The following is a 230686-nucleotide window of genomic DNA, read 5'->3' as shown; positions in this document are numbered from 1 at the left end:
CATCCTTTTCGCCGATGGCGACCAGGACGAGCGCCGCGAGATGTGGGTGAACAGCATTCAGATCCGGAACGGCCGCATTTCCGACGCCGAGGCTCTCCTGCTGGGCGGGCCCGCGCCCGGGGGCATCCCCACGGAGCTGGCGACCGCCAACGTGACCGGCCAATGGGACTTCGCATTCGGTGACCTCGGCGCCAGCATTGGCACGAACCTGCGCTACTTCGATCCGGCTTTCGACGGCCCGGAGGGCACCACCGATGACAAAACCGCTTTCGGCACCACCACCGAACTGGGCATCGAGGGGCCGGGCGGCGTTGAGGCCAGCGTGATGCGCGTTCCGGGAACCCTGAGCCGCCAGATCGGATACGTGCTGGAACACCGGATCGCCCCCAATGGCGGCGGTACCCGGGTCAACCAGTACACGCTGGTAATGGACGTCTTCGTGGCCGAGACCGGTCCGGGCGCGGCGTCGCTGTGGCAGACCAGCTCCGCGGACAACACGGACGACGGCGACCTGTTCTGGCAGGGCAACAACTTTGGCCAGGGTGGCGGCGGCTACAACGGCCGCGGCACCTTCACCGCCGGCGCATGGCACCGCGTCGTGGCCGCGTATGACATGGCGGCCAGCCCGCCGGTCGTGGCGAAGTTTGTGGACGGCATCAAGCAGGATGACTGGACGGCCAACCAGGGCCTCGACAACCCGCGCCGCTCCCTCGGCCCCACGGCCATCCTCTTCGCCGACGGCGATCAGGACGAGCGACGGGAGATGTGGGTCAGTTCGGTGCAGATCCGGTCCGGACGCCTCAGCGACGCGGAATGCGTGCTGCTGGGAGGACCCACCGCAGCAGGCATCCCGGTCCTGCTGCCCACCAGCACCGTGACCGGCCAGTGGGATTTCGAATTCGGCGACCTCGGAGCGACCGTGGGATCCAACCTCGCCTACTTTGACCCGACCTTCGATGGACCGGAGGGTTCCACCGATGACAAGACCGCCTTCGGTACCACCACCGAACTGGGCCTTGCGGGCCCCGGTGGCGCCGAGGCGCGGGTGATGCGCGTACCGGGGACGCTTTCCCGTCAGATCGGCTACATTGTGGACCACCGGATCCCGCCCAACGGCGGCGGCACCCGGGTGAACCAATACACCCTGCTCATGGATGTGTATGTTGCCGAGACGGGGCCGGGCGCCGCGTCCCTGTGGCAGACGAGTTCACCGGACAATACGGATGACGGCGACCTGTTCTGGCAGGGCAACAACTTCGGCCAGGGTGCCGAGGGCTACAATGGCACCGGGGCCTTCACGCCCGGTGAATGGCATCGCGTGGTCGCGGCCTATGACATGGCGGCCAACCCGCCGGTGGTCGTCAAATACGTGGACGGCATCTTCCAGGACAACTGGACCGCCAATCAGGGCTTGGACAACCCGCGGCGTTCGCTCGGCCCCACGGCGATCCTCTTTGCCGACGGCGACCAGGATGAGCGGCGCGAAATGTGGGTAAGTTCAGTGCAGATCCGCAACGGGGCCCTGGCCCCCGAGCAGATCGAGGCCCTGGGCGGGCCCACCGCCGACGGCATCCCGCTGGTGGTCGTTGACACGGCGGCTCCTCCGGCGCTGTCGGTATCCCGCGACTCGACGGGCAATGTGATCCTCACGTTCACCGGCACCCTGGAATCCGCCGGTACGCTCAGCGAGGCCTTTACCCCGGTGCCGGGAGCCATCAGCCCGTTGACGATCCCATCAGGGGATCTCCAGGCCCAGCGCCTCTATCGCGCCGCCAACTGAGGCGCCACCGGTGCGCCGGTAAACGGGTAAACGAGACTTCGCGGCGGGCCGGACGATTGTCCGGCCCGCCTTTTATTTTCGGGTTCCGGGCGGTCCGGATCGCGCGACACGGGATCGCTCCGCGCAGGGGGACGCCGCTTCAAATCGCGCCGTCCGGCCGGTTCGCGTCCTGTCGGTGCCACGAGGCAACGGGAAACCTCTTGCCCGCGGAATTCGCGCCGGTTACCTAAACCGACCGAACGGAGCCACCGTCCGGAAACTGCCGGGGGTTCCACGTCCGTCGCGCGTGCCGATCCGTACCGGCACTCGTTTGGGCCAGCGTAGCTCAGCGGTAGAGCAGGGGACTCATAAGCCCTTGGTCGGAAGTTCGATTCTTCCCGCTGGCACCAGACCGGTCAAAGTGCGGGACGCCCCTGCCCGCGTCCCGACTCTCCGGGTGGCCTAATTCCGGAAGCCGCCCTGTCCGGCCGCGGGCGCCCCGCCAAAGTCCGTCGTCCGCAGCGCCTGTTCCGACTCCCGGATCTGCCGGGTGACCTCGAAGGCGACTTCGAGGGCCGCCCGCGCCTGTTCGCCGGTCACGCGGGGGGTCTGACGCTCCTGAACACAGGCCACAAAGTGCGCCAACTCCAGGCGCAGTGGCTCCTCCTTGGCGATGGGCACCGGCTCGCGGACGATCCGGCGTCCGGCAAATTCGCTGACAATGGCGGACTCCCGGGCGGCGAGGAGCTTTTTGAACAGCGAGCTCTCCGGTTCGTCGTCGTGCGCCAGCCGGTAGACGAAACCCTCCTGCGCCCGGTAGTCGAGCGAGATATAGCTGGGCTCCGGGCCGGCGCTGAACACGCGGATCTTGCGCATGCGCTCCGGGCTGATCCGGCTGGCCGTGATGTTGGCCACGCACCCGTTGGCGAATCGCAGCCGCGCGTTGGCAATGTCCTCACTCGCACTCAGCACGGAAATGCCCACCCCTTCGACGGACACCACCGGCGACTTCACAAAGGCCAGGATGACATCGAGATCATGGATCATCAGGTCCAGCACCACGCCGATGTCGGTGCTGCGCTTCGGGTAGGGCGAAAGGCGGTGGCATTCGATGAAGCGGGGATGACGGGCGACCCGCTCCAGGTAGCCAAAGACCGGATTGAACCGCTCGACGTGGCCCACCTGCAGAATGACCCCCTGCCCTGCCGCCAACGCCACCAGCGCCGCGGCGTCGGCCCCGTTGTCGGCCATCGGCTTCTCGATGAGGAGATGACGCCCCGACTCCAGGAGGTCCCGCGCAATGGCCGCGTGGGTGACCGTGGGTGTGACGATGGTGAGGGCATCCGCGGCTGCCGCGGCCTCCGTGAGGCTGGCAAAGGCCCGCACACCGTGCTTGAGCGCCTGGGCCCGGGCCGCATCGGGCTGGACGTCGAACACGCCGGCGAACTGGCACACACCGAGACGTGCCAGCTCGGCAAGGATGCGGGCATGCTCCTTCCCGAGGGAACCCACGCCGACCACGGCAACACGAACGAGGGACGACACCCGTACAGGCTACCGCCCCGGACCGCCGGACCAGAAGCCCAAAGCCAGTCGCAATCTCCACGGACCCATGGGCATGTCCACCGGCCGCGCCCCGGTGTCGCGACCGGCTCCCACCGATTCGCCGGACTTGCCAGTCGCACCGGGACCCCCAAGCTGAGAGGACGTTGAAATGAGTGTCGTCATCGCACAGGGCCCTGGAATTTCGGGGGAGTTTGCCAAGGTACTGGCGGACCGCATTCACGCGGAGAGACGCATGCCGCTCGCCGCCACTGCATGGTGTCTGGAGGGCGGGAACCTTGATGACGAAGCACGGGCGTGGTGCGCCGGGAACCAGGTGGATGTGGCCCAACTCGTGACGCGACGGCCGCTCTCCGGATACCGCGTCCTGGCGATGGACATGGATTCCACCCTGATCGCCATCGAGTGCATTGACGAACTCGCGGCGCTGGCCGGAGTGGGTCCCAAAGTGGCTGCGATCACCGCAGCAGCGATGCAAGGCGGACTCGACTTTCCCTCAGCCCTCAAGGCGCGGGTCGCACTGCTCGCGGGTCTCGACGCCGGAGCCCTTGCCCGGGTGTACTCCGAGCGCCTGGAACTCTCCCAGGGAGCCCAAGCGCTTCTGGATGCCGTCCGGGCCGCGGGACTGAAGACCCTGCTGGTTTCGGGAGGCTTCACCTATTTCACCGGGAGGCTGTCCTCGGACTTGTCGCTCGACCACGCGCTGGCCAACGAGCTTGAGATCGTGGGGGGCCGCCTCACCGGGCGGGTCCACGGACCCATCGTGGATGCTGACGCCAAGGCGGAGCGCCTGGCTGTGGTATGCCGCGACCTGGGGTGCACGACCCGGGACGCCATCGTGATTGGGGACGGGGCCAATGATCTGAAGATGATGGCGCTGGCCGGATTAAGCGTCGCATTCCGTGCCAAGCCGCTTGTGCAGCGCCAGGCGGATGCGGCTCTAAATTTCAGCGGACTGGACGGTGTACTGCATCTGGTCGGTGCGGCCCCCCTTCGTCCGGAAAATGTGCGGTTGCCATTACCCCGCGACCATTCGGTTCCGGGGCTCCCCTAGCCTACCAGGATTCAATGCGTCATTCCTTCGTTCTGTCCACCCTCAAGAAACTGTTGAGCCTGGGCCACCTATCGCCTAGCGACTCCGTCCTCGCCCTCTGTGCCGCGGGCCCGGAGCAGCAGGTGTTTTCGGAGGCCGGCCTGCGGGTGGCGACCATCTCGAACCTGGACGACCGGCTGATTCGTCCGGATTTCCCCCCCTACAGCTGGAGCCTCCAGGACGCCCAAAACCTGACGTTCGACGACAACAGCTTTGACCACGTGTTCGTGTCGGATGGGCTGCACCACTGCAGTTCCCCGCACCGCGCCCTGTTGGAGATGTTCCGGGTGGCGCGCAAGATGACGATCGTCTTCGAATCCCGAGACAGCATGCTGATGCGGCTGGGTTGCCGGCTGGGCCTGTCCGCAGAATTTGAGGTCGAAGCGGTGATCGGCAGCGGCATGGACCGTGGAGGGGTGAACAACACCGAGGTGCCCAACTATGTCTACCGGTGGACGGAGCGGGAATTCGCCAAGGCGATTCAGTGCTTCCATCCGTATGGGCCCTGCCGGTTCCAGTACTTCTACGGAATGAACGTTCCGGTGGCCCGGTTGGGTATGTACCGGTCACCGATCAAGAAGCTCGTGGCGCAGGCATCGGTCCCCGTCGCCAAACTCATCGAATGGGTGGTGCCCTCGCAGGGAAACTCCTTTGCGATGGTGGCCCACAAGCCGGGACCCGATGAACTCTGGCCCTGGCTGAAACGCGTGAATGGCCGGGTGTCCTTCAACCGGGAGTACGCGGAACAATTCCGGGCGAACGCCAAATCCTGAGAAGAGAACCCAAGTCCCTGCGCCACGGGACCCACACCCTGTCGCCCGGAGTGAACAGGCCCGGGGACGCCCTGCCGGCGCCTCGGAGGATGCGCAACGTTCCGGACGCCATCGCCGACCGGACCCCAACCTTCGCGGGGTCAGACTCCATACCGGCGCACCGTCAACCCGGCCCACCAAGCCGCTCCGATCCGCTGTATACGTTGAAACGGCCCGGCCGGAGGAAGCCGATGAGGGTCACGCGGCTGGCACGGGCAAACTCCACGGCGAGGCTCGTCGGTGCCGACACTGCGGCCACGAGACCGATGCCCGCGGCGACCGCCTTCTGCACAATCTCAAACGAGACCCGGCCGCTGACCAGCAGGCCTGAGGTCCCAAGGGGACAGTGGCCATCGAGGAAGGACCGGCCGACGACCTTGTCCACGGCATTGTGCCGCCCCACGTCCTCCCGCAGGCCGGTGATGTGTCCGGCCGCATCAAACAAGGCGGCCGCATGCAGGCCCCCGGTGGCATCGAATGCCAACTGGCCCGCCCGCAGCGACTCCGGAAGCGCCAGCAACCGGTCCGGCGCGATCCGGAATGTTGAACGGACTGCGGGAAACTGTCGCTGCACCGAGGCGATGCTCGTTGCGCCGCAAAGGCCGCAGCTGGAGGAGGCAAACACGTGTCGCGTCAGCCGCGCGAAATCCACGGTGACCTCCGGCTCCAGGAAGACATCCAGCACGTTGCCCCGCCGGTTGCGGACGTCGGGCCGCACTGCCCTCAGCTCGGCCCGCCGCCGCAGCATTCCTTCCGACACCAGGAATCCCACCGCAAGCTCCTCATCGTGTCCCGGGGTGCGCATAATCACGGCGACCGGGCGGGTGTCCACCCGCAGCTCCATCGGTTCCTCGACGGCGACGGTGTCCAGCCGCCGCCGCACCGACCCAGGCAGCGTCCAGCGGGAGACCCGGATGCGCTTCATGACACTAGGCGGCGACGGATCGGCGGATCCGCTCACACATCTGGTACCGGTGTCGGCACGGCCCGTGTGCCGCCCGGAGGCGCGGTGCTCGCCCGGATCTCCAACTGCGCGGGCAGCCGCTGGGACGACACCGCCTCGCCCCGGAGCATTCGAAGCATGGTATCCATGGCCACCGCCCCAAGCCGCAGCTTGGGTTGACGCACCGTCGTCAGCGGCACCCGGAAGTATTCCGCGGCAAGCACGTTCCCAAACCCGACGACGCTGACGTCTCCGGGAATGCGGAATCCCTGGTTGAGCAGGGTGTCCGCCGCCCCGATGGCCACCAGGTCGTGCGCACACTGGATGGCCGTGGCCCCCGAACCCTCCTGAAGCCACTGGAGAGCGGCCGAGGCCCCTTCCTCGATTGTAGCCCCGGCATTGAACACGAGCTGGTCATCCAACGGCACTCCGGTCTCCCGGTGGGCCCGGCGATAGCCCTCAAGACGCTCCAGCGAGGCGGGCGACACACGGGGGCCGGAAAAGAAGGCGATGCGCCGGTGTCCCAGATCCAGGAGATGGCGGGTCACCGCGACGCTCGCCTCCAGGTCATCGGTCTCTATCGCGGGGAAGGCCTCACAAAACGGGGCCCGGTGCCCCAGCAGCACCACCGGAATACGACGGCGCAGCAGTTCCTCGTAAATCGGGGCCGCGGGCTCCATGCGATACACCGGGGACAGAAAGATGCCGTCCGCCCGCCGCGCAATCAGCCGCCGCAGCACGGCCTCCTCGCGGTCCGGACGGTTCAGCGTCTGCGTGACGACGAGGTCATAGCCCAGTTCATGCGCCCCTTCGCCCAGACCCAGGAGGATCCGGGCGTTGACCGGGTTGGTGGCGGCGGACATGACCAGCCCGAGAATCCGGCTTTTCTGGTTGCGCAGGCCCTGGGCGCTGATGTCCGGGACATAACCCATCTGTGCCGCCAGGCCTTGGATGCGGGCCTTGGTGGCGGCCGAGAGGTCCGGTTTATCCCGAAGGGCCTTGCTGACCGTCATCACCGAGACCCCGGCGGCGGCGGCGATTTCCTTGAGGCGAACCATCTCGCGGGAAGGAAGGCAGAAGTGGCGGCCGGGAAACAAGTCCGCGCTCCGGAATCCCTGCACCCTCCCGCCGCTGCACCTTCAGGTACCCGCGGTCGTGCGGCGCATTCCCGCAACGCGGGATTGACCCGGCGGTGCAGGCCCCCTTGGCTTTGCGTGACGTCCCCGTGCGAGTGCTCCGATTCATCCTCGCGGCCTGCGGCCTGCCTCCCCTGGCGGGTTTCACCGCATGCGCCCTGGAATGGGCGCAGGGCTCCGGGTTTCGGGCTGCGCCCCTGGCAGTTCCCGCCGGCGGCCGGGCAGGCTTCACGTTGCTCGATCCCGCCGCCCTCGGCATTGATTTCTCGAACGCGCTCTCCGACGAGCGGATGCGGACGTTCCAAAACTTGATGAACGGCTCGGGCGTGGCCGCGGCCGACGTGGACGGCGATGGCCTGGTGGACCTCTATTTCTGTCACAAGCAGGCCGCCAACCAGCTTTATCGAAACCTCGGCAACTGGCGGTTCACCAACATCACCGCGGCCGCCGGGGTGGGTTGCACCAACCAGACCTCGGTTGGGGCCGTCTTCGGCGACCTCAACGGCAACGGCGCCTCCGACCTGATCGTCACCGCATTCGGCACACCAAGCCGGGTTCTGCTGAACGACGGGCGCGGCCGCTTCCATGAAGCCGCATCCGGTTTGACCGGGCGATCCGGTGCCACCTCGGCGGCGCTTGGGGACGTGAACGGGGACGGATCCCTGGATCTGTATCTCTGCAACTTCGCCGTGCAGGCGGTGCTTCGGGACGGCGGAGTGATTTCGACCCGCATGGTCAACGGCCGTCCGGAGGTGACCGGTCGCTTTGCCAACCGGCTGCGGATCATCGAAGGGGTCCTGTATGAGTTCGGGGACCCCGACTCCCTGTACACCAATGACGGTGCCGCGCGATTCGCCGAAGTCCCCTGGGAACAGGCCTTCCGCGATGCCGCCGGCCGCCCCATGGCGGCACCATGGGATCTTGGACTGGCCGTGCAAATGCGCGACATCAATGGCGACGGACTTCTGGACCTTTTCGTCTGCAACGATTTCCAGACGCCCGACCGGCTGTGGTTTGGAGATGGGACCGGCCGTTTCCGGGAAGCCGGGGAATTTGCCCTGCGCAACATGAGCCTGGCCTCCATGGGGGTGGACTTCGCCGATCTGGACCGGGATGGCCGCTACGATTTCTGCACGGTGGAAATGCTGAACCCCAGCCTGGGTCAGCACCTGCGCACCTCCAGCGGTCGAATGCCCCTCCGGCGGGTGGCGGGGATTTTCAACGACCGAGAGGAATTCCCCCGGAACTGCCTGTACTGGAACCGCGGTGATGAAACCTGGGCGGAAATCGCCAGCTTTGCCGGCGTGGCAGCCACCGGATGGTCCTGGACCCCCATCTTTCTGGATGTGGACCTCGACGGCTGGGAGGACCTGCTCGTCTCCAACGGCCATCGTCACGATGTCAATGACCGGGACATCAACGAGCGCGTCCGGTCACGTCCCAACCAAAGCCAGCAGGCCACCCGATCACTGCTCTCGGAGTATCCCCGGCTGGAGCCTCCCAAGTTTGCGTTCCGGAATCGTCACAACCTCACCTTTGAGGAGGTGAGCCGCGCGTGGGGCTTTGACTCCACGCGCATCGCCCACGGCATGATCTTGGCCGACCTCGACGACGACGGCGACCCGGACGTGGTGGCCAACGCAATGGAGGGACCGCCGCTGGTCTACCGCAACAATTCGAGCGCGCCACGGGTGGCCGTGCGCCTGCGGGGGCGCCCCCCCAACACCGCGGGCATCGGCGCCGAAATCCTCATGCGCGGCGGACCGGTGGAGCAGCGCCAGATGGTGGTGGCCGGCGGCCAGTACCTTTCCCACAGCCAGACGCAGCGCACCTTTGCGGCCGGCGATGGCCTCATGAGTCTGGAAGTCCGCTGGCCCTCCGGGGCGGTCAGCCACATCGGCGGGGTCCTGCCCAACCACGTGTACGAGGTGGATGAGTCTGGCGCGGGTCCAAAACCCGGTTCGCCGGCCGTCCCGCCGCCGATGCCCACCTGGTTCACCAACCTCAGCGCCCTCCTTGCTCACCGGCACCAGGATCCGGAATTCGATGACTTCGCCGTGCAGCCCCTGCTGCCGCAGCGGTACAGTCAGGGAGGCCCGGGAATCTCCTGGATGGATCTCAACGGCGATGGACACGAGGACCTGGTGGTGGGAACCGGACGCGGCGGCCGGCCGGGGGTGTTTCTGGGGGATGGACGCGGAGGATTTCAGCCCGTTCCCGTGGACGGCCCGGTGGTGCCCGATGACCTTGGGGCGGTACTGGGCTGGACCGGCACCGACGGGCGGCGCGAACTGGTCGGGGCTCTGGCACGTTTCGAATCCGGAACCGGCCCGGCCCCCGCGGCACTCCGATGGAGCTGGACGCCCGGGGCTCTCGAGTCCGACGCCCCGATCCCGGGGGACGGAGCCAGCATGGGTCCGATGACCCTCGGCGACGTGGATGGCGACGGTGACCTCGACGTCTTCCTCGGAGCGCGGTTCACCAGCCGCCGCTGGCCGGAGCCGGGCGGCTCGCGATTCCTCCGCAACGACGCCGGCACGCTGGTGCCTGTTGGCGGCCCGTGGGACACCGTGGGGCCGGTCAGCGACGCGCTGTTCGTGGACCTCCTCGGGGATCCGCGGCCGGAGCTGGTGCTCGCGTGTGAGCTGGGACCGATCCGGGTGTTCGCCCACCATGATGGCGATTGGATTGAACGGACGCGCGACCTCGGACTCGACACGGTCACGGGCTGGTGGAACAGCGTGGCCGTCGGGGATGTGGATGGCGACGGCCGCCTCGATCTGATCGCCGGAAACCGCGGCCGCAACACGTTCGCCGAGATCTGGGGCGGCGGACGCGTCCGCCTGGCCTCCGGCGACTTCGATGGATCGGGCACCCTCGGAATCGTGGAGTACGTTTCCGACCGCGGCGTCCTGCGTCCGCTGCGCGACAGGACCACCCTTGCGGCCTCGCTCTCCGACCTGCCGCTGCGCGTCCCGACCCACGCCGCATTTGCGGCCACGGAGGTGTCCGCACTCCTCGGTCCTGCTGCCGGCAAGGCGCAACACCACGGCGCGGACCATCTGGAATCCATGGTCTTCCTCCGCCGCGGCGACCGGTTTGAGGCGCGTCCGCTGCCGTCCGAGGCGCAGTGGGCGCCGGTTTTCGGAATCGCCGCAGCAGATTTTGACGGAGACGGGCATCTGGACCTCCTATTGGCCCAGAACCTGTTCGCAGTCCGACCGGAGGATACGCGGATGGACGCCGGGCGCGGGCTGCTGCTGCGGGGGGACGGTCATGGGGGCTTCCTGCCGGTGCCCGGGGACCGCAGCGGGATCGCGATTTACGGGGAACAGCGCGGCGCCGCGGCGGCGGATTTCGACGCGGACGGCCGCGTGGACCTGGCCGTTGGCCAGAACGGCGCGGCGACCCAATTGTTCCGGAACCTCGCCGCGACGCCGGGACTCCGGGTCCGCCTCGAAGGCCCCGCCGCCAATCCAGACGGGGTGGGCGCGGTCTTGCGGCCGATCCGCAGAGAACGCCCGGGTGCGGCACAGGCCGTAACGTCCGGCGGGGGGTACTGGTCACAGCCTTCAGCAGTGACCGTGGTGGGCGGGGTGCGCCCGGACGCCATCGAAGTTCGGTGGCCCGACGGAACGGTCACGAGGACCGGTGTTGCGCCCGGCACCCGGGAGCTCCGGGTGCGCCATGCGGACGGCAGGCGTCAGTAGCCGCGAGCCTGCTTCAAGCGCCTGGCCTGTTCGAGCGCCCGCACTCCCGGGGTCAGGTCGGGACGCAACCGGACGGCCGTCTCCAGCGCGGGGATGGCATCATCCAATCGGCCCAGGGTGAGCGCGGATCGCCCCAGATTGAACCAGGCCTCCACATAATCGGGATTCAACCGGGCTGCGTGCGCGAACTGCGGCACCGCGTCCGGAACCCGTCCGGCCCCTGCAAGCGCGGTTCCGAGGTTGTTGTACGTGACGCTGTCTCGATCGTTGACCCGGATCGCCTTCTCAAAGTGCGCGATCGCCTCGTCAAACCGGCGCTGCTTGACCAGAAGATTCCCGAGGTTGTTGTGGGCCTCCGCATAGGTCGGCAGGAGTTCGATGGCGATCTCGTAGTGGGCCATCGCCTCGTTGGTCCTGCCGAGGCGGGCCAGAAGGTGGGCGAAGTTGAAATGGACCTCTTCGTTATCCACCACCTGGGAAATCAAGGCCGCATAGGCGACCTCCGCCTCCGCCAGCCTGCCGGCCCGCGCCAGATCCTCGGCCTCCGCAATCTCGCCGGAAACGTCGTCGGCGCCGAGCAGATCCAGAGGCAGCGGGACGATGCCAGCATCACCCGGTTCGTCCGCAGCCGCCTCCGTCGCGGCATCCCCGGGCTCAACGACTGCCGCCGGGGACGTTGAAACGGGAGCCTCCGGACCGCCGGTCCTCCCGCAACCGGCGGCAACGAGCCCGCAGACGATCAGTCCGAAAACCAATCCTCCGGCCGGATGCAGCCATCGCCGGAGCGTCTCCGGAGATTCCGGAGATTCCACTCCCTGCGAACTCCGGAGCCCCAATCCGCCGGGCCTTCCTCCCAGCACCCCGTTCACGGACGCGCGCTTTGTGGCCGGACGGCCCGCCCGACGCCCCCACCGCCCGATGCTGGTGATGTATGGCATACGTTGCTTGTCTTCAAACGCCTTCGGTTGCCTCCGAAAATCTATGTCCAAACCCACCGGCAGCAGCAACAGCCAATCCGTCCATCGAAACCGTTCCCCCAAAAAATACCCCGTTGGAATTCGAAGGGGCATTGCGCCATGGTGGTCCAAGCAAAGCTCCGATGAAGGCCCCCGGTTGGATTGAACAAGTGCGCCTGCCCGCCGTGGCCGGGTTCCTGGTGCTGGCCCCGGCGACTTGGGCGGCGCCACGTGTGGACTTCAACCGTGAGGTGCGACCCCTGCTCGCCAACACCTGTTTCGCCTGCCACGGGCCCGACGCCACCAAGGTGAAGGGCGGACTGCGCCTCGACGAGCGGGAACGTGCACTGCTGCCTGCGAAGTCCGGCACCCTGGCGATCGTCCCCGGAGATCCCGATGCCAGCGAGCTGGTCCGGCGGATTGAACTGTCGGATCCCGACGAGCAGATGCCTCCACCGGAGTCGCACAAGGTCCTGACCGCAGACCAGCGGCGGGTGCTCCGTCAGTGGATCGCGGAGGGGGCCGAATACCAGGGCCACTGGGCCTATCGGAAACCGGTGCGAACCGCAGCCCCGGCGGGTCCCGCCGCCGTGGATCAGTTCATTCGCACGCGCCTGGCGGCCGAGGGGCTTGCGCCCGCCCCGGCGACGGATCGCCGCACCCTGCTGCGCCGGCTCTCCTTCGACCTCACGGGATTGCCACCCACTCCCGATGCGGTGGAGGCCTTCGAGCAGAATCCTTCGCCCCGCGCGTACGAGGACCTGGTAGAGGCCCTGCTGGCGTCGCCCCATTACGGGGAGCGCATGGCGCTGGGCTGGCTCGATGTGGTGCGGTTTGCCGACACGATCGGGTACCACTCGGACACCCCACGAAACGTCTGGCCCTACCGGGACTACGTCATCCGGGCCTTCAACCGCAATCTGCCCTTCGATCAGTTCACCCGCGAACAACTGGCGGGTGATCTGCTGCCGGAGGCCACGGTCGAGCAGCAGGTGGCTTCCGGCTTCAACCGGCTCCTTCTCACCACGGAGGAGGGCGGCGCCCAGCCCAAGGATTACGAGGCGCGTTACCTGACAGACAGGGTCCGCGCCGTCGGGACCGTCTGGCTCGGACAGACCCTCGGCTGCGCCCAATGTCACGACCACAAGTTTGATCCGGTCACCGCCCGGGACTTCTACGCGATGGGGGCATTTTTTGCCGACGTCTCCGAGCCGATTGTCGGGCCTCGCGAGCCCGGCATGCTGGTGCCCAACACCGAGCAGGAATCCGCGCTGCGTCAACATCAGCAGCGGGTGGCCACGCTCGAGCAGGCACTGCACGGGCCGCATCCGGAACTCGAGGGCCCCTTCAACGCTTGGCGCCAGGAACAACGGCATCTGCTGGAATTGGATGACCGTTGGACACGCATCGCCCCGGCTTCGGCCACCGCGGACAGCGACGCCAGGCTCGAAATTCGGAACGACCTGTCCCTGCTCGTCCGGGGCCCCAATCCGGACCGCGACACCTACCGCCTGCGCCTCGTCCCCGGAATTTCGCGGATCGCCGGCATTCAGTTGGAGGCGCTGCCGGACGATTCGCTGCCTTCGAAAGGACCCGGGCGGTCCGGCAACGGCAACTTCGTGCTGACCCGCATTCGGGCCCGCATCGAATCGCCTGACGGCACGGCACGCCCGCTCCTCCTGGAGGAGGCCGAGGCGTCGTGGGAGCAGACGCTGCATGCCGAACGGCACCCGCACCGGCGTTGGACGGCCGGCAGCGCTGTGGACCCCGGCGACGGCGATGAGACCACTGGATGGGCCATCCTTCCAGCCGTTGGGCGGGTGCACCGGCTGCGTGCCGTCGTCCCGGACGCCCCGGAATTGGCGGACGGCGACGCGGTCGTTGTCGAGATCCGTCAGGCCCATGGCCAGGGGCACAATCTGGGCTGTTTCCGGATTTCCATGACCGGAGATCCGGAGCTGGCAGCGGCCCCGCCGTTTCGACAGCCGTCGCCCCCGGTGATCGCCGCGCTCCGGGCCGATGAGGATCCGGACACCGAGCCGGCGCGGACGGTCCTCTGGGCGGAATACCGGGATCAGGCGCCGGACCTGGAGCCGCTGCGGGACCGCCTTGAGAACGCCCGCAAGGCCCGCGCGGACTTCGAGGCGATGCTGCCACGGAGCCTGGTCACCATGCGGACCGGGCCCCTCCGCACCGTCCGGATTCTCCCGAGGGGCAACTGGCTCATCGAAACCGGAGAGGAAGTCCCGCCGGCGATCCCCGCCTTCCTGCAGTCCACGATGCAGGCACCCGCCGGAGATGATCGGCCCACCCGACTGGACCTGGCGAACTGGCTGGTTTCGCCGGAGAACCCGCTCACCGCCCGCGTGGTCATGAACCGGCTCTGGCGGCAGTTTTTTGGCACCGGCCTCTCCAGGGTCATGGACGATTTCGGGGCCCAGGGCGAACCGCCGTCGCATCCGGAGCTGCTCGACTGGCTGGCATGCGAATTCCAGGAGTCGGGTTGGGATCTCAAGCACATGGTGCGCCTCCTGGTGCTCAGCGACACCTACCGGCAAAGCTCCCGGGCTCGGGAATCGCTCCGGGTGCGCGACCCCGACAACCGCCTGCTGGCGCGGCAGGGACGCTGGCGGCTGGAGGCCGAACTGGTCCGGGACCAGGCCCTTTGGATGGCCGGGCTGCTGGCGCTCGATCTCGGAGGTCCCAGCAGCCGTCCGTATCAGCCCGACGGCTACTGGGAGAACCTCAACTTCCCCCCGCGAACTTACGAGGCCAGCACCGGTGACCGGCAGTACCGCCGCGGCCTCTACACCTGGTGGCAGCGGTCCTATGTACACCCCAGCATGCTGGCCTTTGATGCGCCGACCCGCGAGGAATGCGCGGCGGAGCGATCGCGGTCCAACATCCCCCAACAGGCGCTGGTGCTGCTCAACGACCCGACCTACGTGGAGGCGGCCCGCGCGCTTGCCGCGCGCATCCTCCATGAGGCCTCCGGCGACGACTTCGCCCGCCTGACCTGGGCCTGGCGTCAGGTGCTGCTGCGGACCCCCACCGCCTTCGAACTGACCACGCTGGCCGCCTTGTTGGAGCAGCATCGCGCCGACTACGAGGCCGATCCGGACGCGGCGATCCGCCTGCTCCGCACGGGGGCATTTCCGGCTCCGGACGATCTCGATCCCGCGACCCTTGCCGCGTGGACCAGCGTGGCCCGGGTCCTGCTGAATCTGCACGAAACCATCACCCGCGCCTGACCATGAACCGGACCCCTTTTCAAGAATGGCTGCAGGCCCGCGGACAGCACCAGACGCGCCGCGTCTTCCTGGGCCGCGCTTCGCAGGGAGTGGGGGCGCTCGCCCTCGCGTCCCTGCTGCGGCCGGAGGCCCTGCGCGCCGCACCGACCGACGATCGCTGGCCGGGCGTGGTCCAGCCCCTGCACCGCGTCCCGAAGGCCCGGCGGGTGATCTGGCTCACGATGGCCGGCGGACCGTCCCATCTGGAAACCTTCGATCCCAAGCCCCGGCTGGCCGAGATGCACGGGCAACCGATGCCGGAATCCTTCACCGCGGGCCGCCAGATTGCGCAGCTCCAGGGGCAGAAGCTGACCTGCTACGGACCCCAGCTCCCGTTCCGGCGTTTCGGCGCGTCCGGCGTGGAGCTGTGCGAGCTGTTTCCGCACCTCGGCTCGGTCGCCGATGACATCTGCTGGATCCGGTCCATGACCAGCGAAGCGATCAATCACGATCCGGCTCACATGTTCATGAACACGGGCTCGCAGATTGCGGGGCGGCCCAGCATGGGTTCGTGGCTGGTGTACGGCCTCGGGACCGATGCCCGGGATCTCCCCGGATTTGTCGTGCTGACCTCGCTCGGCCAGGGCGGTCAGAACCAGCCCATTGCCGCCCGCCAGTGGGCTCCGGGCTTCCTGCCCAGCCGCTTCCAGGGCGTCCATCTGCGGGGTCGCGGCGAGGCCGTGCACTATCTGGGCAACCCGGATGGGGTGACCCGGAAGCAGCAGCGCGATGTGGTGGACGCGGTGAACCGGTTGAACCTCGAACACGATTCGGTGGTGGATGACCCCGAGGTCGCGACCCGGATTGCCCAGTATGAAATGGCCTTCCTCATGCAGGCCAGCGTTCCCGACTTGATGGACCTCTCCCGCGAGCCGGCGGGCGTGCTTCAGGGGTACGGTTGTCAGCCCGGGGACGGATCCTTCGCCTCCAACTGCCTCCTGGCGCGACGGCTCGCGGAACGCGGGGTCCGGTTCATCCAGCTGTACCACAAGGACTGGGACCATCATGGCGGCGTGAGGCACGGCGTGGAGTTGAAGGCGCAGGAGGTGGACCGGGCGTGCATGGCCCTGATCACCGATCTGCGCCAGCGTGACCTCCTGCGCGACACCCTCATCGTGTGGGCGGGCGAGTTTGGCCGGACGCCGATGAGCCAGGGGGGTGACGGACGCGACCATCACAACGCCGGATTCACCATCTGGATGTGCGGCGGGGGCGTGAAGCCCGGACTGGTTTATGGGGCCACCGATGAACTCGGGTACGCGGCCGTGGAGCACCCCATGGATGTCCATGATCTCCACGCCACAATGCTCCACCTGCTGGGCATCGAGCACACACGCCTCACCGTAAAATTCCAGGGCCTCGACGCCCGGCTCACCGGCATCGCCGGCAACGTGGTCAATCCCCTTCTGGCGTAGGCGGTTCGCCGCCGGGGGACCCGGCCGGCAGCGTCACGCCCAAACGTTCCTCAATTCGTCGGACCGCCCAGGCGGCATGCTCCGCAATGAGCGGCTCCGAATCCCCGGCCGCCTCGCGCAGCGGATCCAGGTCCCCCGCCCCGCCGACATTCCCCAATGCGATACAGACATTGCGCAGCAGGCCCCGGCGCTTCGTGCGCATCAACGGGGTTCCACGGAATCGCGATCGGAAGGCCGCCTCGTCAAGGGACAACCAGTCCCGGAGCCGCGGCGCATCCAGGTCCGGACGCCGGTGCGCCCGCATCAGGGCGCCCTCCCGCGCGAACCGGTTCCAGGGGCACACCTCCAGGCAGTCGTCGCATCCGAAGATCCGGTCCCCAATCAGTGGCCGGAATTCCTCGGGAACGGGACCCTTCCATTCAATGGTCAGGTACGAGATGCATCGCCTGGCATCGAGCGTGAAGGGTGCCGGGAACGCCGCGGTGGGGCATGCGGCCAGGCATCGGGTGCATGACCCGCAACGGTTCCGCTCCGGTGGATCTGCGGCCAAGTCCGCAGTGGTCAGCACCTCACCCAGCAGGAACCAGTTCCCCAACTCCCGCGAAATCAAGTTGGTGTGTTTGCCGATGAAGCCCAGTCCGGCGCGCTGGGCAAGATCCCGTTCCAGGACGGGTCCGGTGTCCACGTACCAGAGGGACCGCCCGCCCGGACCCGCCAGGCTGTCGAGATGGGCGGCCAGTGCCCGGAGACCTGGAGCCATCACCTCGTGGTAGTCCTCATGCCGCGCGTAGCGGGCCACCCGCCCCGTGGCGACGGTGGAGGCGCGCCGGGATGGCGGCGGGGATGAGGCGTAGCTGATGGCGACGATGACGATGCTGCGCACTCCCGGCAGCACCGATTGCGGGTCGGTGCGGCGGCCGGCCGTGCGGGCCAGCCAGTCCATCGCGCCGTGGCGTCCGGACGCCAGGGCGTCCAGGAAGCGTTCCGCGGACGCCGGGGGCGCGGCCGTGGTGATGCGGCAGATGTCGAACCCAAGGGCGCGGGCGCGGCGGCGGACGGATTCCGCGGTCCCACCAGCCGATTCAGGCGTGTTCATTGGGACCGGATGCCGGCTCCAGCTTGCGAAATGCGGAGGCGATGATGCGCGCCGTGTCGGCTGGCGCCCGGAAATCCACCCCCACGAGCAGGTCCGCCTGGCGATACACCGGTGCGCGCTCCGCCATGAGCGTCCGGATACGTTCCATCGGATCGCCCTTCTGGAGCAACGGACGATGCGTCTGGTGTCCGACGCGTTGATGGATGGTTTCCGGCGACGCCCATAGACACACGATGTAGGCGTGCCGGCGGAGGCTTTCGAGGTTCGCGGGATTCATGACGAGCCCGCCCCCGGTGGCAATGACCCGGCCGGTCATGGATTCCAGTTCAGACACCAGGGTCGCCTCGCGCTCCCGGAATGCGGTCTCGCCTTCTTCGGCAAAGATTTCGGAGACCCGACGCCCGGCCCGTTCCTCGATCACCCGGTCGGTGTCCACCACTTCAAACCGAAGCAGACCCGCCAGCAGCGACGCCACCGTGGACTTGCCGGCCCCCATGAAACCGACGAGAGCAATGTTGCGGCAGGATCTTGGAAACGGCACGCCCGGTTGGTACGCGCTTCAGGGGGAATGCGGAACGGGAATTGTTGCGGCGTCCCCCCGATTTTGCTCAGGTTGCCGGCACATGCCGCTGGGCCAGCAGGGCTCCGGCGAAACAGGCCATGAAGGCCAGCGTGCCCGGCAGGGACGGCAGCACCAGGAGCCAGTCCACCAGGCAGATTCCCGCAAGGAGCCCTGAGACGGTGAGGCCAAGATTGCGGCCCCCGGCGTCAAAGGTGTGCCGGAGGCACCAGAGGGCCCAGGCGCCGGTGACAAAGCCGGCCCCAATGGCCGGCAGACGGTAATCCCCGGCATTCATCAGTGCGGCGAACAGAAAGGGCAGGCCCAGCACGGTGAGCGGCCACCGCGGCAGCCGGCCCGAGGTGCTTTCGCGCTTGGCCACGTAGCTCAACCCCACGATCCAGCCGGCGAGGGCGATGCCGCACCAAAGGGCGTCTCCGGTGACCCCGGCATCCGCCGTGCTGGCGGCGAGCCCATAGAGGAGGAACCGGCACAACGCCATCAGGAGCGGGGACAACGCGAGGACCTTGTGCACCGCGTCATACACCAGGATGGCTCCCATGAGCACCAATCCCCAGATGGCCGGTGCCATTCCCAGCAGCACCACCAGCAACCAGCCCATGACGAGCAGGAGCCCGCCCGATTTCCAGACCAACCCTTCCGCGATGGCGCCGGACGGAATCGGCCGTGCCCGTCGGTACTGGCGGTCAAAGTCGGCGTCAAAGGCGTCGTTGAGGAACATGCCGGCGACGTACATCAGCGAAGCGCCCACGCACACCTGAAGCAGCGCCCGGGGGTTCCCTCCCCCGCCCAGCCACCATCCCGCGAGGCAATTGCTCCAAACCGTCGGGAGGTTGGAGACGCGACCAAGGACCAACAGCGTGCGGAGGGTGGGCGTGGCGGTGGCCATCTGCGGGCGGACGCTACCGGGAATCGCCGCCGCGGAGAAGCAGAGCTCCAGCCGATTGGATGGACCGGCCGGGCGACCGGACCTCGGTCCCAGCCCCCAATGATGAAAGGTCTCAGGGGACAGATCCTCTGTCGGGGTCCGAACCCGGGCCGCAAACGGATGTCCTATCCCCACAAGGGCGGAATTGGTGATCGAAGTTGACGTAACGACGGTGGAGGTGGACCGCCAAAAGGCCGGCATCTCCGCCGCCGCAGGCGTCACCGAGTACTGGCTTCTGATCCCGGAGAGCCGCTGCGTTGAAGTCCACCGGGAGCCTACGGAGGAAGGATTCCGGCAGCGCACGGTCGTCTCCGGTCCGGTGCGACTGGAGTCCACCGCCATCGCCGGGCTCGGCGTGGCCCTTGCGGAGCTGTTTCCGGAACCCAACCGCTGACTCATGTTCCCGCCACACTTTGGCAGGATCGCCCTCCTGCTGTGGATCACCCTTCGATCGCTGGCATCCGCAGGAACCGGAGTGGACGCAGAGCCTCAGGCGGCAGCGATCTGGGGCTCAATGATCTGGTACGATGCGCAACCGGGGCAGGAGAACTACGTGGCCTGGGGCGGCGAAGTGGTGGCTCAGAATTTGAAAACGGTCGCACTCACACCCTTTCACTGTGCGGGGTTGACCACAGAAGGGAAAGTCGTGATGTGGGGGATGGATTTCGACCCCTGGCGCGCGACGTTTTCTGTGCCTCCCGGACGGGACCAGGTAACTGCGGTGGCCGCCGGAGGACGATTCAGTGCAGCCCTCAGGGAGGATGGTTCCGTGGTCACCTAGGGCGCCCAGGGGACCCTTCCGGGCCAGCGGCCAGACGACCAGGTGCGGAACGCAACGGCGATCGTCGCCGGCTGGGATCATCTGCTAGTCCTGACTTCCGATGGAACGGTCCTCGGTTTTGGAGGCAACGGGTTTGACAAAGTGGCTGTCCCGGTCGGACTCAGCAATGTGGTCAGCGTCGTTGCCGGCGAAAATTTTTCGGCGGCTCTAAAGGTGGATGGAACGGTGGCGGTCTGGGGGCAGCTTGAGGGGAGTCCCTCCGTGCGCCCCGAGGATTTATCGGATGTCGTTCAGTTGGCGGCCAGCGCTTCCAGCTTGTGCGCCATTCGAGCTGACGGGACCGTGGAAATGCTCAGCGGCGACGTCAACGCGCTCCGCGTGCCCAAGGGATTGAACGGAGTCACTTCCGTCGCCCTCGGCGGTTCGCGTGTGGTCGCACTTCGGACAGACGGAACCGTCGTTCGTTGGGGCTACGATTCCGATTCGAGGACACCCGCCGGACTCAAGGACGTGGTTAAAGTCGCCACTTCACAATGGCTCGGACTTGCCCTGAGAAAGGATGGAACCTTGGTATCCTGGCGCCATGATACCGGCGGGGAATGGACCCTGCCCGAAACGGTCAGCCGCGGCGGCGTATTGGCGATTTTTGCCTGTGCAGACTACGCAATCGCACTTGGAGCACAAAGACTCCAAGGCATCGAAAGGATGCCGGGCAATCAAAAGGTGCATCCATGGCAGGGAGCCCGGTTTGAAGTCGAGTGTCGTGGGTTTGGATTGAAATATCAGTGGATGGACAATGGCTCCGTGATTCCCGGTGCCACCGGGCCCGCCTACTCGATCGAGGGGACAGTCACCGGGACCGAGCCCGGGCTCCGCGGACCCTATACCGTCGCGATCACCGATTTGTCCGGAGCTTCGACCGAGACCCGCCCGGCGTACCTGGAAGTGCTTCCCACCCCGGAGCCGGGCACATTGCTGGAGTGGAGTCCACCCGGCGGCGATCATCGGATCACACCGGTGCAAATTCAAGGACGGGTGGTCCAGGCCTCCTCCGGGGATGTTTCGAGCGCGCTGCTGGCCGATGGCAGCATCGTGACGTGGTCCGCCGGACAGCCCGGCGGCCGGATGCTCCCTCCTCGCGGGCTCCCGGTTGATTCGGTGACATCTGGCAACTGGGTGGTGACACGGGACCTCGCAGGGATGTTGGCCAATTTTGATTTGAATGGTCACGCTTGGACTCCGATTCCGGAGGTCCTGGCGCACGATGTCCAAACGTTGTCGGTCAGTCAGGCCCGGCTGGCTGCCGTCAAATCCGATGGAAGTGCCTGGGGATTGAGGAGCGCCAGGTGGCCGCCTCGAATGTTGCCTCCATCGCCATTGGCGGAGATTTCCTCATTTTCCTCAAGGATGACGGCACCGTGTTCACGGAGGGCGGTTCCGGAGTGGAACCTCCACCAAACCTCGGTTCGGTGATTGCCATCGCCGCAGGCCAGGGCCACTGCGTGGCACTGGGCCATGACGGCAGTGTGATCGCCTGGGGGAGAAATGTGGAAGGTCAGTGTGATGTTCCGGAGGAACTGGGTCGGGTGACTTCGGTTGCTGCGGGCTCTTATCACACGGTGGCGTTACGTTCGGACGGCACCGTTGCGGCCTGGGGAAAGGTGGCGGCGAACGTGATCTTTGGCCTGCCAACGCAGGCAGCGTGGGTCCCGCCCAATTTGCGCGGAGTGACGGCAATTGCAGCGGGTGGCCACAACACCATGGCCTTGTTTGGAGTGTCGGAATCGCCCGGGCTGCGCGTGGCGCGAACACCCGCCGGACCGGTCGGTTTCTGGCACGCCACGCAATCGCAGTTCAAATTAGTTGGAGCCGGACGATTGAATGAAGGGCCGTGGCTGCCCGTTGAGGTATCGGTGGTTCGGCAGGGGAACTGGAACAGAGCCGACCTGCCCCTGACGAACCCCGTGCAATTCCTGAAACTCGAGTTGGCACCTTGACCGCCACGGCGCCATCGGGAGGAGGTGAGCCAATGGAAAGGATCCGCGACGCTTCCCGCGTCGAATAACGGGGGAAGCCAGACCACCGGTCGCTGTCCGGCGCATCGGGATCGAGGCGCCACTGGGAAAACTCAGGGACAGGACACCTCTGGAGTCCTCGATCGCTGAACGGACCCTGTCTCTTCCCGCGAAAAGCATTGCACCGGCCGCCCCCAATCCCGCAACGCTTCCGGACGTGCGGCCGCCCTCCCCGCCGCGTCGTTGCCCGTAATGGACCGGCTCAATTCCTTCTTCGAATGGACGAGCGGACTCCTCTGGGGTCCGTGGCTCCTGGTGCTGCTCGTCGGCACGCACCTGCATCTCACGATCCGCCTGGGCCTGATCCAGCGTTGGATCTGGCCGGCCATCCAACTGACCTTCCGGCCGGGCCGCGGCGCCGAGGGGGATGTCAGCCCGTTCGCCGCGCTCTCGACCGCACTCGCCGCCACGGCTGGCGCGGGCAACATTGTCGGCGTCGCCGTCGCAGTCGGCGCGGGCGGCCCCGGAGCGATTTTTTGGATGTGGATCACCGGCGTCCTGGGCATGGCGACCAAATATGCCGAGGCCCTCCTTTCCCTGAAGTTCCGGGTGAAGAACGAGCGCGGCGACATGTCGGGCGGTCCGATGTACGTGATCGAACGCGGACTCCACATGCGATGGCTCGGGGTGCTCTTCGCCCTGTTCACCGTTGTCGCCGCGTTTGGAATCGGGAACATGTTCCAGGCCAAGGCCGTCACGGCCAGCGTGATTGAATTGTTCCCCAAGGGTACCGCGGAGATGCCCATCCGCTGGACCTGCGGCCTGCTCATGGCCGCGGGCACCGGGCTCGTGCTCATTGGTGGCATCCGCTCAATCGCCCGTTTCTGCGAGGTTCTCGTCCCCTTCATGGTCATCGCCTATCTGCTCGGATGCCTGGCGATCCTGACGGTGTTCGTGGAGCAGCTTCCCGATGCCGTCCGGCTCATTGTCACCGACGCATTTACAGGACGTTCCGTCGCCGGCGGTGCGCTGGGTGCGGTGATTGCCGCCGGCGTCAAACGCGGGCTCTTTTCCAATGAATCCGGGCTTGGGAGCGCGCCCATCGCCGCCGCCGCCGCCCGGTCCCGCAACCCTGCACAGCAGGCGCTGGTTTCCATGACGGGCACATTTTGGGACACCGTCGTCATCTGCCTCGCCACGGGACTGGTCCTCGTCGTCACCGGCGCCTGGAACAGCGGTGCGGAGGGCGCGGCGATGACCCACCGCGCCTTCAGCACCCTCCCCCGCTTCGGCGCACCCCTGCTCACCCTCGGGCTCATCACCTTCGTTTTCTCCACCCTGATCGGCTGGGCCTACTACGGTGAAAAGGCGATGGAGTACCTCGGCGGACTCCATCTGGTGCCCGTGTTCCGCTGGTTGTGGGTGCTGGCCATCCTCCTCGGCGCGACCTTCCCGAGCTCGCTCGTCCTCAACTTCTCCGATTCCGCCAACGCGCTGATGGCCCTCCCGAACCTGCTCTCGTTGCTGCTGCTCTCCGGCCTCGTTGCCCGCGAGTCGAGGACGTGGCTCGCGGATCCGGAGACCTTTCAATGAACTCGCGGGCTGGCGAATCCCGGCTGATCCCTCCGGCGCGGGCTTTGAGACGGCCTTCCGTCCACGATCTGAATCCCATGCCTGAAGGCTCGTGAGCACACCACCCAACCAACCCCCGGATCCGGCGCCCACGGTTCCGGGCCTTCGCGTATGGCCCGCCGCGCTGATCGCCGTGCTGGCCGCCGCAGCGCTTTTTAAGATTCAGGTTCTCGATCGCGAGGCGGCGTTCCAGCATCGCAACCTCGCCACCGCCGCCGTGGCATTGCTCACGTTTACCGCGCTGCTTCTGTGGTGGACGCTCCTGTCGCGGGCGCCCAGGCGACAACGCCGGATCGCGCTGGCCGCGGTGACCGGCTTGATGGTGCTGTCGGGAGTTCTGTTCCGAATCCGGGGCGTCAGCGGCGATTTCGTACCCATCTGGGAACCCCGCTGGAGCCGGACGGCCGCCCCCGCCGCTGTTGTGGTGCCTTCCGTTTCGGCACCGGCACCCACGGGAAGCGCCCCGGGAATCGTCGGTGAAACCTTCCCGCAATTCCTGGGGCCGAATCGTAACGGCCGTATCGCAGGACCGTCCCTCGACACCCGCTGGGCGGTGCAGCCTCCGGTCATCGCCTGGCGTCAACCGGTGGGCCCCGCCTGGTCCGGGTTCGTCGTCGCGGGTGGCTACGCGGTGACCCAGGAACAGCAGGGAGCGGAGGAACAGGTCACCGCCTATGATCGGGCCAGCGGACGCCGGCTGTGGACCCATGCCGACCCCGAACGCTACGCGACGACCATCGCCGGCGAGGGGCCCAGGGCCACACCGGCCCTTCAGGACGGCCGCGTGTTTTCCCTGGGCGCCACCGGGCGCCTCAACGCCCTGGACCTGGCCACCGGGCGTCTCCTGTGGACGCGAAGTCTGACCGCCGACGCGGCCTGCAGCGTTCCTGAATGGGGGTTCAGCGGGTCGCCGCTCGTGCATGAAGGGCTGGTCGTGGTCAGCGCCGGAGGCCGTGAAGGGGCCTCCATGATCGCGTACCGCGCCGATTCCGGGGAACTTGCCTGGAAGGCGGGTGATTCCGGAGCCGGTTACGCGTCCCCGTTTCTGGCAACGCTGTCCGGAACCCCCCAGATCCTCATCCTCAACCACCGCTCCTTCGCTTCGCACGATCCGGCCACCGGCGCCGTGCGGTGGGAGGTGCCCTTTGGAGCGGGATTGCCCCTGGTGGCAAACCCGATCGAGACCGGACCCGACCGCGTCCTGATCTCGGCCGGCTACAACGTGGGCGCGGAGTTGTTCGCGGTCGGCCCCGGGACCCACGCACCCACCAGCCTTTGGAAATCCCGGAAGCTCAAGGCCAAGTTTGCCAATCCGGTGTATCGCGACGGCCACGTGTATGGCCTCGATGATGGCATCCTGGTGTGCCTCGACGTGCGGGACGGTTCCCAGCCGTGGAAGGAGGGGCGTTACGGGCATGGCCAGGGACTGCTCGTGAACGACCTGTACCTGTTGATGGCGGAGTCCGGCGAAATGGTCCTGCTGCGCCCCACACCGGAGGGTCCCAACGAACTGGGACGCCTGCGCATCTTCAATTCCAAGACGTGGAATCCAATCGCGCTGGCAGGGGCCGATTTGCTGGTCCGGAACGATCAGGAGGCCGCCCTGGTCCGCCTGCCGCTGGCCACCAGCGCCCCGGCCTCGACCCCTTGACGGCAACCGGCCCGGAACGCCACCCGGGCCCGGTTCAACCTTCGCGCCAGCGCTGGGCGATGGGCACGCGGCGCCCGACACCAAACGCCTTGGTCGTCACCTTCAATCCGGGCGCCGCCTGGCGCCGCTTGTACTCGGAGCCTTCAATCAGCCGGATCACTCTTCGCACATCGGGCTCCCGCCATCCTTCCCCGATCAGGGACTCCACCGACAGCGATCGCACCACATAACCTTCCAGGATTCCGTCGAGCACCTCGTACGGGGGCAGGCTGTCCTGATCGGTCTGGTTCGGGCGGAGCTCCGCACTCGGGGGCTTGGTCAGGCTGCCTTCCGGAATGGGAGGACGAGCCCCCCGTTCCCGGGCGTCGGCATTCATCCACCGCGCCAACCGGTAAACCCAGGTCTTGGGCACGTCGCTGATGACGGCCAGCCCGCCGCACATGTCACCGTACAGGGTGCAGTATCCCACCGCGAGTTCCGACTTGTTGCCCGTGGTCAGCAGCAGGGAGCCAAACTTGTTGGACATCGCCATGAGCGTCACGCCCCGCAGGCGGGCCTGGAGGTTTTCCTCCGTGGTGTCTTCGCCACGCCCCTCGAACAACGGTTGCAATTGTTCCCGCACGGCCGCGAAGGGGGGCTGGATGGGCACCACATCGAACCGGATGCCCAGGTTGGCCGCCAGTTCCCGGGCGTCGGCAACGCTTCCCTCCGAGCTGTACTGCGACGGCAGCGCGAGGCCGCGGACCTGCGCAGGCCCGAGCGCCTCGACAGCCAGGGCGGCAACAAGCGCCGAATCAATGCCCCCACTCAGGCCGATGACCGCCGACCGGAAGCCGCATTTGTGCAGGTAGTCGCGCGTTCCCAGCACCAGGGCGTCGCGGAGCAGGGCCTCGTCCGACAACACCCGGGGCGCCTGCGCGGCTGCGGTCTCCAGGTCCACGGCCAGGAAGTCTTCGGCAAACGCCGCACCTTGTGCGGCGAGGGAACCGTCCGGACGGCACACCAAACTCTGGCCGTCGAACACCAATTCATCGTTGCCCCCGGCCAGGTTGCAGTAGGCCACGGGGCACCGGGCCTTGGCTGCCAGACTGGCCAGCATGGCGTGGCGCGTGCGCTCCTTGCCGAGGTGCCACGGGGAGGCGGAGAGATTGACCAGCAGGTCGGCTCCGGCTTCCGCGAGCGCCACGGCAGGATTGGGACGGTACCGACGCTCCGGCCAGAAATCCTCGTCGTTCCAAAGGTCCTCGCAGATGGTGATTCCGAGGCGGCGGCCGGCGAACGCCACCGGCAGGTTGGACGTCGCCGGCTCGAAATACCGGTCCTCGTCGAACACGTCATAGGTCGGCAGCAGGGTCTTCTCCCGCGTCGCGACGACATCCCCACCGGACAACAGGGAGGCGGCGTTGGTGAACTCGCGTCCGGGGCGATGCGGGTTGATCCCAACATGACCCACCAGGAGGCCCGCGGACCCGGAGGCCCGCGTCAGCCGTGCAAGGGCGTCCTGCTGGGCGCGGATGAACGCCGGGCGCAGCAGCAGGTCACGGGGCGGATATCCGGTCAGGGCCAGCTCCGGGACAACGACAAGGTCCGCGCCCGCAGCCACGCCACGGCGGTAGGCCTCAAGGATTCGCGCCTCGTTGCCGGCGATGTCCCCGACCGTCGTGTTGAGTTGCGCCAGGGCCAGTCGCATGCGCCTAGCGGTTCAGCCCGAACACGTCACGCAGCGAACCCCGCGGGGTCTTGACCAGGCTGCCCGCGCCGATGCCGTTCCGCTCGAACCAGCCGGGCGCCGTTTCGAGCACAAACTGGATGTCGCGACTTGTCGAAGGCACCGGGGTTTCGTCGCGCCGCTTCAGGCGGACCACCTCCTGGATGACTCCGGCCCCGCTGATGTAGGCGGCATCAATGTCGAAATCCACGTTCTTCATGTAAAAGGCGACCTCGTGGGGCTGGGAAAAAACAAACAGCATGCCTTCGTCCTCCGCGATTCCCGGACGGAACATGAGGCCCGTCGAGATCTGGGTCTGGGTCCGGCAGACCTCGGCATCCATTTCCTTCGCCCCAATCCACAGGCGCAGTGTGGGCAGTTTCGGTTGAGCCTGATCCAGGTGGAGCGGGCGCGCCGACACCGCCGGTGGCGCGGCTGGCGGGGCGGGCTTGGGGGCATCACACCCGGCACCGGTCCCGACGAGGAGTCCCGACGCCAGCAGGAGGGTCCGCAGGCACATGACGGGGAGACTGGACCGCGATGGATTTGAATTCAATCCCGCCCCTCGCCCGCCCGCCAGGCCAACCACGCCAGCCGCAGGCCTTCGAGCGTCAGATGCGGGTGCACCTGCGTGATCTCGGGCAGTCGGGACGCGATCCATGCCGCATAGCTGCCGGTGGCCACCACTGGAACCCCGGGATGGCGGAGCTCGCGCCGCAGTTCGCGGATCAATTCCCGGACCATCCCGCGGTAACCCAGAACCGCACCCGAGCGGATGGCCTCCCGCGTGCTCCGGCCCACCACGCGACGGGGTTCGCGAATTGCGACCGACGGCAACAGGGCCGTTCGCTCATGCAGATAGCGCGTCATCAACTCCAATCCCGGCGCAATGATCCCGCCGATGTACTTCCCGCGGTGATCCACCACGTCAACGGTGGTGGCCGTTCCGAAATCCACGGCCACCACCGGTACCCCGTGGTGGTGACGCGCCGCCACTGCGTTGGCGAGGCGATCGGGTCCGATGGTTCGGGGCTTGGGATAATCCATCCCCACCCCGGGAAGGTCTCGCGGCCCCAGCACCAGGCAGTCCACGCCGCAGGCGGCTGTCACCGCTTCGCAGGCGGCTCCGGTCGCGGCCGGCACCACGGAGCAGAGGGAGGCCCCCTCGCAACGCCCGCCTTTGATCCACCTGCCCAGGAAGCCCGGAAACCGGCCGGCCACAACGTCCGGGGTGGGCACCCGCCCCGTTCGCAGGATGCGCTCCGCATCCGCCCAGCCCACGTGGGTGTTCGTATTCCCGATGTCTATCAGCAGGACCATGGCCACTCCGTCCCTCACTCCGGCACCACCACGGTCACATCGCCCCCCACGACGCGCTCCAACCGGCCGTGATCGGTGCGCACCCGTAACGCCCCATCGTCATCCAGGGACTCCGCCGTTCCGGAAATCCGGGTTGAGCCGACGCGAATGGTCACGTGCTGTCCCAGCGTGGTGCACCGCTCCTCCCATTCATCCGCCAACGGACCGAACCCGCCGGTGCCGACGAGCCGGTAGGCCTCGTCGAGCGCCCCCATCAGCGTCGCCGCGAGGGCCGAACGATCCACCGCCCGGCCCAGCTCCATCCGCAGGGACGTCGCCATCCCGCGCAAGTTCGCCGGCAGTTCCGGTGCGGTCAGGTTGACATCTATTCCGATGCCGAGCACCACGTGATGCACGTGGTCCAGCTCGGCGGCCATTTCCAGCAGGATGCCCCCGCATTTTCTGGCGCCAAACATCAGGTCGTTCGGCCACTTGATCTGGGGCCGCAGCGCCGTCTGCCGCTCCACGGCCCGCGCGCAGGCCACCGCAGCCATCACGGTCAATTGCATGGCCGCCACGGGGCGGAGCGGGGGCCGAAGGAGCACCGACAGCCACAAGCCGCGTCCGGCCGGGGACTCCCAGCGGCGCCCCAGGCGCCCCCGGCCCTGAGTCTGTCGCTCCGCAAACACCACCACGCCCTCCGCGACCCCCTCACGAGCCAGGCGGTCCACGATATCATTGGTCGAGGCAGTCTCCGAGAACACCCGGATGTCCCGCCCGATCACGCGCCCCGATGGGCAACGGGACATCAGGTCGTCCGCATGCAGGGCGTCCGGCGCACCCCGGAGCAGGTACCCGCGATGCGGACTGGCCTCGATGTCGTAGCCCGCGCGTCGCAGGTCCTCGATCCGGGCCCACACCGCCGCACGACTGATGCCCAGATCCCGGGCAAGATCGGCACCGGAGACGCCGGCCTCGGCGGCCGACCGGAGGTTCCGAAGGATGATGGCGTCGGCCGTCACGACTCAAAATCCAGCCCGAGATCCACCGCCCGCGCAGAGTGCGTGATCGCGCCGACCGAAATAAAGTCCACCCCGGCCGCCGCAACGGCAGCGACGGTCTCCAGCCGCATACCGCCGCTGGCTTCGGTCTGGATCCGGCCCGCAACCAGCGCCACCGCGGCCCTCAGTTGGTCCGGGGACATGTTGTCCAGCAGGACGCCGTCCGCCCCGGCGGCGAGGATGCGGTCCACCTGGGCCAGCGTGTCGGCCTCCACCTCGACACGAAGTCCCGGCCAGAGCCGCCGGGCGCGCTCCACAGCGACGACGACCGGGTCGCCACCGGCCCCGGCCAGGGCGGCAAGGTGGTTGTCCTTGATCAACACCCGGTCGAAGAGGCCCATCCGATGGTTCAATCCGCCCCCGCAGGTGACCGCATATTTTTCAAAAGACCGCCAGCCCGGGGTGGTCTTGCGGGTGTCAAGGATGCGGGCCGGGGTGCCGCGGACGGCCTCGACGTAGGCGGCGGTCAGTGTGGCCACGCCGGAGAGACGCTGGACGAAGTTCAGGGCGACCCGCTCGGCCGTCAGGATCGCCCGGGATTCCCCCGAGACAGTCAACACCGCCGCGCCCGGCTTGAGGGCGGCCCCATCCGTCGCCGAACGTTCGAAAACGAGGTTCGGCGACATCTCGTGAAATGCCACCTCGGCGAACGCCAGCCCGCAGAGCACCATCGGCTCCCGGGCGCGCATCACGGCCCTCGCGCGGGCCTCCGGGGGGATGCAAGCCAGCGTCGTGACGTCCCCCCCCCCGACATCCTCCGCCAGCGCCACACGCACCGCACGTCGCACCGATTCCTCCGATGGCTCTGCCACGGCGAGAGGCTGGGCGAAAGCGATCCTTGGGAAAGCGAAAAGCAAGGCCCGGTGCAGACGGCCCGTACGCGACCGGTCCCTCAATCGCCGCCGGGCGCCATGCGCAACACCGCCTCGGCCAGCTGAAGGTCCGCCTCCGTCTTGATGACATGCGCTGCCAGGTGGTCCACCGCGTGAAACCCCACCCGCCCCGCATAGGTGGCACACTGTCCGGCCTCTGCGGCCGCCAGGAAGGTGGACCGGCGCCAACCGGTGATGCTCCAGGTGATCCGCTGAACCGGTCGCAGATCCTGCGAGTTCGTCTTTTCGGCCCAGGTGAAGTTCACCGGCTCCCCGTCCAGCGCACATTCGATCTGGATGGGCTCGTAACTCAACAAACCGTCGAAGTCTCCCTGCTGCAATGTCCGGACAAACGCCTGGATGTCCGGCACGCCCAGCAGCGGGGCGATGCTGTGCACCTGGACCAGGAACTCGCACTCATGCCGGGAGAGAAACTCGCGGACGAACTGTTCGCTGGTCGCCTGGTGGTTGCCGAGCGCCTCGGGACGCCGGTGGAAACCGACGCCCTCCGCCGCGGCGATCTCCCCAAAGGCGGGGTGCTCGGAGTTCACCCAAACCTCATCGAACACCGCCGCCTGTACGCATTTGCGAATGGCGCGGGTGATGAGCGGCACGCCGGCCAGCTCCCTGAGGTTTTTCTGCTTCAGCCGCTGGCTTCCCATCCGGGCTGGAATCATCGCAAGGCACGTGGGCATCGGGAAATTCTGGGGCGATGAGGCGGGTCGGGGTCCAGCCTAATCGAGATCCGGCGCGATGCGCCCGTTGGTGGCGATGACATCCAGCTTCCAAGGGTCGCCGGTCGGACGCATCTCAAAGGTGCCGCCCGCCGCGGAAATCAGCGCAAGGCCGGCCGCCACGTCCCACAGATAAATCCCCTCCTCGTGGTACACATCCACCAGGCCGGCCGCCACGTAGGCCAGGCTGAGGGCGGCCGATCCGAGCAATCGAACCTTCTTGTACGTTTGCGCCTTTCGGACGAAGCCAAGCAGCGAGGCATCGTCGTAGCGCCCCCCGGAGGGAAATCCCGTGCAGATCATGGCCGATGCCCGATCCGCGGTCCCGCTCACGTGAATCGGCACGCCGTTGCACACGGCCCCCTCCCCGACGGCGCCGGAAAACATCGCGTCGTTGAGGAAATCATAAACCACCCCCAGCACCGGACGGTTGCCATCGCACAATCCGATGCTGACGGCGCAGGCCGGAAGCCGCCGGCTGAAATTGAAGGTGCCATCCAGTGGATCCACCACCCAGTGAAGTCCCGAGCGGTCCATTCCCGGATCAGCCCCGGACTCCTCGGACAGCACCGCATGGGGCGAACCGGCCCGCAGCGCCTTCAGGATGCACGCCTCGGCCAGGACGTCGGCGGCGAGTTTGATGTCCTTTCCGGCCGAGGACTGGACCGTTGAGCCTCTCGCGAACTCCTCGCGGAGCACAACCGCTGCGGCGCGGGCGGCGGACCGAGCCAGTTCCAATTGGGAGGCAAGTGAACTCAAGGTTTGAAGCGACGGGAAACGCGCCCCCGGACGCTCGTTTGGCCGGGCGATTCCCGTCAAGTGGCAACCAGACTCAATGGAGTGGATGCGCCTTCCGGAAGCGCCTTGGCCTCGATGATACCGGTGCGCGCGACGGCGAAAGGGCCGGCCTCGCTGCCACCCGGCGTCCTCCGGACGCCCCCCTTCCCCGAATTGACGGCCCGCGCCGCCTGCCGGACGTCAATTGCCCCATGGGGCGACACGATCGCGGGAACCCGTCCAAGGCGGGGATCGTGCGGGTCATTTGCTGGTGCGGACGCCCCCATTGAGGGGGGCGTCCGCAATTGCGTCGGTCGTGCGTCCACCCGCCGGTGGACCCTCCCGATCGTCGCGCTGCGCCCGGGATGCCCGTCAATCGGGCTATTGTGCAACCGGTGGTGAACTTTCGTCCTCCGTCAGGAGGTCGAGGCGCAGGAACCGACCGATTCCGTCCCGGACGGGCTCGCGATCCCTGACGGTGATCGTCCGCTGGCCCCAGTAGTCCGTCTGGCTCACGGGCACGATCCCGTCGGCGGACCAACGGGTCAGGTCGCTGCCGACCACCGGCCGGTACACCACCCCGGGAGGAAGCGGATCAGGTTCCACGAACGTCATGGTCAGATACTCCGCTTCCCCGATGCGCAGGATGCTGTGCTGGATCTGCCGATCCAGCCCCTCCAGCAATCCACTTGCGGGGATCAAGGATTCAGGGCCCATCAGGGTGACTGAAGCACCCACGGCGGTTGAAGGAACGATCTGAATGCGGTCGAGGAACGTGTACGGCTCCCTGTAGGCCACCGTGAGCGTGTGGGCTCCCGCCGCCAGGACGTACTCGACGACCGTCGGGGATCCGGGGGGCGAGACCGTCACCCACCGAAAACTCTCCGCCAACGCCGGCGTCGTTCCGTAGAAGCCATTCCACGACAGCCAGGCCCCTGAATCCATCCGGATCCAGAAGGAATCGCTGTTCATGGTCGGCGCCCGGACACGTGCCCGGACACGATAACGTCCGGCGCCCGGCACCGAGAAATTATAGCGTGCGTGCCCCGTGGACGGCGGTGCCTGGACGGACAGCTGTCCGGGGGGGGCGAAGAGATAGCGCCCCTCGGAGGCATCGGGGTCAACTGTCGTGTTGAGCTGAAACGGAGCCGAAAGCGAACTGAACCGCTCCGCCTCGATGTCAATCACCGACGTGGATCCTGGCGGCGTTGCATCAATGGTGTAGACGCGGGTCCGGATCGGACCGGCATTCCCGGCGGCATCCCGCCCGTAGAATGAAAGCGTCGTCGTGGAACCGATCCAGAGGTTGGTGCCGGCGGTCGAGAACGCAGCGTACGGGCTGCCGTTGGTGGACCAGTACCCGAAGTTTCGATCCACGGTCAGGCGGACTGAGAAGGGGGCGGACGCCGTGGTGCTTTGAGGGGCCGTGACCACGGGAGGATCCACGATCACAGGTGGCGGAGTGTTGGGGGGTGGCGGACTCACCACGGGCGGAGCACCCGAGGCCAGTCGGGCCTGTCGCACCAGGTGCACCGACTCCAGTTCCTCATCGGTCAGGGCCCGGTTGAACACAATGACCTCTCCGAGCGTTCCCGCAGGAACCTTGTTCCCCTTGCCCCACGGCACGGCGAACGCACCCCCGGCGAACGCCGTCACCAAGGACGCGTTGCCGGTGCCGACCACGCTTCCGTTCTTGAAGACCTCAATCTTTCCGGCGGTGTTCATCCGGACCGTGGTCATCTCGACACTGCTTCCTGAAGTCATGCCCAGGTAGGTCTCTCGCTCTCCATAGGAGAACTGCCCCCGGGTGAAGTAGAATCTTGGGATGCCCCCACCGCCATTGCCGCCATTGCCGCACATGCCGAAATCGGAATCCTCCGACTGGCTGATCATGACGACGGTGAAGGATCTCGGGATGCCCACCTCGTTCATCAACCGCCCCACCGAGATGCAATTGGTTCCGTTGAAATAGACCCCCGGGGCGCCATTCAGCGCATTGGTCCGGTAAATGGGCGGCGTATTGGCATTCAGCGTCGGGAGCAGGGTCGCCGGCGCCCGCAGCACCGGGCCGATCGTCGGGGTCCACGCGGCCACCGGCGCATTGTGGGCCAGCCCCCTCAGATCCGTCGCCGGCTGGAGCCAGAGCTTGGTGTTCGGACTTTTGGCGATATCAAAATACCGAATGACCCGCACCGAGGCGCTGCTGGTTGGCGTGGATTCGCTCCCAAGGAACGCCCGGGCCTTGATGGTACCGCCCCGGGTGATCGTGAAGGGTCCGGAGTAGAGCGTCGAAGCGGGACCCGGCTCGCTTCCATCCAGCGTGTACCGGATGACCCCCTTCCCGGAATTCACGATCCGGACCTGCTGCTGGGGCTCGATCATCTCCCGCCGGGTCACGATGGTCGGCTGGACCAGGGCGCCGGCCACCGGTTCCAGAACCAAAGTGCCCCACAGGCTGAAGGAGGGGAGTTGCACCTGCATCAGCCGCGGGTCGGCCATCGCGGACGTCGTGGAGTTCACCGCAAGGGTGGAGTAATTCCCCGTCGAACGCGCCGTGATGTGGGTCGTCGCGTTGTACGCAGGCATCGTGTAGAGGGTTTTCTTCATCGGGGTCCCGAAGAAGCTGTCCGGATTCAGGGAAATCGTGAAGGGAGCGGTGTTGGCCGGGTCCTTCCGGATGATGTGAATCACCACCGGATCCTGGGCCCTGCCGGTCGCCCGGACGAACAGGGAAGCCGAGGGATTGTTCTCGACGTACACGGGCTGCGCCTGGTAGCGGGAATCTGCACGAACCGTCTGAAAGAGGCCGGCGTCCTCGTAGCCATCCAGATAGCGACTCATCGCCTTCACGAAGCCGTAGATCGGCGCAAAGTCCTGGACCGTTCCGAAGAACCGGCCCCTGCTTGGCGACAGGTAATCCTCCGGAATAATGTAAACATCCCAAGGCACCAGCCCATGGCCGCCAGCGGCATAGCAGGAGGCTGCGAACCGGCGGTGATCGGCCGGGGAGTAGGAGCTGTCGTAGGTCAGCGCCAGTGGCTTGCCACCCCGGGCCGCCTGGGTGACAAACGTGTCGTATATGGAACCGGGGTCCGTCGAGGTGTACTCCCGGATGAACAGGTCATGCAGATCCTCAATCACCCTCGGACTGCTCCGCGTATTGGCTGCAAAGCCGATCGGTCGCTTGAAGTAGTTGGTCGTCGCGTGGTGGACGTGCCGGTAGAAGTCCACGGTGTTCTGCGTCTGAAAGGCCACATACGCGTCCTTCAGCACCCCGGAGCCCGTGGAGATGAACTTCACCGGATCCTGCCCCCGCGATCTGAGGTAGTCCCGGTAGCTGAACGTGGACACGCTGGACACCCCCTGGGCAGACAACTGCGCCGTGGTGAATTTGGAGGCAAGATACTGCCGGAACCCGGTGTTGCAGTGGTCGCAGAAGCAGCCGCCGTTGCTCAGGTAGGAGATGTTCATGTCCACATCGTCCATCTGGATGTTGCGGACGACACCGGGATTCGCATTGATGAGGAACCGCACATGCTTGATCCACACCTCGCGATACCCGGGGGAACGGGCGCACCCCTGGTAGGTTTTCGAGCGCAGATAATCCAGCCGTCCCGCCGGCTGATTGTAGATGTTTTTGATGCGGCCTATGTTGAAGGTCGCACCGACCCGGCTCAGCGCGGGCTCGTCGGCCATGACCGTGTTCACAGTAAGGCTGACGCTGATGTTTCTCTGGGCGGCCCCGCTGAGCATTCGGTTGTCGTGAGCCTGATGCCAGTAGGACCACTCCAGCCGGTTGGCGAAAAACGCATCCGTGGCGCCAAAGGTGTCCAGCGCAAGCGGAACGGTAACTCCGTTGACGGAGTGGCTCATCTGGTAGGTCGGTTTCTCCCGGTAGACGCGGGACGACAGGATGATGTCGGAACGCTTCCAGTGCTTCGACAGCGTGGGGGACGTCTTCATGACGTCATTCACGGTCTGGGCCATGAGGGGACCCAGCGGAAGCACGAGGAGCATCCAACGGAGGCACCGGGAAACGGCAGCCGGAGGGATCAGGAAGTGGAGTTGATCAAACATGTGAGGGGATTGGGGGGCGCCTGGCGAACCAGAAAGCGACCCCGGGTGCTCTTCAATCGGGTTGCGGTGAGGGACCGAAGGCGCCAGCCGTGCGGCGTCCCGGCTCCAAACAATCCGGTGGGAACTGGGTGAAAATCTCGAACCCATCCTCGGGTTCTGAAGCGGGTGCGGTCCGCGGGTACCGCCTCGAAATGCGGCGGGCGACGGACGGAGAGTCAACCGGAGCCTTTCCCCGGGTGCGGGCTGCCTGGCGGAACAACACCACGTGCTAGTGGGAGGGGGTGCCGCCATAGGCGGCGACGACAGCGGCCCGCGACGAGGTAGGCGGATGCAGCAATTCCGCAGATCGTCTCCCTGACTGGTAGGTCTCCATATTCAAACAAGTTTGTCGAAAAATTGTGAATCAACCAACTCCTGCCGGTGGCAGTGGGGAATTTTCCCCACATCCCGGCATCTCCCGCCTGCCACGACCCGTTCTGCAGGCAATGTGCCAAGGAGTGGACGTTTCTGAGTTGCCGGGTGGCGGCGTGCTGGAATGCGGGAATTGGGAGACGCGAGGGAGTGCGCCCTGCCTCGGGCGGGACCGGTCCATAACGCGGAGAGCGAACGCGGCCCAACCGGAGTTCAGCTGAACGTCTGGATGACGCCGCGGCGTCGGGATCGGCCGCGGTATCCAAAGGGCACCCACGACCACGATTCGCACCCGCCGAAGCTTCGCACATTGCGACGCCACGGCGCCCTGTCCGGCGCCGCATCGGGCACCCCCCCCGGCCACCGGCTCAGCGCACTTCGCGGATCCGGAAGAACCGCGCGCCGGCATCCGCAGCCAGCGGGACCCGCACAAGCAGTTCGCCCTCCGGCGGACACGTGACCGGCGCCGAGAGCACCGCCTTCCACGGCAGGTCCACCCCATCACTCCCCTCCACCACATAGCGCTTCGCGGGCACTCCGCTGAAACGAAGCGTTTGGGCGCCAGGTCCCTCGATGCGGACAACTCCCGGCTCGGAGGGCACCACCACCGGGTTGTCGAGAGCGGCAAGTGCGTCGTCAAGAAGCCGACCGGCCTTCCAGGCATCATTGACCGGTTGCATGATCCGAAGAACTTCCGCCCCGGAAGCCTGGGCATTCCTGACGATGTCCACATCCGCGTCGTCCACCTGCCGGTCCCGGTTGAAATCAAACGGCGACGTGATGGCGGCGCCTCCGGGAGCCGTTGCATTCCGGATCGTCTGCTCCTCATCCACCGGACCGACCACGGTATCGAACCGTTGGTCGCCGACATCGCCTACCGCGTTCCCGAAATAGAACTCGTCGGTGGCCCCAAGCCGCGTCCGGGGGCTGGCCTTCAGGCGAACCCGCAGCCAGGTGTTCCTGGGACCGTCGCCGGACCATGCCAGCGTGATGCGGTCCGACTGGAAGACACCCGCGCCGCGCTCCACCCTGAACCCATCGGGGGCGGCCGCGACACTCCAGCCGTCCCGGTCCGGACGGTTACCCACTTCCAGGACGAAGTCGTCAAGCGTCAGCCCATCGCCCAATCCGGCGACGTCCACCATGATGCCGTTGATGCCCCGGTTGAACGAGGTGTAGTTGGCGAAGGTTGCAATCTCACCCGGAAGCAGCGCGGTCTTGTCAATCGCGATGGCATTGGTGTCGGCAGCGGTAATGTCCGGTGTGAACCCGTCAAAGGCGGAATTGTTGTAGAACACCGTACGCCCCGTCACAAACGCCGTGTTCGCAATCCAGTCCCCGAGCACACGAACGCCCTCCTCGGTGACCTTGTAGCTGCCGATGGGGGGCATGTGATAGGCCCCCAGATCACGCATCCGGCGAAACATCATCGAGTGATTGGGTTGACCCGGGAACAGCACCCGGGCGGACGGATCGTCAATCGGGTCGGCAAGAAACTGGTTGACCACCAAGGTGGAGGCCAGGGTCCGCTCGAATCGCAGGTCCCAGAGGCCGCGCCCCAGGCCTCCGGTGAACCACTGGTGGCAATAGGCGCAATTCGACGCAAGGAAGGACCGGGCATGAATTTCCTTCGTCACGACCGGATCGTCGCCGGCAAACAACCGGGGAAGTTCCGGAGCCGGCGGCAGTGGACGTTCCAAAAATCCGGCCTCCTCAAACAGCTGGAGCTGGTTGACCAACACCCCCTCAACATTGATTTCGCCATTCAGCTGTTCCGAATTGAATCCCAGGACAAAACGCGGCGACGGGTAGTGGCAGAGCATGCATTCCCCGCGGGACGGAAACCGCCACCGCTGGGCGGGGTCCGTCGAACCGGACGGCACGCGCAACTCGACATCCTGTCCGTCAGCCGACACCAGATCCGCGTCTTGCCCTCCCTCGCGCCACCGGTAGGTCACTCCGTAGAACCCGTTCGTCGCCTTGACGAGGAACCGGGTTTCGAGCGGATACCGGGTTTGCGGGTCACCCTCGGTGGCCTCCATGTCGAAATGCTTCACCCACACCATGCCATCGGGGAAACGCCATGGAGCCGTCTCCTGCCAGTCCATCCTGTTCGCCGGATCCGGCACGCAGAACCACCGCTTCTTGATCGCGGCGTCCGACCAGAACGGGACGTTGACCACGTAGGGGACCACACCGGGTTCGGGTTCGAGGGTCTCGAGACTGCGAAAGGCGCCGGTGGTGCTCAGGGTGGCCGGCAGCGAATTCCGCTTTGAGGCATCGGCCCGGATGATCTGAAAAATCCTTCCGGTGGCGCTGTCGGCAAACAGGACTTCTCCGGAACCGGGATGGGGGCCAAACCCCTGGGGCCGGAAGCCGTTGGAGAATATCGGCTTCACCTCCACCGCACCTTCGGCGTTCACCGACACCGCCGACACCGAGGTTCGGGACCAGTCCGCAAAGAGGTAGTACCCGGAGAGTTCGGACAGGTCCTGCCCGCGATACACGATCCCACCGATCACACACGCCCGGAGGCCGCCCTCCCCATACTCGTGGATCGGGGGAATCAGCTCCTGGTCCGGCGGAACAGGAACGTTGACATCGTACGGGAGGGTTCCCTCGTAAACCGGCCAACCGTAAAATCCTCCCCGGACAACGAGGTTGATTTCCTCGCGCCGGATTTGACCGACATCACCGACGAAAAGGCGTCCGTCCGCCGGATCAAACGCAAACCGAAACGGGTTGCGGAATCCGAGGGCCCACACCTCTGTCCGCAGCCGTTCCGGATCGAGGGGCCTTCCAAAGTAGCTGGTGATCCCGATGAAGGGATTGTCGGCGGGCACCAGGTAGTCCCCCGTGGGATTGACGAAGCGGTTCGGCGCCAGATTGCCCTCCCGGCGATCCACATCAATTCGGATCATCGAGCCGATGTAGACGCTGTCCATCGTGATGCTCTCGGAGGACCTCACACCGCTGCCGAAGGAGGTGTACAGGTAGCCGTCCGGACCGAAGTGGACATCCCCGGCATTGTGGATCAGCGTCTCGTCCGGCTGCTCGATCAGCAGGTGTTCCGACTCCGGATCTGCCAGATCCGGATTGCCCGGAACCGTGGAGAAACGGGCCAAACGATCGTGAAATGCCACCGGGAGGTTTGGAGGATTGGTGTTGCTGGTGTAGTGGACGTAAAACAACCCATTCTCCGCGAACCGGGGATGGAAGGCACAGCCCAAGAGGCCACCTTCCCCAAGCGTGGACACCTTGCTGCGGATGTCGAGGAACACCTCCGCAACCGGATGGGCAAGGTCGGCAATGCGGAAGATGCGTCCGGCACGCTCCATCACGAACAGCTGGTTGGTGTCGCCGGGCCGGGTCACCAGCCCGATCGGGGACTGGAAGGTCAGCCCGGGGGCGACATCCACCACGTCGTAGCCGTAGTCCGATGGGATTGCCAGGGGCAGCTTCAGCGATGTGTTGGGCTCCCGAAGCAGCAGCGGGGGGCTCTGCGGCCCTCCCCCGTTGCCCTCGCCGTCCGCGGGCGCCAAGGCAGAAATTCCAGCGCCGCCCGGACCGGAGACCTCCCCGATCAGGCTGTTGAAAACACTGAGAATTCCTAGAAGTGCCGCAAAAACGCGAATATGTCCGAGGATCGAAACCGAACCATCCATTACGGATCAAAGGACCACGAAATTTCGGACGAGGCAACCTGGATCTTCGGCCAGTGCCGGGATGTTGACGGCTTCGAGTGAACCTTTGGCGTCCGCGCGGCCCCCGACGGCCAAAACGACCGGCCCCGCGCCTCCGTCCGGTCATCGCATGGCGGACCCGCCAGCTGCACAATTTCGCAAGGGAACCATCGGGCCACCGGATGCCGCGGAATTTGGCTGAAACGAAGGACGGCCGATGGTACCCAAGGGCACCCGTTGATGAATCCACGAAACCGATGCCTTCCCGGCCTGGCGGCGATGATGGCGGCCCTGCTCGGACTTCTCGCCGGCTGTGGCGGACCGTCCGGGCCTTCCCCGGATCCCGCGGCCTCAGGATCCGCCGGTCGCCGGATGACGATTGCCCTCCTGCCCAAGTCGAAGGGCAACGCGTACTTTGTTTCCTGCAAACAGGGTGCGGAGCAGGCGGCCAGGGACCTCGGGGTCGAACTGATCTTCGACGGCCCGGTGAATCCCGATCCGGCCAAGCAGAACGAAATCGTGGAGAACTGGATCACCCTGGGCGTGGACGTCATCGCCGCGGCCTGCGAAAACCGCGACGGGATTTCCACGGCATTACGGAAGGCCCGTGAAAAGGGCATCCGGGTCGTCACGTTCGACTCCGATGCCCTGCCCGACGCCCGAGATTTCTTCGTCAACCAGGCCACACCGGAGGGGATCGGCAACGCGCTGATGGACGAGGCCGCGCGCCTGACCGGGGGGGAGGGGGAGTTCGCCATCATCACGGCATCGCTGACCGCCCAGAACATGATCGAATGGCAGCGATTCATCGAGGCGCGCCGGGCCGCGAAATACCCGGGCATGACGATGGTGGCCCTGCGTCCCTGTGACGACCTCAAGGACCGCGCCCAGGCCGAGGCCACCACCCTGCTCGGTGCACACCCGAACCTGAAACTCCTCATGGCCATCTGCTCACCCGCAGTGCCGGGGGCCGCGGAGGCGGTCAAACAGGCGGGCAAGCGCGGGCGCGTGAAAGTGATCGGCCTGGGACTGCCCAATGAGAACCGCCGCTACGTCAAGGACGGCACCACGGACACCGTGATCCTCTGGAAGACCACGGACCTTGGATACCTGACGGTCCTTGCCGCCCATGCACTCGCGCGCGGCGACCTGAAGCCGGGCGACACCTCGTTCGATGGGGGACGCCTCGGACGCTTCGAGGTCGTCGGCGACAACATCCTCCTCGGGGAACCCTTCAAGTTTACCCGGGAGAACATTGATGCATATGATTTTTGAGGACCCGACCCTGCCGGTGCGACGTCTCCTTCCATGAGCACCCCGTGGGTGGACCTCGGCAGCGAATGCGCCCGGGTGAGGGCGAAAGTCTGGAGTGGCCGCCGAATGGAAGCCGCCGGGTTCCTCCCCGATCCCGACGAAACCAGCCTCCGGGCGACCGCCTGCGCCCGACGTCATCCCCGATGACCCGAGTTCCCCACGAGATCCCGCGGGAACCATCGCCGGATTCCTGGGCCACCGGTCTGGAATCCCGGCGCGACTGGGTGCCGTGGATCGTGTTCCTCCTGGGTCTTCTGTCGCTGTTTCCCTCGATCGGGTCGGAGACCAGCGTCACCGGCTCCGACGAGTACACCCTCTCGCTGCGGACGCCCATGGAGATGCAGGAGCGCGGGGACTGGCTGACGCCCTGGGTCAACGGGGAGCCGCGGCTGCGCAAGCCTCCCCTGCTCTATTGGCTCACCCTGGTGAACTACCAGCTGTTCGGCGTGCACCTGATCGCGGCCCGGATCTGGGGGGTGATTGCCGGAGCCGGACTCGCCCTCGGGGCATGTCTCCTCTCAAGGGAGCTCCACCGTTCCACGGGCCTCCTCGCCGGATTGTTCACGCTGGGATGCCTCGGGGTGGCCGCCCAAGGCCGCCAGGCCATGCTGGATCTGCCCCTCGCCACGCTGGTGTCGTTCGCGCTCTGGTTTCTGGTGCGCTGGGTACGGACACAGCGTCTCCCGGACGCACTGGCGGCGGCCGGTTCCCTGGGTTTGTCGTTCCTGATGAAGGGCCCGGTCGGCCTCTTCTTTTTTGCCGCCGGCGTGGTGGCGGCGGCAATCACCCTGCCCCTGGGCCCGGCCCTGCGGCGGCATCCGTTCCACTGGCTCATCGCGATGGGGGTGCTCGCCGGCGTCGTCGTGCCCTGGCCGCTGGCCATGCACCGGATCTGGGGGGACCGGTTTGTGAGCATCCTCGGCGAGGAGCTGGCAGCCCGTGGATTCGGGAGCTGGCATGGGCGGTCGCCGTTGTCGGCCCTTGGGGGGGCCCTGGGACTGATCGCACCGTGGACTCCCGCCGTGATTGGCGCGGTCGTGCACTGGGGCCGGACACCGGCGGACGGACGGCGTCCGGAGGACCGCTGGCTGGTGCTGGCCTTCCTGCTTTCGGTGGTGCCGTTCTTCTTCATGCGGGCCTTCGAGCGGTACATGCTGGCCGTGGTGCCCATTCAGGCGGTGATGGCCGCCGGCTGGCTGGCGGCGGGCGGCCCCTGGAGGGTCGCCGCACTCCGCCTCTCGGCGGGCGTGATCGCCGTGCTGACGATGTTCGTGGGGCTCGGATCGCTGTGGTTCCGTCTCGGCTGGGTGGCTCCGGCGGCGGTCCTCATGGGCTCCATCTGGCTGCTCCTTGAGGCCTTCCGGCACGCGCGTCCCGTCCGGGTCGCCCTGCTGGTTGTCGCGCTGCTCACGCTTTGCCTCGGCGCCCTGTATCCCCGGCTCGGTCTGAATCACCTGCCTCGCGACATCGAGACGACTATCGGAGGCCGCCCGGTGTATGCCTTTGAACGAAACCTGCCCGCAATGCTGTCCCCGCGGCTCGGCCGAAGCATCCAGCGCTGGACCCCTGAGACGCGACCGCCCCAGACGCCGTTCCTCGTGTTTGTGGAGGCGGACCTCGCCGATGGGTTCGCCGGTGCCGTGCGGACAACCGGCGGGGCGTTCCGTGAGGTGACCCGCTTTCGCACCCTTTATTCCCGAAAGGCGTGGGTGCGATTTGCAAGACCCGGAACCACGGCGGCGGACTGGATCGAGGCCTTCAGGGCCCGTTCGTTGGATGGCCTCCGGACCGAGTTCCTCGTCCTTGAAGTGTCGGCACCCGCCACACCCATGCCATGAGGCCGCGGCGGATACTCCTGCTGCTGGCCGCGGCTCTGGCCCTCGGCCTTCATCTGACACCCCGCGGCGCCCGTCGGCCTGGGGGGCGGGTGGTTCCACCGGCAGTTTGGTCGGTGCCTCCCGCACGGATTCCCGCTCCCGGGCCACCCAAGGTGGTTGAGGACTTCCTCGGGCCCGGAGACGGCGTGGTCAGCGTTCATGTGGCCTCCCTTGCCGAGGTCACGCCCGGCGTTCTTGCGGCAGCCTGGTATGGCGGCTCCAGAGAAGGGGCCCGGGATGTCGCCATTCTCCTCTCCCTCCGTGATGGAAACGCAGCCTCCGGCTGGACCCGGCCGCGACCGATCGTCACCGCCACCTCGGCAGAACAGGAACTGGGGCGTCATGTGCGCAAGGTGGGCAACCCGCTGATCTACTCCGACGGCCGCGGTCGCCTTGAACTGCTGTTTGTCACCATCGCCGTGGGCGGATGGTCGGGCAGTTCGTTGAACCTGAAGTCCTCCGCCGATGGGGGCATCACCTGGAGCCCGGCGACCCGCCTCGTGCTCAGTCCGTTCCTGAACATCAGCGAACTTGTCAAGAACCCGCCGGCCCCCCTGGAAGGCGGCGGCTGGGCCGTCCCGATCTACCATGAATTCCTCGGCAAGTTCCCGGAGATCCTCTGGCTGGACGTTCCCGGCGCGCCGGCACGGGCCACTCGGACGCGTCCCTTCGGCGGACGCACGGCATTCCAGCCCGCGCTGGCGGCGACGTCGGAGGCCGAGGCCGTGCTGCTGTGTCGCACCGCCGGAGAGCAGACCGAACTGTTCCGGTCGCACACGGCGGATGGCGGCCTGACCTGGTCGCCACCGGAGCCCGGCGGTGTTCCCAATCCGGGATCGGGAATCGCAGCAATCCGCCTGGCCGACGGCCGGTTGTTGCTGGCGTTCAACGACGCGCCCAGCGGCCGGGACAACCTCCGTCTGGCCGTCTCCGCCGACGGCGGACAGACCTGGCGTCGCGGCGCCACGGTCGCTTCCGAACCCGGCGCGGAGTTTTCCTACCCGTTTCTGCTTCAGGCATCGGATGACACCATCCACCTGGTGTTCACCTGGAAGCGCGAGCGGATCCGGCACCTCGCATTCAACAGCGCGTGGCTGGATGCCTCGCTGGAGGAGTCCTCGAAATGAGGGATCCATTTCCCGGTCCGTGGGTGATGCACGGGGTTGTCGTCCTGGTCCTGTTTCTCGGGATTGCCTGGAGCCTGCGGTGGTCCGGATGGCCACTGCGGTTCGGCGGGCCGGTCGTTGGGGTCCTGCTCGGATGCTGCATCGTGGCTGCGATTCCGTTTCGGGGACTTCAGCCGGCCGGGTGGCTGTTGGGCGTCATGCCAGGATGCAGTATTCCGCTGCTGGTCCTGCTGCTCCACGGTTGCCTGAGGGCATGCGGGGGCCCCCCACTTCTGAACCCTTCCGGACTTCGCACGGTCGCGTGGTTTGGAATCGCCACCGGCTTGATCCTGTACCCGGGCTCTCTTGGCTGGGGCTCGTGGGACCCCTACGCGGCGGGCTGGGGGGCCCGATGGCTGTTCGCGGTGGTGGGAACCCTGGCTGCGGCCTGTCTCTTGGTGCGAAACGGACTTGGCATCGTCCTGCTTGCGGCGATCACCGCCTGGCACCTCGGCATCCTCGAATCCAGGAACTACTGGGACTACCTGGTGGACCCCATGCTCCTCCTGGTCTGCCTGCCGCTGGCGATCCAACGCCGGGTCGTGTCTCCGGCTGCACCCGTGGCGGCTACGGGCTCCTGATGGGGGCGTTCGCCCAGGGCACCGGTGATCCGGCTCAGACCAGGATGTCATGCACCACCTCGCCGTGCACGTCCGTCAACCGGCGCTCGAGTCCGTTGTGGTAGAAGGTGAGGCGCTCGTGGTCGAGGCCCAGGAGGTGAAGGATCGTGGCGTGGAAGTCGTGGACCGTAACGATCTTTTCAACCGCCCGGTGGCCGAATTCGTCCGTGGCCCCATAGCTGTACGGAGCCTTGACCCCGGCTCCGGACAACCAGCAGGTGAAGCCGTGGGGGTTGTGGTCCCGCCCGCGGGCCCCCTTTTGGAAGGTGGGCATGCGGCCGAATTCGGTACACCAGACCACCAGGGTCTCCGACAGCAGTCCGCGCTGTTTGAGGTCGGTGAGCAGGGCGGCGGTGGGCTGGTCGAGGACGGGGCCGTGGACGCTGTATTGCTCGTGGAGCTCCTTGTGTCCGTCCCAATTGCTCACGCCCTCGCCCCCGGTCTGGTAGGCGCCGTTGAACAGCTGAACGAACCGGACTCCCTTTTCGAGGAGGCGGCGGGCCAGGATGCAGTTGCGGGCGTAGGCTGCCCGGATCTCGTGGGTTCGCGAACCGCCTCCCGTGGCGCCATACAGACGCAACAAATGCTCCGGTTCCCCGGAAAGATTGGCCACCCCGGGCACACTCGTCTGCATGCGCGCGGCGAGCTCATAGCTGGCGATGCGGGCCGCCAGCTCGGTGTCGCCCGGATGGCGCTCGAGATGCTGCTCATTGAGCCGCTGCAGGAATCCCCGGGTGGCCCCGTCGGTGTCCGCGGAAATCGCGGGAGGACGGGCCAGATTCCGGACAGGCTGGGCGGCGTTGAAATCGGTCCCCTGAAATGCGGCCGGCAGGAAGCCTGGCGCCCAGTTGTTGACGCTGTTCTGGGGCTTGCCCCGCGGGTCCGGGATGGCGACGTACGCCGGAAGGTCCTGGTCCTCGCTGCCCAGCGCATACGTCACCCAGGCACCCAGACTGGGAAAACCATCCAGCGTGGAACCCGTGGACATGAAGTTCTCCCCGGGTCCGTGGGTGTTGGTCTTTCCTTGCATGGAGTGGATGAAGCAGAGGTCGTCCACCAGGTCCCCCAGCCGGGGCAGCAGGTCCGAAACCATTTTTCCGCACTCCCCGCGCGGACGAAACTCCCACGGGCTGCGCGTGAGGGCGCCCTGTTCGCCCTGGAAGGTGATCAACCCCTCCGCACCCGGCAGCGGTTGGCCATGGCGCCGAATCAGCTCCGGCTTGTAGTCGAAGGTGTCCAGATGACTGGTCGCTCCACTGCAAAAGATCACCAGCACCTTTTTCGCGCGCGCCGGGAACTGGGACATCCGGGGCGCAAAGGGGCGGGAGGGATCAATCGCGGGTCGAAACGGCCCCTTGCCCGAAACGGTGGCGGCCAGCAACCCCTGGCGCGCGAGCAGGTCGGTGAGGGCAATGGCTCCGAGGCCCAGCCCGGCTTCGGAAAGGAAGCGGCGCCGGTTCAGCAGCGGATGTCCGGGCGCAAGAAATGGAAGATTCACGGAAGAAAAACCAGTTCGTTGGCGTTCAGGAGCGCCCGGCAAAGCGCCGGAAAGCCATGCTGCGCGGACCAGGCCAGCGCTTCGTCGCGTTCCCCCGCAGCCGGTGCCCGGCCGAAGGCCAGCAGCCAGGCCCGGCCAATCCGGTCGGCGGGATCCCCGCCCGCCTCCCGGTCCAGTCGGGCTGCAAAAGCGTCCGCAAGGTCCAGCGTGAAGCGGCTGTTGAACAGGTTCAGCGCCTGCAACGGTGTCGTGGAACTGCTGCGCTTCGGGACGACCAGGCTGCCATCCGGGCAGTCAAACGCCCCAAACACCCCGTCCTGCTCCATCCGAACCTTGAACGCATAGATCATGCGCCGGTACTCGGCCGGTCCGAACTGTTCCTTGGGGTGGTAGTGATAAACATTCTCCCGGTCCACCTCGTGCAGGTAGAAGCCGGGACCGCCCGGAGTGGGATCCAGGACGCCGCTGACGGCCAGCAGGGTGTCCCGGATCGCCTCGGCCTCCAAACGCCGCGGGGGAAACCGCCACAGGAGCCGGCTGTTGGCGTCCACCCGCCGGGCGTCTTCCCGGGGGGCACTCGACTGGCGCCAGGTGCCCGACAACAACAGTTGCCGGTGCAGGGCCTTGAGTCGCCAACCGGACGCGATGAAGTCGGCCGCCAGCCAATCGAGCAACTCCGGATGGGACGGGGGAGACCCGTTCAACCCAAAATCGTTGGGGGTGGCCACCAGACCGACGCCAAACGCGTGCTGCCAGACGCGGTTCACCAGCACCCGGGCTGTCAGCGGATTCTCCGGATGCGCGATCCAGTCGGCGAGCGCCAGACGACGCGCCTGTTCCGGTGCCTCCTCCGCCAGTTGAAGCGGACGGAACAACTCCAGCGTCCCGGGGGCGACCGCCTCGCGCGGCTCCAGGGGATCCCCCCGATGGAGACGGCGGATCGTTCGCGGGGTTTGAAAGGTTCCGGAATAGGTCGTCGGCCGTTCCCGAAGGGAACGTTGTTCGCGCAGGCACGCCTCCTGTTCCGAGAGCAGACGGGATCGCTGCGCAGCGGCCTCCGGAGCGAGGGACGCGATGTCTCCCTTCGCCGAACCGGCCGGAAGGCGGTCCGCGGAGGTGGCGACCGTCTGCCAGTCCGCGGCGATGTCGTCAGCCACCTCGATGCGATAGCGCCCCGGTGTCCGGTCCCCGAAACGCCCCTCGCGATCCCGGCCCCACACCACGCGATCCACCACGACCGCCTCCGGAAACGCGAGTTCCACCCACCCCTGCCCCGTCGTATCGGCAATCCAACTGTGGTCGTTGCCCGTGCGCCCGTCGTTGACATGAGCGGCCTGGTGGATGGCGTAACCCGGCAGCGTTCCTGACACACGGACCGTGGTTCCACGGGAGGCAAGGGCCACATTGCGGGCACCGGAATACACCTCCAGTTCATCGAGACACGGCTCGCCGCCACCGCGGGTCTCCTCAATGACAAACCTCAGGCGCCGCGCCGTCACCGGCGCGAAGCGGTCCACATTCAGCCGCGCCTGCACCTCCGGGCGTCCCGGCAGGGCACCCGGCTCCACCACGGCCTGCGGCTCAAACGTGGTGAGTTCGGCGTTGAGGACGACCAACTGCGCAGCAAGCTCCTCCAGGCGCCGGGCGCGTGCCGCTTCCTCCGAGGGCGGCAGCGCCACCGGCCGCTCGCCGTGCTGGACCCCTGCAAGCAGGGCCGTGAGGGCGTGGTATTCGCGGTGGGTCACCGGATCAAACTTGTGCGTGTGGCAGCGGGCGCATCCGAGCGTCAACCCGAGGAACGTCGTCCCCGTGGTCGCCACCATGTCGTCCAGTTCATCGGCACGCTGCTGCGCGGTCAGCCGTGGGTCCGGACTCTTGACGATGTCCACAGGCCCCCCCACCAGAAAGCCCGTCGCCACATCTGCTCCGAGGGCGTCGCCGGCGATCTGCTCCCGGACGAACTGGTCGTAGGGCTTGTCCTCGTTGAAGGACTGGATGACGTAGTCCCGAAACCTCCAGGCCTGAAGCCGCTCGCGGTTCGTCTCGAAGCCGTTGCTCTCGGCGAAGCGGATCACATCAAGCCAATGCCGGGCCCAGCGCTCGCCGTAGCGCATGTCGCCCAAGACGCGGTCCACCAGGCGTTCGTAGGCGTCGGATGCCGTGTCGTTGACAAACGCCTCCACCTCCCCGGGGCCTGGCGGCACGCCCAGCATCACGAGGTAAAGGCGGCGAATCAGTGAACGAGGGTCGGCCTCCGGATTGCGGCGGAGTCCCTCGGCCGCGAGGCGTGCGTCAATGAAGGCATCCACCGGCTGCAGGGGCTCCGCGGCCGACGCCGCGACCGGCACGGCCGGCCGCATCAAGGGCTGGAAGGCCCAGTGCGTCCGGGCGGGATCCGCCTCCCCCGCGTCCGACTGGGACTGGGGCCACGGCGCCCCCTGCTCGATCCAGGCCCGGAGCAGGCCCACCTCACCATTGCTGAGGGGTTCCCCCTCCCGCGGCATCCGCATGTCCGCGGGTTCGCCGATCACGAAGTGGAGCAAAGGGCTCTCGGCGCTGCGTCCCGGCACGATGGCCGGTCCGCTGTTGCCGCCAGCCAGGGCCCGCGTCCGAACGTCCAGCCTTAGGCCGCCGCGTTGACGCTCCGGACCATGGCAGGAAACACAGTGGCGCTCGAAGAGAGGGGCGATGTCGCGGTCGAAGTCCACCGGGCCCGGGGCGGGCGGCGGCAGCGTGATGTCCGCGGACGGCCCGGGCGCGGCGACCGCCGTCAGCATCGCCGCCAGGAGGACACAGGTGAGGGACAGGGTCCGGTTCATTCGCGGATCGAAGCGTGCTGCGAGAGGTAGATCATGTCCACGTTGCGCGGGGACGGCACGACCAGCTGCATGGATCGGTTCTGCACCGGCGGCCGGGTGCGGGGATCCAGCCACCGGTGAACCTCCGCGTGCCCGTCGGCGAAGCTCAGCCCGCCGGCCCCGTTGTGGGTGCTGGCCGGGTAGTCAATGATGTGGATCCGGGTCGGGGCCACCCCGTCGTTCATCGCCACCGCAAAATCGCCGAAATTGATGCCGTCGGGATGTTCATCAATGAAGACGAACGCCTCGGAGTGACCCATCTGGGTGATGTCGGAGAGCCTTCGAAACACGCGGTACGGACGCTGGGTCAGGAAACTGAGCCAGTCGTTGCGCGAGTTCATCGCCTGGCTCAGCGACAGACTGCGGACCCGGGGATACGGCCGGCCGCGGATCACGACCCGGCTGCGATCCGCAGGGCATTTGTAGATGCCGGTCGCGCCGGTATAGGGCCAGAGCTTGGCATACTGGGGATCGCGCAGGTACGCCACGTTCGTGTTGTGCTCGTTGTTGGGATTGTAATCAATGATCCCGCGGATCCATCCCGAGCGCTGGTCCTCCATGTCGTTCCACACCAGCTGGTCGGCATGGTCCCCGGCGTACTGGATCCACCCCAGGGTCAACTGCCGCAGATTGCTGAGGCACTGGATGCCTTCCGCCTTGGATCGCGCCTTGCCAAGGGAGGGCAGGAGCAGGCCGGCAAGGATCGCGATGATGGCCACCACCACCAGCAGCTCGATCAAGGTGAACCCCCGGCGGACGGGCCGGGAACATCGGGAGAAAAACCGGTTCATGAGCGCATGCGTTGCCGGGGACCACACCCGGAATCATTCCCAAGGTAGAGCGGCATGCGCCACGTCCAATCCCCCGTTCGGGTGAACGGGATCCGCTGCGGCTCATCGCCGGAAGTACTTCATGGCCGCCGCGGTCCGGGAGCGCACGTGCAGCTTGTCGTAGATGCTCTTGAGGTGGGTGCGGACGGTCTCCACGCCGACGCCCATGAGGTCGGCAATTTCCTTGTTGATGTAGCCCCGCGCCACGTAGGTGAGCACCTCCTCCTCCCGGGGCGTGAGGTTCTCGGATTCCCGGGGCGAACGTCCCTGCTTTCGGAACGACTGCACCACCTTGCGGGCGATCGCCGTGGACATCGGAGCCCCGCCCTGGCGGACCTCCTGGATGGCCCTGAGGATCTCCTCCGGGGTGGCCCGCTTCAGCAGATAGCCGCTGGCACCGGCCTGGAGCGCCTGGAAGATCAGGGCACCATCGTCATAGACCGTCAGCATGATGACCTCGGTCTTCGGTGCGAACTGCTTGAGCCGCTGCACACATTCCACCCCGGACATCCCTGGCAGGTGGATGTCCATGAGGACGGCATCCGGCGGCTGACGCCCGAGGGCCGGGAGGGCGGCTTCTCCGGAGGCGTGGACGCCGGCGCACCGGAACCCGGGAGCCTCGTCCACCAAGCGCGCCAGCGCCGCCCCGACATGCGGATCATCCTCCACAATGGCCACCCGGATCGCCATGCGTCAGGACGGCTGGATTCTGTCGGCAACCCGGACCGGCCGCAGGGGCACGGTCAGCCGGACCTTCGCACCTCCCCCTTGCCGTTGCTCGAATGCCGCCGCGCCCCCCAGTTCGCCGAGGCGGCGCCGGAGATTACCGATGCCGTTGCCGGCGGCGCCGTCGCCGAAACCCGCCGGCAGGCCGCAGCCATCGTCCTCGACGACGAGGCTCAGGCGGTCCGCGTCCACGGAAAGCCGCAGCCAGACCTCCGTCGCGCGGGCATGCTTCACCACATTGTGCAACGCCTCCTTGGTCGCCAGGAAGAGCGCATGCCGCACCTCGGCGGTCAGGGCGACCCCGGGGAATGTGTCGGGGAATTCGATCCGGCATCGGATCCCTGCGGCTCCCAGGAAGTCCCGGGCATGCTGGGCCAGGTAATCGGCCAGATGATCCAGGCTGTCGTTGGTGGGGTTGACGGCCCAGACGATGGCATCCGCCGACTGCACGATGGCCCGTGCGCGGGTGCCAATCTGCCGGAAATGACCTGCGGATTCCGCGGGATCCCCGCTGTGACGCTCGCCGAGGGCGCTCAGCAGGGCGATCTGGGTCAGCCCGGCCCCGAGATCATCATGAATGTCCCGGGCGATGCGGGTCCGCTCCCGCTCCAGCGCATGCTGCGCCTCCAGATGCCTCAGCCGGGCCCGCAACTTCCGAAGGGCAACCAGACGCACACCGCCGGCCGACAGACCCAGACCCGCAACCGTGGCCACACCGAGGAACCACCAGGTCTGCCAGAAGGGGGGAAGCACCGACACGGGCAGCATCGCCCCCTCCAAATTCCAGACGCCGTCGTTGTTGCTCGCCAGGACCTGGAAGCGGAACTGTCCCGCCGGCAAATGGGTGTAGACCGCCGACCGGCGTCCACCGGCATCCACCCAGTCCTCTTCCAGGCCCTCCAGTCGGTAGCGAAACCGCACCTTTGAGGGTGCCGCGAGGCTGAGCGCCGTGTAGCGGATTTCGAGACGCCGCGTGCGCACGGGCAGACGCAATGACATCCCCGCCGTCCCCTCCGGATGGCCGTCCACCAGCACGTCCTCGATGCGTACCGGAGGGGCGATCCTGTTGACGCGGACCTCGTCCGGATCCATGCGGACAAACCCCTTCACGGTTGAAAACCAAAGCGTGCCGTCCCGGGTCCGAAGACCGGCCGGATGAAATCCGCCGGTGCATTCCGCACTTTCCATGCCCTCCTCCCGTCCAAAGGAGATGGGGGTCACCGCGGGCGCGCGTCCTGCCGCCACCGCCAGCAGATCGTCAATTCCCACCCGGCTGATCCCCTGCTGCGACCCAAGCCAAAGGTGTCCCTTACCGTCCTCAAGGATCTGTGAAATGACCGGGTCCATCAGCCCGTGTTCTGGAGTAAACGTGTGGCACCGGCCGTTCATGATGAGGCTCAGCCCGCCCGCCGTTCCGACCCACAGCCGGCCCTGCGCGTCTTGGTGCAGCGTGCGCACGAAGTCGCTGGCGAGGCCATCCGTGCGCCGCCATCCCGTGAAGCGTCCCCCATCAAACCGCTGAAGTCCCCCGCCGCCGGTGCCAATCCAAAGAACCCCGGAAGACTCCGGCAACAATGCCGTCACAGTGTCGCTGGCCAGACCATCCGCGCGTCTGAACACCGTGAACCGGCCATCCAACAACCGGTTCAACCCGCCGGCAAACGTTCCGATCCACAACGCCCCTTCCGCATCCTCCGCCAGCGCAAGAAGGATGTCGTCGGAGAGCCCGTCGGCCACGAGGTGATTTTTCAGCCGTCCCTCATTGAGCTCGAAAAGGCCGCCACCCCAGGAACCAATCCACAGGCGCCCCCCGCATCCCGTCAGCAACGGCCAGATGCATTCGTTGTCCAGCAGGAAGTGGGCGGCGTAGCCGGTCACCCGGCCGTCCTGCCAGACATTGAGGCCACCGCAGTTGGAGCCGATCCACACCTGCCCCTCCGGTCCCTCGGCGAATGACATCACCACATTGTGCGACAGGCCATGGGCGGTGGTGTGGGTCGTGAAGGGACGCGGTCGCAGACGCAGCAGGCCCCCCCCCTGGGTGCCCGCCCACAGGCTGCCCTCCGCATCCTCCGCCAGTGCGCGTATCGAATTGTGGGGCAGGCCATCCTGGGTGGTCAGCGTCAGGAAGCGGCCATCCCGAAGGCGGCTGAGTCCGCCCGAGACCGTCCCCACCCAGAGATCTCCCGAGCGGGTCTCGCAGAGTTCGGTGACCAGGTCCGGATGGAACCCCTCGTCGCGTCCCATCACCGACGCCACGCCATCGTGGAGCCGGGCCACGTACCCGTTGGCGCCGCCGATCCACAACGCACCGCTGGGCCCCTCGTGCAGCGCCGTCAGGGAGGTAAAGGCGGCCGGTTCCCCCTCGAAGGGCGGCGGCAGCCACCGCCCGTCGTGCAGCAGCCCGAACCCACCCGCGAAGGCCCACAGGTCGCCGCCCCGATGGGGGACCAGCCGCGACACCGCGGCGCTTCCCAGCGCCGGGACGACCCGCCGGTGAATGCCACCGCCCGGATCCAGACGGTCCAATCCCGACCGCGTGCCGACCCACAGGCGCCCCGAAGCATCGCCAGCGAGCGCCAGGATGAAGTTGTCGGACAGCCCGTCCGCCACCGTGAAGGTCGAGAATTCCCGGCCATCCCAACGGACCAGTCCACCGCCCTCGGTGCCGGCCCAGAGAACGCCCTCGCCGTCCTCCCACAGGCAGGAAATGTGCGGATTCGCGAGGCCGTCCGCTTCGCCGAAGGCCACAAATCGCGCCCCGTCGAACCGCGCCAGCCCGTTGTAGGTGCCGAGCCACAAATAACCCTCCCGCGAGGGCAGCAGCGCCGTGATCGTATTGGCAGGCAGTCCATCCTCAATCTGCCAGACCCGTATGGCGTATTCCGCGGGCGGTCCGGAGGGCACCGCAGGCGCCAGCGTGGTTTCCACCGGGGCGAACCGGTTGATCGCGAAGCGGTGTGACGGATTCGCACCGGCAAGGGTCCCGCCCACCTCCAGGGGACGGCGGTCGTCCGAGGATGCCACCGTCTTCCAGACATCGGGCTCGGTGGCCACCTCAATGCGATATGCGGTCGGCAAGCGATCCAGAAAACGGCCCTCGCGATCCCGGCCCCAGACCACCCGCCGCACGAATTCCACCCGCGGCAGTTCCACCACGACCCAGCCAGCGCCCACCGTGTCGGCGATCCAGCTCCGGGCATTGCCGTACAAACCGTCATTCAGGTGTTCCTGCCGGTGGATCGCGTAGCCGGCCATCGTTCCGGATACCGTCGTGCGCGCTCCGGCGCCAGCGAGGGCAACGTTCTCCGGCGGGGATCCCGCCGTGAAGATCTCCAGCTCGTCCAGACAGGGTTCGCTGCCGTTGGTCTTGAGGATGGTGAAGCGAACCCACCGCGCCGGCACGGGCTCAAATTCATCCACATTGCGCCGGGGATGCACCGGTGGACGCAACTCCGCGGCACCGGCGGCCGCAACGGACAGCAAGGCCACCGCGGAGAGACAGCGCCATCGGCCACGCGGAGAGGCGGTCCCATTCAAGCCCGTGGCGCGAGGCGTACCCGCCGGACCTTCGGCACCCCCCGGCGATCCGACAACCTCCTCGCTCCCGAGTCTCCCCATGCCCTGGCAGGCTCGAACCCCGCCAGAGCGGGTTCAACCGAATTATTCCAGCACCTGGAAATACCGTTCCGGCCCATCCGGAACGACCGGATGCGGACTGGTGGCGCCGGGTTCGGTGGTCCAAGGACCGGACGCGGTTGGCGCGGACCGCAGGGTACCGCCGCCGGTCCAGATGAGGAGCAGGCCGGTCGCCCCGTCGCGGATCTCCAGGACCGGGGGGGCGGCGGCCGGGGCGTACACCTCTAGTTCATCCATGCACGTCCCAACGTCCGACACCTTCACGCGCAGGCCGGTGGCCGTCAGGGGCTGTCCATCCCGGCTGAAATCGAACCGGTGCCGCAGCCACGGGCGGAACTCCGGCGGGGCCGCCTGCTTGTAGTCCACCACGGCGATGGTCTGCCACCCGGTGGCCGGATCGCCGGTATCCGGGGTGTCCCATCCGACGCCCGCGACCGAGGTGATCTGCAACGTGTACTGCCCGCCCCAGCGGTCGGTGAGCTGGCCGCCGCAGCAATCGCCGGGGTCGTTCCCGTTGTCGCGGCCCCAGGCGATGCTGCCGAAGGTCAACGGTCCGCCAAAGGACAGCCCGATGTACGGCTCCGGATCCGGCTGCAGGAAGTCGGCAATCCAGCTCCGGCTGTTGCCGTACAACCCGTCATTGATGTGCTCGATCAGGTGAACTCCCGCCCCGAATTCGGAACTCCCAAAGGCGGTCACGCCCCGACTGGCGAGCCCGAGATGATCCGGCGCCGCCGCCCCATCCCCCGGGTCGTAAAAGTCGCCGTCGTTGCCATCCCAGGTGATGCGCACCCCGTTGGCTCCCATCAGGCTCAAGGCCTCCCCTTCGTCCGCCAGCCCGACGTTCACCTCCAGCTCATCCAAGGCCATGCCGGGATCCGACACCTTCACCCGCAACCCCGTCGCCGGAATCGGCTGGCCGTTGGCGCGGACCTCGAACCGATGACGCAGGTGCGGTCGGAATCGCGAGTCCTCCTGTCCGGTGTATGTGACGGTGCCAAGGGTCACCCAGCCCTGGTCGGGAGTGCCGGCTTCGGGAGTGTTGAGGCCGGGTAGGGCAACGGTCGTCACCTGCAGGGTGTAGGTGCCCACCGCGCGATCCATCAGCTCACCCCCGCAACAGTCGGTGGCGTCGCCGTTGTCCCGGCTCCAGGCAATCGAGCGAAGATCCAGAAGGCCTGGAAACCGCACCCCGATGAAGGGGTCGGGATCCACGGGATCCGTGAACCGGGCGATCCAGCTTCGGGAATTGCCATAACGCCCGTCGTTGATGTGCGCGATGAGGTGGACGTCGGCGCCAAACTCGCTGCTGCCAAAGGCGACACTGCCGCGACTCGCAAGGGCCGCATTGTCCGGCGCGAACGCCGGCGAGGCGTCCGTTGAAAATCGTCCCTGGTTGCCGTTCCAGTCCACCGAGTATCCCGGCGCGGCGGCGATCTCGATTGCAGGCCGGACGCCCGTGACGGGATTGACCTCGATTTCATCAATGCAGACGCCCGGATTGGAAACCCGCAAACGCACCGCGGTCGCCATGATGGGTTCCCCGCCCCGCGCCAGGTCAAACCGGTGGCGGAGCCAGGGATTGAAGTTTGGGGCGGCGGCCCCGGTGTAGGTGACCGCTCCCACCGTGGCCCAACCGGTGGCGGGATCCCCCGTCTCCAGGGTCGCGACCCCGGCGTCCGCCACCGTCGTCACCTGCACCGTGTAGGTGCCCTCCCAGCGATCGGTGAGCTGCCCGCCGCAGCAGTCCCCCGGATTGTTCCCGTTGTCGCGGCCCCAGGCGAGGCTGGCCATGGCCACCGGCCCGGCAAATCGCACGCCAATGAACGGTTCCGAACCCGGGTCCACCGCGGGATCCACCTCCTCCGGACCCGGAATCCAGCTGGCGCTGTTGCCGTACAGGCCGTCAATCACATTGGGCATCGCGTGGATGGATCCAGGCGGAAACAACTGGCCGCTGCCGAAGGCCGTCGCGCCGCGGGCCGCCAGCGCGACGTTGTCGGGCGGTCCGGCCCCGGGGTTTGGACTGAAGAACTCCCCGTCATTGCCATCCCAGGTCAGCGTGTATCCCGGTTCGCTTTCCAGCACGATCAGCCCGTCCGCCAGGGCTTGCAGTGCCGGGTTGACGTTCACCTCGAGTTCGTCCAAGGCCATGCCCGGATCGGACACCCGGATCCGCAGACCGGTCGCGGCCACCGGTTGGCCGCCCTCGCCCACGTCAAAGCTGTGGCGCAGGTGCGGACGGAACGCGAGACCCTCCGCCTTGTACTCCGCGGTGCCCACCGTGACCCAGCCCGTGGCGGCATCTCCGGTCTCGGGGGTGGCGACGCCCGGGGCGGCCACGCGGGTGATCTGGACGGTGTAGGTGCCCAGCGCCCGGTCCCGAAGTTCCCCGCCGCAACAGTCGCCGGCGTCATCCCCGTTGTCACGGCTCCAGGCGATGTTCCGCACCTCGATGAGTTCCCCAAAATCCAGCCCGATGAACGGCGTCGGATCCCCTGGCGAGGCAATCCAGCTCCGGGAGTTGCCGTACCGGCCATCATTGATGTGGCTGACGAGATGGACTCCCGCACCGAATTCGCTGCTCCCAAACGCCACCGTACCCCGACTGGCCAGTCCGCGATTGTCCGGCGCCAATGCCGGCGAGCCCGGGTCCTGAAAAGCCCCGTCATTGCCATCCCAGGAGAATCCGAAGCCCGGCGCCGCCTGTACGGCAATCAGGCTGCTGATCGGAGGCACAGGATCCGCAGGCGGATTGACCTCGATCTCATCCACGCAGATCCCGACGTCCGAAACCCGCAAACGCAACCCGGTGGCCGGGATCGCCGCACCCTCGAATGCCACATCAAACCGATGCCGCAGATGCGCCGCGAAGAGCACGCTGTCCGCCCCCGGCAGATACTCCACGGTCCCCAGAGTCACCCAACCGGTGTCGGCATCCCCGGTCTCCGGCGTGAATGCGTCCGGGAACGATACCCGGGTCCACTGCAGGGTGTATACCCCGACCGCGCGGTCCGTGAACGGCCCGGGCGGCGTTCGCTCGGCGTCATCCCCGTTGTCCCGGGACCAGGCGATGCTGCCCACCGGCACGGTCCGCCCAAAGCTCAGCCCGACAAACGGCTCGGGATCCGGCACGGTAAAGTCTGCAATCCAGCTCGAACTGTTCCCGTAGTAGCCGTCATTCACGTTGATCGCATCGTGAATGCCACCCGGCAGGAACGACGAACTGGCAAAGGCCACGGTGCCCGACGACGCCAGCGCATCATTGGCCGCCGGCCCGGCTCCCGGCTCCGGATCCCTGAAGCCGCCGTTGTTGCCGTCCCAGGTGATCGAATACCCGGGAGCCGGCGTGAGGACCACGCGATCCGATTGCGCCGCCAACCGGGCCCCGCAGAACACCACCCCTCCGCAGAGGCACCCGGTGACCCAAGGGCTGAGTCGAAGGGCGGACCGATTCCGTGGGAAGGAGAGGTGTGAGGTCATGGCATGGCAGGGGTTTCGGACGGGACTGGTGAGATGCAGGTCCTGATAGCCACTCCCGTTCTCACGTGCATCCCCCGTTCGGGTGAGCCATTGCCGATTGCGCGCACCGGGCACCGCGAAACTGGAAACGCAGCGCAATTTTACAGTGGAATCAGACAATTTTCGGTGAGCGCCATCGGGCCCGAAGACCGACCGTCGCAGACGCTGCGAACTCGATGAGATTCCAACTCCAGAACCGCCCGTCCGAATTTCCCGGCACCCGGAGTCCTCCGGCGCCCCGCATCCCAGGTTGCGTCCAAACCGTTGCCGGTCGCAGCCTCAATGCAGGCAACGCTCCCGACTTGATGATCCCCGAGTTCCCTTCGCCTCCCCTCACCCGGCTCCGGTGCCCACCCGCGTGGCTGAACCGCTGCCTTGCCGCGGTGCCCCTCCTCCTCCTCCTCGGCGCCCGCGCCGCGGACGGTGACCTGGATTTTTCGTTCCGCCCGGCCCTGGACGATCTCCCCGAGTCCCATCCCAGGAGCGCGGTGATTCAGCCGGATGGAAGGATCGTGGTTGCGGCCCACGGACCGGAGGGTGCGCCCCGACCGGACGTCTGCGCCATCAGGATCCATCCCGATGGATCGCGCGATCCCGGATTCGGCCCGGCGGATTGCCTGCCCACCTCGAGCTTCTCCGTCGTCGCAATGCAGGCGGATGGCAAAATTCTGATTGCCGAGGACCGTGCCAACCGGATTCACCGGCTGCTGCCCGAAGGCACGTTCGATCCAGCGTTCAAGATCGAGCTCTCGGGTCCGCTGGACGTCGTCCTTCCCCAACCGGACGGGAAGATCCTCATTGGCGGCATTTTCCTGTCCGTGACCGGCAGTGCGTCCGGACCGCCGGTCCCGCGCAACGGCATTGCACGGTTCCATGCCGATGGCGCCGTGGATTTCGATTTTGACCCGGGATCCGGTCCGCAAACGTCCGAGGGGGTGGGCGTGGTCAACGATCTGGCGGTGCAGGCCGACGGAAGGATTCTCGTCGCCGGCTATTTTTCCGAATTCAACGGCGTGCCCCGCACCGGGCTGACCCGCCTTCATCCCGACGGCGGTGTGGACGCCACCTTTGTCCCGGGAGCTCTTGGGGGGAACACCCAGGACCGGATCTGGGGCGCCGACGATGTTGCCGTTCAGGCGGACGGAAGAATCCTTGCCGTGGTTTGGCTGGCCGAAGAGGGCCAGATGCTCGTTCGCATCCATCCGGACGGATCCCGCGATGAATCATTCGCGGGCCTGCCAAACTACGAGTCGGTTGCAGGGAGCTTTCTGGTGCAGGCGGACGGAAGGATTCTGAACGCGGTGGAGTGGTACCCCTTGGGAATTGACGACGGAGGCCGGGGACAGCGGTTATTCCGGATCGCACCGGATGGCACCCCGGATCCCTCGTTCAACAGCCCCACCGTATCGAACCCACTGGGTGACGGCCTTGGGATTGACGCCGTGCTGGACGCGGATGGCCGGCTCCTCATTTCGGGCGGCTCCGGATTCACAAGAATCAACGGTACGCCCCGCCCGGGGATCGCAAAGCTGCTGAACGGCGAGGCCTCGCAACACCTCTCCGTCCCAAGTTCAACGCGCGTTGCCTGGTTCCGCCGGGGCACCATCCCGGAGAGCGCTCAAGTCTGGTTTGAAATGTCCACCGATGCCGGTGCCACATGGACGCACCTGGGGATTGGCAGCTGGAACCAGGGCGCGTGGGAGCTTTCCGGATTGAACCTCCCGGCGGCCGGCCTGCTTCGGGCCCGAACCTTCGCAAGAAGCCTCTCCAGAGTCTCCTCCCTGCTGGAGCAGACGGTCTCGTTCTCCCTGCCCGATTCGACGCCGGATTTCAGCGTCGAAGTGAGGGATGGTCTGATGCTCGTCACGGACAACACGGGGGGCGGGGGCGCCCTCTTGCTGTCAGAACCCACGCCCGGTCACATCCAATTCCATGCCGGGCCACGCACCTTCCGGGTCAATGGTGGCCCCCTCCTGAGTGCGGACTCCGGGTCGTTGCCCCTCGGGACGGTGACCCGGATCCTCGTCCGTGCGGGCGACGGCGATGACGTCATCGAGGTCGGGGAGTTCACCCATCCGCTTCCCGATTTGCTCCTGCAAGGCGGTGGCGGTTCCGACGCCGCAACCCTGCGGTCTGGAGGGTTCGTCACCATCGAGGATGCCGACGGCTTCACCCTCAATGGCAGCTCCGTCTCGAAGCTGCTGACGGTCAACTCGGACGGCCCGGTGATCCAGACGGCACCGTTGGACGGCCTGGGCGGATTGCGAAAGCTCGGCCGGGGAACCCTCACGCTGTCGCTGCCGAACAGCTACCTTGGCACCACCACCGTCTCGGACGGAACGTTGGCCCTGGTCCACGCATCTCCCAATAATCTGGCGGTCTCCGGGACAATCGAAGTCGAAACGGTGGCCACGTTGAACGTCAGGGGGCTTGCGAACGGGCGACTTGAACTGGCACCTGGGCAGACGCTGACCGGGAATGGTGCCCTTCTTGGAAGGCTGGAGATCCGGTCCGACACCACCCTGGCCGTTGGAGGAAACCCGGGGACACCGGTGGAAGGAAGCTCCGGTGTTTCCCAGGTCCTGCAGACCGGCGCGGTCTCGATCCACCCCGGTTCCACGTTTTCCATCAATTTCGTCAGCCTGGCCCACGGCCGGCAAAGCGTCGGACTCGATGTGCGCGGCACCGTCATCCTGGGCGAGGCCATGCTCAAAATTTCCACCGATTGGGATTTCTTCAGTTCGGTGTACCTCCAATCACCTCCCTACGAATTTACAATCGTCCGGAACGATGGCCACGACCCTGTCAGCGGCACGTTCGCGGGCCTGCCCGAAGGGGCCGTGGTGCCCACCGCAGACGCCTTCCCCACGTGGATTCCGCTGGAGGCCATCGTGAGCTATCGAGGCGGCGATGGGAACGATGTCACGGTCACCTTCCGGCAGGCCCCACCGCTCCCGCTTGTCACCGGGGGCGCGCTGGATCCTTCGTTCACCCCGGGCGACCACGGCTTCCCGGCTATTTCGAGCGCGGCGTTGCAACCCGACGGCCGGATCGTGGTGACCCACGCCGCCGGGACCAGCGACACCATGCAGTACCGCGTCGCGCGGCTGGATTCCGACGGATCCCTCGACGACGGATTCACCCTTGGGGCCATCGTCCCCGAATACCGGACGCTGGGCGGGAAGATCACTGCCGTGCTTCCAGACGGACGGATCATCGTCTCCGCCACCAGCCTCCAATCCGGTCGCGCCGTCCACGGCCTGGCGCGGCTCCGTCCCGACGGGACGCCGGACCCGACGTTCCGCCTGCGCCTCGGGACGCCAGACGTCGCTTGGGCATCCGACGCTTCCGTTGACGCCGTCGTCGTTCTGCCCGGCGGAAAATTGTTGATTGGGGGCTGTTTCCACACCGTGGACGGCGTGGCGCGCAACGGGATTGCACGCCTCAATCCCGACGGATCCACCGACACAGACTTCAGCCCGGGAGCCGGCCCTGGCTTTTCTGGGCCGTCCTCGGTGTCGGGCGACGAAATCGCGGCAATCAAGTGCCTGTCCGTGCAGGACGACGGCAGAATTCTGGTCGGGGGATATTTCAACCAGTTCGCTGGAAGTCCGCGCATCGGCATTGCCCGACTGAACCCGGACGGAACGTTGGATCCAGCCTTTGATGCGAAGGGCACCCTGTTCGCCAACGACGTCCACTCCATCGCCATCCAGGCCGACGGCAGAATGCTCGTCGTTGGATCGTTCTGGGACCACCCGGCCCGTCAGGACCCATCCAGCGGGATCCACAACAAGCTGGTGCGCCTGCTTCCAGACGGCGCGCCGGACGCCGGGTTTGCGCCCGCGTCGCCGCCGGATTTGGACCCCGCCGACGAGATCGCCCTCCTGGGAATTCAGGCGGATGGTCGGATCCTGCTGGGAGCAGCGACCTTCAAGGATGGAGATCCGCCCCAGGGCGGCGGGGTGACCTATCGCATCCATCCCGATGGCAGCCGCGACCCAGGGTTTGTCTCAGCCTTCGATCCCGACTTCACCTTCCGAGCCACGATGCAGGCCGACGGGAAAATCCTTGCCACGGCCTTCGCCGGCAAACCGTTCACGGCCACCTCGCCGCCGCCCACGGGCGGGATTGCCCGGCTGCTGAATGGACCGGCGGCGCTGAATCTGAGCGTCCCCAATCCCACCCGGGTGGACTGGCTCCGGGGCGGGACCACACCGGAGACGTCCCGGGTCTGGTTTGAACTGTCCACCGACGAGGCAATCACCTGGACCTCACTGGGTGCGGGATCCCGCGTCCCTGGTGGGTGGGCGCTGGACGGATTGAAGCTTCCTCAGACCGGAAAACTTCGATCCCGGGCGATCATCGCAGATCCCCAGGGGCGGACATCAAGCGTGCTGGAGCAAACGGTGGACTACTCCCTGCCAGGTGCTGCACCGGACTTTGACGTCCGCATCACCGACGGCACGATTCTTGTCACGGACAACACCGGCATCGGGGGTGAGTTCACCCTGTCGCAGTCCCTTCCGGGTCGCCTTCGGTTCAGTGCACCCGGGCGGACGTTCCGAATTAGTGGAGGGCCCGTGCGCCCCTCCGGTTCGGGGGATCTCTCCCTGTCCGGGGTGGTTCTCATCACGACCCGATTCGGCGACAAAAGCGACGATATCCGAATTGAGTCCACTGCCACCGACTTTCCGGAAGTGATCCTTCAAAGTGGCGGCGGGGCGGACACCATCGCCCTGCTCGGGGGTTCCAAAGTCACTCTTCAGGATCCCGACGGCTTCATTCTCAACGGCAGTTCGGTTTCCTCCCTGCTGGTCATCAACTCGGATGGCCCGGTGACTCAGGCGGCCCTGATTTCCGGGAGTGGGGCCCTTCATAAACTGGGTGGGGGAACTCTGATCCTGTCGCACGACAATCGCTACACCGGTGAAACGCGCGTCGAATCTGGAACACTTGCCTTGGTCAATCCTTCCTTGCGCACCACGTTCCGGGACTCGCCGGTATTCAGCCTTCAAAACGGGGCCACGCTTGATGCACGCGGATTGGCGGATGGCGGTCTTCAACTGGGCCGGCCTGCGATATTCCGGGGGTACGGCACGGTCCTTGGCACCCTGGAAATTCAGGACGGAGGAAGCCTGGCACCGGGATCCGTCCCCGGGATCCTGGACGTCGAGAATTTGCTGCTCCAGGGCGGCGCGACCCTGACGGTAAACATCGAGGGGTTTCAGGCCGGAACCCAGTACCACCAGGTTCGTGTTGCCGGCCGGATCCGCCTCGAAAACGCCATCCTGGATCTCGCCGCTTCGTGGGATGTGGACCAGAAGGATGCCCCCGTGGTTCTCCTGGACAATCGGGGCAGCCACCCGGTCGAAGGCACCTTTCGTGACCTGCCTGAAGGCTCAAGAATTTACCTCCGCGGCGTCAACCAAACACCCTGGACGCTGAGTTACCACGGAGGCGACGGCAATGACGTCACGCTCACCCTGAAAACGTCGGACGGTGAGTTGAACACGGACTTTCATTCGGACGTGCAGGAGTTCGAAACCGTCCAAAGCGCGGCGGTCCAGGCCAACCACGCAATTGTACTCGGCGGCATTGCGCCCACCGGCGAGGAGGATCCTCATCGGATCGCACGCCTTTCCCCAAGCGGACTGGGTGGACGTCGGGATCCGGCATTTGCCACCGGCCCGCTCGTGCCGGGTTACCGGGATTTCGGGGGACGGGTCACCGCGGTGCAACCCGATGGCCGGATCCTGATCTCGGCAGGGGAATACCAATTTGAAGTGGACGGACAACCGCACACGGCGTCGGGCCTCGCGCGGATCGGCCCCGACGGATCATTCGATCCCCAATTTCGCACCGCCCCTGACATCCATGGCGTCGGATCCATTTCCAGCCTCGTCCTTCAGCCGGACGGCCGCATCCTGATTGCCGGAAGCCCGGTCGCCACCGCGGTGGGGGCAACTGCCGGGATCGCGCGATTGCATCCCGATGGTTCCCTGGACGGCAGCTTTGCGCCGGGCGCCGGTGCGAATGGGAGCGTGCTTTGCATGACCCTTCAGGACGACGGGCGGATCGTCATCGGGGGAATTTTCGACTCCTTCAACGGGGTCTCCCGCAACCGCATGGCACGACTCCATCCGGACGGCTCCCTGGACGCCGGGTTTATGCCCGCAGACGCGCTGGATCTGGAAGTGAGCGCCGTGGCCTTGCAGGCTGATGGGAACGTGCTGGCGGCCGGAGCCTCCCGCGGCGCCCTGGATCCTACGGCGAGCGACTACCGGATCGTCCGCTTTCTGCCGGATGGCTCGCTCGACACCGGGTTCCTCCCCTGGATGAGCCGCCAGGCCAGGACGAGCGGTCTGGTTGTGCAAGCCGACGGTCGGGTGGTCGTCACCACGACTCCGGCCCCCCCCATCACGGGCGCCCACCCGGATGCCGTATTCCGGCTTCTCGCCGATGGCACGCGGGATCCGGACTTCACCCCGGCCTCCAGTGTGGGCGCGGTGTGGAGCGTGGTGCCACAGCCGCACGGCAACCTGCTCATCACCGGCAATTTCACCGAGTTCAACGGAGCCCCCCGGGCTGGAATTGTTGAGCTCTTGAACCGCCCGGGGACCCGTCGTCTTGAGGCCGCCGATTCGACGCGATTGGTCTGGATGCGTGACGGCAGCCTGCCCGAGGTGGCCTATGTCGGATTCGAAATGTCCACCGACCAGCGGCAGACATGGACCCGGCTGGGTGCGGGAACTCGAATCAGGGGCGGCTGGGAGCTGGGTGGCCTGAGCCTGCCCCAGTCCTTCTGGATTCGAGCCCGGGCCTGCATCATTTCCACGAGCGCTGACGCAAGCTCCTCGTCCATCCTTGAAGAACTGGGCGTCCATCCTCGCGGCAGCGCCGACTTCCGGGTGGCCATGGGTGAGTCAAGTCTGGACATCCTTGGGGGCAACGTCACGCCTAACGGAGGGCCATTCACCGTTTCCGAACCGGCACCGGGCTTCATTGAATTCTCGGCACCAGGAAGGCGGTTCCAGCTGGGTCTCGACACCTTTTATCGCGAGGGAAGTTCCGGCCCCCTTCCGCTCGCGAGCATCACGGCAATTCATCTCGGGCTCGGCAGCGGACCCGATGCGGTGGACATCGGACGTTTCACGGGCGCCCTCCCCAAACTTCGCCTGGACGGCGGCGGTGGCAGCGACGTCGTATCGGTGGCCTCCGGATCCGTGGTGCACCTCCACAATGCCGGCACGTGGACCCTCCAGGGCAGTTCCGTTTCCACGCTGCTTTCGGTCGGGGCGGCAGGACCCGTCGTCCAGACGGCGCCCCTCACAGGCACGGCAGCCCTGCACTATGTGGGAAGCCGGACGTTTACGCTCTCCGAGGAAAACACCTACCAGGGGGAGACCCTGGTGGAGGGCGGCACCCTCGCGCTGGTCCATGCGTCCCATAACAACCTCAGGAGTTCCCCCCTGCTGGACCTGCTGACGCGCGAGGCGATCCTGGACGTCAGCGGCCTTGCCGACGGACGGTTCGACCTGTCCCCGGGACAGACGCTCCGAGGAGAGGGGACGGTGCGGGGCGACCTCAGGGTTTTGCCCGGAGCCACGGTGGCGCCCGGCAGGAGGCCTCGGTATCCGGGGTTCCTGGTGTTGAACCACGTGGAATTTGAGGCCGGATCCACGTTGTCCGTGTGGCTTTACGGCCGTTCGTTGAGCGAGATGTTGGCCGATGGGATTCGGGTCGCCGGTACCGTGAAACTGGCGGGAGCCACTCTCCATCTCCCGGAGGATCTGCCGCTCTCTCCCACTCCATCCCAGGACGGCGACACCTTTCTGATCCTGGACAACGATGAGGGCGACCCCGTCCTGGGGACGTTCGCCGGGTTGCCCGAGGGGACCACGATCCCCTTTCGCAGCCGGCATCTCCGGATCAGCTACAGCGGCGGTGACGGCAACGACGTTACGCTGACGGTCGTCTCCCCGCCTCCACCGGGAACCCTGTTGGCGGACTTCAGCGCAGAGGCGTGGGCGGCCGGCGTGGTCCGGTTGACCTGGGAAACCCTGAAGGAGACGGCCGTGCTGGGATTCCACCTGGACCGGGCCATTCCGTCGGGTGGCTGGGATCGCCTCACGATGGCCTACATTGAGGCTCTGGGTGCGGGCGACGAGCCCCGGTTCTATGAGTTCACCGACACCGCGCCCGGTGCCGTTGGCGGCGCCCGGTATCGCCTGATGGAGGTGGGACTGCAGGGTGAAGAGCGCGAACTGGCCACCGCCAGCGTTCCGCCATCCATGACCACCGCCCTCCCACCCGGCGGCGTCACCCTCCAGATCCTGATCCAGGGCGCCCCCGCCGAGAACGTCCTCCTGGAATCTGCGACGGCACTGCCGGGGCCCTGGGTGACCCTGCAGACGATCGTTCTGGATGCTTCCGGCCGGGCGCTGCTGATCGTGGACCGTGCCGGTGAAACCACCGCCCGATTCTACCGCGTCTTCGCCGAATGAACGGGCCAGGGTGGACCCTGCCTCAGGCCACTGTCTCCACATCCCGGCGATCCGGTTCGCCCCAAGGTTCAATTCTGAAGCTCTGGCCGTTGGGTTCCGAGGTCAGGATCAGCAAGCTCATGCCTCAGCGTTGCGCTTCACGTAGTCCAAGACCTTGTCGCGGGTCCGACGGTTGACGGTGCCGACGAAGCCGTTGGGGTTTGACACTGGAATCATCCACCTCCAGGCGGCCGCGCTCCAGGAAGAGCGGCGTCCAGCGGTCCTTGGCGGAGGCGAGGGTTTCGAGGGGCGGGCGTTCGAAGAGCGGCATGAGATGAATTTCGAATGTCGAATTCCGAAATCCGAAACGATCAAGTCTTCAGCACCGGGACAAATCCGGCCTGTTTGAAGTGGTGGTCCGTGGTGAAGGCGTCGCGGACCCGCAGCTCGTGCATGACGGCGAAGCTGACGCAATCGGTGAACGACCATTCCTTGTCCGCGTGTTTGCGAAAGAGGGCGGACGCCGTGTGAAACCGCTCGGGTCCGATCCACTCCAACCGCAGCACCTCGCTACGTTCGATGGTGTCGAGAAAGTCCGCTGCCGCGTCGTGGCTGTGGCGGACGAGCAGCAGGGTGACGGTCTCGTCCACGACGTACTCCGAGGTCAAAAATCGACGGCGTTTGCGAACGAGATCGTCCTGGAGCCGGACGGCGGCCGCGTGGTGCTCGTCACCCGCGTCCCACAGGGCGAGGAATCCCGCGCTGTCCATGAAGACGTCAGCGGCGGCCATAGAGGATCTGGTCAATGTCGGCGTGCCGGGTCTTGCCCTTGGGACTGGGCTTCGCGCGGCGGGCGATCCCGAGGAAGGGGTCACCCGCCGGATCGGACGCCGCGGCGGCGATCAGCGGTTCCAGGCGCGCCGCCGGTTTGCCGCGATGGGAGAGGACGAAGCGCTCCCCTCTGGCGAGGCGGCGCAACACGCCCTCGGCGTCCTGGCGGAATTCGAGCATGGTCACGGTCTTCATGGAGTGATGTTTAAGTTGAAGTTGAATCGGCTTCAACCCTGGACGCGGACACGCGAAGAACCCAACGCGGCGCATGGCGTTCTCCGATCGGCCGGCCGAACCCCAGGGGGTTGTCATCAATCATGTCGGCTCCGGAGGTGTCGGCGGAGACCTCGATGATGCGGTCGGACTGCTCCTCTGGTTCGTCCCCGAAGAAGCCGGAGCGGCGAAGCAACTCCCGCCACACGGTGGCACGGTTGCCGGGCGGCGCGACGACCAGCGGACCGGCGGCGAGGCAACATTTGCGGCCGAGCCAGACGCCCCATTTTGGGTTCCGCAGGGCAGCGGTGATTTCTTCCAGCAACGCTGACGGCCCGTCGAGCAGCACGCCGAAGCGGGCGTCGAGGAGGGGGGGGGGACAATGGGGTCAGATCTTTACAGTTGACATTCTCGCCAGCAAGCCTTTGCGAAACTCCGCCTTCTCGGGGTTCTGCGGGAGCTGCATCCAGAATCGTCGGATCCCCTGGGCCGCCGCGCCGTAGCCCAGGCCCGGGATTTCCCGGACCACCTCCACCAGTCGCCACCCCAGATGACGCGTCGCCACCGCCATCAGGCCATTCCGGCCCCAGTCTCCGTGCCGGGTCGTGATCTCCAACCAGCGGCGTCCCAACAGATCTTCCGTCGCCGACACCAGATCCTTCCAGGCCGGCCGGGACGACCGTGCCAGCTGCCGAACCGGGGTCTGTTCCGTCCGGTTGGATCGCAATCCCCTCAAAATCCGCTGCGCCGCCAACGCTTCACCCAACACCAGGCCGCCAACCAACCGATCCCAGGGACTGTCCAGATCACCCTGTCGAATTGGCGCCTCGGTGTACGCCCGCAGGGAACGCCGCTGCTCCTGCAGACTGCGCCCTCCACAGCCGCCCTGCAACCGGTCCCGGCACAGCCACTTGGCGCCGGGTTCCAGACCGGCGTCCATCCTCCAGGAACTCCAGGCGTACTCCCGCAGCACCGTCACGCGCCGGGACACCAGCTCCCGGCCCGGATCCGGACACCCGATCACCCGAGCCCGCTGCTGATCCCGTTTGGAAAGCCCAAGTCCGGTGATGCGCACCGGATTCAGCTGGACGTAGCGCCCCACCTCGTCCAAGGCCCTCGCCTCCAGCATGGGTGACCCCATTGCCCACGTCCCAGTTCGCGTTCGTCTACAACTCGGGGACGAGGATCTCGTCGCCCTTCTGCAGCCAGACGCTGGCACCTTCTCCCTGGCGTTCCCGGCAGTCGAAGATGCGCTCAACGACCGCACCGGTCGCCGGTTCCTTGCGGCGCAAGACGACGCGCGACGCGTCGGAAGAGGCCCGAAGTAACCCGGACACGGAAAGGGCCCCGGTGAGTGTAAAGCGAGTATCGGCCGTTGGTCTGGCATCCAATGGCTCCACAAAGCGCTCCAAGGTTACCGGGGTCTCCTTCCCCTGGACATGCACCGTCACTTCGCGCGCCAGACATTGCTTCCACGCATTGACGGCCTCGACGGGGAGGTGCGGCCATTGTTCCCGGATGGCATGGTCCCGCTCAGGCACCTCGATCACATCCCCCCAGTGGAGAACGACGTCTTTGTCGCATCCATCCGGAGCGAAGATCTTCTCAACATCCACCGGAATCTCCGTCCACTGAGCGCCGTCGGAATCCGGTCGGCGGATCAACACCCGCTTCCAATCGGGAAACGGAAGGGACCGAAGCGACCCCGCCCCGAAACGGGGCGCACTACCGAGCGGAACCGGCTCCAGCGAACCGGGAGAGGGAAACGCCCGATTGGCGACAGGTGCCCGCGCCGACGGCGACGGTTCGGGCCGGAACGCGGGCGCGGCCAGGACCCCGTAATGGACCGCCAAGGCCTCCAGCAGCGTGAAGCGATTGGCATCGTTGGTCCCGTTGCGCCGAAACAAAATCTGGGTAAACCGGGACGACGGTCGCACCAGGCGGATGGTCTGGAAATCCGGCGCATCGTCGCGCGCTCCTGCTGCACGCAACGCGCGGAGGACTTCCTCCTGCTGCTCCCGATCCAACCCTGCCTGGCCATCCCAGCGCGCATCGGAAACCAGTTCCAACGGGCTTCGTCCTTGGTTGTCCCGGCGGTTCGGATCCGCCTTGAACTCCAGCAGCAGCTTGACCAACTCCGGGCAGGATTGAACGGCGATTTGAAGTGGGGTCCTGCCATCGAATCCCACATCGGGCGCGGCCCCCGCCCGGAGCAAGGCCCGGGCATTGGCCAACGCGCCAACGCGCAATCCTGGGTCCATTCCAGGGCGAAGCCATGCCGCCATGAGATACAGGAGAGGCATGCCCCGGCTGTTCCTGGTGTTCGGATCCGCGCCGGCGGACAGCAACTGCTGAAACAGGTTGGTCTGCGTGGAAACGGCAACCCACGACAAGGGCGGTCCGTTCGGAGGCGTATTTGGTCCCCGCACCTCCTCACCGGGACGGGGATCATCGGAAAAGCGAGTGGCGGACCTCACGTCCGCCCCTGCGGCAATCAAATCGCTGAGGATGCGGTCTGACCTGACTCGCCGCGACTCGTCGTTCGCCTCAATACGGCGCCAGACCGCGATCATCAGCGGGGTGACACCGTCAGCATCTGGCGCGCTGGGCGAGGCACGGTGGTGAAGAAGCCACTCCACGGCATGGCTTGAACCAGATCGGACGGCCAGGTGCAGCAACGTTTCACCACGGGTACTCGTCTGATCCAACCGCGCACCGTGGGCAAGCAGTTGATCCAGTAGTTCCCGAGGTGGAGGCGAAGCCGACTGCCCCATTGCCAACCGCAGAGGCGAGATACCGGCGCCATCGGCATCGGGGTTTGCCCCAAGTTTCAGAAGCAGAGCTGCAATGTCCCAGTCTCCCTGGGACAATGCGATGCCCAACGGGAGCTGCTCCTTGGAACAGGGCGCGTTCAAATCGGCCCCGTGTCGTGCCATGGTCTCCACCAGCGACAGGTTCCTCCGGAGCAATGCCAACCCAAAAGGGGATACACGCTCATAGGCTTCTCCCATTAGGACCATCGCCACGGGACCGATCTGAATGTTCGGTGAGGCTCCGGCATCCAGGAGCGTTTCAATGACCTGGGTTCGTTCATAAGGCACTGCGATTAGCAGTGGCGTCCTGCCGTTGGCCCCGGCGTTTACATCGGCCCCCGCCCGCAGCAGGAGTTCCACCATTCGTTTGTGACCGGCCTCCGCGGCTGCATACAGCGCGGTAACGCCTTTGCCGCCGAGCGCATTGATGCCCGCCCCGGCCTGGAGCAGGTATTCCACGACCCGCGCCTGATCGAGGCGCGCCGCGGTCTGGAGCGGGGTTTCGTTCTCGGATCCCTGGGGTGCGTTGAGCAGGTCCGGACTGTTGGCCAGGAGCCGCTTCAGGCGCTCGATCTCCCGGGCCTCCTCATCGGGCAGTTCGCCGGAGGATGGAACGACCGGGTCCACGATGTCCTTCGGACGCACTTGCATCGCCGCCAACTGGCGCTTCAAGGAGAGCACTTCGCGCGACGCCTTGAGCACTTCCTCGGTGTCGGCGCGTCCCACATCGTGCCGCCGCTTCACGATCTCCAGTTGCTGTTCGGCGAGCGCGATCTCGTCCATGAGCAGCGTCTCAGCGCCGACGAGGGACGAACCGCCTGGAGTTGGGGATCCGGTGGCGCTGGTGGTGCGGGCCAACGCATCCTCCTGCCGGGCAATCAGCGTTTCAAACTCCACTTCCCTCGCCTGGAGCCGGCTGAGAATTCCCGTGTTCTCGGCCGCAATCTGCCGCCGCAGTTCGGCGATTTTCGCGTCGGCGGCCTGCCTGGTCGGGTGGTTCGACTTATAGCGAATCTTCAGCGCCTCCAGCTCCACTTCGGCCTCGTTGATCCGGCCGATCAACCCTTCCAACCCAGGCGTTGAATGGGACGCCTTCAGCGCAAGGGCCAGCGCGAGGGGATCATTCGTCAGGGCAATGAACCGCTGTCGTTCCTCCCGGTATCCACGGAGGAGATCCTTCATCAGGACCAGATCGGCGTGGAGCGTTGCTGTCCGGCGATCCGCTCCATCACCTCTCTCCGGCAGGCGTCGGGCAGCGAGCGCCGTGAGATTGGTGGCCTCGGGATACTCCCGCATCAGCCGGAGATACCAGGTGACCGCCTCATTGGTCCGTCCGAGGGCGCGTTCCGCCTCGGCAAGGCGAAACAGCGCGGTGGCGACCATCGTCCGCTGGCGGTCGCCCAACTCGATCGCCTCGCGGTAGGCGGTCGCCGCTCCGGCAAGGTCCTTGCGCGCGTCCTCGGCAAGCAATCCGCGCTGAAGCGCCTCGGCCAATGGGTCAGCCGCAGCGGCACACGGTGCGGTGAGCAACACAGTCAACAGGAGGATCCAGGTCTTCATGGCATTCAGTGTTGCGGTAAAGCTTGGCCGGCGCGGATCGGAGGTTGTCAGGGAATTGTGAAATCAGGTCGGGTGGAATTCAGCACTCCAGACGGTAGCCCACGCCATGAACCGTCTTGAGGAAGCGGGGATGCTCGGGGTCGGGCTCCAGCTTGGAGCGCACGCTCGCCACATGGGTGTCCACAGTACGGGTGGTCGGGAACGCGGCCACGCCCCAGACCACATCCAAAAATCGTTCACGAGTGACGGGTTCACCGGCCGCCTCGGCGAGCAGTCGCAGCAGGGCGAACTCCTTGGCCGTGAGATGTACCGGTCCGCGGGGACCGCGGGCCTGCATGCGCACAAAATCCACCGTGGCCTCCCCCAGACGCAATGGGTCCTGCGTTCCGCCGCGCGGGCCGCTCCGTCGCCGCAACAGGGCCCGTGTGCGGGCCAGCAGTTCGTCGCCGCTGAACGGCTTCACCAGATAGTCGTCGGCGCCGGAGTCGAGACCGCGCACCCGGTCCTCCACCTGCCCCTTGGCGGTGAGCATCAGGATCGGCGCACCCCGGCCCAGCCGGCGCAGCTCGGACGCCAGCGCAAAGCCGTCGAGCCGCGGCATCATCACGTCGAGCAGGATGAGATCGGGATCCTCCTCCAGCGCCCGGGCCAGGCCCCGTTCGCCGTCCGCGGCGGTGATCACCCGATGCCCTTCCGATGCCAGCAAATCCGCCAGCACCGTCCGCATTGCCCGCTCGTCCTCAATGATCAGGACCCTGGCCATGGCTCCTTCCCTGGTGGGTGCTCCGCGATCTCCAAATGGAAGGCCGCCCCCTTCCCGACCTCGCTCTCCACCCACACGCGTCCGCCGTGCCCCTCGACGATGTGGCGCACAATGCTGAGTCCAAGCCCGATCCCCTGTGTCTCGCGGCGCAATTCGGAACCGCGGCGATGGAAGCGCTCAAAGATCCGCCCGTGTTCCTCGGCCGGGACTCCCGGGCCCTCGTCGCTGACCCGGAGGTGAAACCGGACAGGGGACGGACCAATCCGCTCCAGTTCCACGCGCACCGTGCTGCCGGGCGGTGAGTGCTTCAGCGCATTGTCGAGCAGGTTGAGCAGCGCCTGCTGGATGGCCCGGGCGTCCCATGTGGCGGTCCAGACTTCGGTGCCTGCGCCGGCTTTGGGCGATGCGCACACAATGGCGACGCCGCGTTCCCCGGCGAGGGGTTCCATCAGGCGCGTCGTTTCCCGGAGCCACCGGACCACATCCATCGGCTGGAATTCATAGCGCTGACGCCCCTGCTCCATGCGGGCGACGTTCAGAATGCTCTCCACCAGTCCGCCCAGACGCCGCGTCTCCTGCAGCAGGAAGCCGGCATATTCGCGCCGCTTGGCATCGTCGTGCACCCGTCCGCCGGCCAGTCTCTCGGCCAGGAGCTGCATGCTGGCCAGTGGGGCGCGCAGCTCATGGGACACGCTGGAAACAAAATTGGATTTCTGTTCCGCCAGCGCGCACTGGCGCCGGAAGGCCCGGTGGGCCTGCCAGACCCCAATTCCAGCGACGCCAGCGGTGGACAGAATCATGCCTCCGAAGATCCATAACTGGCGGCGCTGGGAAGCGAAGAGCGCCGCGGCATCCGACAACAGCACCCGCACCGTGAAGCGCGGTCGGGTGGGCCAGTTGTCGGAAGGCCCCTGGTCGGATATCGCCTCCTGGAGAAACTCTCCCGAGGCGATGGCCAGCACCGGAACCGAATTGCTCCACACACCCGCCCAACGCGCCGGAATGCCCGAGATGGGCCTGCCCTCGATGTCAATGGAGAGCGTCAAGCCGGCCGGTAGCGATGGGGCAATTCGCCGATCCCTCCCGTCCACGATCGAAACCACGGTCACCGCCCGTTCGAGCGCCGGACCCAGAATTCGCTCCGGAAGCGCACGGGCGGCAGTAACCGTGTTGGTGATGGAACTCCGGACGGCGTTGGATGAGGTCATGAGGACCGACTCCGAAGGATGCACGACGACCAGCCATGCCTCGGATCCCTGCTGGATCCAAAAATTCGTGGTCGGTGCCAGCATCAACGGGACGCGATCAGACAGGCGTGCTGCCAAAACTCGCAACCTTTGGTCACTCCGCCAGCGGGCGGCCAGCTCCGACACTGCGCGGCGCCCGACGGCCAAGGGGACATTGGTCGTCATCTGCAGGGCCTGATCGAGCACCCACGGGGAGAAAAACGACGGCTGGGTCAGCACCAGCCCCTGGACCAGGGAGAACCAGTCGGCATCCAGTGACGCCTCCGGATCCACGCCGCGCGCCTCGACGAACACGCTGACGGCCAGCGGGGTTCCGGTGGCAGTAACCACCGCCTCCTGAACCGCCCTGACTCCCACTGCAAGCAGGCGCTGGATCCTCTCCGATGCTGATGCCGTTCGCGCGCGGGACAGCTCCCGCTCGCAGCGAATCAGTGCTGAGAAGTCCGGGTCATCGAGCCGGGATGCCAGTATTTCGAGGTCCGGCATCCGTTCGGAGCCGCCGCCGAAGATCTGCCCGGTATCCGCCGGGATCTGCGAGACCCATCGCGGTGGCTGGGGAACCTCCAGCGTGGGCGGCGGGTCGGCGAGCCGTCCATCCGCATCGAATCGGATGGTCATTGGGAGAAACTCCCAGGCCGGCAGCGGGTAGCGCGCGAGGACATCCTCAACGACCCGGCGGCCCGGGAGTTTCCCGGCCGGAACTGGATCCTCGCTTCCCGGCCAAGGCAGGAGACGTCGTCCGATGACCCCGTCCCCCAACCACAGGTTACCCGCCAGCTCAATCATGGAGAGTTCGGACGGCAGCGTCCGGCTGAGGCGCACCGCGAGATCCTGGGCAACCGTTTCGGCGGTCCGTCGGGCCTCCGCCTCCACCGCGACCCGGTCGCGGGTCAACGCCACAACGCCAGCGATCGCCAGTCCAAGGACCGGCAGGAGGATCAACGCCAGTTGTCCGTTGAGCGAAGGGGGACGGGAGGGTTCCACAAGATCCGCCGAGTTCGTATCCGATCCTCCCCGGCTAAGGCACCCGATTTGTCAGGGAAATGTAAATTCCGTTCCCCACGCGGGTGGGGAGAACAAATGGCAGCGTCGAAGCGCGAGGCGCTCCGGCGGACCATCCCCACGCGGGTGGGGAGAACCAGCATCCGGCAATGGATCCCATTTCAGCCGTCGGACCATCCCCACGCGGGTGGGGAGAACAGGGGTTTCTGAACGCGGCTCCAAGCGCCTGGCGGACCATCCCCACGCGGGTGGGGAGAACTTACAGCTGCAACGGCATCGCACAGGATCATGCGGACCATCCCCACGCGGGGGGGGGACAATGGGGTCAGATCTTTACAGTTGACATTCTCGCCAGCAAGCCTTTGCGAAACTCCGCCTTCTCGGGGTTCTGCGGGAGCTGCATCCAGAATCGTCGGATCCCCTGGGCCGCCGCGCCGTAGCCCAGGCCCGGGATTTCCCGGACCACCTCCACCAGTCGCCACCCCAGATGACGCGTCGCCACCGCCATCAGGCCATTCCGGCCCCAGTCTCCGTGCCGGGTCGTGATCTCCAACCAGCGGCGTCCCAACAGATCTTCCGTCGCCGACACCAGATCCTTCCAGGCCGGCCGGGACGACCGTGCCAGCTGCCGAACCGGGGTCTGTTCCGTCCGGTTGGATCGCAATCCCCTCAAAATCCGCTGCGCCGCCAACGCTTCACCCAACACCAGGCCGCCAACCAACCGATCCCAGGGACTGTCCAGATCACCCTGTCGAATTGGCGCCTCGGTGTACGCCCGCAGGGAACGCCGCTGCTCCTGCAGACTGCGCCCTCCACAGCCGCCCTGCAACCGGTCCCGGCACAGCCACTTGGCGCCGGGTTCCAGACCGGCGTACATCCTCCAGGAACTCCAGGCGTACTCCCGCAGCACCGTCACGCGCCGGGACACCAGCTCCCGGCCCGGATCCGGACACCCGATCACCCGAGCCCGGTGCTGGTCCCGTTTGGAAAGCCCAAGTCCGGTGATGCGCACCGGATTCAGGTGGACGTAACGCCCCACCTCGTCCAAGGCCCTTTCCTCCAGCAGGAGCACCGACTTGAACCGCCCCTGAAACACATGGCCCCGCCGCCGATGGGCCCAGTTGAATCGTCCCGCATAGCTGACCTGCAGCCAGCGGATCGCCTCGCTCAGATTTGCTTCCCGGCACCGGAGCAGCAGGTGGTAGTGGTTGTTCATCAGCACGAAGGCATGCACCTCCAGCGAGAAGCGCTCGGGAAGTTCCGATACCAGCCCCAGAAAGCGTCTGCGGTCCGTGTCGTCACGGAACAGCACCTCCCCGCCGTTGCCCCGGCTCACCACGTGACTCCAGGATCCGGCAAGATTCACCCGCAATGGCCGAGCCATGCGCTGAGACTGCATATACACCGCAATGTGTCAATGTTACAGATCTGACCCCATTGCTTCATGCCCCAGATGACGGGTCGCCACCGCCATCCGGGCATTCCGGCCCCAGTCTCCGTGCCGGGTCGTGATCTCCAACCAGTGGCATCCCAACAGATCTTCCGTCGCCGACACCAGATCCTTCCAGGCCAGTCGGGACGGCCGTGCCAGCTGCCGAGCCGGAGTCTGTTCCGTCCGGTTGGATCGCAATCTTCTCAAAATCCGCTGCGCCGCCAACGCTTCACCCAACACCAGGCCGCCAACCAACCGATCCCAGGGACTGTCCAGATGACCCTGTCGAATTGGCGCCTCGGTGTACGCCCGCAGGGAACGCCACTGCTCCTGGACACTTCGCCCCCCACAGCCGACCTGCAACCGGACCCGGCACAGCCACTTGGCCCTGGGTTTCAGACCGGCAGCCCAAGAAGGCGTCTGAGGTCCGTGTCATCACGGAACAACACCTCCCCGTCGTTGCCCCGGCTCACCGCGTGACTCCACGATTCGGCAAGATTCACCCGCAACGGCCGAGCCATGGGCCGAGACTGCATGTACATCGCAATGTGTCAATGTTACAGATCTGACCCGATTGCCCCCCCCGGAGCCGTCAGCGTGTGGAGTCTCCACGGGCCCGGCTTGCAGTTGAACGTACGGCTCGTGAGGACCCTCAGGTGTTGCCCCACCGACGTCAACCGGCACACGCGCGGACATAGGGACAGGTCAATGGTGGCCACAGGCGGGTTCTCCCCGGGGGACAGGTCATTAGCGGCCCACTATTCCGACGGCCGAAGCCGGTAGAATCCTGTCGAGCTCTCGGGAGGTGGGAGATCCAGGGTGGACACAAATCCATTGCCCACGAGGTTCCCAAGCGGCGTTGCCGACCCGTCGAGAACTCCCGGTGCGAACTCCAGAATGCGGCGTTCGCCCTCCGGAATGCCGACTCCCAGTCGAACACCAGCTGGCCCGGCCGCCAGTGCCTGCAGGCGGTCGGCCCTGGTTTCGATCCGGGCAATCCGGAACCGGTTGGCCGCCGAGTCAACCAGGGCCACCAGAAGATTGCCGTCGGCAAGCATTGCTGCCGCCGTCACGGAGTGGTTCGCCACCGTGCCGGCCGTCGCGGGGACATCCAGGGCGAAGGTTCGGTCCAGATCACCCCCCTTGGAAAACCGCGAGGCGCCGGGAGCGATCTCGCCTTGAACAACGGCCCCCGCACCAAACAGGTAGAATTGGTCGTCGCCGGCGGGAAGCGGCGGCGAAATGGAGAGGTGGGAGAGGTGGGAACCCAGCCGGGGAGACCGGAAGTCGGTATCCAGCGTGCCGTCTTCTAAGAGGCGGTATACCTGCCCAATAAATCCGACGATGATCGGTTTGGGGCCGGGGAGGAACGCGGCGACGGGATTGTCGGCTCCCGCGAATACGCGGAGCAGGTGGCCATTTCCATCCAGCCGGACGAGCCCCGGTCCCGGACGCTCTTCGCCGGGCGACGGCTGAATCCCGATCCCGCTCACCAGCATGGATCCGTCGTCCGAAGGGGACACCTGGTACACGGACGCGCTCCCGGTCAGTTCGGCGCGGAAGCCTTCCACCACGGTTCCGTCGGGGCGAAGCCGGACCAGGCCGGGCCGGGGAATCCCGTGGACGGTCCGGAAATTGCCGCACACCAAAAGCGTCCCGTCGCCGTCCCGGGCCAGATTGCGGACCACCGGCGGGTCCATAACCACCCGAAACGAGTCGTCCACCGTGCCATTCGGCCAGAGACGGACCAGCCCGGCGCTGGGATAACCATTCCAGTCCTGGAAATCGCCGGCGACGTAGATTCGTCCGGAGGGATCCGGCAGGAGCCGATGGACGATCCAGTCCGACGAAGGACTCGGGAATGCGGCATCCGGGCTGCCATCGGGCTTCAAACGCAGCAGCAGGGTGGTCCCGATATCCCCGGCGGCACCCGGGCGGGGAAGCCAGTGTCCACCGACCCACACGCTGCCATCCGGCATGGGAAGCAGCGCCAGGGGAATCCCGTGACCGGCCTGGGGCAATCCCGATCCCGGGAGAATCCGGCCGGCGGTCGGTGAGCGAACCCCAAGGGACAGGCGGGCCTCCGCCTCCACCGCTCCTGCTTCATTGCGCGCCTTCAGTCGGTAGGTGCCGGCCTGCGCGGGGGTGAGCCGGGGCAAGGTCAGGATTCGATTTGTTTCCCCGGGAAGGTCCACCCCGTCGTGGTCCCATTGAAGCGCGGGTGCTGGCCACCCGGTCACCAGGGTCGGGAACGCATGCTCTTCCCCCTCGGCGAGCGTTATTGGCTTCGGGCCGATCCGGATCAAAGGCTTCACCGCCGGACCCGTGTAGCCCTCCAACCGGATGAGGCGGCGCTGGACGTCCCCGCCGGACTCCCGATCCACCGTCACCAGCAAACGGCCATCTGGCTGAACGGCCTCCAGGCGTGGATTGGCACCTGGAAGCTGGGGAATGAAGGCGGGATCCAGACGGCCTGTGGAACCCAGCCGGGCCAGTCCGGGATTGGATTGCCCGTCCACCGCCCGGAAGCGCCCGGAAACGATCATGCTGCCGTCCGGAAGCAGGCCCAGCGCATCGACAGAATCCATCAGTTCCACCGCGGGCGTAAATGATTCGTCAATGCCACCGCCAAGCAGCAGCCGCGCAAATTGATGAATCGGTCCGGCATCAATCAGGTGCATCGAAAATGCCGTGACCAGCCGCCCGTCGTCCTGAAGGGAAAGGCAGCGGACCGACGGTCCCGGCTGATTGGTCAGCAGCGGCAGGCCGAGCGCCGTCCCGGGGTCGAATTCGGGATCAAGGTATCCCAATGCGTCGAAGCGGGCGAACCCGATCCGTGTCTGCCCGTTTGCACCAATCAATCCTCCACCCACGACAATGCGCCCATCGTCCAGCACGGAAAGAAGACCCGGACTGACCCAGACGCCCTCATCCGACGCGGGAAACTCCAAATGGGCTCGCCAATTGAAACGCGGCTCCGGGGCGCCAGACGGGCGGAGTCTGTTGATATTGACCGGGGTGCCCAATCCCTGCCGGCTCAGCAGACCAAATCCGTACGCGCCGCCATCGGAAGACGCCGCAAGCGCCGTGTACCTTCCCGATCGCCCAAAGGTGGAGTGGGTCGGGTCGGGAACCCCGGAAGGAGCCAGCGTCACGATCCCGGTCCATGCCTGCAGCACGATCCGGCCGTCCCCAAGGATCGTCATCCGCTCCACCGTCACCTCTGGGTCGGCCTCAAATGAAGAATCCACGGAACCGTCGGACAACAGGCGCCGTGGCGCCCCTGATCGGTATCCCGGCGACGCGACCACCATGCGTCCATCCTCCTGAAGGGCGCTTGCGCCCACATTCAAATCCTCCGGCGGCCGGTAGGTGGAATCCAGCGCTCCCGGCTGCTGTGCCAGGACCGGGAACCACCACAGCAGACCGATACCAACTGCCAGCGGGAACAACGGTCCGGGCATGGAGATCAGTTTCATTGGATGGCGCAGTCTATTGTTTACAAATGAGACCGCAACAGAAGATTTGGAAATTTCCCCCTTTCGTCCCCTGCGTGACGAGGAGGGACAAAGGGTGACCCCATTGCCCACGCTTGGGCGGCGGCAATGGTTTCACGGGTGCGAGGTCCATGCGCCACGAATCGCAGCGACGATCAACACCCCATGGACCTGCCGACCTTGGACTGTCAGACTTCCCTTGGCGGATGAACAATTCTGACGAGCGGAGCCCGGGACAGTGGCTTTGGGTCCGCGAGCCGCTGTGGTTCGCCTGGCTGGTCGCCTTGGGCGCCATCCACTACGGGGCCACGGCCCTTGGGGCGGCTGCCGTTAATCTGGCCGCCGGCCAGCCGGTCGAGGCGTCCGGTCCCACCTGGGGCACCTTCGCCCTCGAGTTCGTCGCTGACGGCAATCCCGACACCTTCAACCACCCGCGCGCCGCCTCCGGAACCCTCGGATTCTACTTCCAGGTGGACCTCGGCAGGACCTTCGCCCTTGATCATATCGTCACCCGAAACCGGTCCGACGGATGTTGTCCGGAACGCCTCAGCAACTACCAGGTCGAGGTGTACGGAGATCGTGAGGGCGAACCCGGAGAGCTCCACTGGTCCACCCGCATCCGCGCCGACGGTTCCCACTCCGGGGTCGGGGGGAGGGACGTCCTCACCGCTTCGTTGAATCCCACAGGTCAGTTCGTTGGCCGGTTCATCCGGGTCTTGAACGCCGACGGCGCCCCCTACAGTCCCCAGGTCGCCGAGATCGAGGTGTATGGCGGGACCGTGCCTCGGATTCTTCAATTCGCTTCAGACGCCGATACCCTCGCCGTCGGCGCCTCCACCGTCCTGAGATGGGAATTGCTCAATGCCTCGGAGGCGGAAGTGGAGCCGGACATCGGCCCCGTGGATCCGGTCCGCGGCTCGGTGACCGTGCGCCCCGCCGCGACCACCACCTACCGTCTGGTGGCCCGGAACGAAGCCGGACTCGTGGAGACCACCCAGGTCGTGGGCGTGAATGTCGTGCTGGACCCGCCGCGGATCACGGAGTTCCTCGCCGACAACGCCGACGGACTCAAGGATGAGGACGGCGACGCCCAGGACTGGATCGAACTGCATAATCCAAACGCCTTCGGACTCGGCCTGGCGGGCTACTTCCTCAGTGACGATCCGGACCGCCTCCGGAAATGGCCGCTGCCGGACGTCCGGATTCCTGCGGGCGGGTACCTGGTGGTCTTTGCATCCGGCAAGGATCGCCGTGATCCCGAACGCCCGCTGCACACCAATTTCCGGATGGCCGCAGCAGGGGAATACCTCGCGCTTGCCGGCGCGGCGGACACCCGTCCGTTGCAGCAGTTTCCAGCAGGTTATCCAGTCCCGCGCCGGTTTCCGCCACAGCAAGCCGACATCAGTTATGGGGCCGACACCCGGGGTGCCATCGGCTTTTTCCGTCCCCCGACACCCGGTGCCAGCAACGGAGTGGCCTTCGAGGGAATCGTCGCCGGTTTGAACGTCCGGGCCGAACGCGGTTTTCATGACGGGCCGCTGCAGGTCGTCCTGCACACGGAGACTCCCGGAGCGGCGATTCGCTACACCACCAATCGCACCGAGCCGACGGCGACCGCCGGCCTGGTTTACGAAGCACCGGTCGCGATCGAGCGCACCACGGTGCTCCGGGCCGCCGCATTCCGTCCGGGTTGGTCACCCGCCCCGCCGGTGACCCACACCTATGTGTTCCCCGACCAGGTGGTCTCCTCGCCGGTGATGCGCACCGCCATCACCCGTGACCCCCGCTACCAGGACCAGATGCGCCCGGCCCTGCTCGACCTGCCCAGCGTCGCCCTCACCACGGCACGCCCCATCAATGACACCCTGGAAGTGACGGGCACGATGGAATGGCTGCGTCCGGACGGCGGTCCCGGGTTTCAGGTGCCATGCGGATTGAAACAGTTCGGAGGCGCCTTCACCGAATTCGCGAAGAAGAGTTTCCGCCTGTACTTCCGATCGGAGTACGGCGCCGCGAAGCTGCGCTATCCCCTGTTTGAGGGCCACGACTCCGGGCTCACCGCGGTGCAGGAATTCGACGCCCTGGAGCTGCGGAGCGGGTCCCACGACATGGAGATGCGGGGATTCTACATGGCGAACCTGTTTACCGACGAAACCCTGCTTGAGATGGGCCGCTTGAACCCGCACGGCCGTTTCGTCCACCTGTATCTCAATGGCATCTACTGGGGTCTTTACCACCTCCGGGAGCGGTGGCATGCGGCAATGCACCAGCAGTACCTTGGGGGTTCGAAGGCCGATTACGAGGCGATCAACGGCAACTGGAACGTCGGAGGCTGGGCCGAACCCGGAAGCGCCTACGACGGCGACGGCTCGACGTGGGCCCACGCGCGCAGCCTCCGGGACCGCTATCAGGACCTGCGCCACTGGGTGGATGTGCCGCAGTACGTGGATTACATGCTGATGTGGATGTTCGGCGGCAGCGAGGATGAGTACCGCTGTGTCGGGCCCGTGGTTCCGGGCACCGGATTCCAGTTCCACCTCAACGATGCCGATGGATGGTTCTGCATCCCCGCGTACTGCGCGGCCGGGAACCGGACGGTGCGCGGCGCCCCCGGACGGCAGCCCGGTGATGGTCCGGGCAGCCTGTTCTCGACGCTTTTCCGGGAGGGTGACCCGGAGTACCGGATGCTGCTCGCCGATGCCATCCATCGGAACCTCGCCAACGGCGGAGCCCTGACCCCGGAGCGAAATGCGGCGCGGTTGACCCGCCAGACGGAGGCCATCACCCGCGCCTTCCTCGCCGAATCCGCCCGATGGAATTACCTGACACCGGACGCCTGGGCGGCACGGCGGGATTCGGCCCTCCACTCGTGGCTGCCCCGTCGCACGGCCGAGGCGCGCAGCCAGTTCCGGAGCGCCGGTTTTCTCCCGTCGCTCGACGCCCCATCCCATCTCCCCGCAGCCGGCAGCGTCCCGTCCGGCACCGTCCTCAGATTCACCGGCCCGGCCGCCGCCGGCCTTCATTACACCCTCGACGGGACGGATCCGCGCCTGCCCGGAGGTGCGGTGTCCCCCGCGGCACGCACGCTGACCCTCGGCGGCGGGACACGCACCCTGGTTCCCGCCGGCGCGCGCTGGCGCTGGTTCACCAACGCCCGCGGGCTTTCCACCAGCGACGTGGTTGTGGGACATCCCACCTGGTCCTCAGCCGACTGGAAGCACCCGTCATTTGACGACACCCAATGGGCTGAGGGACCCGCAGAGTTGGGGTACGGCGAGGGCGACGAGGCCACGGTGATCCCGTATGGCGGGAATGCGTCCGCCAAGTGGATGACAATCTATTTCCGCCACCGGTTCGCCCTGGACCGGACCGGCAACCTCGTCCGCACGGATCTTCGATTGCGGCGAGACGACGGGGCGATCGTCTACGTGAACGGCCATCCGGCGGTGCGCGATTCCATGCCCGCAGGGGTGGTCACCGGCACCACCGCGGCCTCGAACGCCACGGACGACGGGCAGGAGTTCCTGGAGTTCGAAATCCCCACGGAGTTGCTGCGAGGCGGAGACAACGTCCTCGCCGTCGAACTCCATCAGGCCTCTCCTTCCAGTTCCGATGCCAGCTTTGACCTCGAACTCACGGTCGGCACGGCGGCCAGCGGCGCGGAACCGGAGTTCCCGCTCCTCACCCGGAACACCATCGTGAAGAGCCGTGCCCTACAGGGCGACCGCTGGTCCGCCCTCAACGTTGCCTTTTTCCAGGTCGGCGAGCTCCCGGCCGGCCCGGGCGACCTGGTCGTGACCGAAATCTATTGTGCGCCACCGGAGGGAGGCGACGACGCGGAGTTCTTGGAACTGGTGAATCGCTCCGACCACGCCGTGAACCTCCGCGGTGCCCGTTTCACCGACGGCATTCGTTACGGGTTTCCAGACACCCTGGACACCCTGCTGGGACCGGGACAACGCCTGGTCCTCGCCGCGGACCTCTTCCATTTCCGGCGGAACCATGGACTCGCGGCACCGGTTGCCGGCCGCTACTTCGGGCAGTTGTCCGATACCGGGGAGCGACTTCGCCTGGAGACCGCGGAGGGTCTGACGCTTCTCGACCTCACCTACGCGACGACGCCCCCCTGGCCCGCAGGAACCGGCGGCGGCGGGTACAGCTTGGTCCTGGCACGTCCCGAATTGGGGCCTGCAAACCCGTCCGCCTGGCGCGCCAGTGTCCACGCCGGCGGAACACCCGGTGCGTCCGATGCCACGCTGTTGGAGGGGGACCCGGATGCGGATGCCGACGGCGACGGGCTGTCCGCGCTGACCGAACACGCGTTGGGCACCAGCGATCGGACACCCGGGGATGCCGCCGCCGCGCTGCAACCCCGCGTGCTGCCCGATGGCGGATTCCAACTGGCCATCAGCCGGCGCCTCTCGGCGGATGATGTCGCCCTGACGGTCACCGATTCCACCAATCTGGTTGTGTGGACTCCGGCGAGGTTGGTGTCGTCCGAACGTGCAGGGCCGGACGTCGTCCGCGAGCTTTGGACGCCGTCGCAGCCCGCGGGCGCGCCCATCTTCATGCGACTGCAGGTCATGCGCCGATGATCCATCAGGGCACCCCAACCGGACCGGAGCCAGCGGGACACCCGGTCGGTTGATGCCCTGCCGAACCGGGAGGAGGTTGGCACCCAGGGCTTCCGCTGACTTCTCAAGCGGCTGCTCCCGAAGATGGGATCAGCTCCTTGGTGGCTATCCCGAGCCGGCACGTCGAATCCCCACAGGCCCAACGCGAATATGCGTGCCGGAGGCGAATAGCACCTCCCACGGACAGGTGGATACCGACTACCTGCACCCACGAACATCTCCGATGCCCTCCGCTCCCAGGCTGCCATGGCTCCACTCAGCTCCCCGCCCGCGCCGCGTGCCGGTCACCAGCGCCCGCCCCCCCCGGGGTCGTGAGGTGAACAGCAAGACAGCTCGAAGCTGCCTTGTCCGAATCCCACAACAAACCCAGCCCAGAACTCTTCCGGAATCCATGCAGACGATTCACTCAAGCCACATCGATGCCGTTGACAGCTGAGGACTTCTATATACCATAGCCGCGTTTTGCGCTCGCATTCTCCTCCACTTAAGACTCAATGTCACCGACGCCTCAAAGTCGATGTAGTCACGCCGTTCTCCCAAGGCTCGATTGGCGACATCAGCGACCAAACCCTCCGCAATGACCTAATCCATCAACGCCCTCTGGTCCCGCCGCGATTGGCGTACAGGTGCGTGTCTCAGACTCCATATCCAATCAAATTGATGATTCCGCTTAATTATTCTAATCTACGCCACCCGGTGACCGACCTCGATCCCTCCACCAAGCGAATCTGCCTCCAATTGGCAACCCGGATCCATTGTATCTTAGGTCTCCATTCACCAGACCTTCTGTGCGGTTAAGCGCACCCCAGAGTCACTAACTTCCAATAGTCGCACAACAAGCTCTTCTCCCAGGATCTCCGATCAAACCATCCAATGCTCAACTACCCGTCTCAAACCAATTTTCCCACCTCAATGCGAGATTCTCTGAATCTGTTCTTCGCATGCCCTTGCTGACTGTTTATCCCTCATGAGTTTCACTTCGAGCCCGAAGCCATTAATCTAAACCCTGCGGCATACCTTCGAGCACCATTCTCTGTCGTTCCCCTCACATTCAGCCGATCAACTACCCTTCCTTCTCCCATTATCAATCCACCCAATTTCAAACTCTTGCCACTAATGCGTATTCTTATAACCGGCGGTGCAGGATTTATTGGTTCACATCTAGCCAGAGCACACGTTAATGCGGGGCACGAAGTCGTTGTCGCCGACAATCTCTCGAGCGTTGATTCACTGCAAAATCTTCAAGATATCAAACAAAACCTTCAATTCGTTCACTGTGACATTCGTCTCCAATGTGACTTTGCCGCGCTTCCGAACGGTCCCTATGATAGATTCTACCATCTCGCGGCATCGTTCGCAAATGAGCGATCAGTCGACTACCCCGAGATTGACCTTCGTTCAAATGCTGAAGGAACCCTCGCCGTGCTCACATTTGCACGTCATGTCGGATGCCGACTATTCGTCTATACGGGATCTTCCTCCTCCTATGGAGATGGCAACATTCCGTTTTGCGAGGATTCACGGATCGCACCGGGAACCCCCTATGCGTTGACCAAGCTCCTTGGAGAGCGCTACGTAGCAAACAGTGGAATCCCATACGCAATCTTCCGCCTCTTTAACGTCTACGGCCCGGGTGACCCGCCAGGACATTATCGAAATGCGATACCAAATATGCTGAAGTCTCTTGATCAGCCTTCCCGCACAATTCATGTATATGGAGAAAAGGCTACACGTGATTTTACATTTGTACACGACGTGGTTGAAGTCCTGCGAAATGCGGAAGTTGCAAAGAATTCGGTTGTCAACATCGGCACCGGGGTTGAAACGTCCATCCTGGATCTGGCACAATTGATTTCTGAATTATATCCCGGCGACGAAGCTCACATTCAGGTGACTGAGCAACGACATTGGGATCACGTTGTAAGGAGGATCGCCGATGTTACTCGACTTCGCTCGATGCTTCCCGACGCCTGTCGTACTCCCCTTACTAAAGGAATACGACAAACTGCGATTTGGTTGCATGAGGCAGGGCATATTACTAGATCGATATCGTGAAGCTCCCAAGCTCACTATTATTTGTTGGCGCCCATTGCGATGACATTGAACTCATCGCCGGAGGCCTCCTTAATTTGGCTTGCCGCACAAAACTTCGAGTTGGGCTGCTTGTATTCAGTGATCACCGCGGCGTGCTATCCAAGGCACGGGCAAATCAGGCGAGAAGGGAGATGCTCACGAACATTAATTGGTTGCGAGAGACAACCTCCGCCCAGATTGTTGACCACACAACGCTACTGATGCCAGCGTGTCAGGGGATATTCGAACAAAAGCGATCCACTATTTACTCAACTCTCGAAGCCCTCCGAGACCACTACGATCTGATCATTACCCACCCAATCACTGACACAAATCAAGACCACGTCCAGGTGGCAGCCGAGGCAGCCCGTGTCTTCAAAGCTCACAAAAGCCTGCTTGCAGGGGAATTCCCTAACAACGATCTCGGCAAATCCCCCCCTGATGTCTATGTACCACTCGCGGAGCAGGATGTACTTGCGAAAATTCGTCTCGTCACCTCGTACAGGTCACAAGTTCTGGATGGGAGGCCCTATCTCGACGGAAATGTGGTTCGCGCTCTCGCTTGCGTCCGAGGTTCCCAAATACGTCACGCTCACGCCGAGGCGTTTAGTGTACTAGGTCGAATTCTCGTGCGTTGAAAACCATCACGCTTATGGAACTTGCAACTAGGCTGATTTCAAGAGAATCCCCGAAAGCCATTGATAATAACTGGCCGCTCTGGATTCCCAAGTCAATGAATTTAGGTTTATCCCGTTGCCGTAGGCAGGGTGTGCCAGAATTGCGGCCTGGCATGCGCGAAACATATCTCGACTGTTGCCGGGTTCATAGTAGAACGCATTATCCCCAAAGATTTTGGCAACTTCTCCAGTTCGATTGGTTACTAGAGGCCTGTTGGCCGCAGCATAATGAAACAGTTTAGTAGGGCAACGAGCGATGTTTGGAATGCTTGGAGGGTACGGAAACAAAAGGACCGTGGCAGCTTTGCAGTAGGTTGCAAGCTTTGAACGCGGAACATTTCCTTCGAAAACGATGACCGAGTCTAATCGACGTTCTACCGCCTGAGCTTTCCAATACTCCAAATCACTTCCAGCTCCTGCGATCAAAATGAATGAATGACACTTCGATTCCAAACAGATCTCTGCAAGATCAAACAATTCAGCAATTTGCTCTCGATAAATTGACAAAACATTTCCAATGTAGAAAAACATTCTGCGATCTTTAAATCGATCACATAAACTTTTGTATAGAGCTAAATCAACGCTGTTTTCAAGGCTGCTTATGCCCACCGGTAGATAAAGTATTTTTGACTTCAAGTCGGGACGAAAACTCGAAACTTTGCTCGCGATGTAATCACTCCCACAAATCACGCCAAATGCGCGGCGGCACTTCTCTCTACACACTATCTCTAAATAAAAGCGCTTAAAAATGCTCTGCGATGTGTAAGCAGATATCCACTCATCAAATTCATACAAGACTTTAAATTTGGCCCGGCCATAAATTAATGCTCGAAGCCCATCACCAATCGAATGGACAAACTGCCAGCGACCTGTTTTGAGAATCTTCGCGCGCTGTTGCAAGTGCGACCTGCATGTTTGATCGTCAAAAAAGTATGCATTTCCCTGGAAACCAATCGCTTCAAGGAGGCGATGATTTTCGGAGTGCTCTGGAACCGCTACATCAACAAGGCAACCCAACTTTTCAAGCTCGCGAGCGAGGAAGTAGAGCTTTTGCTGTCCTGCATTTTCAACAGGATTGGAGATTCCGGTGAATAGTAATCTACAGGTTTTCATAGCTCAAAGGCCGCCACAATTTCTCTTAAAACTGATGAGCTGGAGCAAAAACAATCTCGACCAGAACTTGTTGAGCCTCTCTCAAGCAGGAAAAATAATACGTCCACCTGACGCATGTTCGATCTGTCAGCCCCCTCGGGGCTCCATACCGTCGTTTCCAGACAATTCGCTCGTTCACAGTTCTTTGTATATGTTGCTCGCCAACCACTGCAGCCTGCGCCGTCGGATGAACATCTGCCTCAATATGCGAAGGGAGGGAATGCGACCTAGGCAAGCGCATATTCAACGACAATTCCAAAAGACGAAACTTGCCTTTCCATCGCGCTGCAATGGCGTAATCCCGAATCACATCTTCAAGCAATGCTTTTTCGTTGTCGATTGTTCTGCTGCTAGGCTAGTCCATCGAAGCGCAATTCGCATCTCCGATTGTTGCCAACCTCGAAACATGTTTCACGAAATTGTGTCGGCGAGCAAGAGAATTTGCCCACCGTACCTTGTTGTGCCAATGGCCGGATTGACAAAATGGGTCGACAGAATATTTGTCCTTCGGCGATCCTTCCCGGGCGATCAAAATCTGGGTCATGATCGCGGACTGAACCAATAATGCACATTGCCCTCAATCTCCTGTACCTGCTACCCGGCGTCGTTGGCGGCACCGAAACGTACGCCCGGTTGCTGATCAACGAGCTCTTGGCGCTAGCAGCCGAGGGAGCTTCCGACCGGTACACGGCATTTGTGAATCGCGAGTCGGTCGAGCATCTATCGGCAATCCACACTGGCATCACGTTTGTTCCTTGCAACGTCGAGGCCACCAAGCGGCCCGTGCGCTACCTGTTCGAGCAGGCCCGCCTGCCGGCGCTGCTGCGCGGCAACCAAGTTGACGTGTTGCACTCACTCGGGTATGTCGGCCCCTGGTATCCAGGAGTTCCACACGTCGTGACCATCCACGACCTGATCTACACCGGTTTCGCGGCGCACATGCCCCAGTCTCGACGACTCACACTGCAGATCGCAGTGCGCGGCGTGGCGCGGCGTGCCAATCGAATTATCACGGTCTCCGAGAGCTCGCGGCGGCAGATCGTCGAGGATCTACCAGACGTTGCGTCAAAAATCGTTGTCATCCCTGAAGCTCCACGCCCAGGTCTGGCGCCTGTAGTGGGCGACGCGGGAAACGTCGCCGATCAGTACGTATTGCGCCACTACGGCATCAAGCAGCCGTATCTTGTCGCGTTCTCATCAAAGAGTACCAGCAAAAATATCCCCCGGCTCATCAAGGCCATGGCCCAGGTCACTGACCTGCCATGGTGCCTTGTCCTCATCGGGCACGTTCCAGATAATGGGGAGGTCGCGGCCGCAGTGTCCGCGAGCAAGATGGGCGACCGGGTCATGTCCACAGGTTATGTGCCCGATTCTGATCTGCCTCCCCTGCTGCGACAGGCGAAGCTGTTTGTCTCTCCTTCCTTGTATGAGGGTTTCGGATTGTCGGTCCTGGACGCGCAGTCCGCTGGTGTACCGGTCGCGTGTTCGGATGTCGCATCACTACCCGAGGTAGCGGGTAACGGCGCCGAGTTCTTCGATCCCTACAGTCCGATGGCGATCGCGGCGTCGGTTCGTCGACTACTTTCAGACTCTGCTTATAGTCGCATGCTTTCCGACCGCGGTCGAGCCAACGCAGCCAGATTCTCCTGGAGGCGCACGGCGGAGGCAACCAGGGAGGTGTATAGGATGTTGCAGTCAGGTAGAGTAATGAGCGACCCGTTCTGATACGAAGTTGACAACTTTTGTCTTGCCACATTCTGCGAAGCTCGGTTCTGAAGCAGTTTAATATAATAGCAAACATATTTTGTTTGCTTTTTTATGCGGGCACTGACCCAACTGGCAATGACATATCGCGAATCTAGATTGCGCACTCTGTATCGTTTTGATTTGCGATGGGGTCAGCGACCCCGAAGCAAGAGTTGACTCCGCGACATCCCTTCAACAAAATTTCTCCTCGAATGCCTCTCCTTGACCTTATTGCGGGCGCCCGGCCCAACTTCATCAAGGTTGCACCCATTATCCACGCGTTTCATCGTCGCTTTGGAGATCCCCGAATTCATGGTAATCGTTCCGTACCACTTCGCTATCGATTGATACACACCGGTCAGCATTACGACCGCGCCATGTCCGAAGCATTTTTTGAGCAACTCGATATCCCCGAACCACACATCAATCTCGCAGCTGGAGGCGGCAGCCAAGCGGAGCAGACTGGAACCATTATGACCCGGTACGAAGAACTGCTTGCCCTCGAACCTTCTGAACTATGCCTCGTTGTAGGAGATGTTACTTCGACCCTAGCTTGCGCTATCGTGGCTCGTAAGGCCAGGATTCCCGTAGCCCACGTTGAAGGCGGGATCCGTTCGGGCGATTGGTCCATGCCTGAGGAGATCAATCGTATAGTCACCGATTCCATCAGCAATTGGTTTTTCACAACCAGCGAGACCGCCAACGCTAACCTCCGCAGAACGGGCGTCACCGACGATCGAATCTTCTTTGTGGGGAATACCATGATCGACACACTCCTAGCCAACCTGACTCGCCTCCGCCCGCCATCCATCTGGACTACAGCTGGACTCTCCAAAGGCGGCTATTTTGTGCTTACCCTCCATCGCCCGGCCAATGTGGACAATTCGGCCACATTGGGAGCTGTTCTTGACGTCATCCGGCGCGGCACCCGAATGTTTCCAATCATTTTTCCTGTTCACCCCCGCACACGCAAGGTTCTCGAAACTCTTTATTCCAGAACGGACGCGCTGACCTTGATTGAGCCATTGGGCTATCTCGAATTCAACTACCTCGTTAAACATGCGAGGGCTGTTATCACCGACTCGGGCGGCATCACGGAGGAGGCCACGGTGCTGGGAGTCCCGTGCCTAACACTTCGGGAGAACACCGAACGCCCCGAGACTGTAACTCACGGCACAAGCGAGCTGATCGGAGCGGACCCAGCGAAGCTGATGCCTGCCCTCGACCGGCTGTTCGCCGACCAATGGAAGCGGGGCGTGATTCCCGAGAAATGGGACGGCCACTCTAGCGACAGAATCGTTGCTACACTCGAGAAACTTCTCTTGACGTAGGAAATTTGGCTGCTTCATGGAAGTCACCGGGGGCCGTCGTAAAACCAGTGACGATTCATGCTGAAACTGGGCAGGAATCAAAATTCCAAAGAACAGAAAGAATGCTCTTCGGCGGCTCCCACCCGGTGGTGGGCCGGGAGTCACCTGAACCGAACGCGTGTGGAGTCCCATCAGGCCCGGCCACAGGTTCCCTGCACGGCTCGGCGGGAGCCCCACCGGAGCACGGATCAGGGTACCGGCCAAATCCCGGGGAGGTTCAACGTCCACGGGGCACCGGCGCTGCCGGGGCCATCCGGAATGCCTTGATTTTCCGGAGGGACGACGGCGTGTTGTGGGGAGTTTCCATGGACACCTCCCCTGCCTCACGCGGGCTCGATCGCCGTCAGTTCACCCGGGCCGCTGGCGCGCTGGCCGCCGCACTGGCCGCCGGGTTGCCGCCGGCGCTGGCACGCCCTGAGCCGGCCTCATCCCGGGTGCGGGTGGGCGTGGTCGGGCTCGGGCGCGGACTGGATCATGTGCGGACCTTTCTCCGGGTGCCCAACGTGGAACTGGTGGCGGTCTGTGATGCCGACAGCCGACGGGTGGCGGCCGCACGCGACCTCGCCGTAAAGGAGGGGGCTTCACCCCGGGGCGAAGCGGATTTTCGCCGCCTGCTGGAGGAGCCCGACCTCGATGCGGTGTCCATCGCCATGCCCAATTTCTGGCACGCCCCGGCAACGATCCTGGCCTGCGCCGCCGGCAAGCATGTGTATGTGGAGAAGCCAGGAAGCCACAACGCCCGGGAGGGTGAACTGATGGTCGCAGCGGCCCGCAAGCACGATCGCCGGGTGCAGATGGGCAATCAGCGCCGCAGCCAGCCGGAGATCCAGGAGGCCATCGTCAAGCTCCATTCGGGTACCATCGGCAAGGTGCGATTTGCGCGCTGCTGGTACGACGCCCGCCGGGGCGGCATCGGTCACGGCCGGCCCGTCCCGGTGCCTGAATGGCTCGACTACACGCGCTGGCAGGGACCGGTCCCGGAACGGGTGTACCTGGACAATCTCGTCCACTACCAGTGGCACTGGCGCTGGCACTGGGGCGGCGGTGAACTGGCCAACAACGGGGTCCACGCGCTCGACATCGCACGGTGGGGCCTGGACGCCCGGTTCCCCCTGCGGGTTGCCGTGACCGGCGGGCGCTACCACCACGACGACGACCAGGAAACGCCCGACACCACGCTGGCCAGTTTTGATCTGGGATCCTCCGGCATCACCTGGGACTCCAGCAGCTGCCTGCCACGCCGTCATGAAAACCACGCCTTTGTCGCCTTCTACGGTGAGGAAGGTGTGCTCGCCATGGACGGCGGCGCCGGGTACCGGATTCATGACCTGGACGGCCGGGAAGTGTCCGCAGTGGCCGGCCGGCTGGATGACCGGCATCATTTCGCGAACTTCGTCGAGGCCATCCGGGGGGACGTCCCCCTGAACTCGGAGATCGCCGAGGCGCAGATCAGCACCCGCTGGTGCCACCTGGGCAACATTGCCTACCGGACCCGCACCCAGTTGTCGGTGGACGCCGTGACGGGGCGCATCGTGAGGCCGACGCGGGAGATGGAGCAGTTGTGGAGCCGCGAATACCGCCCCGGTTGGGAACCGAAGGTCTGACGGCCAGAACTAATCGCCCTTGGCCACCGCGGATCCCGAGTCGCGGACCTTGGCGATGAGCGCGTCCCGTTCCGAAGACGTGCCCGAACTGCACCCGCCATTCGTCGGGGCTCCCTCGGGCTCCTCGTCGCGGCGCTGGTACGCCGACTTCGCTCCGGCAAGTTCCTGATTCACGGCCGCCTTGGCTTCTGCGAGGTGCCCCTTGCCAATGCTGGCCCCGTTGTAGGCGGCCCGGGTCAGCTCGGGGGACGACGGGTACGGCCGCGGCTTCGATCCAAAGTTGAACCGCATGTTGACCCAGGTGTCGCGGAGGCTGGTGCTGAGGGCTCCGGAGGGCTCGTAACCGCTGTGCATCATGCAGTTTTCGCACTTCGGATTCAGGGCCACGCCGTCCTTCGTTCCGTAGCGCTCCCAATCCACCGTCTTCAAGACCTCCTGGTAGGTGCCGTAGTGACCCTCGGTCATGACGTAACAGGGAGCCTTCCATCCACGCACGTTGTAGGTGGGGATCGCCCAGGCCGAGCAGGGCAGCTCGCGCCTTCCGGCCAGGAACTCCAGATAGACCGGTGTGCCGAACAAGGTGAACTCCCGGCCCCAACGCTGGACGTCCTTGAACTTCTCGCGCACCAGCTCACGGGTCAGGAAAAAGTCCTTCGGATCGCGCCCCAGCCGCTTCACCATGTCCTTCTTGGCGGCATCGTAGTCGTACCCCGGCGAAATCGTATGGCCGTCCACTTCCAGGGCGCTCAGGAAGCGGAACATCTGGTCCAGCTCGCCCGGATCGGTCTCCTTGTACACGGTCGTGTTGGTCGCGACCTGGTATCCGAGGATCTTGGCCATCCGGATGGCCAGCACGCATTCCTTGAACACGCCCTCCCGCTCAACAATGAGGTCGTGGGTGTACTCCAAGCCGTCCACATGGACGTTCCAGTACATCCACTTCGTGGGCCGGATGGTCACCTTGGAGCGGGCCGCAGCATCGGCATTGCGGATCTGGGCGGCTTCCTTGTCGGAGATCAGCCCCTCGGCCTCCAGTTGCGCCACCCGGGGCTCCAACGCGGGGCCATAGGCGGCGGCGAGGTACTCGCGCATCTTCTTCCGCATGAAGACGCCGTTGGTGCAGATGTAGAGAATCCTCCCCTGCGCCCGCAGGCCCGCCACCAGCTCCTCGATCTTCGGGTAGATGAGCGGTTCGCCACCGCAAATGGAGACCATGGGCGCATCGCACTCCGCGGCGGCCGCCAGGCATTGTTCCAGAGGTACCAGATCCTTGAGGCTCGTGGAGTATTCGCGGATCCGCCCACAGCCCGTGCAGGTCAGGTTGCAGGTATGCAGCGGCTCGAGCTGCAGCACCATGGCGAACTTGGAGACGCCCTTCAGGCGGTTGCGGGTGATGTGACGGGCGATCTTGAGGGTCAGCGCGAGAGGAAATCGCATGATGGAATTTATCGGGCGGGACTGTGCTGCAGGACGGGCAGGGAAGGCACCGGGCGCGGCGCGTGGACGTCGAGACCCGGAATCAGAAAGGAGGCCGGAGAGACACTGTGACTTCCCCGAATGCCACCGCATCCGGCGGCGACGACAAGCAGGCCGGATAGGAATGCAGTCAGCACCAGCCGCGGTTTCTTCATCAGGCGACGAGGATAGACAGGTGCCCCATGGTCGCAACTGCTAATTGGGGCAGGCCCGCGACCACGACGTGACACGTCACCGCAAAGGGGGCTCCACCCACCGCCCCGCAGTGGCACGTCGTTCCGCGCCAAAACGGCGGGGGGCCGCCGTACTCCAGGAGGCTTCGCGACGCCGCACGACGACGTCACCCATCGCGGGCGCGGACCCGATCGGGGACGGCGCCCCGCCGTTCCTCCCTGCCGCCGTCACTTTCCGCAGCAGTTCTTGTACTTTTTCCCGCTGCCGCACGGACAGGGATCGTTGCGCCCGACACGGGGCATGGACCGCGCCGGCCTGGCCTTGGCCAGCGCTTCGTTGGCCTCGCTGACCATGCCCGCCTGCGCCGGGTCGGGAGGCGGCGGTTCCGGGGCGCCGCCCCCAAAGGCCGACGCCTGCTGGTGGATCGTGATCTGCGGCAGATTGTGCAGAAATTGCTCGAACGCCAGCAGGCTGCTCGCACTGCGGAAGATGTTGTGGCAGATCTCCGACTTGATGTTGACCATCAGCTCGTCAAAGAGCTTGAAGGCCTCCGCCTTGTACTCGATGAGCGGATCCCGCTGGGCATACTGCCGGAGGCCGATCGAGCCCCGCAGCGAGTCCATGTTGTAGAGGTGCTCCTGCCAGAGGCGGTCAATGGCGCTCAGGATGGTGTACCGCTCAATGCTGGCCAGCACCTGCGGCTTCTCCAGGCTCACCTTGAGGTCGTAGGCCTCGCGGACCGTCCGGCCGACATGCTGGAACAGGCTGAGCTGCCCCTCGTTCAGCCCGTCGAACATCGAGCCCGACACCGGCAACTGGCTGCCGTCACGGGCCGCCTTCAGCAGGTCGCTCTCGTTGATGCCCAGCGGGAAGGTCATGTTCACCCAGTCGCAGAACCCGCGAAGGTTCCATTCGCCCGGATCATTCTCGGTGTCGGAGAACTCCTGCACCTTGAGCAGGACCACCTCCTCCATGATGTCCATCAGGCGGTCGCGGACGTCATCGGACTGGATGATTTCGTTGCGGAAGCCGTAGATGACCTCGCGCTGCTTGTTCATCACGTCGTCGAATTCCAGCGTGCGCTTCCGGATCTGGAAGTTGTGCTGTTCGACGCGCTTCTGGGCCTGCTCGATGGACCGATTCAGCAACGGATGCTCCAGCTCCTGGCCCTCCTCAAGGCCCATGCGGACCATGATGTTCGAGATGCGGTCGGAACCGAACAACCGCATGAGGTCGTCCTCCAGGGAGATGAAGAAGTGGGACGATCCCGGATCGCCCTGGCGCGAGCAGCGTCCGCGCAACTGGCGGTCAATGCGGCGGGACTCATGGCGCTCGGTGCCCAGCACGTGGAGACCGCCAACCTCGGCGACGCCGGCGCCCAGTTTGATGTCGGTGCCGCGGCCGGCCATGTTGGTGGCGATCGTGACCGCGCCGCGCTGGCCGGCCCGGGTGACGATCTCGGCCTCCTGCTGGTGATATTTGGCGTTGAGGACCGAGTGCGGGATGCCGGCGGCCTTCAGCAGGCGTCCCAGCATCTCGCTCGTCTCCACCGAGATCGTGCCCACGAGCACCGGCCGCCCCTGTCCGTGCAATTCGCGGATCTCTCGGACCACCGCCTCGAACTTCTCGCGCCGGGTCTTGTACACCGAGTCGTTGCTGTCCTTGCGAATGTTGGGGCGGTTGGTTGGGATGGTCACCACGCCGAGCTTGTAGATGTCGTGGAATTCCTGGGCCTCGGTCTCGGCGGTGCCGGTCATGCCGGCCAGCTTGCGGTACAGCCGGAAGTAGTTCTGGATGGTGATCGTGGCGAGCGTCTGGGTCTCGCGCTCAATCGTCACCCCCTCCTTGGCCTCAACCGCCTGGTGCAGCCCGTCGCTCCAGCGGCGGCCACTCATCAACCGGCCCGTGTGTTCATCCACGATCACCACCTTCTGCTCGGGGGTGACCACATACTGGACATCCCGCTCGTAGAGGCAGTAGGCCTTGAGCAGCTGCGAAATTGCATGGATCACCTGGGCGCGGTCCTCGAAGCCCTGCTGCAGGGCCTGCTTCTTCGCCAGTCGCTCCTTGAGCGGCAGTTCGACCTCGGCGTCAATCTGGCTGTAGAGCGTGGGCAGGTCGGGCAGGACGAACTGTTCCGGATCATCGGGCGAGATGAACAGGCGGCCCCTTTCGGTCAGATCCGCCTCGTGGGACTTCTCCTCGATGGCGAAGAGGAGTTGCTCCTTTTCGGCGTACAACTGCTTCTTGGACTGGTCGGCATGCAACTCCACTTCGTAGGCCTGGACCCGCTTTTGGTTGACGGGATCCTCGAAGATGCGGAGCAGGGCTTCCGATTTGGGCTGGCCCAACTTCGCGCGGTACAGCAGCGAGGCGAGCTGGGATTCCCTTTCCGGCGACACCTGGGCCCCGGGTGGCTGGGCGGTGATCTCCCGCAGGATCTCCTCCGCCTCGCGCAGCAGGCGGGCGCAAAGGTCGCGCTGGGCCTGCACCAGGCGGGCCACCGCCGGCTTCCACTCCACGTACCGGTGCTCCACCGAGACCACCGCGGGACCGCTGATGATCAGCGGCGTGCGGGCTTCATCAATGAGGATGGAATCCACCTCGTCCACGATGGCGAAGTAATGGCCCCGCTGGACCTGTTCTTCCCGATTGGAGGCCATGCCGTTGTCCCGCAGGTAGTCGAAGCCAAACTCCGAATTGGTCCCGTAGGTGATGTCGCAATGGTACATCTCCCGTCGGACGGACGGCGGCTGGTCGTGGGTGATGCAACCCACCGTGAGCCCAAGGAACCGGTAGACGGCACCCATCCACTCGGAATCCCGCTGGGCCAGGTAGTCATTGACCGTGACCACGTGGACGCCCCGGCCTGTGAGGGCGTTGAGATAGACCGGAAGGGTGGCGACCAGGGTCTTGCCCTCGCCGGTGGCCATTTCCGCGATGGAGCCCCGGTGCAAGGCCGCCCCGCCGATCAACTGCACGTCGAAGGGAATCATGTCCCAGGGCAGCGGGTGCCCGCGCACTTCGATGGTACGTCCGCACAGGCGGCGGCAGGCGTTCTTGACCACCGCGAACGCCTCGGGGAGCAGCTCGTCGAGACGGCGGCGCAACACCTCGGGATCCTCGATTTCGGAGAGCAACGCCTTCCATTCCATGGACTTCTGGCGCAGCGCATCATCGGACAGCGACTGAAGCCCCTGCTCCAGCTCGTTAATCCGGCCCACGAGGGGTCGGAGCTTCCGGACCTCCCGCTCATTGCGGGAGCCCATAATTTTTCGGAACAGGTAGCCAATCATGGCGGGTCGCTTCTCAAAGGGCCGGGCAAGCTACGGTTGCCGCCGGAGAGCGTCAAAACCATAAGCGCCCCGTTGTCGGCCGGCCACAGACGGCCCGTGGGGACTCCACAGGCGGACGCCCGCCTGAAGTGCCTCGCATGGCCCGGAGCGGGAGACCGCAAGGGGGCGCCAGGATCATCGGCGCCGGTCATGCGAACGATCGGAACGGTCGGCGGACGCGATTTGCAAGACGGCCCCGTGGTCGGCACCGCGCTTGCCACTGGGCCACATTCCCTGAATCATCATCTGGCAATACCCCCGGAAATTCCCATCCGATGCGTCGCGCCTTGAGATTCTGGACCCCATTGGATGGCGCTTGCGTTCCGGTGCGAGGACTGGTCGCCGCCCTGATTGCGGCGGCCCATTGCACCGCCGCGCCAACGGATCGGAAGCCCTCCCAGGATCATTGGTCGCTGCAGCCCGTTGAGCGACCGCACGTGCCAGAGGGAGGGCATCCGGTGGACGCCTTCGTCCACGCCACTCTCCGGTCAAGGGGGCTGACCCAAAATCCGCCGGCACCTCCGGAAATCCTGATCCGCCGGCTGTCCTTCGACCTGGTGGGGCTGCCGCCGGATCCCGATTGGGTGGATGCCTTTGTCCAGGATCCAACCGAGGCCCGCTACCTGCAGCTTGTGGACCGCCTGCTGGCCTCGCCAGGATACGGGGAGCGATGGGGTCGGCACTGGCTGGATATCGTGCGATACACGGAAAGTCAGGGCTTCGAGTACGATCGTCCCAGGGATCATGCATGGCCCTACCGCGACTACGTGATCCGCAGTCTCAATGCCGACAAACCCTACGACCAGTTCATGCGGGAGCAGGTGGCCGGGGACGTGCTGGACCCCGTGACCGCCGACGGCATCGTGGCCGCCAGCCTCCTGGTATGCGGTCCCTGGGATCAGGCGGGGAATTCACAGGCCAACGCCACACAGCGTGCCATCACGCGCGAGGAGGAACTGGAGGATCTCGTGAGTGTCGTCGGCCAGACCTTTCTTGGCCTCACAATCCATTGCGCCCGCTGCCACGACCACAAGTTCGACCCGGTCCCCTTGACCGACTACTACCGGGTCAAGGCGGTGTTCGCCGGGGTGAAACACGGCGAACGTCCGATCGAAGGCGACACCGACCGGGAATTCGCAAGGCAACGGGCGGAGCGCGCGCGGGCGGGTTTGGCGGCGAGCGAGAGTCCGGGACCGGTCGCCTACGTGGGCGTGCGGGAGCAACCTGCCCTTACCCGCGTCCTGAAACGGGGCAGCGTCACCTCGCCGGGTGACCCGGTGTCCCCGGGAGGCTTGCAAGCCGTGCGACGACCGTCGCCGGACCTGGACCTCGCTCCAGACGCTCCGGAGGCGGAGCGTCGGCGCCGGTTCGCAGACTGGCTGGCCGACCCCGCCAATCCCCTGCCCGCCCGGGTGATGGCCAACCGAATCTGGCAACACCACTTTGGGCAGGGTCTCGTGGCCACCCCCAGCGATTTCGGTTCCGCAGGCGCGGCGCCGAGCCATCCGGAATTGCTCGACTGGCTGGCCTCGGAACTGATCGCCGGCGGTTGGAGCCTCAAGCACCTGCATCGCCTTCTGGTCACTTCCGCAACGTACCGCCAATCGGCGGAGCATCGTCCTGAAGCGGCCGCCGTGGACGCGGACAACACGCTCCTCTGGCGCCAGGCGCCCAGGCGCCTGGAGGCCGAGGCCATTCGCGACGCCATGCTGTGGGCTGGCGGCAGTCTGAACCGCCGGCTGGGCGGCCCAAGCTTCCGTCCGTTCACCACCTCGGAGTATGGGGCCACGTTCTATCACCTGTTCGACCGGGACGATCCGGACCTCAACCGCCGCACCGTGTACCGGATGAACATCCACTCGGGAAAGGAGCCGCTGCTCGATGCGCTCGATTGTCCCGATCCCTCCGTGAAGACGCCACGCCGCGGGGTGACCGTCACGCCCTTGCAGGCCCTCGGCCTGATGAACAGCGCCTTCGTCCAACGCCAGTCCGCCGCGCTGGCCGGGCGCGCCCTCCGCGCGGCAAATGGGGATCCCGCCGCCGCGGTTGCCGAAGCGTGGCGCCTCGCCCTGGGGCGGGCGCCGACCGAACGGGAACTCCGGCAGGCGACCGGGGCTGCAGGCGAGCGCGGACTGGAAAGGGTCTGCTGGGTGCTGCTGAACTCCACGGAATTCGTCCATGTCCGCTGACCCAAACTCCCCAATTCCGATCCCGCGCCTGCCGCGCCGCCAGTTCCTGTCGAGGAGCGCCGGCGGGCTGGGGAGCGCGGCCCTGGCATGGCTGCTCCAACGGGATGCCCTGGCGCTGGCCGGCACGGACGGCAGGGGCCCCTCCGCGCGCGCCCCCCACTTTGCGCCCCGCGCCAGACGGGTGGTCCAGGTGTTCTGTTGCGGAGGGGTCAGCCACCTCGACACGTTCGATTACAAGCCGGAACTCGAGCGCCAGCATGGCAACAGCCTGGAGGGCAAGGGTGAAAACCTCGGGTTTTTTGGGCAGCCGGGCCGAATCATGAAAAGCCCGTACGGCTTTCGGCAGCACGGGGAGTGCGGAGCGTGGGTGAGCGACCTCCTGCCGCACCTGGCCGGATGCGTGGACGACGTCTGTTTCATCCACTCGATGGTGGCCCGCAGCAACAACCACACGCCGGCCACGTTCCAGATGAACAGCGGGTTCACCCTCAACGGCTTTCCCTGCATGGGTGCCTGGCTGAGCTACGGGCTGGGCACCGAAAATGAGAACCTCCCGGCCTTTGTGGTGCTTCCGGATCCGCGCGGGCTGCCGGCCGGGGGCTCGATCAACTGGACTTCAGGATTCCTGCCGGCGAATCACCAGGGCGTGCCGTTCCGGACACAGTCCGATGAGCCGGTCGTGGATCTCCGGACACCTCCCACGATCTCCCCGGAGTCCCGGGCGGCGGACCTGCATTGGCTGCAGGAGCTCAATCGCGGCTACGCGGCCGCGCATCCCGGGGATGCCGCCTTTGCCGCCCGGGTGCGGTCCTACGAACTGGCCGCCCGCATGCAGGTCAGCATTCCGGAGGCCACGGGATTGGAGACGGAATCGGAGGCCACCCGCCGGATGTATGGACTGGACGACCCGGTCAACAAGGGCTTTGCAAGAAACTGCCTGCTGGCCCGTCGCCTCCTCGAACGCGGGGTGCGCTTTGTGCAGATCCTCAACGGGGGGGCGTTTGGCAGCCCGCGCATCAATTGGGATGGCCACGAGAACCTGAGGGAGAACCACGACACCCAGGCGGCGACGATGGATCGTCCGGTCGCCGCCCTGCTAAAGGATCTCAAGCAGCGGGGACTGCTGGAGGACACCCTGTTCGTCTGGTCCACCGAGTTCGGACGCAGCCCGGCCACCCAGGGACTTGATTCTCCGGGACGGGACCATCACCCGACCGCCTTCACGTGTTTCCTTGCCGGCGCCGGCATTCGGCCGGGACATCGGCACGGGGTCTCCGATGAACTCGGGTACTTCGTGGGGCGCGATCCGGTGACCATCCCGGACTTCCACGCCACCCTACTGCACCTTTTGGGTGTGGATCACGAACACCTGACGTTTTATCACAATGGCATCAACCGCCGCCTTACCGACGTCCACGGCGAGGTGATCCGCGGCGTCCTCGCCTGATTCGCGGCGATCCCGGTCAACGCGGCTCGCGAACGAGCCATCGGGAGAGGTAGGGGTCAGCCCGCGCGAGAATCCAGTACGCGACGGCGTCGCGAACCCGCTCCCAGGGACCCCGCGCGTGACGCCATGTTTCGGCGTCCACCCGGACGGACCGCGAACAGAGGGTCTCCCCGATTTCCCATGCCCTCCGGACCACCGGTACGGGCGTCAAGCGCAGCATCAGCTCGTGGTTGATGAACAGGCTGCGCGTGTCGAGATTGGACGAGCCCACGTAGGCAGCGTCGTTGGTCAGGTACAACTTGGTGTGCAGCACCTGGGGCTGGTATTCGTGGATTTCCACCCCGTTCCGCAGCAGCGATCCGTACAGGTGCCGTGCGGCGCGGTGGGACAGCTCGACATCGGATTTTGCCGGCACGATGACGCGCACCCGCGCTCCGCGAGCCGCCGCGTCTCGCAAAAGGTGCCGCATGGCCCGGGTCGGCAGGAAATAGGCGACGGCGAACAGGATTTCCCGCGCGTTGGCCACGTCCTGCCGCAGGGCCATCTGGAAGGCGCCCGGGGAACGCCCGGGCCCCATGACCAGCAACTGCACATCGGGGGAGAGCACCTGCGCCGGCTGCCGCGTGCCCCGCCGGAACAGGCTCCGCAGTCCCTCGCGGTGCGCCGCCGCGTCCCACATCCGGTCAAACGCCCCGGCCAGCCCCCGCACCGCCGGACCGGTCAGCGCCAGTCCAAGATCCGCCCATCCGTGCGCGACACCATCCCCGGAATATTCCTCGGCGATGTTGAATCCCCCGACCCCGCCCACGCGGTCATCCGCGACCAACACCTTCCGGTGATTCCGCACCGGCAGCCGGCGGAGCCGGATCGGGTTGAACCAGCGCACCTCCCCGCCGGCATGCTGGAAGGCATCCCAAAATCCGTTTGCCGTCTCGCTGGAGCCGAGGGCGTCGAGCAGCACGCGGACGCGAACGCCGCGGACCGCCGCCGCGAGCAAGGCGTCGCGCACCCGCACGCCGACGGCATCGGCGGCGAAGATGTACACCTCCAGTCGCACCGAGTGACGGGCCGCCACGATGGCCCGCAACACCCGGCGCAGGCATTCCGCCCCGTTGGGCAACCAATGACACGCCGTCAACGATTGATGCAGGACCGGGGCTACAGACCCCGAAGCAACGTGCGGGCGCGGTTCACCCATACCTTCTCCCGCTGTCGCTGGAACTTCGGGGCGAACTCGTCATCGGAGACCACCTCCTCCAGTTCCGCACGGGCCCGGGTTTCCTCACCGCGTCGCAGGGCGAGCTCGGCAAACTGCACCTTGGCCCGGGCGTAACTGTGATTCGCCAGCACGCGACTCCAGGTCTGATACGCCGCCTCCGGATCCCCGAGGGCGGTCTGCGCCTCGGCCAGGGCCATGGCCGTATGGCCGTAGTCGTGCCGGGGATCCGCCGCCAGCGCGGCCTCCAGCAACGGCTTGGCCTCTGCAGGACGGTTGAGCCGGAGCAAACACTGGCCGAGATGCGCCTTGAAGTCGGGGTCATTGGCGTCGCGCTCCAGGGCGGCCCGGTAGCAGCCCTCGGCACGGGCAAGCTTGCCTTGGGCGAAGTACACATCCCCAAGATCAAAATGGTCGCGCGCATTGTCGAGATTGTGAATCCGCGCCTGCAGTTCGCGGATCCGCCGGCGGTCGGCGGCCCCCGGAAGCTCGAACCCCCTCAATCCCCCGCCGCCGCCAGCGGGCCCCTGCTGGCGATAGACCAGGAGGTAATAGAAAACCGCGGACAGGATGGAGAAGAAAAAGATGAAGCCGACCCAGAGCCATTCGCGGCGGCGCACGGCATCCACGAGCATCCAAATCTGGAACGGCAGGAAGATCCAAAAGAGCGGATTGCTGAACAGGGACCATGGATCTCTCAGGAATTCAAACATCGGCGACCAGTGCCCAAGGCTGGGGAGGAATCCGCCGGTTGGCAAGATGCGCCCGGGATGGGCCTGAGCGCCTGCGCGCGTAGGAACGGCCGGACTGCCGCCGGTGGCGGGGACCTCAATCGTCCCCGGCGATCCGGATCCCCGCGAAGTCGGGCTGAACGCACGACGAGGCGGGAGTCCCGGGGCAACCCCGCGTCCGGCCTCCGGCCGCCGGAAGCAGCCCTTGCCGCCAGCGGCGGCCGGACACGTCCGCCCGGATCAGCACGGGTCACTCGAACCGGAGAGTCAGGTTGTCCCCCGAAAGTTCAGCGCTGCGAATGGTGATCGCCACTTCCGAGGCGAGGCGGAGGAATCCCACGGAATCGGTCGCGGGCACGGTCACGGTCCGGTTCTGCAGGTCCACCACGGCCACGGGCACCGGCAGGAACGGTCCATTGAGGGAGGCCGCTCCCAGCGCCTGGATGCCGGCGGGCGCCGCGGCCGATGTATAGGCCGGCACACTGCCGGCAGCGTTGACCAGCGACCGCTGCCCGGTGGTCCGGTCCACCGTGAACCACTCCACATGCGCCGCCCCACCGCGCTCATACCAGACCATCCGGAACCCGTAGGTGCCGGCAACCGGCACGACCACGTCAAACTCCTGGTCCGCGGGACCCCCGTTCCGAAACGCCAGCACCGGGCTCGCGGCCCCGAGCTGGATCCCGCTCGAGAGCTTGAAGCCGTCGTCGGATCGCACCCCGAAGCGCGTCACCCCGGCGGGCAGCTCCAGAAACGTGAAGATCTCCATCGCAAAGTTGTCGTTTCCGAAGCCCTCCTCCTGCCCTGGAACCGGCTCGTCACCCTCAAAATAGCCGTCCATTCCTCCGAACAACGCCTCCTGGGAGAAATTGATGAGCGGCGCCACCACGGCGATGTCGTACACCTTCGGGATGGAGGAACCGGCCGCCAGTTGAGCCTCCGCGCGCTCCAGGCTGTTGTCACCGGCGTCCTCCGACTGCGTCACCCGCACCCGGAACCCGCGCTCCGGCCCGGCCGCCCCCATCCGTGTGGCCGGATCCAGTTCAAGGTAGGTGATCGTGAAGCTCCAGTCGTTCGTCTGCAGCACCCCGTCCGTGTCGGCAAAGACAAGGCGCACCACCTGCACCGAATCGCGGGGAGGCAATGCGGGAAACACGTGGCTCACCGACACGCCATCCGCAATCACAAGCACCGCGGGCGCGACCCGGTCGCCATTCACCTCCAGCCGGACCGACTCGGGCACCACCCGGGTGTCCCGATCCTGCAGGACGGCCTCAACGCGCGGCTCAGTGGTGGTCACAACCGAGGCATTGGCCGGGGAGAGCGACGTCACCGCAGCCCGCTGAACGCCGGCATCCGCCACCGGCACAAAGGCGAGATAATTCAGGTAGCGCATGCCGGTTGCGGTGTCCGCCGTGAGGTGCCGCAGCCGGAGCGTCGTCCGCCCTTCGAGCCGGACCACCGAGCGGATTTGTCCGGTGCCGTCCGTCAGCGGAACATTGCGTGCCGTGAAGCCGGTCTGTTCCCCAAGGAAACTGCCCAGCAGCCTGACGGCCGGCTCCGGTTGCGCCGGATCCCCAACCACCAACTCCAGCACGCTGTCCGCTCGCTCCAGGTTGATGATGGATTGCCGCAGATAGACCTCGTACGAACCGGCATCGAAGTCGCGGGTGTACTGCATCCACTCGCCCGCCGCCAGATCGCCAATCTCATAGTCGAAGATGTCGAGATCGTTGTTGAAGAGGTCGCGCCGGCGGTTGTCGAGAGCCCGCTGCATGCGCACCGGGTCCGCCGTCCGGTACATCGTGTTCGCCCCGTTCGGAACCGCACGGGTGTCGCGAAAGTCCACGTCCGGCATGCCGATCCGGTCGTTGTACGCATTGGGCCATTCACCGGAGCCCTCCGGGACACGCTCGGGATCGTTGAGGTACCCCCCGCCATCAAAATTGTAGTCCTCCGCCTCGACCATCCGGACCGCCGCGGAAAAGGTGTCAAACCACAACGGCACCGTCCGCAGCGTCCCCGCCGCGTCGCTCACCTCGATCCGTCCGACATAGGTCCGGTCCGCCTCCAGCCCCCCGAGGGTCGCCGTGCGGGTCGTCCCGGGGTCGCTCAACGACAGCCCGGTGGCGACGGTGAACTCCTGGCCATTGAGGATGACCCGGAATCCTCCGTCCGGCAGTGGCTGGTCATCCACGGCGCGGAACGTCACCTGCGCGGATGCCGGCAGCCGGATGGACCCCGGCTCAGGGGACGCCGCCTCGATGCGCGGTGGTTGATCCGCCGCAACCGGCGGCACACAGGCCACCAGGTTGTCCATCACGACCTGGTATCCCGCCGGATCCCTGCCGCCATCGGCGTAGAGGTACAGCACCACATGGCCCGGCTCGGCAATGAACGGCTCCGGCGGGATATCCTCGCCTTCGGCCAGGACGTCGCTCCCCGGAGTGTCCACGTAGGTGCGGTCGAAGAGCACGGCCCCGGCATCATCGAGGTCCAGGACCTGTCCGCGCACGATCACGTTTCCACCCTTCACGGTCAGGGTGAGCACCAGCCGCACGTTTTCGTTCTTCACGGCGGGATTCACGTTCGCGTTGAAGAAGTGTTTGTTGATCCCTTTGGTGATCAGCAGATCGGTCTCGGACTTGGCGATGCCATAGCCCGCCAACGACATTGGACCGGTCCGCTGCGGAATGAACGCAAGCACGGCGAAGGAATCCGGTCCGCGGCCGCTGACCAGGTCCACGGCGAACTCGTGGCGCGTGCCCTCGGCCAGCTCAAAGGTCGGGGAGGTCTTCGTGCTCCCGACAAAGAACGCACCGCCCATGGCCCCAAGATCGAAGGTGAACGACCCATCCGCCTGTTTGCCACCGGGCAGCCCGAGGCCCGCCGGATCGGAATCGGTCCATCCGCTGCGCTGCGGGGCATTAAAATCATCCAGCAGCACCGCGTCGCACAGGAACGTCTCGGCGTTGTCGAGGACGACCTGGTACCCCGCCGGGTCGTTGCCGCCGTCGGCGTAGAGGTACAGCACAAAATTCCCCACCTCGTTGATGAAGGGTGCCGGCGGATCATCCTGCCCCTCGGCCAGCACGTCCGCCGCCGGGGTGTCCACATAGGTGCGCTCAAAAATCACCGCATCACCGGCATCCTTGTCGAGAACCTGCCCGGTCACCACCACGTTTCCGGACTTCACCGAGAGGTTCAGCACGAGCGTGACATTCTCGTTCTTGATGCGCGGTGTGGGGTCGAGATTCAGGAAGTACTTGTTGATCCCCTTGGTGATCAGGATGTCGGTCTCCGACTTGGCAATCCCATAGCCCGCGAGGGAGTTGGGTCCGGTTCACTGGGGGATGAAGGCGAGGACTGCGAACGAGTCGGGGCCCTGCCCGCTGACGAGATCCACCCGGAACTCCACCGTTCGTCCCTCCCGCAGCTCGAAAGTCTCCGTGGTTTTGCGGCTGCTGACAAAAAACGGCCGTCCGACCGCCGGCAGGCCAAAGGTGAGCCGGCCTCCCGACTGCACGCCACCCGGCAGCCCCAGCCCGCCCGGATCGGCGTCCTGCCAGCCGGTCCGCTGAGGGGCGTCGAAGTTGTCGAGGACCTTCGCCCGGAGTTGACTTGGCAAAAGCAGGAACAGAAGCACCGCAAACGGCGTGGCCTTGAAGAGGGACGAGTGCCAGTTCATGGGGAACAATGAGTTTCAGGGATCCAAGGTTTTAGAGGCGCGATGCCCGTGCGAGTCAACGGTTTCTTGATCGCTGACACCAAAATCAGCGCGCCAAATCACGGTCCGCGGCGCCGCCGGCGCATCCCAGCGCTCATTTCAAACCCGCAAGAAATTCAACGAGATCGCGGACTTCGAATGGGGTGAGGGCCTCCGCAAGTCCCTCCGGCATGGCGCTGGGACCCGACTGCCGGTCCGCAATCTCCGCCTTCCGGACGGCACGAATTCCGGAATCGCCCGTGTCCGGATCGGTCGTCGCCACTTCAAGGACATCGTCCGACTCGCCCCGAATCAGCCCCGCCACCGTGCTGCCATCCCGGAGGGTGAGCACCACGGTCTCGTATCCCGGGGCGATCCGGGCGTTCGGACGGACCACGCTCTCGAGCAGGGCCGCACGATCGAGCCGCGCGCCGATGCCGTTCAGGTCCGGCCCGAGCGTCCCGCCCTCCACGCCAACCACGTGGCAGCGCAGGCACTGGACCTTGGCGTTGCGGCGAAACACCTCGCGCCCCCGCGCCGCGTCCCCGCCCTCGAGCAACTCCCGCTCCCGGCCGCCCGGATCGCCGGCATCCGGAAGACCGGCCCGGTTCAGGGCCTCCCGAAGATCCAGACGAAGCCCACCGGGCAGAGGACGTCCTCCGGTTTCCGGGTGCCATTGAAGCAGTGCGGCTGCCGCGGCCGCGTTGCGATCCGCATGCCGACCCAGTTGTGCCAGCGCCGCCTGCGCGAGGGCCAGTTCACCGGGGCGCCCGGGTACCAACGACGCGAGCAGGGACGCCGCGCCGTCCACATCCACCCGATCCAGCCAGGGAAGCGCTGCGGCCCGCACCCGGGCATCGGCATCGGCAAGCGCCAGGGCCACCGTCTCGGGCAGCAAGGGCGATCCCAGCGCACCCAGGGCCGGGAGAATGGCCACGCGCAATTCCGGCGGCGTGTCCGCGGCGCGGAACTTTTCGAACAACGGGGTGCCGGCCTCCTTGACGCCCAGGCGTGCCGCCACCTCGGCGACCGCCACCTGCAGGGAGAGGACTTCGCGCGTGCCCGCGGGCTGTCCGGCCTCATTCAGGGCGAAGGGATCCAAGAGCTCCCCGGCCACACGCAGAAAGGCCCGCTGAGCCGGGGCCGGATTGCGACGCAGCGCCATCGCCTCCTCGTACGACACCGACCGTCCGAGATCGGGAGGCAGCACGGGCACCTCGGCGGCACGCCCGAGCCCCCGTGCAGCCTGGGCCTGGGCCGCACGCGCCAGCAGCGGGTTGGCCGTGGCCCCGGCCGGTGGCGCGTCCGAAGAGGCGGCGTTCGCGGCAAGGGTCACCAGCGGACGCCACAAGCCATTGACGCGATCCAGCGGCGGTGGCCGTTCCCAATGGCCGAGGGCCTGCAAAGCCAGAAGCCGCGACCCGTCCGGCACATCCTCGCGCGCCGCGAATCCCGCCAGCATCTGCGCATGCTGCTGCGTGCCGAGACGGAAGCAGGCATTGATGACCCGGGAATGCAGGGAGGGCGGGCAATCAATCTTGGTGATGAAGGACGCCAGCGCCGGGAAACCCTCAGCGATCGGCACATCATGAATGGCCCGTCCCGCAGCAACGACCAGCCGGGGGTCCGGATCCGAGAGGAAGTTCGTGAGGGCCGCGTTGGTGAGCCGGCGGAGCGCCAGGAGCACCGCGAGGCGTCCCTCCACCGATGCCGAACCGGAAAACTGGCTGGAGAATGTCCCCATCCCGGGCCCCGTCACGGCGAGAAAACGCACGACCGCTTCCTGAAGGAACGGATCTCCGCCATCGCGCTCCAGCAGGATCGCCAGATCCATCGCGGGAAATCTCCCGGTGACCGTCCCTCCGAGCCGCTCTTCCAGCAGCGCGGCGTTGGTGGCCCCCACCACCCCGGACGCACCCGCCGCGACCGCTCCGGCGGCCCGCTGTGCGCTCGAAAAATGGGTTCGGACGGAACCCGGGCGGTACCCCGGAAAACGAAACCGCCGGGTGAAGGCCTCGACGGCAAGGTGCCGCACGCGCGGTGAAGCGTCCGACAGAAGCTCCCTCACCGGCGCTTCGGCATTCATCAGCCGGCCCTCGCCCAGAAGCACCAGCGCGGCCTGCGCCCGGATCTCCTCGTCGGAATCCTTCAGCAGGCCCAGCAGGGCCGCCAGTTCCGCCGCGCCCTCGGACGTGGGCAGGGTGCGGAGGATCTGGCCGAGACCCCAAAGCGCGTGAAGGCGGCCCAACCGGTCACCCGGGCCACGGGCCTTCTGCACAAAACCGTCGAGCGCCTGGGTCCCCCGCGCCGCCAACTCCCACTGGGCCTCCAGCCGGACACGACGGTCGGGATGCCCCAGCAGTCCCAGCAGTTCGCGCGTCTCACGTGCGCCCATGCCCTCGGCAAGCAGGCGCCTCACGGATTCAACCAGGGCGGCACTGCCCGGAGTCCCGGCGGATCCATCAGAGGTGATGCGGTAGATCCGCCCCCTCGGGGTCTGCCCCCAGCCGCTCACCCAGTCGAGAACGTATAACGCGCCGTCCGGGCCAAAATCCACGTCGGTCGGCCAGCAGTTCCAGAGGATTTTCTCCTTACGATCCACCACGTAGCTCGCGCCCTCCGGCCTCACGGTGAACGCCCAGATACCGCCAGGAAAATCCGCATGGAGAAAGGTCTGCCGGAACCGGTCCTCCAGTCCGGTGCCCGGAAAAAAGGCGAGTCCGCTGGGCCCCTGGCTGACCATGCCCGCGGACGGCAGAATGCCGTCCCGTCCGCCCTTCCAAAGTTCCTCCTGCACCCAGGGACCGAAACCCTCCATGTGCTGATAGCTGGTCCGCCAGCCATAGTCCCCGCCCTCCACCAGGTGCAGTACACGGCAGGGATCCGCCCCGGCAGTGTCATTGTCCACGGTCCAAAGGTTCCCCAGGTCATCAAAGGCAAGTTCCTGGGGATTGCGCAGGCCGAAACAAAACACCTCGAGGTTCCGCCCATCCGGCTCGCAGCGCAGCACGCCGCCGGTGTCGGGCAGGTGGATGACAACGCCCTCGCGGTTCGTGATGCAGGCCCCGCGATCCCCGAAACTCATGTAGATCCGGCCGTCAGGCCCCTTGATCAGCCCGTGTAGATCGTGTCCGGAGACCCCGATATGGACGCCAAAGCCGGTGGCAAGATTTTCCGTTTGGAGACTCCAGTCTTCCGTGGAGGAACGCGGGATCGGATGAAGCAACCACAGGTTGGGGATGCTGGCGAAGTAGAGACGGTCCCGGTCGGCCAGGACACCGGCGGCGGTGCCGTCCACAACGGAATTAAACCCGCGGGCGACCACCCCGGAGTGGTCCGCGCGTCCATCCCCATCGCGGTCCTCCAGCACACGTACCACCTCACTCTCCCGGGTGAGGAGGCTGAGATTGGTGGCGAACTCACGGGTGAGGAATGCGGCGCGATCCGCCACGTTGCGGAAGGCCATGTCCTCCAGGAGCCAGTTGGTGTGGGCCGTGATGTCAAAGACGCTGATGGCCCACCGGTCGGACTCTGCCAGAAAGACCCTCCCCTTCCCATCGAAGCTGAAGGCCACGCTGTTGCTCAACTGCGGCTCGGCGGCCCAGACGTCGAGTTTCAGCCCCGGCGCCAGCTGAAACGTCCGCGCATCCGATGCTGCCGAGGCGAATGCCGCGGACGACGCCGCATGCTGCGCACCCAACCACAGGGCGCCGGCACACCCGGTCAGAAAAACGACAACGATCCGAAACACGGGCGCAGCGTAGCCACGGACACCACCAACTCAACTGCCCGCCGATGGGGCGCCGTCACCCGCCGGAGTGAATGGGCACCCGTGCACGGCCGGAGACGACAAAATCGCTCCAGGGCCCGGGCTTCGAACTCGCCGCCCCGGAAGCCGTTGATCCCAGAAACCGCCACCGTCTCATTTCTGTAATGCCGCAGAAACCTCGTCGAAACAATGGAGGCGTTTGTTCCGGAGATGAAATCTCCAAAATCCTCCGCGTTGAACTGCGGACCCGCCAAGGGCGGAACACTTCCCGTGTCCGGAACGTCCCCAACGGCGTCGTCACCGAAAGCCGGCTTGCATCCGCCCCCCCCGCGCTCTCCGGTGCCCCGTCCGATCTCACTCCGGCCCATGCCCCCGCGAAGCCGGTGCACCTCCTGCAAATAGCGGCCGCCCGGTTGCCGCCTCAGGCATCCGTCGGAAACGGCAGGTCCACCACCCGCACGACCGTCTCGGTGCCGTCGCGTTTCAGGAGCAACTGCGTACCCGGCGCAAAGGACTCCTTGCGGACATATCCAAGGGCCAGTCTTGCGCCCAAGGCGGGGGACCACTTGGCGCTGGTGACATAGCCGGCCTCGCGCCCGTCCCGATAAAGCTTGTCCCCCTTCTCCGGCATCGGCTCATTCCCGTCGGGCAACCGGAGGCCCCGAAGCGCCTTGGTCACCTGCCCGTAGGTCCGAATCCGCGCGATCGTCTCCTGCCCCGTGTAACAGCCCTTGGTGTAGCTGATCGCCTCACGGTCAAGCCCGGCCTCGGGCGGCAGATTAGTGCCGTCCATGTCCACCGGAAATCGGGGAATTCCCGCCTCAAAACGCGCCAGATCCAACGCATCGAATCCGGCCAGTCCTCCCCCGAGATCCCGGGCGATCGCCACCAGCCGATCCAGCACCGCCTCCTGCGATTCCACCGGGACAAACAGGTCGGCGCCCGGGAAGCCTGCCCTCGGCCGATGGATCAGATACAGTTCCCCCAGGGTGGCGTCTTCGCCCGTAAGAACGTCGAGCCGCCGCCCGGGCAGTCCGGGAAACAGCCCCAGGCCCTGCACCAGGCCGGCCGTTCGCGGGCCCTGCACGGTGAGGAGTCCATAGTGCGGCGCGACTTCCACGACCTGGACATCCTCGGCGACAATGTGGTGTTCCAGACGTTCCCGCAGGAGCGCGGTGAGACCGGGTTCGAAATCCAGCAACAGTTCCCCGGAAAGTGCATGGACCACCACATCGGCAACCAGCCGCCCCCGGGGAGTGCAGAATGCCGCGGCACAGCCCTGGCCGGCCTCAAGGGCACGCACATCATTGGTCACCTGTCCGTTGAGGAACCGGACCCGGTCGCCGCCGGTCAGACACAGGCGTCCGCGAAACCCAAGGTCGCCGACCGCCACCGCGCGGCGCAGCGCCTGATATTCCGCCATCGGGTCGCCATAATCCGCAACAATCTCCATCCCGGCGAGCTCGGAAAACCGGCCTCCGAGCATCGCGTGGACCTCGTGCATGCGCAGCGGCGTCATGCAACGCACCCTACGCCCAACCCGCGACCGCGTCATCCCGCGGCATGCATGTTGGGTCTTCCGAATTCCGGTATTGCGAATCCCAGATCGCCGGGATCGTCCGTGCGCCCCGGGCACGCCCGCAAGCGGTCGCTGAAAAACGGTCGCTGCAGGGCGACACGCCCCTCCCCGTGACCGTTCGGGACTGCCGGGGAGGTATGCGGGGCGAGTCCGGGCCCGCGGGATCCGGCCTAGTAGCGGTAATGCTCCGGCTTGTACGGCCCGTCCAAGGGCACTCCCAGGTATTCGGCCTGCGCCTTGGTCAACTGGGTGAGCTTGACGCCGATCTTTTCGAGGTGCAGCCGCGCCACCTCCTCGTCGAGCTTCTTGGGGAGGCGATACACGGTTTTTTCGTACCGGTCGCGGTGGGTCCACAGATCAATCTGGGCCAGCGTCTGGTTGGTGAAGGAGTTGGACATCACGAAGGACGGGTGGCCGGTGGCGCAGCCCAGGTTCACCAACCGTCCTTCGGCCAGCAGGTAGATGCTCTTGCCGCCCGGGAGATGATACCGGTCGTACTGCGGCTTGATGTTCTCGATCCGGACCCCCTTCGCCCGCTTGAGGGCGTCCACCTGGATCTCGTTGTCGAAGTGGCCGATATTGCAGACGATCGCCTGATCCTTCATGCGCAGCATGTGGTCCACGGTGATGATGTCGCAGTTGCCCGTGGTGGTGACGTAGATGTCGCCGGTCCCGAGTGTGGACTCGATGGTGTTCACCTCGAACCCCTCCATGGCGGCCTGCAACGCATTGATCGGGTCTATTTCCGTGACGATGACCCGCGCGCCGTAGGCGCGGAGCGAATGGGCGCTGCCCTTGCCCACATCGCCGTAGCCGCAGACCACGGCCACCTTGCCGGCCACCATGACGTCTGTGGCGCGCTTGATGCCGTCGGCGAGGGATTCGCGGCATCCGTACAGGTTGTCGAATTTCGACTTGGTCACCGAGTCGTTCACGTTGATGGCGGGCACCAGCAGCTTGCCCGCCTCCTTCATCTGGTAGAGCCGGTGAACTCCGGTGGTGGTCTCCTCGGAGACCCCGCGCCAGTCCTTGACGATCCGGGTCCAGATTCCGGGTTTCTCCGTCGCCAGGCGGCGCAGCAACGACTTGACCACCCGGACCTCATGGCTGTCGCCACGGGTCTGATACGCCCAGCGGGAACCCTGCTCCAGCTCATACCCCTTGTGGATCAGCAGCGTGACATCGCCGCCGTCGTCCACAACCAGTTGCGGTCCCGTGTCCCCGGGAAACAGGATCGCGCGGAGGGTCAGCTCCCAATACTCCTCCAGCGTCTCCCCCTTCCACGCAAAGACCGGCGTGCCGGTGGCCGCGATCGCCGCGGCCGCGTGATCCTGGGTCGAAAAGATGTTGCAGGATGCCCAGCGGATGCGGGCGCCGAGCGAGACCAGCGTCTCGATCAGCACCGCGGTCTGGATCGTCATGTGCAGGGACCCGGTGATGCGAACACCCTTCAGCGGCTGCTGCTTCGCATATTTCCTCCGGACTGCCATGAGGCCGGGCATTTCGTGCTCGGCGACCGCAATCTCCTTCCGACCCCAGTCGGCCAGGGCGATGTCGCGGACGATGTAGTCGGCCCCCTTGGGCGTCTGTGCGGCGAAGGTGGCGAGGTTGGGCAGTGACGCGGCGACCTCGGCAAGCGCGGCGGCGGCTTTGACTTTGGATTTGGCCATAATCGGGTTTGGAAGAACTGGGCTTTCAGGCGACCGCCCGCTTCAACGCAGCAGCCTTGTTGGTCTGTTCCCAAGGGAGATCGGCATCATCCTTGCCGAAATGGCCGTAGTTGGTGGTCCGGGAATAAATCGGACGCAGCAGGTTGAGCTGCCGGACGATGTCGGCCGGCTTGAAGCTGAAGACCTTCTGGACCGCCCGCGTGATGGCCTCGTCCGTGAGCCCCTCGCGGGCCGTGCCAAACGTGTTGACGTACACGCTCACGGGATCGGGGTAGCCGATCGCGTAGGCGAACTGGATCTCCGCATGCCGGGCGAGTCCGGCGGCGATGATGTTCTTCGCGACGTACCGGCCCATGTAGGTGGCGCTGCGATCCACCTTGCTGGGATCCTTGCCCGAAAACGCCCCCCCCCCGTGACGTCCCCAGCCACCGTAGGTGTCAACGATGATCTTTCGACCGGTCAGTCCGGTGTCGCCCTGGGGTCCACCCACGACGAAATTGCCGGTCGGATTGATCAGGAACAGCGTGTCCTTGGTGAGCAAATGCCCGGGGAGGACCTTCTTGATGACCTCCTCGATGCAGAATTCCTCGATGACCGCGTGCTCAATGCCGGCGGCATGCTGGGTGGAGATCACCACGTTGGAAATCCCGACCGGCTGGCCGTCCTCGTAGATGACCGATACCTGCGACTTCGCGTCCGGACGCAACCAGGGAGCCCGCTTGCCGGCCTTGCGGATCGCGGTGAGCTTTCGCCCAAGGCGATGTGCGAACATGATGGGGCTCGGCATCAACTCGTCGGTCTCGTCACAGGCGTATCCGAACATCAGTCCCTGGTCGCCGGCACCCTGCTCCGCCTTCTTCTTTCCCTTCGCCGCCCGGGCGTCCACACCCTGGGCAATGTCGGGCGACTGCTGCGTGATCAGCAGATTCACGAACACTCGGTCGGCGTGGAAGACATCGTCGTCGTGGACGTATCCGATGCCCCGGATCGCCTCCCGGGCGATCTGCACGTAGTCCAACTTCGCCTTCGTCGTGATCTCCCCGCCAATGACCACCATGTTCGACTTCACATAGGTCTCGCAGGCCACCCGGCTGTGCCTGTCCTGCGCCAGACAGGCGTCGAGAACCGCGTCGGAGATGGTGTCAGCCACCTTGTCGGGATGCCCCTCGCCAACGGATTCGGAGGAGAAAATGAAGCGTTTGCTCATGGACGGTGAGTGATGATCAAATATAAAAAACTAACGTATTGACGTATCTTGATGCGAGGATACGAAAGTTGACCGGGTGGTCAACGCGCAAATTTGGTAGGGAGGGCCAATGACGAGGTTGGGCGGACGAAAATGGGAGCTCGCAGCGCTGATCGCGGGGCTGGCGCTCTGGGCGACGGCGGATACGCCGCGCCGGGGCATCGTGGCCGCCGGGCAGGCGGTGGCCACGCAGGCGGGTCTGGATGCTTTTGCGGCGGGTGGCAATGCCGTGGACGCCGCCATTGCCTGCGCCCTCACGCTGGGTGTTGTGGACGGCCACAACTCCGGGATTGGAGGCGGTTGCTTCATGACCCTGCGGCTTGCGGACGGCCGCGTGCTGGCCTTGGACGGGCGGGAAACGGCTCCCGCCGGGGCACAACCTGAATTGTTTCTTCGGGACGGGAAGCCGGATCCGCGGCTCTCCCGGGACGGCGCACTGGCGGTGGGTGTCCCGGGCGAACTGGCGCTGCTGGCCTACGCGGGCACGAACTTCGGGCGGCTGCCCCTTGCGCGCCATCTGGAGGCGGCGTCTCGGATCGCATCGAACGGGTTTGCCCTCGACCGCCATTTCGCCTCGCGGCTCGACGCGACACGCGAAGGCCTCGGCGAATTCCAGCCGTCCCGGGACATTTTCCTCAGGGCTGACGGCTCACCATGGCGTGCCGGAGACCGTCTCGTGCAGCGGGATCTCGCGACGTCCTACCTGCAGATTGCGACCCACGGGGCGGACTGGTTTTACCGGGGGCCCTTCGCGGATCGTCTCGACGCCTGGATGCGCGGCCGTGGCGGCATCCTGAACGCGGACGATCTCCGGAGCTACCGTGTGCGAACCCGGGAGCCGGTCCGGGGCACCTATCGCGGGTGGGAAATCGTGAGCTTTCCACCCCCCAGTTCCGGAGGGGTCCATGTGATCCAGATCCTCAACATCCTGGAGCACTTCGACCTCCGGTCCATGGGAGATCGTTCAGCGGCATTCACGCACACGGTTGCCGAGGCCATGAAGCGGGCGTTTGCGGACCGGGCACACTGGCTTGGGGACCCCGAGTTCACGCAGGTGCCGCGCGGCCTCGTCTCCAAGGACTACGCCCGCGGACTGGCTTTGGGGATCCGCCCGGACCGCGCCACTCCGGTCCCCGGCGCGGGACGTCCACCGCATGCGGACTCCGACCACTTCCGCGTGGAGGCTGCGCGGCACACCACGCACTTTTCGACCGCCGACACGGAGGGCAACTGGGTCGCCTGCACGGCATCGCTGAACACCAGCTTTGGCAGCAAGGTGGTCGTTCCCGGCACCGGCATCCTGCTCAACAATCACCTGGATGATTTCGCCATGGCGCCGGGCGTTCCCAACGCGTTCGGACTCGTTGGGAACGACGCCAATGCAGTGGCTCCGGGCAAGCGTCCGCTGTCGAGCATGAGTCCGACGCTCCTGCTCCGGGAGGGGCGGCCGGTGCTCTCCGTGGGTGCGGCCGGAGGGCCCACGATCATCTCGCAAACCGTCCTGGCCATCGTGCGCACCGTGGATTTCGGGCAGGACCCTGCGACGGCGCTGGCGGGTCCTCGCCTTCATCACCAATGGCTTCCGGACGAATTGCACCTCGAAGCCGCGTTCGAGGTCCACGTCCTGGAGGCGCTGAGATCCCGGGGACACACCGTGGTGGTGGAACCCGTCCTGGGCGCGGCCCAAGTCGTGGGCATCGAAGGCGGAGTTCTCCTGGGTGCCGCCGATCCGCGCGGAGAGGGTCGGGCAGCCGGCTGGTGATGAACCGCCGGCTCCACCGACTCCACGCCGCTGCCCGGGTGCTCCGCAAACTTGAACTTTACGGATCCTCTTTGGCGCCCAACGATCGCCCTTATGGATCCCCTCTTCCCGCGCGGCAGCCGCGCTCGGTCCCATCGGGCGTTCACCCTGATCGAGCTGCTCGTGGTCATTGCCATCATTGCCATCCTGGCGGGCATGCTGCTGCCGGCGCTGGCCCGGGCGAAAGCCAAGGCCGGGCAGGCCCGTTGCATCAGCAATCTCAAGCAGGTCATCCTCGCATTCCAGCTCTATGCCGATGACCACCAGGACGTCTACCCGCTGTGCCGCGACTGGGCGTCGGCCGGCGGCAAGGACGGAACCTATGACCTGTTCGTGGCGATGACCAACAAGCCGCTGTTCCGTTACCAGGGTTCCCCCGAGATCTTCAAGTGCCCGGCCGACCGCGGGGACATCTTTTACGAGCGGAATTTCGGGCGCCGCGCCACCAACTGCTACGTCCAGTACGGCACCAGCTATCTCATGCAGTGGGCCGCGGACTACTTCCGGGTGAAGCGAATCACGGGGAACGTGGCCGCCGCGCGCACCGGCTACGACGGCAACTCGATGAAGTCGTCCGAGGTTGCCCTCAGCGCCGCCAACAAGATCATGATTGGCGACTGGCCCTGGCACCCCAACCGTGGCTGGGAGGACAAGAAGAGCCAGTGGCACAACGTCCGGGGCAAAAGCCTGTCGGTACTCGCGTTCGGCGACGGCCACGCCGAGGCATTCAAGTTTCCCACCCGGCGCGACTCGGACCCGTTTTGGCAGCAACGTCCTGATCCCGCGTTTACCTGGTGGTGATGCCCGGGAAATTTTCCGCACCCGGGCTTGACGCTCCGCGTCGTCGTTGGCTAAATCTCCGGCAAGTGTCCTTTTGGTGGGTGGCTGAGGCCACGGAGAAGTCGGTTTTCCAACCGGCTTTTTTGTTACCCGCGTGGGACACACAACGCTGACGCATCTGACTCATGAACCCGGATTTGCTGGCAATGTTGGAGTTTTTCGAGAAGGAAAAAAACATCCCCCGCGAGACGCTGCTGGCGGCGGTCGAGGAGTCGCTGCTCGCGGCAGCCAAAAAAGCCGTGGGCCCGGCTCGCGAGCTCCGCGTGGAAACCGACCCCAAGTCCGGCGACATCCGGGCATGGGCGCGGCTCATCGTCACCGAGCGGATCGTGTCCAAACATGATCAGATTACGGTGTTCGACGCCCGCCGTGCCGGATATCCCGAGGCCAAGGTCGGCGACGAGATCGAGGTCGAGGTCACCCCGGCGGGTTTTGGCCGCATCGCAACACAGGCCGCCAAACAGGCCCTCAGCATGCAGCTGCGCCGTGCGGAGAAGGCCATGATCTACGAGGAGTTCAAGGACCGCGTCGGCGACATCGTCAGCGGTACCGTGCGCCGCTTCGAGAAGTCCGATGTCGTCCTCGACCTTGGAAAGTTCGAGGCCATCCTTCCCAACAGCGAACGCGTGCCCACCGAGGAATACCAGATTGGCGAACGCATCCGGTGCTACGTCAAGAAGGTCCAGCAGGCCGCACACGGGCCGGAGATCGTCCTGACCCGCGCGGACCCCGAATTTGTCCTGAAACTCTTCAAGCTGGAGGTGGCGGAGCTGAACGATGGAACCATCGAGGTGCGCGCCATCGCGCGGGAGCCGGGCTTTCGGACCAAGCTCGCGGTGCATTCGCGTGACTCGAAAGTGGACCCGGTGGGCGCCTGCGTCGGCCTCCGGGGAAACCGGGTCAAGAACATCGTCCGGGAACTCAACAACGAGAAGGTGGACATCATCCCGTGGTCTGCCGACGTCAAGACCTTCGTCACCAAGGCTCTCGACCCGGCGCACCTCAAGACCGTGGAGGTGGATGAGGAACGCAAACGCGTCCGGGTCACCACCACGCCCGACCAGCTCCCCCTCGCCGTCGGCCGGCGCGGCCAGAACGCGCGCCTCGCCTCCCGGCTGACCGGGTGGCAGATTGACATCGAGGCCGCCGTGGAGAAGGACGTCTTCCAGACGAAGGTGGAGCAGGCGGTCCGGGAGCTGATGACCGTCCCCGGCATTTCGGAGCCGACGGCACGCGCGCTCGTCATGGCCGGAATCCACTCCATTGAAGGGCTGCTCGAAGTGGACGTGGACGCGCTCTCGGAGGTGCGGGCCGTGGACGACCCGGAGGTGCGTGCCGTGGGCGACACAGCGGCCGCCGTGCTGGAGGCGGTCCGTTTTGAAATGGAGCGACGCGGCAACGGAAACCCGTAGCCGCCGAAGCGGCGCCCGAATAGGCTCCCGCCGCAGTCGGTTTCTTTGAGACCGCCCCGTCGCCCGTCCGGATGGACCGGCGCAGGGCGGTCGGATTTGGTCACTACGAAGCTATGCCCGTTCGCATTTACGAGATCGCCAAGGACCTGAACCTGGACAGCAAAACCGTGCTGACCAAGGCCCGGGAGCTCGGCATTCCTGCCGCCAAGGTGGCCTCGAGTTCCCTCGACAAGATCACCGCCGAGTACCTTCGCGAACAATTGCTCCCGATGGCGCAGCCCGCATCGGGCTCCGAGCCGGCCGCGGTGGCGCCACCCCCGGAGCCCGTGGTGCCTTCCGAGCCCGAACGGCCCACCTTCATCGCCCCGGAGTTGCCGCATGTCCCGGAGGCTGAGCCGCCCGAACTGACGCCGGAAGCCGCGATTGAAGCGGACGAGGGCGCCGTTGAAGCCCCCGACCTGCCGCTTGCGGCGACGGAGGCACTCGCGAACGTCGAGGGGATCGAAATCCAGGAGGCCCCTCTCCAAACGGAAGCCCCGGGCGTGGAGCAGCCCTCCAACGGCTCTGCTCCCGCTCCAGCCCCGGCGGCCTTGCCCATTCCGCCGCCGGCTCCGCCGAAAACCCAGATCGGCCAACTCGTGGGCCGCATTGATTTGGGGCAGATCCGACCCCGGCCCGGTGCCACCGCGCGCGATGACCGGGGGCGGGCCGCCACCGGGACGGATCGGCCCGGAATGGGCAACCGGACTCCCGGCGCCCCGGGCGGCGCCCGCACCGGGCAGCCGTTTCAGGGCCGCGGAGGTCCCGGCATGGGCGGGCGCCAGGGCAGCATGGGACCCGGGCGCGGCCACCCCGGGGGCATGTCCCGGCCTGCGCCCTCCACGCCCGCCAAGCCCGCGGCACCAAAGTTTGTCGCCCCGGCGGACGGCCCCGTGATCACGATGAAGCCGCCGATCGCGATCCGCGAGCTGGCGGAAAAAATGGGACGGAAACCGTTCCAGATCATCGCCGACCTGATGGGCATGGGCGTATTCGTCACCGTCAACCAGACCATTGACGGAGACATCGCACAGCGGGTGTGTGCGAAGAACGGCTTCCGGTTCGAAAGTGAAAAACGGAATCTCGGCGCCCACCAGGTCACGATCCAGCCGAGGGAACCCAAGCTCGAACTGGATCCCGGAGATCAGCCGGAGGCGCTCCTGCCACGGCCGCCGGTCATCACCATCATGGGGCACGTGGACCACGGAAAGACCACGCTCCTCGACCGCATCCGGAAGTCGAACGTCGTCTCCGGCGAGGCGGGTGGCATCACCCAGCACATCGGCGCCTACACCATCGCCTACCCGCACCCGGTGACCGGCGTGCTCGGCCAGTTGACGTTCCTCGACACTCCGGGCCACGCCGCGTTTTCCGCCATGCGCGCCCGCGGCGCCAATGTCACGGACATCGTCGTGCTGGTCGTCGCCGCCAATGACGGCGTCATGCCACAGACGCTGGAGGCCCTCGCCCACGCGAAGGCCGCGAGGGTCCCCATCATCGTCGCCGTCAACAAGATTGATCACCCCAACGCCAACGGCATGATCGTCCGACAGCAACTCCAGCAGGAGGGTTTGTCCCCGGATGACTGGGGCGGCGACACGCTGTATGTGGACTGCTCGGGCCTCACGGGTGTCGGGGTGGACAAGCTGATCGAGAACATCCTGCTCCAGGCCGAATTGCTCGAGCTCAAGGCAAATCCCAACCGGAAGGCCCACGGCAACGTCATCGAGTCGGGGATTGATCCCGGCGGCCCGGTCGCCACGGTCCTGATCCGCAAGGGCACCCTCCGGCAGGGCGACGTGATCCTGTGCGGCGTCCATTACGGACGCGTCCGCTCCATGATGGACGAGGAGGGCAAGCGGCTGAAGGAGGCCGGCCCCTCGGTCGCCGTGCGGGTGCTCGGTCTGAATGGCGTTCCGGAGGCCGGATCGGAGTTCCTCGCGGTGGACCATGAAAAGGCCGCCCGGGATCTGGCCGGGGATCGCGCGGCAGCCGCAAAGAAGGCGGAACTGGAGGGCATCCGCCCGAAACGCCAGACCCTCGAGGACATCTTCGGTGACATCAAGGATGCCTCCAGCAAGGTGCTCAAGCTGGTGGTCAAGGGGGACACGCAGGGTTCGGTCGAGGCCATTTGCGAGGCGCTGGCAAAGATCGAGTCCAAAAAGATTTCCCTCGAGGTGGTGCACGACGCCGTCGGTGCCATCACCCGGGACGACGTCATGCTCGCGAGCGCTGCGGATGCCGTGATCCTCGGATTCCACACCCGCGTGGACACCATTGCCGCGGAGACCGCCAAGCGCGAGGGGGTTCAGATCAAGCTCTATGCCATCATCTACGAGCTGGTGGATCAGGTGAAGGAGGCGATGGCGGGCCTGCTGGATCCGCTGCTCAAGGAGGTGGTGGTCGGCCAGGCGGAGGTTCGGAAGGTGTTCGATCTCTCCAAGGGCGGACGGGTTGCCGGGTGCTATGTCACCCAGGGTCGCCTGCTGCGCGGCAAGATGCGCCTGCGTCGGAAGGGTCACGTGGCCTACGAAGGGCTCTCGCTCACCCTGAAGCGCTTCCAGGATGAGGTCAACGAGGTGCGCGCCGGGATGGAGTGCGGCGTGCGGCTGGACGGATTCGACGATCCCCAGGAGGGGGATGTGATCGAGTGCTACACCGTCGAAAAAGTGGCGCAGAAACTCGATTGAATCAGCGTCGCGGTCCCGCGCCGGGATCGCGCGCCCCGGTTTTCATGGAATCGAACAACCGCCGCCTTGCCCGGGTCCGCGAGCTGCTCAAGCAGGAAATCGCCCGCATTCTCCGGGAGGAACTCGACCTCAACGACGTCGGACTGTTGACGGTGAACGCCGTGGGGGTCGGACGCGACCTGCGGTCGGCGGTCGTGTTCCTCGGATTTGTCGGCACCCCGGCCCAGCGCCGGCGTGCCCCCGAGGTTCTTGCCGAACAGGGCGGACTGATCCGCTCCCGCGTCGGGGCCAACGTCCGGCTGAAATTCACCCCGGAAATCCGGTTCCAGCTCGATGACTCCATTGAACAGGGCAACCGCGTCCTCGCGCTGCTCGACGCCCTCGAGCGCGAGGCCCCCTCTCCCTCACCGGCTCCCCCCACCGGCTCCTGATGAAACCCGCACCCAAAGCCGTCGAACAGATTCTCGAAGCCCTCGCGACCTGCCGCACCGTGTGCGTGGTCGGACACATCCGGCCCGACGGGGATTGCATCGGATCCCAGGTGGGTCTGGGCCTGGCATTGGAGGGCGCAGGGAAGTCGGTGACCATCTGGAACGATGATGGATGTCCCGAGAAGCTGCGGATCCTGGATCCTGGCCGGCGGGTGACCGCACCGGTGCCGGGCCGCAAGTTTGACGCCGTGATCGCCACGGATTGCGCGAGCTTCGAGCGGCTGGGACGGTGTGGCGAGCACGTCGGCGACCGGAGGGTCTTCCTCAACATTGACCATCACGGCAGCAACACCCGGTATGCAGACATCAACTGGATCTCCCCGCGCGAGCCGAGCACCGGCGAGCTGATTTACGACCTGTGCCGCTGGGCGGGTTGGAAGATCACCCGGCCGATCGCCGACTGCCTGTTTGCCGCCGTCAGCACCGACACCGGCAGCTTCCAATACGCCACGACCACGCCCGACACGTTGCGGACCGCGGCGGAACTGGTCGAGGCGGGCGCCGACCTCGGCCGGATCTGCGAGGAGGTTTACCAGAGCTATCCGCTGACCCGGGTGCGCCTGCTGCGGCAGGTGTACAACAAGTTTCGGCTCACCCACAACAACCAGGTGGGCTATTTCTGGCTGAAGCAGTCCGACTACAGCCGGGCCGGCGCGGCACCGGAGGAAAGTGAGGGCCTGATTGACCACATCCGCGCCATCGAGGGGGTGGTGGTGGCCGTGATGCTGGAGGAAATGGAACCCGACCTCACCCGGCTGAGCCTGCGCAGCAAGAGCGACCGGGTGGACGTGAGCGCGATTGCCGCGTTGTTTGGCGGCGGCGGGCACAAGGCTGCCGCAGGCGCCCGCTACCAGGGCTCCCCGCTGGGACTGCAGCGGCGCCTGCTCTCCGCGATCCGCCTGGCCCTCAACGGAAAGCCGCTGCCGGCTCGCAAATGACGCCCGCCCACACGCCGTTTGACGGCGCCCTGCTGGTGGACAAGCCGCCGGAGTGGACCTCCCACGACGTGGTGGCCAAGGTCCGAAACCACTTCCGTTTGGACAAGGTCGGGCACTGCGGAACGCTCGATCCCATGGCCACCGGGCTGCTCATCCTGGTGATCGGCAAGGCCACCCGGATGTCGGAGCGCTTCATGGCCTCCGACAAGGTGTACGAGGGCGCCATGCGCCTGGGGGAGACGACCGACAGTTATGACGCGGACGGTGAGCTGACCTCGACGCGCGCCGTGCCGCCGCTCACACTCGAAGCCCTGAACGACGCCGCGGCCGGATTCCTCGGCGAACAACTGCAGACCCCGCCGATGGTCAGCGCCATCAAGGTCCGAGGAATCCCCCTGCACCGGCTGGCGCGACAGGGCCGGGAGGTGCCTCGGGAACCGCGGCGCGTGCACATCCACACCTTCCGCTTCACCGACTACGAGGAGCCCTTCGCCTATTTCCGGGTGAGCTGTTCCAAGGGCACCTACGTCCGATCCCTGGCGCAGGACTTCGGGGAACGGCTCGGCTGCGGCGCCCATCTTTCAGCGCTGCGCCGCACCGGTTCCGGCCGCTTCGACCTCGCCGGGGCGTTGCCGCTGGCCGACCTGCTGCGTCTCGACAAACCGGCACTCGCGGAGCGCATCATCCCGCTGGTGCGGCTCCGCTCGTGGGAGTAACCCGGGACGTCCAACGCCTGATCTGCCCATGCTGGTCACCCGGAGCCCCGCCACCCTGCCCCGCCCGGCCCATGGGCTCTGCCTGGCCCTTGGGATGTTCGATGGCGTGCATCTGGGTCACCAGCACGTGCTCCGACATGCAATCGTCCACGCCTCCACCGTCGCGGGTGCGGCCGTCGCGCTGACCTTCGATCCCCACCCGCTGTCCGTCGTCCGGCCCGACCGCGCCCCGCGGCTGCTGCAGTCGCTCCCGCAGCGGCTCCGTGCAATCGAGGCGCTCGGCCTTGACGCCGCGCTGGTGATCCCCTTCACGACGGCGCTGGCCGCCCTTGAGGGTCGGGCGTTTATCGAGACGTTGCTGCGCGAGACCGGACGCATCCGCAGCCTCAGCGTGGGCGAAGGCTTCCAGTTCGGGCGCGACCGAACCGGCACGGTGGATCTGCTGCGGGCGCTGGGCGACGGACACGGATTTCATGTCCACGTGGCGCCACCGGTATCCCTCGGTGGCGAGGTCGTCAGCAGTTCGAGAATCCGCTCCCACCTCCGCGCCGGGGCACTCGACGAAGCCTCGGAGTTGCTGGGCCGCCCGTATGCGGTTTCCGCTAGGGTGATCGCCGGGGACGCCCGGGGGCGGACCCTTGGGTTTCCGACCGCAAATCTCGATGTCGCCGGCCTTGAACTGCCCACCGGCGGTGTGTTCGCGGTCCGGATCCGCCGGATCGCGGCCGGAACCGATCACCCGGGCGTCCTGAACCTTGGCACCCGACCGACGGTGTCGCCGGACGGCGGCCCCCTGCGGTGTGAGGTGCACCTGCTGGACTTCGCAGGGGACCTCTATGGGGAGGAACTGGAGGCGACCTTCGTCGAGCGGTTGCGCGGGGAACAACGGTTTCCCGACGCCGAAGCCCTGAAATCGCAGATCACCGCCGATGTGGCCGCAGCGCGGCATGCGCTGAATTCAGGGGTTTGAACGGGACCGCCGGAGTCCCTGCGGACAGGCGCGGGAGTCCTCAGTGCGCCGGGAGCTGGCGCCATTCTTGCCCCCAGCCGATCCCTGCGGATCCACAGGGGACCCTTCCCCGACCTCTCCCAAGGCCATAACCTGTTCCGGTGTCCGCGATCGAGCTGAGCGACTCGTTCTTCCAGAAATCCGCCGGATGGGAGGCGGTCCAGCATGCCCGGGCCCTGCTGGGCTCCGGCCGGGTGCTGTCCTCCAACTGGACACCTCCCCTGCTCAAGGGCGTCGTCCAGGGCGGCGACACCACCTACCGGTCCGGACTGGTCATCCGGGGCATTGCAGACATTGACAACCTCTGCACCTGCCGGCCTTCGCGGGAGGACGGAATCCTGTGCGCCCACTCGGTGGCGGTCGGTCTGCATCACCTTCACGGAGCCAACCCGAAACCGCCGGACGCCGGGAGGACGACCGGACCACGGCCGGGCGCTTCGAATCCGGCAAGATCCCCGGTGGGCGCCCGCCTTCCGCGAAGTCCCGTGGGAACGCCGCTGACGATTCACGTCCTCCTCCCGCCCAATCTGCCCGAGGCGCTGGCCCGCGGCCGGGCAATGCTGGTGCTGGAGGGCGAGTCCCCACGCGGCCGGGCACCGCTGAATGCCCACACCGCCTCGGGACCGTTCCAGATTCCGGAGCCTGACGCGGCCCTGTTGGATGCCGTCGAGGCGCTTGCCGGCGGACAGACCCCCGGGATGCTGCAACTCACCGCGCGGGATTTCCTGTCGCTGCTGCCCGGACTGGCTGGACATCCCCGGATCACCCTGGGGCGGCAGCAACCCCTGACGATTTCACGCGAAGCGGTGTCCCTGCCGCTCAAAGCCACGCTGGCACCCGGCGGCGAGATCGTGCTGGCGCTGTCCCCGGGCACTCCCCCGCCGAAGCTGCTGACCGCCGACTCGGACTGGGCATGGATGGAGGGTCCGCGAATCGCGCCCCTGGGACTTGGCGACCTGCTGCGCGCGGTGCTTCGGGGGCCGCTGCAGATCCCGCGAACCCGGGTGCCTGAGTTCCTCCTCCGGCAATGGCCGGCGTTGGCGGCGGCAGGCGGACTCGTTGCCGACTTCGATCCGGGCACGTTCGAGCTCTCGCCGCAGCCCCCGAGGTTTCTCCTCCACCTGTCCGGCGGTCTCGCCCAACTCACCGCCACGCTGCAGGCCGCATATGGCGCACGCATCCTGACCGTCGGGGTCACCGCCGCCAACGAGGAGGCCTGGCTTCCCGACCCTGCCCACCCACGACGCTATGCCACCCGCGACCTGGCCTCGGAGCACAGCGCCTTCCAGCGGCTTCGGTCGGCCGGCTTTCAGGGACCCAACGCACAGGGATTGTGGCAGCTCACGGGTCAGGATCGGGTCGTGTCGTTCTTCGCACGCGCGCATCCCGCGATGGAACGGGACTGGACCGTGAGCCTCGAGGAACGGCTTGATCGCAGTGCCAGAACGCATCTCGAACGGATCCAGCCCGCGATCCGGATCCGCCCCGGCACCGGGGACTGGTTTGATCTCGAGGTGCACTACGCGGGTGCGGGCGGGGAATCGTTCAGTGCGGCCGAGATCCAGCAGCTGCTGCGCGGGGGCGGGAGCCGGCGGCTCAAGAACGGGCGGCTGGCCGTGCTGGACACCGGGGCGGTCGAAGAATTGCAGGAGGTCATGCTCGATTGCGCGCCCCGTCAGGAAACGGGACCCGGGGGTCCGCGCTACCGGATGACCACCGCCCAGGCGGGCTTCCTGGAGGCCTCCCTTCGCCATCAGGGGTTCGAGGTCGAGGCGCCCCCTCAGTGGCGGGATCAGGTGCGTCAGTTGAGCGGGGAGATTCAACGCCCCTGCCCCCCCCTGGGTCCTCTGGAGAACACGCTGCGCGCCTATCAGAAGGAGGGCGTGGCGTGGATCCGGTTCCTTCGCGATCATGGATTTGGCGGCGTCCTCGCCGATGAAATGGGGCTGGGAAAGACGCTTCAGGTCCTTGCCCACCTGCAGGCCCTGGTCCGGGGCACCCGGGGCGCGCGGCCTGCTTCCGGGCCGTCCCTGGTCATTTGTCCCACGTCCCTGGTGTTCAACTGGGCCGCCGAAGCCGCCCGATTCACCCCGGACCTTCGAGTGGTCGTGCTTGCCGGTCCCGGACGCCATGAAGCGTTCGCCCGCATTGGCGACAGCGATCTCGTGGTGACCAGCTATCCACTCCTTCGGCGCGACCTCGACCGCCATCGGGACATGGACTACGACACGGTGATCCTCGACGAGGCCCAGCACATCAAGAACCGCCAGACCCAGAACGCCCGCAACGTGAAGGCCGTCCGGTCCCGCCACCGGCTGATCCTCACCGGTACGCCCCTCGAGAATTCCGTCCTCGACCTCTGGAGTCTTTACGACTTCCTCATGCCCGGATACCTCGGGTCCGCGGAGGATTTTCGGGAACGCTACGAAATCCCCATCGTCAAGGAGCGCGACCAGGCCAGCATGGAGCGGCTCTCCCGGCGGGTGCGCCCCTTCCTCCTCCGGCGGCTCAAGCGCGACGTGGTTCGCGAACTTCCGGCACGCCTCGAGCAGGTGGCCTGGTGCGAGCTCGCCGACGCCCAGGCGGCCGTGTACCGCCAGCTGCTCGACGCCACCCGTCGCGAAGTCACCGAGGCGGTCGGCGCACAGGGCCTGGCCCGCAGCCGCATGCTGGTGCTGACGGCGCTGCTGCGGCTGCGTCAGGTCTGCTGCGATCTCCGCCTGCTCCCGGGCCAGGGTCCGTCCCAACCCGCCGCCGACGAGGTCCCGACGGCCTCCGGCAAGATCCAGTTGTTCGGTGAACTGCTGGACGAAGTTCTCGATGGCGGCCACCGAGCGCTCGTGTTCAGCCAGTTCACCCGCATGCTGGACTTGCTGCAGGAGGACCTGGAGACCCGCGCCATTCCGCACTGCCGACTCGACGGCAACACCACCGACCGCAGCGGAGTGGTGCGACGGTTTCAGGACGACCCAGCCGTCCCGGTGTTCCTCATCTCGCTGAAGGCCGGCGGCGTGGGACTGAATCTCACCGGCGCCGACACCGTGATCCACTTCGATCCCTGGTGGAACCCGGCTGTGGAAGACCAGGCCACCGACCGGGCCCACCGCATCGGGCAGACCCGCGTCGTCACCAGCTACAAGCTCATCACGCGGGGCACGGTCGAAGAGAAGATCCTGACCCTCCAGCGCCGCAAACGGGAGCTGATCGCCGCGACCCTGACCGGCGAGGAGGCCTTTTCCGGAAACCTGAACTGGGAGGAAATCCAGGAGTTGCTCTCCTGATGCCCGGTCACTTGGCGAATTCCACGCAGCGGGTTTCCCGGATGACCGTGATGCGGATCTGGCCCGGGTACAGGAGTTCCTCCTCGATCTTTCGGGCGAGCTTTCGGGCCAGTTGATAGGACAGTCCGTCGTCCACCTGCTCCGGGCGGACCACCACCCGCAGCTCGCGCCCGGCCTGGACGGCGAACGCCTTCTCGACGCCTGGAAACCCGAGCGCGATCTTCTCGAGGTTCTCCAGCCGCTGCAGATAGGTGGTCATGCTCTCGCTGCGGCTGCCCGGCCGGCTGGCGCTGATGGCGTCCGCGGCCGCCACCAGGATTCCGTGGAGGTTTTCGTGCGGCACCTCGTCGTGATGTGAGGCCACCGCATTGACGACCACCGCAGACTCCCCGTGCCGCCGCAGAAATTCGCCCCCGACAATGGCATGCGGTCCCTCCACCTCCTGTGACAACGCCTTGCCGATGTCATGCAGCAACCCAGCCCGCCGGGCGGTGGGGGCATCCTCACCCAGCTCGGACGCCATCAGGCCGCACAGGTGCGCGACCTCCACACTGTGATGCAGCACGTTCTGGGAATAGCTGTGGCGGAAATGCAACCGGCCGAGCAGTTCAACGATCGGGGCCGCCATCGGCGGCAGCCCCGCCCGGGCGATGGCGTCCTCGCCCTTCCGCAGGATGAACCCTCCCATTTCCTCCGACACCGCCTTGAACACCTCCTCGATGCGGCTGGGATGAATCCGCCCGTCCAGGATGAGACGTTCCATGGTTTGCCGGGCCACCTCGCGCCGCACCGGATCAAACGCCGAAAGCACCACCGCGTTCGGGGTGTCATCCACCAGCACCGTGACGCCGGTGGTGTTTTCAAAGGAACGGATGTTCCGGCCCTCGCGGCCGATGATCCGTCCCTTCATGTCGTCCCCGGTGAGGGCCACCGTGGCAGTGGTGGACTCGAAGGTGTGGGCCGCGGCGCATCGCTGCAGGGCGGTGGCGAGGATCCTGCGGGCCTCCGGCTCCGCACGCAGACGCGCCTCGTCGAGCAGGTGCCGGCTGAGATCGGCCGCGTCGCGCGAGGCCTCACGCTCCACCTCCCGCAACAGCAATGTCCGCGCCTCGCCGGAATCCACCTGCGCCAGGGACTCCAGACGCGCGCGCAGCTCCGACTGCAGGCGGCGCACCTCCTGATGTCCGGCCTCGAGCGCGGCACGGTCCGTGCCAAGCTGTTCCGACCGGTGCCCCAGCGCAGCCTCCTGATGGGCGAGCCGCTCGAGCTGTTGCTGCACAAAAGCCTCCCGATCGGCCAGTCGCCGCTCCGCCGACGCCAGCAATTCCCGCTGAACGGCCAGGCCCTCCGTCAGCTGGGCCCGCTCGCGTGCCAGCTGCTCCTGAGCGGCCACGCGGGCGGACAGCGTCGCGGCCTCGGCATCGCGGCGGACGGCGTCGCGCAGGTCCCGTTCGCGACTGGCCAGTTCGGCGCGCAAGGCGCGTTCCTTGACCCGGCCATATGCAAAACAGGCCGCAAAACCGGCCGCGGCGGCGGCCAGGAGGGCGGGAACGGAACCAATTTCCATGGGGATCATCCGGGTTGCCGGCGGCACCAATGGGTGGCCGACGGCGTCACGACGACGTCGAGACGGACATCGTGCGTTTCCACCGGCAGCCGGTCCAGCATCTGTTCGTCACGCGCCACACCACACCGGACCGCACCCAGCACCGCAAGCAGCCGGTCATAATATCCACCACCCCGTCCCAAACGCCAGCCATCCGGAGTGAACGCGAGTCCGGGCACCGCGGCAAGGTCCACGGCGTCCGGGGCAACCTCGGGACATTTCGGTCCCGGTTCACGCACGCCGTGGCGTCCGATCACCAGGTCTTCCCCGGGATCCACGACGACGCGGATCCCATACAGGCCGCGGTCCGGGAGGAATACGGGAAGCGCCACCTGCCGACCCGCGGCGAGGGCGTCGTGGATCAGGGACTCCAGTTCGGGCTCGTCCGGCAGGGGTGCGTACAGCAACACCACACGGGCCCGCCGCCAGCACTCCAGGGCTTGGATTCGCCTGGCAATGCACTCCGAGTCGGTGATCCGACGCCCGGGATCCAGGCCCTTCAGGAGCGTGCGCATCCGCGAACGCAGGTCTGCCTTCCCGGGGTCAACCATGTCCGGCAGCGGGCGGAGCCCCCGTTGATGCGTCCCCGCCGGCCGCCTGCGCGCGCAGCGCCCGCCAATGGGCCACGCGTTCGCGGATCTTGCGCTCCACGCCCTGGTCCCCGGGCTCGTAGTAGCGGCGCGTTGCTCCGAGGTAATCCTGCGGAACGAAATTCCCGGGGTGATCATGCGGGTACTGATATCCCTCACCATGCCCCAGACGCTCCGCACCGGCATAATGGGCGTCGCGCAACGACGCCGGCACCGGCAGGGTGCGTCCCGTCCGGACGTCCGCCAGCGCGGCGTCCACGGACGCCACGACCGAGTTGCTCTTGAACGCCGTGGCCACATACAGCGCGGCCTCGGCCAGGGGAATCCGCGCCTCGGGCCAGCCGATCAGCTCTGCCGACTGACAGGCGGCCTGGGCCAGCACGAGGGCCATGGGATCTGCCAGGCCCACATCCTCCGCCGCATGAATCAGGATGCGCCGGGCAATGAACCGCGGGTCCTCGCCGGCATGAATCATCTTGGCCAGCCAGTAGAGCGTGGCATCCGGGTCGGAACCCCGCATGGACTTGATGAACGCGCTGATCGTGTCGTAGTGCGCATCGCCGTCGCCATCGTACACGATCGCCTTGCGCTGGATGCTTTGTTCGGCCGCGGCCAGGTCCATGGGGACCACCCCATCGGCGCCCGGCGGCGTCGTCAGCACCGCAATCTCGAGGGCGTTCAATGCCTTGCGCGCATCGCCGTCCGACACCCGGGCGAGGTGCCGGAGCGCATCCGCATCGGCCCGCACCCGCATGTGGCCGAGCCCACGATCGGCGTCCCCCAGAGCCCGCTGCAGCAGGGCCAGAAGCTCCTCCTCACCCAGCGGTCGCAGCTCAAAGATCTGGGAGCGCGAGACCAGCGGCGCATTGACGAAGAAAAACGGGTTGTGGGTCGTCGCCCCGATCAGCCGGATGCCCCCGCTCTCCACATCAGGCAGCAGGACATCCTGCTGGGATTTGCTGAACCGGTGAATCTCATCAATGAAGAGCAGCGTGGGCCGCCCGGTGTTGGCGAGCCGGTTGGACGCGCCTGACAGCACGCGTCTCATGTCGGCGACGTTCGATTCCACCCCGCTCAACCGCTCGAAGCGCGCGCGGGTGCGGCTCGCGATGATCTGGGCGAGCGAGGTCTTTCCCGTGCCAGGCGGGCCGAAAAAGATCAGCGACTGAACCCGGTCCGCCTCGATCGCCCGACGCAACAGCAGCCCGGACGCCAGCAGATGCGACTGGCCCACATACTCGTCAAGGGTGCGCGGACGCATCCGCGCCGCGAGCGGCGCCGTCGAGGGGCCTGCGGCCTCCGGGACCTCCATCCCCTGCGAAGGGGCGGCGGCGGATGGATTCGTCGCAGCCACCGGTCCCCTGGCGGGGACGAAGAGTTGTTCCTGAACGGCCTCCATGGTGCAGACCCGTCATGCACGAGCCCGTCCGGCAACCAAAACGCAACGGGGACGTTCCCGCAACGGTCGGCCTCGGCGACCGCGATCATTGCCCGGGCCGCGCCGGGACATTGGGGTCGAGCCCTGCGCGGGCAACCGTGGGACGCCCCTGGGGGGAGGATCAACGACGGACGACCCATCCTTCGCTATCGCCTCCGGACTCCGTTGTACGCTAGGCATTGGTCCGGAATGAGCATCACTGGCCCGGGCCAAGCGTGGCTGGAATCCCCGGATGGCGGACGCCTCCCGCTGGTCGGCAACCTGTCGTTTGGGCGCACCCTTGGGAACGAGGTGGTCATTCCCGACGACCGGGTTTCCCGGCGGCACGCCATCCTGCACGCCCAGGGGGATTCCGGTTACTGGCTGGTGGACCTGGGAAGCCGGAACGGCACCTATCTCAACGACCGCCGCGTCAGCCTCCCCGTGCGGCTGCGCGATCGCGACGCGATCCGGATCGGCCCGCGTTGCTTCGTCTTCCACGACGGTGAGGGTGGGGCGGACCTGCAGACGACCCACGCGACGATGCCCACGCTGATGGATGTCCGCGTGGTGCCGTGCTGGTTGCTCGTCGCAGACATCCTCGGGTCCACCCTGCGGGCACAGGCGGCGGCCCCGGGGGAGATGGCTGCGGAAATGAGCCAGTGGTTTCTGCGCTGCCGCCAGTCGGTCGAGGCGGCGGACGGGACCCTGAACAAATACCTTGGCGACGGGTTCCTGGCATTCTGGAGGCCGCCGCAGTCCGCTCCGGAGCAGGTTCACCGGATTCTGTCGCAACTTCGCGAAATGCAATCCGCCGGGCGGCCGGACTTCCGATACGTGCTGCATCACGGCGACGTTCACCTCGGTGGCGCGGCCTCGATGGGCGAGGACAGCCTTTCGGGGCCCGCGGTGAACTTTGTATTCCGCATGGAGAAGCTGGCCGGAAGCCTCGGCGTGCCGGCTCTGGTCAGCGAACCCGCGGCGGACCTGCTGCGGGAACGGTTGCCTCTGGACGACGCCGGAGAGCATTCGCTGGCCGGCTTCACGGGGAGGTTCCGCCTGTTTCGTCCCTGGCCCCCGGAGTCGGGAGCCGCAACCTCCTGATCCCGATGGCTCCAAGCGATGATCGGGGTGCCCGCGGTTTTCTGCTTTCCGGTGGCTTGCCAGACGATTTTGATTCCCCGGATTCACGGGAGTCCGGGCCGGATGGCCCCAAACCGGCCGGAGCGACTCCCGGGTCCCGATGAACGCCTCCAACGCCCCCACCACCAAGCATGTCCTTGAGCCGGTGGAACGGATCTCGGAGGTGTTGTTCGGCCTGATCATGGTCCTCACCATCACCGGGTCATTGAGCATCGCCGAGGCGGGACGAAACGATGCCCGGACCCTTTGGATTGGGGCTTTGGGATGCAATCTGGCCTGGGGCCTGATTGACGGCATCATGTACCTGATGGGCTGCCTCGGGGAGCGGGCCCAGTCGCTTCGAACCCTGCGTGCCATCCGAAATGCTCCCACGGCGGAAGCCGCCCACCGGGCCATCACTGCCGCCCTGCCCGCCGTCGCGGTGTCGGCGCTGCAATTCCCCGAACTGGAGCGCATCCGTCAACTGGCCCTGGAGGCCCCGGAACCCCCGTCCCGGCCCCGGCTTCAGTCTGCCGACTGGCGGGGTGCTGCCGCGGTTTTCCTCCTGGTGGTGCTCTGCACCTTTCCCGTCGTGCTTCCCCTGATGCTTCTCCCGGACCTCGCGCGCGCCATGCGCGTCTCCAATGCCATTGCCATTCTGCTCCTGTTCCTGTGCGGCTACTCTTTCGGACGCCACGCCGGATATCCCCCCGGCATGACCGGGGTGGCCATGGTGGCCCTTGGCCTGATCCTGGTCGCGATCACCATCGCCCTCGGGGGCTGAATCCCGTGCGCCGCCTCCCGTCCCTTGCCGCCCTGCTGCCGTCCATGGCCGCCGCCATGGCCGCCGAACCCACCCGGACGGCGCTCGACGTCGAAGCCGCCGCCGGTGTGGCCCAAAGCCCGGGACCCGGCGCGGCCGTCGAGGATTGGGAATTCTCCGCATCGGTGCTCACCTACATCGTGCCGGATGGTGAGACTTATCCGCAACCGACCGTCACCGCCGACCGCGATCACCTGCATTTGGAGGCCCGATACAACTACGAGGCGCTGCGCACAGGTTCCCTCTGGATCGGAGCCAATCTGTCTGCGGGCGAGCGCGTGGCCTTCGAATTCACGCCCATGGTGGGCGGCGTGTTCGGCGACCTTTACGGGATCGCCATGGGCTACGAGTCCTCCCTCTCGTGGTGGAGGCTCGAACTGTATTCCGAGGGGGAATACGTCGTGGACGCCCGGAACTCCTCCGGAAACTTTCTCTACAACTGGACGGAGCTGTCCATTCCACTCGTTGAGTGGCTGCGGATCGGCGGCGTTGCCCAGCGGACGCGCGCCTACGACGCCGATCGAGACATTCAGCGCGGCGTTCTGGTGGGCGTCCGCCATCGCCGGGTGTCGCTGACGACCTATCTCTTCAACCCGGACCATTCCGATCCCCTGATCGTGGTCGCCGTCGGCATGGCCTTTTGACCCATGCCGCGGCCCACCGTGCCCCTCGACGGGCGGTGGCGATCCATGCCATGGTCCTTCCCCGGGAGGAAGTTCGATTGCCTCGGACGCCTCCCGGAACCAAACTCAATTAATGAAAAAGCTGATCCTGATCGTTCTTGGTCTCATCCCCGTCCTGCTTCCCGCGGTCGCAAACCAGGAAATGCTCGCCGCCGCCATCGCCGAAACCCGTGTTGAAACGGTCCGCACCGCCGATCAACTCAAGGCAACCCTCGATGCGCTCAACAACCTGGTCCGGCAGCCCCAACCCGACCTGCCAGGCGCCTATGCCGCCTTCGCTGCGGAGGTGCCCAAGACCCAGCACGCGGCGCAGTGGACCCAGACGCGCGTGAACTGGATGGGCAGCGAGGGACAGACCTACTTCACGGGATGGCAGTCCACCATTGACCAGATCGTGAACCCCAATTTGCGGAAGAAGGCCCAGCGACGTCTCGAATCCGTCAAGGCCAGTTACGGCCGGGTCAACAAGTCGCTGACAACGGCCACTGAGAAATTCGAGCCCTTCCTGTCCGACCTGAGTGACATTCAGAAAATCCTCTCAAATGACATCACCCCCGGCGGTGTGAAGGCCATCAAGGAAACGGTCTCGGACGCCAACTGGCGCTATCGCAGCGTCAACTCCGCCATCCAGCAGGCCCTCCGCGAAATGAGGCGCATGGAGGCGTCCCTGTCCCCTACCGGCCAGTAACGCCCAACACACGCCCGACACATCCCCGACCGTGGGGGGGGGCCGGCGCCGTTCAACGACGCCGGCCCTGCGTTTTTCCGGCCGTGCTGCTTCCCTCGAAATCGGACCGCCACTGGGGCGCCGGGGCAACGGTCCGCGGGTGCCGGCCTATTCCCCGCGGAACATGGCGTGATTCCGGTTTCCCTGGGATAGGATGAATGCCAGCAGGTCGAGGATTTCGTCCTGCTCAAGGGTGTTCAGCAGCCCCTCGGGCATCGGGGAAATCTTTGAGGGCTCAATGGAGGCCACGTCCGTGCGCTCCACGTTCGCGAAGGTGTTGGGGGCGGTCATGTCCGTCACGATCATCAGCACGTCCTCGCTCAGGTTCGCCACCCGGCCGACCACAACGTCCCCGTCGTTCAAGGTGACCACGATGGACGCGTACTGATCGCTGATCTCCTTGTTGGGATCCACGATGGACTCCAAAAGGTCACGCGGACTGAACCGCGCGGCCACACTGGTGAGGTCGGGACCCACCGCCCCGCCCTCCGTGTCAAAGCGGTGGCAGTTGTAGCAACCCACCGCTCCAAACAGTTCCCGACCGCGGCTGAAGCTCCGGCCGCGCAGTCGGCCCGAGACCACGGGAGCCAGGTCGTTCACGGTCCACTCCTTCACGGTGGACCGGCCGGCCAGCAGATTCTGAAGGACCGTGCGCGGCTCGGGCTTCGCCTCCAGGACGTCCTTGAGCGTCTCCCGCTCCGAATCACTGAGGCCCGCCATCGCATCGGCCTTCATGTCCCGAAGGAACCCGGCCAGACTCGCCCCGCCGCGGAAGTTGGCCGCCCGCAAATACCATTCGAAGTACTGGCGGCGCAGCGCGGGCGTCCAGCCCGACTTCAACACCCGCAGGTCGCGCGCGTACGCGATCTGCTCCTCCTGGCTCGGTGCCTTCATCAGCGCCGCGACGAGGCGCTCCGCCGTTCCGGGCGCCTCCAGGTACACCAGCATCTCCGAGAGCTGGGTGTTGATCGCGATGCTGTTTCCGGGGAAGTGCGCGGCGAACCGGGTGCTCAACCGCTGGCGCGTCGCGTCGTCCGGAGGTCCGAGCCGGATGAAGGCCAGGGCGTAGGCCCGGAGCAGCCCAAGCCGCTGCGCCTCGGAAAGTCCTTCCCAGTCCAATCGGTCCAGAGACGTCAGGATCCGCGCCTGCAGCGCCGGATCGGGGGCGGGATCGGCGGCTTTGCGGTGGAACGGATCCCTGGAACTGACCCGCGCCAGTGCGATCAAGGCGTTGATCGAGGCGTCGGGCTGCATTTCCGCGAGCGCACGATCGCGCCAGCCGGCCACCGGCTGCCATTCGAGGGCAATCCGCGCCGCCGATCGCAGGACCCGGTCGCTGCTATCGAGGTGAGGCCACAGGAAATCCACCGCCGCCGGATCCACCCGGCCGTGAAACGCCTCGAGCGACCGCCGCACGGCACGGGCGGATTCACCGCCGGGCCGCGCCGGCGCCGGTGCCGTGGGATCCGGTCCTGCATACGTCACGCGGTACAACCCCGACTGGGTTTTTCGGCCGCCAATGGTCACATACATGGCGCCATCCTTGGGGTGGATCACCACATCTGTGACGGGAAAGGGCTGTCCGGTGACAAACTCCTCGGTGGTTGCGGTGTAGCCGGCACCCTCCGGCACCAGGTGCACCGCGTACAACTTCCCGAAGCTCCAGTCCGCCGCGTAGAACGCGTTCTGGTACTTCGCCGGGAACCTCGCGCCGTAGCCGAAGGTCACCCCGGTTGGGGACCCGGGCCCGATGTCCACCACGGGCGGCAGCGTGTCGGGATAATAAGGCGGCCACTTGGCCGCTCCGGAGCGCCATCCGAAATCCACCCCGCTCGCCACCTGGCAAATCCGGGTCGGGCGGTACCACGGCGTGTTGATGTCCCACTCCATGTCCGCGTCGTAGGTGAACAGGTCGCCATCCCGGTGAACGGCGGCGTCATATTGGTTTCGAAATCCCACGGTCTGGAGTTCCCACTGCTTCCCTTCCGGATCCGTTCGGGCCACCCATCCCCCCGGTCCGAGCACGCCCTTCATGAACCCGTTGCCGTCCCATAGCCGCGGCAGCAACAGATCCTCGCCCCAGTCGTAGGGCACCTTCGAACCGGCGAACTCGGTCAGCCGCGTCTGATTGCCGACAATGATGTACAGTCCCTTCCCGTCCGGGGAAGGCACGATGGCGTGCGGTCCGTGTTCCCCGCCACCGTCCAGCTTGCGCAGCAGCGTCACCTCGTCGAACTGATCATCGCCGTTGGTGTCGCGCACGCGGTACAGTCCGCGCCCCTGGTACGCCTCGTTGGCCACCATCACGTACAGGCTGTCGAAGGCGTACACGAGCCCCTGGGCCTGCCCGATGGGCACCTCCAGACGCTCGACCTTCAGGCCGGTGCTGACGCCCAGGGGCGGCGGAGTCAGTCGGTACAGCGGTCCATACTGGTCGGAAACGATCAGGCGCCCCTTGGGATCCGTACACATGGCGACCCACGATCCCTCATCGTCCTTGGGCACCGTGTACAGCAACTCCGCCTGAAATCCGGGAGCCACCTTCAGTGCCGCGACCGGTGTGGCACCGGACGCCGCCGGCTGGCCGGCCAGCGGCAGCGCCGCAATCCAGGCAGCCGCCAAAACTCCCGTCGCCCGGGACCAAAATCCCACGCCGCCATCCAACGCTGCAATGTGCATGGAGAGACGATGGATTCCCCTGCCTCGGGACTCAAGCGGCGTCCGAAGGCCGGGCACCAGGAATTGCACTTTTCACCGCCCCGGCCCCCCGCCCCGGTCCCCTCGATGCAGGACCACAAACAGCGGCGGCACCAGCAGCACCATGAGGCACGTGGAGGCGAGCATGCCCGAGGCCACCGTCAGACCGAGGGACTTGCGGGCGCTCGCTCCCGCCCCGCTGGCCGCCAGCAGCGGCACCACGCCCAGAATGCAGGTGAGCGAGGTCATCAGGATCGGACGCAACCGGACCTGCGAAGCCTCGACCGTGGCCTCCACGATCGGGCGCCCGCCCGCGACCAATGACCGGGCCTGTCCAACGATCAGGATGGCATTTTTTGCGGAGAGGGCGATCAGCAGCACCAGTCCGATCTGCACGTACAAATTGCTGGCAACGCCGAGGCCCAACAAGGCCGCTGAAGTGCCAACGAGCGCCAGCGGAACCGAGAGGATGACCACGAGCGGCGTGCGCCAGTCTTCAAACAGCCCGGCCAGCACGAGGTATACGAGCAACAGCGACAGGCCGAGCACCCAACCCAGGGAACCGGCAGCAGCCTTCTCCTGATAGGACATCGCGGTCCACTCAAACGTCATGCCCTCGGGAAGGAGGTCGCGAGCAATCGTCTCCATCGCCCGGAGGGCCTCGCCGGAGCTGTGGCCATCGCGCGCGGCGCCGTTGATCGTGGCGGACGGCCGCAGGTTGTAGAGGGTGATTACCGGAGGGCCGAAGTCCGTCCCCAGCCCGGTCAGCGTGCCCAACGGGACCATCCCTCCAGACTGGTTCCGCACCCAGTATCGGTTCAGGGCCGATGCCTCGGCCCGGTAGGGCGCGTCTGCCTGGACGAAGACGGTGTAGGTGTGGCCAAACCGGGTGAAGAAACCGGCGAAACTCGAACCCAGGTAGCTCTGCACCGTGTCCTGAACGTCCCCAACCTCCACGCCCAACACCTCGGCGCGGTCACGGTCCACGGCCGCGGTCACCTGGGGTACCGACGCGCGGAGCGAGGTCAGCGCCATGCGGATCACCGGACTTTTCCGGGCCGCGTCCACCACGGCATCCGCCGCCTCCTGCAGCCGCGCAAAATCCCCGCTGCCGTCCGTCAGCGCCAGTTGCATCTGGAAGCCGCCCGACAATCCCAGCCCCTGGATGGGCGGTGGCACCAGCACCAACGTGCTGGCACCGGTGAAGTCCCCGAGCCAGCGGTTCAGCGTCTCGTAGATGGATCGCAAATCCTCGCCGGGTCCCCGCTGGCTCCAGTCTCGAAACATCAGGTACACCACCCCCGCACTGGCGAGGGAGGCATTGCCGTCCAGCGGAGACACTCCTCCGATCACAATCGTCTGGGCCACCGCCGGATGCCGCCGGCACAGCGCCACCACGCGCTCCATCACACCCGCCGTGCGCTCCAGAGAGGCTCCATCTGGAAGTTGTACGACGACCATCGCGTAACCCTGGTCCTCGGTCGGGATGAACCCGGTCGGCACCCGCCCAAGCGCCACCACGGCCAGCAGCGCAAGTCCCAGGCCCACAGCAACGGTGATCCGCCGGTGCGCCACGAGCCGCGCCACCAACCCCCCGTAGCCCGCCTCCGCTTTTCGAAACACCCCATCCAGCAGCCGCGACAGCGCGGGTGGCGCGCGTGAGGGATCCCGGGAACGCAACCACCGGGCGCACTGGGCGGGCTTCAAGGTGGCGGCATTGATGGCACTGATCAGTGCGGTGGCGGCCATCACCAGGGCGAACTGCCGGTACATCTGCCCGGTGATGCCGGGAAGGAAGGCCGGCGGCAGAAATACGGACATCAGCACCAGCGTGACCCCGAGGATCGGTCCCAGCAGCTCACGCAACGCGGCGATGCTGGCCTCGCGCGGACGCTGCCCGGCCTCGATCTGCTGGGTGGCGCCCTCGACCACCACAATGGCGTCATCCACCACAATCCCCACCGCGAGGACGATGGCAAACAAGGTGAGCAGATTGAGGCTGAACCCCAGCACCGCGAGCGCGGCAAACGCCCCGATGATCGTCACCGGCACCGTGGTCGCCGGCACCAGGGTGGCCCGGACGCTCTGCAGGAAGATCAGGATCACCAGCAGCACCAGCACACCGGCCTCCACCAGCGTCTGGTACACTTCGCGAACCGACGCCCGCACAAAAATGGTGGTGTCGAAGGGGATGTCATGGTGCAGGCCCCCGGGAAACTCGGCCGCCATTGCCCCCATGGCTTCACGAATGCGAGTCGCCGTGTCGAGGGCATTTGCCCCGGGCAATTGATAGATCGCAATGCCGCCGGCGACCCGGCCGTCGAGCTCAAAGAACTGGCTGTAACTTCGGGCACCCAATTCGGCACGACCGACGTCCCGCAACCGCACGATCCGCCCGCCATCCTCCGGGGAGAAGGCCACAACCAGCTCCTCGTACTCCTCCGCAGTGGCCAGGGCGCTGTCCACTTCAAGCGTGTACTGAAAAGCCCCGCCCGGCGACACCGGCGGCCGCCCCACCCCACCCCCGGCGACCCGCCCAGCCTGAGTTTGGATCGCCGTCAGGACGTCGCCGGGCACCAGGGACCGCAGACGCATCCGCTCCGGATCGAGCCAGACCCGCAGGCTGTATTCCCCGATCCCGAAAACCGTCGCATCAGAGACGCCTTCCACCCGTGCAAGCCGGTCCTTCAGGTGGAGGGTCGCGTAATTGGCCAGGTACAACCCGTCGTGGGCGTCGTCCGAGGAGGTGAGCGTGATGATCTGCAGGATGGCCGTGGATCGTTTGCGGGTCATCACGCCCTGCTGCTGGACCGCCGGCGGCAGCTGGGCAACCGCGGCGGACACCCGGTTCTGGACGAGCACCTGGGCCAGATCCAGGTCGGTACCCACGCGGAAGGTCACCGTCAGCGTGTACCGGCCATCCGCGGTGCAGGTGGACTGCATGTAAAGCATTCCTTCGACCCCGTTGACCTGCTGCTCGATGGGCAGGGCGACGGTGTCCATGAGCGTCCGCGTCCCCGCCCCGGGATAGCTGGCCGTCACCTGGATGGTGGGCGGAGTGATGGGGGGGTACTGGGCGACGGGCAGCCGCGCCAGGGCGACCCCTCCGAGCACCAGCGTGACCAGGGCGATCACGTTGGCCAACACCGGCCGGTCCACAAAAAAGCGCGCCATCATGGCTCTCCGGCCGACCCAGACCCGCCACGCGTCGCCGGAGCCGCCCTTCGTATCCGCACGCCCCGCGACGCCCACGAACCCAGCACCACGCAGTAGGCCGGGACAAACAGGACCGCCAGGCCGGTGGACGCCACCATCCCGCTCGCCACCGCGATGCCGAGCGACCGCCGGGCCCCCGCCCCGGCCCCTGTCGCCATCACCAGCGGCATCACCCCAAGAATGAAGGTGAGGGAGGTCATGAGGATCGGACGCAGCCGCGAACGCGAAGCCTCCAGGGTGGCCTCCCTCAGGTCCCGGCCCGCAGCCACCCCCTCCCGCGCCAGTTCCACGATCAGGATCGCGTTCTTCGCGGAGAGCGCGATCAGCAGGACGATGCCGATCTGCACGTAAAGGTTGTTGTCCATGCCCAGGACGGCAAGGGCGGCAACGGTGCCGAGCAGGGACAGCGGCACGGCAAAGATCACCGCCAGGGGCGTCACCCAACTCTCGTACTGCCCCGCCAATGCGAAGTAGACGAGCAGCAGCGCCAGTCCAAAGAGCAGGTAGGTGGACCGGCCCACCAACCGTTCCTGATAGGCCAGCCCGGTCCATTCAAAGCGAATCCCGGGTGGCAGCACCCGGGCAGCGATCCGCTCCATGGCGTCCAGAGCCTGTCCCGAACTGTAGCCCGCCGACGCCGCTCCGTGCACGGTCGCCGAGGGAAACAGGTTGTAGAGCGAAATCACGTCCGGCCCCCACCCGGAGCGGATCTCCGCAAGGGCGTCCACGGGCACCATGTCGCCGGACTGGCTCCGCACATGCAGCCTTCGGATGTCGTCCGGAACCCGCCGCATTTCCGGGTCGGCCTGGACGTACACCATGTAATTGTGCCCAAACCGGGTGAACAGGTTCACGAACGTGGAGCCAAGGCAGGTCTGAATCGCCGCGTACACGTCGCCCACGTTGACATTTCGTGTGGCCGCGCGGGTGCGATCCACGGACAGGGACACCTGCGGAACCAACGCGCGGAAGGCGGTGAAGACGTCGCGCAGTTCGGGAGCGGAGGCCGCCGCCTCCACCATCCGCTCCACCGCGGCCTGGAGGTGCGCGTAGTCGCCGCTGCCATCCACCAGTTCGACCTGCATCTGAAATCCGCTGGACGCCCCCAGCCCCTGGATCGGCGGCGGCACGAGCACGCGGGTCCGCGCCTCAACGACGTCCGCCAGCCGCGCCTCCAGATGCCGCACGATGTCCGGGAGCGCCTCACCGGTCCCGCGCTGCGACCAGTCCCGGAGCATGAGATACACAATGCCGGCATTGGCCAGCGAGACATCGCCATCGAGCGGCGAGGGGCCGCCAGTGCCGATCGCAATGGAATGCGCGACCCCCGACACCTCGCGCCCCGCCCGGGCCACGGCCTCCATCACCCGCTCCGTGCGCTCCAGCGAGGCGGCATCGGGCATCTGCACGGCCACCAGCAGATACCCCTGATCCTCCACCGGAAGGAACCCGGTCGGGATGCGCGTCAACCCCCAACCCGCAATGAGCACGAGCACGAGGGCCAGCGCGACAAAGGTCCCGCTGCGCTCGATCACAGTCCGCACGCAGCCCGCGTAGGCCGCGTCCACTCGAGCATAAACCCAATTGAAACCGCGGAATACCAGGCTCGGCGTCCGGCCCGATGGCACCGGACGCAGCCAGAGCGCACACTGGGTGGGCTTCAGGGTGACGGCGTTGACGGCACTGATCAGTGCCGTGGCCGCGATGACGAGCGCGAACTGACGGTACATCTGTCCGGTGATGCCTGGCATGAACGCCGGCGGCAGGAAGACCGACATCAGGACCAGGGTGATGCCGATGATCGGCCCGAGTAGTGCCCGCATCGCCGCAATGCTGGCCTCCCGGGGTGGCATCCCCTCCTCCACCTGCCGCGACACGCCCTCGACCACCACGATCGCATCGTCCACGACAATCCCGATGGCCAGCACCACTGCAAAAAGCGTCAGCAGGTTGATGCTGAAGCCCAGAACCGCCATCGCAGCAAAAGCACCGATGATGGTCACCGGCACTGTCGTGGCCGGCACCAGCGTCGCCCGCGCGTTCTGGAGGAACAGCACGATCACCCCGAGCACCAGCAGGCCCGCTTCAAGGAGCGTCCAGTACACCTCGCGAACCGACTGGCGGACAAAGGTCGTGGTGTCGAAGGGAACGGAATAGGCAAGGCCCTCCGGGAACGCGGGAGCCATCGTGTCCAGCAGGCGCCGGACACCCGCGGCGGTGTCGAGCGCATTGGCGCCGGGCAGTTGGTAGATGGCGAGTCCGCCGGCGGGCCGGCCATCCACCGCGAACACCTGGCCATAGCTCCGGGCCCCCAGTTCGATGCGCGCCACATCGCGCAACCGCGTGAGGGTGCCGTCCGCATCGGACCCCGCCTTGACGATGATGGCTCCGAATTCGCCCGCGTCCGAGAGCGCCGCGGGAACGTTTGCCGTGAGCTGGAAGGCTTGCCCGGTGGGCGTGGGCGGCATGCCGATCTGCCCGGCGGCCACGTTGGCATTCTGCTGTCCGATGGCGTTGATGATGTCCTGAGGGTTCAACGAGCGCTGCCGCAGCAGTTCCGGGTCAAGCCACACGCGCATGCTGTACTCGCCGATGCCGAAGACCACCACGTCACCGACCCCCGGGAGCCGCGCGAGGGGATCCCGCAGCTCGAGGGTGCCGAAGTTCGCGAGGAACAGCGCGTCGTGGCCGGGTTCGGACGACGTCAGCGTGATGATCTGCAGCGGCGAGGTCTCCCGCTTCCGGGTCACCACGCCCTGCTGCTGCACGGCGGCCGGCAGTTGCGCCAGCGCCGCCGCCACCCGGTTCTGCACCAGCACCTGCGCAAAATCGAGGTCGGTGCCGACCTCGAAGGTCACCGTCAGCGTATACCGCCCGTCGGAGGTCGAGTTCGATTGGAGGTACAACATGCCCTCCACCCCGTTGACCTGCTGCTCCAGCGGCAACGCCACCGTCTCCACCAGGGTTCGTGCGCTGGCCCCGGGATAGCTGGTGGTCACCTGGACCGTCGGCGGGGTGATCGGCGGATGCTCCGCCACAGGAAGCAGGCGCAGGGCAACCAGCCCAAGCAGCATGGTGACGAGCGCCAGCACGTTCGCCAGCACCGGGCGCTCGATGAAATAGCGCGCGATCATCGCGGGATCCCGCGTGTCGCAGTGGGGGCCGCCGGCGCCTCGCGAACGGCGACCCGCCCGCCCGGCCGGGCATTGAGAAGGCCCTGCACCACGATGCGATTAGTTGCGGACAACCCCGAGCGGATCGCGGCGCCCTCCGGTGTCAGCGGCCCCCGTAACACGCTCCGTCGCGCCACGACGTCGTCCGGCCCCACCACCAGCACGTAGTCACCCAGCGGGTCGCTGCCCAGCGCCTCCTGGGGCACCACCAGCATCGGGCGGGGATCGCCCAGGGGGATGCGCACCCGCGCGAACAACCCCGGGAACAACACCCGGTCGTCATTCGGAAACACCGCGCGCATCGCCAGGGTGCCCGTCGCGGTGCTGACCTCGTTGTCGGCAAAATCGAGAACGCCCTGATGGGGGTAACCCATTTCCTGGCTGAGCCCGGCCATCACGGGCACGGTACCCACGCCCGACTTCACCTCGATCCCCAGCCGCCGCATTTCGTCACGCAGATGAAGGGCCTCCCGTTCGTTGAGACTGAAGTTCACGTAGATCGGACGGAGCTGTTCGAGCGTCGCCAGTTGGGTGGCCCCCCCGGCACCCACCAGGTTCCCCGGGTCCACGCGACGGCGTCCGATGCGCCCCGTGAAGGGGGCCCGCACCTCGGTGTACCCCAAGTTGATCCGGGCCAGTGCAACCTGCGCCTGCGCCTGGTCCCGCGAGCTCAGCCACTTCTCCACGTTGGCCCGGGACGTTGCATTCTGTGCCAGAAGCCCCTGCTGGCGCTCGTATTCCGACTGCGCCTGGGCCAGCACCGCCTCATTGAGCGCCAGCTGCTGGCGGTAGGGTTCGGGTTCGATGACGAACAGCACCTGCCCCTGGGTCACGAGGTCGCCCTCCTTGAAGTCCGCCGATTCCAGGAAGCCGGACACACGGGCCACCAGATCCACGCTCCGCGATGCGGCGACGGTGCCCGTGAGGTCGAGGTGCTCCACCACGGGACGCTCCATCGGACGCGCGACCACCACGCCCGGGACCGCCGGAGGGGGTTGCGGGGCGGCGGGGCGGCATCCGGACCCCACCGAGAGGAACAGCAGCCCGACGAGGACGCCGCGCACGATGATCCGGCCGGTGGCCGGGGCGGGAGCGGCAGGGAGAGCGAGAGGGAGTTCCTTCATGGCAGCTGCTTATTCCGGCGGGGCGGGCGGCAGGTGGTTTTGCGGCTCGAGCAGCGCGCCCCAGCGGGTCCGCCGGGCCATCGCCGCCTTCACCTCGTCCGAAATCACATCACGCCCCTCACGCAGCTGCCAGCCGCCGCCGAGGGCCCGGTACACCGCGATCAGGTTGAGCACCACATTGCCCTGCGCCGTGGCCACCGAGTCCTCGAGGCTGAGCTGGGCCTGCTCGGCGTTCAGCACCGTGGTGTAGTCGGTTTCGCCGGCCTTGTACTGGATCATGGACAGGTCATAGGACCGGCGCGCGGCGTCCGCGGCAGCCGCCAGGTTCGTCAGCGCCTGCCGCTCGGTGAGAAAGGCGGACAATCCGTTTTGCACCTCCTGCTGGGCGGTCAGGACCGTGTTCTGATAGTTCAACACCGCCTGCTGGAAGCCGGCGTCCTGGACCCGGACCTGGTTGACGAGGCGGCCATAATTGAAGACCGGCCACACCATGGCGGCTCCGGCCTGTGCCGCCCGGCTCTGCCAGAGAAACAGGTCCGACAGGGAGTTGTTGGCCTCGTTGTTCGACGTGAATCCAAAGGCGCCGTTGAGCGAAAATGCGGGATACATGCTGGCTCGGGCAACGCCGATTTGGGCCGATTGCGCCGCCGCTGCGAACGCGGCGGCGCGCACGTCGGGACGCCGCCGCAGGAGGTCGTGCGGAATGCCCGCCGTCACCGTGTCCGGCACCTCCGGGATCCGCCCCGGCACCGGCACCAGGCCCGCCGCCTCCGCCGGCGGTTCGCCCAGCAGAACAGCCAGGGCGTACTGGAACTGGTTCCACGAGTTTTGCAGGCGCGGGATTTGGGCGGTGGTCTGCAAGAGGATGGTGGAGGCCTGGCGCATGTCCAACTCACTGGTCTCGCCGGCCTCGAACTGCGCCGTGGCGACCCGCAAGCTTTCCTTCTGGGCCTCGACGTTCCGTTGCGCCACCCGCAACCGCTCCTCCGTGGTGCGCAGATTCACATAAGTGGTCCCGACATCAGCCACGAGCGTCACCAGCACGTCGTCAAACGATGCCAAAGTTCCGGCAAAGGACGCGCGGTCCGCCTCGATGGTCCGCCGGTACTTTCCCCAGAAGTCCATCTCCCATGACGCCGAGAACAGCGCCTGGGATGTGGCCAGATCGGGGCTGACTCCGGCGGGCAGTAGCGCGGAGTCGGCGGGATTCAACCAGTAGCGGTTGACACCGCCCGACAGACCCTGTTGCTGCGGGAATAGGTTGCCGACGGACTGGTTCAACTGCGCCCGGGCCTGGAGAATGCGCACACCGGCGCTCTGGAGACCCGGATTGTTCCGATAGGCCTGCTCAATGAGCCCGTTGAGCACCGGATCCTTCAGGGCACGCCACCAAAGGACTTCGGCAGGGTCCGGCGTCCCGGTGGGTGGAGCGTCCACCCAGGAGGCGGCCACCTTGGACTCCGGGGTGCGGTAATCGGGTCCAACCTTGCAGGCGGGCAAGACTGCCAGGCAGGCCACCACAAGCGCCAGCGCGGGCGCCGACCCCACGACACCGGCCTTCACCTGCGGCAACCCACGCACGCGAAAAACGTTCCAGGCAGCCCCATCAAGGGGTTGTTCCGGCGACAGCCTCCTGCAACGGCGGCCCGGGCGCGACGAACAGGATCTCGGTGATCACCCCCTGGCCGTCGAGACGCATCAGTGTCAGTCGTCCCGGCTCCTTCGGAAACCGGGCCGCCAGCGTCGTGTCGTCCACCACCACCAATCGAAACGGCTTGGAGGCCATCCGAGACCGGGCGATTCGCTGCTTGAACCCGGACAGGCCACTGATGTTGACCATCATCAGCACCTGGTTTTTCTCGAACCACCCGGGATCCTTCGGCGGGCTCGCCTCACCGCGGTCCCCTGGCGTGTCCAGGAGGGCGACGCGAAAGTCACCGGGGCGCATTTCGAACGGCTTGCCGCGTCCATCCTTCAGTGCAGGCAGCGAGAGCACCTCGCCCACCCGGAAGCTTTCGTCGCCAAGGCACAGGAACCCGACGAAAACTCCCATCCACACCAACAACCCCAAGGTTTTGGATCCGGACCGCATGGAAAAGCCTTGGCCATTTCAGCGCGCACCGTCAATCCCCGCCATCCGGCGCCCTGCAGGTCCAAACGTGCCCATCTCCCGCCTTGACGGACGCCGTCCATCCGTGGACTAAACACCCCGGAGGCTTTGCACTATTCACGCAACCAAGTCACCCCATCCTTCCCCGCCCCTTCGGCCCATTTCAATCCCCGCCAGGCTTGGCTTCCGCCTCGATGCGATCACAAGGTCGCGCCGTCTTCCGGCACTGACAGTGCTCGTCGTGGGAGTTCTGCTGGCAGGGGTGCCGGGTGCCGGGTGCCTTCATGCACCCCTCAACCGTCCGGAGACCCTCGCGACTGAGCCCGGACCATCCTCCCCCTACTCCTTCCGGGAGCAGGTGCCGGAGTCCGTCAACGAGAGTGATACCCTGTTCCTCGTCGCGCTCTCCGGTGGCGGGACCCGGGCGGCGGCAATGGCCTACGGGGTTTTGGAGGAATTGCGCCGCACGACCGTCCCGGCCAGCGTCCCGGAACGGCGCCTTGTCGAGGACATCAACGTCATCTCCGCGGTATCCGGTGGCAGCGTCGCCGCAGCAGCCTACGCCTTGGATGGGGACAAGTTCTTTGGCTCTTTTGAGACCAATTTCCTGAAGCGCAATGTTCAAGGGAAACTGGTCCGCAAGACCCTGATGCCGTGGAATTGGCCGCGGATTGGATCCCCGTGGTTCGGCCGCTCGGATCTCGCCGCCCGATACTACGACGAGATCCTCTTCCATGGTGCGACCTTTGGCGAACTGGCGATCGGGCGGCGCCCGTTCGTGCTGTTGAATGCCACGGAGGTCGCCACAGGCATCCAATTCTGGTTCACCCAGGACGTTTTCGACCACCTGTGCTCGGATGTCTCCACCTACCCGATCTCCCGGGCCGTTGCCGCCTCGTCGGCAGTGCCTGTGGCGCTGTCACCAATCACCTTGAAGAACTACGCAGGCACCTGCGGGTTTGAACCACCGGCATGGATGACCGCCCGGGTCAATGAGAACTGGGGGGAATCCCTTATGCAACGCGCCCGCGAACTGGCGATTCTCCGCGACAGCACCAACCGTCCCTTTTTCCATCTGGTGGATGGCGGTGTGGCGGACAACCTGGGGCTGCGACCGCTGCTGGAGGGGCTGATGTACATGGCCCAGGACCCGAGGAGCCGTCAGGGGCTCAACTTTGACACGCTCCGCCGGGTCGTCCTGCTTGCCGTCAACGCCCGTTCATCCCCGGAGAAGGACTGGGACCGCCGCGAATCGCCCCCGGGGATGTTGAGCCTTGCCCTGGCGGCACCCACCATCACCATGGACCGCTATTCCCAGGACACGGTGGCCATGATGGGCCTGGTCGTCGAACAGTTGAGACAAAAGCTGGCGCGTACCGGGAACAACTCCCTGAAGTTTTTCCCGATCTCCCTGTCCTTCGACAACCTCAAGGACCCGGAGGAACGGCACTACTTCCTGAACGTGCCCACCTCGTTTTTTCTCTCAAACGAGGCGGTGGACCGTCTCCGTGAAGTGGGCGGAAAACTCCTGCGGGAATCGCCGACCTATCAGGAACTGCTCCGGGATTACGAAGCCGGCGCGGCCGCCCCCGCCCTCAGAAATCCAGGCCCCTGATCCCACGAATTCAGGCCGCAATGCATGGCTGGCCATGGGCGAACAATGACCCCTTCGGATTCCCCGCACGAACCACCTCGCGCCTCAATGGCCCCAACGCGCCCGACCGGCCCGCCCGGCGCCATTCGACACGCCGCCGCCGGGTTGCTGGTTGCCTTGACCGCCTTCTTCGCCACCGCACCCTTTGTAGACGCGCTGCCCAACGGACGCTACGTGGATGCCCTGCTGGCCACAGGGGTCCTCGCCGCCGCGGTCGCCGCGATCGGAACCCGGACGCGTCCAAGAGTCATCGCATCCGTGCTCGCCGCCCCCCTGGTTTATGCCTACTGGTTCCAACGCCACCATACCGAAGGATCCCCGTTTATCATCTTCGTCCTGCTCTTCATGACGTTCGTGGGCTTTGTCATTCTCCACCTTCTGCAGTTCGTTCGGGACGCCCGGCACGTCAATTCCGAGGTCCTGTGCGCCGCGGTCGCCGTGTACCTCCTCCTGGGCATGTTGTGGGCGGCGGCATTCACGCTGACGGCACGACTCGTGCCCGGATCCTTCGCGGGAACGGCGATGGAGTCCACTCCACTCCAGGGATTCGAGGCGCTCTATTTCAGCCTGACCACCCTCACGACCGCCGGCTTTGGGGACATCGCTCCGACCACCGCACCGGCCCGCATGCTTGCCATGCTAGAAGCCTGCACCGGGACGTTGTACATTGCCGTGCTGGTCGCCCGGTTGGTCTCCCTGTATCGGGCCGAAGCGGAGGCGAACCCGGGCGGTGCAACGTGATGAACTTGGGGACCGATCCAAATCGCCCAGCACCTCCGCACCGGGACTCGACAACCGCGACTTGGACCAAGGTCCAATGGACGCGCCGCGCCGATGCGATATACCGGCCCCCAATCGGGGGTGGGGGCGATTCCCGGCTCCCGCGTCCAGGACCCTCGTCGTCCACAACGCATTTCCCAATCCGATGAACACACATCGTTCTCAAAGATTCCAAAGCCTCGGAACGGCGCTCGCCGCCGTACTCGTGACCCCCATGGCGATCCGTGCGAGCGGTCTCCAGTTGTATGAAATCGCCACTCCCGATGTCGGCTTGGCCTCCGCCGGTTGGGCCGCGCGGGCACAGGACGCCTCCACACTCTTCAAAAATCCGGCCGGCATGAGCCTCCTGGATGGGGCGACCCTCCAAGCGGGCCTCCAGCTGACCTACGGCGACGTGGCGTTCTCCCCGAACGACGACACGTCCCCGCAACTGGGCACCGACGGCGGGGGCAATGCGATTGGAGCCCTGCCCGCAATGAGCTTCTTCTACGTCCAGCCGCTGGGGGAGAAGTGGCGGGTCGGTGTGGGCACCCTCTCCTACTTCGGACTCGTTGAGGACTACGGGCCCGACTGGGTCGGACGTTACTACGTGCAGAAAAGCAGCCTGATCGGCGTCAGCCTCCTGCCGACCGTCAGCTACCAGGTCTGCGAGTGGCTGTCCCTTGGGGCGGGCCTCAACGCCATGTATGGCTATCTCGACACGGAGGTCGCCGTCAACAATCTGGATCCCCGGATCGGGGATGGGCAGCTCACGGTGGACGACCGGACCTGGGGTTTCGGCGCCAATGCCGGCCTCCTGATCAAGGCCAGCGACCGGACACGCGTGGGCATCAATTACCTGTCCCCCGTCGCGCTGGATTTCGAGGCCACGCCGGAATTCTCCAACCTCGGTCCGGCCCTTGGAAACCTCCTGAACAATCCGTCGCCACTGGACCTCGGAATGACCGTGCCACAATCCGTGATGTTGAGCGTGTTCCACCAACTGACGGACCAGCTGGCGCTCATGGCCGACTTCGGATGGCAGAACTGGTCGGCCTTCGGCCAGGTGGAGGTTGGCGTCAACTCCGACAACCCCAGGGACCTGACCACCGATCTGAATTATCAGGACACCTTCCACGGTGCGGTCGGGGCCCAATACCAAATTTGCCCAAAGTGGCAGGTGACCGGCGGGGTCGCCTACGACAGCTCGCCGGTCAGCGATACGGACCGTTCCGTGGTGCTGCCCTTGGGGATCGCCTGGCGGTTCGGGGCCGGGGTCCAGTGGCAGGCCACGCCGTCGTTGTCCTTTGGAGCCGCCTACGAGTTCCTGTGGGCGGGCGACATGACGGTGGACCAGGGGACGGAGGACAGCCTCCGCGGCCGCGTCGCCGGAACCTACCAGGGCGCGAATTTCTCCTTCGTCACACTGAACGTGAACTGGAGGCTCTGACGGGGTCCCAAGATCCGAAGGGCCCATATTCTGGTTCCGTGCAATTCCTTGGAGGACTGCCGGTCGTTTTCAACAACCGCCAACCCGTTCCCTCATGCCCCGCATCCTCCGCACCATCCTCCTGATCCTCGGGATGCTCGTCCCGTCCGGATTCCGCGTCCTGACCCAATCGCCGGATCCGGGGCAAACGCTGGATCCGCTGGCCTTGAACTGGCCCCGGTCCTTTGCCACCCAGGGATTCGAGTTCGCCGCCTACCGTGCGGATACAGCTATGCGCACGTGAACTGCAACGCGACCAGCTTCTACACCCACTGGGGAACGGCGGTCAGCGCGACAGGCTCCTACGGGTACAACCCCTACACGGGGACCTCCTGGGGATCCGAGCACGCCACCACCTTCAATCCATATACCGGCACTTCCGGAAGCCTGAACCGCGGAGCGGCCTACAACCCCTACACCGGCCAGGCCGCGGGCGGTCGCAGCGGCTCCTGGTACAATCCCTACTCAGGGGCCTCCGCCGCCGCCCGCGGGGGTGCCACTGCCAATGCCTACACCGGCAACTATGCCGCGGGGCGTCAGGCCGCGGGATACAACCCGAGCACCGGAATGTACGGCGCGTCCAGCAAGGAAGTGTCCGGCAATGCCTATGGCGGCGGCGCATCCACCGACAACCGGGGCGTGGTTGGCAACGTCAACACCGGCAATGCCGCCGCTTGGAGTAATGGCAACCTGTACACGGACAAAAATGGCAATGTGAACCGGTACACGGCCCCCACCGCCACCAGTTCCGGAAGCTGGGACCGCTACGGCAGCAGCGGATGGCAGGCTTCCTCCCAGCCCACAACCCGTTCGTGGTCCGACTCGGGATGGAACAGCGCCAATTGGAACCGCTCCGGCAATACCGCCGACAGCATGGATCGCGAACGTTGGGGTCAGGCGACTGGCGCCGACCGGGCGGATGCGTGGAACCGGTCCGGCGGCGGCGGATGGGGCGGCTCCCACGACAGTGGGGGATGGAGCCGGGGGGGGTGGCGGCTGGGGTGGCGGCGGATTTCGGGGGGGACGCCGGTGACGGGGGGGGGATTTCCGTCGCTTGAGCGTCGTTCGATGGTTCTCGGAAGGCGCGTTTCTGACGTCGTGTAATCCAATGGGTTGTCTGGGTCCAATGCCGTGATGTCCGCGGTCCGATCACGCCGGGTTTGGATGTCGGTAATGATCGCCATCGTCACCCGCGCACCAGGAATGGCGGCGCCCCACCCCGAGGCAGAGTTCAGCGCAGATTTCCTCCAGTACAACATCCTGGGCCAGTTGGTGCCAACGCCCACCGAAGCCGTCCCGGCCGGTCTTCTCCCGCCTTCCTCCCTCGGAATCGGTTCCCAGTTCCCCACACCGCCCAGGGGCAGTACGGCGGCCCGGGATCTCCTCGGGCGACTGGACGCCGCACCCCCCGGCGCGGGCTGGACCTGGTTTCCCGCATCTCCACCACCGCTGATGCCCTACCTTGCCGGCAACGCCCGGCTGGGCAACGCGTCCCTGAATCCCGGACCGCTCTTCGACGCGCCCTCCTGGGAGACCGGCGTGCAGCAGGCCAAATACGCCGCCTCAACGTTCGGACTGAACTACTCGCTGGCCCAGACCTTCTCCGTGGTGGCCTTGGGCAATGCCCTTCAAGGGGATCAATGGCTGTCGGCGTACACGCTCGATCTCTTTGCCAAATGGACCGTGTTCAGCACCGATGGGGGCGCAGCGGCCGGATGGATCAGCACACAGGTGGAGGCACAGGAGGGCCTCGCTCGGGCGAGTCGAAGTCAAACGCCTCAGTCCAACCTTGGGACGTTCACCAATCCTGCGGACGTCTGGTCATCGCATCTGGGATTTCGAATTCCCGAGCTCGCATGGCAGCAATCACTGGCCCACGGGAGGTTTGTTGCACTCGCCGGCGTCGTCAGCCAGGCAAACTATTTGGATGCCAACACCTATGCCAACTCGGCCCGCGGTCAGTTCCTCAACTCCGCGCTGGTCAACAGCATGGTGTTGCCGCTCTCCGAGTACAATCCGGGTGTGAACCTTCAGTGGCAGCCCCATCCGGACTGGTTTGCACAAACCGGCGTGACGATGGGCAATGCACCGGCGGGAACGGCACCGTGGGCGGATTTCAATGCCGACCAGTGGTCGGCGGTCGGCGAACTGGGCTACGCACCGTCCGACCTTGCCGGGATGGGCCCGGGAGTCTTCCGCATCCAGCCGTTCATCGCCCGGGCCGGCGGTCCCACCCAGGGCGGTATCGCCTTCAACCTGCAGCAACAACTTGGGCATCACGCTCCAGTCGGATGGTTCGGACGTTTCGGCGCCGGGGGTTCGGCGGTCACCGCGGCCTCGGCCCAGGTCGGCACCGGCTTCGTGGTGCGGGCGCCACTCAAGGAACTGGGGCTGATCTCATCCCAGCCGAACGACGGCCTGGGGATCGGCGTGGTCTGGAGCCAGCCGTCGCCCAAGGACTCCGGTGACCGCCCACGCCAGGAAACCATCCTTGAACTCGGCTACGTGATGCACGTCACCCCGATGCTGCGGCTTCAACCCGATTTCCAGGTCGCTTGGAATCCGTCGCATCATCCCACCGCGGACCACGCCGTCGTTTTCCAGCTCCAGTTGGATGCGTCGTGGTGAGCCACGCCATCCGTACTCGGAGGCCGCCAACCAGAGGCCTCCCGGTTCATTACGGGCCTCAATGACCGTTCGGACCTCACGCACAATGACGACCGCGGCGCCAGCAACTTGAAGAGCCAAAGTCACCTTCGACCCTACTGTCGCCGTGGTGCCCCCGGGTCCCCTCCGGAGAACGTCAACAGACGAAGCCGGGGTGGTCCTCCCACAGATTGTGCCTTGTGAACAAGTCCCCCCATCCTGTTGTGGTTTTCCCCTTGCCGGCACCTCGTCCGGATCCTTGACTCGTCACGGCATGTATCTGAAGAGCCTCACCGTGCTCGGCTTCAAGTCGTTCGCCGACAAGACCACGCTGAATTTCCAGCGCGGCACCACAGCGATCGTCGGGCCGAACGGATGCGGCAAATCGAATGTGTCCGATGCCATCCGCTGGGTGCTGGGGGAGCAGTCTGCCAAGGCGCTGCGCGGCGGCGAGATGGCCGATGTCATCTTCAACGGCACCGACAGTCGCAAGCCGACCGGAATGGCGGAGGTCAGCCTGACCATCGGTGACGTGGACACCGCACACCTCAAAGCGGCCGGAGTCGCGGTGGAGTTCAACGAGGTGACGGTCACCCGTCGGGTCTTCCGGGATGGCGGCTCGGAGTACTTCGTCAACAAGGTCGGCTGCCGGCTGCGGGACATCCAACAGCTCTTCGCCGGCACAGGCGTCGGCAAGACGAGCTACTCGGTGATGGCCCAAGGCAACATCACCCAGATCCTGTCCAGCCGTCCGGACGACCGGCGACTGGTGTTCGAGGAGGCTGCCGGCATCACCCTGTTCAAGCAGCAGAAGCGCGAGGCGCTGCGAAAGCTGGAACATACCGACCAAAACCTTCTGAGGGTCGAGGACCTCATCCGGGAGGTGAAACGCCAGATCGGATCCCTGCAGCGGCAGGCAGGAAAGGCGCGCCGGTACAAGGCCATTGCCCAGGAACTGCAGCACCTCGAGACGCAGTGGGCCCGGCACCAATTCGATGTGTGGACGGGTGAAATCGAGGCACGGACGACCGAGGCTTCAGCACTCGCTGCCGCGATGGAAGCAGCGCAGGAACGCGTGCTGCGCGCTGAGGACGAAATCCTGCACCTGCGCGCCGCCCTGACCGATCTGGACCAGGAGATCTCTGCAGCGCAGCAGCGGGGCCTGGGTCTCAAGGCCGAGGCGGAACGACACGACAATCGGATCCAGGTGGATGAGGAGCGGATCCGCGACCTCGAAACCCAGAACGAACGGGCGTTGCACGACGTGGCCGAAGCCGACGAGCGACGGCGGATCGCCGTGGAGGAACTGGCAGGCGTGCAGCAGCGGCTCGCGGAGTCCCAGGACCGCGTCGCCGGATTCCGCGGGACGCTCCAGGAGCGTCAGGACGCCCTGGGCGCGGTGGAGCAGGAACTCTCACGCCATCAGGAATCCCTGCGGCAGGCCCAATCCCATGCGTTTGCCGCCGCCCAGCAACTCAGCCGTGCCCGCAACGAAATCACCCAGGTGGACCTGCAGAAACAGGGCAACGCGGTGCGTCTGGAGAAGCTGCGTGCCGAACAGGGTTCGTTGACCGAGGAATCCGCACGCCTCCACGCCTGCATCGAGGAATTTCAGGCGCAGGTGGAGACCGGCCGGCTGCAGGCACAGACCACGCGCGGCACGCTGGAGGAGCGGCAGCAGCGCCTGCGTACGATCCAGTTGGAGATCCAGCAGGCACAGCAGGAACTCGACGGCTTCCTGCGCCGGCAGGCTGAAACGCGGAGCCGGCTCCAGGTCCTCGAACAACTCGACGCGCAGCATGAGGGATTCAGTGAAGGCACCCTGACGGCCCTCCGGCAGTCCGCGGACGTCCTGGGTTCGCTCACGGACCGGATCCGCGTATCCGACGCCCACGTGCCCGCGGTCGAGGCCGCGTTGGGACATCATCTGCAACTGGTGTTGACGGGCCCGGCCGAGGCCGCCACAGCGGTGTTGTCCGGGTTGCACGCCGCCCGCAGGGGGCGCGCGAGCGTGGCGGCGCTGCAACTCCTGGGGGCCGTCCTCGATCCGGGCGAAGTGGGAGAGAGCGCTGAACTGCCAGCGGGGGCCCGCCCCCTGCTGCCGCTGGTGGACGTCGAACCGGAGGTGCGTCCGCTGCTGCAGGCATTGTTGGGGCGGACGCTGCTGGTGGACGACCTCGCCGCCGCCTGCGCCGGGCAAGCCGCAACGGGAGGCCGGTTCGACTGGGTGACGCCGGCCGGAGACCTTCTGACCCGGAACGGGATTTTCACCGGGGGTTCCGCGGCCTCACCGGGAAAGGCACCGGCAAGCATCCTGGGCCGGAAAAACCAGATCGCTGAATTGCAGGCAGCACTGACTCAGGTCACCGGCGACGTCACGGAGGCCGGACGCCGCAAGGGAGCCCTGCTCTCAGAACAAACCGCGTTGCAAGCAGGACTGGAGGAGGTCCGCACCGAACTCCGGACCGCCGAGATGGCGATTGCCGCCCGGGAGGGGGAGTTCCGGGCCTTGGAGGGATCGCGGCGCTCCCTGGGTCAGAAGCTCGAGACGGTGGCCTACGAACTTCAGACGCTGACGACCCACGATATCGAAGGCACGGAGCGCCGGCAGCAGCTCGCCAGCGAGATCGCTGTTCTCGAGTCCGCAGAGCAGGCTGCGACGGCGCAAGTCGCCGGGCTGTCGGAGGGCTTGGAAAGCCTGCGCCAACGGCGCGACGCCGCCGGAGCCGCCGTCAGTGACGCGCGAGTGGCGCTGGCAACTGAGGAGCAGGTGCTTGGGGCACACGGGCGGCAGCGTCCACCGCTCGAGGCTCGCATCCGCGAACTCACCGTCCTCGGTGAGCGCCTCCGCCAGCAATTGGAGGGGTTCACCGGCCGCCGGACCCAGTTCGAGGCGGAAATCGCGGATTCCCGGCGGGAACTCGTCCGGCTCGCCTCGGAGCGCGCCGCCGTGGCGGCCGGGCTCGCCGAGCTCACGTCCCGTCGTGCCCTCGAGGAGGCTGGCATCGGGGAACGTGAAGAGGCCCTCCGCGCCGACCGGACCCGTCATCTCCAGGCGCAAACACGACGCGGACAGCTGGAGGTTGAGCTCACCCAGAAGGCCATGGCCGTCGAGAACCTGCGCGAACGGATCCTGTCCAGACATCAGGTCCGGCTCGAGGACATCCGCGGCGAAGGCATCCGGATTACCGACGCCTCCGAAGGCCCTGCCAGGGTGGAGACGGTGTCCCTGGAGGACATGGCGGCCGCCGGGCTGAGCACGGACTGGGATGCCGTGGCCCGTCAGGTCGCCGAACTGCAGCGACGCCTCGACGACCTGGGACCGGTGAACCTGGTGGCCATCGAGGAGTACGAGGAGATCGAACAGCGGCACGCGTTTCTCACCAGCCAGCACGAAGATCTGGTGAGGGCCAAGACGGAGCTCGTCCAGGTGCTTCAGCGGATCAATATGGAGACCAAGACCCTGTTCGTGGACACCTTCGAACGAATCCGGGAAAACTTCCGGACGATGTTCGTCGAGCTGTTCGGTGGCGGCCGGGCGGACCTCCGGCTCGTGGAGGGCGAGGATCCGCTGGAGGCGGGCATTGAAATTGTGGCCCGCCCGCCCGGGAAGCAACTGCAGTCCATCTCGCTGCTGTCCGGCGGTGAGCAGACCATGACCGCCGTGGCGCTCCTGTTCGCCATCTACCAGGTCAAGCCGTCGCCCTTCTGCGTCCTCGACGAGCTCGACGCCCCGCTCGACGAGTCCAACATCAACCGCTTCGTGGACATGCTGCGGCGGTTCGCGGAATCGAGCCAGTTCATCATCATCACACACAACAAGCGCACCATCTCCATGGCGGACATCCTCTATGGGGTGACCATGCAGGAACGCGGCGTCAGCCGCATCGTGTCCGTGCGGTTCAGCGCCGCCGAGGGGGCTCCGGAGAACCGCACGGAGACGAGGGTCTCCGAATCCGCCGGATTGCCCCTGGAGTCGGCACCTCTTGTGGACGACCCGGACGCCGAGGTGATGCTCGCCAAATAATGGACCCCGCCTGGACGACCGGGCTTTGGCATGAACTTCACCCCCATTCTCCCCGGAGCGGCGCTGGGTGTGCTGGGCAGCGGACAGCTGGGACGCATGTTTGCACTGGCTGCGCGACAGCTGGGCTACCGGGTTCACGTCTATTCGCCGGAATCCGACACGCCGGCCGGTCAGGTGGGTGACATCGAAATCTCGGGCGCCTACGGCGATCTCGATCGCGTCCGTGACTTCGCCCGCGGAGTCGCCGTCGTGACTTTCGAGTTTGAGAACGTGCCCAGCGAAACCAGCCGGGCAGCCGCCTCGGTGGTGCCGGTCCGGCCCGATGGACAGGTCCTCCATGAAACCCAGCACCGGTTGCGCGAAAAATCCTTCCTCAGGGACCATGGATTCCCCGTGACCCCGTTTCGCGCCGTGCGCACGGCAAAGGCACTGGCCGATGCCCTTCAAGAGCTCGGGACCGGCGGCGTGCTCAAAACCGCGAATTTTGGCTACGACGGCAAGGGCCAGCGACGGGTTTCCAGACCGGAGGACGCCGCCACAGCGTTCGAGTCCCTGGCCGGCGCCGAGGGAATTTACGAAGCCTGGGTGGATTTTGACCGCGAGATCAGCGTGATCGGGGCCCGCGGACTCGACGGACGGATGGCAGTCTATCCGGCCTTCGGCAATGAGCACCGCCACCATATTCTCGATGTCACGGTCTGTCCGGCGCCTGTTCCTGATGCCGTGGCCCAACAGGCGGGCGACCTCGCTCGGAGCCTCCTGGAAGCCCTCGATGTCGTGGGACTGCTCACCGTGGAGCTGTTCCTCGCCCGCAACGGGCGCCTGCTGGTCAATGAATTGGCGCCCCGTCCCCACAATTCGGGACACCTGACGCTCGACGCCTCCGTCACCAGCCAGTTCGAGCAGCAATTGCGGGCGGTGTGCGGACTTCCGCTGGGCGCCACCGACCTGCGGCAACCGGCGGCCATGGCGAATCTTCTCGGGGATGTCTGGGAGGCCGCAGGAGGCACACCCGACTGGTCCGCCGCCCTTGAAGATCCCGGAGTTCGCCTGCACCTCTACGGCAAGGCGGCTCCGCGCCCGGGACGGAAGATGGGCCATCTCACCGCAACCGGCTCCAGCACCGAGGAAGCTTTGATGCGCGTGCGCCGGGCGCGGGACCGTCTGATTCCCGGCCGATCCTGAACCCTCCTCACGGACTTGACGGTGCCACGCAATCAAGAGGCCCAGCTCAACCTGTCCGGCCCGCCAGGACGGGTTGCCCTGGGTTCAAGAGGGCCGTAACGACGCAAGATCGGGAACCGGTCCCAGCGGGTCTGCTCATTCCCCGACTTTCGGACGCTTTTGCCCCTTGACGATCTTGTGCCAGCCGTACGTCAGAGAAAGACGGAAGCCGTCCATCTGAAGATCACCCGGGGAACTGTCGTTGACGGTCGCCATTTAGCCGGCGGTGATGGAGAGGTTGTCGTTGATCTGGTACCCGAGGGTAAACCCAATGCCGACGTTGTTCAGGGAATCACCGCTGACGCCGCTGATGCTGGACTTGCCGCCCGCAACATAGGTTTTGTCGAAAGAACCCCAGAAATGACCGGTGAAATCCCGGGTGACATGCGCCTCCACTTGGAACATCTCTGCCCAGATCTCTTCCAGTACCCCGGGTGAGCGGCCCGCCACCCTCGCACCCGCTCGACGTGGCTGGGTCCCTTGAAGTCGTCGGCGTTGCCCGGCTTCGCCGCCCAGCGGGCCTGGCTCTGCGGCTTTCTCGCCTGCCGGCACTCAGGCGTGGCGCCGTAGCGCTGGCGTCCCCGGTTGCGCGGGTCAGGAACGAAGGAGGCGTAGCAATGCAGGCACTTGGGGCACGAGATCGAACCGGCCACAGACCGGAAGAAGACGCCCCACCCGCCTGAAACCCAACCCGCACCCGTCCCCGAAAATCACCCGACCGGAAGAACAGAAGAAGGAAGAAAAGGCTTCGCCCACCCGGAAGAAGAAGCCCCCAAGAACACCCCATCCACCCCGGTTTTCAAACGCCCAATTTCATCCGGTTTTCAGCTCGGCGCTGACACAAGGCCATCGGCCGGTTGGCCGGCCCAGCCCGAGAACCGGCCGCCGACGTAGATCCGACCGCGCTCATCCCGCGCCAGCCGGTGGATGTATCCGGTTGCGGGCGGACTCGGAAACCGCGGATCGGCTGAGCCATCCGGGCGAAACCGAAGGAGCATGGTGGTTTCGCCGACGCCCGCTTCGGGAGGTGCGGGCAGCACATTGCCGCCCACCAACAGGCCGCCGTCCGGCAGGGGCAGCAAGGCGTGGGGAAACCCGGGGGGGATCATCGGAGCAAAACCGGGTCGGAAGAAGGCGGCCGGCTGGAGGCGACCGCACGCCCAGCGACAGTGATGCTTCAGCCCCATTGGTGCCCGCCGCATTCCAGGCGATCCGGCGGTAGGTGCCGGCGGACTCCATCGGGAGACTGGCTAGACGGAGCACAGGGCTCACTTCGCCGGGAAGTGCCACGCCGTCGTGCTGCCATTGCAGGGATGGAGGCGGCCAGCCGTGAACGACGGCCCGGAGGACGACCGATTCTCCGGGGGCAGCCTTCCAAGAGGCTTGGGGGATGATCACTTCGGGCGCCACCGCCGGACCGGTGTATCCCTCGAGCCGGAGCAGGCGCCGGATCGCCATGCCCCCGCTCGAAACCGCATCCACCGTCACCAGCGCCCGGCCATCCGCCTGGATCGCCTCCAGACGCGGACGGGTGCCCGGCAGTTCTGGCAGAAATCCGTTGTCCAAAGTCCCATCCGAGTTGAGCCGGACCAGGCTGCCGCCCCCCATCGCGCCTGTCGGGGCGTACCCACCGGCAGCCAGAAGGCTCCCATCTGGAAGGACCCCCAGGGACTCGACGGTGGATTCCAGCCCCGCCGGCGGACGAAAACGATCATCCACTGTTCCATCGGTCCGCACGCGGACGAACCAGTGCCGCACCCCCTGCCCGGGAATTGGGATCGAAAATGCGGTGAGAAACTGTCCGTCGGACTGCAGCGTCAGAAGCCGGACATCAGCCGCAGGCTGTCCGGCAACCACGGGCAGCCCCAGATGCCAGCCCGGATCAAACGTCGCATCGAGGAATCCACGGGAATCGAACCTTGCGAATCCCACACGAGGCTCGCCGTTCGCCGTCACAAATCCTCCCGCGACGACGAGCCGTCCGTCGGGAAGCACCCGGACATGGTTGCGGACTCCCTCCGGAACTTCGGAATCCGGTATGGGAAACTCCAAAGATGCCCTCCAGTTAAACTGGGGATCCACCGTGCCGTTGGGCAAAAGGCCGGCGAGACGGGACGGCCGCTGGGACCCCCCGGGCGTCTGGAACAATCCGACCATGACCGCGCCCGATCCCGGCGGTTCCGCAAAGTCCATGGCCCTCCCAAAGACGTCCCACTCGATGCGCGCCAACGGAAGTGGGACGGGCTGATACGGAGACGCGGCCGTCCGACACAAAGACCACCCGGCCTCCCTCCAGCGGTCGGATCGCCCTCACCGGCCCGGGGAATTGGTGGTCAAAAGCGGCGCTGACAGGCGTCCGGTGTGCCGTCCTCGGACAGGAGTTGGATCGAGTGCAAACCGGCCAGGGAACCGCCCACCAGCATCCGGCCGTCCCCCAGCAACGCCACGGCGCCCACATCAAGGTCCGGCGGCGGGGCGAAGCGCGGATCCAACGCCCCAGGCTGCTGGGCCCAGACGCAAGTGCACGCCCAGGCGGCGCAGGTCATGCCGGCGATCCATTTGGAATTCATGGTGAAGGTGGCGGGATTGGACACGGCCTGAGGACCCGGCAGCGGCCGATGTTGTTTACGGGTGACTTCGTTCTCGTTTACGTCATTGAACACAACGTGTCAACCGGGAATGCGTTTCGGGAGGTTGTCCGATGCATCGAACCGAATGGTTTCACGAACCTTGCGGCCGGAGTGGTCCACCAGGATCCAAAGCGTCTCCAGGGCCAGCCGGGCGCGAGGCTGCCCGGTCCATCTCCAGCGGCTCCACGTTGCCCTCGATCTCCCCGTCCTGCTCCAACCGCGAGCCCGGGCGCGCCACCTGCCGGGCGGCGCGGGCGGTGGCAAGATCGCGGACGAAGCGATTGGCAGGTGAGACCGGCGGCGGTTCGGAGAATTTGTCGAAGAAGTCGCGCCGGATTGCCCCGCCGGCCTCCCGGGTCGCGAAGCCGGGACGTGACGTCAGGCCGTTGGACTGAAACGCCCGCACCAACAGCACACCACGCAGCGGATTGGCGGACACCGCCAGGGAGGAACGATGGGGTCGCGCCTTAACGTTTGATATTTTGAGGTAGATCCGGCTCATTTTCCTCGTGTCCCGGGCGCGGCGGTCTGTTGCAACAGCCCTCGGGATCCCCTTGGGGTTGGCGGATGTCAGCCACCCTCCTACCGCGCCGCCTGCCCGATGGCGGCGAAGGTCTGATCCAAGGCGCGACGGAGGAGCCGGTTCCAGGCGGCAACGGCGGTGGCGGGCCGGGTGTCGGCCAGCGGTTCCGATGCATCAAACCGAATGGTTTCACGAACCTTGCGGCCGGAGTGGTCCACCAGGATCAAACGGATCTCCAACGCCAGCCGGGCGCGAGGCTGCCCGGGAACGGCCCGGCCCACCTCCAGCGCCTCCACGCTGCCCTCGATCTCCCAGTCCTGCTCCAGCCGTGAGCCCGGACGCGCCACCTGCTGGGCGGCGCGGGCGGCGGCGAGATCGCGGGCGAAGAGATTGGCAAGGAGGACCGGCGGCGGTTCCGAAAATTCGTTGAAGAAGTCGCGCCGGATCGCCCCGCCGGCCTCCCGGGTCACAAAGCCGGGACGCGACGTCAGGCCGTTGGACTCAAACGTCCGCACCAACAGCACACCGGGCAGCGGCTTGGCGGACACCGCGGGCGGCGGGCCGGGATCCAGGCTCCACTGGACGATGTCCGGCGCAGGCCGGCTGAGGCGGCACGCGGGCAGCAGGGCGAGCAGGGCGGCGACGAACAGGAGGTGGACGCGGGCGGCAGTCATGGTTTGGTGGGCTTGGGGGCGGGCGGCTGCCCGAAAATGAGAAATGACGGGTACTGCCGCGCGAGCTCCGACACGGCGCGCAGATTCTCCATCAGCGCGGCGAGGTTGCGGAGGATTTCGTCCAGTTCGCCATCGCGTCCGGCGGCAAGGTTCTGCACCTGCCGGAGCGTCTGCGTGGCCTGGGTCGCCACACCGGCAAGGTCGGCCCGCTCAAGTTGCTCGCGCAGGCTGGCAATGGCGTCCCGGGCGCCGGCGAGGGTCTGCGCCGCGTCGCCGGGCAGTTCCTTCCAGGCGGGTTCGGCCAGCAGGCCGCCGAGGCGTTCGTTGGTGACGCGGAGTTCGGCGAGCAGATTGGTGAACTGGCCGGAGATGGCGGGGGTGTCGGCGCCCTCCAGGCTCTGGCGCAGGGACACCAACGCCTGGTTGATGTTGGTGAACACAACGGCGACATCCACCTCCCGGAATTTCTCGAAGAACTGCTCCGTGGACTCGAAAATGCGGTTGAAACGGCTGGGTGTGGACGGAATGCGCGGATAGCGCGGGGTCCAGGTGATCGGCAACGGGGGGTTCCGCACGGGATCCACGATGTCGAGTTCGAGGATGGCGACACCCGTGATCCCCTGCTGGGTGAGGCGGGCACGCAGGCCGCGACGCACCTGGGCCTCGGTGTCCTCCCGGATCTGCAGCGCGATCTCCGGGCCGATCTCGCGTTCGTCCAGGGCGAACTCGACCAGCACGTAAGGTCGTCGCTCGGCGATGGGGTCCGCGGACTGGTATTGCGCACCGGTGAAGGCGATGCGCCGGACCGTGCCGACGCTCACGCCGCGGAACCTGACGGTGGAGCCGACCTCAAGTCCCTGCACGGATTCGTCGAAATACGTCTCGAACATCACCTGGGGCCGGAACATGCGGCCGGCGCCGAGGAATAGCAGCGCGCCGACCAGCAGGGTCGCGGCGGCCAGCAGGAAGACGCCGAGTTTGAAGTGGTTGGTCGAGGTGCTCATCAGGGGATCATTCGGCGGCCTGGCGGCGGAAGAAGCGCTGCACGCGCTCGTCGGTGCTGTGATCGCGCAGTTCCTGCGGCGGGCCCAGCGCAATCACGCCCCGGACGCTGGCGTCCAGCATCAGCGCCCGGTCGGCGATCGCGTAGATGCTGGCCAGTTCGTGCGTGACCACCACGAAGGTGATGCCCAGCGTGCCGGCGAGCTGGCGGATCAGCCGGTCCACGCCCGCCGAGGTAATCGGGTCCAGGCCGGCGGAGGGTTCGTCGAGGAAGAGGATCTCCGGGTCGAGAGCCATGGCGCGGGCGATGCCGGCGCGTTTCACCATGCCGCCGCTGAGCTGGCTGGGAAGGCGGTTGCCGGCGTGATCCATGGACACCAGACGCAGCTTGAGCATCGCCACGAGCTCGCGGGCTTCGGGCGGGAGACGGGTGAAGGACTCCAGCGCCAGCATCACGTTCTCCACCACGGTCATCGAACCGAAGAGCGCCCCGCTTTGAAACATCACCCCAAACCGGCGCCGGATGCGTTCGCGCGTGGCCGCATCGCCGCCCGCCAGCTCGTCGTCCCCGTACCAGATGCCCCCGGCGCGCGGGGATTCCAGCCCGATCATCTGCCGCAGCAGCGTGGTCTTGCCACAGCCGGAACCGCCCAGCACCACGAACACCTCCCCGCGCCGCACCTCAAAGCTCACGTCCTGCAACACGGTGAGCGCGCCGTAGCCGGCTTCGAGCCCCTTCACGCGGATGATGGGTGCGTCGGCCATGTCAGAGCCCGATCTGGTGGTACACCACCGCAAACACCCCATCGGCCACGATGATGAGCAGGATGGAGGTGACGACGGCGCGCGTGGCCGACAGGCCCACGGCGCTCGGGCCGCGCTGCGTCTGGAAGCCGCGGAGGCAGCCGACGCCGGCCACGATCAGTCCGAATACCACGGACTTGATCAGTCCGCTGATCAGATCACCGGGTCCGAGGAACGTCTGGATCTGGTTCCAGTATGTGAACAGCGGAAAGCCCAGCGAGACGAACACCATCGCGCCGCCGAGCAGGCCGGCCAGGTTGGCAAAAAGTGTCACCATCGGGGCCACCACCACTCCGGCCAGGAGGCGCGGCACAGCGAGGAAACGCACCGGATCCAGGTTCATCACCTGCAGCGCATTCAGCTCCTGGTTGATCTTCATCGTCCCGATCTCCGCGGCGAAGGCCGAGCCCGAGCGGCCCGCCAGCATGATGGCCGCCATCAACGGGCCGAGTTCGCGGAGGATCGCAAACGCCACCAGGCTCGGCACAAAGATGTCCGCACCAAACTGCCGCAGCGGGATGGCCGACTGGAACGCGAGCACCACCCCGATGAGGAAACTCACCAGCCCCACGATGGGGAGCGCGTCGGCGCCCGCCCGTTCGGCGACGAGCGTCACATCCCGCCAGCGCAGCGTGTCCGGCCGGCGCACCGCGGCGGCCAGCTGCACCGCCAGTTCCCCCAGGAAGCCGACCTCCTCCCGCACGTCGGCGGCCACGGCGACCGCCGTACGCCCGACCTGCGTGGGCAGACTCAGCGGCTGCGGCAACTCCAGCGGCGGCAGGTCGCCAGCCCGGTCGTAGAGGGCCAGCAGCCGCTGCCACTCCGGCGCCAACCCGGCGATCTCGAGGGGCGGCGTCCCGCCTTCCCGCTTCAACGCGACCAGCAAGGCGGCGCCTGAGCCGTCCAGATGGGTGATGCCCGAAGCATCCAGCACGGCGGGCCGGGGGTCACGCCGGACAAGGGACAGGGCCTCGGACCACAGCTCGCCTGCGGCGTTCACGTCCAACCGGCCGGCCATCCGCAACACCGCCGATCCGTCGGCGGAATCCCGGCGGATCTCGGCGGTGGAGGCGGCGGTGCGCACGACGGTACAGCGTGAACGCAGAGCGGTTCCCGCTGCAAGCCGACCGGGCGGCCATTTCGCTGCGGTTCATTCGCGTTTGCGCCCGCGGCCGGGTCGGCGTGAGGCTCCCACCCGATGGCAGCGGCCGACCCAGCGCCCCGGCCGACTGCGGAGGCGTTCATCCTCGCGGGCGGGCGAAGCTCGCGCATGGGGCGCGACAAGGCGCGCCTCCGGCTGTCCGGACGCTCCCTCGTCGCGTGGATTCGTGAGTCGTGCCGGGAGGCCCGCCTCGCGGTGCGGGTGATCCGCCGCGATGCGGTCCCGGAGTGCGGACCCGTGGGCGGCGTGGTCACCGGACTGCGGCGCGCGCGGACGGAGATTGTCGTCTTCCTCGCGTGCGACCAGCCCCTTGTGCCGGCCGCCTGGCTGAAGCGGCTGGCGCGGGCGGCACGAGGGCGGGCGGCGTTCACGGTGGACGAGGAAGGCTGGGTGGGACTTCCGCTGGCCCTGCCCGTGGCGACGGCGCCTGTCGTGGAGGCCTGGTGGGCGGCGGGCGGGCGATCCCTGCAACGGTTGGCGGCGCATCTCTGCGCGCGCGCCATCCGGCCGCCGGTCGGGATGCGTCGGCACCTGGTCAACCTCAACACACCCACGGCACTGGCGGACGTCCGCCGAACCCTCCAGCGGCGGGTCCCCGACCCCGGACCCGGCGCGGCCGCCGCGCCGGACCCCCCTGCGAGAACGGTGGCCACGTTGTCCCGCGCGGGGCGCACGGCGTCCAGCCGCCGCCCGGGAATGTGAAGTTCCCACCGCAGGCAGGGTTTTGGCACGCTGCCGCCATGTCTGTGAGGACGCGGTCCCAGCATTGGCTTCCGGCGGTTGCCATGCTTTGGGTGGTGGCGCTGGCGGGTTGCACCACCATTTCGTTGCCGGGCCGGGGTTCCCGCGACGCGGCGTCGCAACGCAATCTCGCCGCCCTCCAGGGGGCGCTGCAGCGATATGCGGATGAGTTCATGAGCCGGACTGCGGCGGCGATGGACGAGTACGCACGCCGGGTCAACACACCGGCCGCACGCAGCCAGGCACTGTCGTGGAAGCTGCCGGTGGTGTCCGCCGCCGTGGGCATTGCCAGCGGCCCCAATCCCACCGCCAACCTGCTCGACCTCATCACGCTGGCCAGCGTCACCCGCCTTGCCGTCGAGCAACTGGTCGCCCAGACCGCCGATCCGACGCCGTTGCAGCCCTGGCTGGACGTGAGCCGTTCGCTGGAGGCGGGAGCCTGGGATCTCGCCGCAGGCACCCTCGACGCCGCGCAGGAGCAGGAGTTGCGGGCCGCAATTGCACGATGGTGGGAAGATACGCCGGACGCCCGCAGCGCCTCCTTTGGTCGCCCCCAGGAACTGGGCTCGATGGTCCGCGAGTACGCCGGGCGTGCGGGCCGGTCCGCCAGCGTTTTCGGCATCGTCGGCCTCGACCCGACCGCCGGACTCGACCCGGCCGTGCGTGAAGTGACGCGCTCGCGGTTGTTTGCCGAGCGCACGCTGTTCACCGCGCAGCGGATGCCCTTCCTGATCCGCTGGCAGGTCGAGCTGCTGGGCGACCAAATCCTGAATCAATCGCAGGTCGCCCAGGCGCTGACGAACACCGTCCATCTCGCCGAGAGCGCGGAACGACTCAGTCGCGCCGCGGAGCTTTCGGGCCAGACCCTCGCGCAACTGCCGGACCGCGTCGCCGCCGAGCGGACGGCGATCCTCAGCGCGTTTGAGTCGCAGGAGGACCGGCTGCGGGACCTCTCTGCGGAGGTCGGCCGCACCCTCGCTGCCGGGGAGCAGCTGTCCACGTCGCTCCAGTCCACGCTCGTCATCTTTGACGCCCTGATGAAGCGCTTTGGGCTCGGCGAACCGGCTTCCAGTCCGTCAACCGCACGGGATGCGTCCCCGTTCAACGTTCTGGATTACGCACTCACTGCGGAGCAGATGACCCGGATGGCGCAGGAGCTCACCGCTCTGCTGCGAACGACGGACGAAACGCTCGACTCACCCGCGCTGGACCGGCGGCTGAAGGATCTCGAGTCCCTGGCCGCCGGCGCGCGCGCCGATGCGAAAACCGTGTTGAACCACGCGTTCCTCCTGGCGGCAGGGCTGGTGCTCCTCGTCTTCGCCTGTGCACTGGCGTACCGGCGGTTGACCCCTGGGCGAACCGTGCAGGTGGTGAGATGACCGATCCTTTGACCGCGTCCACTCCGGCCGGGTGAGCCTCACGGCGAGCCGCGCGTGCGTGGAGTCTGCACCAGAGCAGTCCGCAGCTTCCGCGTCGCATCAAGGAACGGCAACCCGGAGCCGGAACAGCAGGCCCTCGACAATGGACTCGACTCCCAGAGCTTCACTGACCGGGCCGCCGGGTCCCGGCTCCCACTCCCTCAGCAGCGACCAGTCCCCGAGGGCTTCCAGATCCCGCTGCTCCAGCCGGTAGCGGCGTCCCGCGGCGGCAACCCACTCCAGGCGGCTGCCCCGAATGGACAGGCGCAGCGCGCTGGAACGGCTGCGGGGATCCGTCCCGGCCACCCATTCCTGAAGGTTGGTGTATCCGTCGCCATCGGCGTCCCCAGCGGCATCCTTGGGGTCCCGATAGGAGAACCCATGCTCGATCTCCCATGCGTCCGGCAAACTGTCCTCGTCGAGGTCACTGCGGGAGCTAAAAAATCCGGAGCGCCCGCTGTGGCCATTGCCGTCGTCCACGCGGAAGGCCACGGCAGCAACGGGCTCCGGCAGGACCAGGTCCCCAATCCACTGACCTCCTGAGAATCCGAGGAGCACACCAGGTGTCAACGCCACCGGCAGGGCGTCGTCGAACAGCGGATTCAGCCCGATGCCCAGGGCGCCGGGATTCGAGAAGAATGGAACGGTCCAACTGGCCGCCCCCCGCTGGTTGCTGGTCCCGATCCGCTGGAATCGGTAGGGAGGTCCGGCGGCGAGGGCCACCGGATCGCCCTCCCATCGAGGTCCGGCAGCTCCAGCAGTCAACGACAGAAATTCCGGCCACGCCCTCCCGGCCAGCAGTGAATCCTCGGTAAACCCGGTCGGATCCTGAAGCAGTACGCCAATGAGAGGCTCTCCCGGAAATCCCTCGAACACCCCCCCGGACCACAGGTCAGTGGCGAACGTTTCGGCATCAAACTGCGGCGGACGCTCCGTGAAGAAATCGGTCAGGACCAGGACCTGGCCCGGGGCGAGTTCCTGAGGCGGGCGAAGCGTGAGGATCACCGTGGGTTCGGGCCAGGTGCTGGGGCCGAAGAGGAGCACCCGCCAGCCATCGAGACGGATACCACTCGGACTGGCATTGAGGAGCTCCACAAAATCCCCACCCTGCTCGGCCGCAGCCATCACCTCGGAAACCACCACTCCGGTGGGAATCCCCGAACCCCGCCGGGCCGTGACGGTCACCGCCCCTTGGAATCCCGGGAGCACCTCGCCCCGGGCATTCAGTGCCGTGACGATGATGGGGAACGGACGGCCGGGCTCCAGTTCGGTCCCAACCGATGACACGGTGAAGCGCGACGGGACGTTGTCCGGCGGATCGTCATCCACGATGAGACCGCGAACCTCGGTTGCCGCGACCCGGCAATTCTCGGCAGACATGATTCGCAGGAGGAGCCGTTCGTCTCCTTCGAACACCGTGTCGCCGAAAATGGCGACCGGGATTCGGACCTGCGTGGCGCCGACGGGCACCTCCAGGGAGCCGGAACCGGCCGCGAAGTCCGTGCCGGCGCGGGCATCCAGACTTTCGAGCTGATACTGGAACCGGACGGGCAGGTCCGTATCCCCAAACACCCGGGCGTCGAATCCGACATCCTGCGTCCCGGATGCGCCTTCCAACCATCGCGCGGGGAACACCTGAAGGATCGGGGGCGGATCATCATTCTGGATGACCGCTGTTCCCGCTGCCGTGCGGACCGGATCGGGACTCAGAACCGAGACCCGGATCCGGAAATCCTCCGACGCCTCGAACGTCCCGTCCCCAAGCACCGGCACTTGAACGACGGCTTGGGCGCTTCCCGCGGCGATCAATACCTCCCCGGATTCCGCCAAGTAATCCTCTCCGGCCAGCGCCGAACCATCTTCGGTGGCATAGGCAAGCCGGACGGGCTCCGGCCGCGCGACATTCAGCCGTATCCGGAAGGCAAATAGATTGGTCACACCCGACGGCCCCTCGGCCATGAGCACCGGCTCAACAGAGATCTGGAAGTCCGTGGCATTGATCCGGATCGGGACGATGTTGTTCTCGTCGGAAATCTCCGGCGAAGCGCTTTGCAGACGGGCGTCGAACCGATACTCGCGGAGGGCTCGGAACCGGAGGCGAAGCTGGATGCGCACCGGAATCCCGGGCGTCAGTGTCCCAAGATCCGACCTCACGACGCCTGCCGTCTCGGAAACCAAGCCCTGATCGCTGGTCCCGGAAACAAACTCGATGCCCGGGGGCAGCGCGGTGACAAATCGCACCTCACCGGAGGCAAGGGATCCGATTTGTTCGGCAAGGAAGGCCAGTTGGACGGTGTCATCCACCACCGCCTGCTCCGGGATCGCCACGGGCGTGAGCCGAAGATCCTGATGACAACGCCCGGCCGCTCCCGCTTCGGCCACCAAAGAAACCTCCTCGGAGGTCAGGGCCCGCGAGTAGATCGCCAGCTCATCCAGGTCCCCGAAGAACGAGTAACTGTTGCCGGGATCCACACCAGCAAGGCCGCCCAATGTCAGGGAGGGTCCGGGCCTGAACCGGGTGCCGTAGGCCGCGGAGCCCGCCGGCTGGCCGTCAATGTAGAACCGCACGTCGCTGCCGGACTTGGTGACACCGACATGGTGCCACTCCGTGTCGGTAATCGCTCTGCCGGAGAACACGGAGTCGAGTGGTGGGTTGTAGATGTAGAGTCGCCCGTCGGGGACCAACCCAAAACCCATCGCTTCCCCGCTGCCTCCAACGAAAAAGCAGTGGTTGGGTGTCGGCGACACCACCTGGTCGCTCTCGCGACGAATCCAGCACTCAATTGTGAAGTCATCGGCCCCCGCGGTGACCGTCTGGGTCACTGAAACCACGCTGTGGTTCTCCCGAAGCGCGAAGGCGGTACCCACCTTGCCCGGGAGATACCGCACGCTCGGGGAGGCAGCTCCATCGCCGCCGCTAACCGTATCCTGGGCCGAGCCGTCGGCGCGCCACCACGACTGCAGATCCGCAAAGGCGGGAACGCATCCGCCGGTGGCCACGTAGCTGAGGGTCCATTCGTTGTTGGCCGCGACCGCGTCCACTGCAGTGAGGTCCAGCGACAGACGATGGTTCACGCTTCCGGCCACCGTTGCCCCCGCCCTCCAGCGCAATGTGATCTGGGCCGAGGCCCCGGGGTCGAGTGCACCCAATTCAAACACCACCTCGCCGCCGGCAACGGATGCGGAGCCCTGCGAGGCGTTCGCCGCCACGAACTCGATGCCGGTCGGGACGGGTGCACGGACGCGCAAGGGGACGGCAATGTGCGCGCTATGATTCCTCACCTCGACCGCGATGGCGTACTCCGAGCCCTGGCTGACCTGCCGGGGTGATCGGATCAGGGCGAGTTGCACATCATCGAGGCAACGAGGCGCCGTCACATTCCGGGCCAGGGACGCGACTTCCGCCGGGCTTAGCGCGCGGCGGTAAACGGTCATGTCATCAATGAGACCTTGAAAACTGTAGGAAAGGCTGTCGAACGGCCGGCTGAGGCCTCCAATGCCATACTGCTCGGAAGGCAGGAACAGGTCCTCCAGGACGGCATCGCCCACTGAAACGCCATCCACGTAGAAGCGGACTTCCGAGCCCTCCCGGGTGACGGCGGCGTGATGCCAGTCGGTGTCCAGAATGGCACCGCGGGCCGGGGAATTGACCACGCCGACCTTCCCGAGGAACAGGCCGCCCTCCTGGGCGATACCGAAAACCCAGGCGCCGGCATTGCCCCCCATCAACACGGCCACACCGTCATTGCCGACCCGGTCGGTCGTGCCCCGCCGAAGCCAGCATTCGACGGTGAAATTCCGGAGGTCGAGTCCGGGAGATCCCGGAACCGCAAGCGCATCATGGACGCCGTCGAACCCAAAGGCGTTGCCCCACCTGCCAGGGACCGTTTTCGCATCCCCGATCCAGGTGCCCGGCTCGCGCCCGAACGCGTCGCGCGCGTCCTCGCCCGAAAACCAGGCGCTGACCCCATCCAGCAGCAGCCGGCAGGCGGGCTGGGGATTGGCCATACCAATGAACGCCGGGAGGAACGGAAGCACCGCGAACGACAGGAGCCGGAGGATCGTGGGCACGCCCACCTGAGTAAAACGCTTCATGGAGGATGCGAGTGGATGTAATGAGCCGCGCGATCACCTACCGACGAACCGTCTCAGTGTCGAGAGGGATGTTTTCGCGATGGGCCGGACGGCCCTGCCCTGCGCCCGAGCTCCCGGCAAGTCCGGAAGTCTCGGCCGGCGACTTCGCGGCCCTGTTCCGGTGTTGAAACGCAAGCCCGGCCGATTTGTGATTGCCACAACTGCCATGAAAGACCGTCGTGCCCTGTACGACCCCTACATCCATTTCCGGGATGTGAACTGGCGCAAGGCCACGCTGCTGTGTCCGGATGCACTCCGGCAAGGTGGGTCCGCTGGCGCAATTGCTACGCGATCAGCAGGTCGCGCTGACCGTGGTGGCCAACGCCACCACTTCTGACAAATAAAAGGGGCGATTGTCCGGTTTCATCCCGGGCGGCCATCTATTGAGTGACGCGTGAGGACGGACGCCCAATTGCTGCAGGAGTATGCCAGGAGCGGTTCCGAACCCGCCTTTGGCGAGCTGGTGACCCGTCATGCCGGAATGGTCCACGCGGCGGCGCTGCGCCAAACGGGAAATCCGGACTGGGCCGAGGAAGTCACACAGGCGGTATTTGTTTTGCTGGCGCGCAAGGCGGGTTCTCTGTCGCCGGACACCATTCTGGCCGGCTGGTTGATGCGCGCGACGCGGTTTGCCGCATCCGATCTCCTGCGGGGCGAGCGTCGCCGTCTGGCCCGGGAAACCACCGCCTTTCAAATGAATGATCCCTCCGAATCCGGGTCCGCGTCCGAGTCCGGACGTCTTTGGGACCGCATCGCCCCGGTGCTCGACGCGTGCCTTGCCCGTCTGCGCGAAGGGGATCGGAATGCGCTCCTGCTCCGCTATTTCCAGAACCGCAGCCTCGCGGAGATTGGGGCGTCGCTCGGGATCGCGGAGGATGCGGCGCGAAAGCGGGTGACCCGTGCCCTGGACCGGCTGCGCTCCGAACTGGCTCGCGACGGCACCGTGGCATCGGTGGCCGCACTGCCGGACCTCCTCTTGCAGGAAGCGGCGCCCGCAGTGTCGGCACCCCTGGTCAAGTCCGCCGTTTCCGCCGCACTGGCATCGGCCGGACCCGATTCGGTGCGGGTCCTTGGACTGTCCAGATCCCTGGCCCGCGACATGAAATGGGCGGGGCTCAATGTGTGGTTCGCGACCGCCGGAGCCGCGGTGGCGCTGCTCGCGGCCACGTGGTGGGCAATCCCATCCCGGCCCGTTGCGTCCTCATCCGCGGAGGTGCTTGCGGATGGCGATTATCGGGCCGCAGGATTTCCGGATCCCCGGGTCGTCCATCGGTTTATCCGAGACCTGCAGCGGGACCTTCGGGCCGGGGATCGAGAACGGGTCGCGCGGAGCATCCGGTATCCATTGGCGGTTCGCGGGCGTGGCCTGGACGGCGTGGTGGCCGGGGAGGCCGCGGTCCTTGACGCCTTCGAGCGGCTGTTCACCGAGTCGGTGGCGGGGGAGATCCTCAAGTGCCCTGCGCAGCGACTGCACTGTACGGCCGACGGAGTGATGATCGGGAGCGGCTCCATCTGGATCGCTCCGGCCCCTGAATCCGGACACCCTCAAATCGCCTTGGTAAACCTGCCCTGATCGGGAACCGCATCCTCCATGAATCGCCCCCCATCCGTTGCCGATCCCGCCCGACGCCATCTGCAGGCGGGAGCCGGATTTACCGTCGTGGAACTGCTGGTGGTGATGGCGGTGGTCGGTATTCTGGGCGCACTACTGCTGCCCACGGTCAGCCGGACCCGGGCACAGGCGCGCGCTGTCCATTGCCTGTCCAACCTGCGGCAGCTCGGACTGGGCCTGCGGATGTACGCCGAGAGCGATCCGTTGGGACGCCTCCCGGCGGATCCGATTGGCGACAGCGCGCCGGCATGGGTGTTTGCCCTGACGCCCTTCATGGGTCCAGTGGACGGAGTACGGCTCTGTCCTTCCGACGCATTTCGGGAGGCCCGGCGGAAGTGGCAGCGGACCAGTTACGTCCGGAACCAGTTCACCGCGCGTGAACCGTTGGCCCCGGAGTCTTCGGAATTCAATCCGGGCGCCCCGGGCGTCGGTGGGCAGCCGCTGACCCTGAATCTTTCGACGTTGAAGTTGTCTTCGTACCGGCGTCCATCGGAAACGTTCCTGGCCTTCGAGGGATCGAATCTTGGGGTGGCTTTTCCGCCCCGCGCCACTGATTCCATGCCGGTACCGGCCGTTGACGACCATACGCATCCGGACACCTGGATCCTGGGATGGGCCCACGTGCTGGCCGACATTGATCCGGAACGTCACGGACACTCATCCAACTACCTCTTCGCCGACGGTCATGTCGCGGCGATCCCCTCGGCCGTCCTGCGTCGCCGGCTGGAATCGGGGGAGAATTTTGCGGTGATTCCCGAGTAAAGTGAGCCCATTGAAGATGAAACCCTTTGCGTGCCTCCTGCTCTGCCTCACGGGCTGGAGCCTGATCGTTCGTGGCGCGACGGATTCGACCTCCGGAGAGCCCCCCGGGCGCATGCCGCCGGTCATCAACGCGTCCCGTCCCGGGACCCGGGTTGAACCAGGTCTGCCCAACTCCATCCGGCCAGTGGCTGTGGATTGGGTGGAGACCGTGAACGGCGAGGCCGTGGAGGAAAATCCGGTCACCGACGGTCCGGACGGTCCCGCTGATGCGCTTCGGTTTTGGATCCACCGACGGGACAGTCTGGAGCACGACCTTCAGGTGTTCCATCAGATGGAGGGTGAGGCCTGGCCGGGCGAGGACTATCCCGCCCCTGCCGGTTTGGTGAACGTACCGGCTGGCAGTGACTGGGCCGACGTGGTGATTCAGCCCTGGGAAGACGGCCTGGAGGAGGGGGACGAGAGCGTGGTCCTCGCCCTCGCGCCATCGCCAGCCATGGGACCGTTGGAACCCTACCGGATTGATCTCCAACACGGTCGCGCACGCGCGGTGATTCGGGATTCGAAAGTCACCGTGCCGTCCATCCGAATCGCGCGACCCCAATCGGAATCGCGGTTTGCAGCCGGTCAGGATGTGGAAATTGCCGCCACGGCGGTGCATCCGGAGGCGGGCATCCACGCCCTTCAATTCCTTGCAGACGGCAGGGTGATCGGAGGCGTCGAATGTTGCTGCGATGACTGCCTCTGTACCGGTCCGATTCCCGGGCAGCCCTTTACAGGTCGGTTTGTCTGGCGAGGTGCATCTGCCGGAACTCACGTCCTGACGGCCCGCACCCCCCTCGCGCCTGACCGGATCCTGGAATCTGCGCCGAAGACGATTCACATCGTGGAGGCGTCCGCGGCCCGGCTCGAGATCGTCTCCCCACCCGACGGCGCCCTGCTGATGTCGGGGGTGCCGGTGGTGATTGAAACTGTTGGACAGGATCCCGCGGGCCTCGTCAGCCAGGTGGAATTCTTCGCCAATGGCCGGAAGATCGGTGAAAGCTGTTTCCTGTGCGTCGCATTCGGCGATTTCCCACCGGGCACGCCCCTGCGCAATCGCATTGAGTGGATCCCCGAGGGGCCTGGCGACTATGAGCTGATCGCCAATGGGCAATTTGGTCCGAACCCGCGGATCACTTCGCGGCCGGCAAGGGTGACCGTACAGCGGGAGACCGCTCCGGGACGCCTGACCATCGTTCGGCCTCGGGACGGTGAGCCGGTTGCCGCCGGCGTGCCAATCCCGGTAACCGCGGTCGGCATCGGCCGGTTTGGGGGCATCACCGACGTGCAGTTGCTGGTGGATGGCCTGCCCGTCGGAGAATCCCGGATGGTCTTCATTCGGCCGCCGCGTGTGGACGAACAGGTTTGGCATGAGTTTGAAGTCACTCTGGACCCGGGGCCGCACGTGCTCGTGGTCCAGGATCTGGTGCATCCAGCGTTGGTTTCGGATCCTGTCCTGGTGGTCGCTGGCGGGCTCGGGGAGGAACTTGCGTGGATCACGCCACCTGAGGGCGCGGCGTATGGGTTGGGACGGCCCATTGTTCTGGAGGTCGCGACGCGCGATCCGGACGGGCATCTGTTGCTGGTCGAGTTCTTTGCCAATGGTCGGAAGCTTGGTGAGTTCCCATATGAGTGTCCCCAGTACGAGCCGCGCCCGGGCGGTTTGATCCCGCACCAATTCGTCTGGCTGGATGCGCCCGCCGGCCGACAGGTTCTGATCGCAAGGGTGGTGCGCGCCGACGGCGCGGTCGTCGAATCGCCGGCGCGAAGCATCACCGTCGAGCGCGATGACGCCCCGACTTTGGAGGTTGTCCGGCAACTGCCGGGCGCCTACGAAGCCGGCGAGCCTTTTGCGGTCCGTCTCGTGGTCACGCCAGGGCCCGGCGTGGCCGCCTACGTCGTTGAGGAAATCCCGCCGTTCGCCCTGCCAGCACCGGGGATTCCCGGGCTCGACTCGCCGTTCTGGCGGGTGGTGAGCGTCAGCCACGACGGTGTGCTGGACCCGTTGACGGGCAAGGTGAAGTTCGGTCCATACCTGGACCGGCGGACCCGCACGCTGAGTTACCAGTTGGTTCCCAACATGACGGTGGATGTCGCCCACTTCGGGGGCGTGGGAGCTGCTGACGGAATTGCCGTGCCCATCGGCGGTGATCAGGAACTGCGGGGGCCCATCCGTCATCCCGCCGATCGCGAACCGGGCGACAACTCCCTGTCCGCTTCGGAGCTGACCGCCTACGCCGCGGCGTGGCGACTCGAGCAACCATGGTCTGCAGGGCCGAACCCGATCCCGGTGGACTACGTGACCCGCGCCGCAGCCCTGTGGAGGGGCGGTGAGCGCTACGTGTACGATCCGCGGGCCGGACCGCCGCCGTTCTGCTGGAGCAGTGGTGCGGAGCTTGCACCGTTGGAATGCCAAACTGTCAGCCTGCCGTTGGTTGGGGGACTCGCGTTGCGCACCGAGGAATCGCTCCCGGACGGGAGCCTTCGGGTGACAGTCCGGGTGATGCCTGCCCCTGGGGTCCGCGCATTTGCGGTGGAGGAGCATTCGGGCTCCGAAGTCGGGGTGATCGGCGTCACTCAGGACGGTGTGCCGAGTCCCGGCGGCGCCTTGCGCTGGGGCCCCTTCTTCGGCGCATCGCCGGTGGAATTGGCCTACCTGATCGCCCCCGGAAGCTCCGTCGGTATCCGCCGGGGTGTGGCGTCCTTTGATGGCCAGAACGTGCCGATCCATCAGGGCCAGGCGCCGCCAGACCCCGCGGGACCGGGGCGCGTGCGATTGGATCCCCTGCACGATGGTTCGCACCTCATCACCTTGGAATCGCCCACAGCGCCACCGGACGAATTTGAGCTCGAGGCCAGCAACGACCTCCTCCATTGGATTCCGGTCGGTCGCTTCTCCGCCACTGGCGCGGCCGGGTTGATCCGGCATGCGGGCCTTGGCGATGCCGGCGTGCGGTTTTATCGCGCGGTGCCGCGCTGAGCGAGGTCTGGGGGTCGGGCCCGGCCAGGACCGCAATCGCCCTCGAATCCTGCGCGTTGAAGCATTTGCCGGATAGCCTCGTTGGTGGCGCCCACCTTGGAGGCGGCGGCATGGAGATCCTCCGGATCCACGGGATACCAGTGACGGCGATCCGGCCGGCCGAGGCCCGCCAGGTTGACCGGCTCAATGGTCTGCGCGACGGCTTCTGAGAATTTCACCTCGGACACCGATGGTTCCAAGGACATCCGGATCACCGCGCGCGCCGCTTCCGCAAACCCTGGCCGACCATGGAGCAGAAATCCGGGTGCCAGATCCACCCGACCCAGACGGCGTGCAGTCTCCGAATAGATCGCTGCTGCGAAGTACAGCAACGCCAGTTGCCGAAAGATCGCGGGCCGACCGAGATTGTGGTGCAGGGCACCAATCATGGCGGCCGCGGCGTTCAGATCTGCGGCGGTGGCGGACTCATATTGCGAGGCCTCCAACGCGGTCGGTCCCCCGTCGCGACCCATCCAGAGGGCAATCCGGGCGATTCCAAGGAGGTTGAGGGAGAACCCGGTGGACATCAGGGGATCCACAAATCCCGCCGCCGAGGGCAACAGGGCCCAGCCCGGACCCGCCATTCGGGCGCAGCAATACGGCATGCGCTCCAGGTGGGTGAACCCGCGCACGGGGCGGGCGGTCTCAAACTGCCAGGCCAGGGAGGGATGCCTTTCCAGAAGCCGCCTCCAAGCGGCGGCGCCGTCCGCCATCCGAATCTGTGACGCCAACTCCGGCCGTGCGGAGCACCCGGCGCTGGTGAGACCGTTCCGGAATCGCAGCACCCAGACCCAGCCGCCGTCAAAGACATGATGCAGCGCCGCATCATCGGGTGGAAACGGCGGGGCGACCCCGGTGTCCTGCAGGAACTCCCATCGGCGCACGTCCTCAAAGTGGCTGAAGAGCCCCTGTGTTGCCGGATAGCCGGCCCACAACGATTCCGGCAGCGCAAGCGCTCGTGACAGGAAGCCCCGCGGGCCACTGGCGTCGAGCAGCCAGGTCGCCTGGAATCTGACGGAGCGGCCCGCCCTCCTCCCCGTCAATCGCACCTCGCTGGCCCCGAACTCCACCGTCTCCAGGTTCGTTTGATCCAAATACTCCGCCCCCATGGACACTGCTTCCTGCTGAAGCCAGTGGTCCACGTCCGGACGGTACCAATGGGTGTCCGCGATCGCATCCGAAGGGCTGGCCGCAACGAGCAGTTCGTTGGTGCGGTCCGGTTGCGGGGTCCACTCCCGCCCGGCCTCGTGATGGAAGAACGAGAAGCCCCGCTTCAGTCCGCATGCGATCTGCGGGTAGGACTGCTGCCAGGCGCCCCATCGTGTGAGGGGCAGCAGCCGGGGCAGATCGCAGGTCGCCGCCAGTTGCTCCAAGAGGTAGTTGGACAACGGGGTGGTGGATTCCCCGATGGCGAAACGCGGGTGCTGTCCGCGCTCGATCAGCACCACCCGGCGCCCCATCCGCCGCGCAATCATGGCCGCCAGCGAACCGCCAAACGCCGATCCGATGATGGCCACATCAAAGCACGCGTGCCCCACGGCCCGAGACTAACGGATCATCCCGCTCAAGGCGACGGCCGGGTGCCGTACGGGCGGGATGGATTCCGGCGTCGCCCGCCTAAACGTCGCAAACCCTCGCAGCGTTGCGCAGGGCAATCTCACGGTCCGGCCAGGTCGGGGCGAACTCCCGCGCCGCACGCCCGTTGTCTCCGATCACCAGCAGCGCTCTGATCACCGCAGGGTTGTTGCCCTCCCGGGCCTATCCACGCCGCTTGCGACCGAAACCCTTCGCCGCCGGCGCCTTGAGGGTCTTGAACTCCCGGGTCAGCTCCGTGAGGGACGCCTCGACCCCCATCCGCTCCAGGGAACTGGCGCCGACAAAGCCCACGGCATCGGTGCGCTGCAACACACGATCCGCATCGGCGGGTGTGTTGATCGGGCCGCCATGACACAGGAAAAAGATGTCCTTCCGGACCCGGGATGCGGCGTCCACGATCTCCTGGGTGCGCTTCAGGGTGAAATCCCAGCTCACCACCGCCCGCGTGACCCCGATGCTGCCGCCCACGGTCGTGCCCACATGGGCGATGATGGCGTCGGCACCCGCCCTGGCCATTTCGACGGCCTCCTCCGGCGTGGCGACGTACACGATGGAAAAGAGGTCCATCCGCCGGGCCAGTGCGACCATCTCGAACTCCTTCTTCACGCTCATGCCGGTCTCCTCAAGCACGCCGCGAAAGTGGCCGTCCACGATGGTGTGGGTCGGGAAGTTGTTCACGCCGCTGAAACCCATCTCCTTCACGCGGCCCAGCCAGTGCCACATCCGTCGCCGGGGGTCGGTGGCATGCACGCCGCAGATCACCGGCACCTCCTCGACCACGGGCAGGACTTCGTACTCGCCGATGTCCATGGCGATGGCGTTGGCGTCGCCATAGGCCATCAGCCCGCAGGTGGAGCCGTGACCCATCATGCGGAAGCGTCCGGAGTTGTAGATGATGATCAGATCCGCGCCGCCCTTCTCGATGAACTTGGCGCTGATGCCGGTGCCGGCGCCGGCGGCAATGATCGCCTGGCCGCGCTGCAGCGTGGCCATGAGGCGGTCGCGGACCTCCTTGCGGGTGTAGGGGTTTCCTTTGCCGGTCCAAGGGTTGGGCATGGTCAGGAATTCAGGAGTGATGCGTCAAAGACCCCGGGGTAGTAACCGAGGCGGCCGGTCCGCTTCCATGTCGCGAAACGATCAACAGCTACCCAAAATCAACCGACCCGCTCCCCCCGGGAGGAATCGCCGCAACAACGTCGGAGCACTTCGAAAGGTGCCTTCCGGCGGCCAAAAGCCTCCGGGCCGGATTCCAACCTCGCGTCCGCCGGCCCAAAGGGGCCACCGTTGGGCGGCATGAACGAAGGGCTGCCCATCGTCTATCTGGCACGACATGGCGAAACCGCCTGGAGTCTCAGCGGACAGCACACCGGCCTCACGGATCTTCCCCTCACCGACCGCGGGGAGCGCAACGCCCGCCGACTCGGCGTCCGGCTGGCGGCAGGTTCGTTCCCCCGGGTGTTCACCAGCCCGCTCCAACGAGCCCGCCGCACCTGCGAGCTTGCCGGGTTCGGTGCCGTCGCCACGGTGGATCCCGACCTGGTGGAATGGAACTACGGCGCGTACGAGGGACAGACCAGCGCCGAGATCCTCTCCGGGCGTCCGGACTGGGATCTCTTCACGCACGGCTGCCCGGGAGGCGAATCCCCGGAAGCGGTGGGGGCCCGGGCGGACCGGGTGGTTGCGCGGCTGCGGGAGTGTCCGGGCGACGTCCTGGTCTTTTCGAGCGGTCATTTCCTGAGAGTGCTGGCGACGCGCTGGCTTGGATTTCCCTCGGTTTCGCCCGCCCGTTTTTTTCTGCTCACCACCGCGAGCCTCTCCGCTTTAGGCTACGAGCATCGTCGCTCGCGGCCGGTGCTCCGGCTGTGGAATGATGTGTCCCATGCCGGCGATTGAACCGGCGGGGAAATTTCACCTTCAAGCAGCACCTCATCAATACTCCACGATGCAACTGGGAATGATCGGACTCGGGCGCATGGGCGCCAACATGGTCCGCCGGCTGATCCGCGGCGGACACGAATGCGTGGTGTACGACCGCGCGGCCGCCGCGGTGGATGCACTCACGCAGGAGCAGGCCGTGGGCGCCACGTCCCTGCCCGATTTTGTGGCCCGTCTTGAGAAACCGCGGGCGGTCTGGCTCATGGTGCCGGCAGCGGTCGTGGATGCCACGCTGGCCGACCTGGTGCCGTTGCTCGAGACCGGCGACGTCGTGATTGACGGCGGCAATTCGTATTACGTGGACGACCTCCGGCGCGCGAAGGATCTGGGGACGCGGAAGATCCACTATGTGGATGTCGGCACCAGCGGCGGCGTGTGGGGCCTGGAACGTGGCTATTGCATGATGATCGGGGGTGAGCCGGAGGCGGTCCGCCATCTGGATCCCCTGCTCGCCACCCTGGCCCCGGGGCGCGGCGAGGCCATTCCCCGGACGCCCGGACGCGAGTCGCTTGGCGGCACGGCGGAACAGGGCTACCTGCACTGCGGCCCGAACGGGGCCGGACACTTCGTGAAAATGGTGCACAACGGCATCGAGTACGGCCTCATGGCGGCCTACGCCGAGGGCCTCGGCGTCCTGCGCGATGCCAACATCGGAAAGCGCGAGCACGCCGAGGACGCCGAGACGACGCCGCTGCGCGACCCCTCCAGTTATCAGTACGACTTCAATCTGCGCGACATCGCCGAGGTGTGGCGTCGCGGGAGCGTGATCGCCTCCTGGCTGCTCGACCTGACGGCCGCCTCGCTGGTCGAGGATCCGGAACTCCGGCAGTTCGCCGGACGGGTCTCGGACTCCGGCGAGGGCCGGTGGACGATCAAGGCGGCCATTGACGAGGCCGTGCCGGTGCCGGTGTTGTCCGCAGCCCTCTACCAGCGGTTCGCGTCGCGGGGCGAAGCCGACTATCAGGACAAGCTGCTGTCGGCGATGCGGTTTCAATTCGGCGGTCACCACGAGAAGCCTGCGGCCTGATTTCCGGGACCATGAACGAAACCCATGCCGACGCCCTGGTCTTCTTCGGGGCCACCGGGGATCTGGCCTACAAGAAGATTTTCCCGTCGCTTCAAGCCATGCTGAAGCGGGGTCATCTGCAGGTGCCGGTGATCGGGGTGGCCAAGGCGGGATGGAATCTCGCGCAACTGAAGGCGCGGGCCCGGGAAAGCCTGGAAACGCACGGCGGGCTGGACCCGGAGGCCTACGACAGGCTGTGCGGGCTGCTGCGCTATGTGGACGGGGCGTACGAGGATGCCGCCACCTTCGACGCACTCCGGAAGATCCTCGGTGCGGCGCAACGTCCCGCCCACTACCTCGCCATCCCGCCGTCGCTGTTTGGCACCGTGGTGGAGCAGCTCGACCGCTCCGGCTGCGCGCCGCCAGGAGCGCGCGTGATCGTTGAAAAGCCGTTTGGACGTGACCTCGAGTCCGCCCGTCGGTTGAACGAGGTGCTGCTGCGCAGTTTCGAGGAGCGCCGGATCTTCCGCATTGACCACTATCTGGGGAAGCGGCCGGTCCACGACATGCTCTTCTTTCGGTTCTCCAACGCCTTCACCGAGCCGTTCTGGAACCGTCAGCACATCGAGAGCGTGCAAATCACCATGGCCGAGCAGTTCGGCATCCAGGGGCGCGGCGCCTTCTATGACGGCGTGGGCACGATCCGCGACGTGGTCCAGAACCACCTGTTCCAGGTGCTCGCAAACCTGGCGATGGAACCGCCGGTGCGCACCGACAGCGAATCCATCCGGGACGAAAAGGTGAAGGTGCTCCGCGCCATTCCGCCGCTGACACCGGACGACGTGGTCCGCGGGCAGTTCACAGGCTATCCGCGGGAACCGGGTGTCCGGGCGGGTTCAACCGTGGAGACGTTTGCCGCGATGCGGCTTGAGGTGGATTCGTGGCGCTGGCGCGGCGTACCCTTCCACCTGCGCGCCGGCAAATGCCTGCCCGTCACCTGCACCGAAATCCTCCTGCGCTTCCGTCAACCACCGACGATGTACCGGGCGCTTGACCTGTCCTCCAATCACGTCCGGCTCCGCATCAGCCCGCAATTCACCATCGGCATCACCTACAACACCCTCGCCCCGTTGTCGGCAACGACGGTGGAGCCCGCCGAAATGCTCGCCGTGGATCATCCGCCTGCGGATGACATGGATGCCTACGAACGGGTGCTTGGCGATGCCATGGCCGGGGATTCAACGCTGTTCGCGCGCGAGGACTATGTCGAGGAAGCGTGGCGCATCGTGGATCCGGTCCTGAAGGATTTCACCCCGGTCTTCGAATACGAGCCCGGCACCTGGGGCCCTCCCGAGGCCGCCGGCGTCGCGCCACCCGGCGGCTGGCAGAATCCGGTGATCGCCGCCTGATCCCATGGACCTCACCGTGCTTCCCGATCCCGACGCCGTGGCCACGGAGGCCGCACGCCGCATTGCCGTCGAGGCCCGGGCGTCGGTGGCGGCCCGCGGACGCTTTCTTGTGGCGGTCAGCGGGGGACGCACCCCGTGGCAGATGCTGCGTGCCCTCGCGAACGAATCCGTCCCGTGGCCGCAACTGGAAGTCCTTCAGGTGGATGAGCGAATCGCGCCGCCGGGAAGTCCGGAGCGCAACCTGACCCACCTGCGGGAGAGCCTGCTCTCCCACGCACCGCTGCGCCCGGAACAAATCCACGCCATGCCGGTCGAGTCCGCCGATCCTGATGCCGGTGCGGCGGCCTATTCGGAACTGTTGACGCGACTGGCCGGGGATCCGCCCGTGCTGGACCTCGTGCATCTGGGGCTCGGCGCCGATGGACACACGGCATCCCTGGTCCCCGGTGACGCCGTTCTGGGAGTCACCGACCGACCGGTCGCAGTTTGCGGAAACTACCAGGGCCGTCAGCGATGCACCCTGACCTATCCGATGCTGGACCGCGCGCGGCGGATCCTGTGGGTGGTCACCGGCGCGGAGAAGCAGGACGCATTGCGCCGGCTGTTGCTCGCCGATCCGGCGATCCCCGCGGGACGCGTCATGCAGGATGCCGCCGTGGTGCTGGCGGACGCCGCGGCGATGGGGCCATCCGTCCAATAACCATCGGGAATTCCATGCGTCTCGGACTTGCCACAGACCACGGAGGATTCGCCCTCAAGGAGGAGCTTGCGGTCCGGCTGCGCGGGTCGGGCCATTCGGTGGTGGACTTCGGCGCCACGACACTGAATCCCGAGGACGACTATCCGGACTTTGTGGTGCCCCTGGCCCGTGCCGTGGCGTCCGGCGAGGTGGACCGCGGGATTGCGATCTGCGGCAGCGGTGTCGGAGCCGCCGTTTGTGCCAACAAGGTCCCGGGCGTCCGGGCCTGCCTCATTCACGACCACTTTTCGGCACGGCAGGGCGTCGAGGACGATCACATGAACCTCCTCTGCATGGGCGGCCGCACCGTGGGGCCGGAAGTGGCCTGGGATCTGGTACAAGCTTTCCTCGCATCCCGGTACAGCGACGCGCCGCGGCATCTGCGCCGCCTCGGGAAGGTGGCTGCGCTGGAGCTGGAATCGGGCCCTACAGCAGGTGGCCCATGCGGTCCCGCTTCGTCTTAAGGTACCCGGCATTGTGCGGGTTGGCGGGCACCCGGATCGGGATCTGTTCCAGGATCTCCAGTCCGTACCCCTGCAGGCCGACCACCTTTTTCGGGTTATTGGTGAGCAACCGGATCGTCTTGAGCCCGAGATCGCATAACATCTGCGCTCCGACGCCGTAGTCGCGCAGATCCATCGGGAACCCGAGCTTCAGGTTGGCATCCACCGTGTCGAGCCCCTGCTCCTGAAGGCGGTAGGCCCGGAGCTTGGCGGGGAGCCCGATCCCACGCCCCTCCTGCCGCATGTAGAGCACCACGCCGCTCCCGGCCGCCTCGATCTGCTGCAGCGCGGCGTGGAGTTGCGGACCGCAGTCGCAGCGGCGGGATCCGAAGACATCACCGGTGAGGCACTCGCTGTGAACCCGCACCATCACCCCATCCTCCCCCCGCACGTCGCCCTTCACCAGGGCGAGGTGGTGCAGGCCGTCAATCTTCGAGCGGTACAGGTGCAGGGTGAACTCCCCGTAATCCGTCGGGAGGCGGACCACCTCCACGCGCTCAACCAGGCGCTCGGACGTCCGGCGGAACTGAATCAACTGCTCGATCGAACAGATCTTGAGTCCGTGCCGGCGGGCCATCCGGCGCAGCTCGGGGAGCCGGGCCATGGACCCGTTGTCGCTCATGATTTCACAGATCACGCCGACCGGACGGCATCCGGCAAGCCGCGCAAGATCCACGGCCGCCTCGGTGTGTCCGGCGCGCTGCAGCACGCCGCCCGATCGGGCCTTGAGCGGAAAGATGTGCCCAGGCTTCTTGAGGTCCTCGGCAATCGCCCGCGGGTCGGCCATCACCCGGATCGTGCGCGCCCGATCGGCGGCGCTGATCCCGGTCGTGATCCCTTGGGCGGCGTCCACACTCACCTGGAAGGCGGTCTGGAATGACTCGCGGTTCTGCGACACCATTTCCTCGACGCCCAGCTGGCGCAACCGGTCGTCCTCCGCGGGAACGCAGATCAGACCGCGGCCGAACCGGGCCATGAAATTGACGGCGGCCGGATTGACTTTTTGCGCCGCCATGACCAGGTCGCCCTCGTTCTCCCGGTCCTCGTCGTCCACCACGATCACCATGCGGCCACGACGGATGTCCGCCAGGACCGCCGCCAGATCATCAAACACACCCTTCTTCACACCGGCCGCAGGGTATCCCAAAGTCTCCCGGTTGACACGCAGCAAGCGGGCTGGATCGCCGCCCATGCCGGCATGCGGCACTCAGTCGAGGCGAATCCACACGGTCTTGAGGTGCGCCGGCTCCTCCCGGGTGATGGGGAAGTCCGGCGGCTGGGGTGCGTAGTGTTGCTGCGTCACCCGTCGCCCGCCCGACGCGATCGCCCCGCGGATCCCCTCCAGAAACCGGTCGGGAGGCATCCGGCCTGCGTTGGTGGAGGCGAACAGGATCCCTCCGGGCGCCAGCAGGGGCAGGACCCGGGCCACCAGCGCTCCGTAGTCGGACTCCGCCCGGAAGTCCCCGTGCTCCCTCGAGCGCGAGAAGGTTGGGGGATCCAGCAGGACGGCGTCGAACCGGCGGGAACGCCGCTGGAACCGGTGCAACCAGTCGAAGACATCCCCATGGATGAACTCATGGCCGCCGGCATCCAACCTGTTGAGCTCAAAATTCCGGCGCCCCCAGTCGAGATACTTGCGGGAGAGGTCGAGATTCGTGGTCCGCCATCCTCCGACTGCGGCCGCGACACTGAATGCACACGTATAGGCGAAAGTGTTCAGCAACCACGGTTCGGAGCCTCCCGCCGACGGCCGCAAAGGAAACCCCGCGGCGACCTGTCCCACCTGCAGCCGACGGCGATTGTCGCGCTGATCCAGGAACAGCCCGGTGGAATACCCCTCGGCCAGGCTCAGCTCAAATCGCAGTCCGTTCTCAAGGACCTCAAAGCGCGTCGGCGCCGGCGTCCCCTCGAGGAATCGGGGACTGACCTCTCCCGGTGCGGTTCCCCGGACCCGACGTCGCCGCGCCTTGAAATAGATCCCAGCCGCCCCGGCAACAGACGGCCGCAGAATCCCGGGAAGCGTCGGTGTCACTTCCTCCTCTCCCTCGACGAGGATCCAGTCCCCGAGCCGCTCCACCGCGAACCCCGGCACGCCATCCGCCGCGCCATGCAGCATCCGCCACGCGGTGGTCTCACCCGGGGCGACCATCGCGGCACGCAGTGCCTCTGCCGGAGCCCGGTCAAACTCCGGGGCCACCTCCCATGACACCGGACGTCCGGTGCCCGGGTGATCCAGGGCCAGCCCCCATGCGTGGAGGTGCAGCCGCGCCGCCGGGGTGCCTCCGTACAGGCGGTCCCCCAGGATCGGAACGCCCTTCGACGCCGCATGAACCCGGATCTGGTGGGTGCGCCCGGTGAGCGGTACCGCCTCCAACCACACCCGGCCCCCCTCTGTCCGCAGAACCCGGAACCGGGTCTCCGCCGGAGCCGCGTCGCGTGCCCCCGGGGCGGCGACCTGATAATGGTCGCCGGACCGCACAATGCCCGACCGCACGGAAAACACGTCGCGCTGCGGCCGGCGGTCGGTGACGCACTGGTACCGCTTGCACACCAATCGCCCTGCAAACTGCGCGGTCAGCGACCGGTTGGCCCGGGGCGTCCGCGCAAAAACGAGGAGTCCGCTGGTGTCCTTGTCCAATCGGTGCACGATGGCCAGCGAGGCCCAGCGAGGCTCCCGGTGGCGCAGCCATTCGTAGATCCCCTCCCCAGCATGGGGTGATGGCGCATGCGTGTTCCATCCGGGCGGCTTGTGCACGACAAGCAGGTCGGCATCCTCGTGAATCACGCAGGGCGGCGGAGACCGGTCCATGCGTCACCAAAAATGCCAGGCGGACTTCCACGCCACCCACACCCCGAGCAACAGATTGGTCACGGCGTGTGCCGTCATCGCATCGCCCAGCCGGTTCTTCCGGAGCACCAATCCTTGATAGGCCATGCCGCACAGAACCCCGGGAAGCCATTGTTCGTGGGCGAGCCCAAACGCCGCCGAGGTCACGAAAAACGAGACGGCATTCCAGCGATTGAGCGGCATGTCCTCCCATCGGGTTGTCGCCAGGTACCGATAGGCAAACGACCGGTAAAAAACCTCTTCAATCGCCGGCACGACCAGCGTTGAGCCCGCGATGCGGACCCCCACGAGGACCCAGGCCGCCGCACTCCCGGAACCAAAATAGGCATGCGGATTCCAAGGCTGCGGGAGCGATTCCGGATCCGGCGGCCGCCCCAGCCCCACGAGCCGCGGCAATTCGGTCAGTGACGGATACCGGCCATCCAACCCCACCCACAACCCGAAGACCGCCACACCGACGACGAGGGCCTCCCAGCTGAACGCCCAGCGACATTCCGGCAGCCGGTCCCGCCACACCCAGACCATCCAGGCCCCCACCAACGTCTTCCCCAGGTAGAGCCCATACCGTGATCCCTCCCCGAACTGCCCCTGCAGCGCCGTCAGGCCGACAAAGACGGCGAACGGCAACACACGCACCGCAATTGCGGAGGCGCCAATTCGATCCATCCACGGCAAACGCATTCCCGGGACCCTCACCGTGTCCACGTGATGACAGCAAGGCCGAAGCCGTCCTTCAATTGCCGACGCGGGTACCGCAGGAACGCAACGTGTCCCGGCGAAGGGACGTGTGGGGGATTCCGCACGAGGGCGATCCCGCAACACGTCCCGACCGGCACCCAATGTCCCGACGCTGAAACGCCAGGGCCGTCGAAAAGTGGTTTCGATACGCTCAAGCTAAAAGACTCTTTACGATAATCAGGATAAACGTAAAATCCACTGATGGTGCTTCGAGACTTTTGGCGACAGCGTTTGGAACGGGTCTGGAAGCGGGTTCCGATTGCTTGGCTGGCCGGGGTACGGCGCGCGGCCCAATCCCCGACCGAACCATGAGGGGGGCTGGCTCTCTCCATGGGGCACACGGCGGGCTCAGTACCATTACCGGCGATGGGGCCAGTGGCGGGTGTTCTGCGCGAGTGAGGAGGGAGAGCTCGCCTACCTGCCGGCGTCTTGATCGAACGCAGGACCCCGGGAACCGATTGTCGAGCAGGCGGGCGGACTCTTGGCGCCCCGCGGCGACACAAATATGGCGGTGAGGGAGGGATTCCGAAACCAAATGACCTCGCGTCGAAAATCGTCGCAAAATGGCCGTAAATATTGAGTATTTCGCGCATTTCCCATCTTTTTCGGAAAATCGACCTCAAGTCGAAAAATGCGCACAAAAACGAAGGCCTTCTGTCGTCAATTGTCGTCAAAGCCGCCGAATGTGGACGACGTAAAAGCGGTGAACTTGGGCTGGCCGTGACCCTGGTCCCAAATCCTTCCTCACTCCATCCCGACATTCGGAAAATATCGCTGCGGGAAACCGGTCAATGGCCGAAGCCGCTGATCCGTATGCACCAGCGTCAATCCCTCGGTGTTCGCTATCGCGGCGAGCAACCGGTCCACAGGATCTCCGTGCGCCCAGTCCCAAAGCCCGGCGACCCGAGCGGCTTCAAACGTCACCGGCGCGAGCCGGTAGCCCGCCGTGGCCTCGGCAAGCCATCCGGCGGGATCCGGTGCGGGCAACTTCCGATGCCGCCACTTGCACAGCATCTCCTGAACCGAGAGGGGACAGAGCCAGAACTCGCTGACCTCCTGTTCCAGGAATCGGGCGAGCCGCCGGTTCATCGGCAGTCCGTGATAACGCCGCCACCACAATCCGGAATCAATCAAGGCGCGCATTGCCGCCCTTCTCCCAGGAGGGGAATGCGGGTTCATCCAGATCAATCCCTGCGTACGCTTTCGCATCGAGTGGCGTTGCGGAAACCGGCGGCGGGCCGGAGCGTCGAATCGCCACCAGCCGTGCCACGGGCTGCCCGTGCCGGGCGATCACCACCTCTTCTCCCCGTTCGGCCCGTCGAAGCAAATCGGCCAACTGGCTTTTGGCTTGGGCTACGGAAGCTTGCATGACCATAAGAATGGTCACTTTTCGGCATTGGGTCAAGCTCACCCAGGTCGCTGATGAGAGCGTTGCTTATTTTCGATCTCTTCAATTTTCGATAACAACTGGCTGCGCTGTTTTCGCACACCGAAGGAGCGAGCCATGCCAAAATCGCCCAGTATCCCTGGGAAAACTGTATCCTTCCCGGGAGTTTCAGCAGCGTGAAAGAATTGGCCGAGGCGATCACTCAATACACGGACCAATGGAACCTCAACCCGACCCAGTACGAGTGGAAAGCTGAGGGAAAGGTCATCCTTGAACGAATCGTCAGGGCTCGCGAGGCCCTGGCACGGGAGGCTCGCATTAGTAAACCAATTTAGTGAACGCTCCACTAGACCCTCGATCAAAAGACACCCGCCCTGATTTTCGTCCGCAACCTGCGGGCCGCCCGGGATTCACCATCCAAAGTCGTACCCCGCGCCGAGGACACGATGACGATCACCGATCCATCGTCGCAGACGCCGCCGTATCGCATCGGACACTGCCGCCGGCGATCCGGGGCGGAACGGGGCGCGCCGCCCCAATCGCCCGTTGCGCGGGATTCGAGTCCACGGATGCCCCCGGCCATACGGCGGATTCCCAGTGTTGCCCCGGCCGCGCGTCCCCTCTAATTTCGCCGGCCGGTCCGCGATGGGCCGGAAGCGCCTGAAATGAGTTCACCAGAGATCACGATGCACAACGGCAATGCCCCGGAGGCCCCGCCTGCGGCCGAACCGTCCGACGAGACGGCCCGCCTTGCCGCCGAACTGGCCTCCCGCCAGGAGACCCTCCTGCGCCTCGCCGCCGATTTCGACAACTTCAAGAAGCGCACCGCCCGGGAGCGCGATGAAGCCCGCCGCGCCGGGGTGGAGGGCGTGGTGGCCCGCCTGCTGCCGGTCCTCGACAACTTCGACATGGCGATGGCCGCCGCCACGCAGCCAGGCACCTCCCTCGAGTCCCTGCGGACGGGGGTGGGCATGATCCATGGTCAGTTCCGGTCGCTGCTCGAAGAGCTTGGCGTGGACGTCGTTGAGGCCGCGGGACAGCCGTTTGACCCGTCGCTTCACGAGGCGGTCTCCACCAGCCTGGATGCCACCGTCCCGGAAGGGCATGTCGTCCAGCAGGTCCGGCGGGGTTACCGGTTCGGCGACCGGCTCCTGCGTCCTGCCAGTGTCGTGGTCTCCGCCCGCGCCGAATAACGCGCCGCGCATCCCCCATGTCCCGCACCCGCGAACGCCGCTGCTTTTACGAAGTCCTTGAAGTGACCCGGACGGCCACCGCCGAGGACATCAAGAAGTCCTACCGCAAACTCGCCTTGCGGTACCATCCGGACAAAAACGCCGGCGACACGGCAGCCGAAGAACGCTTCAAGGAGGTGGGAGAGGCCTACGAGGTGTTGAGCGATCCCGACAAGCGCGCCACTTATGACCGTCACGGACACGCCGCATTTGACCGGCGGGCCGGCGGTGGGGCTGGCGGATTCCATGATCCCTCGGAGATTTTTCGGCAGACCTTCGGCGGATCCGATCTGGGCAGCATTTTCGAGCAGATGTTTGGCATGGGCGGCGACGGCGGCGACCCGGGCGGCCCGGCCCGCGGCGGCGATCTGCGCTACGACCTGGAGATTTCGCTCGAGGATGCCGTCCACGGGGTGGAGCGGGAGATCACGGTCACCAAGCCCGCCACGTGCCCGACCTGCCATGGGTCCGGCGCCGAGAAGGGCTCCAAGCGCATCCGCTGCCTCCAATGCGCCGGACGTGGCCAGGTGCTGGTGTCGCGGGGCTTCATCAGCCTGCGACAGACGTGCCCGCGCTGCGAGGGCGCCGGTGAGGTGCTCGACAAGCCATGCCGTGCCTGCGAGGGCGACGGCCGCGTGGACCAGGCTTCGACGATCGTCCTCAAGATTCCCCCGGGCGTGGACACCGGCACCCGGCTGCGATCTTCCGGCAACGGGGAGGCCGGGCAACGGGGAGGGCCCGCCGGGGACCTCTACGTGGTGCTCCACGTCACCGAGCATGAGTTTTTCAAGCGCGAGGGCGACGACCTGTTGTGCGACGTGCCGATCGCGTTCACCCAGGCGGCGCTGGGGGCGGATGTCGAAGTGCCCACGCTGGAGGGCCGGGCCCATATCCGGGTGCCGGCGGGCACCCAGCATGGGACCCTGTTTCGTCTCAAGGGTCGCGGCGTTCGCAACGTGCACGGGCGCGGTGTCGGCGACCTGATGGTCCGGGTGCTCGTCGAGGTGCCGACCCGGCTCAATGCGGAGCAGCGGGAGCACCTCGAGGCCTTCGCGCGGTCGTGCGACGACCAGGTCAACCCTCAAAAGGCCAGCTTCTTTGAGCGCGCCCGCACTTTTTTCCGCTGACCCCCGTCCACGACGGCACGCCCCTCCCTTGCAAAACCTCCTCGCCACAGGAGGGTTATGCCTTGACCCCCTCCGGCCATCCCCCCACCGTCGCCCCGTGCGTGTGGAGCACGCATCATGCTAGCGCAACTCAAGAGTCTCTTTTCAAACGACATCGGGATTGATCTCGGCACCGCGAACTCCCTTGTGTTCGTCCGGGATCAAGGGATCGTCCTTCGAGAACCCTCGGTCGTCGCGATCCAGGCCGGCACCACCAATGTGCTGGCGGTGGGCGAGGAGGCCAAGCGGATGCTGGGGCGCACCCCGGGCAACATCGTGGCGATCCGTCCCATGAAGGACGGTGTCATTGCCGACTTCGAGATCACCGAGGCGATGCTGCGGCACTTCATTCAGAAGGTGCATCATCGGAAGCTGATCGCCCCCCGCGTGGTTGTGGCGGTGCCGTCGGGCATCACCGAGGTCGAAAAGCGGGCGGTGAAGGATTCCGCGACCCACGCCGGGGCGCGCGAGGTCTATCTGATCGAGCAACCGATGGCCTCGGCCATCGGGGTGGGCCTTCCCGTCCATGAACCCTCGGGCAACATGATCGTGGACATCGGCGGCGGCACCTGCGAGATCGCCATCATCTCCCTCGCGGGGATCGTGTTCAGCCGGAGCGTCCGCGTCGGCGGTGACGAATTTGACGAGACCATCGTTGCGCACCTGAAACGTGCCCACAATTTAATGATCGGCGAACGTACCGCCGAGGAGATCAAGATTCGCATTGGCTCCGCCTACACCCTCGACCAGGAACTCACCATGGAGGTCAAGGGCCGCGATCTCGCGGCCGGACTTCCCAAGACGGTGCTGGTCCGGTCCGAGGAGGTCCGCGAAGCCCTGCAGGAGCCTCTTTCCAGCATTCTGGAATCGGTTCGCATCACGCTCGAACGCTGCCCTCCGGAACTCTCGGCCGACCTGGTGGACCGGGGGATCATGATGGCCGGCGGCGGCGCATTGCTGCGGAACATTGACAAGCTCCTGGCCCAGGAAACCGGCCTGCCGGTCCACATTGCCGATGACCCCCTGAGCGCCGTCGCCCAGGGAACCGGCAAGGTGCTCCAGGAACTGAGCTTCCTGAAGCGCGTGGCCTCCAGTTCGACCGCCTGAGTCTCCCCGGCGGTGCGTTCGCCCCGACCTGACCCGCGGGACGAACGTGCTGAAACGTGCACATTACTGGGCCCTGGGCACCGTCACGGTGCTCGTGGTCGTGCTGCTCAACCTGCCGCCCAATGCGGCGGGCCGGCTCCGTCTCGGGTTGCAATCCCTCTTCATCCCCCTGTTCGGACTGGCCGGAGCCGGACAAAGCTTCGTGGACCGCGCCAGTTACGCCACGCTGACCCGGACGACCCTGATCTCGGAATTGGAACGGGTGCGCGCCACGAACGATCTGCTCCAGATCGCCGCCGAGCAGGGACGCGACGCCCTGGCCGAAAACGCCCGGCTCCGCGCCCTCATCGCCTGGGAACCTCTGGCGCCCTGGCGCCTCCGGGCGGCCCGGGTCATCGCCCGGGACCCCACCACCTGGTGGCGCACGGTGACCGTGGACTACGGGGCACGGGACGGCGCCCTTGTGAACCAGCCCGTGCTCACCAGCGGGGGCCTGGTCGGACGCATCCGAGAGGTTCAACCCACCCAGTCCCAGGTCGCCCTGATTGGCGACCCTGAGTGCGGCGTGTCAGCGGTGGTGGTGGAAACCCGCGACCCCGGGATCATCCAGGACGCGAGGGCCGCCCCCGATCCCGATGGCCTCGTCATCCTCCGCACCCTGCAACCCAGCCCGGACACCCTGGCAGGCCACCGCGTCGTCACCAGCGGCCTCGGGGGCGTCTTTCCCCGTGGAATCCCGGTGGGTGAGGTGGTGGACACGCGGTTGGCGGATGGCGGCCTCTACACCGAGGCCCGGGTCCGGCTCTGGGCCAACCTGAACCAGCTCGAGGAAGTCTGGATTCTCCTGAAGTAACCCCATGGACCGATGACCTGGCTTCCCACCACCGCGCTGTTCTTCGTCACGTGGCTCGCCGTGTTTGCCCAGACGCAGTTTCGTCCGCTGGCGGGCCTCCTCGACACCCCGGTGGCCGTACTTCCCGCATTGATGGTGTATGCCGCACTGACCCATTCCCTGGGCACGGTCATCGTGCTGGGCCTCCTGGCCGGCGTGTCGCTGGATGCCCTGTCCCCGGGGCCCATCGGCGTCTCCGTGCTGCCGTTGGTGTGCGTCGGCTTCGGACTGCACCTTCGCCGGCACCTGATCCTTCGGGAGCAGGTGTACGCCCAGTGGTGGCTCGGGTTTGGAGCCGGCATCGCCGTGCCGCTGGCCACCCTGGTCCTGCTCAGCATCGGTTCCACCCGATTCATCGCCGGCCCGTTCTTCATGATGCAGTTGCTGATCCTCGGGCTGCTGAATGGCGGGGTTTGCCCGGCCGTCTTTCGCACGTTCGACGCGATCCAAAATGCCTTCGATTACCAGCCCGTCGCCCAGCCCAGCTTCCGACCCGACCGCGAGATCAAGCGGGGGCGGCTTTGAACCGCTCCGGACCTCCGATTGCATCGCCATGAACTTCTCCTCCCCGGCCCGGCCTCGTCCTGACTCCCCCGGACAACCCTTCTAGGCCATGTTTCAATTTCCTCCATCCGTCCAACCCGGGGAACGTCCACTGAGGACCGTTGCCGCGGGCATTCTAGCCGGGCTGGCCTTGCTGCTGTTCGGGCTGTGGCAGGTCCAGGTTCTCTCCCGCCACCAGTACCAGCAACGACAGGAGAGCCAGAGCTACCGGACCGTCCGGCTCCCGGCCATGCGCGGCCGGATTCTGGACCGGGACGGACGCGAATTCGCCGGCAACGCCCCCCGGTACCGTCTGGACCTGTATCTCGACGAACTCCGCGCCGGCTTCCAGGAGGAATATCGCAATCGGCGGGCCCAGGCGGTGGCCCTCAAGGGTCCGGGAGAAGACCCCGTGGATTCCGGAGCCCTCACCTGGTTGCTCGACCGCTTCCGGAAACCCCGCACCCGGGCCCGGTTCACCAGGGCGGAGCTGGATCAGCTGGCCCGCGAATCGCGATATGCCGTGGTCAGCAACACGCTTGCGGAGATCAACCATCGCCTGGGCACATCCCTGACCCTCGCCGAGCCGACCCTGCACCAGCATTTCCTCAGCAAGACGGCGCTGCCGCTCACCCTGATCCCGAACTGCACGCCGGCGCAAATCGCCCTGATCACCGAGCAGGGATGGAATCTTCCCGGCGTGGACCTCGAACTGGTTCCGGTGCGAAGCTATCCGCACCGCACGCTGGCCGCCCATGCCATCGGCCACCTCCGGCGTCACGACGAATACGATGAGGAGGAGGGCCGTTACGACTACCGGCTTCGCGACTATCGGGGCGCCATGGGGCTCGAAGCCGCCTACGACCGCGAACTTCGCGGGCAGGCGGGCGCGCGGAGCATCCTGGTCAATTCCGCCGGATACCGCCACCGGCGCAGCCAGGAGCTGATCGCCGCGCCACAGCCCGGGCTCAATCTGGTCACCACGCTCGATCTCGATCTGCAGCGGGCCACCGAGCGGGCTCTGGCGTCGGTGGGCGGAGGCGAACGCGGGGCCGTCGTGGTCATGGACCCCTCCAGCGGTGACATTCTCGCGCTGGCCTCCTCCCCGCCCTTCGATCCTGCCGAGTTTGTGGATGGCGTCACGTCGGCGCGCTGGACCAACTTCTTTCTCGCCGAGCCCGCTGCGCCCCTGATGAACCGGGCCACGTACGGTCAGTATGCGCCCGGTTCGACGTTCAAGATCATTGACGCCGTGGCGCTGCTGGAAGCGGGTCTCGATCCCGAGGCTCCCTTCAAGGTGGAGCCCGATCCCCGCAATCCCGCCCGCGGAGCCTACATCATCGGCCGCCGCCCGATCGGCGACACCGCCCCCCCCGGCGAATACGATTTCCGAAGGGCCTTCATCCGCTCCAGCAACAGCTATTTCATCCACCACGCCCTCCGCCTCGGTTGGGACCGGCTGATCGCCACCGGGCTGGACTTCGGACTCGGCCAGCACACCGGCATCCGCATCCCGGAGGAGTCGGCGGGCAACTTCCCGACCGTCGCGACGGTTCGGGAGCGCGGATGGGGCCTGGGCAACCTGGCCAATGTGAGCATCGGCCAGGAGGTCACCCTCACGCCCCTGCAACTGGCGGTGGCGGTGAGCGCCGTGGCCAACGGGGGGCGGGTCTTCTGGCCCCGTTTGGTGGATCGTCTGGAGCCCGCCGATCCGCTGTCGGAAATCCAGCCCGTCCGCGTCAAAGCCGGCCAGGTGCGCTCCGAACTGCGGGTGCGTCCGGCCCACCTGGAGCGGGTGCGCCTGGTCATGCGGGACGACGTGCTCGACAACGAGGGCACGGGCCGGGCGGCGCGGGTGCCGGACTTCGCGGTCTGCGGCAAAACCGGGACGGCGGAGATCAAGGCGCCCGGACGTCGCGACAAGGTGACCTGGTTTGCGAGCTTCGCCCCCTACGAGGCGCCGCGGTACGTGGTGATCGTCATGGTGGAAAGCGGCGCCTCCGGGGGCGGCACCTGTGCCCCGGTGGCGCGTCAGATCTACGAATTCCTCCGGAACCGGGAGCGAAGCCCGGGACCCGGCCTGGCGGCCCTGTCCGCCCCCCGCGGATGACCTGGGACCTCCCCACCGTGCGCCCGGAACGCCGGGTCGAATGGCCGCTCTGGCTGGCCGTTGCCGGGCTGATGGTCCTCGGCGCCGCATTCATCTTCTCCGCGACCGGCGCCGCCGATGCCGCGGCAAACCTTCCCTGGTGGCGGTTCCGCGTCGTCAACCAGGTCGTCGCCTACCTCCTGGGGATCGCCCTGGTCGGCGCCCTGTGCCTGGTGGATTACAGCCGACTGGCCCGCTGGTCGCTCGTGGCCTACTGGATTTCCATCCTCCTGCTCCTCGCGGTGGCCTTCCTTGGGGTGTCCCGGCTGGGCGCCCGCCGCTGGCTGGACTTCGGGATGGTCCAGTTTCAGCCGAGCGAACTGGCCAAGCTCACCTTCCTGTTTGCCCTGGCCAACTTCCTGTCACGCCCGCCCGGAGAGCTGGGGTCGCCGGCGCTCTTCGCCAAGGCCATGGGCATGACCCTCCTGCCCTTTGCGCTGATCCTCAAGCAGCCCGACCTCGGTTCGTCCCTCGTCTTCCTGCCAGTCGCGTTGACCATGATGTTTGTCGCCGGAGTGCCCCGCCGGTTTCTCGCCCGGTTCCTCGGCGGCGGCGCGCTGCTGGTCACCCTGATCCTGGTGGATGTGCTCTACGCACCCCCGGGATGGCGCTTCGTCAAGCTGGAGGAATACCAGAAGCAGCGGCTGCTGGTGTACTTCGGACTCGACTTCGCCCCGCGCAGCGCGACCCCCGCCGAACGCCTGCTGGCGCGGACCGAACAGGAAAACAAGAGCTACAACGTCCGCCAGGCCCTCATCTCCGTGGGCAGCGGCGGCCTCACCGGCAAAGGGTGGCGCGACGGCACCCAGAGCGCCCTCGGATACCTCCCCCGCGCGGTGGCCCACAACGACTTCATCTTTTCCGTCATCGCCGAGGAGAAGGGCTTCCTCGGCAGCGTGACGGTCCTCACTCTCTATGGCCTGGTGCTCTTCAGCGGTCTTCGGATCGCCGCACGGGCCCGGGACCGCCTCGGCCGCCTCCTCGCCGTGGGCGTGGTCACTCTACTGTTCACGCATGTCTTCGTGAACATCGGCATGAACATCCGGCTGGTGCCGGTCACGGGCATACCCCTGCCCCTCCTGAGCGCGGGGGGCACCTCGGTGGTCTGCTCGCTGATCGCCATCGGCATTCTCCAAAACATTCACCTGCACCGGCGCCATTTCTGACGCCCGCACCCCCCCCATGAGCCAGCACGTCTTCAAACGCAACCGCGGTCCGCTGAGGTTCAAACCCGCGCACGGTCTCGCCACCCCGAAGCCCGGGCGTGCCGCCGCCGCAATCCTTTCCGGGAAACCCGACGACAAACCCGACGACGACCGGTTCCCGGACCGCCGGCGCCAGGAGGCCGAGATCGGCCGCGCCGAGAACCTCGCGGCGGGTCTCCCTGCCGACAGCCCGGAGTCGCCCGAGGAGCCCGTCGGGACCCGACGGGATCGCCGGTTCCGACGTCCGGAGCCCCGGCCCCGTGCCGGTCTCGACGCCGGAAACGATCCGGAGGAACCCGACACCGATGGGGCCGGCACACCCGAGGCCGCGCTCAAGCCCCCCGCAGGCCTGCTCGACAAGGCCCGCAGCGCCGTCCGGGAGGCGGTCCGGAAGGTCCGCCAACTGATCGAGCCGGAGCCCCGCCGGAACATCGAGGTCATCATCAACGCCGAGCCCCTGGAAACGCGGGTCGCCGTGCTCGAGGAGTCCCGCCTCAATGACTTCACGGTCGAGCGCACCAACACCGAACGGCTGGTCGGCAGCGTGTACAAGGGGAAGGTTCGCAACCTGGAGGACGGCCTCAAGGCGGCGTTCGTGGACATCGGCTTCGACAAGAACGCGTTCCTCCACTACTGGGACATCATCCCAAGCCCCTTCGACTCCAGCATCGAGCTGGTGGAGCGCGAAGACCGCAAGCGCGCCCGCAAGGACAAGCCGAAAATCACCACCAAGGACGTCCCGCGCCTCTACCCCGTCGGCAGCGAAATCATTGTCCAGGTCACCAAGGGCCCCATTGGCACCAAGGGGCCCCGCGTCACCACCAACCTCGCGCTGCCCGGACGTTACCTGGTCCTGCTGCCCAATTCCGAGCAGTGCGGCATCAGCCGCAAGATCGAAGATCCCGCCGAGCGTCAGCGGCTGAAAAAGATTCTCCGCGAGCTCACCCTGCCGGAGGGGATGGGGGTGATCATCCGCACCGCCGGGGAGGACAAGCTCCGCCGCTACTTCATCCGGGATCTCGCCCTGCTTCTGGAGGAATGGAAGCGGGTGCAGGACAAGACCACGGGCGGTACCGCCCCCTGCTGCGTGTTCCAGGAGCCCGATCTGATCGAGCGCACCGTCCGGGACTTCCTGACCGAGGACGTGGACCGCATCATCATAGACGATCACAAGCAGTTTCAGCGGGTGCAGGACCTCATCGGACGCATCAGCCGCCGGTCCGCAAAGAAGATCGCCTTCTACAATGAGGCCGAGCCGTTGTTCGACCGGTACAACATCACGCGGCAGTTGGAGCAGGCCTTCGGCCGGCAGGTGACGCTCAAGAGCGGCGGCTACCTGATCATTGACGAGACCGAGGCGCTCGTGGCCATTGACGTCAACACCGGCCGCCACAAGGGATCCAAGGACCACGATCAGAATCTGCTCAAGGTGAACCTGGAGGCCGCCGACGAAATCTGCCGCCAGCTCCGGCTGCGCAACATGGGCGGCATCATCGTCCTGGACTTCATTGACATGAAGTCCCGCAAGGATCAGCAGACGCTCTATCAGCGCATGAAGGGGAACCTCCGGCGCGACCGGGCCAAGACACACATCCTGCCCCTGAGCCAGCTCGGCCTGATGGAAATGACGCGCCAGCGCCACACCGAGTCGGTCGCCGACGCCATGCTCGTGGATTGCCCGCACTGCCGCGGCCGGGGCGTGGTGAAGAGTCCGGAGAGCATGAGCGTGGAGATCCAGCGCAAGCTCACGGCGATCATGAAGGCCCGGCCGCGCGACGAGAGCGACTTCCAGCTGCGCATCCACTGCCATCCCGCGGTGCTCGAACGTCTGCGCACCCAGGACGAGCGGCTGTTGATCGAGCTGGAGAAGAAGTTCTACGCCAAACTGGCCTTCCGTCCCGAGCCGGCCTTCCACAACGAGCAGTGGCGCATCATGGACGCCATCACCAACGTCGAACTCGGCCGCAGCGCCGCCTGAGCTCACAGCCCGCCGGCCGGGGACCCCCATCGCCTCAACCCCGGGTCGGGTGGGGCCCGATCCAGCAGCTCGCAAACAGTCCGGACCTGGCCCGGGAGCACGAACTCCGGCACCAATTCCGCGAGCGGCGCCAGCACGAAGCGCCTCAGGTGCGCCCGCGGATGGGGCAGCGTGAGGACCGGTCCGGACCGAACTTCCCCCGCCCAGGCAATCAGATCGAGGTCGAGCGGACGCGCCTCGTTGAGGACCTGCTTGGGGCGGCGTCCGAACTCGCGCTCCAGCGCCTGAAGTTTGGCCAGCAGGGATTCGGGCGTCTCCCCCCTGCGCGGAGCCAACACCACCGCCGCGTTGGCAAACACCGGGGACCCGGGAGGACAGGCGTCCGGCGTGCTCCACCAGATGGAGGAGCGCCGGACCGCACCGGTCGCGATCCGGTCGAGCGCATCCATCGCCTCGACCAGCAGCCTCGGAGAATCTCCAAGGTTGGATCCCAGGGCGACGCACACGCAGGACCCCGGGGTCGCTCTGGAAGGTCTGCCGGGCATTGCGCGCGCCGTCTGCTGTTGGTCCCGAACGGGGCCTGCCATCACTCCAGACCGAGCACCTGTTGCATCGAGTAGATGCCCGGGGGCCGTCCGACCACCCACTCGGCAGCGCGCAGGGCGCCCGAAGCGAAGGTGTCGCGACTGGAGGCCCGATGGGTCAACTCCACACGCTCCCCCGGCCCGGCAAGAATCACCGTGTGGTCCCCGACCACGTCGCCACCGCGCAGCGCATGGATGCCGATCTCCGACGCGGTCCGCTCGCCGGTGATGCCCTGGCGGCCGTGCCGAAGGGCGGTCTCCAGGGAGACCTTTCGCACGTCGCCCAGGATCTCGAGCAACGTGGCCGCGGTGCCGCTGGGGGCGTCGCGCTTCATCCGGTGGTGCATCTCCACCACCTCCAGATCGAAACCGGGCCCCAGGATCTCGGCGGCGCGCCGGGTGAGCCAGAACAGGGTGTTGACCCCGGTGGAATAGTTGGAGGCCCAGACCATCGGGATCCGGGCCGACTGCTCCCGGATTGCCGCCTTTTCCGGCTCCGAGTGACCGGTGGTCCCGATCACCAGGGCGCGGTCCTGCCGCGCACACAGCGAGGCGACGGCAGCCGTCACTTCGTGGAATGAGAAGTCAATCACCACATCGGCGCCGGACAGCGCCGCCGACAGGTCGTCGCCCTGGTCCACGGCACCCACCACGGTCACCGCAGGGAGGTCCGCAGCCCGGGCCAGCAGCGCCTGGCCCATGCGCCCGCGGGCCCCATTGATCACGATGCGAGTCATGCTGGTCCGGCCTTAACATCCCGGACCTCGGGAAAGAAGCCGAATTCCCCGCTGCATCCCGGGCACCGGCGCCGGGGCAAACGCTGTTGGAGTCCGCGAGGCGAATTGTCTATAACCCGGTCATGACCTTCGTGCCGTTGCTCGCCGCCACCACCGACACCAATGCGGTGATGGCCCGGATGGCGGACGCCATGCCCGCCACCGCGGCCCACTTCGGGCTGATGTTCTGGGTCCTGGTCCTCGTCAGCGCCGCCGCGCTCGCGGTGGTCATCGAGCGCGTGCTGTATTTCCATCGGGTCCAGATTGACTCCGCCCAGTTCCTCGCCGGCGTCCGCAACGTGCTGCGACGCGACAACGTCATCGAGGCGCTGTCCATCTGCGATGCCACTCGGGGCCCGGTCGCCCGCATCGTCAAGACCGCCATCCTGCACCGGGAGGGCGGACGCGCCCGCGTGGAGGAGGTCATTGAGGAGGTCGGTCAGGTGGAGGTGCCGCGGCTGGAGCATCACCTGCCCTTTCTGGCAACGGTGGCCCAGGTGGCGCCCCTGCTGGGATTGATCGGCACCCTGTTCGGGTTCGCCCGGGTGTTTCGCGAACTGCGCAATCCGGACGGTGTCGCCTATGGCTACGCCGCCCCCGGCCAGATGTTCGACGGGCTGATGCAGTCCCTGTACGTCGCCGCGATGGGCATCGGCATCGCCGCCTTTTGTTACGCGGCCTACAACTACCTCGTCCACCGGGTCAACCTGATCGTGCTCGACATGGAGCGTGCCAGTCGCGAGGCGGTCCGCCTGACCACCAGCGAGCCCGATGGCGACGAGGTGGACGAGCCCGCGCCGATGCCGGCGACCTCACGAACTGCATGAGATTTCCCAGATCCACCCGCCTGTTCCGGGGTCAGCTCGACCTCGCACCCTTCCTTTGCGTGATCTTCCTCACGGCATTTGTGCTGGTGTTGCGGGATTTCCTCGTGCTGCCCCGCGGGGCGCTCCTGGATCTGCCCGACACAGAGGCCCCGCTGGCGCTGGAGCCCGGACGGCCGTTCCTCATCGTGGCAATGGACGCCTCGCGCCGTCTGTACTTCGACAACCAGATCACCGACCGGACCGCGCTGGAGGTTGAGCTGTCGCGCCGGGCATCCCGTGGGGGACACCCCAATGCGCTGCTGATCCAGGCCGACCAGAGCATCCCCTACGGGGAACTGGCGGACCTCGCCGCCCTGGCACGGCGGGCGGGAATCCAGGAAATCGTGCTGGGCGCCACCCGCAGCCGCGTCGGGCGCGGGCTTCCACGATGACGCGCACCAACGCCGATCCCCGGGAGATCCCCTGGCCGCGAAGCCGCTGGATGGGGGTCATCGCAATCTTCGCCGCGCTTCAAGCGGGCACCCTGCTCTGGCTGGCTCGATGGCCCGGCCTGCCCACTCCGGTGCGCGCAAGCCCCGGCCGGATGGTCCTCGACACTTCCCGTGCGGGTCAGGACCCGGTCCAGGGTTTGGAGGCGGACCCTCGCCAGTTTGCCCACATGGATCCTCAGGGGTTTTCAGGCGCCGCCGCCCACGCCTTTCCGCTGCCGGAGTACCGGCTCGCCGAGTGGCCCGGCCGGCCGCGCTGGCTCGGTGCCGACGCCGGGACGTCCCGCCTGGGGGTGCCGCCGCCCCCGCCGGCGACGACCCTCCCGAGACCCCTGCGCCTGCCCCCGGTTGGCATTCGCGGCGAACCCAGGGCGCCCCGGGTGCTGCCGACACAAACCGTGGTGGTTCCCCGGGGGCTCCTGGCGGGACGGGCCTTGCACCCGGAGGCGCCTCCGCAGCTGGTCCCGGGCACCGAGGTACTCAGCCCGAGCACCGTCGAGGTCGGAGTCGCCCCGGGGGGGGAAGTCCTCGTCGCCCGCGTGACCGCCTCCAGCGGCAGCCCGGACGCGGACCAGCTGGCGCTGGCCTGGGCCCAACGCGCCCGGTTCGCCGCGGAGGCCGCATGGGACCCGGAGGATCTGGAGTCTGGGCCCGGCCCGCTGGTCTGGGGAGATCTGGCCTTCGTCTGGCGCATCGAGCCGCCGGCACCCTGAGCCATGGCGCCCGAATCCCTGCTCACCCTCCAGGTGCTCGGCCTGCTGGCCGCGCTGGCCCTGATCGCACTGCGGCTTGGACTGAGGCGGCGCCGGGTTGAACGCGAAGTCTCCGAGGACCGCATCTTCCGGTGCGATGCCTGCGGACTGGTATACACCGATGACCCGAAGGTGGACCGCTCCCGATGCCCGCAGTGCGAGCGCACCAACGGACCGTTTGAGTTCTGAAGGCGGGTCCGGGCGGGAACCGCGAGCCCGGGCCCCCCCCGGCTCACCACCAGGTGAATCCCGGATCCGGCCGGGGTTCCCAGATCCAGTTCGGGGTCTCCTTGGGAAACCGGAAGAATTCCACATGGCTGTCGCCAAACAGCATGTTGTAGCGGGCCTGGCCCTTGTAGTTGTGCCACACGCTGCGCTTGTCGTTCACATTGCGGTTGGCGTGCCAGTGCCAGTCGCCTTGGATGATCTTGTTGACCGGACTGCGCGCGACTTCGCTGGATTTGATGGGCGTCGCCTCATAACTGCCCCGCGGCGCCTTGAGATCCCCCGCCACATGCTTCACCCGGAAGGAGTCGTGCTGAAACTGGACCAGGTAGCTGTTGCCGTATTCGTTGTAGCAGTGCTTGGCGTTGTATTCCTCGTCCCCTTTGTCCGAGGGGCAAAAGAACAGTTCCGGGGTGCTGGTGTAGCGAAAGAGCGGGCGGTTGGTGGTCTCGATGGACACGCCGAACGAAAGGGCCACGCCGGCGTCGAGCCGGTAGGTGCCCTTCTTGCCCCCGCCGGCTCCCCAGCCCCATTGCGCCGGATAAAAGTCCGCGTTGTCGTCGGTGTACAACTGGTAGGCGATGCCAATCTGGTGCTGGTTGCTCGCGCAGCGCGTCTGCAGCCCCTTGGCCTTGGCCCGGCCCAAAGCCGGCAGAAGCATGCCCGCCAGGATCGCAATGATCGCAATGACGACCAGGAGTTCGATCAGGGTGAATCCGGCGCGTTGCCGGCATTGGGAAGACCTCGGCTCCTTCATCGCAGGATCGGCCTACCGCCAACCCGTTTGCCGGGCAAGGCCAATCCGCGAATCCCCGCGACCCGCCGACCTGAACCCCGCCGAAAATCCGGTTGCCGGAGCGCCCCCCCTTGGGCTCCAATCGCGGGGAAGTGATTGACGCAACGTCCGAAACTCCCATGACGACGTAGCGTCTGCAGCCGGTCGCTGCAGACGCTCCCACGCCTCGTGCCACCATCGGTCCGGGGCGTTTTTGTTTCGGGTGACTCCCCGGCCCGCCGCCCGCCCATCCAAAAACATGAACACCGAACCCGCACGCCCCCTGGAGGCCGCCAAGACCGAAGTCCAGCGCAAGTCGCTCGATCAGCGTCAGCAACTGGACGACCTGATGCGCCTCCGGCACTCGTGCGCGCACATCCTGGCCACCGCCGTGCTGCGGCTCTGGCCCGATGCCCGGCTCGACATCGGTCCGCCCACCGACGAGGGCTTTTACTACGACTTCGACCTCGGGCACCGGTTCTCCCCGGAGGATTTCCCCCGCATCGAGGAGGCCATGCGGGCGGTGATCAAGGAGAACCAGGTGTTTGAGAAATCCATCCGGACCCGCGAGGAAGCCCGTGCTTACTTCGAGGCGCGCGGCCAGCGCTTCAAGATTGAACGCCTCGCCGACATCCCGGACGACGAACCGATCAGCTTCTACCAGAATGGCGAGTTTGTGGACCTCTGCGCGGGACCGCACGTGATGCGGACCGGCAATGTCAAACCCGGGGCGGTCAAGCTGCTCAAGGTCGCCAGCGCGTACTTCAAGGGCAACGAGCGGAACCCGCAGCTCCAGCGCCTCTACGGCACGGCGTTCAAGACGAAGGACGAACTCGAGGCGTGGCTTCAGATGCAGGAGGAGGCGCGCCGGCGGGATCACCGCCGCATTGGCGCCGAAATGGGGCTGTTCGCCTTCGACGCGGAATACGTCGGCCCCGGACTCCCGCTGTGGCTGCCAAATGGCACGGTGCTGGTCGAGGAACTCGAACGGCTCGCCAAGGAAACCGAGTTCCAGGCGGGCTATGTCCGCGTGCGCACCCCCCACCTGGCGCGGGAAAAGATGTACCGCACCTCCGGTCATCTTCCGTACTACGAGGATTCCATGTTTCCGGCGATGGAGATGCTGGAGGAGGAGGAACGAAAGCTCAGGGACAAGCTGCTGGAGCGACGGGCCGATCTGATCCAGTTGCGGGACGGCATCGGCCACGCGACGTCCGCCAATACGGCCGGGCTGACCACCGACCAACTGGCGCACGACATCTCCCGTCTGGAGACGGAGATCACCTTCCTGGGCGGGCGCTATTACCTGAAGGCCATGAACTGTCCGCATCACCACCGCATTTTCGCGGCGGAACCGCGGAGCTACCGGGATCTGCCCCTGCGCCTGGCCGAGTACGGCACGTGCTATCGGTATGAACAGTCCGGGGAGCTGTTCGGCCTGATGCGGGTGCGCTCGATGAACATGAACGATGCCCACCTGTACTGCACCCCGGAGCAGTTCGCCGACGAGTTCCGCGCGGTGAACGAAATGTACCTGAAGTATTTCAAGATCTTCGGACTCGACCGCTGCCAGATGCGCTTCAGCACCCACGATCCGGCGCGGCTCGGACAGAAGTTCGTCAACGAGCCGGAATTGTGGCTGCAGACCGAGGAGATGGTCCGCCGCGTCCTCGTGGAATCCGGCATCCAGTTCGTCGAGGTGCCCAATGAGGCGGCGTTTTACGGTCCGAAGATTGACGTGCAGGTGTGGAGCGCCATCGGGCGGGAGTTCACGATCGCCACCAATCAGGTGGACTTTGCGGTCCCCAGGCGCTTCGGGCTCACCTACCGCGACCGGGACAATACGGACAAGACGCCGCTCTGCATCCACCGGGCGCCACTCGGCACCCACGAGCGGTTCATCGGCTTCCTCATCGAGCATTACGCCGGCAACTTCCCCCTGTGGCTGGCGCCCGAACAGGTGCGGCTTCTGACCCTCGGCAACGAGGCGCCGCTGGTGAACTACGCGCGCGGAATCCTGGAGGAGCTGCGGGCGCGGTTTGTGAGGGTCGAGGGCGACTTCGGCACGAATCCGATCAAGGCCAAGATCGCGGATGCCGAGAAGGCCCGCGTCCACACCATGCTGGTCATTGGCGGCCGCGACCTCGATGCCGGCGTCGTGTCCGTGCGATTGCACAGCCGGGGGCCGCAGGGCGCCCGACCGCGGGACGAGGTGATCGCCGACATTGTGGCCGCCATCCAGGAGCGAAGATCGTAAGCCCGGAGCATCACGGCTGGTAGCTCGCGGCCTCCGGATCCGGCGCCCGCCCGCCGTCCCGAAGCGGCGCGAACCAGCCGCGCAAATGTTCGGGGAGATAATCGTCGAAACTCCCCTGCCCGGTCGCGGACATCCCCCCGTGACGACTGCGCATGCCGAGCCGAAAGGTCCCGTCTGCGAGTCGGACCACCGTGTACACCCGCGAGTTGTCCGGTCCGGCATCAAACGTCCTGTCGAGCCAGTGCGCCCCCCAATGGAGGACGAGTGCCGCCCGGGAGGCTCCCAGCCCGGCGCGGACCTGCTCTTCAAACGCCGCTCGAAGTTGCGCGACCTCGGATCCTGGCGCCCCGATTTCGATGGTAATCTGCTCCCCTGTGATGGCGCCCAGCAGGTCCACCGGATCCGTCCGCAGGACCACACGCTCGGATTCGGCACGCCGCAATTCCCCGACCAATCCGGAGAGCGCCCGGTTGAGCCCGGCCTCGGTCTCCGGATCGAGTGCCAGCACACCTCCCAGGAGCGTTTGGAGACTGCCGTCGCGCTCGAAGGGCGTCACCGGGACGGCCGCCAGCGTGTCCTTGGCGATCCAGATGAACGGCGACTCGGGATCCCAGTGGGGTAGAACTTTGGGCGGCTGTCGCCACGGATCCTCGGCGGTCGGGGTGTGCGAACGTTCATGGATGGCCGCGACCTGAAGCGTGTCGCGGCGCGCGCGGTCCCGAAACACATCACGTTCCAAACGCTCCTCCTCCGCGGCCCGCAACGCTTCGGCAATCCGTGCCTTCAGAGGCAACAACCCGGCAGCGGCGGCCTCCAGACCGGCACGCCGGCGACTGAGCCCGCGGGCGTCCTGCCACCACAGGAACATCGCCAGCACCACAACGCCCAGCAGCACGCAAATACGGGTAAAGCGCATCGTCCGGACGGTTCAGGGTTGCCCTTGGGCTGCAGCCTCCGCCGCAACATCCGCGGCGAGCGCATCCAACCAGTCCTGGAGATGGGGTCTCAAGAACCCGGGGATTTGGGACGTCTGGATGGGTGCGGTGAATGCCGCACCGGACTCCGTGCGGACACCCCAAAATAGAATTGGACCCGACTCCCCATTGCCCGTGCGCTCCAGAAACCGGATCCGATGATCGCCCAGGTGATACGCCCAGCCACTGCTCACCCCGGCGTTGTCGTCATCCATCGGGATCCAGTCCCCGAGGGCCCGCCGGAAGATCTCCGAGCGCTCCTGCCCGAGTGTGGCATCCACCTCCGATAGCAGCGCCGTCCGCAAATTCACCAGCGCTTCCCCAACGCCCCGGATTTCGAAGACCCGCACCGCCGCTGGATCCTGGCCCTCCAATTCGAAGTCCAGAGGTTCCACCTGACGGACCGCACCCGCCTGGGTCACCTCAACAGCCGTTGAAAACGCGTCCAGCGCCGCCTGGATTGCCACGGCCTCTTCGGGGGTCATCTGGAGCAGCTCCTGGATCGGGTCCGTCAGCCTGCCGTCTTGGGGCGCGACTGCAGGTGCCCAATTGTGTCGAACGAATTCCTTGGGGACCCGCGCCAGCGGTGATTGATCGTCCCATGCATACCCTGCGGGCGTCGGCACCGCGGCGGCGGCCTGGGAGGCCACCTCCAGCCGCCGACGGGCGTTGAAGGCTTCCGCCTCGGCAAGGACCCGATCGGCCCGGGTTCTTCGGGTGACTTCCAACGCCTCATCCAGCGAACGCAAGACGTCGTCACGCTGCACCCGCAGGCCGGCTTCCTGTCGGCGGACCTCCCGATGCTGATGCCACTGCCACCCAACGGGCGCGGCGACCAGCAGCAGGCAAAGGCCTGCCGTCTGAAGGTTGGAGAGCGAAACGGTCGCAAGTCCGGCCAGCGGTGCCAGCGCACCGCCGCCCGCGACGCCAGCGAGACCCGCCGTTCCGGCGGCAGCGGCCAGTCCCGGAGGCGCTGCGGAGGCCGCAGACGCCCGGGCCAGGGCCGCGACGCTCGCACCTGCCGACGCCGCAACACCCCGGGAACGGAAGAATTCGGCCAATCGCTCCACCGCCCGGTCCACCCGCTTGCGGGCGGCATCCTCTTCGACACCCAGCAACCCGGCCACTTCCCGCAGACTGCGCTCCTCCAGATAGCGAAGAATCACCGCAAGGCGGTCCCCCTCCCGCAAATGCAGCAACCCTTCGTCCAGCAGCACCGATAGGTCGGAGTCAGGCGACGGCGCCTCCATCGGCAGGGTCATCACCGCGGCGGCCTGCTCCCGGCGTTGACGCCGCAGTTCCGCCCGCAACCGGGCCTTGCACTCCAGGATGGCGGTCCGATGGAGCCATCCGGCCACCGTTTCGTGCCGCGCCAGGCGTGGTGCCTTGCGGGCCAGGGCGATGAAGACGTTCTGGGTGACCTCCTCGGCAATTCCCGCATCCCCGATCTGCCGGAGGGCGATCCCAAAGACCAGGTTCACATGGCGGCCGACCAACGCACGAAAGGCCGTCTCCGACCCTTCCCTCGCATAGGTCCCCACCAACTCGCTGTCGGGCGATTCCGGATTCATGTCACCCCACTACTGCCGCTCCGGCCCGCAACCGGACACCGATCAGGCGGCCGGGATTGCCGCCCCCGCCGTTGTCCCGCGGACCAGGCCGGCCAGGGAGGCTCAACGGATGGAGCCGATGCCGGTGCCGGTATCGGTGTCGCGAATCCGAATCCGCGCGTTCCGGATCATCACGTGACCGTCACCCCGGCTCAATTCCTGGAAGCCGATGTGCCCCGCCCGCGGCCGGTCCTTCAGCGCCGGGGCGTCCTGTCCGTTGTGCCGTTTCACGGTCGCGGTGTGGACGGACAGGTCCACGTCCTGAATCAGGACGCCATTCAATCGCGCCCGCAGGCGCGATCCATCAAGGGACACCTCATACCGGTTCCACGCCTCGGGGAGGTACACCTGCCGGACCGGGGCGACGGCCCGGTAAATGCCACCGGTCAATTCCGAGTCACGCGCCTCGGTGTTGTAGCGGAAGTCCGCCATCTGCAGTTCTAGGCCATCGAAGGCAGGGTCACCCCGCATCGGGGCACGCAAGGCGAGGCCGCTGTTTCCGAGCGGCCCCAATCGAAATTCGAATTCCAGGTCGAAGTCGCCGAGTTCGCGTTCCCAGAGCAGCCAGCATCCGCGTTCCCCCCGGCTCGTGAGGACCCCGGCCTCCACGATCCAAAACGAATGGGTCGGCCCTGGATTGGCCACATCGTCCCAGGCCCGAACGGTCCAACCGACAGGGGGCCCGTCCTCCGGAAAAAGCGGCTGCCAGGCGGACTTCGGGGCCGACTGACACCCGGTGATGACCAGGGCCGCCAGCAACAGCAGGGCGGCAGAGAAGCATCGGAGCACGTCAGCCATCCAACACAGGAAAGACGCCGGCGGCAATCGCGACCTCGGTCGGAACATCACGCACGCTGCGCCGCGCATCACCAACCCGCACCCCGGCGCGTGGGTCCTCGACCTCCAACACGCGACGCCACTGGAGGCTGTGACCACGACAGGAACCGGGGAGCCCGCCGCACGATGAGCGACGATGAGCCTCGGTGTCGGAGACCTTGGCCCCCGCCCGACTTGCGGGACGGAGGGCCAGGCTGGAACTTGCATCCATGACCTTCCAGAAGATCCCGGGCCTGATCCGAATCGCGGTCCTTTGGATCGCGCCATCCGCCGCACTGTCCGGCGAATCCACCTCTCCCGATCCCTACGCCGCCGCACGCGAGCGCATGGTGGCGCGGCAGCTCGCCACCTGGGACCGCGGCATCACCAACCGCCGGGTCCTGGACGTCATGGGCGCCGTCCCACGCCACGAACTCGTGCCACCTGCCGCGCGCGCCCAGGCCTACAGCGATCAACCGCTGCCGATCGGGCACGGACAGACCATCTCCCAGCCCTACATCGTTGCCTTCATGACCCAGGCGTTGAATCCGAGACCGACCGACCGGGTCCTCGAAATTGGCACCGGCTCGGGCTACCAGGCGGCCGTGCTGTCCGGCCTGGTCCAAACCGTCCACACCATCGAGATTGTGGATCCGCTGGCCCGACGGGCCACAGCCGACCTCGCGCGCCTGGGGTACACCAACGTGTTCGTGCGCGCCGGCGACGGCTACCTCGGCTGGCCGGATGAGGCTCCCTTCGATGCGGTGATCGTCACCTGTGCTCCCGACCACGTGCCGCAGCCCCTGGTGGACCAGCTTCGGGAGGGGGGACGCATGGTCATCCCGGTGGGTCCCGCCGGACGCCAAAGCCTCCACCTGCTGGAAAAGCGCGACGGTCGGGTGGCCCAGCGCTCGATCCTCCCGGTGCGGTTCGTGCCCATGACCGGAGAGCTTGGGAATCCTTGAGGGCATCCTGCGTCGGCCTATGGGATTTCCCCGCCGCCGGCGAGACGTCCGAGCAGTCGCTGGTGAATGTTCCCAAATCCCCCGTTGCTGAAGACGCAAACGACGTCGCCCGGTTCCACGGCTCTGACGAGGTGGTCGAGGATGCTCTCGACGGAGGGCAGATAGGATGCCGGGCGACCCGCGCGGCGGAGATCCTCCATGAGCTGATCCGGGTTCAGCCGATCCTCCGGCGCAAGTTGCTCCAGACGGGCCACCTGCGACACCACCACGGCATCGGCGCGCTCCAGGGCCTCCGCCAGCTCGGCCTGAAACAGGTTGCGCCGGGTGGTGTTGGAGCGGGGCTCGAACACCGCCCACAAACGGCGCGAAGGAAATCGCACCCGGAGCGCCCGCAGGGTCTCGCGAATCGCCGTCGGGTGATGCCCGAAATCATCCACCACCGCGACCCCCCGCTCCTCGCCGCGCACCGTCATCCGTCGCTCCACACCAAGAAATCCCGAAAACGCCCGCTGGATCTGGTCCGCAGTCAGCCCGCAATGACGCGCACAGGCGGCCACGGCGAGGGCGTTGCGGACATTGAATTCGCCCACCAGCGGCACGGTGTAGCGGACGCCGTCCAGCTCGAACCCGGACGCCTCCGGCCCCAGCGCCACCCCGGTGGCCTGAAGCGCATTGGCCGGGCCCAACCCGAACCGCATGACGGGACAGTGGGTGATGCCCAGGAGCGGCGCGACATTGCGATCATCGCCGTTGGCCAGCACCAGTCCGTTGCGGGGAACGAGGTTCAGGAATCGTTGGAATGAGCGCTGGATCTCGGAAAGCGATCCGAAGATGTCGGCGTGATCCATTTCCAGGTTGTTCACGATGGCCACCTCCGGCAGGTAGTGGACGAACTTGCTCCGTTTGTCGAAAAAGGCGGTGTCGTACTCGTCGCCCTCGAGAATGCACCAGTCCGAGTCGGTGAAGCGGGCTCCCTGGCCGAGGTTGGCCGGGATGCCGCCGATGAGGTACGAGGGCTGGAGTCCGGCCGACTCGAACACCCAGGCCAGCAGGGAAGTCGTCGTGGTCTTGCCGTGCGTGCCGGTGACCACCAGGGACCGCCGCCCGCGCAGGAAACATTCGCGGAGCAGTTCCGGGAGCGAACAATAGCGCAGACGCCGCTCGAGCACGGCTTCCGCCTCCGGATTTCCCCTCGAAATGGCGTTCCCCACCACGACCAGGTCCGGTGCGGGCACCAGGTTCGTCTCCGAGTAGCCCGCCCGCGGCACGATCCCGCGCGCGGCCAGGAACGTGGACATCGGCGGGTAGATGGCATCCTGGTCGGACCCCGTGACCCGGTAGCCGCGCTCGTGCATGGCCACGGCCACGCTCGCCATCGCCGTGCCGCCAATGCCAATGAAGTGGACGCTTCGGAAGTCCGTGAGCACGCCCCAGCTTCCGGAGGTCCGGGCCCCGGTTCCAAGTCGAATTCGCCCGCAAGTCGCCTATCGCCACCGCCAGGGAGCCAGCACGTGATCCGGTGATCCGGTGGGGTGAGGCTCCGCCGAACCGTGCGCTCAACCGGAAGCCCGGCCCGTGGGAGATCTAGGCGATTACCCGAAGTCTGCCCCGCCATGAGTTTGGCCGAAAACCACTGCCTCTAGCCCTTGCGCATCGGAATTCCTCGTACCCCCCCAAGAGTTTGAGTTCCGGACCGCGTCGTCCTTCTGTGGGCATGGGGAATGCTAGATGGAGTTGCTCAGCAAACCGCACTCCCCATCTCCGACATGAACCGCACAACCCCTAAGACTCACGGATGCCGAACCACGCGTCTCTGGCTCTCCACCCTGGTCGCCCTCTCACTATGGTTCCCGGCGCTAGCCCAGTTCGATTACCGGGTGGAAGACGGCAGCATCACCATTGTCCGCTACACCGGCGATGGAGGGGCGGTGGACATTCCCTTGGGCCAAGGAAGCCGGCAGGATCCCAATCCGGCGAACAATCGGCTGGAAGGGATGATTCGCAGGGTCGTGGAGGTTGGTCCGGTTCGCGATGGCGCGGCGTATGAATATTGGGCCTCTTGTGTTGTATTTTGGATTCTCTCAATTTTTCAGGGCGAATGGGAATCTTCCTCTGCCCACGATGTCCCTTCCGGGCAGCCGGCGGCTCGGCCATCCAGTGAATCCACCCCTCCCGACGCTTCCCTGTCGGTCTACTACACCCTGCGCGCGTGGATGCGCACAACCGAGGCCGGCCAGTTCTGGGTGAAGGCCTACGAGCGGCACAGTCCGGAGTTGGTACAAATTCTCAACGAACGCCTGGCAGAGCCGGGTTTCATTGAGGATGCCGTGCGGGTGTTGCAGCAGTTTGAGGGCGGGTTCGCCCGCTATCTCGGAGGGATCGGGGAGGACGTGCTCCTCGGGGAGGACCTGGTGGAGTTGCTCAACCGGCTTGCCGACCGATTCCTCGAGTCTGCGAGTCCGGAGCTGCGGGATGTCATCGAATCGGCCCGGGCCCGGTTCAATCACCTCCAGGATTTTGCCGGACGCCCCTTCGCCGATTGGGGGCGCGTGCTGGATCTCGGGGTTCCCGAAGACCCCTGGGTCCAAACCTCCGAAGTGCGGGAAATGCCGGATGGCCGTCTGCGATTCGATGTGAACCTGGTGCCAGACCGGCAGTACTCCATCTGGCGTTCTGATTCGCTGGATCCACCGGTCTGGCGCCGCATCGTGGATGCCGCGTTGTTGCCGCGCGCCAACGTTCTGTCCGTCACCCTGCCCGGATTCCTTCAGGCGGAGGGTTACTCTCAGGTGCGCATGGAGTGAATGACGCGAACTGCGGGGATCGCGTCGTCCGGCGTCGCATCGGAGTTTCGCGCTCGCGACCGCGGTGGCCGCGTGGCAGGGTTCCGGCATCCTTCCCATGGAGTTCCGCAATGCAGTTTGGAAGCTGGTGGCCGTGGCGCTGATCGCCCTGCCTGCGGCCTCCGGCGCCGATACGACCGCGCCGTTTCGAGCCGGGGACACCGTGGCCTGGTTGGGCGGCGCCCGCGTGGTGGCAGCGCAGCGGTCGGGCGTCATTGAAGCGCTGGTCGCGGGGGCGCGGCCGGAATGGAGGTTGCGCTGGCGCAGCCTGGCCTGGGAGGGCGACACGGTGTTCGAACGGCCCCGCGAGCTCAATTATCCGGGCCTCCCGGATCAACTGCGCGCCTCCGGTGCCGCGGTCGCCCTGCTGCAGTTCGGGGAGATGGAGTCGCTGGCGGGTCCGGCCGGTATTGCCGCATTCGTGGCCGCCTATGAGAGTCTGCTGGACGACATTGGCGCCGTGGTACCGCGCCGGATCCTCATCATCCCTCCATCGCCTCCCGACGGGACGCGCCAGGCCGGGGACGTCCGGCGATCGCCCGCCCTGGACGCCTACATCGCCGCAATCCAGGACTTGGGCCGGCGCCTGGGGATCCCCGTGGTGCCCCCCGGCCCCGGTCTGGACGAGACCGCGTGGTCCATGGCGGTTGCCTCGGAAGTGTCGGGAACCGACGCCGGCAAAGGAGTCGAGCTTTCTGGAGGCCGGTTTGCGCAGAACGATTGGGAGGCGCTCCGCCGCGCCGTGGTGGCCCGAAACCGGTTGTGGTTCGACTACTCACGTCCGATGAACTGGGCCTTCCTCGCCGGCGACCGCACCGACCAACCGAGCAGCCGCGATCACCGGGACCGGTCCGTACGCTGGTTCCCCAAGGAGATGGAGCAATTCGTCCCCCTGATTGCCGCGGCGGACCAGGAGATCTGGAGGCGCGCGGATGCCGTCGGACGCTGAGAGTTCCCAGGCAACGAACGTTTTCCATGGATTTCCGAATGCAGGTCTGGAAACGCCGGTTGACGAAGGTGGCTGGCGCAACACTGGTCGCCGGACTACTGGCGGCGGCTCCCGGGGTTCCCCCCCCGGATGTTCAGCGTGCCGCGTTCCGCATGCTCGACGGCTTCGAGATCCAGTTGTTTGCCTCCGAGCTGGAGGGAGTGATCAATCCGATTCAGTTGCGCTTCGATCCCGCGGGCCGGTTGTGGGTGGCCTGCAGCGTGACCTATCCGCAGCCCGTTCCCGGTGTCCCTGCCGACGACCGGATTGTGGTGCTGGAGGACCGGGATGGCGACGGGCGCGCCGACCGCTCGACCGTGTTCGCCGATGGGCTTCAAATCCCGACAGGCATTGAACTCGGAGACGGCGGCGTCTATGTCGGCGCCGCCACGGAACTGTTGCACCTGCGCGACACCAACGGTGACGGGAGGGCCGACGAACGGCGCGTGCTCCTGAGCGGGTTCGGCACGGGAGACTCCCACCAGACGCTGAATTCCTTCACCTGGGGTCCCTGCAGCGAGTTGCTGATGAGCCAGGGGCTCCACGCCAACTCCCGGGTTGAAACCCCCTGGGGCATTGCTGAATTGCGCCAGGCCGGTGTCTGGCGTCTCTGGCCGCGGACCCTCCGTCTCGAGGCCTTCTGGGACGGCGCCATGGGGGCGCATAATCCCTTCGGCAACGTGTTCGACCGCTGGGGCCAGCCCCTGGTGTTCGCCGGCAACGGCCACGGGGTCTATCACCTTACGCAGGCCATGATCCCCACCCGGCACTTTCTGGAACAGAAGTCGCTTTGGAACCAGGGGCGCAAGTTCGGCGGGGGTGACTTCGTTGAAAATGCGGTCTGGCCCGGGACCTTTCAGGGTGAGGTGGTCACCGGAGGCTATCTGCACAACAGCGTGGAGCGGTTCCGGGTCACGGAGGATGGCGCGACGTTCCGGGTGGAACGGCTTCCGCCATTGGTGGAGACGACGGACACCTCGTTCCGCGTGGTGGATGTGCGGTTTGGTCCCGACGGCGCGCTCTACCTGTGCGACTGGGCCAATCCGGTCATCGGACACTACCAGGCGAGCTTCCGGGATCCGGACCGTGACAAGACGCACGGGCGGATCTGGCGGGTTCAGCCGAAGCGCCCGGCGGGGACCCCGCCCGCCCGCCGCGATTTGTCGGCCGGGACGGTGTCCGAACTGCTGGACCTACTCGGCTCGCCCGACCGGTGGACCCGGCAGATGGCGGCGCGGGTGCTTGCCGGGCGTCCGCAGTCGGCGGTGCTTGAAGCACTGGGACACAGGTTGGACGAGGACGCGACCCCCCCGCCCGATGAACACCAGTTGTTCGAATGGATCGGGGTGATGGCAGGGTTTGGGCCGGTGCCGCCGCCGCTATTGGACCGTCTCGCCGGTGCGACACGGTTTGAGGCACGGGCCTTCGCGGCGCGCGTCGCCGGACTCTCCGCGGCCCATCGCGCCGCAGAGGACTCCGGGGCTGACCTGAAACCCTATCTCGAGCGGCTCACGCGCCTGGTTGCCGACGCCCATCCCCGGGTGCGGCTCGAAGCCGTGGTCGCCTGCGCCCAGGTTCCCGATGCGCGGGCCATCGAGGTGGCGGCGCTGGCCGCGGATGCCGCCATGGAGCCGGCCATCGAATACGCCTTCACCCAGTGTGTGCAGGCGTTGAAGCCCTGGTGGCGTCCGGCCCTGGAGCGGGGCGAACTCACCCTCGGTGGTGTTCCCGCGCGACTCACCGCGCTCGCGCGCGCCGACCGCAGTGCGGACACCGTGGCAAACGCGGCCGGACGCCTGCGACGGATTGCCGAGGTCGCCCTGGAGGATTCCACCCGGGAGGAGCTGCTCCAGACGGTCGCCGACGCCGGCGGGCCGAACGAACTCGTGGTCCTGCTGTCACCGCGCACCTTCAACCGTGGCGCCGTGCCTGACCCGGAACTCCATGCCGTCTGGCTGGAGCGGCTGGCCGTCGTTTCAAAAAACCGCGAAGTCCGTCCGCCGGGCGATCTCGGCGCACTGCTGGAGCCGCTTTTGCGGTCTCAAGCCGTGGGTGTCCGGTGCGGCGCCCTGAGGCTAGCGGGCCTCTGGCAGGTGGATTCGCACCGCGATGCGCTGGAACGTGCGGCCCTCGCGGAGGCGTTGCCGGAGGAGCGTCAGGCGGCCGCAGACGGTCTCGCGGAGCTGGGAGATCCGGCATCGCTCCGGTTGCTGACCCGCCTCGCCGCCTCCGATCCAGAGCCCGAGGTCCGCGCCCGGGCGGTCGCCGCCCTGGTTCGACGCGACGCCGATGCGGCCGCCGGGTTCGCGGCGTCGGCGTGGTCGGGTCCGGTCACTCCCGACGCCGTGCGCACCGTTCTCCTGGCGTTTCTGCAACAACGGGACGCCGTGGCGTCATTGACCCGCGCCCTGAACGCTACCGCGCCCTCACGGAACGCCGCCGTGGCGGCCCTGGAGCTGATGGCGTCCAGCGGGCGGCGGGATCCGGAACTGGCGGCGGTGTTCGAGCGCGCCACCGGACCAGGTGTTCCCCTGTCGGCATGGACCGAAACCGACCGGACCACCCTGGCGGCCGAGGTGCGGACTTCCGGTGACCGCGTTCGTGGGGCCGAAATTTTTCGGTGGCCGGCGCTGGGCTGCACGGCCTGTCATAGCGTGGACGGGACCCCGGGGTTGATCGGACCCAACCTGGGTGCCCTTGGCACATCGCAGTCGGTGGAGTTCGTCCTCAGCGCCCTGCTGGAGCCTCAGAAGGAGGTGAAGGAGGGGTTTGTCGCCCACGAGATCACCACACGACGCGGGGAGACGTACCAGGGATACCTGCGCGGAGAAACCCCGGGGGAGGTGGCGATCCTGGATCACCTGTCGGGCGGGATGATCCGGCTGCACCCGGACCAGATCCAGTCGCGACGTCAGCTGGGTTCGCTGATGCCCGAGGGATTGCTGGACGGTCTGTCCCGCAACGAGATTCGCGACCTCGTGGCCTACCTGTCCCAACTTGGGCGCCCGTGACCGGAGCTCAGAGGACGACGACGCGGGCGCTGGTGATGGCCGGGTCGCGGGCCAGCTCGTCGAGGGCCGCTTGGGGCGGAGGGCTGTCGAGGTGCAGCACGGTAAGGGCCTGGCCGCCAGCGGCGTCCCGGGCCAGGCTCATGTTGGCGATGTTGACCCCGTGCGCGCCCAGCACACTCCCAAGGTGGCCGACGATGCCCGGCCGGTCTTCGTTGCGGATCAACAGGAGGGTTCCGGCGATGGGGATCTCCACCGGCAGACTGTAGAGGCGGACGATGCGCGGATTGTTGGGCGAGCCGAAAAAGGTCCCACCCGCCGAAATGACCTTCCGGCCCTCGTTGAAGGCCTGCACGTGCAGCCATTCGTTGAACGTCACGGGCTCGTCCGACTTCTTCTCCTCGACGGCGATCCCGAGGGACGCCGCGGCGCTGCGGACATTGATGTTGTTGATGTCCTGAACCGCGCTCTGGCTGAGAAATCCGCGCAGGATGGCCCGCGTCACGGGATCCGTCTGGGGCAATTCCTGGGCCCGGCCCCCGTAGGTGATGTGGAGGCGGTCCACGGGGCCGGAGGCGAGCTGTCCGAGCAGGGACCCGAGCTTCTCGCCCAGCGGCAGATAGGGGCGGACCAGCTCGAAGGTCTGCGCATCCACCCCGGGGAGATTCACCGCGTTGCGCACCTCGCCGGTGAGCAGGAAAGCGGTGAGAATCTCGGCGACTTCGAGCCCACACTTTTCCTGCGCCTCCTCGGTGCTGGCCCCGAGATGCGGGGTGAGGACCACGTTGGCCAGGTTGCGCAGGCGGTGGTCGGCGGCGAGCGGCTCCGAGGCAAAGACATCGAGGGCGGCGCCCGCAACGCGGCCGGATTCGAGGGCCGACACGAGGTCGGCCTCGTTCACGATCTCGCCGCGGGCGCAGTTGATGAGTCGCACGCCGGGCTTCATGCGGGTAAAGGCTTCGGCATTCAGCAGGCCGCGGGTCTCGGCGGTCACCGGCAGGTGCACGGTGATGAAGTCGGCCGCCCGAAAGACGACATCCATGTCGAGCGCCAGCTCGATGCCCATCTGGCGCGCCCGGGCATCGGTCAGGAAGGGGTCGTAGGCCACCACCCGCATGCCAAAGGCGAGGGCGCGTTTTGCGACCTCGGTTCCGATCCGCCCCGCACCCAGGATTCCCAGGGTCTTGCCGGCGACCTCGGTGCCCTGGAACGTCTTCCGATCCCATCGGCCGGCAACCATGCTGGCGTGCGCGGCGGGGATTTTCCGTGCGAGGGCTCCCAGCATGAAGAAGGTGAGCTCGGCCGTGGTGACCGTGTTGCCACCCGGGGTGTTCATGACCACGACGCCCCGGCGGGTGGCCGCCTCGACGTCCACGTTGTCCACCCCCACCCCGGCCCGGCCCACCACCTTGAGCCTGGGCGCCGCCTCCAGCAGACGCGCCGTCACCCGGGTTTCCGACCGCACCACCAGGGCTTCGGCATCCGCCACGGCGGCAAGCAACCCGGCCTCCGGGAGGCGCGGGGTCAATACGGTCACCTGAAATTCCGGGCGGGCCTGGAAGTAGGCGATGCCCCGGGGGGAAATCGGATCGCAAACGAGGACGTGCATGGTCGCGGGTGCGGACGCTACCGGCGCGATATCCAAACGGTCAACCTGCCGTGCCCGGTGCGCCCGGGCGACTCACCGCCCTTGAAGCGCTCGGAACCGAACCCCTGTGGGGCAATACGAGGCCCCCGCCGATCCGAGGATCCACAGGGACAGGACATCTATCAGTAGGCCCCTGAGGACGACAACCTTGGCTGGAAAAGGAGTTCCTGGATGTGAAGCCTTTCCACCACACACGAATCGGCCATTTCTCAACGAAACCCATGAAGCCCCGTTCCTTGCACCTCCATCTGACGACAGGCCTGGCTTTGGCCGGCACCCTCTTCACCGCCTGCTATTCATCCCGTCCGGGCGATCCGCGAGCGGTCCCATCGCCAGAAATCCCCACCCGCCGGATCATTCTCCAAGCCTCCTTTGACACCGGCGCCAAGGACCCGGACTGGCCCGGAGACTTTCTCCTCGCGGCGCATCCGCCTGCGGGCGCCACGGGCCGGGCCGCCCGGAGCGTCCCGCGTCCTGGCGACGGCGCCGCCATGATCGTGCTGCCCATCGCCCCGCCGCATCCGGTGGGGGCCGACACCCGGCTGCGATTCCGCCATCATCTCACCGGCGCGTCGGCCATAACCGTCCAGATTTTCGACGCCACTGTTCAGGACAACCGCCACATCCGCCTGGAGACTCTAGAGCAGGGTCGCTGGGTGACGACCGAACTGGATTTCACCCGGGATTCCCGCCGCAACGACGGCTCCCCCGACCGAGCTTTCCCCGCCGGTAATCTCGTGGACGACCTCTTCTTCTTTGTCGAAGGCCCGGGTTCCGGATCCGCCGTGCTGTTCCTGGATGACGTCGTCCTGTTTGACGTCGGGACGCCTTGAATAGCGCACCCCGGGTGCGGTCGCGTTTCAGACCCATCGGCTATTGGCTGTCGGCTATCTTCACTCCACGATTGTGATCCCGCATGAGTCCCCTGCTCCACCCGCATTGGAAGGCATCCTGGTCCCACCGGATCCGGGCGTCGGAACTGCTGCTGGCGGTCTTGGCGGTCACGTTGCCAGTGGCGGCCTATATCTTCGCCATCCGGGCCGCGCCGGCGGCGGCCAAGGCCAGCCTGGCACCGATCCTGGGCCCCGACGCCTTCGTCTTCCTCAAGCTCCTGGTTGCCGCCACGTTCGCCGCCCCTCTGGTCGTGGCCGGACTCCTGGTGATGAAGTCTGTGTCGCCCATGTCGTGGCGGACGTTCGCCCTCGGTTCCGGTATGGTCCTGTCAACCGCCGCTGCGTACTTCGCAGGCTTCCAGGTGGGGGCCGACAGGGCGTGGGCCATCCGCAAGCAAATCCTCCACGATCTCGCGATTCGGAGTGAACCGGTGGTGACGGCTGTCGAAGCCTATGTCCGGACGAACCATCACCCCCCTGCTCGATGGGCCGATCTGGTGCCGGCGTTCCTGCCCACCGAGCCCGCGACGGGCATGGCCGCCCATCCCCGATTTGAACTGATCGTGGACCCGGCGCTGCTGGCCCGACGCTACGGCGGGAATCCCTGGGCCGTCCGGCTGGACATTTTTGGGAGGAGTGTGCAGCGCTGGGATGAACTCGTATTTCTGCCCCGGCAGAACTACGGCGACCTTGGATATTCGGTGGAACCTGCGGGACGCTGGGCGTTGCGGGGATCCTGAAGTCTTGAAGCCGTGCGGTCCGGTTCGCTCTTGCGTTCCGGGACCGGGTTCCCGAAATTTTTAATCCAATTCCACGAACCGATCCAACGCATTTTTGGAAAGAACCCACAGGAAGAGGACATCTATCGGTAGATCTGGTGATGTCGGGCTTTCATTGCGATGGGCGACGCTGCCGCAATACACCAGCGTCGTCTGAAGGCTCCCACCGCGTTTCCCGTCGCCCATGACCACTGCATGTTGCGGGTGGTGAACCGCGACTTCGTCTTCGGTCCCCAGGAACGCGAACATTTCGTGCGCCTGCTCCGGGCATACGAACGAGTCTGCAGCGTGAGCGTGCTCACCTTCAGCATTCTCTCCAACCACTTCCATCTCCTGGTCGAGGTTCCGGCCCGTCCGGAACAACCCTGAGCCCCGAGGAAATCCTTGCCCGCACCGAAGCCCTCTCCAGTTCGACCCCGCCCCTATTACCCCCCATTTCCCCCGTCCGAATTACGTCACGCATCCCTTCAAGGAAGAACCCGGTTGGGGGTGTCCTCGGTCAACCACGATCTCAAGGCATTGCTCGAGCGCCTCGATTTCTCCTTTTCAAAAGGAGTATTTTATCTTACATTCGCCTTGATGGAAGGAGAATTCAAGACGGTCATCCAGCAGAAAGTGGCGGACAGCCTCGGGATGTCCGTGCCCGAGCTGACCCGACGGGACATCCATGTGCCGAGCCTTCCAGGAAAGGTGCTGGCAGTCATCGGTATGCGCCGTTCTGGGAAGACCACTTTTCTTTGGCAGTGCTTGGCGGATCGCCTGGCCAGCGGCGTCCCTCGCGAGGCTCTTTTGTATTTCAACTTTGAGGATGAGCGACTCTCCGGCCTCCCCGCCAGCGATCTTCAATGGCTCATTGAGTCCTACTACCATCTTCATCCAGAGCTGCGGGATCGCACCCGGGCGACATTGTTTCTGGATGAAATCCAGATCGTCCCCGGCTGGGAGGGTTTCGTCCGCCGCTTGTTGGACACCGAGAAGGTAGACATCTTCCTCTCCGGCTCCTCTGCCCGTCTCCTGAGCCGGGAGATCGCCACTTCCATGCGGGGTCGCGCCCTGGAAGTCCTCGTTCACCCCTTCAGCTTTCGCGAGTTTCTCCGGCATCGGCAGGCGGAACCGGACAAACCCCTTGCCCATCTGGCCAAGGCGGCCCGCTCCACATTGCAGAGTCACTTTGCCAGCTACCTTCGCTTAGGCGGTTTTCCAGAAGTACAGAACGCCGCTCCGCGGGACCATGCGGCCACCCTTCGCAGTTACGTGGATGTCGCCCTGCTCCGCGATGTCATTGAGCGGCACTCCGTGTCCAATCCTCTCACCCTGCGCTGGATGGTGGGGCATCTCCTGGGCAATGCCGCTGCCCCCTTCAGCGTGCAGAAGTTCTACGCGACCCTGAAGTCACAGGGTATCGCCGTGGCCAAGGACACCGTCCACGCCTACCTGGCGCATTTGGAGGACGCTTTTCTCATCCGCACAGTAGGCCTCCATACGGCCTCCGAGCGTCAACGCATGATCCATCCGCGAAAGGCCTACCCGGTGGACCCCGGTCTCATCCCTATTTTTGACCGCACCTCCCGAAGCAACCTCGGCCATGCCCTGGAAACCGCGGTGCTCTTGGAACTCGAACGCCGTGGGGCTCAAATCGGCTACCTTCGCACGCCGTCCGGTTACGAGGTCGACTTCCACGCCGCTCTTCCGGATGGCACCACTCTGCTCATCCAAGTTTGCGCTGAGCTCAACACCCCCGCCATCCTGGAGCGTGAAGTCCGGGCTCTCCAGGAAGCCCACACCGGGCACCCGCAGGCTACGCTCCTACTTCTCTCGCTGGATCTCCTCCCTCCCGTCTCGTTGCCGCCATCCATTCAGTGGGAACCCGCCCTGGCGTGGCTACTGAACAGCCCAACCAGCGCACATTGACCCACGCCCGACCACTCCATCAAATCACCCCGCAAGCTCATCGAAGTCGCCCCGCCGCTGGACATGATCAATGCGGCTTGAGCGCGGGAAAAATCCATCCGTCGTGGGCATCCTTCCACGTTGCTCCTGTGGTGGGCGCGGCGGCAACTGCGAGTACGGTACTTTGCCGACGGGGCGGTGTTGGGAACGCGTAAGTATGTGGACGGGGTGTTCCGCACCCTGCGGGAGCGATGGGGTCCCCGGCGCGGCGACGGCAGCAGCCATGGCCCCAGGTCGGTCGACCGGCGCGATATCCAAACGGTCAACCTGCCGTGCCCGGTGCGCCCGGGCGACTCACCGCACCGGAAGCACCCTGAACCCCGGGTGGGCACCCTCCTCTTGCACGCAACGCGTGATGAACCGCCGGGGAGGTGACTTCGGGCGCTCATGGTTCAGCCCGGGCTCAAGGGAGTGCGCCCTGGGAATTCAATCGAGCACCCGCGCGCGGTAGAGGATCAGTCCATCCGAATGGGGAGGCGTCGTGAACAACGTCGGGCTGGAGATCGGTGTAAACCGCTCCCGCGGGATCCAGTGCCGGCTGCCGGATTGCTCCTCGAGGAGATACCGGAACCCGGCGGCTCCCGTCAGCCGCCAGACCACCGTGCCGTCCGTTTCGATGCGAACCGCCTCAATCCGCCCCGCGGTGAATCCGGGTTGCCCGGCCTGCAGGGAAAACGACTCCAGGGTGGCGATCGGCTCCGGAGGTGCCAGCGGATCTCCGGCGACGGCCGTGGTGACCGGAGAGCGACCGAACCGTCCGCCCCGGGCTCGGGCCTCCTCGTACGAGGCCCCGATCGAAGCATCCCAGGCGCGGATCTGCGCGTGGAACGCTGCCCCGGGGGCGACCTGGGGCAGGACGAGATTTTGGGAGCGCCAGCGTCCGGCAAGTGTGTCGGTCAGAAAGGGCTGGGGAACCCCCACGGGACGCAGGGTTTCAGAGGACAATCCCACATAGAGTTGCACCGCAAACCCGGGTCCCTCCAGCAGGGGTGTGCCGTCCACATCGCTGACCCGGACCAGAAATTCACCGGCACCGGCCGCCCACGAGGCAAAGCGCGTGGTGCCGCCGCCCAGGGTTTCGGGTTCGGCGTCGAGCGACGCCGGCAGGCTGGTGAGCGACTGGTCGCCGGACCGGACGACCACGTGATAGGTCCCAAGGTCCTCCGGCCGCACGGCATCGAAGATCAACCGGCGCTCAGCCCCCCCGGGAACGGGCCGGCTGTTGTGGAACCACTGGTACTCATGGGGTCCTGCGCCGCCGGCGAGAACATGGAGCACATGGTACTGCCCCAGGAGGACCTGCTCACCGGCCGGATGACGAAGGATGCTCAAGCCATCGCTCCCCTCGACCCTCAGGATCACGGGTTCGTGGACGACGAACCCCCATGGATTGCTCACCCGCACCCGGTAGGTTCCCGCATCGGGCTGCCGGACGGAATCAAGGGTGAGCCGGCGCTCGTGCCCCCTCGGGATCGGGTCGTCTCCGTGGAACCATTCGAACGTCAGGGGTTCGGAACCCTCAACTCCGGCAGTCATTGTCAGAGCCACTCCCACCAGGCCCGTCAATTCCGCCGGTTCGCTGACGATCCGCGGCGGCTCCGCGAGGCCCACCACACTGATCGCGTCCACAACCACCCAGGTTCCGGCACCCACGACCTCCAAAGCCGAGACGGTGCCGGTGGCCACGACCTCGAAATCGCGCCAATGCCAGAAGCGCTCCTCAAACACCGAGGGAATCGCGATCCGCCCCACCTCATTGCCGCCAAAACGAATCCGAACGTCCACATCCCCCGGCTCCAGGGTGGGACGGACGGCCAGCCGGATGCGATAGGGCTGTCCTGCCGTGGTTTCGAGGACCTGGCGGAGGGACTGCCCGTGGAGGACGGCGTAATTGGATCCGTCGGCGGCCGGCAGCAGGCTCGGCGCGCCGATCACCCATCCGACGCCCGGAATGGCCTCCCAATCCGATGTGGGATCGCCGTCCACCACCCGCTCAAAGCTGTAGTTCCTGACGAGATTCCCCGCCACGTTCCGCGGGGAATTGCCCCCCGGTGGGGTGAGGATTCGAATGCCGACATCGCCGTGAGAACCCGGGGGCACTGCGGCGGCGATGGCGCAAGTCTCGCCACGACCGAGGGTGACCGAAGCCGAATCCACTCCGGAGCCCAGCCAGGTCAGGGCATCCACGGAAGATCCGTGGTATACGGCCAGCATCACACCCCGGACACTGCCGAAGGCGTTTTCAATGGTGATCCGGCCATCGGTCGAGGCCGTGTAGCGCCACCACACGCTCGGATGCCCCGCATCGGATCCGTGCAAGGGTTCGCCCGCCTCGCGGCTGGCACCAATGACCGATGCCATCGAGGCAACCGCCGGTCCCTCGATCCGTCGGGCGCGGTGGAAGTGATCGTTGTCTGCGGTTCCAAACGCCGCGAATCGGAGATCAAACCTGAGGGCCACCACCCGTCCCGCCGGTGCGGTGAACTGGACGAAATACTCCCGGCCGCCGGTGACGGTCACCGCGGAGGCCGTCCCCAGATGCGGTGAGGGTGGCACCACGGGAACCGGCAACAACCCACCCAAACCCGCACCTTCATAGACGGTTGCCAGGGGCAGCAGTTCGGACACCCAGGGCTGCTCGAGCCGCCCGTCGCCGGGGGCAACCCAGCGCCACCACAAACTCTGCGCGGCATCCGGCGCCGGCAGCGGTTCGCCGGACTCGATGCCTGCATCCACCATCCACGTGTCCACCTGCGGGACCAGCCCATCGAGCCGTATCGCGTCGGCGAACCGGTCATTGGCGGGCCGCCAGAAGCGGCTGCTCAGGGTGAATTCACCGGGGGTGCCGCCACCAGCCGAGATCCTCAACGCGTAAACGCGGCCCGCCTCCACCCGCCACGCCGTCCGGGCTCGAAAACTCCACTCCAGTGCGGGTCCGAGCGACCCGAAATCGTCACCAGGAAACAGCTCCACCGCCGGCGAAAACGAATCCGCCGCGAATTCCGTCAACTCAAGCACGCCCGTGGCCGGAGCGGCGAATCGCCACCAGAGGGAACCTCCCGGCCCGGACGGAAACTCCCCGGGTTCGAGCGTCGAACGATCCAGGTTCCCAGTGACCGTGTAGGATTCTGCGGGCAGTGCGATCCGGTCGCTGAACGCATCGTTCGGTGACGGATCCACCGTGGGGCGCCATTGGATATTCAGACGGAACGGCCCCGGATTTCCATGTCCCGGCAACGTGCCCACGGCGATCTGAACCCGCTGCCCGGCGTCCACATAAACGATGTCGCCTATCGTGGCCGGACGGAGTTCGGAAAGCCGGTTGCCCGTGAAGAGGAACGCGCGGGTGGCGTTGCCCAGGGTGAGGGGCAACGCCTCGATCCGGACCGCGCCGTACCCGGGAGCGGTCCATTCCCACCACAGGGTACTGGCCATGCCTTCGGGCTCGCCCGGTTCGGACGTCGCATGGCGCGTCGTGCCCTCCAGGCTCACGGATGTCCCAACCAGTTGCCGCCGGTCTTCAAACGGGTCGTTGACCCGTTCGGGCATCGGTTGGAACTCGAACGTGCCCGCAATCGGGCCCAAGGCGTCGTTGGGGTCCGGATGGGCGCCGGCGGCGATCCAGTAGGTCACGCCCGGGCGAACGCTGAACGGCACCCAAGCCACTGGATTGCCGCCCGCCGCGTCGGGCCCCACGAGGAGCTCAAGGTGGCCCAGGGAAGGGCCGGTATAAACAGCCGCAATGGTGGGCTGGGGGCTTTCGGTCAGGTGGAAGAGCGCCCCTCCGAACTCCCCGGGGGTGAACTGCCACCAAAGGTTCCCGTGGCGCCGGAACCAGGCAAGGTTGGGTGCCAGCATCTCGGCCTGCTCCACGGTCGCGAACACGTCGGCTCCCTCCACCCTCACAGTCCCGCCTTCGGGCGGAACCATCAACGGTGCGGCATCGGCGAAGTCGTCGTTGGACGGTGCCGGCCCAAAGACCAGCCCGAACGCCGACGCCGCCGGATCGGGGCTGCTCACGGCCAGCAGGCATTGCGTTCCGGGTGCCAGCCGCAATTCCACCGGTTGGGTCAGGCTCGGAAACGCATCCAGACGTACGAGCGCGCCGAGGGACGTCCGGGTGTAGACTTCCATCCGCAGGACGGAGGCGCCGGAGGTCTGCCGCGCTCTGAGGGGGCCGGGAGGCGCCGTCCAGGCGAACCACACCGTGCCGTTCGCGTCGGCAAACGAGGAAGGCTCTCCCGGCTCCCGGGTGGCGGCGGACAGGTCTCCCGCGGCGCGGCTGAAGCCGGGCAGGCCTTCCCAAGCCAGCACCGGAGCGGCATCCGCCAGCCGGTCGTTGGCCGGACGAACCCACCCGGAAACTTGCAGCAATGTGACGGTCTGATCGCCAATGGATACCTCGGCCTGAAGTGAAAACGCTCCGGGAACGGACGGAGTCCAGTGGTCGCTTGCCGTCGGATCTGGAGTCATCGTGGACAGCGTCTCGCCATTCAGGATCCAACGAACCTCGGCAGGTGCGGCCCCGCCGAATCGCTCGGCGACCAACGCCACCGACACGCCGACCTGCTGTTCCCGATCCACCGGACCCGCCCGCACAGGAATCCAGGTCAGTGACGCGGGCTGGAAGGGCTCCGCGCCCTCCACTGCGATCTGATACGGGGTCCCCGCCGTTACCGGGAACGGCAGGTGCAGCGGCACATCGGCATCCGGCACGGTGGCTCCGGCAACCCATTGCAGGGAGCTCAATGCGCCTCCCGTATAGACAACGACCGTGGTGGGTCCCGCGGTTCCCGGGAGGAGCAGTTGCCCGGTGCCGGACATCACGGGAGTCCAACGAAACCAGAGGGATCCCCCACCGGAGGCCACGTCGTGGGCGGGCTCCCCGGGCTCGCGACCGGAGAGCGAAAGCCCGCTCCAGTCCCAAGCAGCCGTCCCGTTGACCGGGAGCTCGACCGCCGATTGGAACCGGTCATGCGGCGGCGCAGCAAACAGCCGGACGACGTCGCTGGTCCGAAACTCCCCGGCCGCCGTCGTGCCCGCGATGCGTACGGTGGTGATGGTTCCGGGGGACAGGCTGACAGAAAACTCCGGTGGGGAACCGGATGCCGTCGCAAGCGTTTCCCAACCACCGGGGGTTTCCTGTTCCAGATTGAGGGAATCAAACCTGTCCGTCGGGTGGTGGAATTGGATCCCCAGGGGATGTGGCAGGCCTTCCGCGAGATGCATTTCAAGACCGCCGTCGGCACGCGTCTCGAGGAGGAATCCCGGCGGTGGCTGCAGGATCAGCGTGGGACGACGGAGGGAGATGTCCGTGGTCGAGACCGGGCCATTCGGCGGCACCGCAAGGCGGAACGCATACGGCACCCCGGCGCGTGCCTGGAATCCACGCAGTGGATCGTCCGGCAACTGCACCAGGCTGGCCAGCGAGTCTCCCTCGTAAAGCTGCAGGGTTGCCACCTGCCAGGAGATCCGCGTCCAACCGGTGAACGCAGGCGTCCAGCGCCACCAGACGGAGCGTTCGACCGGCACGCCCGGGGCGTATTCCGGCTCACCCGGCTCCGAGGTGGCGAACTCGGCGTTGCCAACGCCCGCCCAGTCCACCGCTGAACCGGGAATGACCAGCGCGTCGGCCCAGGAATCGTTTGGGGGGAGGAACTGGGCCTCCCAGGGGAGCAGATCGAAAGGCAGGCGTCCGCGAAGTCGTGCCCGGGCTCGCACGTTCACCGTCCCTCCCCGACGTTGTTCAACGTCGCCGTCCAGGGCGGCGATGTCCGGGTCTCCGTTTGGAACGGCCCGAGAGTGAAGGTGACTTCCAGCAACTCGTCGTCGGGGACCAGATTGACGGCCTCAAGTACCACGGTGGCGGGCGCGCGAGCCGGCAGGACGGGAGCGAGTGGGCGCAGAAACGTCCGCTGGTAGTGGCCCCGGATCTGGTGAATTTCACCGTGGCTCGTGGCGGCGGGGACATCAATGGCCAGCGAATAGGCCACGCCCGCCCGCACCTCCCAGCCCAGGAATCGGCGGTTCTGGGAAACCGCGACTGAAGTCACCTCCTCAAGGCTGGCCAACGTGTCTCCGGTGTAGACCGCGAGGCGGAATCCCCGCATCGGCCCGATCCCGAGGGAGACGTACCCGTCCTCCGGGTACTGGACACGAACCCATTGCGACGCAATCGCCGGGCTGCCCGCGTGCGCCGGTTCGCCGGGTTCGGCGCTGGCAAGGTTTCGGGAAATGCGGGTGAAGACCGTCCAGGAATCCCCGCCTGCCGGCTGCGCCGACGCAAAACTGTCAGGCAGTGGAACCGGCTGGGCACGGACCGCCAGCCAGGGGATCACGATCAGCGGGGTCAGTATGAGAATGCGGGTTGCCGTCACGGGTGCGCAGAGTCGAGCGACGCACACGGAGATTTACAAATGAAAAGTGGGTGCCGGCGGGGATCACCTCAGCCCGGTTGCCCCGCGGGGTCCCGAGAGGGCCGTGGCCGGATTTCCACGATATTCCGCCCGGATCCCATGCGCCGCCACAGGGCGGACCACGGAACCCAGAACACGTGGGCCAGCAGCGTCAGGAAGAAGAAGGGTCCCATGCACAACCAAAA

General features: G+C 66.3%; 158 protein-coding genes, 1 tRNA gene, 1 pseudogene and 1 CRISPR repeat array (2 of these 161 only partly in view). Of the genes and pseudogenes, 80 read left to right on the top strand and 80 right to left on the bottom strand.

Annotated elements, in window-relative coordinates; genetic code table 11:
* Window positions 1–1780, top strand: partial view of a hypothetical protein gene (locus tag KF791_01295; protein ID MBX3731208.1) — the 3' portion only. It extends 1697 nt beyond the left edge of the window; 1780 of the gene's 3477 nt are visible here — the last part of the coding sequence; the start codon falls outside the window, past its left edge; it ends in the stop codon at window positions 1778–1780.
* Window positions 1781–2094: 314 nt separating this feature from the next.
* A tRNA-Met gene (locus KF791_01290) sits at window positions 2095–2169 on the top strand.
* Window positions 2170–2221: 52 nt separating this feature from the next.
* On the opposite strand, the gene KF791_01285 is transcribed toward KF791_01290, so the two are convergent.
* Window positions 2222–3304: a Gfo/Idh/MocA family oxidoreductase gene (locus KF791_01285; protein ID MBX3731207.1), complete on the bottom strand. Its 1083-nt coding sequence runs from the start codon at window positions 3302–3304 to the stop codon at window positions 2222–2224.
* 169 nt (window positions 3305–3473) lie between these two features.
* Between KF791_01285 and serB the strand changes: the two genes are divergently transcribed.
* Window positions 3474–4376 (top strand): phosphoserine phosphatase SerB, encoded by a 903-nt coding sequence (gene serB / locus KF791_01280; protein ID MBX3731206.1) that lies wholly within the window; start codon window positions 3474–3476, stop codon window positions 4374–4376.
* A 14-nt stretch (window positions 4377–4390) separates the two neighbouring features.
* A complete protein-coding gene (locus KF791_01275; protein ID MBX3731205.1) occupies window positions 4391–5188 on the top strand; it encodes a methyltransferase domain-containing protein in 798 nt (265 codons plus the stop codon).
* A gap of 163 nt (window positions 5189–5351) precedes the next feature.
* On the opposite strand, the gene fdhD is transcribed toward KF791_01275, so the two are convergent.
* Together fdhD and KF791_01265 are read right to left on the bottom strand one after the other, a co-directional pair.
* Window positions 5352–6152, bottom strand: a complete 801-nt coding sequence (gene fdhD, locus KF791_01270) for a formate dehydrogenase accessory sulfurtransferase FdhD (GenBank protein MBX3731204.1) — start codon at window positions 6150–6152, stop codon at window positions 5352–5354.
* Between the two features lie 32 nt (window positions 6153–6184).
* Window positions 6185–7228 carry a LacI family DNA-binding transcriptional regulator gene (locus tag KF791_01265; protein MBX3731203.1) on the bottom strand — a complete coding sequence of 348 codons (1044 nt, stop codon included), beginning with the start codon at window positions 7226–7228 and terminating at the stop codon, window positions 6185–6187.
* Window positions 7229–7395: 167 nt separating this feature from the next.
* Here KF791_01265 and KF791_01260 point away from each other — a divergent pair, with 167 nt between their 5' ends.
* Window positions 7396–11016, top strand: a complete 3621-nt coding sequence (locus KF791_01260) for a VCBS repeat-containing protein (GenBank protein MBX3731202.1) — start codon at window positions 7396–7398, stop codon at window positions 11014–11016.
* On the opposite strand, the gene KF791_01255 is transcribed toward KF791_01260, so the two are convergent.
* Window positions 11010–11954, bottom strand: coding sequence for a tetratricopeptide repeat protein (locus KF791_01255; GenBank protein ID MBX3731201.1), 945 nt, complete (start codon window positions 11952–11954; stop codon window positions 11010–11012). The two genes, KF791_01260 and KF791_01255, sit on opposite strands and share 7 nt — an antisense overlap.
* 161 nt (window positions 11955–12115) lie before the next feature.
* On the opposite strand from KF791_01255, the gene KF791_01250 reads away from it, so the two are divergent.
* Both KF791_01250 and KF791_01245 read left to right on the top strand, forming a co-directional pair.
* Window positions 12116–15223, top strand: a complete 3108-nt coding sequence (locus KF791_01250; protein ID MBX3731200.1) for a PSD1 domain-containing protein — start codon at window positions 12116–12118, stop codon at window positions 15221–15223.
* A gap of 2 nt (window positions 15224–15225) precedes the next feature.
* Window positions 15226–16677, top strand: a complete 1452-nt coding sequence (locus KF791_01245; protein ID MBX3731199.1) for a DUF1501 domain-containing protein — start codon at window positions 15226–15228, stop codon at window positions 16675–16677.
* On the opposite strand, the gene queG is transcribed toward KF791_01245, so the two are convergent.
* The 3 genes from queG to KF791_01230 all read right to left on the bottom strand — a co-directional run bounded on the left by queG (window position 16658) and on the right by KF791_01230 (window position 19242).
* Window positions 16658–17773: a tRNA epoxyqueuosine(34) reductase QueG gene (gene queG, locus KF791_01240; protein MBX3731198.1), complete on the bottom strand. Its 1116-nt coding sequence runs from the start codon at window positions 17771–17773 to the stop codon at window positions 16658–16660. The genes KF791_01245 and queG overlap by 20 nt on opposite strands.
* Window positions 17760–18269, bottom strand: coding sequence for a shikimate kinase (locus KF791_01235; GenBank protein ID MBX3731197.1), 510 nt, complete (start codon window positions 18267–18269; stop codon window positions 17760–17762). Before KF791_01235 ends, queG begins: the two co-directional genes overlap by 14 nt.
* 112 nt (window positions 18270–18381) lie before the next feature.
* Window positions 18382–19242 carry a UbiA family prenyltransferase gene (locus KF791_01230; GenBank protein ID MBX3731196.1) on the bottom strand — a complete coding sequence of 287 codons (861 nt, stop codon included), beginning with the start codon at window positions 19240–19242 and terminating at the stop codon, window positions 18382–18384.
* A 187-nt stretch (window positions 19243–19429) separates the two neighbouring features.
* Between KF791_01230 and KF791_01225 the strand changes: the two genes are divergently transcribed.
* The 6 genes from KF791_01225 to KF791_01200 all read left to right on the top strand — a co-directional run bounded on the left by KF791_01225 (window position 19430) and on the right by KF791_01200 (window position 25360).
* Window positions 19430–19675 carry a Uma2 family endonuclease gene (locus KF791_01225; protein ID MBX3731195.1) on the top strand — a complete coding sequence of 82 codons (246 nt, stop codon included), beginning with the start codon at window positions 19430–19432 and terminating at the stop codon, window positions 19673–19675.
* A 3-nt stretch (window positions 19676–19678) separates the two neighbouring features.
* A complete protein-coding gene (locus tag KF791_01220; GenBank protein MBX3731194.1) occupies window positions 19679–20062 on the top strand; it encodes a hypothetical protein in 384 nt (127 codons plus the stop codon).
* Between the two features lie 42 nt (window positions 20063–20104).
* Window positions 20105–21535 carry a hypothetical protein gene (locus tag KF791_01215; protein MBX3731193.1) on the top strand — a complete coding sequence of 477 codons (1431 nt, stop codon included), beginning with the start codon at window positions 20105–20107 and terminating at the stop codon, window positions 21533–21535.
* Window positions 21505–22059, top strand: a complete 555-nt coding sequence (locus tag KF791_01210) for a hypothetical protein (protein ID MBX3731192.1) — start codon at window positions 21505–21507, stop codon at window positions 22057–22059. Before KF791_01215 ends, KF791_01210 begins: the two co-directional genes overlap by 31 nt.
* A gap of 270 nt (window positions 22060–22329) precedes the next feature.
* A complete protein-coding gene (locus KF791_01205; protein MBX3731191.1) occupies window positions 22330–23670 on the top strand; it encodes a sodium:alanine symporter family protein in 1341 nt (446 codons plus the stop codon).
* 91 nt (window positions 23671–23761) lie between these two features.
* Entirely contained in the window at window positions 23762–25360 is a 1599-nt protein-coding gene (locus tag KF791_01200) for a PQQ-like beta-propeller repeat protein (GenBank protein MBX3731190.1), read from the top strand.
* A gap of 34 nt (window positions 25361–25394) precedes the next feature.
* Here the strand turns inward: KF791_01200 and KF791_01195 are convergent, their stop codons facing one another.
* The 9 genes from KF791_01195 to KF791_01155 form a co-directional block, all read right to left on the bottom strand.
* Entirely contained in the window at window positions 25395–27050 is a 1656-nt protein-coding gene (locus KF791_01195) for an NAD+ synthase (protein ID MBX3731189.1), read from the bottom strand.
* A gap of 4 nt (window positions 27051–27054) precedes the next feature.
* Window positions 27055–27588 (bottom strand): DUF192 domain-containing protein, encoded by a 534-nt coding sequence (locus KF791_01190; protein ID MBX3731188.1) that lies wholly within the window; start codon window positions 27586–27588, stop codon window positions 27055–27057.
* 32 nt (window positions 27589–27620) lie between these two features.
* Window positions 27621–28388, bottom strand: coding sequence for a type III pantothenate kinase (locus tag KF791_01185; GenBank protein ID MBX3731187.1), 768 nt, complete (start codon window positions 28386–28388; stop codon window positions 27621–27623).
* 14 nt (window positions 28389–28402) lie between these two features.
* Entirely contained in the window at window positions 28403–29389 is a 987-nt protein-coding gene (locus KF791_01180; GenBank protein MBX3731186.1) for a biotin--[acetyl-CoA-carboxylase] ligase, read from the bottom strand.
* Window positions 29386–30240, bottom strand: a complete 855-nt coding sequence (gene nadC, locus KF791_01175) for a carboxylating nicotinate-nucleotide diphosphorylase (protein MBX3731185.1) — start codon at window positions 30238–30240, stop codon at window positions 29386–29388. The genes KF791_01180 and nadC overlap by 4 nt, the downstream gene beginning before the upstream one ends.
* An 80-nt stretch (window positions 30241–30320) precedes the next feature.
* On the bottom strand, window positions 30321–30995 hold the full coding sequence (locus KF791_01170) for a cytidyltransferase (GenBank protein MBX3731184.1): 675 nt from the start codon (window positions 30993–30995) through the stop codon (window positions 30321–30323).
* Window positions 30996–31034: 39 nt separating this feature from the next.
* Window positions 31035–31793, bottom strand: coding sequence for an inositol monophosphatase (locus tag KF791_01165; GenBank protein ID MBX3731183.1), 759 nt, complete (start codon window positions 31791–31793; stop codon window positions 31035–31037).
* A 399-nt stretch (window positions 31794–32192) separates the two neighbouring features.
* Window positions 32193–35564: a chitobiase/beta-hexosaminidase C-terminal domain-containing protein gene (locus KF791_01160; GenBank protein ID MBX3731182.1), complete on the bottom strand. Its 3372-nt coding sequence runs from the start codon at window positions 35562–35564 to the stop codon at window positions 32193–32195.
* 1103 nt (window positions 35565–36667) lie between these two features.
* Window positions 36668–39964 (bottom strand): PQQ-dependent sugar dehydrogenase, encoded by a 3297-nt coding sequence (locus KF791_01155; GenBank protein MBX3731181.1) that lies wholly within the window; start codon window positions 39962–39964, stop codon window positions 36668–36670.
* A gap of 258 nt (window positions 39965–40222) precedes the next feature.
* Between KF791_01155 and KF791_01150 the strand changes: the two genes are divergently transcribed.
* Genes KF791_01150 through KF791_01130 form a run of 5 tightly spaced genes read left to right on the top strand, consistent with a single transcriptional unit; the run spans window position 40223 to window position 44920 of the window.
* Window positions 40223–41257 carry a substrate-binding domain-containing protein gene (locus KF791_01150; protein ID MBX3731180.1) on the top strand — a complete coding sequence of 345 codons (1035 nt, stop codon included), beginning with the start codon at window positions 40223–40225 and terminating at the stop codon, window positions 41255–41257.
* A gap of 33 nt (window positions 41258–41290) precedes the next feature.
* Window positions 41291–41443: a hypothetical protein gene (locus KF791_01145; GenBank protein MBX3731179.1), complete on the top strand. Its 153-nt coding sequence runs from the start codon at window positions 41291–41293 to the stop codon at window positions 41441–41443.
* On the top strand, window positions 41440–43134 hold the full coding sequence (locus KF791_01140; protein MBX3731178.1) for a glycosyltransferase family 39 protein: 1695 nt from the start codon (window positions 41440–41442) through the stop codon (window positions 43132–43134). The genes KF791_01145 and KF791_01140 overlap by 4 nt, the downstream gene beginning before the upstream one ends.
* A complete protein-coding gene (locus KF791_01135; GenBank protein MBX3731177.1) occupies window positions 43131–44300 on the top strand; it encodes an exo-alpha-sialidase in 1170 nt (389 codons plus the stop codon). Before KF791_01140 ends, KF791_01135 begins: the two co-directional genes overlap by 4 nt.
* On the top strand, window positions 44297–44920 hold the full coding sequence (locus KF791_01130; GenBank protein MBX3731176.1) for a hypothetical protein: 624 nt from the start codon (window positions 44297–44299) through the stop codon (window positions 44918–44920). Before KF791_01135 ends, KF791_01130 begins: the two co-directional genes overlap by 4 nt.
* 34 nt (window positions 44921–44954) lie before the next feature.
* Here the strand turns inward: KF791_01130 and KF791_01125 are convergent, their stop codons facing one another.
* From KF791_01125 to KF791_01100, 6 genes are all read right to left on the bottom strand, one after another.
* Window positions 44955–46358 (bottom strand): DUF1501 domain-containing protein, encoded by a 1404-nt coding sequence (locus KF791_01125; protein ID MBX3731175.1) that lies wholly within the window; start codon window positions 46356–46358, stop codon window positions 44955–44957.
* 95 nt (window positions 46359–46453) lie between these two features.
* Window positions 46454–49234: a PSD1 domain-containing protein gene (locus KF791_01120; GenBank protein ID MBX3731174.1), complete on the bottom strand. Its 2781-nt coding sequence runs from the start codon at window positions 49232–49234 to the stop codon at window positions 46454–46456.
* 38 nt (window positions 49235–49272) lie between these two features.
* Window positions 49273–50106 carry a type II secretion system protein gene (locus KF791_01115; GenBank protein ID MBX3731173.1) on the bottom strand — a complete coding sequence of 278 codons (834 nt, stop codon included), beginning with the start codon at window positions 50104–50106 and terminating at the stop codon, window positions 49273–49275.
* Window positions 50107–50208: 102 nt separating this feature from the next.
* Window positions 50209–50835 (bottom strand): response regulator transcription factor, encoded by a 627-nt coding sequence (locus KF791_01110; GenBank protein MBX3731172.1) that lies wholly within the window; start codon window positions 50833–50835, stop codon window positions 50209–50211.
* 3 nt (window positions 50836–50838) lie between these two features.
* Entirely contained in the window at window positions 50839–54363 is a 3525-nt protein-coding gene (locus tag KF791_01105; protein MBX3731171.1) for a histidine kinase, read from the bottom strand.
* A gap of 171 nt (window positions 54364–54534) precedes the next feature.
* Window positions 54535–57993: a hypothetical protein gene (locus KF791_01100; GenBank protein ID MBX3731170.1), complete on the bottom strand. Its 3459-nt coding sequence runs from the start codon at window positions 57991–57993 to the stop codon at window positions 54535–54537.
* Between the two features lie 422 nt (window positions 57994–58415).
* Here KF791_01100 and KF791_01095 point away from each other — a divergent pair, with 422 nt between their 5' ends.
* On the top strand, window positions 58416–66539 hold the full coding sequence (locus KF791_01095) for an autotransporter-associated beta strand repeat-containing protein (GenBank protein ID MBX3731169.1): 8124 nt from the start codon (window positions 58416–58418) through the stop codon (window positions 66537–66539).
* A gap of 124 nt (window positions 66540–66663) precedes the next feature.
* On the opposite strand, the gene KF791_01090 is transcribed toward KF791_01095, so the two are convergent.
* From KF791_01090 to KF791_01045, 10 genes are all read right to left on the bottom strand, one after another.
* The gene (locus KF791_01090) at window positions 66664–66849 is read right to left on the bottom strand and encodes a hypothetical protein (protein MBX3731168.1); all 186 of its coding nucleotides are present in this window, start codon (window positions 66847–66849) and stop codon (window positions 66664–66666) included.
* A gap of 40 nt (window positions 66850–66889) precedes the next feature.
* Window positions 66890–67309 (bottom strand): type II toxin-antitoxin system VapC family toxin, encoded by a 420-nt coding sequence (locus KF791_01085; GenBank protein MBX3731167.1) that lies wholly within the window; start codon window positions 67307–67309, stop codon window positions 66890–66892.
* Window positions 67296–67544, bottom strand: a complete 249-nt coding sequence (locus tag KF791_01080; GenBank protein ID MBX3731166.1) for a hypothetical protein — start codon at window positions 67542–67544, stop codon at window positions 67296–67298. The genes KF791_01085 and KF791_01080 overlap by 14 nt, the downstream gene beginning before the upstream one ends.
* 10 nt (window positions 67545–67554) lie before the next feature.
* Window positions 67555–67911: a hypothetical protein gene (locus KF791_01075; GenBank protein MBX3731165.1), complete on the bottom strand. Its 357-nt coding sequence runs from the start codon at window positions 67909–67911 to the stop codon at window positions 67555–67557.
* Between the two features lie 39 nt (window positions 67912–67950).
* A complete protein-coding gene (locus KF791_01070; GenBank protein ID MBX3731164.1) occupies window positions 67951–68703 on the bottom strand; it encodes a hypothetical protein in 753 nt (250 codons plus the stop codon).
* 25 nt (window positions 68704–68728) lie between these two features.
* Window positions 68729–71935 (bottom strand): ankyrin repeat domain-containing protein, encoded by a 3207-nt coding sequence (locus KF791_01065; GenBank protein MBX3731163.1) that lies wholly within the window; start codon window positions 71933–71935, stop codon window positions 68729–68731.
* 79 nt (window positions 71936–72014) lie between these two features.
* Entirely contained in the window at window positions 72015–72698 is a 684-nt protein-coding gene (locus KF791_01060) for a response regulator transcription factor (protein ID MBX3731162.1), read from the bottom strand.
* Window positions 72683–74929: a hypothetical protein gene (locus KF791_01055; GenBank protein ID MBX3731161.1), complete on the bottom strand. Its 2247-nt coding sequence runs from the start codon at window positions 74927–74929 to the stop codon at window positions 72683–72685. Before KF791_01055 ends, KF791_01060 begins: the two co-directional genes overlap by 16 nt.
* A 65-nt stretch (window positions 74930–74994) precedes the next feature.
* Window positions 74995–75267: a CRISPR direct-repeat array (repeat unit 29 nt; unit sequence CGGACCATCCCCACGCGGGTGGGGAGAAC).
* A 5-nt stretch (window positions 75268–75272) separates the two neighbouring features.
* Window positions 75273–76331 (bottom strand): transposase, encoded by a 1059-nt coding sequence (locus tag KF791_01050; protein MBX3731160.1) that lies wholly within the window; start codon window positions 76329–76331, stop codon window positions 75273–75275.
* A gap of 806 nt (window positions 76332–77137) precedes the next feature.
* Complete coding sequence (locus KF791_01045; GenBank protein MBX3731159.1) at window positions 77138–79858, bottom strand: hypothetical protein; 2721 nt, start codon at window positions 79856–79858, stop codon at window positions 77138–77140.
* Window positions 79859–80082: 224 nt separating this feature from the next.
* Between KF791_01045 and KF791_01040 the strand changes: the two genes are divergently transcribed.
* The 3 genes from KF791_01040 (at window position 80083) to KF791_01030 (ending at window position 87221) form a co-directional block, all read left to right on the top strand.
* Complete coding sequence (locus tag KF791_01040) at window positions 80083–84471, top strand: lamin tail domain-containing protein (GenBank protein MBX3731158.1); 4389 nt, start codon at window positions 80083–80085, stop codon at window positions 84469–84471.
* 1155 nt (window positions 84472–85626) lie between these two features.
* Window positions 85627–86565: an NAD-dependent epimerase/dehydratase family protein gene (locus KF791_01035; protein MBX3731157.1), complete on the top strand. Its 939-nt coding sequence runs from the start codon at window positions 85627–85629 to the stop codon at window positions 86563–86565.
* Complete coding sequence (locus KF791_01030) at window positions 86562–87221, top strand: PIG-L family deacetylase (GenBank protein MBX3731156.1); 660 nt, start codon at window positions 86562–86564, stop codon at window positions 87219–87221. Before KF791_01035 ends, KF791_01030 begins: the two co-directional genes overlap by 4 nt.
* 27 nt (window positions 87222–87248) lie before the next feature.
* On the opposite strand, the gene KF791_01025 is transcribed toward KF791_01030, so the two are convergent.
* Complete coding sequence (locus KF791_01025) at window positions 87249–88373, bottom strand: glycosyltransferase (protein MBX3731155.1); 1125 nt, start codon at window positions 88371–88373, stop codon at window positions 87249–87251.
* Between the two features lie 603 nt (window positions 88374–88976).
* Between KF791_01025 and KF791_01020 the strand changes: the two genes are divergently transcribed.
* The 3 genes from KF791_01020 (at window position 88977) to KF791_01010 (ending at window position 93132) form a co-directional block, all read left to right on the top strand.
* A complete protein-coding gene (locus KF791_01020; protein MBX3731154.1) occupies window positions 88977–90137 on the top strand; it encodes a glycosyltransferase family 4 protein in 1161 nt (386 codons plus the stop codon).
* Window positions 90138–90370: 233 nt separating this feature from the next.
* On the top strand, window positions 90371–91489 hold the full coding sequence (gene wecB, locus KF791_01015; GenBank protein ID MBX3731153.1) for a UDP-N-acetylglucosamine 2-epimerase (non-hydrolyzing): 1119 nt from the start codon (window positions 90371–90373) through the stop codon (window positions 91487–91489).
* 344 nt (window positions 91490–91833) lie between these two features.
* Window positions 91834–93132, top strand: a complete 1299-nt coding sequence (locus KF791_01010) for a Gfo/Idh/MocA family oxidoreductase (protein ID MBX3731152.1) — start codon at window positions 91834–91836, stop codon at window positions 93130–93132.
* 9 nt (window positions 93133–93141) lie between these two features.
* Here KF791_01010 and KF791_01005 read toward each other — a convergent pair whose 3' ends face one another.
* From KF791_01005 to secA, 3 genes are all read right to left on the bottom strand, one after another.
* Entirely contained in the window at window positions 93142–94569 is a 1428-nt protein-coding gene (locus KF791_01005) for a DUF3463 domain-containing protein (GenBank protein MBX3731151.1), read from the bottom strand.
* A gap of 8 nt (window positions 94570–94577) precedes the next feature.
* Window positions 94578–94763 carry a hypothetical protein gene (locus tag KF791_01000; protein MBX3731150.1) on the bottom strand — a complete coding sequence of 62 codons (186 nt, stop codon included), beginning with the start codon at window positions 94761–94763 and terminating at the stop codon, window positions 94578–94580.
* 246 nt (window positions 94764–95009) lie between these two features.
* Window positions 95010–98078, bottom strand: coding sequence for a preprotein translocase subunit SecA (gene secA, locus KF791_00995; GenBank protein MBX3731149.1), 3069 nt, complete (start codon window positions 98076–98078; stop codon window positions 95010–95012).
* Between the two features lie 314 nt (window positions 98079–98392).
* On the opposite strand from secA, the gene KF791_00990 reads away from it, so the two are divergent.
* Window positions 98393–100306, top strand: coding sequence for a DUF1553 domain-containing protein (locus KF791_00990; GenBank protein ID MBX3731148.1), 1914 nt, complete (start codon window positions 98393–98395; stop codon window positions 100304–100306).
* Window positions 100296–101753 (top strand): DUF1501 domain-containing protein, encoded by a 1458-nt coding sequence (locus KF791_00985; protein ID MBX3731147.1) that lies wholly within the window; start codon window positions 100296–100298, stop codon window positions 101751–101753. Before KF791_00990 ends, KF791_00985 begins: the two co-directional genes overlap by 11 nt.
* A gap of 16 nt (window positions 101754–101769) precedes the next feature.
* On the opposite strand, the gene KF791_00980 is transcribed toward KF791_00985, so the two are convergent.
* From KF791_00980 to metK, 8 genes are all read right to left on the bottom strand, one after another.
* Window positions 101770–102891: a phosphatidylserine/phosphatidylglycerophosphate/cardiolipin synthase family protein gene (locus KF791_00980; GenBank protein ID MBX3731146.1), complete on the bottom strand. Its 1122-nt coding sequence runs from the start codon at window positions 102889–102891 to the stop codon at window positions 101770–101772.
* A gap of 20 nt (window positions 102892–102911) precedes the next feature.
* Window positions 102912–103682 (bottom strand): tetratricopeptide repeat protein, encoded by a 771-nt coding sequence (locus tag KF791_00975; protein ID MBX3731145.1) that lies wholly within the window; start codon window positions 103680–103682, stop codon window positions 102912–102914.
* Window positions 103683–103950: 268 nt separating this feature from the next.
* Window positions 103951–106911, bottom strand: coding sequence for a hypothetical protein (locus KF791_00970; GenBank protein MBX3731144.1), 2961 nt, complete (start codon window positions 106909–106911; stop codon window positions 103951–103953).
* Between the two features lie 132 nt (window positions 106912–107043).
* Entirely contained in the window at window positions 107044–107388 is a 345-nt protein-coding gene (locus KF791_00965) for a hypothetical protein (GenBank protein ID MBX3731143.1), read from the bottom strand.
* A gap of 133 nt (window positions 107389–107521) precedes the next feature.
* Window positions 107522–111157: a PQQ-dependent sugar dehydrogenase gene (locus KF791_00960; protein MBX3731142.1), complete on the bottom strand. Its 3636-nt coding sequence runs from the start codon at window positions 111155–111157 to the stop codon at window positions 107522–107524.
* Window positions 111158–111596: 439 nt separating this feature from the next.
* Complete coding sequence (locus KF791_00955; protein ID MBX3731141.1) at window positions 111597–112694, bottom strand: aminomethyltransferase family protein; 1098 nt, start codon at window positions 112692–112694, stop codon at window positions 111597–111599.
* A gap of 230 nt (window positions 112695–112924) precedes the next feature.
* Complete coding sequence (ahcY, locus tag KF791_00950; protein MBX3731140.1) at window positions 112925–114424, bottom strand: adenosylhomocysteinase; 1500 nt, start codon at window positions 114422–114424, stop codon at window positions 112925–112927.
* 25 nt (window positions 114425–114449) lie between these two features.
* Window positions 114450–115631, bottom strand: coding sequence for a methionine adenosyltransferase (gene metK / locus KF791_00945; GenBank protein MBX3731139.1), 1182 nt, complete (start codon window positions 115629–115631; stop codon window positions 114450–114452).
* Between the two features lie 109 nt (window positions 115632–115740).
* On the opposite strand from metK, the gene ggt reads away from it, so the two are divergent.
* The 9 genes from ggt (at window position 115741) to KF791_00900 (ending at window position 128887) form a co-directional block, all read left to right on the top strand.
* Window positions 115741–117432: a gamma-glutamyltransferase gene (ggt, locus tag KF791_00940; GenBank protein ID MBX3731138.1), complete on the top strand. Its 1692-nt coding sequence runs from the start codon at window positions 115741–115743 to the stop codon at window positions 117430–117432.
* A gap of 93 nt (window positions 117433–117525) precedes the next feature.
* Window positions 117526–118272 (top strand): type II secretion system protein, encoded by a 747-nt coding sequence (locus KF791_00935; protein MBX3731137.1) that lies wholly within the window; start codon window positions 117526–117528, stop codon window positions 118270–118272.
* Window positions 118273–118436: 164 nt separating this feature from the next.
* Window positions 118437–119723: a transcription termination/antitermination protein NusA gene (gene nusA / locus KF791_00930; GenBank protein ID MBX3731136.1), complete on the top strand. Its 1287-nt coding sequence runs from the start codon at window positions 118437–118439 to the stop codon at window positions 119721–119723.
* Window positions 119724–119836: 113 nt separating this feature from the next.
* Window positions 119837–122452, top strand: a complete 2616-nt coding sequence (infB, locus tag KF791_00925) for a translation initiation factor IF-2 (protein ID MBX3731135.1) — start codon at window positions 119837–119839, stop codon at window positions 122450–122452.
* A gap of 44 nt (window positions 122453–122496) precedes the next feature.
* Window positions 122497–122883, top strand: a complete 387-nt coding sequence (rbfA, locus tag KF791_00920) for a 30S ribosome-binding factor RbfA (GenBank protein MBX3731134.1) — start codon at window positions 122497–122499, stop codon at window positions 122881–122883.
* Window positions 122883–123881: a bifunctional oligoribonuclease/PAP phosphatase NrnA gene (locus KF791_00915; GenBank protein ID MBX3731133.1), complete on the top strand. Its 999-nt coding sequence runs from the start codon at window positions 122883–122885 to the stop codon at window positions 123879–123881. The genes rbfA and KF791_00915 overlap by 1 nt, the downstream gene beginning before the upstream one ends.
* Window positions 123878–124597, top strand: a complete 720-nt coding sequence (gene truB, locus KF791_00910) for a tRNA pseudouridine(55) synthase TruB (GenBank protein MBX3731132.1) — start codon at window positions 123878–123880, stop codon at window positions 124595–124597. Before KF791_00915 ends, truB begins: the two co-directional genes overlap by 4 nt.
* Window positions 124598–124625: 28 nt before the next feature.
* The gene (locus tag KF791_00905; protein ID MBX3731131.1) at window positions 124626–125567 is read left to right on the top strand and encodes a bifunctional riboflavin kinase/FAD synthetase; all 942 of its coding nucleotides are present in this window, start codon (window positions 124626–124628) and stop codon (window positions 125565–125567) included.
* 140 nt (window positions 125568–125707) lie between these two features.
* Window positions 125708–128887, top strand: coding sequence for an SNF2 helicase associated domain-containing protein (locus tag KF791_00900; protein MBX3731130.1), 3180 nt, complete (start codon window positions 125708–125710; stop codon window positions 128885–128887).
* 7 nt (window positions 128888–128894) lie between these two features.
* On the opposite strand, the gene rny is transcribed toward KF791_00900, so the two are convergent.
* From rny to KF791_00885, 3 genes are read right to left on the bottom strand one after another with little or no spacing between them, the layout of a single operon-like run.
* The gene (gene rny / locus KF791_00895; protein MBX3731129.1) at window positions 128895–130454 is read right to left on the bottom strand and encodes a ribonuclease Y; all 1560 of its coding nucleotides are present in this window, start codon (window positions 130452–130454) and stop codon (window positions 128895–128897) included.
* Between the two features lie 5 nt (window positions 130455–130459).
* Window positions 130460–131008 (bottom strand): 5-formyltetrahydrofolate cyclo-ligase, encoded by a 549-nt coding sequence (locus tag KF791_00890; protein MBX3731128.1) that lies wholly within the window; start codon window positions 131006–131008, stop codon window positions 130460–130462.
* Between the two features lie 28 nt (window positions 131009–131036).
* Window positions 131037–132395, bottom strand: coding sequence for a replication-associated recombination protein A (locus tag KF791_00885; protein ID MBX3731127.1), 1359 nt, complete (start codon window positions 132393–132395; stop codon window positions 131037–131039).
* Window positions 132396–132710: 315 nt separating this feature from the next.
* Here KF791_00885 and KF791_00880 point away from each other — a divergent pair, with 315 nt between their 5' ends.
* The 4 genes from KF791_00880 to KF791_00865 all read left to right on the top strand — a co-directional run bounded on the left by KF791_00880 (window position 132711) and on the right by KF791_00865 (window position 135816).
* Window positions 132711–133604 (top strand): adenylate/guanylate cyclase domain-containing protein, encoded by an 894-nt coding sequence (locus KF791_00880; GenBank protein ID MBX3731126.1) that lies wholly within the window; start codon window positions 132711–132713, stop codon window positions 133602–133604.
* Between the two features lie 139 nt (window positions 133605–133743).
* Window positions 133744–134406: a VIT1/CCC1 transporter family protein gene (locus KF791_00875; protein ID MBX3731125.1), complete on the top strand. Its 663-nt coding sequence runs from the start codon at window positions 133744–133746 to the stop codon at window positions 134404–134406.
* Between the two features lie 5 nt (window positions 134407–134411).
* Window positions 134412–135089, top strand: a complete 678-nt coding sequence (locus KF791_00870; protein ID MBX3731124.1) for a hypothetical protein — start codon at window positions 134412–134414, stop codon at window positions 135087–135089.
* A 112-nt stretch (window positions 135090–135201) separates the two neighbouring features.
* Window positions 135202–135816: a DUF2959 family protein gene (locus KF791_00865; GenBank protein MBX3731123.1), complete on the top strand. Its 615-nt coding sequence runs from the start codon at window positions 135202–135204 to the stop codon at window positions 135814–135816.
* 147 nt (window positions 135817–135963) lie between these two features.
* Here KF791_00865 and KF791_00860 read toward each other — a convergent pair whose 3' ends face one another.
* The 6 genes from KF791_00860 to KF791_00835 form a co-directional block, all read right to left on the bottom strand.
* Window positions 135964–138534 carry a c-type cytochrome gene (locus KF791_00860; GenBank protein MBX3731122.1) on the bottom strand — a complete coding sequence of 857 codons (2571 nt, stop codon included), beginning with the start codon at window positions 138532–138534 and terminating at the stop codon, window positions 135964–135966.
* Between the two features lie 72 nt (window positions 138535–138606).
* Window positions 138607–141726: an efflux RND transporter permease subunit gene (locus tag KF791_00855; protein MBX3731121.1), complete on the bottom strand. Its 3120-nt coding sequence runs from the start codon at window positions 141724–141726 to the stop codon at window positions 138607–138609.
* Window positions 141726–144902, bottom strand: a complete 3177-nt coding sequence (locus KF791_00850; protein MBX3731120.1) for an efflux RND transporter permease subunit — start codon at window positions 144900–144902, stop codon at window positions 141726–141728. The genes KF791_00855 and KF791_00850 overlap by 1 nt, the downstream gene beginning before the upstream one ends.
* Window positions 144899–146065 (bottom strand): efflux RND transporter periplasmic adaptor subunit, encoded by a 1167-nt coding sequence (locus tag KF791_00845; protein ID MBX3731119.1) that lies wholly within the window; start codon window positions 146063–146065, stop codon window positions 144899–144901. The genes KF791_00850 and KF791_00845 overlap by 4 nt, the downstream gene beginning before the upstream one ends.
* A 9-nt stretch (window positions 146066–146074) precedes the next feature.
* Window positions 146075–147646 (bottom strand): TolC family protein, encoded by a 1572-nt coding sequence (locus KF791_00840; GenBank protein MBX3731118.1) that lies wholly within the window; start codon window positions 147644–147646, stop codon window positions 146075–146077.
* A 25-nt stretch (window positions 147647–147671) separates the two neighbouring features.
* Window positions 147672–148157, bottom strand: coding sequence for a hypothetical protein (locus KF791_00835; GenBank protein MBX3731117.1), 486 nt, complete (start codon window positions 148155–148157; stop codon window positions 147672–147674).
* Between the two features lie 259 nt (window positions 148158–148416).
* Here KF791_00835 and KF791_00830 point away from each other — a divergent pair, with 259 nt between their 5' ends.
* The 8 genes from KF791_00830 to KF791_00795 all read left to right on the top strand — a co-directional run bounded on the left by KF791_00830 (window position 148417) and on the right by KF791_00795 (window position 159935).
* Window positions 148417–149790: a patatin-like phospholipase family protein gene (locus tag KF791_00830; protein ID MBX3731116.1), complete on the top strand. Its 1374-nt coding sequence runs from the start codon at window positions 148417–148419 to the stop codon at window positions 149788–149790.
* Window positions 149791–149877: 87 nt separating this feature from the next.
* Window positions 149878–150570: a two pore domain potassium channel family protein gene (locus KF791_00825; protein MBX3731115.1), complete on the top strand. Its 693-nt coding sequence runs from the start codon at window positions 149878–149880 to the stop codon at window positions 150568–150570.
* 253 nt (window positions 150571–150823) lie between these two features.
* Window positions 150824–152038: an outer membrane protein transport protein gene (locus tag KF791_00820; protein MBX3731114.1), complete on the top strand. Its 1215-nt coding sequence runs from the start codon at window positions 150824–150826 to the stop codon at window positions 152036–152038.
* 94 nt (window positions 152039–152132) lie between these two features.
* Window positions 152133–152321 carry a hypothetical protein gene (locus tag KF791_00815; GenBank protein MBX3731113.1) on the top strand — a complete coding sequence of 63 codons (189 nt, stop codon included), beginning with the start codon at window positions 152133–152135 and terminating at the stop codon, window positions 152319–152321.
* Window positions 152318–153181 (top strand): hypothetical protein, encoded by an 864-nt coding sequence (locus KF791_00810; GenBank protein MBX3731112.1) that lies wholly within the window; start codon window positions 152318–152320, stop codon window positions 153179–153181. Before KF791_00815 ends, KF791_00810 begins: the two co-directional genes overlap by 4 nt.
* 60 nt (window positions 153182–153241) lie before the next feature.
* A complete protein-coding gene (locus KF791_00805; protein ID MBX3731111.1) occupies window positions 153242–154705 on the top strand; it encodes a carbohydrate porin in 1464 nt (487 codons plus the stop codon).
* Between the two features lie 292 nt (window positions 154706–154997).
* Window positions 154998–158750 (top strand): chromosome segregation protein SMC, encoded by a 3753-nt coding sequence (smc, locus tag KF791_00800; protein ID MBX3731110.1) that lies wholly within the window; start codon window positions 154998–155000, stop codon window positions 158748–158750.
* Between the two features lie 30 nt (window positions 158751–158780).
* Window positions 158781–159935 carry a 5-(carboxyamino)imidazole ribonucleotide synthase gene (locus tag KF791_00795; GenBank protein ID MBX3731109.1) on the top strand — a complete coding sequence of 385 codons (1155 nt, stop codon included), beginning with the start codon at window positions 158781–158783 and terminating at the stop codon, window positions 159933–159935.
* A 255-nt stretch (window positions 159936–160190) separates the two neighbouring features.
* Here KF791_00795 and KF791_00790 read toward each other — a convergent pair whose 3' ends face one another.
* From KF791_00790 to KF791_00755, 8 genes are all read right to left on the bottom strand, one after another.
* Entirely contained in the window at window positions 160191–160379 is a 189-nt protein-coding gene (locus tag KF791_00790; GenBank protein MBX3731108.1) for a hypothetical protein, read from the bottom strand.
* A 501-nt stretch (window positions 160380–160880) separates the two neighbouring features.
* Entirely contained in the window at window positions 160881–162203 is a 1323-nt protein-coding gene (locus KF791_00785; GenBank protein MBX3731107.1) for a hypothetical protein, read from the bottom strand.
* A 104-nt stretch (window positions 162204–162307) separates the two neighbouring features.
* Entirely contained in the window at window positions 162308–162544 is a 237-nt protein-coding gene (locus KF791_00780) for a hypothetical protein (GenBank protein MBX3731106.1), read from the bottom strand.
* 151 nt (window positions 162545–162695) lie between these two features.
* The gene (locus KF791_00775; protein ID MBX3731105.1) at window positions 162696–163106 is read right to left on the bottom strand and encodes a hypothetical protein; all 411 of its coding nucleotides are present in this window, start codon (window positions 163104–163106) and stop codon (window positions 162696–162698) included.
* A gap of 80 nt (window positions 163107–163186) precedes the next feature.
* Window positions 163187–163801, bottom strand: coding sequence for a membrane integrity-associated transporter subunit PqiC (locus KF791_00770; protein MBX3731104.1), 615 nt, complete (start codon window positions 163799–163801; stop codon window positions 163187–163189).
* Window positions 163798–164805, bottom strand: a complete 1008-nt coding sequence (locus KF791_00765) for an MCE family protein (protein ID MBX3731103.1) — start codon at window positions 164803–164805, stop codon at window positions 163798–163800. Before KF791_00765 ends, KF791_00770 begins: the two co-directional genes overlap by 4 nt.
* A gap of 7 nt (window positions 164806–164812) precedes the next feature.
* Complete coding sequence (locus tag KF791_00760) at window positions 164813–165568, bottom strand: ATP-binding cassette domain-containing protein (GenBank protein MBX3731102.1); 756 nt, start codon at window positions 165566–165568, stop codon at window positions 164813–164815.
* Between the two features lies 1 nt (window position 165569).
* Window positions 165570–166625, bottom strand: a complete 1056-nt coding sequence (locus KF791_00755) for an MlaE family lipid ABC transporter permease subunit (GenBank protein MBX3731101.1) — start codon at window positions 166623–166625, stop codon at window positions 165570–165572.
* 180 nt (window positions 166626–166805) lie between these two features.
* Between KF791_00755 and KF791_00750 the strand changes: the two genes are divergently transcribed.
* Window positions 166806–167471: a molybdenum cofactor guanylyltransferase gene (locus KF791_00750; GenBank protein MBX3731100.1), complete on the top strand. Its 666-nt coding sequence runs from the start codon at window positions 166806–166808 to the stop codon at window positions 167469–167471.
* A gap of 38 nt (window positions 167472–167509) precedes the next feature.
* On the top strand, window positions 167510–168889 hold the full coding sequence (locus KF791_00745) for a hypothetical protein (protein MBX3731099.1): 1380 nt from the start codon (window positions 167510–167512) through the stop codon (window positions 168887–168889).
* Window positions 168890–168988: 99 nt separating this feature from the next.
* Here the strand turns inward: KF791_00745 and KF791_00740 are convergent, their stop codons facing one another.
* Complete coding sequence (locus KF791_00740; protein MBX3731098.1) at window positions 168989–173023, bottom strand: DUF11 domain-containing protein; 4035 nt, start codon at window positions 173021–173023, stop codon at window positions 168989–168991.
* Window positions 173024–173456: 433 nt separating this feature from the next.
* Between KF791_00740 and KF791_00735 the strand changes: the two genes are divergently transcribed.
* The 3 genes from KF791_00735 to KF791_00725 are packed head-to-tail and all read left to right on the top strand — an operon-like array spanning window position 173457 to window position 178455.
* Window positions 173457–174635, top strand: coding sequence for a sigma-70 family RNA polymerase sigma factor (locus tag KF791_00735; GenBank protein ID MBX3731097.1), 1179 nt, complete (start codon window positions 173457–173459; stop codon window positions 174633–174635).
* An 18-nt stretch (window positions 174636–174653) separates the two neighbouring features.
* On the top strand, window positions 174654–175436 hold the full coding sequence (locus KF791_00730) for a DUF1559 domain-containing protein (GenBank protein ID MBX3731096.1): 783 nt from the start codon (window positions 174654–174656) through the stop codon (window positions 175434–175436).
* Window positions 175437–175452: 16 nt separating this feature from the next.
* Window positions 175453–178455 carry a hypothetical protein gene (locus tag KF791_00725; GenBank protein ID MBX3731095.1) on the top strand — a complete coding sequence of 1001 codons (3003 nt, stop codon included), beginning with the start codon at window positions 175453–175455 and terminating at the stop codon, window positions 178453–178455.
* Here the strand turns inward: KF791_00725 and KF791_00720 are convergent.
* Complete coding sequence (locus tag KF791_00720; protein MBX3731094.1) at window positions 178434–180032, bottom strand: tryptophan 7-halogenase; 1599 nt, start codon at window positions 180030–180032, stop codon at window positions 178434–178436. The genes KF791_00725 and KF791_00720 overlap by 22 nt on opposite strands.
* 220 nt (window positions 180033–180252) lie before the next feature.
* A complete protein-coding gene (locus KF791_00715) occupies window positions 180253–181146 on the bottom strand; it encodes a phosphoenolpyruvate hydrolase family protein (GenBank protein MBX3731093.1) in 894 nt (297 codons plus the stop codon).
* 237 nt (window positions 181147–181383) lie between these two features.
* Between KF791_00715 and KF791_00710 the strand changes: the two genes are divergently transcribed.
* From KF791_00710 to KF791_00690, 5 genes are read left to right on the top strand one after another with little or no spacing between them, the layout of a single operon-like run.
* Complete coding sequence (locus KF791_00710; protein MBX3731092.1) at window positions 181384–181983, top strand: histidine phosphatase family protein; 600 nt, start codon at window positions 181384–181386, stop codon at window positions 181981–181983.
* Window positions 181984–182032: 49 nt separating this feature from the next.
* Window positions 182033–183052 carry a decarboxylating 6-phosphogluconate dehydrogenase gene (gnd, locus tag KF791_00705; protein ID MBX3731091.1) on the top strand — a complete coding sequence of 340 codons (1020 nt, stop codon included), beginning with the start codon at window positions 182033–182035 and terminating at the stop codon, window positions 183050–183052.
* 11 nt (window positions 183053–183063) lie between these two features.
* On the top strand, window positions 183064–184440 hold the full coding sequence (zwf, locus tag KF791_00700; GenBank protein MBX3731090.1) for a glucose-6-phosphate dehydrogenase: 1377 nt from the start codon (window positions 183064–183066) through the stop codon (window positions 184438–184440).
* Window positions 184441–184444: 4 nt separating this feature from the next.
* Window positions 184445–185140, top strand: coding sequence for a 6-phosphogluconolactonase (pgl, locus tag KF791_00695; GenBank protein ID MBX3731089.1), 696 nt, complete (start codon window positions 184445–184447; stop codon window positions 185138–185140).
* Between the two features lie 14 nt (window positions 185141–185154).
* The gene (locus KF791_00690; GenBank protein MBX3731088.1) at window positions 185155–185643 is read left to right on the top strand and encodes an RpiB/LacA/LacB family sugar-phosphate isomerase; all 489 of its coding nucleotides are present in this window, start codon (window positions 185155–185157) and stop codon (window positions 185641–185643) included.
* On the opposite strand, the gene KF791_00685 is transcribed toward KF791_00690, so the two are convergent.
* The 5 genes from KF791_00685 to KF791_00665 form a co-directional block, all read right to left on the bottom strand.
* Window positions 185606–186874, bottom strand: a complete 1269-nt coding sequence (locus KF791_00685; protein MBX3731087.1) for a bifunctional 3,4-dihydroxy-2-butanone-4-phosphate synthase/GTP cyclohydrolase II — start codon at window positions 186872–186874, stop codon at window positions 185606–185608. The genes KF791_00690 and KF791_00685 overlap by 38 nt on opposite strands.
* A gap of 15 nt (window positions 186875–186889) precedes the next feature.
* A complete protein-coding gene (locus KF791_00680) occupies window positions 186890–188491 on the bottom strand; it encodes a class I SAM-dependent methyltransferase (GenBank protein MBX3731086.1) in 1602 nt (533 codons plus the stop codon).
* A 3-nt stretch (window positions 188492–188494) separates the two neighbouring features.
* On the bottom strand, window positions 188495–189196 hold the full coding sequence (locus KF791_00675; GenBank protein ID MBX3731085.1) for a CAAX prenyl protease-related protein: 702 nt from the start codon (window positions 189194–189196) through the stop codon (window positions 188495–188497).
* Window positions 189197–190012: 816 nt separating this feature from the next.
* The gene (locus tag KF791_00670; GenBank protein ID MBX3731084.1) at window positions 190013–190411 is read right to left on the bottom strand and encodes a PIN domain-containing protein; all 399 of its coding nucleotides are present in this window, start codon (window positions 190409–190411) and stop codon (window positions 190013–190015) included.
* Window positions 190395–190637, bottom strand: coding sequence for a type II toxin-antitoxin system prevent-host-death family antitoxin (locus tag KF791_00665; protein ID MBX3731083.1), 243 nt, complete (start codon window positions 190635–190637; stop codon window positions 190395–190397). Before KF791_00665 ends, KF791_00670 begins: the two co-directional genes overlap by 17 nt.
* 683 nt (window positions 190638–191320) lie before the next feature.
* Here KF791_00665 and KF791_00660 point away from each other — a divergent pair.
* From KF791_00660 to KF791_00625, 8 genes are all read left to right on the top strand, one after another.
* Window positions 191321–191848, top strand: coding sequence for a nucleotide exchange factor GrpE (locus KF791_00660; protein ID MBX3731082.1), 528 nt, complete (start codon window positions 191321–191323; stop codon window positions 191846–191848).
* A gap of 17 nt (window positions 191849–191865) precedes the next feature.
* Window positions 191866–193014 carry a molecular chaperone DnaJ gene (gene dnaJ / locus KF791_00655; GenBank protein ID MBX3731081.1) on the top strand — a complete coding sequence of 383 codons (1149 nt, stop codon included), beginning with the start codon at window positions 191866–191868 and terminating at the stop codon, window positions 193012–193014.
* 117 nt (window positions 193015–193131) lie between these two features.
* Window positions 193132–194160 carry a rod shape-determining protein gene (locus KF791_00650; GenBank protein MBX3731080.1) on the top strand — a complete coding sequence of 343 codons (1029 nt, stop codon included), beginning with the start codon at window positions 193132–193134 and terminating at the stop codon, window positions 194158–194160.
* A gap of 46 nt (window positions 194161–194206) precedes the next feature.
* Window positions 194207–195013 (top strand): rod shape-determining protein MreC, encoded by an 807-nt coding sequence (locus tag KF791_00645; protein MBX3731079.1) that lies wholly within the window; start codon window positions 194207–194209, stop codon window positions 195011–195013.
* Between the two features lie 12 nt (window positions 195014–195025).
* Window positions 195026–195577 (top strand): hypothetical protein, encoded by a 552-nt coding sequence (locus KF791_00640; protein ID MBX3731078.1) that lies wholly within the window; start codon window positions 195026–195028, stop codon window positions 195575–195577.
* 88 nt (window positions 195578–195665) lie between these two features.
* The gene (locus tag KF791_00635; GenBank protein ID MBX3731077.1) at window positions 195666–197705 is read left to right on the top strand and encodes a hypothetical protein; all 2040 of its coding nucleotides are present in this window, start codon (window positions 195666–195668) and stop codon (window positions 197703–197705) included.
* Window positions 197702–198910: a rod shape-determining protein RodA gene (gene rodA / locus KF791_00630; protein MBX3731076.1), complete on the top strand. Its 1209-nt coding sequence runs from the start codon at window positions 197702–197704 to the stop codon at window positions 198908–198910. The genes KF791_00635 and rodA overlap by 4 nt, the downstream gene beginning before the upstream one ends.
* Window positions 198911–198926: 16 nt before the next feature.
* Entirely contained in the window at window positions 198927–200927 is a 2001-nt protein-coding gene (locus KF791_00625; protein MBX3731075.1) for an Rne/Rng family ribonuclease, read from the top strand.
* A 2-nt stretch (window positions 200928–200929) separates the two neighbouring features.
* On the opposite strand, the gene folK is transcribed toward KF791_00625, so the two are convergent.
* Together folK and dapB are read right to left on the bottom strand one after the other, a co-directional pair.
* Window positions 200930–201472, bottom strand: a complete 543-nt coding sequence (folK, locus tag KF791_00620; protein ID MBX3731074.1) for a 2-amino-4-hydroxy-6-hydroxymethyldihydropteridine diphosphokinase — start codon at window positions 201470–201472, stop codon at window positions 200930–200932.
* 41 nt (window positions 201473–201513) lie between these two features.
* Window positions 201514–202248: a 4-hydroxy-tetrahydrodipicolinate reductase gene (dapB, locus tag KF791_00615; GenBank protein ID MBX3731073.1), complete on the bottom strand. Its 735-nt coding sequence runs from the start codon at window positions 202246–202248 to the stop codon at window positions 201514–201516.
* 191 nt (window positions 202249–202439) lie between these two features.
* Here dapB and KF791_00610 point away from each other — a divergent pair, with 191 nt between their 5' ends.
* Genes KF791_00610 through KF791_00595 form a run of 4 tightly spaced genes read left to right on the top strand, consistent with a single transcriptional unit; the run spans window position 202440 to window position 204543 of the window.
* Window positions 202440–203114: a MotA/TolQ/ExbB proton channel family protein gene (locus tag KF791_00610; GenBank protein MBX3731072.1), complete on the top strand. Its 675-nt coding sequence runs from the start codon at window positions 202440–202442 to the stop codon at window positions 203112–203114.
* A complete protein-coding gene (locus KF791_00605; protein MBX3731071.1) occupies window positions 203111–203545 on the top strand; it encodes a biopolymer transporter ExbD in 435 nt (144 codons plus the stop codon). Before KF791_00610 ends, KF791_00605 begins: the two co-directional genes overlap by 4 nt.
* The gene (locus KF791_00600) at window positions 203542–204315 is read left to right on the top strand and encodes a hypothetical protein (GenBank protein MBX3731070.1); all 774 of its coding nucleotides are present in this window, start codon (window positions 203542–203544) and stop codon (window positions 204313–204315) included. The genes KF791_00605 and KF791_00600 overlap by 4 nt, the downstream gene beginning before the upstream one ends.
* Window positions 204316–204318: 3 nt before the next feature.
* Complete coding sequence (locus tag KF791_00595; GenBank protein MBX3731069.1) at window positions 204319–204543, top strand: hypothetical protein; 225 nt, start codon at window positions 204319–204321, stop codon at window positions 204541–204543.
* A 43-nt stretch (window positions 204544–204586) separates the two neighbouring features.
* On the opposite strand, the gene KF791_00590 is transcribed toward KF791_00595, so the two are convergent.
* On the bottom strand, window positions 204587–205336 hold the full coding sequence (locus KF791_00590) for a type II secretion system protein (protein MBX3731068.1): 750 nt from the start codon (window positions 205334–205336) through the stop codon (window positions 204587–204589).
* A gap of 277 nt (window positions 205337–205613) precedes the next feature.
* Here KF791_00590 and KF791_00585 point away from each other — a divergent pair, with 277 nt between their 5' ends.
* Complete coding sequence (locus KF791_00585) at window positions 205614–207611, top strand: threonine--tRNA ligase (GenBank protein ID MBX3731067.1); 1998 nt, start codon at window positions 205614–205616, stop codon at window positions 207609–207611.
* Window positions 207612–207621: 10 nt separating this feature from the next.
* Here the strand turns inward: KF791_00585 and KF791_00580 are convergent, their stop codons facing one another.
* The 3 genes from KF791_00580 to KF791_00570 all read right to left on the bottom strand — a co-directional run bounded on the left by KF791_00580 (window position 207622) and on the right by KF791_00570 (window position 210993).
* Window positions 207622–208527, bottom strand: coding sequence for a hypothetical protein (locus KF791_00580; protein MBX3731066.1), 906 nt, complete (start codon window positions 208525–208527; stop codon window positions 207622–207624).
* Between the two features lie 12 nt (window positions 208528–208539).
* Window positions 208540–210156, bottom strand: a complete 1617-nt coding sequence (locus tag KF791_00575; protein ID MBX3731065.1) for an RNA polymerase sigma factor — start codon at window positions 210154–210156, stop codon at window positions 208540–208542.
* Window positions 210157–210258: 102 nt separating this feature from the next.
* The gene (locus KF791_00570) at window positions 210259–210993 is read right to left on the bottom strand and encodes a DUF1080 domain-containing protein (protein MBX3731064.1); all 735 of its coding nucleotides are present in this window, start codon (window positions 210991–210993) and stop codon (window positions 210259–210261) included.
* Between the two features lie 248 nt (window positions 210994–211241).
* On the opposite strand from KF791_00570, the gene KF791_00565 reads away from it, so the two are divergent.
* Window positions 211242–211976 (top strand): protein-L-isoaspartate(D-aspartate) O-methyltransferase, encoded by a 735-nt coding sequence (locus KF791_00565; protein MBX3731063.1) that lies wholly within the window; start codon window positions 211242–211244, stop codon window positions 211974–211976.
* Window positions 211977–211993: 17 nt separating this feature from the next.
* Here the strand turns inward: KF791_00565 and mpl are convergent, their stop codons facing one another.
* Window positions 211994–213403, bottom strand: coding sequence for a UDP-N-acetylmuramate:L-alanyl-gamma-D-glutamyl-meso-diaminopimelate ligase (mpl, locus tag KF791_00560; GenBank protein MBX3731062.1), 1410 nt, complete (start codon window positions 213401–213403; stop codon window positions 211994–211996).
* Window positions 213404–213742: 339 nt separating this feature from the next.
* On the opposite strand from mpl, the gene KF791_00555 reads away from it, so the two are divergent.
* From KF791_00555 to KF791_00545, 3 genes are all read left to right on the top strand, one after another.
* Window positions 213743–214780 carry a hypothetical protein gene (locus KF791_00555; protein ID MBX3731061.1) on the top strand — a complete coding sequence of 346 codons (1038 nt, stop codon included), beginning with the start codon at window positions 213743–213745 and terminating at the stop codon, window positions 214778–214780.
* 97 nt (window positions 214781–214877) lie between these two features.
* Window positions 214878–215768, top strand: a complete 891-nt coding sequence (locus KF791_00550) for a hypothetical protein (protein ID MBX3731060.1) — start codon at window positions 214878–214880, stop codon at window positions 215766–215768.
* Between the two features lie 26 nt (window positions 215769–215794).
* Window positions 215795–218818, top strand: a complete 3024-nt coding sequence (locus KF791_00545; protein ID MBX3731059.1) for a HEAT repeat domain-containing protein — start codon at window positions 215795–215797, stop codon at window positions 218816–218818.
* A 7-nt stretch (window positions 218819–218825) separates the two neighbouring features.
* On the opposite strand, the gene serA is transcribed toward KF791_00545, so the two are convergent.
* Window positions 218826–220424 carry a phosphoglycerate dehydrogenase gene (gene serA / locus KF791_00540; protein MBX3731058.1) on the bottom strand — a complete coding sequence of 533 codons (1599 nt, stop codon included), beginning with the start codon at window positions 220422–220424 and terminating at the stop codon, window positions 218826–218828.
* Between the two features lie 260 nt (window positions 220425–220684).
* Between serA and KF791_00535 the strand changes: the two genes are divergently transcribed.
* From KF791_00535 to KF791_00515, 5 genes and pseudogenes are all read left to right on the top strand, one after another.
* The gene (locus KF791_00535; GenBank protein MBX3731057.1) at window positions 220685–221296 is read left to right on the top strand and encodes a hypothetical protein; all 612 of its coding nucleotides are present in this window, start codon (window positions 220685–220687) and stop codon (window positions 221294–221296) included.
* An 83-nt stretch (window positions 221297–221379) separates the two neighbouring features.
* The gene (locus tag KF791_00530; GenBank protein MBX3731056.1) at window positions 221380–222096 is read left to right on the top strand and encodes a hypothetical protein; all 717 of its coding nucleotides are present in this window, start codon (window positions 221380–221382) and stop codon (window positions 222094–222096) included.
* Between the two features lie 159 nt (window positions 222097–222255).
* A complete protein-coding gene (locus tag KF791_00525) occupies window positions 222256–222504 on the top strand; it encodes a transposase (GenBank protein ID MBX3731055.1) in 249 nt (82 codons plus the stop codon).
* A 120-nt stretch (window positions 222505–222624) separates the two neighbouring features.
* Window positions 222625–224046, top strand: coding sequence for an ATP-binding protein (locus tag KF791_00520; GenBank protein ID MBX3731054.1), 1422 nt, complete (start codon window positions 222625–222627; stop codon window positions 224044–224046).
* A gap of 18 nt (window positions 224047–224064) precedes the next feature.
* Window positions 224065–224460, top strand: a pseudogene (locus KF791_00515) (DUF1156 domain-containing protein).
* Window positions 224461–224511: 51 nt separating this feature from the next.
* On the opposite strand, the gene KF791_00510 reads toward KF791_00515, so the two are convergent.
* The 3 genes in view from KF791_00510 to KF791_00500 are tightly spaced (at most 41 nt apart) and all read right to left on the bottom strand, a layout consistent with a single transcriptional unit that may run on beyond the window.
* The gene (locus KF791_00510; GenBank protein ID MBX3731053.1) at window positions 224512–229812 is read right to left on the bottom strand and encodes an immunoglobulin domain-containing protein; all 5301 of its coding nucleotides are present in this window, start codon (window positions 229810–229812) and stop codon (window positions 224512–224514) included.
* A complete protein-coding gene (locus KF791_00505) occupies window positions 229809–230489 on the bottom strand; it encodes a hypothetical protein (GenBank protein MBX3731052.1) in 681 nt (226 codons plus the stop codon). Before KF791_00505 ends, KF791_00510 begins: the two co-directional genes overlap by 4 nt.
* A gap of 41 nt (window positions 230490–230530) precedes the next feature.
* A protein-coding gene (locus KF791_00500; GenBank protein ID MBX3731051.1) for a hypothetical protein crosses the window boundary here: on the bottom strand, window positions 230531–230686 show its final stretch. 795 nt of this gene lie beyond the right edge of the window; only the last 156 of its 951 coding nucleotides appear in the window; its start codon lies off the right edge, out of view; it ends in the stop codon at window positions 230531–230533.

Source organism: Verrucomicrobiia bacterium (assembly GCA_019634635.1).
Lineage (GTDB): Bacteria > Verrucomicrobiota > Verrucomicrobiia > Limisphaerales > UBA9464 > UBA9464.
The sequence above is the reverse complement of the archived record's forward strand: the minus strand, read 5'-3'. Positions and strand labels throughout refer to the sequence as shown.

Coding starts and splice junctions, on each gene's coding strand:
- ahcY (MBX3731140.1), bottom strand. CDS start 114,424: ATGGCCAAATCCAAAGTCAAAGCCGCCGCCGCGCTTGCCGAGGTCGCC.
- KF791_01000 (MBX3731150.1), bottom strand. CDS start 94,763: ATGAAGAAACCGCGGCTGGTGCTGACTGCATTCCTATCCGGCCTGCTT.
- KF791_00935 (MBX3731137.1), top strand. CDS start 117,526: ATGGATCCCCTCTTCCCGCGCGGCAGCCGCGCTCGGTCCCATCGGGCG.
- KF791_00740 (MBX3731098.1), bottom strand. CDS start 173,023: ATGAAGCGTTTTACTCAGGTGGGCGTGCCCACGATCCTCCGGCTCCTG.
- KF791_00590 (MBX3731068.1), bottom strand. CDS start 205,336: ATGAAGGAGCCGAGGTCTTCCCAATGCCGGCAACGCGCCGGATTCACC.
- KF791_00845 (MBX3731119.1), bottom strand. CDS start 146,065: ATGAAGGAACTCCCTCTCGCTCTCCCTGCCGCTCCCGCCCCGGCCACC.
- KF791_00715 (MBX3731093.1), bottom strand. CDS start 181,146: ATGCCCAACCCTTGGACCGGCAAAGGAAACCCCTACACCCGCAAGGAG.
- KF791_00690 (MBX3731088.1), top strand. CDS start 185,155: ATGCGTCTCGGACTTGCCACAGACCACGGAGGATTCGCCCTCAAGGAG.
- KF791_01035 (MBX3731157.1), top strand. CDS start 85,627: ATGCGTATTCTTATAACCGGCGGTGCAGGATTTATTGGTTCACATCTA.
- rodA (MBX3731076.1), top strand. CDS start 197,702: ATGACCTGGGACCTCCCCACCGTGCGCCCGGAACGCCGGGTCGAATGG.
- nusA (MBX3731136.1), top strand. CDS start 118,437: ATGAACCCGGATTTGCTGGCAATGTTGGAGTTTTTCGAGAAGGAAAAA.
- KF791_00525 (MBX3731055.1), top strand. CDS start 222,256: ATGGGCGACGCTGCCGCAATACACCAGCGTCGTCTGAAGGCTCCCACC.
- KF791_01065 (MBX3731163.1), bottom strand. CDS start 71,935: ATGAAGACCTGGATCCTCCTGTTGACTGTGTTGCTCACCGCACCGTGT.
- KF791_00965 (MBX3731143.1), bottom strand. CDS start 107,388: ATGAACTGGCACTCGTCCCTCTTCAAGGCCACGCCGTTTGCGGTGCTT.
- KF791_01085 (MBX3731167.1), bottom strand. CDS start 67,309: ATGGCCGCCGCTGACGTCTTCATGGACAGCGCGGGATTCCTCGCCCTG.
- dapB (MBX3731073.1), bottom strand. CDS start 202,248: ATGACTCGCATCGTGATCAATGGGGCCCGCGGGCGCATGGGCCAGGCG.
- KF791_01230 (MBX3731196.1), bottom strand. CDS start 19,242: ATGGCCACCGCCACGCCCACCCTCCGCACGCTGTTGGTCCTTGGTCGC.
- KF791_01050 (MBX3731160.1), bottom strand. CDS start 76,331: ATGGCTCGGCCATTGCGGGTGAATCTTGCCGGATCCTGGAGTCACGTG.
- KF791_01195 (MBX3731189.1), bottom strand. CDS start 27,050: ATGCGACTGGCCCTGGCGCAACTCAACACGACGGTCGGGGACATCGCC.
- folK (MBX3731074.1), bottom strand. CDS start 201,472: ATGCCCGGCAGACCTTCCAGAGCGACCCCGGGGTCCTGCGTGTGCGTC.
- KF791_00660 (MBX3731082.1), top strand. CDS start 191,321: ATGAGTTCACCAGAGATCACGATGCACAACGGCAATGCCCCGGAGGCC.
- KF791_00905 (MBX3731131.1), top strand. CDS start 124,626: ATGCTGGTCACCCGGAGCCCCGCCACCCTGCCCCGCCCGGCCCATGGG.
- KF791_00860 (MBX3731122.1), bottom strand. CDS start 138,534: ATGCACATTGCAGCGTTGGATGGCGGCGTGGGATTTTGGTCCCGGGCG.
- KF791_00580 (MBX3731066.1), bottom strand. CDS start 208,527: ATGCGCTTTACCCGTATTTGCGTGCTGCTGGGCGTTGTGGTGCTGGCG.
- KF791_01100 (MBX3731170.1), bottom strand. CDS start 57,993: ATGACCTCACACCTCTCCTTCCCACGGAATCGGTCCGCCCTTCGACTC.
- KF791_00770 (MBX3731104.1), bottom strand. CDS start 163,801: ATGACTGCCGCCCGCGTCCACCTCCTGTTCGTCGCCGCCCTGCTCGCC.
- KF791_00875 (MBX3731125.1), top strand. CDS start 133,744: ATGAACGCCTCCAACGCCCCCACCACCAAGCATGTCCTTGAGCCGGTG.
- KF791_01080 (MBX3731166.1), bottom strand. CDS start 67,544: ATGAAGACCGTGACCATGCTCGAATTCCGCCAGGACGCCGAGGGCGTG.
- KF791_00710 (MBX3731092.1), top strand. CDS start 181,384: ATGAACGAAGGGCTGCCCATCGTCTATCTGGCACGACATGGCGAAACC.
- KF791_00555 (MBX3731061.1), top strand. CDS start 213,743: ATGAACCGCACAACCCCTAAGACTCACGGATGCCGAACCACGCGTCTC.
- KF791_01245 (MBX3731199.1), top strand. CDS start 15,226: ATGAACCGGACCCCTTTTCAAGAATGGCTGCAGGCCCGCGGACAGCAC.
- KF791_00885 (MBX3731127.1), bottom strand. CDS start 132,395: ATGGAGGTCCCGGAGGCCGCAGGCCCCTCGACGGCGCCGCTCGCGGCG.
- KF791_01070 (MBX3731164.1), bottom strand. CDS start 68,703: ATGGGGTCACCCATGCTGGAGGCGAGGGCCTTGGACGAGGTGGGGCGC.
- ggt (MBX3731138.1), top strand. CDS start 115,741: ATGACGAGGTTGGGCGGACGAAAATGGGAGCTCGCAGCGCTGATCGCG.
- KF791_00755 (MBX3731101.1), bottom strand. CDS start 166,625: ATGGCCGGCCGGTTGGACGTGAACGCCGCAGGCGAGCTGTGGTCCGAG.
- KF791_01255 (MBX3731201.1), bottom strand. CDS start 11,954: ATGCCATACATCACCAGCATCGGGCGGTGGGGGCGTCGGGCGGGCCGT.
- KF791_01190 (MBX3731188.1), bottom strand. CDS start 27,588: ATGTGCCTGCGGACCCTCCTGCTGGCGTCGGGACTCCTCGTCGGGACC.
- KF791_00855 (MBX3731121.1), bottom strand. CDS start 141,726: ATGGCGCGCTTTTTTGTGGACCGGCCGGTGTTGGCCAACGTGATCGCC.
- KF791_00730 (MBX3731096.1), top strand. CDS start 174,654: ATGAATCGCCCCCCATCCGTTGCCGATCCCGCCCGACGCCATCTGCAG.
- KF791_01205 (MBX3731191.1), top strand. CDS start 22,330: ATGGACCGGCTCAATTCCTTCTTCGAATGGACGAGCGGACTCCTCTGG.
- KF791_00915 (MBX3731133.1), top strand. CDS start 122,883: ATGAAACCCGCACCCAAAGCCGTCGAACAGATTCTCGAAGCCCTCGCG.
- KF791_00595 (MBX3731069.1), top strand. CDS start 204,319: ATGGCGCCCGAATCCCTGCTCACCCTCCAGGTGCTCGGCCTGCTGGCC.
- KF791_01275 (MBX3731205.1), top strand. CDS start 4,391: ATGCGTCATTCCTTCGTTCTGTCCACCCTCAAGAAACTGTTGAGCCTG.
- secA (MBX3731149.1), bottom strand. CDS start 98,078: ATGATTGGCTACCTGTTCCGAAAAATTATGGGCTCCCGCAATGAGCGG.
- truB (MBX3731132.1), top strand. CDS start 123,878: ATGACGCCCGCCCACACGCCGTTTGACGGCGCCCTGCTGGTGGACAAG.
- KF791_00975 (MBX3731145.1), bottom strand. CDS start 103,682: ATGTTTGAATTCCTGAGAGATCCATGGTCCCTGTTCAGCAATCCGCTC.
- KF791_00565 (MBX3731063.1), top strand. CDS start 211,242: ATGACCTTCCAGAAGATCCCGGGCCTGATCCGAATCGCGGTCCTTTGG.
- KF791_00650 (MBX3731080.1), top strand. CDS start 193,132: ATGCTAGCGCAACTCAAGAGTCTCTTTTCAAACGACATCGGGATTGAT.
- KF791_00585 (MBX3731067.1), top strand. CDS start 205,614: ATGAACACCGAACCCGCACGCCCCCTGGAGGCCGCCAAGACCGAAGTC.
- KF791_00550 (MBX3731060.1), top strand. CDS start 214,878: ATGGAGTTCCGCAATGCAGTTTGGAAGCTGGTGGCCGTGGCGCTGATC.
- KF791_00605 (MBX3731071.1), top strand. CDS start 203,111: ATGAGATTTCCCAGATCCACCCGCCTGTTCCGGGGTCAGCTCGACCTC.
- rbfA (MBX3731134.1), top strand. CDS start 122,497: ATGGAATCGAACAACCGCCGCCTTGCCCGGGTCCGCGAGCTGCTCAAG.
- KF791_01250 (MBX3731200.1), top strand. CDS start 12,116: ATGAAGGCCCCCGGTTGGATTGAACAAGTGCGCCTGCCCGCCGTGGCC.
- KF791_00575 (MBX3731065.1), bottom strand. CDS start 210,156: ATGAATCCGGAATCGCCCGACAGCGAGTTGGTGGGGACCTATGCGAGG.
- KF791_01135 (MBX3731177.1), top strand. CDS start 43,131: ATGAGGCCGCGGCGGATACTCCTGCTGCTGGCCGCGGCTCTGGCCCTC.
- KF791_01265 (MBX3731203.1), bottom strand. CDS start 7,228: ATGGTTCGCCTCAAGGAAATCGCCGCCGCCGCCGGGGTCTCGGTGATG.
- pgl (MBX3731089.1), top strand. CDS start 184,445: ATGGACCTCACCGTGCTTCCCGATCCCGACGCCGTGGCCACGGAGGCC.
- KF791_00600 (MBX3731070.1), top strand. CDS start 203,542: ATGACGCGCACCAACGCCGATCCCCGGGAGATCCCCTGGCCGCGAAGC.
- KF791_00685 (MBX3731087.1), bottom strand. CDS start 186,874: ATGGGCGGCGATCCAGCCCGCTTGCTGCGTGTCAACCGGGAGACTTTG.
- KF791_01170 (MBX3731184.1), bottom strand. CDS start 30,995: ATGCCCACGTGCCTTGCGATGATTCCAGCCCGGATGGGAAGCCAGCGG.
- metK (MBX3731139.1), bottom strand. CDS start 115,631: ATGAGCAAACGCTTCATTTTCTCCTCCGAATCCGTTGGCGAGGGGCAT.
- KF791_00775 (MBX3731105.1), bottom strand. CDS start 163,106: ATGAGCCGGATCTACCTCAAAATATCAAACGTTAAGGCGCGACCCCAT.
- infB (MBX3731135.1), top strand. CDS start 119,837: ATGCCCGTTCGCATTTACGAGATCGCCAAGGACCTGAACCTGGACAGC.
- KF791_00640 (MBX3731078.1), top strand. CDS start 195,026: ATGACCTGGCTTCCCACCACCGCGCTGTTCTTCGTCACGTGGCTCGCC.
- queG (MBX3731198.1), bottom strand. CDS start 17,773: ATGAACACGCCTGAATCGGCTGGTGGGACCGCGGAATCCGTCCGCCGC.
- KF791_00750 (MBX3731100.1), top strand. CDS start 166,806: ATGGCAGCGGCCGACCCAGCGCCCCGGCCGACTGCGGAGGCGTTCATC.
- KF791_00835 (MBX3731117.1), bottom strand. CDS start 148,157: ATGCGGTCCGGATCCAAAACCTTGGGGTTGTTGGTGTGGATGGGAGTT.
- KF791_00890 (MBX3731128.1), bottom strand. CDS start 131,008: ATGCGCACGCTCCTGAAGGGCCTGGATCCCGGGCGTCGGATCACCGAC.
- wecB (MBX3731153.1), top strand. CDS start 90,371: ATGCCTCTCCTTGACCTTATTGCGGGCGCCCGGCCCAACTTCATCAAG.
- KF791_00865 (MBX3731123.1), top strand. CDS start 135,202: ATGAAAAAGCTGATCCTGATCGTTCTTGGTCTCATCCCCGTCCTGCTT.
- KF791_00820 (MBX3731114.1), top strand. CDS start 150,824: ATGGCGATCCGTGCGAGCGGTCTCCAGTTGTATGAAATCGCCACTCCC.
- KF791_01185 (MBX3731187.1), bottom strand. CDS start 28,388: ATGGTCCTGCTGATAGACATCGGGAATACGAACACCCACGTGGGCTGG.
- KF791_00675 (MBX3731085.1), bottom strand. CDS start 189,196: ATGGATCGAATTGGCGCCTCCGCAATTGCGGTGCGTGTGTTGCCGTTC.
- fdhD (MBX3731204.1), bottom strand. CDS start 6,152: ATGAAGCGCATCCGGGTCTCCCGCTGGACGCTGCCTGGGTCGGTGCGG.
- KF791_01235 (MBX3731197.1), bottom strand. CDS start 18,269: ATGGGGGCCGGCAAGTCCACGGTGGCGTCGCTGCTGGCGGGTCTGCTT.
- KF791_00985 (MBX3731147.1), top strand. CDS start 100,296: ATGTCCGCTGACCCAAACTCCCCAATTCCGATCCCGCGCCTGCCGCGC.
- KF791_01115 (MBX3731173.1), bottom strand. CDS start 50,106: ATGAACCGGTTTTTCTCCCGATGTTCCCGGCCCGTCCGCCGGGGGTTC.
- KF791_00765 (MBX3731103.1), bottom strand. CDS start 164,805: ATGAGCACCTCGACCAACCACTTCAAACTCGGCGTCTTCCTGCTGGCC.
- KF791_00955 (MBX3731141.1), bottom strand. CDS start 112,694: ATGACGCCGCTGCGCATGCACGAGGTCCACGCGATGCTCGGAGGCCGG.
- KF791_00805 (MBX3731111.1), top strand. CDS start 153,242: ATGTCGGTAATGATCGCCATCGTCACCCGCGCACCAGGAATGGCGGCG.
- serA (MBX3731058.1), bottom strand. CDS start 220,424: ATGCACGTCCTCGTTTGCGATCCGATTTCCCCCCGGGGCATCGCCTAC.
- KF791_00795 (MBX3731109.1), top strand. CDS start 158,781: ATGAACTTCACCCCCATTCTCCCCGGAGCGGCGCTGGGTGTGCTGGGC.
- KF791_01140 (MBX3731178.1), top strand. CDS start 41,440: ATGACCCGAGTTCCCCACGAGATCCCGCGGGAACCATCGCCGGATTCC.
- KF791_00745 (MBX3731099.1), top strand. CDS start 167,510: ATGTCTGTGAGGACGCGGTCCCAGCATTGGCTTCCGGCGGTTGCCATG.
- gnd (MBX3731091.1), top strand. CDS start 182,033: ATGCAACTGGGAATGATCGGACTCGGGCGCATGGGCGCCAACATGGTC.
- KF791_00570 (MBX3731064.1), bottom strand. CDS start 210,993: ATGGCTGACGTGCTCCGATGCTTCTCTGCCGCCCTGCTGTTGCTGGCG.
- KF791_00545 (MBX3731059.1), top strand. CDS start 215,795: ATGGATTTCCGAATGCAGGTCTGGAAACGCCGGTTGACGAAGGTGGCT.
- KF791_00725 (MBX3731095.1), top strand. CDS start 175,453: ATGAAACCCTTTGCGTGCCTCCTGCTCTGCCTCACGGGCTGGAGCCTG.
- KF791_00780 (MBX3731106.1), bottom strand. CDS start 162,544: ATGAATTCCAAATGGATCGCCGGCATGACCTGCGCCGCCTGGGCGTGC.
- KF791_01005 (MBX3731151.1), bottom strand. CDS start 94,569: ATGCGATTTCCTCTCGCGCTGACCCTCAAGATCGCCCGTCACATCACC.
- KF791_01160 (MBX3731182.1), bottom strand. CDS start 35,564: ATGCTCAGCGGGGCCGCCCAGAGAAACATCAGCGTCAGCCTTACTGTG.
- KF791_00625 (MBX3731075.1), top strand. CDS start 198,927: ATGAGCCAGCACGTCTTCAAACGCAACCGCGGTCCGCTGAGGTTCAAA.
- KF791_00760 (MBX3731102.1), bottom strand. CDS start 165,568: ATGGCCGACGCACCCATCATCCGCGTGAAGGGGCTCGAAGCCGGCTAC.
- KF791_00665 (MBX3731083.1), bottom strand. CDS start 190,637: ATGCAAGCTTCCGTAGCCCAAGCCAAAAGCCAGTTGGCCGATTTGCTT.
- smc (MBX3731110.1), top strand. CDS start 154,998: ATGTATCTGAAGAGCCTCACCGTGCTCGGCTTCAAGTCGTTCGCCGAC.
- KF791_00610 (MBX3731072.1), top strand. CDS start 202,440: ATGCCCGCCACCGCGGCCCACTTCGGGCTGATGTTCTGGGTCCTGGTC.
- dnaJ (MBX3731081.1), top strand. CDS start 191,866: ATGTCCCGCACCCGCGAACGCCGCTGCTTTTACGAAGTCCTTGAAGTG.
- KF791_00990 (MBX3731148.1), top strand. CDS start 98,393: ATGCGTCGCGCCTTGAGATTCTGGACCCCATTGGATGGCGCTTGCGTT.
- KF791_01090 (MBX3731168.1), bottom strand. CDS start 66,849: ATGCCGCTCTTCGAACGCCCGCCCCTCGAAACCCTCGCCTCCGCCAAG.
- KF791_01150 (MBX3731180.1), top strand. CDS start 40,223: ATGAATCCACGAAACCGATGCCTTCCCGGCCTGGCGGCGATGATGGCG.
- KF791_01040 (MBX3731158.1), top strand. CDS start 80,083: ATGAACAATTCTGACGAGCGGAGCCCGGGACAGTGGCTTTGGGTCCGC.
- KF791_01025 (MBX3731155.1), bottom strand. CDS start 88,373: ATGAAAACCTGTAGATTACTATTCACCGGAATCTCCAATCCTGTTGAA.
- KF791_01020 (MBX3731154.1), top strand. CDS start 88,977: ATGCACATTGCCCTCAATCTCCTGTACCTGCTACCCGGCGTCGTTGGC.
- KF791_00825 (MBX3731115.1), top strand. CDS start 149,878: ATGGCCCCAACGCGCCCGACCGGCCCGCCCGGCGCCATTCGACACGCC.
- KF791_00790 (MBX3731108.1), bottom strand. CDS start 160,379: ATGTTCCAAGTGGAGGCGCATGTCACCCGGGATTTCACCGGTCATTTC.
- KF791_00530 (MBX3731056.1), top strand. CDS start 221,380: ATGAGTCCCCTGCTCCACCCGCATTGGAAGGCATCCTGGTCCCACCGG.
- KF791_01120 (MBX3731174.1), bottom strand. CDS start 49,234: ATGCTGACGGCGGTCGCCGCGCCCGGGCCGTCCGCGGACATCACGCTG.
- KF791_01060 (MBX3731162.1), bottom strand. CDS start 72,698: ATGGCCAGGGTCCTGATCATTGAGGACGAGCGGGCAATGCGGACGGTG.
- KF791_01220 (MBX3731194.1), top strand. CDS start 19,679: ATGTTCCCGCCACACTTTGGCAGGATCGCCCTCCTGCTGTGGATCACC.
- rny (MBX3731129.1), bottom strand. CDS start 130,454: ATGGAAATTGGTTCCGTTCCCGCCCTCCTGGCCGCCGCCGCGGCCGGT.
- KF791_01155 (MBX3731181.1), bottom strand. CDS start 39,964: ATGGATGGTTCGGTTTCGATCCTCGGACATATTCGCGTTTTTGCGGCA.
- KF791_00680 (MBX3731086.1), bottom strand. CDS start 188,491: ATGGACCGGTCTCCGCCGCCCTGCGTGATTCACGAGGATGCCGACCTG.
- KF791_00815 (MBX3731113.1), top strand. CDS start 152,133: ATGCCCCGCATCCTCCGCACCATCCTCCTGATCCTCGGGATGCTCGTC.
- KF791_00670 (MBX3731084.1), bottom strand. CDS start 190,411: ATGCGCGCCTTGATTGATTCCGGATTGTGGTGGCGGCGTTATCACGGA.
- KF791_01130 (MBX3731176.1), top strand. CDS start 44,297: ATGAGGGATCCATTTCCCGGTCCGTGGGTGATGCACGGGGTTGTCGTC.
- KF791_01145 (MBX3731179.1), top strand. CDS start 41,291: ATGAGCACCCCGTGGGTGGACCTCGGCAGCGAATGCGCCCGGGTGAGG.
- KF791_00535 (MBX3731057.1), top strand. CDS start 220,685: ATGAAGCCCCGTTCCTTGCACCTCCATCTGACGACAGGCCTGGCTTTG.
- serB (MBX3731206.1), top strand. CDS start 3,474: ATGAGTGTCGTCATCGCACAGGGCCCTGGAATTTCGGGGGAGTTTGCC.
- KF791_01010 (MBX3731152.1), top strand. CDS start 91,834: ATGGACACCTCCCCTGCCTCACGCGGGCTCGATCGCCGTCAGTTCACC.
- KF791_01110 (MBX3731172.1), bottom strand. CDS start 50,835: ATGGCGATCCGGGTGGCCATTGTGGAGGATGATCCGCATGTCGGGGCG.
- KF791_00850 (MBX3731120.1), bottom strand. CDS start 144,902: ATGATCGCGCGCTATTTCATCGAGCGCCCGGTGCTGGCGAACGTGCTG.
- KF791_00880 (MBX3731126.1), top strand. CDS start 132,711: ATGAGCATCACTGGCCCGGGCCAAGCGTGGCTGGAATCCCCGGATGGC.
- zwf (MBX3731090.1), top strand. CDS start 183,064: ATGAACGAAACCCATGCCGACGCCCTGGTCTTCTTCGGGGCCACCGGG.
- KF791_01045 (MBX3731159.1), bottom strand. CDS start 79,858: ATGAAACTGATCTCCATGCCCGGACCGTTGTTCCCGCTGGCAGTTGGT.
- KF791_00635 (MBX3731077.1), top strand. CDS start 195,666: ATGTTTCAATTTCCTCCATCCGTCCAACCCGGGGAACGTCCACTGAGG.